We start from the raw sequence: 223,520 nt of genomic DNA, 5'->3' as shown, positions 1-223,520 counted from the left end.
GTTCGGGTGAGACCGAGGACACCACGATCGCCGACCTCGCTGTCGCCGTCAACGCGGGTCAGATCAAGACCGGCGCGCCCGCCCGCAGCGAGCGCGTCGCGAAATACAATCAGCTTCTGCGCATCGAGGAAGAGCTCGGCGACGCGGCGGTCTTCGCCGGTCGCGGTGCCTTCCCCCGCTTCAAGGGCTGAGCGCAGCTGATCTACCGGAAGGGGGAGTCGTGGCCAAGAGACCGACTCCCCCTTCCGCATCTCCGGAGGAGATCCCGCGGGCTCGGCGACTTGCCGCACGCGATTGGCTCGGCGGCATCCGCCTGTCGGGCTTCATGGTGATCATGCTGGGCCTGGTGGTGCTGGCCGTCGGAGTTCTCGTGCCCACGGTCGGCACCTACCTCGCCCAGCAGCAGAAGCTCTCCGCCGCCCGTGCCGCGGTGCAGCTCACCCAGCAGCAGATCGATGCGCTCCAGGCCGAGAGCGACCGCCTCGGCGACCCGGCGTACATCGCCACGCAGGCGCGTGAACGGCTCTACTACGTGACACCGGGTCAGGTGCTCTATCTGGTCGACAACGATCTTCCCGCCGACCAGCAGCCTCGTGACGCGGCTCCCGTGAGCGCGCAGCTCACGCAGACCCGCAACGACTGGATGTCGGGATTCGTGCGATCGCTGGCCGCCGCGGGGGCCGCCGTGACGGCCACGGCGCCGACCGACGGATCCACGCCGAGCCCCACCTCGGACGCCACACCGAGTCCGTGACGCCCGGCGTCTACCGAGCCGCGCCCCGGTAGCCTTTCGGGGTGACGACGCCGCCCTACCCTGCCGTGACCGACGCCGAGCTGGCCGTGCTGCGCGCCCAGCTCGGACGCCCCGCGCGAGGGGTGCTCGGCATCGCAGCGCGCTGCGTCTGCGGCAACCCCACGGTCGTCGCCACGGCGCCCCGGCTCGACGACGGGTCGCCCTTCCCGACGTTCTACTACCTGACCCATCCGGCCGCGACGGCGGCCATGTCGACCCTCGAGGCCGAGCACGTCATGCCCGAGCTTGCGGGGCTGCTCGACGACGCGGATGTCGCGGACGCCTACCGCGCCGCGCACACCAGCTACCTCGCCGATCGCGCCGCGTACGGCGAGGTGGACGAGATCGCCGGCATCTCCGCCGGCGGCATGCCGACCCGCGTCAAGTGTCTGCATGCCCTGGCCGGCCACGCTCTCGCGGCAGGGCCCGGCGTCAATCCGATCGGCGACGCGGCGCTGGCCCGGTCGACCTGGTCGCCTTCGCGCTGCGTCTGCGCCGATCCCGGGGCCGCCCGGGGCGAGGCGGCCTGATGCGTGCTCGCCGGGTCGTCGTGGCCGCCGTGCTCCTCGCCGGTGGGTTCGTCGTCGCCCCGTCGGCTGCCGGCATCCCCGCCGTCGCGGCCTCGGGCGCGCAGCCGGCGTCGACCGGCATGGCGAACGCAGCGACCGAGGACGCGGCCCGGGCGGCGGAGTACTGGCTCACCGACTACGGAATCGAGCAGGCCTGGCAGACGACACAGGGCGCGGGCGTGAAGATCGCGATCATCGACACCGGTATCGGTGCCGCGCCGCAGCTCAACGCCGCGGTCGTCGGCGGCGCCGATTTCTCGGGCGAGGGCTCGGCGAGCGGCCGCACGCCGGTCGGCTCGAGCGACACCGGTCACGGCAGCTGGGTGGCCTCCCTCGCAGCGGCCCGCCCGCTGTCGGACGGCACCGGCATGATCGGCGTCGCTCCGCAGGCACAGCTGCTGTCGGCATCCATCTCGTTCGGCAGCGAGGTGAAGGTGCCGTTCGTGACCCAGGTGGCCTCGGCCATGAAGTGGGCCGTCGACAACGGCGCGAAGGTGATCAACCTGTCGTTCACGACCAACACGCTCGACTGGGATCCGTCGTGGGACACGGCCTTCCAGTACGCGTTCTCGCACGACGTCGTCGTCGTGGTCGCCGCCGGCAACCGGGGAAGCGGGACGACCCGCGTCGGCGCGCCGGCGACGATACCCGGTGTCTTGACGGTCGCCGGGGTCACTCCGTCGGGCCAGGCGAGCCAGGAGGCCTCCACCCAGGGGATCACCATCGGCGTCGCCGCGCCCAGTGAACAGCTTCTCGGGGTCTCGCCCGGCGGGTCGCTGGTGCGGTGGAACGGCACGAGCGGCGCCGCCCCGATCGTCGCGGGCATCGTCGCGCTCGTGCGCGCCGCTCACCCCGACCTCGACGCGGCGAACGTCATCAACCGCATCATCTCCACGGCGACCGCTCCGCCCGGCGTCTCGCTCGGCACGGTGCCCAACGCGCTCTACGGGTACGGGCTCGTCAACGCCGCCGCGGCCGTGTCCGCCGACGTGCCCACGGTGACCGCGAACCCGATGGGATCGCTCTCCGACTGGATCACGCTGCACCGTCGCGCGAACGCGTCGCCGGCGCCGGAGGACTCCGCCACACCGGTCGCGCTGCCGGCGCTCCCGCCGGCCGACGCCGCCACCCCGCGCGGGTCCCTGCTGCTGCCCTCGCGGGACACGCTGCTGTACGGGTCGCTGCCGCTGTTAGGGATGACCGTCGCGACTATACTGGTGGCGCTCGGCGTCACCGCTGCTGTCCGACGCATCCGATCGGCGCGTGACTCCCGCACGCCGAGCATCAATTCGCCAAGGAGTTCCGTTCACCGTGACTAACACCGTGCCCAGGATCTTGATCGTCGGAGGCGGCTACGCCGGCTTCTACACCGCGTGGAAGCTCGAGAAGCACCTCCGCAAGGGTGAGGCTCAGGTCACCGTCGTCGACCCGCTTCCCTACATGACCTACCTGCCGTTCCTCCCCGAGGTCGCGGCCGGGTCGATCGAGGCGCGTCACGCGGTCGTCGCCCTGCGTCGCCACCTGGCGTCGACCGAAGTCGTCACCGCCCGAGTGACGAAGATCGATCACGCCCACAAGGTCGCCACCATCACCCCGTCCGAGGGCGAGGCGTGGGAGCTCGAGTACGACCAGATCGTCGTCACCGCGGGCTCGGTCTCGCGCACCTTCCCGATCCCCGGCATCGCCGACAACGCGATCGGCATGAAGGCGATCGAGGAGGCCGTGTGGGTGCGTGACAAGCTCCTCTCGAACTTCGACAAGGCCGCGGCGCTGCCGCCCGGACCCGAGCGGGAGCGTCTGCTCACCGTCGTCGTGGTCGGTGGCGGATTCGCCGGCATCGAGACCTTCGCCGAACTGCGCAACTTCGCGTCGTCGCTGCTGAAGAAGTACCCGCAGCTGACGTTCGACGAGACGCACTTCCACCTCATCGAGGCGATGGGCCGCATCATGCCCGAGGTGTCGCTGAAGACGAGCGAGTGGGTTCTGAAGGACCTCGCGAAGCGCGGTGCGTACGTGCACCTCGACACCCAGGTTACCGGGGCCGTCGACGGCAACGTAGAGCTCTCGACCGGCGAGGTCATCTCGACCGACATCATCGTGTGGACCGCGGGCGTCATGGCCAACCCGCAGGTCGTCAAGGGCAGCGACCTGCCCAGCGAGCAGCGCGGACGCATCACGACGCAGGGCGACCTGCGCGTGATCGACGCCGACGGCAACGTCGTCGAGGGCGCCTGGGCGGCGGGCGACGTCGCGGCGGTGCCCGATCTCACCGGTGGCGGTGTCGGCGGCTTCTGCGTGCCGAACGCCCAGCACGCGGTGCGTCAGGCCAAGCAGCTCGCGAAGAACCTCACCGCGGTGCTGCGCGGCGAGCTGCCGAAGGACTACATCCACAAGAACCTGGGCGCCGTGGCCGGTCTCGGCCTCTACAACGGTGTGTTCCAGTCGGGCAACATCGCCCTCAAGGGCTTCCTCGCCTGGGGTGCCCACCGTGGCTACCACGGTCTCGCGATGCCGTCGTGGGAGCGCAAGTGGCGCGTGCTGTGGGGCTGGTGGAACAACTTCTGGCTCGGTCGCGACGTGGTGAACCTCGAGGCCGTGCAGACGCCGCGCCGCTTCTTCGACGAGTTCGCGTCGCGCCCGCGTCCGCCGCAGCCGGCTGAGGCGCCCGCGAAGCCGGCCGCCGAGAAGGCGCCGGTCGCCGAGAAGGCCGCCGCCGCGAAGTAGGCGTACGTCTCACGGAACGCCGCGACATCTTCGGATGCCGCGGCGTTCCGCATTCTTCGGATACTCCCGGCCGCACCGCTGGCGGGGTGCGCGTGCCGTATGCCACGCTGGGCTTCCCGCCGCGGGGCACAGGTGCCTCGGGTCCGGCGGCTGCGCCCGAGGAGGCCCGAGTGACCAAGGTGCACATCCGCGACTTCCACGGCGACGATCTCGACCAGCTCGTGCGGTTGTGGGGCCACGTGACGGGCGAAGGTGCAACGCCGATCTACTCGCTGGCCGAGGTCGTGGCCTCCTGCCAGGCCGACCACGCGGTGGTCGCGGTGCGCGGTGACGACATCGTCGGGGCCGCTGTCGGCCGCGCCGCCCACGCGCAGGGATGGGTGGTGTTCTTCGGGGTGCGCGAGACGGATGCCGCGGGCGAGATCAGCGGCGCCCTGCTCGATGCGCTCGAGCGCCGGATGGCGCCGCTCGGGCTCGGCACACTGTCGGTGCTGGTGCCGGAGGGGCAGCGGGTCGAGCCGTTCACGCAGAACTCCTTCGTCGTGCATCGAGCGGTGCGCTACCTGGAGCGCCAGCTCCCCGTGCAGCGCCGCGAGCTCGACGTGCTGAAGGAGCTGGGTGGTCGCATTCTGCCGCGCCACCTCTGGAACGCGGTCGCGGGCATGACGACGGAGAAGACGATCCTCGAGGAGCGACTCGTGACGCCGCTCGCGCAGCCGGAGCTCGCCGAGCGCTTCGGGGTGGTGCCGCCGCGGGCGGTCATGCTGTTCGGACCGCCCGGCACCGGCAAGACGACTTTCGCGCGGGCCGTGGCATCCCGTCTCGACTGGCCGTTCGTCGAAGTCTTCCCCTCGCGGCTCGGCGACAGCGCGCGGGGGATGGCCGGCGCCCTGCGTGCCACGTTCGAGGCGATCGACCAGCTCGAGCACGCGGTCGTCTTCATCGATGAGGTCGAGGAGATCGCGGCTCACCGGGGCGGCACGCCGCCGTCGCCCACGCAGGGGGTCACGAACGAGCTGCTGAAGCTCGTCGCGGAGTTCCGTGAGCGGGACGGCCGGCTGCTCATCTGTGCGACGAACTTCATCCGCGCACTCGACGCCGCGTTCCTGCGGCACGGACGCTTCGACTACGTGCTGCCGATCGGCCTGCCGGACGCGGAGGCGCGCCGCGCGATCTGGGGTCGGTACATCCCTGTCGACGTCGCGGGCGACGTGGATGTCTCGGCTCTCGTCGACGCCAGCGACGGACTCACCCCCGCCGACATCGAGTACGCCGCGCGGCGCGCATCGCAGGAGGCTCTTGCGCGCGCCCTCGCGTCCGGCGACACGGGCGACGCGGTCGGCACGGACGACTACCTGCGGGCGCTCGGCGGCACCCGCGCCACGGTCTCGCGCGAGGTGACGACCGAGTTCGAGGAGGACATCGTCGCGCTCGCCCGCCTCTGACGGCGCGTGTCGCTGTCCTAGGGTGGGGGCGGGCCCCCGTAGCCCAATGGCAGAGGCAGGCGACTTAAAATCGCTTCAGTCTGGGTTCGAGTCCCAGCGGGGGCACACCCCACCGTGCTCCGGCTTCGGGGGCGCCGGGTCGTCGCTGACTGCCGATCGGCAGTCGACGGATGCCGCGCCCCGCCACTCAGCTCGGGGTGCGCCCGAGCCGCGGCACAGCGAACCAGATGACGGCCACGGCAGCGAGGGTCACACCGAGGGCGACCGCGCCCGCGGGCAGCCCCGCCGTCACGCCGAACAGGAACGCGGCGACCCCCGCGACGAGCAGCGAGACGACCGCGAGGGTGGCGAGCAGGAAGACGTTGCCGATCACGACGAGCCGCGCCTTCTCGTGATGGCGGAAGAGGCGACGGTGCATGATGATCGGCGTGAGGCCCAGCAGCGTGGCGATGCCCGCGAGGGTCACCAGGCACAGGTAGAACGTGCGGGCGAACGCGTCGAGTGTCTGGAACATCGGCTGGAAGGCGACCGCGAGCAGGAAGCCGGTGAGGATCTGCGTGCCGGTCTGCGTGGCGCGCAACTCCTGAAGGATGTCGGTCCAGTTGCGATCGGACTTCTCGGTGGCCGTCTCGAACCGACCGTCGCCCGGGACGGCGTCGTCGGCGTCGCTCACTCCATGCCGGCTCTCGATGCGCTGCGGCGCGCCTTCATCAGTGCTCACGTGCACAGCGTAGGCACGACGCACCCGCACAGCACGCACGTCACGGTGCGGGTCGCCGCGGCCTAGGCTGAGCGCATGCGGCCACCGGCGACGAGGAGCACGGCACGATGACGATCGATCTGCTCGCGGCGCCCGTCGGCGAGCCGTGGCGTCAGCCCGCGGCCTACTGGCCCTCGCTCACGGCCGCCACCGCCGACCGCTCCGCCCCCGTCGCCGTGCTCGGTCTCGAAGCGCTGCGCTACAACGCGCTCGACATGATCGCGCGCGCCGGCGGTATGCCGATCCGCGTCGCCAGCAAGTCCCTGCGTGTGCGCGAGGCGCTCGATGCGCTCCTCGCCCTACCGGGCTATCGCGGCATCCTCGCGTTCACTCTCGCCGAGGCGCTGTGGCTCGCCGACACCCACGACGATGTCGTCGTCGGATACCCGACCGCCGATCGGGCGGCGCTCGCCGCGCTCGTCGCCTCGGAGGCGGCATCCGCGCGCGTGACGCTCATGGTCGACGGCCCGGCCCAGCTCGACCTGGTCGACGCGGTCGCATCTCCCGCGACGCGACCCGAGGTGCGGGTGGCGATCGACGCGGATGCCTCGTGGCGCAGCCGCGCACTCGGGCACATCGGGGTGCGGCGCTCGCCGCTGCACGACGCCGACGACGTCGCCCGCTTCGCCCGGCACATCGCGGCGCGACCCGGCTTCCGCCTGACCGGACTCATGATGTACGAGGCGCAGATCGCCGGCCAGCCCGACGCCGAGGGCCCGTCGGACCCCGTGATCCGCTGGATGCAGCGCTCCTCGGGAGACGAGCTGCGCGAACGGCGGCAGGCCATCGTGGCGGCGGTCACGCGCATCGCGCCGCTCGAGTTCGTCAACGGCGGCGGCACCGGGTCGCTGGAGTACACGTCATCGGATGCCGCGGTCACCGAGCTCACCGCCGGCAGCGGCCTGTTCGCGGGGCATCTGTTCTCGCGCTACCGCGCGTTCGACCCGGCGCCGGCGGCATCCTTCGCCCTCGACGTGGTCCGTCGGCCGACCGACGACATCGCGACGCTGCTCGGCGGCGGCTGGGTCGCCTCGGGCCCGCCGGTCGCGTCGCGGCAGCCCGCGCCGGTGTGGCCGGAAGGACTGCGCACCCTCGGTCGCGAGGGCACCGGCGAGGTGCAGACCCCGGTGCAGGGGCCGGCGGCGCGGACGCTGCGGGTGGGCGACCGGGTGTGGTTCCGGCACGCGAAGAGCGGTGAGCTGTCGGAGCGCGTCGAGCGATTCGCGATCGTGGCGGCGGGAGCCGTCGTGGGGGAGGCCGCGACCTACCGCGGTGAGGGAAAGGCGTTCCTGTGACACGACCCGGCGGCACCTGGACGAACTGGGGGCGCACCGAGAGCGTGCGCCCGGCGCGGGTCGAGTACCCCGCGACGCCCGACGCCGTACGCCGCTCGGTGCTCGCCGCCCGCACACGCGGCCTGCCGGTGAAGGCCGTCGGTGCCGGGCACAGCTTCAGCGGCATCGCCGTCGCGCCCGGCGTGCTGCTCGACCTCAGCGACCTCACCGGGCTCGTGCGGGTCGACCGCGAGCGGCGGCTCGCGACCTTCCGCGCCGGCACCCGCCTGCACCGCATCCCGAAGCTGCTCGCGCCCTACGGCCTCGCCATGGCGAACCTCGGCGACATCGACCGGCAGTCGATCTCCGGGGCGATCTCCACCGGCACCCACGGCACCGGCGCCGCGTTCGGCGGCATCGCGACCCAGGTCGCGGGGGTCACGCTGGTCACCGGCGAGGGTGAGTTCCTCACCGTCGACGACACCGAGAACGCCGATCTGCTTCCGGCGGTCGCACTCGGACTCGGCGCGCTCGGCATCCTCGTCGAGGTCACCCTGCGACTCGTGCCCGCGTTCGTGCTGCACGCCGTCGAGCACCCCGAGCCGATCGACGACGTCGTGGCGACGTTCGCCGACCGGGCCGCGGCATCCGATCATGTCGAGTTCTACTGGTTCCCGCACACCGACGTGGGACTCCTGAAGACCAACACCCGCTTGCCGGAGAGCGCCGTGCGCCATCCGCTGCCCCGCGTCGCGAAGTTCCTCGACGAGGAGCTGCTCTCCAACGGCGTCTTCACCGCCGTGTGCGCTCTCGGCCGCGCCGTGCCGGCGATCACCCCGCCGCTGTCGCGCCTCGCAGCGAAGGTCACGGGGCGACGCGAGTACACGGATGCCTCCACCGCCGTGTTCACGCAGCACCGGGGCGTGCGGTTCCGCGAGATGGAGTACGCCGTGCCCGCCGAGCGCCTCGCCGAGGCATTCGACGCCGTGCGCGCGCTCATCGACGAGCGCCGGTACCGGGTGTCGTTCCCGATCGAGGTGCGGATCGCGGCATCCGACGACCTATGGCTCTCGACGGCTTCGGGCCGCGCCACCGGCTACATCGCCGTGCACCGCTACTGGCGGGAGAACCCGGCCACCTACTTCGAACCGATCGAGGAGCTGCTGCGCACCTTCGACGGGCGTCCCCACTGGGGCAAGATGCATACGCGCACCGCCGATGACCTGCGCCCCGCCTACCCTCGGTTCGACGACTTCACGGCCCTGCGCGACCGGCTCGACCCCGATCGGGTCTTCCGCAACCGCTACCTCCGACGCGTCCTCGGGGAGTAGACCCAGAGTCTGCCGCGAGCGCATCATCACGCCCGAGGGCGCCACTAGTATGAGGGCACTACGCGAACGGAGTCGATCGAGATGGAATGGCTCATCCCGGTTCTGATCATCGTCGCCCTGCTGGTGATCGTGGGGATCTACCTGTGGGCGACCTACAACGGGCTGGTGCAGCTCGGAGTGCGCGTCGATGAGGCGTGGAGCGACATCACGGTGCAGCTGAAGAGACGCGCCGACCTGCTCCCGAACCTGATCGAGACCGTCAAGGGCTACGCGGCCCATGAGAAGGCGGTGTTCGAGAACGTCACGCAGGCGCGGGCCGAGACGATCAGCGCCTCCTCGCCCGGTGAGGCCGGCGTGGCCGAGGGGCACATGCAGCAGGCGCTGAAGTCGATCTTCGCGGTCGCCGAGGCCTACCCGCAGCTGCAGGCGAGCCAGAACTTCCTGCAGCTTCAGCAGCAGCTCGTCGACACCGAGGACAAGATCCAGGCGTCCCGCCGGTTCTACAACGGCGGCGTGCGAGAACTGAACACCAAAATCAAGGTGTTCCCGAACAACCTGTTCGCCCGCAACCTCGGCTTCACGCCGCGCGAGTTCTTCGAGGTGGTCGACGGCGCGTCGATCGCCGAGCCGCCCCGCATCCAGTTCTGATCGCGGCGCGAGGCACGCGTGTATTCGGCGATCGCCGCGAACAAGCGCAACACCTGGTTCATCCTCGTCGGCTTCGTCGTCTTCATCGGGCTGATCGGTCTGGTCGCCGGCTGGCTGATGTCGGGCAACTGGTGGGTGACGGCCTTCGTGCTCGTCTTCGCGGCCGGGTACGCCGGCATCCAGTACTTCGCCGCCAGCCGTGAGGCACTCGCGCTCTCGGGTGCGTTCGAGGTCACGCGCGAGCAGGCGCCGCGGTACTACCGGCTCGTCGAGAACCTGTGCATCACGACCGGCACGCCGATGCCGACGCTCTACGTCGTCGACGACCCGGCGCCGAACGCCTTCGCCACGGGCCGCTCGCCCGACAAGGCCGCGATCACCGTGACCACCGGGCTCTTCGAGCTGATGACCGACCGCGAGCTCGAAGGCGTGCTCGCGCACGAGCTCGGCCACATCCGCAACTACGACATCCGGGTGTCGCTGCTCGTCTTCGGTCTCGTCGTCGCCGTCGGCCTCATCGCCGACATGCTCATGCGCATGGCGTTCTTCGGAAGCATGCGCCGCAACAACAGCAACAACGCGCAGGCCCAGGCGCTGTTCCTCGTGTTCGGGCTCGTCGCCGCGATCGTCGCGCCGCTGCTCGCGGCGGGCGTGCAGGCCGCGATCTCCCGTCAGCGCGAATACCTCGCCGACGCGACCAGCGCCCTCACGACCCGTGACCCCGAGGGTCTCGCATCGGCGCTCGAGAAGCTCGAGGGCGCGAGCACCGTGCTGCAGAAGCCGAACACCTCCATGGCGCATCTGTGGATCGCGAATCCGCTGCGCGGCGGAGGGATGTCGCGCCTGTTCGCGACGCATCCGCCCATCCCCGATCGGGTCGAGCGCCTGCACGAGATGGGCGGAAAGTTCTGACTAGGACGGCGCCCCGACGCACGCCCGAAGCGGAATGCACCCGACCCTAGACTGAGTCGATGGGCGCTCGCAGCCGCGGCGTCAGGTCGACGGGCCGTGCCCGAGGAGGACTCCCGCGTGAGCGAGCCGACACTTGCCGAGTTCGAGGATGCCGCAGCCACCCTGGCTCCGCTGATCGCCACCACCCCCGTGGACAGCTCGCACTTCCTCTCCGAGGTGCTCGGCGCCCCGGTGCACCTGAAGCTGGAGAACCTGCAGCGCACCGGCTCGTTCAAGATCCGCGGCGCCGCCTACCGGCTCTCCCGGTTGAGCGAGGAGGAGCGGGCCCGCGGCGTCGTCGCGGCATCGGCCGGAAACCACGCGCAGGGCGTGGCGCTCGCCGCCCAGCGCCTCGGCATCCCGGCGACGATCTTCATGCCTCTGGGCGTCCCCGTGCCCAAGCTCCTCGCCACCCGCGGCTACGGCGCCGACGTCGTGCTCGACGGGCCGACCGTCGAGACGCCGCTGCGCCTCGCCGCCGAGTTCGCCGAGCGCACCGGGGCCGTGTTCATCCACCCCTTCGACCACCTCGATGTGATCCTCGGGCAGGGCACACTCGGCCTCGAAGTATTCGACGCGGTGCCCGACGTCCGGACGGTCGTGCTCGGCATCGGCGGGGGAGGCCTCATCTCGGGTGTCGCCGCCGCCATCAAGCTGCGTGCGGCCGCCGAAGGTCGCGAGGTGCGGATCATCGGCGTGCAGGCCGAGAACTCGGCCGCCTACCCCTCGTCGATCGCGGCGGGCGAACCGCTCGAGGTCGACACGACGCCGACGATCGCCGATGGCATCGCGGTCAAGCGCCCCGGTGACATCCCCTTCGCGCTCGTGCAGCGCTACGTCGACGAGGTCGTCACCGTCAGCGACGACGACATCGCCCGGGCCATCCTCGTGCTCCTCGAGCGCGCGAAGCAGGTCGTCGAGCCCGCCGGCGCGGTCGGCGTCGCCGCCATCCTCACCGGAAAGGTGCCCGCAGACGGACCGACCGTCGCCATCCTCTCGGGCGGCAACATCGACCCGCTGCTGCTGCAGCGCGTCGTCGCGCATGGGCTCGCGGCATCCAATCGCTACACGAGCCTGCGCATCCCGCTGCCCGATCGTCCCGGCCAGCTCGCCCGCGTGTCCGAACTGCTCGCCCTCGCGGGCGCCAACGTCATCGAGGTGCTCCACACCCGCCACGGGCAGGGGCTGCTCATCAGCGAGGTCGTGCTGCAGCTCAGCGTCGAGACGCGCGGTGACGAGCACCGTGCGCTCGTGCTGCGCACGCTCGAAGAGGCCGGCTTCCAGCCCACGATCGTCGCCGACTGAGACGACGACTGGCCGGCCCCCGAGGGGGACCGGCCAGTCTCACGTCGGTGCGTTCAGCCCGTGAACGTGTCGACCTTGATGATCTCGACGGCGATCTCGCGGCCGTTCGGCGCGGTGTAGGAGGTCTTCTCGCCCTCCTTGAGGCCGAGGATCGACGAACCCAGCGGGGAGACCTCGCTGTAGACGTCGAGGTCGGTGCCTCCGGCGATCTCCCGGTTGCCGAGGAGGAAGACCTCTTCGCCGCCCGCGACCAGCGCGGTGATGACCGTGCCGGGCTCCACGACGCCGTGGCTCTCGGGCGCGTCGCCTACCTTCGCGCTCTTCAACAGCGCCTGCAGCGTGCGGATGCGCGCCTCCTGCTTGCCCTGCTCGTCCTTGGCGGCGTGGTAGCCGCCGTTCTCCTTCAGGTCGCCCTCTTCGCGGGCGGCCTCGATGCGCTTGGCGATCTCCTCGCGGCCCGTCGTGGACAGGTGCTCGAGTTCGGCGACGAGGCGGTCGTACGCCTCCTGGGTCAGGAAGGTCACCTGGTTTTCCGTGGACACGGTGTCTCCTTCGTCATACGGCACGACGCCCCGGCTCCCGCCAGGGCGTCGTCATTCGATCCCGACAGGCTACGGCACCCAGCAGGTGTTGACAAAACCCGTGGTCGCGATGCCCGTCACGGGGATCTGCTCGGTGAACGCCTGCGCGTGGGTGCCCGAGGCGGGGTACTGCACGACCTTCCAGCCGACCACGCCGTGGTCGGCGTCATCGGCCTCGAGCACGCAGGCGATCGCCTTGTCGGCGGGACCGGTGATCTGGAAGGTCACGGTCACCGTGTGGTCGTCGACCAGGTGGAATGCGGTCGTCGTCGTGTCCACGGCGTCGGCCGCGGAGGCGAACGCGTACCACGCGATCACTCCCACACCCGCAGCGATCGCCGCTCCCGCGCCGAGCGTCCACCAGCGCCGCGAACGGCGCGAGCGAGTGCGCCCGTAGCGCTCATCGAGCAGCTCCTGCGTCGTCATGAGGGTCACGGCTTTCGTTGATTAGGCTGGTGCTTCAAGGCTATGCGCTCGCGCGCGGAACTGAGGACAGATGCACCCGGTGATCTGGTGGCTGGCGGCGACCGATACCCCCACCCCGACCCCCTCGCCGAGCGACGTCGACCCGATCCTCGTCACACCGGGACCGGCCGGATTCATCGTCGGCGGCGTTCTCGCCGTCGCCGTCTTCTTCCTCGTATGGGACATGCTGCGCCGCATCCGCCGCGGAAACTACCGCGCGCAGATCAACGAAGAACTCGACGCCGCAGAGGATGCTGCGGCATCCGGCGACGACGACGGGTCGCCCCGCGCCTGACGACGGCCGCCCCCTCAGGCGTTGAAGGCCGGACGGAGGCAGATGAGCAGGCTCGCCGTCCAGTGGCACAGGAACGCGAGCACGGTGCACACGTGGAAGATCTCGTGGAAGCCGAACGCCCCGGGCCACGGGTTCGGCCGCTTCAGCGCGTAGACGACGGCGCCGGCCGTGTAGAGCAGCCCGCCGACGACGACCAGCACCATCATCGCGACGTTCGCCGCGACCAGATCGCCGATGTACATGACCGCCGCCCAGCCGAGCACGATGTAGAGCGCGACGTAGAGCCAGCGCGGCGCGTTGATCCAGAGCACGCGGAAGAGGATGCCGAGGAGCGCCCCACCCCACACCAGGGACAGCAGGAGCGTCGACTTCTGGGGAGGGAGGGCGAGGAGACCGAGCGGCGTGTACGTTCCCGCGATCAGCAGCAGGATGTTCGCGTGGTCGATGCGCTTGAGCGTCGCCTTGACGCGCGGTCCCCAGTTGAAGCGGTGGTACACGGCGGAGTTGCCGAACAGCAGCAGCGAGGTGGTCATGAAGATCGCCGCCGCCCACTTCGCGACGGTGCCGTCTGCGAGGCAGATGAGCACGATGCCGGCGGCGAGGGCCACGGGGAACGTGCCGGCGTGGATCCAGCCGCGCCAGGTGGGCTTGAGATCCGTGTGCGCGGCAACCGCTCCTGCCTCGAGGAGCGGGAGCTGAGGGACGTCTCGCGAAGAACGGCTCATCGGAACGAGACTACGGGCGTGCCCATGCCAGCCGTCGTACATGGGGTGAATACGCAGCAGAGCGATAGCGTAGGACGGTGATGTCGAGCCGAACGCAGGAGGGCCGCGGTCCGCTGTACCGCCTCTACATCAATCGTCTGCTGCGTCAGATCCCGCCTGCCCAGGTGCCGCGTCACGTCGCGATGATGATCGACGGCAACCGGCGGTGGGCGAGACAGCTCGGTTACGACTCGGCCGCACACGGGCATCGTGCCGGCGCGGCCAAGATGCGCGAGTTCCTGCGCTGGTGCGACGACGTGGGCGTCTCGGTGGCCTCGCTCTACCTGCTCTCTGTCGACAACCTCCGTAAACGGGACAGCGGAGAGCTCACCGACCTCATCGAGATCATCGGCCAGCTCGCCGACGATCTGTCCCATGAACGGGACTGGCGCGTGCAGCCCGTCGGTCGACTCGACCTCCTTCCCGACGAGCTGCAGCGCGTGCTGAGAGATGTCGCCTACCGCACCGCCGCGCACACGGGCATGCACGTCAACCTCGCGATCGGGTACGGCGGACGCGGCGAGATCGTCGACGCGGTGCGCAGCATCATCACCCAGCACGACGAGCGTGGCGGAACCCTCGAGGAGCTCGCCGCCAGCCTCACGCCCGAGCAGATCGCCGAGCATCTCTACACCGGAGGGCAGCCCGATCCCGACCTGGTCATCCGTACCTCGGGGGAGCAGCGCCTCAGCGACTTCCTGCTCTGGCAGAGCGCCCACAGCGAGTTCTACTTCGTGGAGGCGCTCGGCCCCGACCTGCGCGAGGTCGACTTCCTGCGCGCCATCCGCGACTTCGCCTCACGTGATCGCCGTTTCGGCGGCTGATCAGGTACTTTTCGCGCGTATCACAACGGACGCGGGCTGTTCACGAAGCCGTAACGCGAGACACGCCGCGCCGAATGCGGGTGATAGAGCCGTTGGTCGTAGGTTGTGCTCATCGGGCAAGGCGCCCGGTCGAGTCGGCCACCTGGATCGCGACTCGTGGCCCAACGGTCGACTCGCGAGTCACCGGGACACGTCCCGGGTCGGGAGCGGTTGTGACCACACGAGCACCACGCCAGCAGCAGCGAGTCACCGAGCACCAGAGCGCAGATCAGTTCACTGACCTGCGCTCTTATGTTTTGGACACCTCCGTCCTGCTGAGCGATCCACGCGCGTTCTTCCGGTTCGCGGAGCACTCCGTCGTGATCCCCGTCGTGGTGATCACCGAACTCGAAGGGAAGCGGCACGATCCCGAACTCGGCTACTTCGCCCGGCAGGCTCTTCGCCACCTCGACGAGTTGCGCGTCGAGCACGGCAGACTCGACTTCCCGGTCCCGGTCGGCGAGGGCGGCACGCTCCGCGTGGAGCTGAACAACACCGATCCGACGGTGCTCCCCTCGGGCCTGCGCCTGGGAGACAACGATTCGCGCATCCTCGCTGTCGCGCTGAACCTCATGTCCGAGGGTCACGACGTGACCGTGGTCTCCAAAGACCTCCCGATGCGCGTGAAGGCGTCCTCACTCGGCATCATCGCCGAGGAGTACCTGGCCGAGCAGGCCGTGGACTCGGGCTGGACGGGGATCGCCTCGGTGAATCTCACGGGCGATGAGATGAGCGACCTCTACGAGACGGAGATCGCGGTGAGCGAGGATGCCGCAGGCCTCCCCGTCAACACCGGTCTCATCATCCACTCCGAGCGGGGCTCGGCACTCGGCCGGGTTTCGGGCGACGGCTCGTTCCGCCTCGTGCGTGGCGATCGCGATGTCTTCGGCCTCCACGGTCGCTCCGCCGAGCAGCGCATCGCGATCGACCTGCTCACCGATCCCGGCGTCGGCATCGTGTCCCTCGGTGGGCGCGCCGGCACCGGCAAGTCGGCGCTCGCCCTCTGCGCGGGTCTCGAGGCAGTGCTCGAACGGCAGCAGCAGCGCAAGATCATCGTGTTCCGGCCGCTGTTCGCGGTCGGTGGCCAGGAGCTCGGCTACCTTCCCGGTGACCAGGCCGAGAAGATGAACCCCTGGGGTCAGGCGGTGTTCGACACGCTGGGCTCGGTGGTCTCTTCCAACGTGCTAGAGGAGGTCACCGAGCGCGGCATCCTCGAGGTCCTCCCGCTCACCCACATCCGCGGTCGCTCGCTGCACGACGCGTTCGTGATCGTCGACGAGGCGCAGTCGCTCGAGCGCAACGTGCTTCTGACCGTGCTCAGCCGCATGGGGCAGAACTCCCGCGTCGTGCTCACCCACGACGTCGCCCAGCGTGACAATCTGCGCGTCGGACGGCACGACGGCGTGGCCTCGGTGATCGAGACGCTCAAGGGGCACGAGCTGTTCGGTCACGTCACGCTCCAGCGCAGCGAGCGGTCGGCGATCGCGGCCCTCGTGACCGATCTGCTCGAGGCCGGCGAACTGTCCTGAGGCATCTCGAGCGCCCCCCTGAAAGATGAGAACACTCTCATCTGGAAAGGGGGGCGTTCGGCGCCTGGACGCGTCAGGATGGATGCAGCGGCGACGAGGTTCGCCTGCCGCATCGGATCGGCTCCCCCCACCCCCCCATGTCGATCCGGTGGATAACTGAGTGATCGCGACGGACCCCCGGTTGTCGCGACCGAGGATCGGACGGTTCGGGTTCCGAGTCTCCTCGTCAGCCCCCGGTGCCCCCACACCGGGGGCTTCTCGCATGAGGGGTCAGTCCCACCGATAGCCGGCTCCGCGCACCGTCGTGATGCGATCGGCGCCGAGCTTGCTGCGGAGGTAACGAACGTAGACATCGACCACGTTCGAGCCGGGATCGAAGTCGAGACCCCAGACCTTGCTCAGCAGATACTCGCGGCTCAGCACCTGGCCGGGGTGCCGGAGGAACTGCTCGGCGAGCGCGAACTCCCGCGCTGACAGATCGAACTCCCGTCCGTCGACGGCGGCCCGTCGGGTCATGACGTCGAGGGCGACCTCCCCGCGCACGATCGTCACGGGCGTCGTGGGCGTGGTGTTCTCGCGCAACCGAGAGCGCACCCGAGCCAGCAGCTCCTCGAACGTGAAGGGCTTCGCGACGTAGTCGTTCGCGCCGGCATCCAGCCCATCCACCGTGTCGCGTGTCGACGTGCGGGCGGTCAGCATGATGATCGGCACGGAGGAGCCCTGCCCGCGCACCTGACGCAGGACCTCGAAGCCGTCGATGCCGGGGAGTCCGACGTCGAGGAGGACGAGATCGATGTCGGGGGAGAGCGCACGTTCCGCGCCGTCGAAGCCGTTGTCCACGATCTCCGTCTCGTAGCCGGCGGTCTCCAATCCCCGCTGCACGAAGGTCGCGATACGGGGTTCGTCTTCGACGATGAGGATGCGGGTCATTCGGAGGCCTTCCGCTGGTGCAGCACGTCTTCGGCGCGCACCGGAGTCGGCAGCGCGGGGGCACTGCGGTGCAGGGGGAGTTCGATCGTGAGCGTGGCGCCGCCGCCCGGCGTCTCCGTCACGACGCAGGAACCGCCGTGAGCCCGGGCGATCGCGTCGACGATCGCGAGGCCCAGGCCCGAACCGTTCACGCCGCGCCCCGCCTGCGCCCTGTCGAACCGTCGGAACACACGCCGCCGGTCCGCGGGTGCGATGCCGGGTCCGTGATCGCGCACCCACAGCCGAGCGACGTCGTCCACGACCGCGCTGCCGATCTCGATCGTGCTGCCCGCGGGTGCGTACTTCGCCGCATTGTCGGCCAGCTGCAGCCATGCCTGGCGCAGACGGGCGTCGTCGCCCACGACGACGCCCGAGCCTCGGTCGGTGACGACCCAGAGATGATCGGGGATGGCCGTGACGAGCCCGCCGACCCGAAGGGTCAGATCGAACACGTCGATGTCCTGGCGCTGGAACTGGTCGCTGTCCTCCGCGGACGCGAGGAGGTCGATGTCATCGACGAGCTGGGTCATGCGGTCGAGCTCGGACAGGCCGAGCTGACGGACGCCCTCGACATCGAGGGGGTCGCGCGGATTCATCATCTCGAGATGGCCGCGCATGATCGTCAGGGGTGTCTTCAGTTCGTGCCTGACGTCGTCGAGCAGTTGCCGCTGGGTGTCGACGGAGGCCTCGAGACGGTCGAACATCGAATTCACCGTGCGCGTGAAGTCGGCGATCTCGTCATCGCCGTCGGTCTCGACCCGGTCGCCGAAGTGGCCGAGTGTCACGGCTTCCGCGGTCTCCTGGAGTCGTCGCAACGGTGCGAGCAGTCGTCCGGTCAGGAACCAGCTCATGAGCGCGACGGCGGCGAGCACTGCGACTCCGGCGATCGCGTAGCTGATCACCGAGGCGCGGAACGGCAGCAGCTCGGCGTCGAGCCCGACGATCCGCACGTAGGCGCCGGTGCGCCCGTCGCCCGGCACCGAGACCGGCTGCACGATGTAGCGCACGGTGCCGGCATCGGCGGTCGTGACGGTGCCCAGCACGGTGTGGCCGTCGGCACCCGGTTGGGCGAGGGCGGCGGAGACGATCTCCTTCTCGTCGCCCTCACCGAACTCCGTGCCGGCGGCCGGAAACACAGCCGCCTGTCCGTCGACGATGCCGAAGACCGCCTCGTTGGGCACCGGCAGGAAGCCGGTCACGACCGACTCGAGGTACGCGGGCACCGACGTCGCCGTGGCCGGTGACGGCAGGCTCTTCACCTTCTCGGTGAGCTTCACGTCGATGCTCGCGAGCGTGCGCTCGTACTGCAGGAAGAAGCTGATGGCGCCGGTCAGCAGCAGTCCGAGCGTCGTGACGGCCACGAGAGCGCTGAGGATCCGCATGCGCGCGGACGTAACTCGCCGTGACTGCTCCACGCTCCGATTATGGCGCGACCCGCCTGCGGCCCCTCGGAAGAGGCCACAGGCGGGTCGGATGCCGCGGGGTCAGCCGGCGTGCGTCATCGAGAGCAGGTCGAGCTTCTCGTCGAGCTGCTCGAGGGTGATCTCGCCGCGCTCGACGTAGCCGAGGTCGATGACCGCCTCGCGCACCGTGATGCCCTTCTTGACCGAGTGCTTCGCGATCTTGGCGGCGGCCTCGTAGCCGATCACCTTGTTGAGGGGCGTGACGATCGACGGCGACATGCCGGCGAACGCGGCGGCACGCTCGAGGTTCGCCTCGAGGCCGTCCACCGTCTTGTCGGCGAGAACTCGGGTCGCGTTCGCGAGCAGACGGATCGACTCGAGCAGCGCCGTGCCCATGACCGGGATCGCGACGTTCAGCTCGAACGCGCCGGATGCCCCGGCCCACGCGACCGTCGCGTCGTTGCCGATGACCCGCGCGGCGACCATGAGTGTCGCCTCGGGGATGACGGGGTTGACCTTGCCGGGCATGATCGAGGAGCCGGGCTGAAGGTCGGGGATGTGCAGCTCGCCGAGGCCCGTGTTCGGGCCCGAGCCCATCCACCGCAGGTCGTTGTTGATCTTGGTGAGCGACACCGCGATGGTGCGCAGGGCGCCGGATGCCTCGACGAGGCCGTCTCGCGCGCCCTGGGCCTCAAAGTGGTCTTCGGCCTCGGTGATCGGCAGGCCGGTCTCGGCGGCGAGCAGGGCGATGACCTTCTGTGGGAAGCCGAGCGGGGTGTTGATGCCGGTGCCGACGGCCGTGCCGCCGAGGGGCACCTCGCTCACGCGGGGGAGCACCGCATCGATGCGCTCGATGCCGAGACGCACCTGGCGTGCGTAGCCGCCGAATTCCTGCCCGAGGGTGACGGGCGTGGCATCCATCAGGTGGGTGCGGCCCGACTTGACGGCGTCCTTCCAGAGCACGGCCTTCTTCTCCAGTGCCACCGCGAGGTGGTCGAGGGAGGGCTGCAGGTGCTCGATGAGCGCCTGCGTGACGGCGATGTGCACGGAGGTGGGGAACACGTCGTTCGACGACTGCGAGGCGTTGACGTGATCGTTCGGGTGCACGGGGGAGCCGAGTCGCGCCGTCGCGAGGGTGGCCAGCACCTCGTTCATGTTCATGTTCGACGAGGTGCCGGAGCCGGTCTGGTAGGTGTCGACGGGGAACTGGTCGTCGTGGGCGCCGGTGATGACGTCGTCGGCCGCCGCGGCGATCGCGTCGGCGATTCCCGCGTCGAGGGTGCCGAGCTCCTTGTTCGCGAGCGCGGCCGCCTTCTTGATGCGGGCGAGGGCGGCGATCTGCGCGGACTCGAGGCCGGTTCCCGAGATCGGGAAGTTCTCGACGGCGCGCTGCGTCTGTGCGCCGTAGAGCGCCGCGATGGGTACGCGCACCTCCCCCATGGTGTCGTGCTCGATGCGGTACTCGGTCTCGGTCACAGCGTTGTCCCTTCCCAGTGCGGTGTGTGCGGTCAGTTCGTCTCGCCGCCGACGACCACGACGGGCACGGCGGTTCCTTCGGCGAGACGGTAGTTGGCGCCGACGATCGCGAGAGTGCCGGCGGCGACGGCGGTGGAGATGAGCTCGGAGGACTGCAGCAGTGCGTGCACGGTGTTGCGCAGGTGCTCTCGGCCGACGTGCTCGGGGTCGGCGTGCGCGGCCGGAACGTGCTCGGCGCGCATCACTGTGCGCACGGCCGGCACGATGGGCGCGATCTGGTGCCAGATGTGCGTCGGCAGCTCCGGGGCGTCCTCGCCGGTGGAGTCGATCGCGGCCTGCACGGCGCCGCAGGCGTCGTGGGCGAGCACGACGATGAGGGGAACGTTGAGCGCGGCGACCGCGTACTCGAGGCTGCCGACGACGGAGTCGGAGATCACCTGGCCGGCATTGCGCACGACGAACAGGTCGCCGAGCCCTTCGTCGAAGATGATCTCCGCCGCGAGGCGCGAGTCGGCGCAGCCGAAGAGGGCGGCCCGCGGGCGCTGCGCGGCGGCGAGCTCGTGGCGGCGCTCGACATCTTGACGCGGATGCTGCGGCGCGCCCGTCACGAAGCGGGCGTTGCCCTCGAGCATCTGGTTCCAGATGGTGAGCGGAGCGGTGTCGGTCATTGCGCGGCTTCCCGGAGTGTGCGGATCTGTGCGGTGAGGTTCTGTGCGAGCTCGGCGGTCTGCGCCGCGGTCGCAGTGCCGTAGAGGAGGATCGTGTCCTTGCCCGCCGATGTCGCGAGCGCGTACGACACGTTCCCGGCCTTGCTCGGATCGGAGATGTCGTATCGCGTCCAGTCGATGCCGTCGATCGCGAGCGTTCCGTCGGAGGCGGCGCCCGACAGGGTGCGCACCACCCATCCCGAGTCGGCGTCGAACCCCTGGGCGGCACGCAGGTAGCCGGCGGAGTCCGGCACGTAGACGATCGTCCACGCGCTGACGCTGTCGCCCTCGACCTGAGCCTGGTTCACCGTCCAGCCGGTGGGGGTGGCGGGTGCGATGACCGCACGGTTCATGCTGGCCGAGAGGCTCTGCGCGAGGGCGGCCACGTCGGGCGCGGGCGTCGCGGCGAGCTGTCCGCGGGGCACGGCGAGCACGACGACCACGACGATCGCCATCGTGGCGAGCAGGGCGGCGAGGAGGTTCCGGAACGTCTTGCTCGACCGGTAGGCCCGCGACGACTCGGCCTTGCGGTCGGCGGTCTCCTGCGGGGTCTCGGCGCGGCCGAGCTCGGCGACGATGCGCTCGGTCATCAGCTCTCGTCGCCTTCGGCGGTGGACCGTGCCGCGTCGAGGCGCCGCTTGGCCCCGCGCAGCCACTCTTCGCAGCGGGCGGCGAGCGCCTCGCCGCGTTCCCACAATGCGAGGGAGTGCTCGAGAGTGGGGGCGCCCTGTTCGAGCTCCGCGACCACCCGCACCAGTTCGTCGCGCGCCTGCTCGAACGAGAGTTCGGCGACGTCAGACGGGCGCGCGTCCGAGTCGGTCATGCCCACCATCCTAATCTCCGGCGGTCGCCGCCGACGGCCCCTCGGCGAGCTCGCCCTCGCTGCGCGCGGCGAGCGAGCCGCGTCCGACGGTGACGACCAGGGCGCTCCCCGTGGGGGCGTCGGCGGCGTCGCGCAGCACGCGCCCGTCGGGGTGGTAGGCGATCGCGTAGCCGCGCGCGAGTGTCGCGCCGGGGGAGAGCGCGCGCAGCGCGGCGCGCAGTTCCGCGCTCTGGCGGGCCGCGGCATCCCATCGTCTGTCGACGGTGTCGCGACCGCGCGCGGTCAGCAGCACGAGCTCGTGCACCCGCGGGTCGAGCAGGGCGTCGGGCGTGCGCAGCACGGGACGGGAGCGCAGCTGCTCGAGCTGGGCGATGTCGTGCTGCACGCGCTGGGTCAGCCGCAGCGTCGCGCGGGCGCGCAGCTGCTGCACGATGGCGCGCTGCTCGCCGACGTCGGGCACGACGCGCTTGGCTGCATCCGTCGGCGTCGAGGCGCGCAGGTCCGCGACATCGTCGAGGATCGGATGATCGTTCTCGTGCCCGATCGCACTGACGACGGGGGTGGATGCCGCGGCCACCGCGCGCACGAGGCGTTCGTCGCTGAATCCCAGAAGGTGCAGCGGGTCGCCGCCGCCGCGGGCGATGACGATGACGTCGACGTCCGGGTCGGCGTCGAGCAGCTCCAGGGCGGCGACGATCTCGCCGACGCTGCGCTCGCCCTGCACCGCTGCGTGCTCGACGCGGAACCGCACGCCCGGCCAGCGCAGCTCGGCGTTGCGGAGCACGTCCTTCTCGGCGTCGGAGCGCTCGCCGGTGATGAGGCCGATGCGCTGGGGCAGGAACGGCAGCGGCCGCTTGCGGGACGCGTCGAACAATCCCTCGGCGTAGAGGGCGGCGCGCAGGCGCTCGATCCGCTCGAACTGGTCACCGAGACCGAGCGGATGCATCGCCGAGACGATGACGCTGAAGTCACCCGACTTGACGAAGTAGTCCGCCTTCACCGACGCGACGACGTGGTCGCCGACCTTCAGATCGTCGGCGAGACGGCTGCGGACGCTTCCCCAGATGCGGAACGCGATGCTGGCGTCGGAGTCGGGATCGGTCAGACGTCCGTACACGTTGCCGGCCCGCAGGTTCCAGGAGGTGATCTCGCCCTCGACCCAGACCGACCCCCAGGCCGACACGAAGTCGCGGATGGTCTGGTTGAAGCGCCCGACGGAGGTCGGGGCATCCTTCGTGGCATCCCTCGGGTGCACGGACGCCGGCGGAGGGGTCTCGCCGGGGGCGAGCTCGGGCTCGAACCTGGCCATGCGATCCTCCCGCGCCCTCCCAGGCGTCGATCATTAGACTCGACGGGTGACCTCCGCCGCCGTCTCCCTGCCTGTGCCCCGTGTTCCGGGCCGTCGCGGGCGCCTTCAGGATAACCCGGTCGACGGCGTCAAGAAGGTGCTGCTCGCCGCCCCGCGCGGCTACTGCGCGGGTGTCGACCGCGCCGTCGTGGCCGTCGAGAAGGCGCTCGAGCGGTTCGGCGCCCCGGTCTACGTGCGCAAGCAGATCGTGCACAACATCCATGTGGTGCGCGAGCTCGAGAGCAAGGGGGCGATCTTCGTCGACGAGGTCGACGCGGTGCCCGAGGGGGCGCACGTCGTCTTCAGCGCGCACGGTGTGTCGCCCGCCGTGGTGAACGCGGCATCCGATCGCGGTCTCGTCGCGATCGACGCGACCTGCCCGCTGGTCACCAAGGTGCACCGCGAGGCGGTGCGGTTCGCGCGCGACGACTTCGAGATCCTGCTGATCGGCCACACCGGTCACGAGGAGGTCGAGGGGACCGCCGGAGAGGCGCCCGACCACGTGACGATCGTGAACTCGCCCGCCGACGCCGCCACCGTCGAGGTGCGCGACCCGTCGAAGGTCGTGTGGCTGTCGCAGACGACGCTGTCGGTCGACGAGACGATGGAGACCGTGCGGCGTCTGCGCGAGCGCTTCCCCGAGCTGCAGGATCCGCCGTCGGACGACATCTGCTACGCCACCCAGAACCGCCAGGTCGCCATCAAGAAGGTCGCGCAGGGCGCGGACCTCGTGATCGTCGTCGGATCGGCCAATTCGTCGAACAGCGTGCGGCTGGTCGAGGTCGCCCTCGAGCACGGCGCGAAGGCGGCGTACCGCGTCGACTACGCGTCGGAGGTGCAGCAGGAGTGGCTCGACGGCGTCGCGACCGTCGGGGTGACCAGCGGGGCTTCCGTTCCCGAGGTGCTCGTGCAGGAGGTGCTCGACGAGTTGTCGGGCGCCGGCTACTCCGACGTCGAAGAGGTGCGTACGGCCGAGGAGGACCTGCTGTTCTCGCTGCCGAAGGAACTGCGTCAGGATGCCACGGGTCGCCGCGACGCCCGGGCGCTGGGAGGGCGATCCGGCCGTGAGTGACCCGCAGGAGTCCCCCGAGGAGCGCCCGCGCCCGCAGTTCGGCGAGTACGCCACGCCCGAGGAACAGCGCGCCCGCATCCGTCAGCCCTCCGTCACCGACCACCTGTCGGACGGCATCGCGCCGCCGCCGCCGGCCGCGCCTCCCGTCCTTCCGCCCCCGGCGCCGGTCAGCGGCGCGGCGGTGCGGCGGCCTCGACTCATCGACCGCGTCGCGACCTTCGTGCTGCTCGGCTACGGGCTGGTCACCGTGCTGAGCGCCATTCCGCAGTTCGTCGACTTCACCGGTTTCGTCAGTACGCTCTCGCAGGTCATGGGTCTGCGATCGGACCTTCCGGTGCCCGCGTCGGGTCGCGCGTGGGGCATCGCCGCCGCCGTCGTGCTCGGGGTCGGTTGGCTCGCCACGTTCGTGCTCTCCTGGGCCGTGACACGTTCGGGGCGTCTCGCCTTCTGGATCCCGCTCGTCGCGGGAGCCGTGATCAACATCCTCGCGTCGTTCCTGGTCGTCGTGCCGCTGCTGTCGGACCCGGCCTTCCTCACCGCCATCCAGAGCGTCGGCGTCATCGCGCCGAGTTCGACCGCCACCTGAGGGAGACCGCCATGCCTCGCGTCATCGCCGTCTGCGTCGTGCACGACCTGCGTCCCGATGCGGGCACGGTGGGCGTGACGGCGATCGACAAGCGGCCCGTCGAGGGCCCCATGAAGGTGGGTCCTTACGGCGTCTACGCCGACGTGCAGGCGGACCGCAAGCATCATGGCGGCCTCGACCAGGCCGTCTACGTCTATGCCGAAGAAGACGCGCGGTTCTGGGAGGGCGAGCTCGGCCGAATGCTCGCGCCCGGCTTCTTCGGGGAGAACCTGCGGGTCGAGGGGCTGGATGTCAACGCCGCGCGTGTCGGCGAGGTCTGGCGCATCGGCGCGACCCTCGAAGTACAGGTGACGTCGCCGCGCAAGCCCTGCCAGACATTCGCGCGGTGGGTCGGCGGTGACGACGAGCGCGGGTGGGTCAAGCGATTCACCCGCGAGGGGCGTCTCGGCCCCTACCTGCGCGTGCTCACGCCGGGCGAGGTCGCGGCCGGAGATGAGATCACGGTGCTGTCGGTGCCGGATGATGCCCCCACCGTGATCGACGGGGTTCCGGGCGTCGCGCGAGCCGCGGCATCCGCTCTCTGACGGCCGGTCGCTCCGCGGTCACCCGGCTCGGCGCCGGAGCGTGACCCACCGCGGCGACGGGCACGGATGCGTGCACCGTCGACGGGGGGAGCCGGAGACGCGACGACGCCCCGCCCACCGAAGTGAGCGGGGCGTCGTGGGAACGTGTCAGGCGCCGAGCGACTTGCCCGCCGAACCGAGCTGCTGCGTGGCCTCGACGACGCGCACGGCCATCGCCGACTCGGCGACCTTGCCCCAGGCGCGCGGGTCGTAGGCCTTCTTGTTGCCCACCTCGCCGTCGAGCTTGAGCACGCCGTCGTAGTTGGAGAACATGTAGCCGGCGATCGAGCGGGTGAACGCGTACTGCGTGTCGGTGTCGATGTTCATCTTCACGACGCCGTTCGCGACCGCGAGCGCGATCTCCTCGGGGGTCGAGCCCGAGCCGCCGTGGAAGACGAGGTCGAGCGGCTTGGGGCCGGTGCCGAACTTCTCGGCGATGCCGGCCTGGATCTCGCCGAGGAGCTCCGGGCGCAGCTTGACGTTGCCGGGCTTGTAGACGCCGTGCACGTTGCCGAAGGTCAGGGCCGAGATGTAGCGGCCCTTCTCGCCGAGCCCGAGGGCCTCGACGGCCTTGGTGACGTCACCCACGGTCGTGTAGAGCGCGTCGTTGGTGCCCTCGTGCTTGACGCCGTCCTCTTCGCCCCCGACGACGCCGACCTCGATCTCGAGGATGGCGTGGATGTTCTTGAGGCGGGGGAGGAGTTCGGCGGCGATGTCGATGTTCTCGTCGAGGGGCACCGCGGAGCCGTCCCACATGTGGGACTGGAAGATCGGGTTGCGACCGGCGCGCACCTCTTCCTCGGACGCCTCGAGAAGGGGCAGCACGAAGCCGGGGAGCGCGTCCTTCGGGCAGTGGTCGGTGTGCAGGGCGACGGTGATGTCGTAGTTCTTGGCGACCTCGGTGACGTACTTGGCGAAGGCCAGTGCGCCGGTGGCGCGGGCCTTGACGGTCTGGCCGGCGAAGTAGTCGGCGCCACCGGTGGTCACCTGGAGGATGCCGTCGGAGCCCGCCTCGGCGAGGCCCTGGAGGACGGCGTTGATCGTCTGCGAGCTCGACACGTTGATCGCGGGGTACGCGAAGCCGCCGGCCTTCGCGCGGTCGAGCATGTCGGCGTACTGATCAGGGGTGGCGACGGGCATGGGGGCTCCTTGAGTGAGGCGTCGTTTCCATGCGCAACTCTAGCGAAGGGGCCCGGATGCCGCGGCTCCGCCGCCGTGCGAAAGAAGCGGCGATCTTTCGGGGCTCAAGCGCCGAAAACGGCGGGGTTCGACACACTTCGATCGATAGGCTGGCGTCCATGGTGAGTCTGACCGCGGACATGAGCCCGCTGCATCCCGATCGAAACCTGGCTCTCGAGCTCGTCCGTGCCACCGAGGCCGCCGCCATCCGGTCGGTGCCGTTCATCGGCCGCGGGGCGAAGGAAGCGGCCGACGGTGCCGCCGTCGACGCGATGCGCGCGTTCCTCGGCACCGTCAACTTCGACGGCGTCATCGTCATCGGCGAGGGCGAGAAGGACAACGCCCCCATGCTCTTCAACGGCGAGCACGTCGGCACCGGTCGCGGCCCGCAGTGCGATGTCGCCGTCGATCCCATCGACGGCACGTCGCTGACGGCCGCGGGACGCAACAACGCGCTGTCGGTCATCGCCGTGTCCGACCGCGGCGCGATGCTCGACGCGTCGAGCGTGTTCTACATGGACAAGCTCGTGACGGGTCCTGCCGGCGTCGGCGTCGTCGACATCCGCCTGCCCATCGGCGAGAACATCCGCCGCCTCGCGAAGGCGACCGGCAAGCCGGTGGAGGAGATCGTCGTCTCGGTGCTGCACCGCGATCGTCACGAGCGTCTCATCGAGGAGATCCGCGAGGCCGGTGCGGGCACCCGCCTCATGTCGGACGGCGACGTCGCCGGCGGCATCAACGCGGCGCGGCACAACGCACGCACCGACATCTGCGTGGGTGTGGGCGGCAGCCCCGAGGGCATCGTCACGGCCTGCGCGATCAAGGCGCTCGGCGGCCACATTCAGGGGCGCCTCTGGCCCCGCAACGACGACGAGAAGCAGCGCGGTCTCGACGCCGGGCTCAAGTTCGACGATTTCGTCTACGAGGCCGACGATCTGGTCAAGGGAAACAACACGATCTTCGTGGCGACCGGAGTCACCGACGGCCAGCTCGTCGGCGGTGTGCGTCGCGAGGGCGACCACATCTACACCGAGAGCGTCGTGCTGCGCGGCGCATCGGGAACCCTCCGTCGCATCTCCTCGGAGCACCTCACCTCGAAGTGGCTCTGACGGTCTTCGACGACGTTTGCCACGGCGACACGACCCGGTGCCGCGGCGGCGGTCTGGCAGAATGAGACCGTCGCCCGCGCCCGCGGGCGGGCTTGCGTGAAGGGACAGAGGATGTCGGCACCCACCGGTTCCACTCCCGATTCCGCGACTCCGCAGACAGGTGCGATGAAGGTCGTCGCCGCCGCGGTCGACCCGGCGCGACGCCCGGACGTGCTGCTGCGCAAGCGGCGCCCCGAGGGCGAGCAGATGAGTGCGTGGTGGCCCATCGGCGCGTTCGTCGTGATCTCGGCGATCGTGATCGCGCTCATGAACTTCGTACCCGGCGGAGCTTGAGCCACTCGTCGCCAGCTGCTCGGACGGTCGCTTCGGCGGGCGCCGTCAGTCGTCGATCGCCGCGAGCAGTTCGGGTGCGGTGAGCCGACGCGGCGACTTCTCGATCGGTGCCGGTGCGATGACGGCGTCGCGCTTGGTCTCGTCGATCCCGGGGAACCTGCGCGCTGTCACGAGCACCCGCGACTCGAGCGAACCGGCGAAACCGTTGTAGGCGTCGACAGTGCGCTCGAGGGCTCGGCGGAGCGAGTCGGCGTGCCCGGCGAGACCGCCGAGCCGCTCGTAGAGCTGCGATCCCAGGTCGAACAGGGTGCGTGCCTCGGCGGAGACCTCCTGCTGCGTCCAGGTGAAGGCGACCGTCTTCAGCACCGCCCACAGGTTCACGGGCGACGCGAGCGCGACCCGTCTGGTGAACGCGTAGTCGAGCAGGGCGGGGTCTTCATCGAGGGCCGAGGCCAGCAGAGACTCGCTCGGCAGAAAGCAGATGACGAACTCGGGGCTCGCGTCGAGGCCCGCCCAATATGCCTTCTTCGCCAGGGCGTCGACGTGGGCGCGCACCGCGCGGGCGTGCCGCGTCATGAGCGTGCGGCGGCGTTCGCCGTCGTCGCCGGTCGCGGTGAGCGCGATCGCGGATGCCTCGAGGTAGGCGTCGAGCGGAACCTTGGCGTCGAGGGCGAGGGCCTTGCCGCCGGGGAGGCGCACCACCATGTCGGGACGGCCCGCACCGGCATCCGAGGACAGCGGACTCTGCAGGTCGAAGTCGACGTGGCGGGTGAGGCCCGCTGCCTCGACGACGCGACGCAGCTGCGTCTCGCCCCAGACGCCGCGTGTGGCGCCCGAGCGCAGCGCGCTCGCGAGCGACTCGGTCGTCGCGCGCAGCGCCTCATCCGATTCCTGTGCGCGGCGCAGCTGCTCGGCCAGGGAGCCGTATTGCGTCTGACGCTCCCGCTCGAGCTCGTCGACCCGGCGCCGCATCACGTGCAGCGTCTCGCTGACCGGCGCGAGCGCGCGCAGCACCGACTGGTCACGGCGCTCGCGATCGTCGCGCGTCTCGAGTTCGGCGCGCGCGTGTGCGAGCTCCTCCCGCGCTGCCGCGGTGGCGGCCTCCGCCGCTGCCACCCGCGCCCGCTGGTCGCTCTGGGCGCGGGCATACCGGGCGGATGCCACGGCCCACGCGACGACCGCGCCGATCACGGAGGCGACGATCGCGATCACGACGGTGGCGGCATCCATGGTCACAGTGTGGGGGAGGGTGCCGACATCGTCAGGCGGCGACGGCGGCGGGCTCGGCGAGGGTGCCGATGCGCACGCCCGCGAGCGCGGCGAGCTCGTCGATGTCGCCGGCGCCGAGGCGTCGGGCGGCGTCGATCATGATGTGCGCGCAGGCCGCGGCATCCGCTGTCGCGTCGTGGTGGGGGAATGGGCCGAACCCGGCCGCGTCGGCGACCGCCGGGAGACGGTACGACGGCAGGTCGTAGACGCGGCGCGCGACCTGCACGCTGCAGGCGTAGCGCGCCGGAGGGCACGCGTCACCGGTGGCCTCGCAGGCCCGCCGGATGACCGCCATGTCGAAGCCCGCGTTGTGTGCGACCAGCATGTCGTCGCCCGTGAAGCGCGCGAGAGCGGGCAGCTGCTCGGTCCAGGTCGGCGCGCTCTCGACATCGTCGGGGTGGATGCCGTGGATGCCCACGTTGATCTCGAAGAACCGGTCGTGGCCGGCGGGCGGGCGGATCAGCCAGCCCGCGGTCTCGACGATGCGTCCGTTGCGCACGCGTGCGAGCCCGACGGCGCACGCCGACGCACTGGAGGAGTTCGCCGTCTCGAAGTCGATCGCGGTGAAGTCCAGGGCCACGCTCCTACCGTGCGCCCGCGCGCCGGGACGTCCGGTGCGCCACGCCGACGACGGGCGGATGTCGCGCTGCGGCCGTCGTGCCCCCGGCGTAGGGTCGCAGACATGGCAGGCAGAGACCAGATGTCGACCTCGTTCGGTGCGGTGGCGGGGACCTATGAGGCCGGGCGACCCGACTATCCGTGGCAGGCGGTCGGGTGGATGCTCGAGCCCGCGCTCGACGGCGACCGCCCGCTGCGCGTCGCCGACGTCGGCGCCGGCACCGGGAAGCTCACCCGCGTCGTCGCGGCCGGTCGCGCCGAGGTCGTCGCGATCGACCCCGATCCGGCGATGCTCGCCCAGCTGCGTGACACCGTCCCCGGGGTTCCCACGTTCGTCGGCTCCGCCGAGCAGCTGCCGCTGCCCGCGGCATCCGTCGACGCCGTCGTCCTGGGGCAGGCCTGGCACTGGGTCGACGTCGGGCCCGCCTCGGCCGAGATCGGTCGGGTGCTGCGCTCCGGAGGTGTGCTCGGACTGGTGTGGAACCTGCGCGACGATCGCGACCCGTGGGTACGTCGCATGACCGAGGTGATGCACGGCTCGAACGCCGAGAACATGATGGATGCCGGCGGCCCCACGGTCGAGGCGCCGTTCGACGATCTCGAATCCGAGGTGTGGGACTGGGCTCGGCCGATGACCGCCGAGCAGCTGTGGGCGATGATGCGCTCGCGCAGCTACATCATCACTGCCAGCCCGGCCGATCGCGGGGCCATCGAGGAGCGCTTCGCCGCGGTGCTCGCCGAGCGTCCCGAGCTCGCCGCGGGCGGCACCATCGACCTTCCGTACCGCACTCACGCGTTCCGCGCGCGACGGCCGTGAGCGCACGATGAACGGCCGCCCACTCACCGTCTGCAACTTCGTGACCGTCGACGGGCGCTACGAAGACGACACGCACGACATCGCCTCGTTCTTCGCGCACCAGCACCCCGACTACGCGGGCGCCGACACGTTCGACCACTACACGACCGCGCTCATGCGGGCCAGCGACACCCTGCTGCTCGCGGGACGGCGCTCGGCGCTGCAGAACCTCGCGTACTGGCGGTCGGTCGAATCGGATGCCGCCGCCACCGCGATCCGGCGGGAGTTCGCTGCGCTCATCCGTACGATCGAGGTGGTCATCGTCTCCGACACCGTGTCCGAGGCGGACCTCGCCGATCATCCGCAGGCGCGGGTGGTGCGTCGGGCCGAGGCCCGTGCGGAGGTCGCCGCACTGAAGCGGCGGGACGGGCGCGGCATCCTCGTGCTGCTGTCGCGGCTGCTGTGGAACGACCTGATGCACGCCGGTCTCGTCGACGAGCTGCACCTCGTCACCTTCCCGCTCATCGCGGGCACCGGCGTGCCGCTCTTCGATGCCAAGCCGGCCGTCGCGCTGAAGCTGCTCGAGACCCGCACGTGGACCGGAAGCGGCAACGTGCTCATGCGCTGGCGGGTCGATGCCGCCGAGTCGCGGCATCCGCGCCCGTAGACTGAACCCCCGTGGCTCTCACCATCGGAATCGTCGGACTCCCGAACGTCGGCAAGTCGACCCTCTTCAACGCCCTGACCAAGAACCAGGTTCTCGCCGCGAACTACCCGTTCGCGACGATCGAGCCGAACGTGGGCGTGGTGAACCTGCCCGACGTGCGCCTACAGCAGCTCGCGGATGTGTTCCACAGCGAGCGGCTCGTGCCCGCCTCGGTGTCGTTCGTCGACATCGCGGGCATCGTGCGCGGAGCGAGCGAGGGGGAGGGGCTCGGCAACCAGTTCCTCGCGAATATCCGCGAGGCCGACGCCATCGCGCAGGTCGTGCGCGGCTTCGCCGACGCCGACGTCGTGCACGTCGACGGCAAGGTCGACCCGCAGGCCGACCTCGAGACGATCGGCGCCGAGTTGATGCTCGCCGACCTGCAGACCCTCGAGAAGGCGATCCCGCGCATCGAGAAGGAGGTCAAGAGCAAGAAGACCGATCCCGGTGTGCTCGATGCCGCGACCGCCGCGAAGGACGCCCTCGAGCGCGGCGTGCTGCTGTCGGCATCCGCTCTCGACCTCGCGCCCATCAAGGAACTCGGACTGCTCACCGCCAAGCCCTTCATCTTCGTCTTCAACGTCGACGAGTCGGTGCTGACGGATGCCGCCCGTCTCGCCGAGCTCGCGGCACTCGTCGCCCCCGCGAAGGCGGTGTTCCTCGACGCGAAGATCGAGTCCGAGCTCATCGACCTCGACCCCGAGGATGCCGCGGAGCTGCTGGCCTCCACCGGTCAGAGCGAGTCGGGTCTCGACCAGCTCGCGCGCGTCGGCTTCGACACGCTCGGGCTGCAGACCTACCTGACCGCGGGCCCGAAGGAGGCCCGCGCGTGGACGATCGGCAAGGGCTGGAAGGCCCCGCAGGCCGCCGGAGTGATCCACACCGACTTCGAGAAGGGCTTCATCAAGGCCGAGGTGATCTCGTTCCAGGACCTGCTCGACGCTGGGTCGGTCGTCGAGGCGCGCTCGCGCGGCAAGGCCCGCCTCGAGGGCAAGGAATACGTCATGCAGGACGGCGACGTCGTGGAGTTCCGCTTCAACAACTGAGGCGGGGCTGGCGGGAGTGGCGTCTCGCCGGTGCGGTTCTGTCCGCACGATGGCGCACCGACTCGCGACGGCGCGCCGAGACGCCCTCGCGCACCCGACCCCGCAGCGACGCAGCGATTGGCGAGTCTGGCCTCCGCCCGGGAGACTGGACTCACCGCCGCACATCGCCGATCGGCGACGTCGCGCTCCGCGGCGCAACTGACGTGAGAGGACCCTCGACATGGCCGCCACCCAGACCTTCGACCCCGACGCGCGCGCCATCCCGTTCGCCGAGGAAGGCGTCGGGCCTGCCGTCGTGCTCATCGCGGCCCGTGGCCTCACGATCGACTACCTCAGCCCCCTCAGCCACTCGCTCGCCACCGAGGACTTCCGTGTCGTGCGCATCGGCGCCCGTCACGACGCGGATGCGGCGGCCCCGACTGACCGCGCGCAGGATGTCGTCGACCTGCTCGACCACCTCGCGATCGACCACGCCTGGATCGGCGGGCATCGCGACGGTGGCACCGTCGCCCGCTTCGTTGCCCTCGACCACCATGACCGCGTGAACGGCGTGCTGCTGCTCGGCGTCGAGGACGGCGACCTGCCCGCCCCGGCCGACGGTGTGCCGGTGCTCGTCATCCAGGGCACCGCGGACACCGTCACTCCCGTGGCCAACGGCGAGGCGCTGCGCGCGCAGGCCCCGGGCCTCGTGAGCGTCGTGCCGGTCGAAGGCGGCGGCGACATGTTCCCCACCACACACGTCGGCGCCACCTCGTGGGCGATCGAGGACTACCTCGACTGGGACTGACGGTGACCGACGCCCCGGCCGGCCGGATCGAACCGCGCACGGCGGAGGAGCTGATGCGATCGCGCTTCGCCGCGTTTCGTGATCGGGATGCCGCGTGGCTGGTGCGTACGTGGCATCCGTCGACCGTGCCCGACGTGCTCGACCTCGACGACTCGCCCCGCTGGCGCGGGCTGCAGATCGTCGACACCGTCGCGGGCGGCCCGGACGACGCACACGGTGTCGTCGAGTTCCGCGCCACCTACGTTGACGCGGATGGCACCCTCGGCGTGCTGCACGAGCGGTCACGCTTCGTTCGCGACGGCGAACGCTGGTTCTACATCGACGGAGATCTCTTCGCTGGGTGAGGGATCGGCACGTCTTGTCAGATGTCCGAGTAGTCGTTCCCGTTGGAGTCGATGTACTGCACTCGGCCGTTCTTGGTCTCCACGCCCAAGAAGGCCTTTCCTACCTGTCCGGGATGGGTGAGCGACGTCGTGCCATCGACGGGGACGGCGTCGAAGGCGAAACTCTCGAATGTGTCCGTGCCGTTGCCGTACGTGTAGTCGCTGATTCCGCCCGCCGCGACGACGTGCGTGACCGTGTCACCGACGCTTACTCCGTCGGGTGTCGTGAGGACGAGGCCGTTGGAGGCGGCGGCAGAGAATTGCATCGAACACGTCCCGTGGTCGTTGAGCGCCAGCGCGACGCCGGACCATGTGACGACCGTGCCCGAAAACGGGCTCGGCTGAGGGGTGCGCTTCTGAGCGCCGAGGTACTGCGTTGCGATGGCTTCGACTGACGCGCAGTCCGTGAACGAGGCGGTTGCGAGTGAGGCGCCGCTGGTAGAGCTGACAGTGAGTTCCGTGCGGCTGAGCTCGATCTTCCCGGCCACCGGACGGGCGGACGGCGACGCCATTGGACTCGCGGTTGGGCTCGAGGCGAAGGTAGTCGGGTTCGAAGCGATCGGTTCGCTGGATACGCCACTGCATCCGCTCAGGGCGGCGACCGACGCGAGCGCGACGATAAGGAGAGCGAACGGCCGAGAATCGGATCTGAACGACGTCATAGCATCACCATAGGGCGCCGATAGCCGAAGTTCTCACCCCTCCCACCCGAACGCGTTGAACCAGTCCGCGCGCCTCGACGCCTCGCGATCCGACCGTGCCCCGCGGAAGGCATCGTGACGCCACAACGCGCCGGAATCCGTGAGGCGCACGAACCCGAGACAGACGGGGCAGAGGGCTCGTCCTGCGGGAAAGCCATCGTCGAGCCGGGGAGCAGGCTGCGCCGTGGCGCCCGAGCCGCGGCATCCGGGCTCGTCCTGCTCGCGATCCGACCACATCAGCGACGTGCCCGCCCGGTTGTGCAGCCCCGCGTGTCCGATGGCGCGCGTGCACACCGCGCCGTCGCGTCGGCTGAGGCACCAGCGGGTCGGGGGAGTGTCGGTCACCTGGCCACTGTAGGCGGGCAGCGGAAGGGCGGGGCCGCCGCGCGACCCCGCCCACGACCGGATGCCGCGGTCAGTACTTCATGACGATGCGGCCGTCGATCTTGCCCTGCTCCATGCGCTCGAACACCTCGTTGATGTCGTCGAGCGACTCGACGGCGATCGTCGGGTGGATCTCGCCGCGCGCGTAGAAGTCGAGGGCCTCGATCATGTCCTGCCGCGTGCCGACGATCGACCCACGGATCGTGATCGCCCGCAGCACGATGTCGAAGATGTTCGCGGGGAAGTCCCCCGGGGGAAGCCCGTTGAACACGATGGTCGCGCCGCGACGGGCCATTCCGAGTGCCTGACCGAACGCCTTCGGGTGCACAGCGGTCACCAGCACGCCGTGGGCGCCGCCGGTGAGCTCCTGCACGGCAGGTCCCGGGTCGGTCGTCGCCGCGTTGACGGTGACTTCGGCACCGTGGGTGCGGGCGAGCGCGAGCTTCTCCTCGTCGATGTCGACCGCAGCGACGCGCATGCCCATCGCCCGGGCGTACTGAACCGCGATGTGGCCGAGACCACCGATTCCGGAGATCACCACCCACTCGCCGGGCTTCACCTCCGTCATCTTCAGACCCTTGTAGACCGTGACACCCGCACACAGGATCGGCGCGACCTCGTACGGGTCGGAACCCTCGGGAATTCGCGCGGCGAACCGCTCGTCGACGAGCATGTACTCGCCGAAGCTGCCGTCGACGGAATAGCCGCCGTTCTGCTGCTCAGGGCAGAGGGTCTCCCAGCCGGTGCGGCAGTACTCGCACACGCCGCACGCGCTCCACAGCCACGCGTTGCCCACGCGGTCGCCGACCGAGAGGGATGTCACGCCCTCGCCCAGTGCGACGACCTCGCCGTAGCCTTCGTGACCCGGGATCAGATTCGCCTTCGGCGCGACCGGCCAGTCGCCGCGCGCCGCGTGGAGGTCGGTGTGGCACACGCCGCTCGTGATCACTTTCACGAGTGCCTGGCCGGGACCCGGAGACGGGATCGCCACGTCTTCGACGACCAGCGGTTCGCCGGAGGTCGTGACCACCGCGGCGCGCATGGTGCCGGTGGGCACGGTGCCGCGATCGAGGTTCGGACGGGCGTCGGTGAGAATCGACATCGTCATCACTCCTTCGTGTCGGGGAACGGCCCCGGACCCCTTCCGAGGTTCCGTGATCCCCGTCGCGCTGTCGACGCTACGCCGGGGCCCGTTGCATGCCGTTGCCGCATGTTGCGGCCGAGGTTCGTGCGCGAGGGGCGGTGGTGACGGGCGTAGATTGGGCGGATCGGCCGTCCGGCCGGGAACCGGAGGGCGAGTGAGTTCGCAGCGCGACAGCCACAGCGAGCTTCCGCTCGATCCCGACACCGACGACATCGAGGTCGTCCCGAGGCCGCTTCACCTGCGCCCCGCCGCGGTCGGTCTGGTGGCGCTCGGCGGCGCGATCGGCACGGGGGTCCGCCTCGTCGTGTCCGCCGCCATCCCGGTGGAGTGGGGCATCCCCTTCGGCATTCTCGTCATCAACGTGACCGGTGCCTTCGTGCTGGGACTGCTGCTCGAGGTGCTCGTGCGTCGCGGCGACGACACGGGGGTGCGGCGCGGCATCCGTCTCTTCGTCGGCACGGGCGTGCTGGGCGGCTACACGACCTACAGCACCTTCGCCGTCGGTGCCGAGGGGCTGCTGCACACCGATCTGACCGCGAGCCTCGTCTATGGCGCAGTGACGGTCGTGGTGGGTGGCGCCGCGTCGATCCTCGGCATCGCCGCGGGGGCGGCGATCATGCGGAGGGCCCGCGCATGACCGTCATTTGGCTGTGGGTCGCGACGATGGCTGCCGGAGGCGTCGGAGCGGCGCTGCGTTTCGTCGTCGACGGCGCGGTCAAGGCACGGTGGCGGCATCCCTATCCGCTCGGCACGTCTGTCATCAACGTCACGGGCTCGTTCGTGCTCGGGTTCGTCGTGGCGGCCGCCGCAGGGCGCGTCCTGCCGGTCGAGGTGAGCATGATCGGCGGCACCGGGCTTCTCGGGGGCTACACGACGTTCAGCACGGCGAGCTTCGAGACAGTGCGCCTCGCGCAGCAGCGTCGATGGGGATGGAGCCTCGCGGCAGCGTTCGGCCAATTGGTCGCCTGCGTCGCGGGCGCGGCGCTCGGCGCGGTGCTCGGCGCGCTCGTGTGAGCGGAGCCCGAGGCCCGCAACAGTCGTACGATGGAGCGATGTCCACGACGCAGACGTCTTCTGACGACACCGGGACGGATGCCGCGACCCCCGGGCCGCAGTTCCTCAGTCTTCTCGGCGACGCCGACGCAGCCCCTTCGTGCTGCGGTGGCTCCTGCAGCATCGGCTGAGACCGCCGAACGACGATGCCGACCCGGTGACCCGGGTCGGCATCTGTGCGATCACTCGCAGGTCAGTGCCCGACGCCCGGCATCTCGATCGTGTCGGCCGGCTTGCGCACCATAAGCGCGCCCACGATCGTGAGAATCGACACCACCGCCGCGAAGACAAACGCCGTGTGCGTGCCCGACGCCCACGCCTCGTTCGGCGATGCTCCGTTGGCCGACGCGTTCGCGGTGGACGTCGCCATCAGGGTGACCAGCACCGCGACACCCGCGGCGCCGGCGACCTGCTGCACGGTCGAGAGGATCGCACTGCCATAGGCGTAGAGGTGCGGCGGGAGAGACCCGAGCGACGCGGTGAACAGCGGCGGGAACGACAGTGCGAGGCCGACGAACATCACCGTGATGATGGGCAGCAGCACCCAGATGGAGGTGTTCGCGTCGACGAAGGTCAGGCCCCACAGCACGGCGATCACGATCAGCGCGCCCGGGATCAGCAGAACGCGGGTGCCCCACTTGTCGTAGATCGCGCCGATCAGCGGACCGGTGAGTCCCATCAGCAAGGAGCCCGGCAGCAGCAGGAGTCCCGTGGTGAGCGCATCGGCGCCGACGGCGCGCTGCAGGTAGAGCGGCAGCACCGTGATCGCGCCGAAGAACGCGAAGGAGAGGATCGTGAACTGCAGGAGCGAGATCGTGAAGTTGCGGTAGCTGAAGACGCGCAGGTCGAGCAGAGCCCGATCGTCGCGCTGCAGACGCAGCTGGCGCAGCACGAGCAGCGTGAGCGCCACGACGCCGACGATCAGCGAGATCCACAGGGTGGCCGACGGGCTCGATGCCGCCCCGCCCTCGCCGCCGATCTGGCTGAGGCCGTAGACGAGGCCGCCGAAGCCGAACGCCGACAGCACGACAGACAGGGCGTCGATGCGGGCGTGCGACTGCTCGCCGACGTTGCGGATCCACAGCGCGCCGACGACGAGTGCGACGATCGCGATCGGCAGCACGACGCCGAAGATCCAGCGCCAGCCGAGCGTGTCGAGGATGACTCCAGCCAGAGTCGGGCCGAGGGCGGGCGCAAGCGCCATGACGATGCTGACGCGACCCATCATGCGACCGCGCTCGTGCGCCGGCACGACGGTCATGAGCGTCGTCATGAGCAGCGGCATCATGATCGCCGTGCCGGACGCCTGAATGACGCGTGCGACCAGCAGCACCTCGAAACCGGGAGCGAGGAAGGCGACCAGGGTGCCGAGCGAGAAGAGACTCATCGCCGTCACGAAGATCACACGTGTCGTCAGACGGCGCAGCAGGAAGCCGGTGATCGGGATGACCACGGCCATCGTGAGCATGAAGGCGGTCGTCAGCCACTGTGCGGCGGACGCCGTGATCGAGAGGTCGTCGATGAGGTGGTCGATCGCCACGCCCATCGTGGTCTCGTTGAGGATCGCCACGAACGCGGCACCCAGGAGCAGCCAGATGACGCGCTGCGCCTGAGGCGTAATGGATGCCGGTGCGGAGGGGATGGTGTCGGTGGATGCCATGGGCGTTCCTCGTCTCGGGGCTGTGGGCGGGGACGTCATCGTCGAGAGTGCGACGGGCGTGTGATGAGCGTAACGGTGGTCACAGACATCCCATTCCCGACTGGTGGCACGATGAGTGCATGGCAGATTCACGACAGCTCGCCTCGGTGCGGGTGCGGGCGGTCGTGTCGATCGTCGCGGGCCTGGCGGGAGGGATCGTCGTGGGCCTGTTGCAGGGGTGGGCGGCCGGCATCCTCTCGGCCTGGGCGGTGCTCGCCATCGTGCAGACGACCTGGGTGCTGGTCGCGACGTGGTCGATGGATGCCGCGGACACCCGAGCGCACGCGACGGCCGAGGACCCGGGTCGACGCACGGCCCGGCTGATCGCCGTCGTCGGCAGCCTCGTCAGCCTGGGCGCCGTCGGCGTGGTCGTGGTCGAGGCACGCAATGCCAGCGGGTGGGAGGCGTTGGCCCTTGCCGGCATCAGCGTCGTCAGCGTCGCGGCATCCTGGCTGCTCATCCAGGTGGACTACATGCTGCGGGTCGCGCACGTCTACTACACCGAGCCGATCGGCGGCATCCAGTTCAATCAGGAGGAGCCGCCGATGTACACCGACTTCGCGTACTTCGCCTTCGGGCTCGGCATGACCTACCAGGTCGCCGACACCAACGTGACGACCAACGAGGTGCGGCGCATCGTGATCGCGCAGACCATGCTCGCCTACCTCTTCGGCGCCGTGATCCTCGCGACGGTCATCAACCTCGTCTCGAGCCTCGGGTGACCCGCTGATGGCGATGGGTATGGGCCACGGAGGCGGTGGCGGCGGCATGGGCATGGGGATGGCCACCGGCATGGGCCCGCGGCCGGCGGGCTTCCGCGGGGTCGACCAGGACGCGCAGCGCAGGGCCAACGCGTCGGCGCCGAAGATCGCCCACCTCGGGCGCCGGGTCGCCGAGCTGTTCCGGCCGTATCGCGCGCGCCTGGCACTCACGATCGTCGCCGTGCTGCTCGGTGCGGCCGTCGCGGTCATCCCGCCGCTGATCGTGCAGCGCATCTTCGACGACGCCCTGTTCCCGACCTCCGGAGGCGGACCCCGCATCCCGTTGCTCGTCGAGCTCGTCTCGATCACTGTCGCGCTCTTCCTGCTCTCGGCGGCGCTGAACTTCTGGCAGACGTGGCTCACCGCCACCGTCGGAAACGCCGTCACCGGCGACCTGCGCGTGCGCATGTTCGACCACCTGCAGGCCATGGAGTTGGCCTTCTTCACCCGCACCAAGACGGGCGTCATCCAGTCGCGTCTGCAGAACGACGTCGGCGCCGTGTCGTCGGTGCTCACCAACACCGTGACGAGCGTGCTCGGCAATACGGTGACGGTGGTCGCCTCCATCGTCGCGATGGTGCTGATCGACCCGCGCCTGACGGTGATCGCGGTCGTCCTGATGCCGGTGCTGGCCGTCGTGCAGCGGCGGGTCGGCCAGGTGCGCGCGCGCATCGCCGGCCAGACGCAGGAGTCGCTCTCGGAGCTGACCGCCATCACGCAGGAGAGCCTGAGTGTGAGCGGCATCCTGCTCTCGAAGTCGTTCAACCGTCAGGGCGACGAGCTGGGGCGCTTCCGCGAGGAGAACGCCAACCAGGTGCGCCTGCAGGTGCGACAGGCGATGAGCGGACAGGGCTTCTTCTCGCTCGTCGGCGTCATCATGGCGAGCGTGCCGGCCGTCATCTACCTGGTCGCGGGCCTTCTGATCGGCGGCGGGGCCGACACGATCACGGCGGGCACCATCGTCGCGTTCGCCACCGTGCAGGCCCGGCTGCTGCAGCCGCTCATGGGCCTCATGCGCGTGACCCTCGACCTGCAGACCTCGGGCGCGGTGTTCGCGCGCATCTTCGAGTACCTCGACCTCACGCCCGCGATCCGCGACCGGCCGGGGGCGATCGGCGTCGCGGAGGCGCCGGGCCCGCGCGGCGAGGTGCGCTTCGAGGGGGTGTCGTTCCGCTACCCCGACTCGTCGAGCGAAGCGCGCCCGACGCTCGACGACGTCTCGTTCACCGTCGAGCCCGGCCAGCACGTCGCATTCGTCGGGCCGTCGGGGGCCGGCAAGACCACGATCCTCTACCTCACGCCGCGGCTCTACGAGGCCACGGGTGGCACGGTGCGGTTCGCGGGCGCCGACGTGCGCGACCTGCGGCACGCCGCGATCATCGACGACATCGGCATCGTGTCGCAGGAGACGTACCTCTTCCACGCGACCATCCGTGACAACCTTCGCTACGCGAAGCCGGAGGCGACCGACGCCGAGCTCGAGGCGGCCTGCCGCGCGGCCAACATCCATCACGTCATCGAGGGCTTCGAGCACGGCTACGACACCGTCGTGGGCGAACGCGGGTACCGGCTGTCGGGCGGTGAGAAGCAGCGCATCGCGATCGCGCGCGTGCTGCTGAAGGATCCGCCGGTGCTGCTGCTCGACGAGGCCACCTCGGCACTCGACACGGTGTCCGAGCGCATCGTGCAGGAGGCCCTCGACACCGCGGCGCGCGGGCGCACGACCATCACCGTCGCGCACCGGCTGTCGACGGTCATCGCCTCCGACGTCATCCACGTGGTCGAGCGCGGTCGCATCGTGGAGTCGGGCACGCACGAGTCGCTGCTCGCGGCCGGTGGGCTCTACGCGGCGCTCGCCGCCCAGCAGCTCGCGGCGGTCACCGACCTCGACGCGGACAGGCCCGTCTGAGCGTCACCAGGTCGCGGCGACGGATGCCTCGCGGCCGTCCTCGCGCTCGCTGCTGCGCGCGGTGAGCGCACGGGTGAACTCTCCGAGGGCGCGGCGGTAGGCGGCATCCGGATGCGTCTCGGCGATGCGCGCGAGACGCGGCACATCCATCGTGAGCATCAGTCGCACGCGGGCGTCGGCGGCGGCGTGCTGACCCGCGTCGTCGAGCACGGCCAGCCCCGCGGCCATCGCGTCGAGGCAGTCCCGCAGCACCCCGAGCGTGCTCTCGTGCTGGGTGATGGAGGTTCCGTCGGCCCGCTCGCGCCACTCCACGATCACGTCGGGAACCGTGTCGAATGCGCGGGCGAGCGTGTACATGCGCTGCGCGACCTGCTGGTCCTCGTAGAGGCGTCCCTCAGGAAAGCGCAGCCCGGTGCGTTGCCAGAAGTCGGCGCGGGACACTTTCGACCAGGCCACGATGTTGCCGGATGCCTCGGGGTGCTCCGCGAGCGTCACGCCGCGGCGGGCGGGCGCGGTCGCGGCGCTCACCCAGGGCTGCACGGGTCCGCTCGCATACCCGCCGCCGGGTTGCGGGCGCAGGCGCACGTAGGCGCCGATCGCGAGATCGCTGCCGGATTCCTCGAGCGTGCCGAGCATCGTCTCGAGGGCTGCGGGGGTGTAGCGGTCGTCGGAGTCGAGGAAGGCGACGTACGGCGTCGTGACGGCGTCGAGACCGGTGTTGCGCGCGGCGGCGAGGCCGCGCTGACGGTGGTGCGTGATCACCTCGAAGCGATGGTCGGATGCCGCGGCCGCCGCGTAGATCGCCCCGGTCGCATCGCTCGAGCCGTCGTCGACGAGCACCGCACGCCAGTCGTCTCGGGTCTGCGCACGCAGCGAGGCCAGCGCCTCATCGGCGTAGGCGGCGACGTCGAAACCGGGAACGATGACGGTCACCGCCGGGGAACTCACCCGGCCGATCCTACGGCGGCCACGGCGGAGGTGAGCGCGTTCGCGAGATATTGGGGGTCGATGTGACCGTGATGGTCGAACGTGAACCGCACGGAGGTCTGCGCGACGACCGGGTCGACCCCGAGGGCGAGCAGCACGTGCGAGGGCTCGTCGCTGCCCGCGGCGCATGCCGAGCCGCTCGAGGTGACGACGCCGCGGCGTTCGAGCTCGAGCAGCACTGCCTCGCCGCTCGTGCCGGCGAAGGTGAAGCTCGCGGTGCCGGGCAGTCGATGCACGGGGTCGCCGGTGAGGCGCGCCTGCGGCAGCCGCACGAGGGCGGCGGCGACGAACTCGTCGCGCAGCGCGGCGACGCGCGCGGCAGAGGCCTCGCGCTCGGCCTCGGCGAGCTCGAGGGCGGTTGCGATCGCCACGGCGCCCGCGACGTTCTCGGTGCCGCTGCGCCGCCCGCGCTCCTGCCCGCCGCCGTGCAGCAGCGGCTCGACGGGAACGCGCCCGCGGATCGCCGCCACCCCGGTTCCCTTCGGCGCACCGAGCTTGTGCCCGGCGATGACGAGCGCGTCGGCGCCCGTGCCGGCGAGAGGCAGCCACCCCGCGGCCTGCACGGCGTCGAGGTGCAGGGGTACGCCCGCCGTGCGGGTCGCTGCGGCGAGGGCCCCGGCATCCTGCACGGTGCCGATCTCGTTGTTCGCGTACCCGATGCTGACGACCGCGGTGTCGTCGCGCAGCAGGGCGGTGAGCTCCGCTGGGTCGACGCGTCCTGTCTCGTCGACCGGCACCAGGTCGACGTCGAACCCGTGCACCCGGCGCAGGTAGCGCGCCGACTCGAGGATCGACTCGTGCTCGATGGGAGTCGTGATCACGTGGCGCGCGCCGCGCGCGGATGCCGCGGCGATCGCGATGCCCTTGAGGGCGAGGTTGTTGCCCTCGGTGCCGCCCGAGGTGAACGTGATGTCGCCCGCGCGCATGCCGAGCACCGCGGCGACCCGGCGCCGCGCGTCGTCGAGCGCGCGGGCCGCCGCATCGCCGAGCTCGTGGTGGCTCGACGGGTTGCCGAACACGCTCGTGAGGAACGGTGCCATGGCCTCGAGCACCTCGCGGCGCACGGGCGTGGTCGCGGCGTTGTCGAGGTAGAGCCCGCTCATCGCCCGAGGTCGATGCGCAGGTCGAGCCCGAGGTCGAGCGCGCGCGCCGAGTGGGTGAGCGCGCCGACCGAGATGACGTCGACACCGGTCTCAGCGATCTGCCGCACGGTGTCGAGGCTCACCCCGCCGGACGCCTCGATCCGCGCCCGTCCGGCGACGGTGGCGACACCCTCGCGCAGCTGGTCGACGGTGAAGTTGTCGAGCATGATCGTGCCGATCCCCGCCGCGACGACGGCCTCGATCTGGTCGACGCGGTCGACCTCGACCTCGACGTGCGCGGTGTGGGGGAGCCTCGCGATCGCCTCGCGGAGCGCGTCGGTGAGATCGGCCCCGGTCGCGGTCAGCACGCCCAGATGGTTGTCCTTGGCCATGACCGCGTCGGACAGCGAGAACCGGTGGTTGTGCCCGCCGCCGGCGGCCACCGCGTGGCGCTCGAACGCACGCAGCAGCGGGGTCGTCTTGCGGGTGTCGACGATGCGCGCACCGGTGCCCGCGATCGCGTCGACGTAGCGTGCGGTGAGGGTGGCAATGCCCGACATGCGCTGCGCGAAGTTGAGCCCGATGCGCTCGGCGGTGAGCACGCCCCGCGCCGGCCCGGTCACCGTCGCGAGCCGGCGTCCGGCGATGAACCGGCCGCCGTCGGCGACGTGCAGACCCACCTCGATGGCCGGGTCGGTCAGCCGGAAGGCGGCCGCGAACACCTCGCCTCCGGCGAAGACGCCGTCCTCGCGCGCGACGAGGTCGGCTGTCGCGACCGCGTCGGCGGGGATCAGCGTCTCGCTGGTGAGGTCGCCCCACGGGGCGTCCTCGTCGAGCGCAAGCGTGACGATGCGGTCGATGGTGCGGGCGGTCAGCATGCGACGACCTCGGTGACGGATGCCGCGGCGTCCGCCGCTGCGGCCGGGTCCGCGTCGGCGCGGAAGTGCGCCCCGACCGAGACAGTGCGCGCACGCGCAGCCGCGACGAGCGCGACGGCGACCTGCAGCAGGTTCTCGTCCTCGCATCCGGCGACCGACGATGCGGCGGCGTGCGGCAGCGACCACGCGGCGAGCACGGATGCCGCTCGCGCGAGCCCGCGGTCGTCGCGCACGAGACCGGCGTGCTGCCACAGCAGCTCCTGCAGCGCGGCGCGCGTGAACGGTGGGGCGTCGGCGGCGGGCGCGGCGGTCTCGAGCGGTGCGGGCGCCGCCGGGAGTGCCGGCGCGGGCCACGCGGCATCCGCGTCTGTGGTCAGAGCCGCCGCGGCGCGCGCGCCGAAGACGGCGCCCTCGAGCAGCGAGTTCGAGGCCAGTCGGTTCGCGCCGTGCACCCCGGTGCGGGCCGTCTCGCCGACGGCGTAGAGGCCGGGCAGGGTGGTGCGGCCGTCGAGGTCGGTCACGACGCCGCCCATGAGGTAGTGCGCCGCGGGCGTCACCGGGATGGGTTCCCGCGCCCAGTCGAGGCCGCGCTCGCGCACGGCGGCATCGATCGTGGGGAACCGTCCGGCGAGGAAGGCGGCCGTGCCGGGTGCGTGCAGCCGGGTCGCGTCGAGCGCGACCGGCGCGCCTCCCTGCGCCGCCATGCGGGCGGCGATCGCCCGGGCGACGACGTCGCGCGGGGCCAGCTCGCCGTCGGGGTGCGCATCGAACGCGAAGCGCCGGCCGTCCTGGTCGATGAGGGTCGCGCCCTCGCCGCGCACGGCCTCCGACACGAGGAACGCGTCACCGGTGGCGAGCACGGTCGGGTGGAACTGCACGAACTCGAGATCGGCGACAGCGGCCCCCGCGCGCAGAGCGGCGGCGATGCCGTCGGCCGTGGCGACCACGGGGTTGGTGGTGTGCGCGAAGAGCTGGCCGGCGCCGCCGGTCGCGAGCACCACGGCATCGGCGTGAATCGTGCGGCGGGCATCGCCCTGCTGCAGCTCGACGCCGCTCACACGCCCGTGCGCGACGACGAGGTCCACGAGGAACGCGTGCTCGACGATCTCCACACCCGACGCCCGCACGGCCGCGACCAGCGCCCGCTCGATCTCGGCACCCGTCGCGTCTCCCCCCGCGTGCAGCACGCGGGGGTAGGAGTGCGCGGCTTCGAGTCCCTTGCGCAGCGACCCGGCGGCATCCCGGTCGAAGGCGACGCCGAGCCCGATCAGCTCGCGGATGCGCGCCGGCCCCTCGGTCGCCAGCACACGCACGGCCGCGGGGTCGCCGAGGCCCGCGCCGGCGGTGAGGGTGTCGGCGATGTGGTCCTCGACGCTGTCGTCGTCGAACATGACGCCCGCGATGCCGCCCTGGGCGTATCGGGTGTTCGCGTGGGCCAGCTCGTCCTTCGTGACGAGGGTGACCCGCACCCCCACGCGGGCGGCGTCGCGCGCGACGGTGAGACCCGCGATGCCGCTGCCGACGACGACGGCGTGGATGCTGCGGCTCACCGCGCGCTCCCCGGCGTCTCGACGCGTCCTGCCGGCGGCTTCGCCGCGAGCATGCGCTCGAGCGCGATGCGGGCGGGGTCGGCGACGTCGCCCGGCACCGTGATGCGGTTGACGACCTCTCCCGCGACCAGGGACTCGAGTGTCCAGGCGAGGTAGCCGGGGTGGATGCGGTACATCGTCGAGCACGGGCACACGACCGGGTCGAGGCAGAAGATCTCGTGCTGCGGGTGCTGGGCGGCGAGGCGCTGCACGAGGTTGACCTCGGTGCCGATCGCGAACGTCGTGGGCTCGGTCGCCGCCTCGATCGCCTTGCGGATGTAGTCGGTCGATCCGGCCTCGTCGGCCGCATCGACGACGTCCATCGGGCACTCGGGATGCACGATCACGCGCACGCCGGGGTGCTCGGCACGCGCCTTGTCGATCTGGGCGACCGAGAAGCGACGGTGCACCGAGCAGAACCCGTGCCAGAGGATGACGCGGGCATCCGCGAGCTCGTCGGCGTTCGAGCCGCCGAGGGGACGGTTCGGATTCCACATCGGCATCTGCGCGAGGGGCACACCCATGGCCTTGGCCGTGTTGCGGCCGAGGTGCTGGTCGGGGAAGAACAGCACGCGGCGTCCGCGCTCGAACGCCCACTCGAGCACCGTGCGCGCGTTCGACGACGTGCAGACGATGCCGCCGTGGCGGCCGACGAATCCCTTGATCGCGGCGGACGAGTTCATATAGGTGACCGGGATGACCGGCACGAGCCCGTCGGCGTCCGCGGCATCCATGTCGCCGTAGATCTCAGCCAACTGCTCCCAGCACTCCTCGACCTGATCGATGTCGGCCATGTCGGCCATCGAGCAGCCGGCGGCGAGGTTCGGGAGGATGACGGCCTGGTCCGCTCCGGAGAGGAGGTCGGCGGTCTCGGCCATGAAGTGCACGCCGCAGAACACGATCGCCTCGGCGTCGGGGTGGGCTTTCGCGGCGGTCGCGAGCTGGAACGAGTCGCCGACGTAGTCGGCGTGCCGCACGACCTCCTCGCGCTGGTAGAAGTGGCCGAGTACGACGACGCGGTCGCCGAGCATCTGCTTCGCCGCACGGATGCGGTCATCCAGATCGGCCGGGTCGGCGTCGCGGTACTCCTGCGGCAGCGAGCCCTGGCGGGGTGACCCGGTGGGGATGACGTCACCCATCGAGGCACCGGGCCCGTAGCCCTCGCTCACGTCGAACGTCCACGGGCCGGCCGCGAGGTCGGTCGTGCAGGTCGCGTCGGCGGATCCGCCGGAGACGAGCGACTGGATGACGTGGTCGACCGACGGATCGATCTCGTCGCGCGGGCGCAGGGCGATGTTGACGGCGCTCATCGCGCCTCCTTCGGGGTGTGCGGTGTGGCTGACTGTTCGCGAGAAGCGGGCGGGGCGGTGCCGAGCGGCCCGCGATCGGAGAGCTCGACGTCGTGGTTGTACCGGTACAGGCGCGCCGGTCGATGGCTGCCCGTGCGGAAGTCGTCGGTGGGGATGAGGGTTCCGGAGCCCTCCACCTGGCGGCGGAAGTTGGCAGGGTCCAGGCGGCGCTCGAGGATCGCCTCGTACACCTCGCGCAGCTCAGCGAGCGTGAACGATCCGGGCAGGAAGCCGTGGGCGATGCGGCTGTAGCCCACCTTGTTGCGCAGGCGCCACAGGGCGTAGTCGACGATCGCGTTGTGGTCGAAGGCGAGGGTCGGCAGGTGGGCGGCGTCGAACCACTCGACGTTCTCGGGGGCGTCGCCGGCGGCGAGGTGCGCGGCCAGCTGAGCGTCGACGTCGTCGGAGCGCAGCAGCGCCCAGTAGACGATCGAGATGACCCGCGAGGGGGAGCGGTCGATGGCGCCGAAGGCGTAGAGCTGCTCGAGGTAGCTCGCGGCGAGGCCGGTCGTCTCGCCGAGGGTGCGGGATGCCGCATCCTCCAGCTCCTCGTCGGCGTCGAGCCATCCGCCGGGGAGGGCCCAGAAGTCGCCGTACGGGTCACGGGTGCGGCGCACGAGCGGCAGGGAGAGCACGGGCAGGTCGCACCCGTCGGGCCGCCGCAGGGTGAAGATCACGGTCGACACGGCGACGCGCGTCGGGTCCGACGGGGACGGTGCCGACGCGGCGCTCTCGGAACGGATGGTTAGTGTCATGATGACCAGAAGCGATCTTAGAGTCTCGATGACTCGAAGGCAAACCGGGACGATTCCCAGCGGATCCGTCGTACCGTGAGACATCCAGGCGGGGGAGGAGGAGGCATCCATGTCGCTCGTCGTCGATGTGATCGCGGTGCTCCTGCTCATCGGCGCGCTCGCCGGTGGCATCGCCCGGGGTCTTCTCGCGAGCGCCGGTGCACTGCTCGGCGTCGTGGCGGCGGGCGCCGCCGCGTGGTGGCTGCTGCCGCTGCTGTCGGGCGTTGTGCCGTGGTCCCAGTGGCGCGGACTCATCGTGCTCGCGGCGGGCATCGCGCTCCTGTTCGCGGGCGGCACGCTCGGCGGCGCCATCGGCATGCGCCTGCGGCGCGGCGTCGACCGCCTGCGCCTCGGCATCGTCGATCGCGTCCTGGGAGGCGCGCTGAGCGTCGTCGTCGCCGCCCTCGCGATCTCGCTCGTGGGGCAGAGCGTGGTGGTGACGGGCACGCCCGTGCTCGCCCCTGCCGTCGCGTCGTCGACGGTGCTGCGCACGATCGACGATCTCACCCCGAGCCCGCTGTCGCAGGCCCTCGCGCAGCTGCGCCAGGGGGTGCTCAGCGACGGGCTGCCGCAGTTCGGGGCGCTGCTCGACGGAGCCGCCACCGCACCCGCCGCCGCCCCGATCGACCTCGCCGACCCGGCACTCAACGCCGCCGCGCAGTCGGTCGCCCGTATCTCGGGCACGGCCTATGCGTGCAGCGAGACCTCCACGGGATCCGGCTTCGTGATCGCTCCGGACCGTGTCGTCACCAACGCGCATGTCGTCGCCGGAGTCACGAACCCCATCGTGGAGCTCCCGGGTCGCGCCGCCGTCGAGGGTCGCATCGTGTACGACGATCCGCACAACGACATCGCGGTCATCGCGACCGACGGGCTGGATGCCGCAGCCATCCCGCTCGGCGCGACACTCACCGCCGGCGCCGCCGCCGTCGTGCAGGGTTATCCCTATGGCGGCCCGTTCACGTCGGGGAACGCCTCGGTCACGAGCGTGGGAGAGGCGCGGGTGCCCGACATCTACGGGAGCGGATCGGACGTGCGCGACATCTACGCCCTGGACGCCGTGGTGCGGCCCGGCAACTCCGGCGGGCCGCTCCTCGACGCGTCGGGACGGGCTGTGGGCATCGTCTTCGCCCGCAGCGACAGCGACCCCAACGTCGGCTACGCGATGACCACCGCCGAGCTGACCTCGGTGGTCGCCCAGGCGGAGAGCATGCAGCAGACCGTGTCGTCGGGCGCCTGCATCCGCTGAGCGCACCGGTGCCGCTAAGCTGGCCGCACAAGTCAACAAGGCCCCGTGACCGTAGCGGGAGAGCTCCGTCGCAGCCGGCGACGGGCACCGAAGGAGCAAGCCTCCCCGCCAATCTCTCAGGTAGCCGTACCGCCCCGGTCGGGCCGCTCTGGAAAGCGACGCATACGCGTCCGCCGACGGTGAAAGCCGCGGCATCCGACTCTGTGACGGATGCCGCGAGCAAGCTCTCAGGCCGATGACAGAGGGGGAGTTCGAGACCGTCGATTGACGGTCGCCCGCCCCTGCACGGGAGAACTCATGACCGACCCCACCTCCACATCCCGCACGACGGCGCTGCACGCCCGTCACGACGCCCTCGGTGCCTCGTTCACCGACTTCGGCGGCTGGCTCATGCCGGTGCGCTACTCGTCCGATCTCGCCGAGCACCGCGCGGTGCGCGAGGCGGCGGGCCTGTTCGACATCTCGCACATGGCCGAGTTCGACGTCGTCGGCGCGGATGCCGGCGCCTACCTCGACGCCGCGCTCGCCGGCCGCCTGTCTGCCCTCGCGATCGGCAAGGCGAAGTACTCGCTGCTGCTCGCCCCGTCGGGCGGCGTCATCGACGACCTGATCGTCTATCGACTCGCCGACGAGCGGTTCCTCGTGATCGCGAACGCGGGCAACCGCGGGCCCGTCGCCGCGGCGCTCGCCGAGCGGGTGGGGGAGTTCGCGGCATCCGTCGCCGACGTCAGTGACGACTATGCCCTGCTGGCGGTGCAGGGCCCGCGCGCCGTCGAGGTGCTCGCCGCCCTCGACGAGTTGACGGATGTCGCGCCCCCGGTCGCCGACCTGAAGTACTACGCGTGGTCGCGGGCGCGCGCCTTCGACGCCGACGTGCTGGTGCTGCGCACCGGGTACACGGGTGAAGACGGCTTCGAGCTCCTCGCCCCCGTCGGCATCGCGGCGCGGCTCTGGGACGCCCTCCTTGTCGCGGGCGAGCCGGTCGGGCTCGTGCCCGCCGGGCTCGCCGCCCGCGACACGCTGCGCCTCGAGGCCGGCATGCCGCTCTACGGCCACGAGCTGACGCTCGACACCCTGCCCGCGCAGGCCGGTCTCGGCCGCGTGCCCGTGCTCGACAAGCCCGACTTCGTCGGAAAGGCCGCGCTCGAGGCCGCCGACCTCACCGATCGCCCGGTGCTCGTCGGGCTGGTCGCCGAGGGCAGGCGCGCCGGCCGCGCCGGCTACGAGGTGCGCACGCCCGACGGCGACGCGGTCGGAGAGATCACCTCCGGCGCGCTCAGCCCCACGCTCGGACACCCGATCGCACTCGCCTACGTCTCGCCCGCGCACGCCGCCCCCGGCACGGCTCTCGCGATCGACGTGCGCGGCACTCTCATCCCCGCCACCGTGACCACCCCGCCCTTCTATCGGAGGAACGCATGACCGACCGCGACGCACTCAAGTACACCGCCGAGCACGAATGGGTGCTCATCGAAGGGGATGTCGCCACCTTCGGCATCACGGACTACGCCGCCGAGAAGCTCGGCGACGTGGTGTTCGTCGAGCTCCCCGCCATCGATGGCACGGTGACCGCCGGCCAGGTGTGCGGCGAGATCGAGTCGACGAAGTCGGTCGGCGAGCTCTACGCGCCCGTGTCCGGCCGCGTCATCGAGGTGAACGGCGACGTCGACAGCGACCCGGCGCTCGTGAACGCCGACGCCTTCGCGGCGTGGCTCGTGCGGGTCGAGCTCGATGGTGAGGCGATCGAGGGGCTCCTCGATCGCGCCGCCTACGACGAGCTGACCGGCGGCGCTGCGTGAGCGACGCCTTCCGCTCCCGCCACATCGGCACGGCCGGCGACAGCGCACGCCTCGCGCAGGCGCTCGGCTACGCCGACGCCGATGCCGTCGTGCGAGCCGCGGTGCCCGTCGCCATCCTCACCCCTCGCGAGACGCTGGCGGCCCTGCCGTCCGCGGCGACCGAGCAGGAGACGCTCGCGGAGTTGCGCGGGCTCGCTGCGCGCAATCGGGTGCTGCGACCCATGATCGGGCTCGGCTATTACGACACGAACACGCCGTCGGTCATCGCGCGCAACGTGTTCGAGAACCCGTCCTGGTACACGGCCTACACGCCATACCAGCCCGAGATCTCCCAGGGTCGCCTCGAGGCGCTCATCAACTTCCAGACGATGGTCGCCGACCTCACCGGGCTCGACACGGCCAACGCGTCGATGCTCGACGAGTCCACGGCCGTCGTCGAGGGCATGCTGCTCGCGCGCCGGGCCTCGAAGTCCCGCTCGACGGTGTTCCTCGTCGACGCCGACGCACTGCCGCAGACCAAGTCGCTGCTGGCGCACCGTGCCGCCGCGGTCGGCATCGACCTGCACGAGACGAGCTTCGACCAGTCGCCGCCGCCCGCCGACATCGACGTGTTCGGCGCGTTCATCCAATACCCCGGGGCATCCGGCCGCGTGTGGGACCCCACCGAGGCCATCGCCGCCGTGCAGGCCGCGGGCGGAAAGGTCGTCGTCGCGGCGGACCTCCTCGCCCTCACCCTGCTGCGCTCGCCGGGATCTCTCGGCGCCGACGTCGCGGTCGGCACGACCCAGCGCTTCGGCGTGCCGCTCGGCTTCGGCGGACCCCACGCCGGCTACATGGCGGTGCGGGCGGGTCTCGAGCGCCAGCTTCCGGGTCGCCTGGTGGGTGTGTCGCAGGATGCCGCGGGCCACCCCGCCTACCGGCTGTCGCTGCAGACGCGGGAACAGCACATCCGGCGGGAGAAGGCGACGTCGAACATCTGCACCGCGCAGGTGCTGCTGGCGGTCATGGCCTCGATGTACGCCGTGTATCACGGCCCCGACGGCCTGCGGGAGATCGCCCGGGCGGTCGCCGCCCGCGCCTCCTCACTCGCGGACGCGCTCACGTCGACCGGCGCCGAGCTCGTGCACGACGCGTTCTTCGACACGGTGCGCGTGCGCGTGCCGGGCCGCGCGGCGGCGATCGTGGCGGACGCGCACGGCCGCGGCATCCAGCTGCTTCTCGTCGACGACGACACCGTGGGCGTCTCGGTCGATGAGACCACCACCGCAGCCGACCTCGACGCGGTCGTGCAGGCGTTCGGGGGAGCGGCGGGCGCGGCGCGCGCCGGCGCGCTGGGAGTTTCCGCGCACCTGCCGGCATCGCTGTCGCGCATCGACGAGTTCCTCACGCACGAGGTGTTCCACGCGCACCGTTCCGAGACGCAGATGATGCGGTACCTCAAGAGCCTCGCCGATCGCGACTACGCGCTCGACCGCGGCATGATCCCGCTCGGCTCGTGCACGATGAAGCTCAACGCGGCCACCGAGATGGCGGCGGTCTCGTGGCCCGAGTTCGCGAAGATCCACCCGTTCGCGCCCGCCGAGGACGTCGAGGGCTACCTCGAGCTGGTCACGCAGCTCGAGGGCTGGCTCGCCGAGCTCACCGGCTACGACGCCGTCTCGCTGCAGCCGAACGCCGGCTCGCAGGGCGAGCTCGCCGGGCTCCTCGCGATCCGCGGCTACCACCTGTCTCGCGGCGACCTCTCGCGCACCGTGTGTCTCATCCCGTCGTCCGCACACGGCACGAATGCGGCATCCGCGGTGCTCGCCGGCATGAGCGTGGTCGTGGTCGCGTGCGACGACGCGGGCAACGTCGACCTCGACGACCTGCGCGCGAAGATCGCGCTGCACGCCGATGCGCTCTCCGCGCTGATGATCACCTACCCGTCGACCCACGGTGTGTATGAGCACGACGTGCTCGCGATCACCCAGGCGGTTCACGACGCGGGCGGTCAGGTCTACATCGACGGTGCCAACCTCAACGCGCTGCTCGGATTCGCGCGGTTCGGCGACCTCGGCGGCGACGTGTCCCACCTGAACCTGCACAAGACGTTCGCGATCCCGCACGGCGGGGGCGGCCCCGGAGTCGGGCCCGTCGCCGCCAAGGCGCACCTCGCACCGTTCCTGCCGTCGCACGACCAGGCGCAGCGCCACGAGCACGCCGGCGGGTTCACCTTCGACGGCGGAGCGATCTCCGCGGCGCCCTACGGTTCCGCCTCGATCCTGCCCATCTCGTGGGCATACGTGCGGATGCTGGGGCCCGAGGGCCTGCGCGACGCCACCTCGCACGCCGTGCTCGCCGCCAACTACGTCGCTCAGCGCCTGCGGGCGCACTATCCGGTGCTGTACACGGGCGCGAACGGGCTCGTGGCGCACGAGTGCATCCTCGACCTGCGGCCGTTGCGAGACGAGACCGGCGTGACCGTCGACGACGTCGCGAAGCGGCTGATCGACTACGGCTTCCACGCGCCGACCATGTCGTTCCCCGTCGCGGGCACGCTCATGGTCGAGCCGACCGAGTCGGAGGATGTCGCCGAGCTCGACCGCTTCATCGAGGCGATGATCTCCATCAAGGCGGAGGCGATCGCCGTGGGCGCGGGCGAATGGCCCGCCGACGACAATCCGCTCGTGAACGCGCCCCACACGGCGCAGGCGGTCATCGCGGGGGAGTGGGAGCATCCCTACTCGCGGGAGTTGGCGGTCTACCCCGTGGCATCCCTCGTGCGCGGCAAGTACTGGCCGCCGGTGCGCCGCATCGACAACGCCTTCGGCGACCGCAACCTGGTGTGCGCCTGCCCGCCCGTGGAGGCGTTCGCCTGACCGCTGCGTCGGCGCGGCCGCGGCCGCGCCGACGCAGCGGTCAGGCGAACGCCTCCACGGGCGGGCAGGCGCACACCAGGTTGCGGTCGCCGAAGGCGTTGTCGATGCGGCGCACCGGCGGCCAGTACTTGCCGCGCACGAGGGATGCCACGGGGTAGACCGCCAACTCCCGCGAGTAGGGATGCTCCCACTCCCCCGCGATGACCGCCTGCGCCGTGTGGGGCGCGTTCACGAGCGGATTGTCGTCGGCGGGCCATTCGCCCGCGCCCACGGCGATCGCCTCCGCCTTGATGGAGATCATCGCCTCGATGAAGCGGTCGAGCTCGGCGACATCCTCCGACTCGGTCGGCTCGACCATGAGCGTGCCCGCGACGGGGAACGACATGGTCGGCGCGTGGAAGCCGTAGTCGATCAGCCGCTTCGCGACGTCGTCGACGGTCACGCCGGTCTCGTCTCGCAACGGCCGCAGGTCGAGGATGCACTCGTGCGCCACGAGCCCGTTCGCGCCCGTGTACAGCACCGGATAGTGCGCCCGCAGGCGCTGAGCGACGTAGTTGGCGGCGAGCACGGCGTGCGAGGTGGCGTCGCGCAGGCCCTCGGGCCCCAGCATCCGCACGTATGCCCACGAGATGGGCAGGATCGAGGCGGAACCGTAGGGCGCCGCGGAGATCGCTCCGCCGTCGAAGGTGAACCCGCCGGCGTGCTCGTGGCGCTGCGCCTGGTCGTGCGACGGCAGGAACGGTGCGAGGTGCGCCTTGGCGGCGACGGGCCCGACTCCGGGGCCGCCCCCGCCGTGCGGGATCGCGAACGTCTTGTGCAGGTTCAGGTGGGACACGTCGCCGCCGAGGTCGCCGAACCGCGCGAATCCGAGCAGCGCGTTGAGGTTGGCACCGTCGATGTAGACCTGACCGCCCGCGTCGTGAACCGCCTGGGTGATCGCGAGCACGTCGTGCTCATACACACCGTGGGTCGACGGGTAGGTGATCATCAGCGCGGAGAGCGCATCGGCGTGCAGCGCGATCTTCGCGCGCAGGTCGTCGAGGTCGACGTTGCCCGCGTCGTCGCACGCGACCACGACCACGCTCATGCCGGCGAGCACCGCGGATGCCGCATTCGTGCCGTGTGCGGACGACGGGATGAGACACACGGTGCGCGAGAGGTCGCCGCGAGACAGGTGGTAGCCGCGGATCGCGAGGAGCCCGGCGAGCTCGCCCTGCGAGCCGGCGTTCGGCTGCAGCGAGACGGCGTCGTAGCCGGTGAGCTCGGCGAGCCAGCCCTCGAGCTGCGTGACCAGCTCGAGGTAGCCCTCGACGTCCTCGGCGGGCGCGAACGGGTGGATCTTCGCGAACTCGGGCCACGAGACCGCCGCCATCTCGGTGGCCGCGTTGAGCTTCATCGTGCACGAGCCGAGCGGGATCATGCCGCGGTCGAGCGCGTAGTCGCGATCGGCGAGGCTCTTGAGGTACCGCATCATCTGCGTCTCGGAACGGTGCGCGTGGAACACCTCGTGCGTGAGGAACTCGTCGATGCGCGACAGCGATGCCGGCAGGTGCGCGGAAACTCCCAGCGCGCCGGCGCGCGCCGCGCCCGCCGCTCCCCCGAACGCCTGCACGACCGCGTCGAGGTCGGCTGCGGTGGTGGTCTCATCGACCGAGACGCCCACGGTGTCGTCGTCGACGAGAAGCAGCTGGATGCCGCGGCCGTGCGCGTCCGCCACGATCGCCGCCGCGCGGCCCGGCACGCGCACGCGCACCGTGTCGAAGAACGCGTCGTGCACGAGCTCGGCGCCGGTCGACGTGAGCGCGTCCGCGAGTGAGGAGGCGCGGGCGGCGACCGCCCGGGCGATCTCCCGCAGGCCGTCGGGGCCGTGATACACGGCGTACATCGAGGCCATGACCGCCAGCAGCACCTGCGCGGTGCAGATGTTCGACGTCGCCTTCTCCCGCCGGATGTGCTGTTCCCGCGTCTGCAGCGACAGCCGGTAGGCGGGGTGGCCCGCGGCATCCTGCGACACACCCACCAGGCGACCCGGAAGCTGGCGCTCGAGACCCGCCCGCACCGCCATGTAGCCGGCGTGGGGTCCGCCGAAGCCGAGCGGCACGCCGAAGCGCTGGGTCGTGCCGACCGCGACGTCGGCGCCGAGAGATCCCGGCGAGCGCAGCAGGGTGAGGGCGAGGAGGTCCGCCGCGACGACGACCTTTCCGCCCGCGGCCTGCACGGCGGCGATGGCCTCGGTGGGGTCCCACACGCGGCCGGATGCCCCGGGGTATTGGATGAACGCGCCGAACACGTCGATGTCGGCGGGCGGCGGCGACTGGTCGAAGCTCGTCTCGTGCAGGTCGATGCCGACCGCGGCGGCACGGTGCGCCAGCAGCGACTTGGTCTGCGGCAGTGCGTCGGCGTCGACGAGGAACACCGTCGAGCGGGACTTCGAGGCCCGGCGCGCGAGCAGCATGCCCTCGACGACGGCCGTGGACTCGTCGAGCATCGACGCGTTGGCCGTGTCGAGCCCGGTGAGGTCGGCGACCATCGTCTGGAAGTTGATGAGCGCCTCGAGGCGACCCTGGGAGATCTCGGGCTGGTATGGCGTGTAGGCCGTGTACCAGGACGGGTTCTCGAACACGTTGCGCGCGATGACCGACGGCGTGTTCGTGTCGTAATAGCCGAGCCCGATCATGGGTCGCAGCACCCGATTGCGCGCAGCGAGCCCGCGCAACTCCGCGAGCGTCTCCTGCTCGGTCGCCGCGGACGGCAGGGCCGCCAGCGTCTCGCGAGGGGTGAGGATGGCGACGGGCACCGCGGCTCGCACGACGGCATCGGCGTCGGCGTAGCCGAGCGCCTGCGCGAGGCGTGCGCTGTCGCCGGCCGTGCCGATGTGGCGGGAGCGGAAGGCGTCGCTCACGCAGCGCCGCCGGTCAGCTCGTCGTAGGCGGCGCGATCGAGGAGCCCCTCGATCGCCTCACCATCGAGCTCGACCCGCACGAGCCACGCCGCGAAGGCGTCGGCGTTCACGAGCGCCGGGTCGCTGTCGACGTCGCCGTTCACCTCGATGACGCGGCCGGACACGGGCGCGTAGAGCTCGCCGACCGACTTCGTCGACTCGATCTCGCCGCACACCTGGCCGGCGGTCACCGTGCCATCGATGGCGGGGAGCTCGACGAACACCACGTCGCCGAGCTTCTCGGCGGCGTAGTCCGTGATGCCGAAGGTGGCGACATCCCCTTCGATGAGCACCCATTCGTGCTCGGCGGTGTACTTGAGTGCGTCGCGGTCGGTCATGCGTTCCTCCGATAGAAGGGCGGGGTGGTCACGGTGGCGGGGATGAGAGTGCCGCGCACGTCGATCGCGAGAGCCGTGCCGGGGGCGGCGTGCGCGGGCGAGACGTAGGCGAGTGCGATCGGGTGTCCGAGCGTGGGGCTGAGCGCGCCGGAGGTGATCTCTCCGACCGCGTCGCCGTCGGGCGTGCGCACCTCGTAGCCGGCGCGGCCGGCGCGCCTGCCCTCGGCGACCAGCCCGACGAGCACCGGGCGATCGGTGAGGTCGGCGGCCTCGAGCGCGGCCTTTCCGACGAAGTCGGGCTTGTCGAGCACGGGCACGCGGCCGAGACCGGCCTGCGCGGGCAGGGTGTCGAGCGTCAGCTCGTGGCCGTAGAGCGGCATGCCGGCCTCGAGGCGCAGCGTGTCGCGGGCGGCGAGCCCGGCGGGCACGAGCCCGACCGGCTCGCCCGCGACAAGGAGGGCGTCCCAGAGCCGCGCCGCGATGCCGACGGGGGCGAGGAGCTCGAAGCCGTCTTCACCCGTGTACCCGGTGCGCAGCACCAGCACGTCGGCGTCGAAGGCGCGCGCCCGCGACCACGCGTAGTACTTCAGGTCGGCGACCGGGGGCGCGACATCCGTCAACTCGTCGAGGGCGGCGAGCACCTCGACGGCGCGCGGGCCCTGCACCGCCAGCAGGGCATAGTCGTCACTGACGTCGGCGACGGATGCCGCGAACTCCCCCACCCGCTCGGCGAGCGCCGCGGCGACGGGCCCGCGGTTGCCCGCGTTCGCGATCACGAGGAACCGCTCGTCGGCGAGTCGATAGACGATCAGGTCGTCGATGACGCCGCCCGACGGGGCGAGCAGCAGCGAGTACTTCGCCTTGCCGATCGCGAGGGCAGACAGGCGGCCGGCGAGCGCGGCGTCGAGGTAGGCGCCGGCATCCGCGCCGACGACGTCGAACTCGGCCATGTGCGAGATGTCGAACAGGCCCGCCGCCTCGCGCACCGCGCGGTGCTCGGCGAGATCGGACGAGTAGCGCACCGGCATGAGCCAGCCGCCGAAGTCGGTGAACGAGGCACCGAGGGCGTCGTGACGGGCGTGCAGCGCCGTCGTGCGGGATGTGGAGGTGGGGTCGGTCATGAGTTCTCCCGTGCAGGGGCGGGCGACCGTCAATCGACGGTCTCGAACTCCCCCTCTGTCATCGGCCTGAGAGCTTGCTCGCGGCATCCGTCACAGAGTCGGATGCCGCGGCTTTCACCGTCGGCGGACGCGTATGCGTCGCTTTCCAGAGCGGCCCGACCGGGGCGGTACGGCTACCTGAGAGATTGGCGGGGAGGCTTGCTCCTTCGGTGCCCGTCGCCGGCTGCGACGGAGCTCTCCCGCTACGGTCACGGGGCCTTGTTGACTTGTGCGGCCAGCTTAGCGGCACCGGTGCGCTCAGCGGATGCAGGCGCCCGACGACACGGTCTGCTGCATGCTCTCCGCCTGGGCGACCACCGAGGTCAGCTCGGCGGTGGTCATCGCGTAGCCGACGTTGGGGTCGCTGTCGCTGCGGGCGAAGACGATGCCCACAGCCCGTCCCGACGCGTCGAGGAGCGGCCCGCCGGAGTTGCCGGGCCGCACCACGGCGTCCAGGGCGTAGATGTCGCGCACGTCCGATCCGCTCCCGTAGATGTCGGGCACCCGCGCCTCTCCCACGCTCGTGACCGAGGCGTTCCCCGACGTGAACGGGCCGCCATAGGGATAACCCTGCACGACGGCGGCGGCGCCGGCGGTGAGTGTCGCGCCGAGCGGGATGGCTGCGGCATCCAGCCCGTCGGTCGCGATGACCGCGATGTCGTTGTGCGGATCGTCGTACACGATGCGACCCTCGACGGCGGCGCGACCCGGGAGCTCCACGATGGGGTTCGTGACTCCGGCGACGACATGCGCGTTGGTGACGACACGGTCCGGAGCGATCACGAAGCCGGATCCCGTGGAGGTCTCGCTGCACGCATAGGCCGTGCCCGAGATACGGGCGACCGACTGCGCGGCGGCGTTGAGTGCCGGGTCGGCGAGGTCGATCGGGGCGGCGGCGGGTGCGGTGGCGGCTCCGTCGAGCAGCGCCCCGAACTGCGGCAGCCCGTCGCTGAGCACCCCCTGGCGCAGCTGCGCGAGGGCCTGCGACAGCGGGCTCGGGGTGAGATCGTCGATCGTGCGCAGCACCGTCGACGACGCGACGGCAGGGGCGAGCACGGGCGTGCCCGTCACCACCACGCTCTGCCCCACGAGCGAGATCGCGAGGGCGGCGACGACGACGCTCAGCGCGCCTCCCAGGACGCGATCGACGATGCCGAGGCGCAGGCGGTCGACGCCGCGCCGCAGGCGCATGCCGATGGCGCCGCCGAGCGTGCCGCCCGCGAACAGGAGCGCGATGCCCGCCGCGAGCACGATGAGTCCGCGCCACTGGGACCACGGCACAACGCCCGACAGCAGCGGCAGCAGCCACCACGCGGCGGCGCCCGCCGCCACGACGCCGAGCAGTGCACCGGCGCTCGCGAGAAGACCCCGGGCGATGCCACCGGCGAGCGCGCCGATGAGCAGGAGCACCGCGATCACATCGACGACGAGCGACATGGATGCCTCCTCCTCCCCCGCCTGGATGTCTCACGGTACGACGGATCCGCTGGGAATCGTCCCGGTTTGCCTTCGAGTCATCGAGACTCTAAGATCGCTTCTGGTCATCATGACACTAACCATCCGTTCCGAGAGCGCCGCGTCGGCACCGTCCCCGTCGGACCCGACGCGCGTCGCCGTGTCGACCGTGATCTTCACCCTGCGGCGGCCCGACGGGTGCGACCTGCCCGTGCTCTCCCTGCCGCTCGTGCGCCGCACCCGTGACCCGTACGGCGACTTCTGGGCCCTCCCCGGCGGATGGCTCGACGCCGACGAGGAGCTGGAGGATGCGGCATCCCGCACCCTCGGCGAGACGACCGGCCTCGCCGCGAGCTACCTCGAGCAGCTCTACGCCTTCGGCGCCATCGACCGCTCCCCCTCGCGGGTCATCTCGATCGTCTACTGGGCGCTGCTGCGCTCCGACGACGTCGACGCTCAGCTGGCCGCGCACCTCGCCGCCGGCGACGCCCCCGAGAACGTCGAGTGGTTCGACGCCGCCCACCTGCCGACCCTCGCCTTCGACCACAACGCGATCGTCGACTACGCCCTGTGGCGCCTGCGCAACAAGGTGGGCTACAGCCGCATCGCCCACGGCTTCCTGCCCGGATCGTTCACGCTCGCTGAGCTGCGCGAGGTGTACGAGGCGATCCTCGAGCGCCGCCTGGACCCTGCCAACTTCCGCCGCCAGGTGGAGGGCTCCGGAACCCTCATCCCCACCGACGACTTCCGCACGGGCAGCCATCGACCGGCGCGCCTGTACCGGTACAACCACGACGTCGAGCTCTCCGATCGCGGGCCGCTCGGCACCGCCCCGCCCGCTTCTCGCGAACAGTCAGCCACACCGCACACCCCGAAGGAGGCGCGATGAGCGCCGTCAACATCGCCCTGCGCCCGCGCGACGAGATCGATCCGTCGGTCGACCACGTCATCCAGTCGCTCGTCTCCGGCGGATCCGCCGACGCGACCTGCACGACCGACCTCGCGGCCGGCCCGTGGACGTTCGACGTGAGCGAGGGCTACGGGCCCGGTGCCTCGATGGGTGACGTCATCCCCACCGGGTCACCCCGCCAGGGCTCGCTGCCGCAGGAGTACCGCGACGCCGACCCGGCCGATCTGGATGACCGCATCCGTGCGGCGAAGCAGATGCTCGGCGACCGCGTCGTCGTACTCGGCCACTTCTACCAGCGCGAGGAGGTCGTGCGGCACGCCGACTACGTCGGCGACTCGTTCCAGCTCGCGACCGCCGCGAAAGCCCACCCCGACGCCGAGGCGATCGTGTTCTGCGGCGTGCACTTCATGGCCGAGACCGCCGACCTCCTCTCCGGAGCGGACCAGGCCGTCATCCTCCCGAACCTCGCCGCCGGCTGCTCGATGGCCGACATGGCCGACATCGATCAGGTCGAGGAGTGCTGGGAGCAGTTGGCTGAGATCTACGGCGACATGGATGCCGCGGACGCCGACGGGCTCGTGCCGGTCATCCCGGTCACCTATATGAACTCGTCCGCCGCGATCAAGGGATTCGTCGGCCGCCACGGCGGCATCGTCTGCACGTCGTCGAACGCGCGCACGGTGCTCGAGTGGGCGTTCGAGCGCGGACGCCGCGTGCTGTTCTTCCCCGACCAGCACCTCGGCCGCAACACGGCCAAGGCCATGGGTGTGCCCCTCGCGCAGATGCCGATGTGGAATCCGAACCGTCCCCTCGGCGGCTCGAACGCCGACGAGCTCGCGGATGCCCGCGTCATCCTCTGGCACGGGTTCTGCTCGGTGCACCGTCGCTTCTCGGTCGCCCAGATCGACAAGGCGCGTGCCGAGCACCCCGGCGTGCGCGTGATCGTGCATCCCGAGTGCCCGATGGACGTCGTCGATGCGGCCGACGAGGCCGGATCGACCGACTACATCCGCAAGGCGATCGAGGCGGCGACCGAGCCCACGACGTTCGCGATCGGCACCGAGGTCAACCTCGTGCAGCGCCTCGCCGCCCAGCACCCGCAGCACGAGATCTTCTGCCTCGACCCGGTCGTGTGCCCGTGCTCGACGATGTACCGCATCCACCCCGGCTACCTCGCCTGGACACTCGAGTCCCTGGTCGCGGGAGAGGTCGTCAACCGCATCACGGTGCCGGGCGACGTCGCCGACCCCGCCCGCATCGCGCTCGAGCGCATGCTCGCGGCGAAGCCGCCGGCAGGACGCGTCGAGACGCCGGGGAGCGCGCGGTGAGCCGCAGCATCCACGCCGTCGTCGTCGGCAGCGGCATCGCGGGTCTCACCGTCGCGCGCGACGCCGCCCGCGTGGGGGTGCGGGTCACCCTCGTCACGAAGGACGAGCTGGCCCACGCGAACACCCGATACGCCCAGGGCGGCATCGCGGGCGTCATGTTCGACGACGACAGCGTCGAGGACCACATCGCCGACACCCTCACCGCCGGCGCGGGCCTCGGCGACCCCGCGGCCGTGCGTGTGCTGGCGACCGAGGGGCCGGCGCGCATCCGCGAGCTGATCGGGCTCGGCGTCGCCTTCGACCGGGATGCCGCCGGGTCGCTGCGCAAGGGACTCGAAGCCGCGCACTCCTACCCCCGCGTGCTGCACGCGGGGGGAGACGCGACGGGTGCCGAGATCGAGCGGGCGCTGGTCGCGGCCGTGCGGGCGTCGGGTGTGGAGATCGTCGAGCACGCGTTCCTCGTGGACCTCGTCGTCGCGCACGGGCGTGTGAGCGGCGTCGAGCTGCAGCAGGGCGATGCCCGCCGCACGATTCACGCCGATGCCGTGGTGCTCGCGACCGGCGGCGCCGGCCAGCTCTTCGCGCACACCACCAACCCCGTGGTCGCCACGGCCGACGGCATCGCCGCCGCTCTGCGCGCGGGGGCCGCTGTCGCCGATCTCGAGTTCGTGCAGTTCCACCCGACCGTGCTCGCCACCGGTGACGCGTTCCTCGTGTCGGAGGCCGTGCGCGGCGAGGGCGCGACCCTCATCGACCAGGACGGCCGGCGCTTCGCGTTCGATGCGCACCCCGACGGCGAGCTGGCCCCGCGCGACGTCGTCGCCCGGGCGATCGCCGCCCGCATGGCGGCGCAGGGAGGCGCGCCGGTCGCGCTCGACGCGACCCGGCTGCACGCACCCGGCACGGCCGCCTTCCTCGCCGGACGGTTCCCCACGATCGATGCCGCCGTGCGCGAGCGCGGCCTCGACTGGGCGCGGGAACCCATCCCGGTGACGCCCGCGGCGCACTACCTCATGGGCGGCGTCGTGACCGACCTCGACGGCCGCACCACCCTGCCCGGCCTCTACGCCGTCGGCGAGACGGCCCGCACCGGGGTGCACGGCGCGAACCGACTGGCCTCGAACTCGCTGCTCGAGGGCGCCGTCTTCGGCGCGCGCGCCGCGGCGGCTCTGACCACAGACGCGGATGCCGCGTGGCCCGCGCCGGCACTCCCGGCGGCGCCCGCACCGCTCGAGACCGCCGCGCCCGCCGCCGACGCCCCACCGTTCACGCGCGCCGCGCTGCAGGAGCTGCTGTGGCAGCACGCCGGTCTCGTGCGCGACGACCGCGGGCTCGCGCGAGCGGCATCCGTGCTCGCCGCGTGGTCGCTGCCGCACGCCGCCGCATCGTCGGTCGCCGGATGCGAGGACGAGAACCTGCTGCAGGTCGCCGTCGCGCTCGTCGCGGCTGCGCGTGCGCGCACTGTCTCGGTCGGGGCGCACTTCCGCGCCGACGCGGACCCGGCCGCAGCGGCGGACGCCGCGGCATCCGTCACCGAGGTCGTCGCATGCTGACCGCCCGCACCATCGACCGCATCGTCACGCTTGCGCTCGACGAGGACGCCCCGTGGGGCGACCTCACCAGCGAGACGCTGATCCCCGCCGACGCGGTCGCGACAGCCGACCTCGTCGCGCGCGAGGACGGCGTCTTCGCCGGAGGCGAGGTGTTCGCGGCCGCCTTCCGGCTGACCGACCCGGCCATCGAGGTGGGTCTGCACGTCGCCGACGGCGGCCGGTTCATCGCCGGACGCCGGCTCGCGACGGTGACCGGGCCGGCGCGGGGCGTGCTCACCGCCGAGCGCATCGGGCTCAACTTCGCGCAGCGCATGTCGGGCATTGCCACCCTCACCGCACGCTACGTCGACGCGATCGCGGGCACCGGTGCGCGCATCGTCGACACCCGCAAGACGACCCCGCTGCTGCGTGCGTTCGAGCGCCACGCGGTGGCCGCCGGCGGCGGGCACAACCACCGGTTCTCGCTGTCCGACGCGGTCATGGCCAAGGACAACCATCTGGGCGTGCTGACCGCGACCGGGGCCGATCTCACCGACGCGCTCCGCGAGGCGATCGCGAGGCTCCCCCACACCGCGCACGTCGAGGTCGAGGTCGACCGCGTCGACCAGATCGAGGCCGTCGTCGCGGCGGGGATCGGCACGATCATGCTCGACAACTTCACCGTCGACCAGCTGCGCGAGGGTGTCGCCACCGTCGCCGGACGGGCGCGGATCGAGGCGTCCGGCGGGGTGAGCCTCGACACCGTGCGGCAGATCGCTGAGACCGGTGTCGACGTCATCTCGGTCGGCGCGCTCACCCACTCGGCGCGCGCGCTCGACCTCGGGCTCGACCTGCGCATCGACCTCGGGCGATGAGCGGGCTCTACCTCGACAACGCCGCGACCACGCCCGTGCGCCGCGAGGTGCTCGAGGCCATGGCACCGTTCCTCACGAGCGTGTTCGGCAACCCGTCGAGCCACCACGAGCTCGGCGATGCGGCGGCCCGCGCGCTCGACGACGCGCGGCGCCGGGTCGCCGCGGTGCTCGGCATGCGCGCGGGCGACATCACGTTCACCTCGGGCGGCACCGAGGGCAACAACCTCGCCCTCAAGGGCATCGCGATCGCCGCGGCATCCGCGCGCGGCGCGCGCCACGTGATCACGACTCCCATCGAGCACGAGTCGATCCTCGAGTCGGCGCGCTACCTGCGCCGGGTGCACGGGTTCGACGTCGACCTGGTGCCGGTCGACGAGACAGGACGCGTCGACCCAGCGGAGCTCACCGCCCTGCTGCGCGACGACACCGCGGTCGTCAGCATCGGGTACGCGAACAACGAGATCGGCACCGTGCAGGATGCCGGGGCCCTCGCCGCAGCGACCCGCACGGCGGGCGTACCCCTGCACCTCGACGCCGTGCAGGCCGCGGGGTGGCTGCCTCTCGCCGGCACGGGCGCCGACGCGCTCGTCATCGCCGGGCACAAGCTCGGTGCGCCGAAGGGAACCGGGGTGGCGGCGATCCGCGGGCGCGTTCCCGTCGAGCCGCTGCTGCACGGCGGCGGGCAGGAGCGCGGGCGGCGCAGCGGCACCGAGAACGTCGCGGGCGCCGTGGCGATCGCAACCGCCCTCGAGCTCGCCGAGGCCGAGCGCGAGGCCTCTGCCGCGCGCGTCGCCGCGCTGCGCGACGAGTTCGTCGCCGCCGCCCTCGTGCGGCTGCCGCAGGCGCGCCTCACCGGCGACCCCGTGCATCGACTGCCCGGCACCGCGAGCTTCACCTTCGCCGGCACGAGCGGCGAGGCAGTGCTGCTCGAGCTCGAACGCCGCGGCGTCGTCACCTCGAGCGGCTCGGCATGCGCCGCGGGCAGCGACGAGCCCTCGCACGTGCTGCTCGCCCTCGGGGTCGACCCGGTCGTCGCGCAGACCTCCGTGCGGTTCACGTTCGACCATCACGGTCACATCGACCCCCAATATCTCGCGAACGCGCTCACCTCCGCCGTGGCCGCCGTAGGATCGGCCGGGTGAGTTCCCCGGCGGTGACCGTCATCGTTCCCGGTTTCGACGTCGCCGCCTACGCCGATGAGGCGCTGGCCTCGCTGCGTGCGCAGACCCGAGACGACTGGCGTGCGGTGCTCGTCGACGACGGCTCGAGCGATGCGACCGGGGCGATCTACGCGGCGGCCGCGGCATCCGACCATCGCTTCGAGGTGATCACGCACCACCGTCAGCGCGGCCTCGCCGCCGCGCGCAACACCGGTCTCGACGCCGTCACGACGCCGTACGTCGCCTTCCTCGACTCCGACGACCGCTACACCCCCGCAGCCCTCGAGACGATGCTCGGCACGCTCGAGGAATCCGGCAGCGATCTCGCGATCGGCGCCTACGTGCGCCTGCGCCCGCAACCCGGCGGCGGGTATGCGAGCGGACCCGTGCAGCCCTGGGTGAGCGCCGCGACCGCGCCCGCCCGCCGCGGCGTGACGCTCGCGGAGCACCCCGAGGCATCCGGCAACATCGTGGCCTGGTCGAAAGTGTCCCGCGCCGACTTCTGGCAACGCACCGGGCTGCGCTTTCCTGAGGGACGCCTCTACGAGGACCAGCAGGTCGCGCAGCGCATGTACACGCTCGCCCGCGCATTCGACACGGTTCCCGACGTGATCGTGGAGTGGCGCGAGCGGGCCGACGGAACCTCCATCACCCAGCACGAGAGCACGCTCGGGGTGCTGCGGGACTGCCTCGACGCGATGGCCGCGGGGCTGGCCGTGCTCGACGACGCGGGTCAGCACGCCGCCGCCGACGCCCGCGTGCGACTGATGCTCACGATGGATGTGCCGCGTCTCGCGCGCATCGCCGAGACGCATCCGGATGCCGCCTACCGCCGCGCCCTCGGAGAGTTCACCCGTGCGCTCACCGCGCGCAGCAGCGAGCGCGAGGACGGCCGCGAGGCATCCGTCGCCGCGACCTGGTGACGCTCAGACGGGCCTGTCCGCGTCGAGGTCGGTGACCGCCGCGAGCTGCTGGGCGGCGAGCGCCGCGTAGAGCCCACCGGCCGCGAGCAGCGACTCGTGCGTGCCCGACTCCACGATGCGACCGCGCTCGACCACGTGGATGACGTCGGAGGCGATGACCGTCGACAGCCGGTGCGCGACGGTGATGGTCGTGCGCCCGCGCGCCGCGGTGTCGAGGGCCTCCTGCACGATGCGCTCGGACACCGTGTCGAGTGCCGAGGTGGCCTCGTCGAGCAGCAGCACCGGCGGATCCTTCAGCAGCACGCGCGCGATCGCGATGCGCTGCTTCTCACCGCCCGACAGCCGGTACCCGCGTTCGCCCACGACGGTGTCGTAGCCGTGCTCGAAGCCCTCGATGACGTGATGGATGTTGGCCGCGCGGCAGGCCGCCTCGAGCTCGGCGTCGGTCGCCTCCGGCTTCGCGTAGCGAAGGTTGTCACGGATGGTCGCGTGGAAGAGGTACGTCTCCTGCGACACGATGCCGATGTCGTCGATGATCGCGGCGTGCCGCAGGTCGCGCACGTCGGCGCCCGCGAACCGCACCGTGCCACCCGTGGCCTCGTAGAGCCGCGGCGTGAGGTAGAGGATCGTGGTCTTGCCGGCCCCCGACGGCCCGACGAATGCGACGTGCTGGCCGGGCTCGACGGTGAACGAGACGTCGTCGAGCGTCGGGCGCGCTTCGCTCGACGAGTCGGGGTAGCGGAACGACACCCCCTCGAAGCGCACCTCGCCGCGCGGGCCCGGCGCCTCCGCGACGCCGATCGCCCCCGGCCGGTCGCGGATCGCGGGCGTGAGGTCGAGGTACTCGAAGATGCGCGCGAACACCGCGCCCGAGGTCTGCAGGTCGAGGGTCACGCGCATGAGGCCCATGAGCGGCTGCAGCAGCCGGGCCTGCACGGTGGCGAACGCGACGATGGTGCCCGCCGTGATCGTGTCGGCCCCGCCGCCGATCAGAAGGCCCGCGACCAGGTAGATGACGGCCGGCACGCTCGCCATGATGACGCCGACGAGCGAGAAGAAGCCCTGTCCGCTCATCGCCTGTCGCACCTGCAGGCGCACCTGGTTGGCGTTCTCCTCGCGGAAGCGCCCCAGCTCGTCGCCCTGACGGTTGAACGACTTCGAGAGCAGGATGCCGCTCACACTCAGGCTCTCCTGCGTGATGGCGGTCAGCTCCGAGAGCGACTCCTGCGTCTGGCCGGCGATGCGCGCGCGCACCTGGCCGACCCGCCGCTGCACGACGGCCAGCACCGGCATCAGGACGACCGCGATCACCGTCAGGCGCGGGTCGATCAGCACCATCGCGACGATGGAGGCGACCACCGTCACCGTATTGCCGAGCACGCTCGTCACGGTGTTGGTGAGCACCGACGACACGGCGCCGACGTCGTTCTGCAGACGCGACTGGATGACGCCCGTCTTGGTGCGGGTGAAGAAGGCCAACTCCATGGCCTGCAGGTGGTCGAACATGCGCACGCGCAGGTCGCCGGTGACGGCGTTTCCGACGGTGGCGGTGAGCCACGTCTGCCAGAAGTTCAGCGCCGCCGAGAGCAGGAAGAGCGCGACAGTGATCGAGACGAGCTCGACGAGCAACGGGATGCGGGGTCCGCCTCCGGAGGTCGGGAACAGGGCGTCGTCGAAGATGCGCTGCACGATCAGCGGCGGGATGACCGCGACGGCCGCACCGAGCAGCACGGCGACGATCGTGAGTGCCAGGCGCGCGCGATACGGCCGGAACAGCTCGGCGACCCGGCGCCCGAGGTGGGCGATCTTCGGCGCCGACGCGTTGGCCCTGCGCTGCGCGTCCTGGTCGACCCCGCGGAAGCCCGCCGGCCGCGGGCCCATGCCGGTGGCCATCCCCATGCCCATGCCGCCGCCACCGCCTCCGTGGCCCATACCCATCGCCATCAGCGGGTCACCCGAGGCTCGAGACGAGGTTGATGACCGTCGCGAGGATCACGGCGCCGAAGAGGTAGGCGAGCATGGTCTGCGCGATCACGATGCGCCGCACCTCGTTGGTCGTCACGTTGGTGTCGGCGACCTGGTAGGTCATGCCGAGCCCGAAGGCGAAGTACGCGAAGTCGGTGTACATCGGCGGCTCCTCCTGATTGAACTGGATGCCGCCGATCGGCTCGGTGTAGTAGACGTGCGCGACCCGCAGCATGTAGTCCACCTGGATGAGCAGCCAGGATGCCGCGACGCTGACGACGCTGATGCCGGCAAGGGCCAACGCCTCCCACCCGCTGGCATTGCGTGCCTCGACCACGACCACGCCGACGGCGCCCAGGCTGACGAGGCTGCCGACGACGGCGATCAGCCGGGCCGTGCGTCGACCCGGGTCCTCGGCCGTCGCGTGCGCTCGGGTGTCCGCGGCATCCATCGACCACGTCGCGACCAGCACCCAGGTCGTCTGCACGATGGCGAGCACCGCCCAGGCCGAGAGGATGCCGGCCGCCCACCCCTGCAACAGGCCCACGACGATCCCTCCCGCCAGGCCCGCGACGATCGACACGACCGCCCGCACCCGCACCGAGGCGAGCTGTCGTGAATCTGCCATGCACTCATCGTGCCACCAGTCGGGAATGGGATGTCTGTGACCACCGTTACGCTCATCACACGCCCGTCGCACTCTCGACGATGACGTCCCCGCCCACAGCCCCGAGACGAGGAACGCCCATGGCATCCACCGACACCATCCCCTCCGCACCGGCATCCATTACGCCTCAGGCGCAGCGCGTCATCTGGCTGCTCCTGGGTGCCGCGTTCGTGGCGATCCTCAACGAGACCACGATGGGCGTGGCGATCGACCACCTCATCGACGACCTCTCGATCACGGCGTCCGCCGCACAGTGGCTGACGACCGCCTTCATGCTCACGATGGCCGTGGTCATCCCGATCACCGGCTTCCTGCTGCGCCGTCTGACGACACGTGTGATCTTCGTGACGGCGATGAGTCTCTTCTCGCTCGGCACCCTGGTCGCCTTCCTCGCTCCCGGTTTCGAGGTGCTGCTGGTCGCACGCGTCATTCAGGCGTCCGGCACGGCGATCATGATGCCGCTGCTCATGACGACGCTCATGACCGTCGTGCCGGCGCACGAGCGCGGTCGCATGATGGGTCGCGTCAGCATCGTCATGGCGCTTGCGCCCGCCCTCGGCCCGACTCTGGCTGGAGTCATCCTCGACACGCTCGGCTGGCGCTGGATCTTCGGCGTCGTGCTGCCGATCGCGATCGTCGCACTCGTCGTCGGCGCGCTGTGGATCCGCAACGTCGGCGAGCAGTCGCACGCCCGCATCGACGCCCTGTCTGTCGTGCTGTCGGCGTTCGGCTTCGGCGGCCTCGTCTACGGCCTCAGCCAGATCGGCGGCGAGGGCGGGGCGGCATCGAGCCCGTCGGCCACCCTGTGGATCTCGCTGATCGTCGGCGTCGTGGCGCTCACGCTGCTCGTGCTGCGCCAGCTGCGTCTGCAGCGCGACGATCGGGCTCTGCTCGACCTGCGCGTCTTCAGCTACCGCAACTTCACGATCTCGCTCCTGCAGTTCACGATCCTCTCCTTCGCGTTCTTCGGCGCGATCACGGTGCTGCCGCTCTACCTGCAGCGCGCCGTCGGCGCCGATGCGCTCACCACGGGACTCCTGCTGCTGCCGGGCTCCTTGCTGATGGGACTCACCGGTCCGCTGATCGGCGCGATCTACGACAAGTGGGGCACCCGCGTTCTGCTGATCCCGGGCGCGCTGATCGTGATCGCCGTGCTGTGGGGCCTGACCTTCGTCGACGCGAACACCTCCATCTGGGTGCTGCTGCCCATCATCACGGTGATGTTCGTCGGCCTCGCACTGTCGTTCCCGCCGCTGTTCACCGCGTCGCTCGGGTCTCTCCCGCCGCACCTCTACGCCTATGGCAGTGCGATCCTCTCGACCGTGCAGCAGGTCGCCGGCGCCGCGGGTGTCGCGGTGCTGGTCACCCTGATGGCGACGTCCACCGCGAACGCGTCGGCCAACGGAGCATCGCCGAACGAGGCGTGGGCGTCGGGCACGCACACGGCGTTTGTCTTCGCGGCGGTGGTGTCGATTCTCACGATCGTGGGCGCGCTTATGGTGCGCAAGCCGGCCGACACGATCGAGATGCCGGGCGTCGGGCACTGACCTGCGAGTGATCGCACAGATGCCGACCCGGGTCACCGGGTCGGCATCGTCGTTCGGCGGTCTCAGCCGATGCTGCAGGAGCCACCGCAGCACGAAGGGGCTGCGTCGGCGTCGCCGAGAAGACTGAGGAACTGCGGCCCGGGGGTCGCGGCATCCGTCCCGGTGTCGTCAGAAGACGTCTGCGTCGTGGACATCGCTCCATCGTACGACTGTTGCGGGCCTCGGGCTCCGCTCACACGAGCGCGCCGAGCACCGCGCCGAGCGCCGCGCCCGCGACGCAGGCGACCAATTGGCCGAACGCTGCCGCGAGGCTCCATCCCCATCGACGCTGCTGCGCGAGGCGCACTGTCTCGAAGCTCGCCGTGCTGAACGTCGTGTAGCCCCCGAGAAGCCCGGTGCCGCCGATCATGCTCACCTCGACCGGCAGGACGCGCCCTGCGGCGGCCGCCACGACGAACCCGAGCACGAACGAGCCCGTGACGTTGATGACAGACGTGCCGAGCGGATAGGGATGCCGCCACCGTGCCTTGACCGCGCCGTCGACGACGAAACGCAGCGCCGCTCCGACGCCTCCGGCAGCCATCGTCGCGACCCACAGCCAAATGACGGTCATGCGCGGGCCCTCCGCATGATCGCCGCCCCCGCGGCGATGCCGAGGATCGACGCGGCGCCACCCACCACGACCGTCACTGCGCCATAGACGAGGCTCGCGGTCAGATCGGTGTGCAGCAGCCCCTCGGCACCGACGGCGAAGGTGCTGTAGGTCGTGTAGCCGCCCAGCACGCCCGTGCCGACGAAGAGACGGATGCCGCGCCGCACCCCCGTGTCGTCGCCGCGACGCACGAGCACCTCGAGCAGCAGTCCCAGCACGAAGGCACCGGTCACGTTGATGACGAGAATGCCGAAGGGGATGCCCCACTCCACCGGGATGGCGGCGGACACGACGAGGCGGACCCCCGTGCCGATCGCGCCGCCGAGCGCCACCAGACCGACCGCGGCGGGGCGCAGGTGAAGCGGCCTCGGGACGACCTCGATGTCGTCGGTGTCGGGATCGAGCGGAAGCTCGCTGTGGCTGTCGCGCTGCGAACTCACTCGCCCTCCGGTTCCCGGCCGGACGGCCGATCCGCCCAATCTACGCCCGTCACCACCGCCCCTCGCGCACGAACCTCGGCCGCAACATGCGGCAACGGCATGCAACGGGCCCCGGCGTAGCGTCGACAGCGCGACGGGGATCACGGAACCTCGGAAGGGGTCCGGGGCCGTTCCCCGACACGAAGGAGTGATGACGATGTCGATTCTCACCGACGCCCGTCCGAACCTCGATCGCGGCACCGTGCCCACCGGCACCATGCGCGCCGCGGTGGTCACGACCTCCGGCGAACCGCTGGTCGTCGAAGACGTGGCGATCCCGTCTCCGGGTCCCGGCCAGGCACTCGTGAAAGTGATCACGAGCGGCGTGTGCCACACCGACCTCCACGCGGCGCGCGGCGACTGGCCGGTCGCGCCGAAGGCGAATCTGATCCCGGGTCACGAAGGCTACGGCGAGGTCGTCGCACTGGGCGAGGGCGTGACATCCCTCTCGGTCGGCGACCGCGTGGGCAACGCGTGGCTGTGGAGCGCGTGCGGCGTGTGCGAGTACTGCCGCACCGGCTGGGAGACCCTCTGCCCTGAGCAGCAGAACGGCGGCTATTCCGTCGACGGCAGCTTCGGCGAGTACATGCTCGTCGACGAGCGGTTCGCCGCGCGAATTCCCGAGGGTTCCGACCCGTACGAGGTCGCGCCGATCCTGTGTGCGGGTGTCACGGTCTACAAGGGTCTGAAGATGACGGAGGTGAAGCCCGGCGAGTGGGTGGTGATCTCCGGAATCGGTGGTCTCGGCCACATCGCGGTTCAGTACGCCCGGGCGATGGGCATGCGCGTCGCTGCGGTCGACATCGACGAGGAGAAGCTCGCGCTCGCCCGCACCCACGGTGCCGAAGTCACCGTCAACGCGGCGACGACCGACCCGGGACCTGCCGTGCAGGAGCTCACCGGCGGCGCCCACGGCGTGCTGGTGACCGCTGTGCACCCGAAGGCGTTCGGTCAGGCACTCGGAATGGCCCGTCGCGGCGCGACCATCGTGTTCAACGGGCTTCCCCCGGGGGACTTCCCCGCGAACATCTTCGACATCGTGCTGCGGGCGATCACGATCCGTGGGTCGATCGTCGGCACGCGGCAGGACATGATCGAGGCCCTCGACTTCTACGCGCGCGGCGAGATCCACCCGACGATCGCCGTCGAGTCGCTCGACGACATCAACGAGGTGTTCGAGCGCATGGAGCAGGGCAAGATCGACGGCCGCATCGTCATGAAGTACTGACCGCGGCATCCGGTCGTGGGCGGGGTCGCGCGGCGGCCCCGCCCTTCCGCTGCCCGCCTACAGTGGCCAGGTGACCGACACTCCCCCGACCCGCTGGTGCCTCAGCCGACGCGACGGCGCGGTGTGCACGCGCGCCATCGGACACGCGGGGCTGCACAACCGGGCGGGCACGTCGCTGATGTGGTCGGATCGCGAGCAGGACGAGCCCGGATGCCGCGGCTCGGGCGCCACGGCGCAGCCTGCTCCCCGGCTCGACGATGGCTTTCCCGCAGGACGAGCCCTCTGCCCCGTCTGTCTCGGGTTCGTGCGCCTCACGGATTCCGGCGCGTTGTGGCGTCACGATGCCTTCCGCGGGGCACGGTCGGATCGCGAGGCGTCGAGGCGCGCGGACTGGTTCAACGCGTTCGGGTGGGAGGGGTGAGAACTTCGGCTATCGGCGCCCTATGGTGATGCTATGACGTCGTTCAGATCCGATTCTCGGCCGTTCGCTCTCCTTATCGTCGCGCTCGCGTCGGTCGCCGCCCTGAGCGGATGCAGTGGCGTATCCAGCGAACCGATCGCTTCGAACCCGACTACCTTCGCCTCGAGCCCAACCGCGAGTCCAATGGCGTCGCCGTCCGCCCGTCCGGTGGCCGGGAAGATCGAGCTCAGCCGCACGGAACTCACTGTCAGCTCTACCAGCGGCGCCTCACTCGCAACCGCCTCGTTCACGGACTGCGCGTCAGTCGAAGCCATCGCAACGCAGTACCTCGGCGCTCAGAAGCGCACCCCTCAGCCGAGCCCGTTTTCGGGCACGGTCGTCACATGGTCCGGCGTCGCGCTGGCGCTCAACGACCACGGGACGTGTTCGATGCAATTCTCTGCCGCCGCCTCCAACGGCCTCGTCCTCACGACACCCGACGGAGTAAGCGTCGGTGACACGGTCACGCACGTCGTCGCGGCGGGCGGAATCAGCGACTACACGTACGGCAACGGCACGGACACATTCGAGAGTTTCGCCTTCGACGCCGTCCCCGTCGATGGCACGACGTCGCTCACCCATCCCGGACAGGTAGGAAAGGCCTTCTTGGGCGTGGAGACCAAGAACGGCCGAGTGCAGTACATCGACTCCAACGGGAACGACTACTCGGACATCTGACAAGACGTGCCGATCCCTCACCCAGCGAAGAGATCTCCGTCGATGTAGAACCAGCGTTCGCCGTCGCGAACGAAGCGTGACCGCTCGTGCAGCACGCCGAGGGTGCCATCCGCGTCAACGTAGGTGGCGCGGAACTCGACGACACCGTGTGCGTCGTCCGGGCCGCCCGCGACGGTGTCGACGATCTGCAGCCCGCGCCAGCGGGGCGAGTCGTCGAGGTCGAGCACGTCGGGCACGGTCGACGGATGCCACGTACGCACCAGCCACGCGGCATCCCGATCACGAAACGCGGCGAAGCGCGATCGCATCAGCTCCTCCGCCGTGCGCGGTTCGATCCGGCCGGCCGGGGCGTCGGTCACCGTCAGTCCCAGTCGAGGTAGTCCTCGATCGCCCACGAGGTGGCGCCGACGTGTGTGGTGGGGAACATGTCGCCGCCGCCTTCGACCGGCACGACGCTCACGAGGCCCGGGGCCTGCGCGCGCAGCGCCTCGCCGTTGGCCACGGGAGTGACGGTGTCCGCGGTGCCCTGGATGACGAGCACCGGCACACCGTCGGCCGGGGCGGGCAGGTCGCCGTCCTCGACGCCGAGCAGCAGCACGCCGTTCACGCGGTCATGGTGGTCGAGGGCAACGAAGCGGGCGACGGTGCCACCGTCGCGATGCCCGCCGATCCAGGCGTGGTCGATCGCGAGGTGGTCGAGCAGGTCGACGACATCCTGCGCGCGGTCAGTCGGGGCCGCCGCATCCGCGTCGTGACGGGCGCCGATGCGCACGACACGGAAGTCCTCGGTGGCGAGCGAGTGGCTGAGGGGGCTGAGGTAGTCGATCGTGAGGCCACGGGCCGCGATGAGCACGACGGCAGGCCCGACGCCTTCCTCGGCGAACGGGATGGCGCGCGCGTCGGGGTCGAAGGTCTGGGTGGCGGCCATGTCGAGGGTCCTCTCACGTCAGTTGCGCCGCGGAGCGCGACGTCGCCGATCGGCGATGTGCGGCGGTGAGTCCAGTCTCCCGGGCGGAGGCCAGACTCGCCAATCGCTGCGTCGCTGCGGGGTCGGGTGCGCGAGGGCGTCTCGGCGCGCCGTCGCGAGTCGGTGCGCCATCGTGCGGACAGAACCGCACCGGCGAGACGCCACTCCCGCCAGCCCCGCCTCAGTTGTTGAAGCGGAACTCCACGACGTCGCCGTCCTGCATGACGTATTCCTTGCCCTCGAGGCGGGCCTTGCCGCGCGAGCGCGCCTCGACGACCGACCCAGCGTCGAGCAGGTCCTGGAACGAGATCACCTCGGCCTTGATGAAGCCCTTCTCGAAGTCGGTGTGGATCACTCCGGCGGCCTGCGGGGCCTTCCAGCCCTTGCCGATCGTCCACGCGCGGGCCTCCTTCGGGCCCGCGGTCAGGTAGGTCTGCAGCCCGAGCGTGTCGAAGCCGACGCGCGCGAGCTGGTCGAGACCCGACTCGCTCTGACCGGTGGAGGCCAGCAGCTCCGCGGCATCCTCGGGGTCGAGGTCGATGAGCTCGGACTCGATCTTCGCGTCGAGGAACACCGCCTTCGCGGGGGCGACGAGTGCCGCGAGCTCGGCGAGACGGGCGGCATCCGTCAGCACCGACTCGTCGACGTTGAAGACGAAGATGAAGGGCTTGGCGGTGAGCAGTCCGAGTTCCTTGATGGGCGCGAGGTCGAGAGCGGATGCCGACAGCAGCACGCCGCGCTCGAGGGCGTCCTTCGCGGCGGTCGCGGCATCGAGCACACCGGGATCGGTCTTCTTGCTCTTGACCTCCTTCTCGATGCGCGGGATCGCCTTCTCGAGGGTCTGCAGGTCGGCGAGCATCAACTCGGCGCCGATCGTCTCGAGGTCGGCCTGCGGGTCGACCTTGCCGTCGACGTGCACGACGTCGGCGTCGGCGAAGCCGCGCACGACCTGCGCGATGGCGTCGGCCTCGCGGATATTCGCGAGGAACTGGTTGCCGAGCCCCTCCCCCTCGCTCGCTCCGCGCACGATGCCCGCGATGTCGACGAACGACACCGAGGCGGGCACGAGCCGCTCGCTGTGGAACACATCCGCGAGCTGCTGTAGGCGCACGTCGGGCAGGTTCACCACGCCCACGTTCGGCTCGATCGTCGCGAACGGGTAGTTCGCGGCGAGAACCTGGTTCTTGGTCAGGGCGTTGAAGAGGGTCGACTTGCCGACGTTCGGGAGTCCGACGATTCCGATGGTGAGAGCCACGGGGGTTCAGTCTACGGGCGCGGATGCCGCGACTCGGCGGCATCGACCCGCCAGCGCATGAGCACGTTGCCGCTTCCGGTCCACGTGCGGGTCTCGAGCAGCTTCAGCGCGACGGCCGGCTTGGCATCGAAGAGCGGCACGCCGGTGCCCGCGATGAGCGGGAAGGTGACGAGGTGCAGCTCGTCGACGAGACCGGCGTGCATCAGGTCGTTCCACAGCAGCCGCGACAGCAGCACGAGGATGCCGCGCCCGTCCCGCCGCTTCAGTGCGGCGACCTCCGCACGGGCCTCGGCCCGACGCACCACCCGCGCCTGCGGATGATCGGCGAGGTCCGCCTCGGACACGGTGTCGGAGACGATGACCACCTCGATCGTACGGATGAGCGCAGCGAACTCCCGCCGGATCGCGGTGGCGGCGGCATCCGATTCGACCGACCGCCAGTACGCGAGGTTCTGCAGCGCCGAGCGCCGTCCCGCGAGCAGCAGGGTGTCGCTGGCCCGCATGAGCGCGGTCGTGTAGTGGTCGAACGTGTCGGCGCCCGCGTAGTCGGGGTGCTGGTGCGCGAAGAACGAGGCGATGTCGTGCGTGTCGTCTTCGTAGCGCCCGTCGACGGTCACGAAGTTGCAGACGGTGAGTGGGCGGCCGTTCATCGTGCGCTCACGGCCGTCGCGCGCGGAACGCGTGAGTGCGGTACGGAAGGTCGATGGTGCCGCCCGCGGCGAGCTCGGGACGCTCGGCGAGCACCGCGGCGAAGCGCTCCTCGATGGCCCCGCGATCGGCCGGGCTGGCAGTGATGATGTAGCTGCGCGAGCGCATCATCGCCCACAGCTGCTCGGCGGTCATCGGCCGAGCCCAGTCCCACACCTCGGATTCGAGATCGTCGAACGGCGCCTCGACCGTGGGGCCGCCGGCATCCATCATGTTCTCGGCGTTCGAGCCGTGCATCACCTCGGTCATGCGACGTACCCACGGGTCGCGATCGTCGCGCAGGTTCCACACCAGTCCGAGCACACCTCCGGAGCGCAGCACCCGACCGATCTCGGCCGAGGCGGGCCCGACGTCGACCCAGTGCCAGGCCTGCCCCAGGACGACGGCGTCGACGGATGCCGCGGGCAGCGGCAGCTGCTCGGCGGAGCCGACGAACGTGGGAACCCCGGGGACGGTGTCACGCAGCTGGGCGAGCATCGCCGGATCGGGGTCGATCGCGACGACCTCGGCGCGACCGGCCGCGACGACGCGGGTGAGCTTCCCGGTGCCGGCGCCGACGTCGGCGACGCGCAGCGGGCGGTCGCCGTCGAGCGCGGGCTCGAGCATCCACCCGACCGCCTGCCACGGATAGTCGGGTCGCCCGGCCTCATAGGTCCCCGCCACCGCACCGAACGAGGTCGACATCTGGTCTCTGCCTGCCATGTCTGCGACCCTACGCCGGGGGCACGACGGCCGCAGCGCGACATCCGCCCGTCGTCGGCGTGGCGCACCGGACGTCCCGGCGCGCGGGCGCACGGTAGGAGCGTGGCCCTGGACTTCACCGCGATCGACTTCGAGACGGCGAACTCCTCCAGTGCGTCGGCGTGCGCCGTCGGGCTCGCACGCGTGCGCAACGGACGCATCGTCGAGACCGCGGGCTGGCTGATCCGCCCGCCCGCCGGCCACGACCGGTTCTTCGAGATCAACGTGGGCATCCACGGCATCCACCCCGACGATGTCGAGAGCGCGCCGACCTGGACCGAGCAGCTGCCCGCTCTCGCGCGCTTCACGGGCGACGACATGCTGGTCGCACACAACGCGGGCTTCGACATGGCGGTCATCCGGCGGGCCTGCGAGGCCACCGGTGACGCGTGCCCTCCGGCGCGCTACGCCTGCAGCGTGCAGGTCGCGCGCCGCGTCTACGACCTGCCGTCGTACCGTCTCCCGGCGGTCGCCGACGCGGCCGGGTTCGGCCCATTCCCCCACCACGACGCGACAGCGGATGCCGCGGCCTGCGCGCACATCATGATCGACGCCGCCCGACGCCTCGGCGCCGGCGACATCGACGAGCTCGCCGCGCTCGCGGGCGTGCGCATCGGCACCCTCGCCGAGCCCGCCGCCGTCGCCGCCTGACGATGTCGGCACCCTCCCCCACACTGTGACCATGGATGCCGCCACCGTCGTGATCGCGATCGTCGCCTCCGTGATCGGCGCGGTCGTCGCGTGGGCCGTGGCATCCGCCCGGTATGCCCGCGCCCAGAGCGACCAGCGGGCGCGGGTGGCAGCGGCGGAGGCCGCCACCGCGGCAGCGCGGGAGGAGCTCGCACACGCGCGCGCCGAACTCGAGACGCGCGACGATCGCGAGCGCCGTGACCAGTCGGTGCTGCGCGCGCTCGCGCCGGTCAGCGAGACGCTGCACGTGATGCGGCGCCGGGTCGACGAGCTCGAGCGGGAGCGTCAGACGCAATACGGCTCCCTGGCCGAGCAGCTGCGCCGCGCACAGGAATCGGATGAGGCGCTGCGCGCGACGACCGAGTCGCTCGCGAGCGCGCTGCGCTCGGGCGCCACACGCGGCGTCTGGGGCGAGACGCAGCTGCGTCGCGTCGTCGAGGCAGCGGGCCTCACCCGCCACGTCGACTTCGACCTGCAGAGTCCGCTGTCCTCGGATGCCGGTGCGGGCCGTCCCGACATGGTGGTGCGCCTCCCCGGCGGCAAGGCCCTCGCCCTCGACGCCAAGGTTCCGCTCGACGCCTACCTCGAGGCATCCGCGATCGCGCTCACCGCGACCGGCGACGACGGCGAACGCCGCCGCACGCTCATGACGCGGCACGCCCGCGCGGTGCGCGCCCACGTCGACGCCCTGGCGAAGAAGGCATATTGGGCGGGCCTCGACGCGAGCCCCGAGTTCGTCATCTGCTTTCTGCCGAGCGAGTCTCTGCTGGCCTCGGCCCTCGATGAAGACCCCGCCCTGCTCGACTACGCGTTCACCAGACGGGTCGCGCTCGCGTCGCCCGTGAACCTGTGGGCGGTGCTGAAGACGGTCGCCTTCACCTGGACGCAGCAGGAGGTCTCCGCCGAGGCACGCACCCTGTTCGACCTGGGATCGCAGCTCTACGAGCGGCTCGGCGGTCTCGCCGGGCACGCCGACTCGCTCCGCCGAGCCCTCGAGCGCACTGTCGACGCCTACAACGGTTTCGCCGGTTCGCTCGAGTCGCGGGTGCTCGTGACAGCGCGCAGGTTCCCCGGGATCGACGAGACCAAGCGCGACGCCGTCATCGCACCGGCACCGATCGAGAAGTCGCCGCGTCGGCTCACCGCACCCGAACTGCTCGCGGCGATCGACGACTGACGGCGCCCGCCGAAGCGACCGTCCGAGCAGCTGGCGACGAGTGGCTCAAGCTCCGCCGGGTACGAAGTTCATGAGCGCGATCACGATCGCCGAGATCACGACGAACGCGCCGATGGGCCACCACGCACTCATCTGCTCGCCCTCGGGGCGCCGCTTGCGCAGCAGCACGTCCGGGCGTCGCGCCGGGTCGACCGCGGCGGCGACGACCTTCATCGCACCTGTCTGCGGAGTCGCGGAATCGGGAGTGGAACCGGTGGGTGCCGACATCCTCTGTCCCTTCACGCAAGCCCGCCCGCGGGCGCGGGCGACGGTCTCATTCTGCCAGACCGCCGCCGCGGCACCGGGTCGTGTCGCCGTGGCAAACGTCGTCGAAGACCGTCAGAGCCACTTCGAGGTGAGGTGCTCCGAGGAGATGCGACGGAGGGTTCCCGATGCGCCGCGCAGCACGACGCTCTCGGTGTAGATGTGGTCGCCCTCGCGACGCACACCGCCGACGAGCTGGCCGTCGGTGACTCCGGTCGCCACGAAGATCGTGTTGTTTCCCTTGACCAGATCGTCGGCCTCGTAGACGAAATCGTCGAACTTGAGCCCGGCGTCGAGACCGCGCTGCTTCTCGTCGTCGTTGCGGGGCCAGAGGCGCCCCTGAATGTGGCCGCCGAGCGCCTTGATCGCGCAGGCCGTGACGATGCCCTCGGGGCTGCCGCCCACACCCACGCAGATGTCGGTGCGTGCGTTGTGCCGCGCCGCGTTGATGCCGCCGGCGACGTCGCCGTCCGACATGAGGCGGGTGCCCGCACCGGCCTCGCGGATCTCCTCGATGAGACGCTCGTGACGATCGCGGTGCAGCACCGAGACGACGATCTCCTCCACCGGCTTGCCGGTCGCCTTCGCGAGGCGGCGGATGTTCTCGCCGATGGGCAGGCGGATGTCGACGACGCCGACGCCGGCAGGACCCGTCACGAGCTTGTCCATGTAGAACACGCTCGACGCGTCGAGCATCGCGCCGCGGTCGGACACGGCGATGACCGACAGCGCGTTGTTGCGTCCCGCGGCCGTCAGCGACGTGCCGTCGATGGGATCGACGGCGACATCGCACTGCGGGCCGCGACCGGTGCCGACGTGCTCGCCGTTGAAGAGCATGGGGGCGTTGTCCTTCTCGCCCTCGCCGATGACGATGACGCCGTCGAAGTTGACGGTGCCGAGGAACGCGCGCATCGCGTCGACGGCGGCACCGTCGGCCGCTTCCTTCGCCCCGCGGCCGATGAACGGCACCGACCGGATGGCGGCGGCCTCGGTGGCACGGACGAGCTCGAGAGCCAGGTTTCGATCGGGATGCAGCGGGCTCATGTCCGCGGTCAGACTCACCATGGACGCCAGCCTATCGATCGAAGTGTGTCGAACCCCGCCGTTTTCGGCGCTTGAGCCCCGAAAGATCGCCGCTTCTTTCGCACGGCGGCGGAGCCGCGGCATCCGGGCCCCTTCGCTAGAGTTGCGCATGGAAACGACGCCTCACTCAAGGAGCCCCCATGCCCGTCGCCACCCCTGATCAGTACGCCGACATGCTCGACCGCGCGAAGGCCGGCGGCTTCGCGTACCCCGCGATCAACGTGTCGAGCTCGCAGACGATCAACGCCGTCCTCCAGGGCCTCGCCGAGGCGGGCTCCGACGGCATCCTCCAGGTGACCACCGGTGGCGCCGACTACTTCGCCGGCCAGACCGTCAAGGCCCGCGCCACCGGCGCACTGGCCTTCGCCAAGTACGTCACCGAGGTCGCCAAGAACTACGACATCACCGTCGCCCTGCACACCGACCACTGCCCGAAGGACGCGCTCCCCGGCTTCGTGCTGCCCCTTCTCGAGGCGTCCGAGGAAGAGGTGCGCGCCGGTCGCAACCCGATCTTCCAGTCCCACATGTGGGACGGCTCCGCGGTGCCCCTCGACGAGAACATCGACATCGCCGCCGAACTCCTCCCCCGCCTCAAGAACATCCACGCCATCCTCGAGATCGAGGTCGGCGTCGTCGGGGGCGAAGAGGACGGCGTCAAGCACGAGGGCACCAACGACGCGCTCTACACGACCGTGGGTGACGTCACCAAGGCCGTCGAGGCCCTCGGGCTCGGCGAGAAGGGCCGCTACATCTCGGCCCTGACCTTCGGCAACGTGCACGGCGTCTACAAGCCCGGCAACGTCAAGCTGCGCCCGGAGCTCCTCGGCGAGATCCAGGCCGGCATCGCCGAGAAGTTCGGCACCGGCCCCAAGCCGCTCGACCTCGTCTTCCACGGCGGCTCGGGCTCGACCCCCGAGGAGATCGCGCTCGCGGTCGCGAACGGCGTCGTGAAGATGAACATCGACACCGACACGCAGTACGCGTTCACCCGCTCGATCGCCGGCTACATGTTCTCCAACTACGACGGCGTGCTCAAGCTCGACGGCGAGGTGGGCAACAAGAAGGCCTACGACCCGCGCGCCTGGGGCAAGGTCGCCGAGTCGGCGATGGCCGTGCGCGTCGTCGAGGCCACGCAGCAGCTCGGTTCGGCGGGCAAGTCGCTCGGCGCCTGACACGTTCCCACGACGCCCCGCTCACTTCGGTGGGCGGGGCGTCGTCGCGTCTCCGGCTCCCCCCGTCGACGGTGCACGCATCCGTGCCCGTCGCCGCGGTGGGTCACGCTCCGGCGCCGAGCCGGGTGACCGCGGAGCGACCGGCCGTCAGAGAGCGGATGCCGCGGCTCGCGCGACGCCCGGAACCCCGTCGATCACGGTGGGGGCATCATCCGGCACCGACAGCACCGTGATCTCATCTCCGGCCGCGACCTCGCCCGGCGTGAGCACGCGCAGGTAGGGGCCGAGACGCCCCTCGCGGGTGAATCGCTTGACCCACCCGCGCTCGTCGTCACCGCCGACCCACCGCGCGAATGTCTGGCAGGGCTTGCGCGGCGACGTCACCTGTACTTCGAGGGTCGCGCCGATGCGCCAGACCTCGCCGACACGCGCGGCGTTGACATCCAGCCCCTCGACCCGCAGGTTCTCCCCGAAGAAGCCGGGCGCGAGCATTCGGCCGAGCTCGCCCTCCCAGAACCGCGCGTCTTCTTCGGCATAGACGTAGACGGCCTGGTCGAGGCCGCCATGATGCTTGCGGTCCGCCTGCACGTCGGCGTAGACGCCGTAAGGACCCACCTTCATGGGGCCCTCGACGGGCCGCTTGTCGATCGCCGTCACGCCCACCGTGCCCGCATCGGGACGCAGGTCGTGCACGACGCAGACGGCGATGACGCGAGGCATGGCGGTCTCCCTCAGGTGGCGGTCGAACTCGGCGCGATGACGCCGACGCTCTGGATGGCGGTGAGGAAGGCCGGGTCCGACAGCAGCGGCACGACGACCAGGAACGACGCGAGGATGTTGATCACGGCTCCCGCGACGAGCGGGATCCAGAAGGCGAGACGCCCCGAACGTGTCACGGCCCAGGAGAGCACGAACGTGGCGAGCCAACCGACCCCGAGCACGACGGCGGCGGCGATGCCCCACGCGCGACCCGACGCGGGCACCGGAAGGTCCGATCGCAGACCCATGACCTGCGAGAGCGTACTGACGAAACCGGTGAAGTCGACGAACTGCGGAATGGCGCTCAGCACGGTGACCAGCCCGTAGCCGAGCAGCACGAAGGTCGCGACGCGGTCGATGAGTCGAGGCCGCCGCACCGCCGCGCCGCTGACCGGCGCCGGGGGCGGAAGGACGGGAGGCGCGGCCGGCGGCGGCGGCGCGATGCCGTCCGACAGGTGGTCGGTGACGGAGGGCTGACGGATGCGGGCGCGCTGTTCCTCGGGCGTGGCGTACTCGCCGAACTGCGGGCGCGGGCGCTCCTCGGGGGACTCCTGCGGGTCACTCACGGCCGGATCGCCCTCCCAGCGCCCGGGCGTCGCGGCGACCCGTGGCATCCTGACGCAGTTCCTTCGGCAGCGAGAACAGCAGGTCCTCCTCGGCCGTACGCACCTCTTCGACGTCGGAGTAGCCGGCGCCCGACAACTCGTCGAGCACCTCCTGCACGAGCACCTCGGGAACGGAAGCCCCGCTGGTCACCCCGACGGTCGCGACGCCGTCGAGCCACTCCTGCTGCACCTCCGACGCGTAGTCGACGCGGTACGCCGCCTTCGCGCCGTGCTCGAGGGCGACCTCGACCAGCCGCACGCTGTTCGACGAATTGGCCGATCCGACGACGATCACGAGGTCCGCGCCCTGCGCGACCTTCTTGATGGCGACCTGGCGGTTCTGGGTGGCGTAGCAGATGTCGTCCGACGGCGGATCCTGCAGCTCGGGGAAGCGCTCGCGCAGACGCCGCACGGTCTCCATCGTCTCGTCGACCGACAGCGTCGTCTGCGACAGCCACACGACCTTCGACGGGTCGCGCACCTCGACGGTGGCGGCGTCGGCGGGCGAGTTCACGATCGTCACGTGGTCGGGCGCCTCTCCGGCGGTCCCCTCGACCTCCTCGTGACCGGTGTGGCCGATCAGCAGGATCTCGAAGTCGTCGCGCGCGAACCGCACCGCCTCGCGGTGCACCTTGGTGACCAGCGGGCAGGTCGCGTCGATCGCGACGAGACCGCGATCGGATGCCGCGTTCACCACGGCGGGCGACACACCGTGCGCGCTGAAGACGACGTGCGCCCCCTCGGGCACCGCGTCGACCTCGTCGACGAAGATCGCCCCCTTGCTCTCGAGCTCGCGCACCACATGGATGTTGTGCACGATCTGCTTGCGCACGTAGACCGGGGCGCCGAACCGCTCGAGCGCCTTCTCGACGGCCACGACGGCGCGGTCGACACCCGCGCAGTAGCCGCGCGGGGCGGCGAGCAGCACCTTCTTGACGCCGTCGACCGGGTTATCCTGAAGGCGCCCGCGACGGCCCGGAACACGGGGCACAGGCAGGGAGACGGCGGCGGAGGTCACCCGTCGAGTCTAATGATCGACGCCTGGGAGGGCGCGGGAGGATCGCATGGCCAGGTTCGAGCCCGAGCTCGCCCCCGGCGAGACCCCTCCGCCGGCGTCCGTGCACCCGAGGGATGCCACGAAGGATGCCCCGACCTCCGTCGGGCGCTTCAACCAGACCATCCGCGACTTCGTGTCGGCCTGGGGGTCGGTCTGGGTCGAGGGCGAGATCACCTCCTGGAACCTGCGGGCCGGCAACGTGTACGGACGTCTGACCGATCCCGACTCCGACGCCAGCATCGCGTTCCGCATCTGGGGAAGCGTCCGCAGCCGTCTCGCCGACGATCTGAAGGTCGGCGACCACGTCGTCGCGTCGGTGAAGGCGGACTACTTCGTCAAGTCGGGTGACTTCAGCGTCATCGTCTCGGCGATGCATCCGCTCGGTCTCGGTGACCAGTTCGAGCGGATCGAGCGCCTGCGCGCCGCCCTCTACGCCGAGGGATTGTTCGACGCGTCCCGCAAGCGGCCGCTGCCGTTCCTGCCCCAGCGCATCGGCCTCATCACCGGCGAGCGCTCCGACGCCGAGAAGGACGTGCTCCGCAACGCCGAGCTGCGCTGGCCGGGCGTGCGGTTCCGCGTCGAGCACGCAGCGGTGCAGGGCGAGCGCAGCGTCGGCGAGATCGTCGCCGCCCTGGAGCTGCTCGACGCCGACCCGGACGTCGACGTCATCGTCATCGCCCGCGGCGGCGGCGACCCGCTGCACCTTCTGGGATTCAGCGACGAACGCCTCGTGCGCGCGGTGGCCGCGGCATCCACCCCCGTCGTCAGTGCGATCGGGCACGAGAACGATCATCCGATCCTCGACGATGTCGCGGACCTGCGCGCCTCGACGCCGACGGATGCAGCCAAGCGCGTCGTGCCCGACGTCGGCGAGCAGCGCGCCATCGTGCAGCAGCTGCGCGCCCGCGCGACGCTGCGGCTGACCCAGCGCGTGCAGCACGACATCGCCCAGCTCGAGCAGCTGCGCTCCCGTCCCGTGCTGCGCACGCCCGACGCCCTGCTCGACCCGCGGGTGCACGAGCTCGTGCTGCTGACCGCGCGCGGTCGCGACACCGTCGACAGACGATGGGATGCCGCGGCCCGCCAGAGCGCGGAACTGCGCGCCGCGCTGCGCGCGCTCTCCCCCGGCGCGACACTCGCGCGCGGCTACGCGATCGCCTACCACCCCGACGGGCGCGTGCTGCGCGACGCCGCCGACGCCCCCACGGGGAGCGCCCTGGTCGTCACCGTCGGACGCGGCTCGCTCGCCGCGCGCAGCGAGGGCGAGCTCGCCGAGGGGCCGTCGGCGGCGACCGCCGGAGATTAGGATGGTGGGCATGACCGACTCGGACGCGCGCCCGTCTGACGTCGCCGAACTCTCGTTCGAGCAGGCGCGCGACGAACTGGTGCGGGTGGTCGCGGAGCTCGAACAGGGCGCCCCCACTCTCGAGCACTCCCTCGCATTGTGGGAACGCGGCGAGGCGCTCGCCGCCCGCTGCGAAGAGTGGCTGCGCGGGGCCAAGCGGCGCCTCGACGCGGCACGGTCCACCGCCGAAGGCGACGAGAGCTGATGACCGAGCGCATCGTCGCCGAGCTCGGCCGCGCCGAGACCCCGCAGGAGACCGCCGACCGCAAGGCCGAGTCGTCGCGGGCCTACCGGTCGAGCAAGACGTTCCGGAACCTCCTCGCCGCCCTGCTCGCCACGATGGCGATCGTCGTGGTCGTCGTGCTCGCCGTGCCCCGCGGACAGCTCGCCGCGACGCCCGCGCCCGACGTGGCCGCCCTCGCGCAGAGCCTCTCGGCCAGCATGAACCGTGCGGTCATCGCACCCGCCACCCCCACCGGCTGGACGGTGAACCAGGCTCAGGTCGAGGGCGACAGCGTCAGCGCGTGGACGATCGTCTACGTGCCGGACTCCGCCGGCTACCTGCGTGCCGCCCAGGGGTTCGACGCCGACTCGGGATGGGTGGTGCGCACCCTGTCGGGCGCCGCCTCCGACGGAACGCTCGCGATCGACGGCATCGACTGGACGCGATACGACATCTCCGATCCGAGCAAGGCCGGGAACGTGTCGTACGCGCTCGCGACATCGGCGGGCAAGGACACGATCCTCCTCTACGGCACTGCGACCGCGGCGCAGACCGCCGAGCTCGCACAGAACCTCACCGCACAGATCCGCACACTCCGGGAAGCCGCGCAATGACCGACACCGCTCCGCTCACCATCTGGAACCAGATGCTCGAGGGCAACGCCCGCTTCGTGACGGGCGCGCCGCAGCATCCGCGTCAAGATGTCGAGCGCCGCCACGAGCTCGCCGCCGCGCAGCGCCCGCGGGCCGCCCTCTTCGGCTGCGCCGACTCGCGCCTCGCGGCGGAGATCATCTTCGACGAAGGGCTCGGCGACCTGTTCGTCGTGCGCAATGCCGGCCAGGTGATCTCCGACTCCGTCGTCGGCAGCCTCGAGTACGCGGTCGCCGCGCTCAACGTTCCCCTCATCGTCGTGCTCGCCCACGACGCCTGCGGCGCCGTGCAGGCCGCGATCGACTCCACCGGCGAGGACGCCCCGGAGCTGCCGACGCACATCTGGCACCAGATCGCGCCCATCGTGCCGGCCGTGCGCACAGTGATGCGCGCCGAGCACGTTCCGGCCGCGCACGCCGACCCCGAGCACGTCGGCCGAGAGCACCTGCGCAACACCGTGCACGCACTGCTGCAGTCCTCCGAGCTCATCTCCACCGCCGTCGCCGCCGGCACTCTCGCGATCGTCGGCGCCAACTACCGTCTCGCCGAAGGAACCGCCGTGCCCGTCGTGGTCGTCGGCGGCGAGACGAACTGACCGCACACACCGCACTGGGAAGGGACAACGCTGTGACCGAGACCGAGTACCGCATCGAGCACGACACCATGGGGGAGGTGCGCGTACCCATCGCGGCGCTCTACGGCGCACAGACGCAGCGCGCCGTCGAGAACTTCCCGATCTCGGGAACCGGCCTCGAGTCCGCGCAGATCGCCGCCCTCGCCCGCATCAAGAAGGCGGCCGCGCTCGCGAACAAGGAGCTCGGCACCCTCGACGCGGGAATCGCCGACGCGATCGCCGCGGCGGCCGACGACGTCATCACCGGCGCCCACGACGACCAGTTCCCCGTCGACACCTACCAGACCGGCTCCGGCACCTCGTCGAACATGAACATGAACGAGGTGCTGGCCACCCTCGCGACGGCGCGACTCGGCTCCCCCGTGCACCCGAACGATCACGTCAACGCCTCGCAGTCGTCGAACGACGTGTTCCCCACCTCCGTGCACATCGCCGTCACGCAGGCGCTCATCGAGCACCTGCAGCCCTCCCTCGACCACCTCGCGGTGGCACTGGAGAAGAAGGCCGTGCTCTGGAAGGACGCCGTCAAGTCGGGCCGCACCCACCTGATGGATGCCACGCCCGTCACCCTCGGGCAGGAATTCGGCGGCTACGCACGCCAGGTGCGTCTCGGCATCGAGCGCATCGATGCGGTGCTCCCCCGCGTGAGCGAGGTGCCCCTCGGCGGCACGGCCGTCGGCACCGGCATCAACACCCCGCTCGGCTTCCCACAGAAGGTCATCGCCCTGCTCGCCGCCGAGACCGGCCTGCCGATCACCGAGGCCGAAGACCACTTTGAGGCCCAGGGCGCGCGAGACGGCCTCGTCGAGGCATCCGGCGCCCTGCGCACCATCGCGGTGTCGCTCACCAAGATCAACAACGACCTGCGGTGGATGGGCTCGGGCCCGAACACGGGCCTCGGCGAGCTGCACATCCCCGACCTTCAGCCCGGCTCCTCGATCATGCCCGGCAAGGTCAACCCCGTCATCCCCGAGGCGACACTCATGGTCGCCGCGCGGGTCATCGGCAACGACGCGACGGTCGCGTGGGCCGGGGCATCCGGCGCGTTCGAGCTGAACGTCGCGATCCCGGTCATGGGCACGGCGCTGCTCGAGTCGATCCGTCTGCTCGCGAACGCGACCCGAGTTCTCGCCGACAAGACGGTGGACGGCCTCGAGGCGAACCTCGAGCGTGCCGCCGCGTTCGCCGGCATGTCGCCGTCGATCGTCACGCCCCTCAACAAGGTGATCGGCTACGAGGCCGCCGCCAAGATCGCGAAGCACTCGGTCAAGAAGGGCATCACGGTGCGCGAGGCGGTCATCGACCTCGGCTACGTCGAGCGCGGCGAGATCACCCTCGAGCAGCTCGACGAGAAGCTCGACCTGCTCTCGATGACGCACGCCGGCTGACCCCGCGGCATCCGACCCGCCTGTGGCCTCTTCCGAGGGGCCGCAGGCGGGTCGCGCCATAATCGGAGCGTGGAGCAGTCACGGCGAGTTACGTCCGCGCGCATGCGGATCCTCAGCGCTCTCGTGGCCGTCACGACGCTCGGACTGCTGCTGACCGGCGCCATCAGCTTCTTCCTGCAGTACGAGCGCACGCTCGCGAGCATCGACGTGAAGCTCACCGAGAAGGTGAAGAGCCTGCCGTCACCGGCCACGGCGACGTCGGTGCCCGCGTACCTCGAGTCGGTCGTGACCGGCTTCCTGCCGGTGCCCAACGAGGCGGTCTTCGGCATCGTCGACGGACAGGCGGCTGTGTTTCCGGCCGCCGGCACGGAGTTCGGTGAGGGCGACGAGAAGGAGATCGTCTCCGCCGCCCTCGCCCAACCGGGTGCCGACGGCCACACCGTGCTGGGCACCGTCACGACCGCCGATGCCGGCACCGTGCGCTACATCGTGCAGCCGGTCTCGGTGCCGGGCGACGGGCGCACCGGCGCCTACGTGCGGATCGTCGGGCTCGACGCCGAGCTGCTGCCGTTCCGCGCCTCGGTGATCAGCTACGCGATCGCCGGAGTCGCAGTGCTCGCCGCCGTCGCGCTCATGAGCTGGTTCCTGACCGGACGACTGCTCGCACCGTTGCGACGACTCCAGGAGACCGCGGAAGCCGTGACACTCGGCCACTTCGGCGACCGGGTCGAGACCGACGGCGATGACGAGATCGCCGACTTCACGCGCACGGTGAATTCGATGTTCGACCGTCTCGAGGCCTCCGTCGACACCCAGCGGCAACTGCTCGACGACGTCAGGCACGAACTGAAGACACCCCTGACGATCATGCGCGGCCATCTCGAGATGATGAATCCGCGCGACCCCCTCGATGTCGAGGGCGTCCGTCAGCTCGGCCTGTCCGAGCTCGACCGCATGACCCAGCTCGTCGATGACATCGACCTCCTCGCGTCCGCGGAGGACAGCGACCAGTTCCAGCGCCAGGACATCGACGTGTTCGATCTGACCCTTCGGGTCGGCGGGCTCGTCACGGCCATCCCCGATCATCTCTGGGTCGTCACCGACCGAGGCTCGGGCGTCGTCGTGGGCGACGACGCCCGTCTGCGCCAGGCATGGCTGCAGCTGGCCGACAATGCGGCGAAGTACGCACCCGCGGGCAGCACGATCGAGATCGGCAGCGCGGTCGTGGACGACGTCGCTCGGCTGTGGGTGCGCGATCACGGACCCGGCATCGCACCCGCGGACCGGCGGCGTGTGTTCCGACGGTTCGACAGGGCGCAGGCGGGGCGCGGCGTGAACGGTTCGGGCCTGGGCCTCGCGATCGTCGACGCGATCGCCCGGGCTCACGGCGGTTCCTGCGTCGTGACGGAGACGCCGGGCGGCGGCGCCACGCTCACGATCGAACTCCCCCTGCACCGCAGTGCCCCCGCGCTGCCGACTCCGGTGCGCGCCGAAGACGTGCTGCACCAGCGGAAGGCCTCCGAATGACCCGCATCCTCATCGTCGAAGACGAACCCCGTATCGCGACCTTCGTGCAGCGGGGATTGGAGACCGCCGGCTACGAGACGGAGATCGTGGACAACGGCTTCGACGGCGCGGAACGTGCGCTCTCCCCCGACATCGATCTCGTCCTCCTCGACGTCGGACTCCCCGGCATCGACGGCTTCGAGGTCCTGCGTCAGGTGCGCGGGCAGGGCTCCTCCGTGCCGATCATCATGCTGACCGCCCGCACGTCGACACGCGACACGGTGGATGGGCTGGATGCCGGCGCGAACGACTACGTCGCGAAGCCCTTCACGTTCGAGGAGCTGCTGGCTCGGGTGCGCTCTCGGTTGCGCGAGAACACCACGCCCACGACGCCCGTGACGATCGTGCGCGGGGAGGTCGCCCTCGACGTCATGACCCGACGGGCCGCCGTCGACGGACGGGAGTTCGATCTGTCAGCGCGGGAGTTCGCGCTCGCCGAGCAGTTCCTCCGGCACCCCGGCCAGGTGCTGAGCCGCGAGTATCTGCTGAGCAAGGTCTGGGGTCTCGACTTCGATCCCGGCTCGAACGTGGTCGATGTCTACGTTCGTTACCTCCGCAGCAAGCTCGGCGCCGATCGCATCACGACGGTGCGCGGAGCCGGCTATCGGTGGGACTGACCCCTCATGCGAGAAGCCCCCGGTGTGGGGGCACCGGGGGCTGACGAGGAGACTCGGAACCCGAACCGTCCGATCCTCGGTCGCGACAACCGGGGGTCCGTCGCGATCACTCAGTTATCCACCGGATCGACATGGGGGGGTGGGGGGAGCCGATCCGATGCGGCAGGCGAACCTCGTCGCCGCTGCATCCATCCTGACGCGTCCAGGCGCCGAACGCCCCCCTTTCCAGATGAGAGTGTTCTCATCTTTCAGGGGGGCGCTCGAGATGCCTCAGGACAGTTCGCCGGCCTCGAGCAGATCGGTCACGAGGGCCGCGATCGCCGACCGCTCGCTGCGCTGGAGCGTGACGTGACCGAACAGCTCGTGCCCCTTGAGCGTCTCGATCACCGAGGCCACGCCGTCGTGCCGTCCGACGCGCAGATTGTCACGCTGGGCGACGTCGTGGGTGAGCACGACGCGGGAGTTCTGCCCCATGCGGCTGAGCACGGTCAGAAGCACGTTGCGCTCGAGCGACTGCGCCTCGTCGACGATCACGAACGCGTCGTGCAGCGAGCGACCGCGGATGTGGGTGAGCGGGAGGACCTCGAGGATGCCGCGCTCGGTGACCTCCTCTAGCACGTTGGAAGAGACCACCGAGCCCAGCGTGTCGAACACCGCCTGACCCCAGGGGTTCATCTTCTCGGCCTGGTCACCGGGAAGGTAGCCGAGCTCCTGGCCACCGACCGCGAACAGCGGCCGGAACACGATGATCTTGCGCTGCTGCTGCCGTTCGAGCACTGCCTCGAGACCCGCGCAGAGGGCGAGCGCCGACTTGCCGGTGCCGGCGCGCCCACCGAGGGACACGATGCCGACGCCGGGATCGGTGAGCAGGTCGATCGCGATGCGCTGCTCGGCGGAGCGACCGTGGAGGCCGAAGACATCGCGATCGCCACGCACGAGGCGGAACGAGCCGTCGCCCGAAACCCGGCCGAGTGCCGAGCCCCGCTCGGAGTGGATGATGAGACCGGTGTTGACGGGGAGGCCTGCGGCATCCTCGCTCACCGCGATCTCCGTCTCGTAGAGGTCGCTCATCTCATCGCCCGTGAGATTCACCGAGGCGATCCCCGTCCAGCCCGAGTCCACGGCCTGCTCGGCCAGGTACTCCTCGGCGATGATGCCGAGTGAGGACGCCTTCACGCGCATCGGGAGGTCTTTGGAGACCACGGTCACGTCGTGACCCTCGGACATGAGGTTCAGCGCGACAGCGAGGATGCGCGAATCGTTGTCTCCCAGGCGCAGGCCCGAGGGGAGCACCGTCGGATCGGTGTTGTTCAGCTCCACGCGGAGCGTGCCGCCCTCGCCGACCGGGACCGGGAAGTCGAGTCTGCCGTGCTCGACGCGCAACTCGTCGAGGTGGCGAAGAGCCTGCCGGGCGAAGTAGCCGAGTTCGGGATCGTGCCGCTTCCCTTCGAGTTCGGTGATCACCACGACGGGGATCACGACGGAGTGCTCCGCGAACCGGAAGAACGCGCGTGGATCGCTCAGCAGGACGGAGGTGTCCAAAACATAAGAGCGCAGGTCAGTGAACTGATCTGCGCTCTGGTGCTCGGTGACTCGCTGCTGCTGGCGTGGTGCTCGTGTGGTCACAACCGCTCCCGACCCGGGACGTGTCCCGGTGACTCGCGAGTCGACCGTTGGGCCACGAGTCGCGATCCAGGTGGCCGACTCGACCGGGCGCCTTGCCCGATGAGCACAACCTACGACCAACGGCTCTATCACCCGCATTCGGCGCGGCGTGTCTCGCGTTACGGCTTCGTGAACAGCCCGCGTCCGTTGTGATACGCGCGAAAAGTACCTGATCAGCCGCCGAAACGGCGATCACGTGAGGCGAAGTCGCGGATGGCGCGCAGGAAGTCGACCTCGCGCAGGTCGGGGCCGAGCGCCTCCACGAAGTAGAACTCGCTGTGGGCGCTCTGCCAGAGCAGGAAGTCGCTGAGGCGCTGCTCCCCCGAGGTACGGATGACCAGGTCGGGATCGGGCTGCCCTCCGGTGTAGAGATGCTCGGCGATCTGCTCGGGCGTGAGGCTGGCGGCGAGCTCCTCGAGGGTTCCGCCACGCTCGTCGTGCTGGGTGATGATGCTGCGCACCGCGTCGACGATCTCGCCGCGTCCGCCGTACCCGATCGCGAGGTTGACGTGCATGCCCGTGTGCGCGGCGGTGCGGTAGGCGACATCTCTCAGCACGCGCTGCAGCTCGTCGGGAAGGAGGTCGAGTCGACCGACGGGCTGCACGCGCCAGTCCCGTTCATGGGACAGATCGTCGGCGAGCTGGCCGATGATCTCGATGAGGTCGGTGAGCTCTCCGCTGTCCCGTTTACGGAGGTTGTCGACAGAGAGCAGGTAGAGCGAGGCCACCGAGACGCCCACGTCGTCGCACCAGCGCAGGAACTCGCGCATCTTGGCCGCGCCGGCACGATGCCCGTGTGCGGCCGAGTCGTAACCGAGCTGTCTCGCCCACCGCCGGTTGCCGTCGATCATCATCGCGACGTGACGCGGCACCTGGGCAGGCGGGATCTGACGCAGCAGACGATTGATGTAGAGGCGGTACAGCGGACCGCGGCCCTCCTGCGTTCGGCTCGACATCACCGTCCTACGCTATCGCTCTGCTGCGTATTCACCCCATGTACGACGGCTGGCATGGGCACGCCCGTAGTCTCGTTCCGATGAGCCGTTCTTCGCGAGACGTCCCTCAGCTCCCGCTCCTCGAGGCAGGAGCGGTTGCCGCGCACACGGATCTCAAGCCCACCTGGCGCGGCTGGATCCACGCCGGCACGTTCCCCGTGGCCCTCGCCGCCGGCATCGTGCTCATCTGCCTCGCAGACGGCACCGTCGCGAAGTGGGCGGCGGCGATCTTCATGACCACCTCGCTGCTGCTGTTCGGCAACTCCGCCGTGTACCACCGCTTCAACTGGGGACCGCGCGTCAAGGCGACGCTCAAGCGCATCGACCACGCGAACATCCTGCTGCTGATCGCGGGAACGTACACGCCGCTCGGTCTCCTCGCCCTCCCTCCCCAGAAGTCGACGCTCCTGCTGTCCCTGGTGTGGGGTGGGGCGCTCCTCGGCATCCTCTTCCGCGTGCTCTGGATCAACGCGCCGCGCTGGCTCTACGTCGCGCTCTACATCGTGCTCGGCTGGGCGGCGGTCATGTACATCGGCGATCTGGTCGCGGCGAACGTCGCGATGATGGTGCTGGTCGTCGTCGGCGGGCTGCTCTACACGGCCGGCGCCGTCGTCTACGCGCTGAAGCGGCCGAACCCGTGGCCCGGGGCGTTCGGCTTCCACGAGATCTTCCACGTGTGCACCGTGCTCGCGTTCCTGTGCCACTGGACGGCGAGCCTGCTCATCTGCCTCCGTCCGGCCTTCAACGCCTGAGGGGGCGGCCGTCGTCAGGCGCGGGGCGACCCGTCGTCGTCGCCGGATGCCGCAGCATCCTCTGCGGCGTCGAGTTCTTCGTTGATCTGCGCGCGGTAGTTTCCGCGGCGGATGCGGCGCAGCATGTCCCATACGAGGAAGAAGACGGCGACGGCGAGAACGCCGCCGACGATGAATCCGGCCGGTCCCGGTGTGACGAGGATCGGGTCGACGTCGCTCGGCGAGGGGGTCGGGGTGGGGGTATCGGTCGCCGCCAGCCACCAGATCACCGGGTGCATCTGTCCTCAGTTCCGCGCGCGAGCGCATAGCCTTGAAGCACCAGCCTAATCAACGAAAGCCGTGACCCTCATGACGACGCAGGAGCTGCTCGATGAGCGCTACGGGCGCACTCGCTCGCGCCGTTCGCGGCGCTGGTGGACGCTCGGCGCGGGAGCGGCGATCGCTGCGGGTGTGGGAGTGATCGCGTGGTACGCGTTCGCCTCCGCGGCCGACGCCGTGGACACGACGACGACCGCATTCCACCTGGTCGACGACCACACGGTGACCGTGACCTTCCAGATCACCGGTCCCGCCGACAAGGCGATCGCCTGCGTGCTCGAGGCCGATGACGCCGACCACGGCGTGGTCGGCTGGAAGGTCGTGCAGTACCCCGCCTCGGGCACCCACGCGCAGGCGTTCACCGAGCAGATCCCCGTGACGGGCATCGCGACCACGGGTTTTGTCAACACCTGCTGGGTGCCGTAGCCTGTCGGGATCGAATGACGACGCCCTGGCGGGAGCCGGGGCGTCGTGCCGTATGACGAAGGAGACACCGTGTCCACGGAAAACCAGGTGACCTTCCTGACCCAGGAGGCGTACGACCGCCTCGTCGCCGAACTCGAGCACCTGTCCACGACGGGCCGCGAGGAGATCGCCAAGCGCATCGAGGCCGCCCGCGAAGAGGGCGACCTGAAGGAGAACGGCGGCTACCACGCCGCCAAGGACGAGCAGGGCAAGCAGGAGGCGCGCATCCGCACGCTGCAGGCGCTGTTGAAGAGCGCGAAGGTAGGCGACGCGCCCGAGAGCCACGGCGTCGTGGAGCCCGGCACGGTCATCACCGCGCTGGTCGCGGGCGGCGAAGAGGTCTTCCTCCTCGGCAACCGGGAGATCGCCGGAGGCACCGACCTCGACGTCTACAGCGAGGTCTCCCCGCTGGGTTCGTCGATCCTCGGCCTCAAGGAGGGCGAGAAGACCTCCTACACCGCGCCGAACGGCCGCGAGATCGCCGTCGAGATCATCAAGGTCGACACGTTCACGGGCTGAACGCACCGACGTGAGACTGGCCGGTCCCCCTCGGGGGCCGGCCAGTCGTCGTCTCAGTCGGCGACGATCGTGGGCTGGAAGCCGGCCTCTTCGAGCGTGCGCAGCACGAGCGCACGGTGCTCGTCACCGCGCGTCTCGACGCTGAGCTGCAGCACGACCTCGCTGATGAGCAGCCCCTGCCCGTGGCGGGTGTGGAGCACCTCGATGACGTTGGCGCCCGCGAGGGCGAGCAGTTCGGACACGCGGGCGAGCTGGCCGGGACGATCGGGCAGCGGGATGCGCAGGCTCGTGTAGCGATTGGATGCCGCGAGCCCATGCGCGACGACGCGCTGCAGCAGCAGCGGGTCGATGTTGCCGCCCGAGAGGATGGCGACGGTCGGTCCGTCTGCGGGCACCTTTCCGGTGAGGATGGCGGCGACGCCGACCGCGCCGGCGGGCTCGACGACCTGCTTCGCGCGCTCGAGGAGCACGAGGATGGCCCGGGCGATGTCGTCGTCGCTGACGGTGACGACCTCGTCGACGTAGCGCTGCACGAGCGCGAAGGGGATGTCACCGGGGCGCTTGACCGCGATGCCATCGGCGATCGTCGGCGTCGTGTCGACCTCGAGCGGTTCGCCCGCCGCGATCGACGAGGGGTAGGCGGCCGAGTTCTCGGCCTGCACGCCGATGATCCGCACCTCGCGACCTTCGGCGGCCGCACGCAGCTTGATGGCGGCGGCGACACCCGAGATGAGGCCTCCCCCGCCGATGCCGAGCACGACCGTCCGGACGTCGGGCACCGCGTCGAATACTTCGAGGCCGAGTGTGCCCTGCCCGAGGATCACATCGAGGTGGTCGAAGGGGTGGATGAACACGGCCCCGGTGCGCTCGGCGAACTCGGCGGCGAGGCGCAGCGGCGTCTCGACGGTCGGCCCGTCGAGCACGACGTCGGCGCCGTAGCCGCGGGTGGCGAGGAGCTTGGGCACGGGGACGCCCAGAGGCATGAAGATCGTCGCCGGGATGCCGAGGCGCTGGGCGGCGAGCGCCACGCCCTGCGCGTGGTTTCCGGCCGATGCCGCGACGACGCCGCGGGCCCGCTCCTCCTCGCTCAACCGGGAGAGCCGGTAGGCGGCGCCGCGGATCTTGAACGAGCCGGTGCGCTGCAGGTTCTCCAGCTTCAGGTGCACCGGGGCGCCGAGCACCTCGGAGAGGAAGTGCGAGCTGTCCACGGGGGTGGTGGCGATCAGCGGAGCCAGGGTGGCTGCGGCATCCTCGAACTCGGCAAGTGTCGGCTCGCTCACGCGGGAGTCCTCCTCGGGCACGGCCCGTCGACCTGACGCCGCGGCTGCGAGCGCCCATCGACTCAGTCTAGGGTCGGGTGCATTCCGCTTCGGGCGTGCGTCGGGGCGCCGTCCTAGTCAGAACTTTCCGCCCATCTCGTGCAGGCGCTCGACCCGATCGGGGATGGGCGGATGCGTCGCGAACAGGCGCGACATCCCTCCGCCGCGCAGCGGATTCGCGATCCACAGATGCGCCATGGAGGTGTTCGGCTTCTGCAGCACGGTGCTCGCGCCCTCGAGCTTCTCGAGCGCCGATGCGAGACCCTCGGGGTCACGGGTCGTGAGGGCGCTGGTCGCGTCGGCGAGGTATTCGCGCTGACGGGAGATCGCGGCCTGCACGCCCGCCGCGAGCAGCGGCGCGACGATCGCGGCGACGAGCCCGAACACGAGGAACAGCGCCTGGGCCTGCGCGTTGTTGCTGTTGTTGCGGCGCATGCTTCCGAAGAACGCCATGCGCATGAGCATGTCGGCGATGAGGCCGACGGCGACGACGAGACCGAAGACGAGCAGCGACACCCGGATGTCGTAGTTGCGGATGTGGCCGAGCTCGTGCGCGAGCACGCCTTCGAGCTCGCGGTCGGTCATCAGCTCGAAGAGCCCGGTGGTCACGGTGATCGCGGCCTTGTCGGGCGAGCGGCCCGTGGCGAAGGCGTTCGGCGCCGGGTCGTCGACGACGTAGAGCGTCGGCATCGGCGTGCCGGTCGTGATGCACAGGTTCTCGACGAGCCGGTAGTACCGCGGCGCCTGCTCGCGCGTGACCTCGAACGCACCCGAGAGCGCGAGTGCCTCACGGCTGGCGGCGAAGTACTGGATGCCGGCGTACCCGGCCGCGAAGACGAGCACGAAGGCCGTCACCCACCAGTTGCCCGACATCAGCCAGCCGGCGACCAGACCGATCAGCCCGATGAAGACGACGAAGCCGACGAGGATGAACCAGGTGTTGCGCTTGTTCGCGGCGATCGCCGAATACACGCGTGCCTCGCGCCGCGATCAGAACTGGATGCGGGGCGGCTCGGCGATCGACGCGCCGTCGACCACCTCGAAGAACTCGCGCGGCGTGAAGCCGAGGTTGCGGGCGAACAGGTTGTTCGGGAACACCTTGATTTTGGTGTTCAGTTCTCGCACGCCGCCGTTGTAGAACCGGCGGGACGCCTGGATCTTGTCCTCGGTGTCGACGAGCTGCTGCTGAAGCTGCAGGAAGTTCTGGCTCGCCTGCAGCTGCGGGTAGGCCTCGGCGACCGCGAAGATCGACTTCAGCGCCTGCTGCATGTGCCCCTCGGCCACGCCGGCCTCACCGGGCGAGGAGGCGCTGATCGTCTCGGCCCGCGCCTGCGTGACGTTCTCGAACACCGCCTTCTCATGGGCCGCGTAGCCCTTGACGGTCTCGATCAGGTTCGGGAGCAGGTCGGCGCGTCTCTTCAGCTGCACCGTGATGTCGCTCCACGCCTCATCGACGCGCACTCCGAGCTGCACCAGCCCGTTGTAGGTCGCCCACAGGTAGATCCCCACGATCACCAGCAGGGCGACGATGATCAGAACCGGGATGAGCCATTCCATCTCGATCGACTCCGTTCGCGTAGTGCCCTCATACTAGTGGCGCCCTCGGGCGTGATGATGCGCTCGCGGCAGACTCTGGGTCTACTCCCCGAGGACGCGTCGGAGGTAGCGGTTGCGGAAGACCCGATCGGGGTCGAGCCGGTCGCGCAGGGCCGTGAAGTCGTCGAACCGAGGGTAGGCGGGGCGCAGGTCATCGGCGGTGCGCGTATGCATCTTGCCCCAGTGGGGACGCCCGTCGAAGGTGCGCAGCAGCTCCTCGATCGGTTCGAAGTAGGTGGCCGGGTTCTCCCGCCAGTAGCGGTGCACGGCGATGTAGCCGGTGGCGCGGCCCGAAGCCGTCGAGAGCCATAGGTCGTCGGATGCCGCGATCCGCACCTCGATCGGGAACGACACCCGGTACCGGCGCTCGTCGATGAGCGCGCGCACGGCGTCGAATGCCTCGGCGAGGCGCTCGGCGGGCACGGCGTACTCCATCTCGCGGAACCGCACGCCCCGGTGCTGCGTGAACACGGCGGTGGAGGCATCCGTGTACTCGCGTCGCCCCGTGACCTTCGCTGCGAGGCGCGACAGCGGCGGGGTGATCGCCGGCACGGCGCGGCCGAGAGCGCACACGGCGGTGAAGACGCCGTTGGAGAGCAGCTCCTCGTCGAGGAACTTCGCGACGCGGGGCAGCGGATGGCGCACGGCGCTCTCCGGCAAGCGGGTGTTGGTCTTCAGGAGTCCCACGTCGGTGTGCGGGAACCAGTAGAACTCGACATGATCGGATGCCGCGGCCCGGTCGGCGAACGTCGCCACGACGTCGTCGATCGGCTCGGGGTGCTCGACGGCGTGCAGCACGAACGCGGGCACGAGTCGCAGGGTGACCTCGACGAGGATGCCGAGCGCGCCGAGTCCGAGTGCGACCGCCGGAAGCAGATCGGCGTTCTCGGTGTCGTCGACGGTGAGGAACTCACCCTCGCCGGTGACCAGCGTGACCCCCGCGACCTGGGTCGCGATGCCGCCGAACGCGGCGCCGGTGCCGTGGGTGCCGGTGGAGATCGCCCCGGAGATCGACTGCCGGTCGATGTCGCCGAGGTTCGCCATGGCGAGGCCGTAGGGCGCGAGCAGCTTCGGGATGCGGTGCAGGCGGGTGCCGGCGCGGAAGGTCGCGAGCCGCCGCTCGCGGTCGACCCGCACGAGCCCGGTGAGGTCGCTGAGGTCGAGCAGCACGCCGGGCGCGACGGCGATGCCGCTGAAGCTGTGCCCGGCACCGACGGCCTTCACCGGCAGGCCGCGTGTGCGGGCGGCGAGCACCGAGCGGCGTACGGCGTCGGGCGTCGCGGGGTACTCGACCCGCGCCGGGCGCACGCTCTCGGTGCGCCCCCAGTTCGTCCAGGTGCCGCCGGGTCGTGTCACAGGAACGCCTTTCCCTCACCGCGGTAGGTCGCGGCCTCCCCCACGACGGCTCCCGCCGCCACGATCGCGAATCGCTCGACGCGCTCCGACAGCTCACCGCTCTTCGCGTGCCGGAACCACACCCGGTCGCCCACCCGCAGCGTCCGCGCCGCCGGCCCCTGCACCGGGGTCTGCACCTCGCCGGTGCCCTCGCGACCGAGGGTGCGCAGTCCTTCCGGCCACACCGGCGCGGGCTGCCGCGACGCGACCGGCGGGCCCGAGGCGACCCAGCCGCCGCCGAGCAGCGTCGCGATGTCGTCGGTCGGCCGACGGACCACGTCGAGGGCGAAGGATGCCGCCGGCGCCGGGTCGAACGCGCGGTAGCGCGAGAACAGATGCCCCGCGAACAGGCCGCTGCCGGCGGTGAGCTCGGTGACCGCGGCATCCGATGACGTGTACTCCAGCGACCCGGTGCCGCCGCCGTTGACGAACTCGAGCGGCGCGATGCGCGTGACCGCCGCCACGATGGCCTGCCGCCGTTCGCGCAGCTCGTCTCCCGAGGAGCGCTGCATCCAGCGGATCACGGGGTCCGACGGGCCCTCGGCGTCGGGCTGGCCGGCGATCTGCGCCTCGTACATCATGAGTCCGGTCAGGCGGAAGCCGGGTCGCGCCGCGATGTGCCGGGCGAAGCGGGCGACGTCGTCGGCGTCGTGCAGCGGCGAGCGCCGCACCCCGATGTGCCCGAGTGCGCGGCTGCGCCACGAGGCATCCGCGTCGATCGCCACCCGCACCTCGGGTCGCGTCGCGGGAGATGCGACCGCGTCGACCAGGTCGAGCTGGGCCGGGCCGTCGACCATGAGCGTCACGCGCGCGGATGCCGCCTCCGAGGCGACGAGCGCGGCGAGCACCGCCCGATCGGCGGTCGGGTATCCGACGACGACATCGTCGTGGGTGTCGGCGAGCCACAGCGCCTCGGCGAGAGTGAACGCGAGGATGCCGCGATAGCCCGGTAGGGCGAGGAGCGCATCGAGCGCCTCGCGCACACGCAGGGACTTGCTGGCGACGCGGATCGGCATACCGCCGGCGCGCGCGATCATGTCGAGCGCGTTGTAGCGCAGCGCTTCGAGACCGAGCACGGCGACGGGGGCGGAGCGGTCGGCGGTGGCGGCCGTGAGCGAGGGCCAGTAGGCCGCGGGCTGACGCCACGGCTCGCCGACGGGCGCCGCGAGCAGATCGATCGTCATCGTGCCGTGCTCCTCGTCGCCGGTGGCCGCATGCGCTCAGCCTAGGCCGCGGCGACCCGCACCGTGACGTGCGTGCTGTGCGGGTGCGTCGTGCCTACGCTGTGCACGTGAGCACTGATGAAGGCGCGCCGCAGCGCATCGAGAGCCGGCATGGAGTGAGCGACGCCGACGACGCCGTCCCGGGCGACGGTCGGTTCGAGACGGCCACCGAGAAGTCCGATCGCAACTGGACCGACATCCTTCAGGAGTTGCGCGCCACGCAGACCGGCACGCAGATCCTCACCGGCTTCCTGCTCGCGGTCGCCTTCCAGCCGATGTTCCAGACACTCGACGCGTTCGCCCGCACGTTCTACCTGTGCCTGGTGACCCTCGCGGGCATCGCCACGCTGCTGGGCCTCACGCCGATCATCATGCACCGTCGCCTCTTCCGCCATCACGAGAAGGCGCGGCTCGTCGTGATCGGCAACGTCTTCCTGCTCGCCACCCTCGCGGTCGTCTCGCTGCTCGTCGCGGGGGTCGCCGCGTTCCTGTTCGGCGTGACGGCGGGGCTGCCCGCGGGCGCGGTCGCCCTCGGTGTGACCCTCGCTGCCGTGGCCGTCATCTGGTTCGCTGTGCCGCGGCTCGGGCGCACCCCGAGCTGAGTGGCGGGGCGCGGCATCCGTCGACTGCCGATCGGCAGTCAGCGACGACCCGGCGCCCCCGAAGCCGGAGCACGGTGGGGTGTGCCCCCGCTGGGACTCGAACCCAGACTGAAGCGATTTTAAGTCGCCTGCCTCTGCCATTGGGCTACGGGGGCCCGCCCCCACCCTAGGACAGCGACACGCGCCGTCAGAGGCGGGCGAGCGCGACGATGTCCTCCTCGAACTCGGTCGTCACCTCGCGCGAGACCGTGGCGCGGGTGCCGCCGAGCGCCCGCAGGTAGTCGTCCGTGCCGACCGCGTCGCCCGTGTCGCCGGACGCGAGGGCGCGCGCAAGAGCCTCCTGCGATGCGCGCCGCGCGGCGTACTCGATGTCGGCGGGGGTGAGTCCGTCGCTGGCGTCGACGAGAGCCGAGACATCCACGTCGCCCGCGACGTCGACAGGGATGTACCGACCCCAGATCGCGCGGCGCGCCTCCGCGTCCGGCAGGCCGATCGGCAGCACGTAGTCGAAGCGTCCGTGCCGCAGGAACGCGGCGTCGAGTGCGCGGATGAAGTTCGTCGCACAGATGAGCAGCCGGCCGTCCCGCTCACGGAACTCCGCGACGAGCTTCAGCAGCTCGTTCGTGACCCCCTGCGTGGGCGACGGCGGCGTGCCGCCCCGGTGAGCCGCGATCTCCTCGACCTCATCGATGAAGACGACCGCGTGCTCGAGCTGGTCGATCGCCTCGAACGTGGCACGCAGGGCGCCGGCCATCCCCCGCGCGCTGTCGCCGAGCCGCGAGGGGAAGACTTCGACGAACGGCCAGTCGAGACGGGATGCCACGGCCCGCGCGAAAGTCGTCTTGCCGGTGCCGGGCGGTCCGAACAGCATGACCGCCCGCGGCGGCACCACCCCGAAGCGCTCGGCGAGCTCCGGCTGCGCGAGCGGCGTCACGAGTCGCTCCTCGAGGATCGTCTTCTCCGTCGTCATGCCCGCGACCGCGTTCCAGAGGTGGCGCGGCAGAATGCGACCACCCAGCTCCTTCAGCACGTCGAGCTCGCGGCGCTGCACGGGGAGCTGGCGCTCCAGGTAGCGCACCGCTCGATGCACGACGAAGGAGTTCTGCGTGAACGGCTCGACCCGCTGCCCCTCCGGCACCAGCACCGACAGTGTGCCGAGCCCGAGCGGCGCCATCCGGCGCTCGAGCGCATCGAGCAGGGCGCCGCTGATCTCGCCCGCGGCATCCGTCTCGCGCACCCCGAAGAACACCACCCATCCCTGCGCGTGGGCGGCGCGGCCGACAGCGGCCCCGACGATGTCGTCACCGCGCACCGCGACCACCGCGTGGTCGGCCTGGCAGGAGGCCACGACCTCGGCCAGCGAGTAGATCGGCGTTGCACCTTCGCCCGTCACGTGGCCCCACAACCGCACGAGCTGGTCGAGATCGTCGCCGTGGAAGTCGCGGATGTGCACCTTGGTCACTCGGGCCTCCTCGGGCGCAGCCGCCGGACCCGAGGCACCTGTGCCCCGCGGCGGGAAGCCCAGCGTGGCATACGGCACGCGCACCCCGCCAGCGGTGCGGCCGGGAGTATCCGAAGAATGCGGAACGCCGCGGCATCCGAAGATGTCGCGGCGTTCCGTGAGACGTACGCCTACTTCGCGGCGGCGGCCTTCTCGGCGACCGGCGCCTTCTCGGCGGCCGGCTTCGCGGGCGCCTCAGCCGGCTGCGGCGGACGCGGGCGCGACGCGAACTCGTCGAAGAAGCGGCGCGGCGTCTGCACGGCCTCGAGGTTCACCACGTCGCGACCGAGCCAGAAGTTGTTCCACCAGCCCCACAGCACGCGCCACTTGCGCTCCCACGACGGCATCGCGAGACCGTGGTAGCCACGGTGGGCACCCCAGGCGAGGAAGCCCTTGAGGGCGATGTTGCCCGACTGGAACACACCGTTGTAGAGGCCGAGACCGGCCACGGCGCCCAGGTTCTTGTGGATGTAGTCCTTCGGCAGCTCGCCGCGCAGCACCGCGGTGAGGTTCTTCGCGAGCTGCTTGGCCTGACGCACCGCGTGCTGGGCGTTCGGCACGCAGAAGCCGCCGACACCGCCACCGGTGAGATCGGGCACCGCCGCGACGTCGCCCGCCGCCCAGGCGCCCTCGACGACGTTGCCGTCGGCGTCGATCACGCGCAGGTCGCCCTGCGTCGTGATGCGTCCGCGCTGCTCGCTGGGCAGGTCGCTGCCCTTGACGACCTGCGGGTTGGCCATGACGCCCGCGGTCCACACGATGATGTCGGTCGAGATGACCTCGCCGGTCGAGAGCTCTACGTTGCCGTCGACGGCCCCGGTAACCTGGGTGTCGAGGTGCACGTACGCACCGCGCTTCGCGAGGTCCTTCAGAACCCACTCGCTCGTCTTCAGCGACACCTCGGGCATGATGCGGCCCATCGCCTCGATGAGGTGGAAGTGCGTCTCGTCGAACGTCAGCTGCGGGTACTTCTTCAGCAGCGACGACGCGAAGTTGCGCAGTTCGGCGAAGGTCTCGATGCCGGCGAATCCGCCACCGACCACGACGACGGTGAGCAGACGCTCCCGCTCGGGTCCGGGCGGCAGCGCCGCGGCCTTGTCGAAGTTCGAGAGGAGCTTGTCACGCACCCACACGGCCTCCTCGATCGCCTTCATGCCGATCGCGTTGTCGGCGATGCCGGGGATCGGGAAGGTGCGCGAGACCGAGCCCGCGGTGACGACGATCTGGTCGTACTCGAGCTCCCACGCCTCGCCCTCGGACGGGGTGATGGTGGCGACCTTGTGGGCGTGATCGATCTTCGTCACTCGGGCGGTGACGACTTCGGTCGACGCCAGGTGGCGACGCAGGGCGACGACCGCGTGACGCGCCTCGATCGACCCGGCCGCGACCTCGGGGAGGAACGGCAGGTAGGTCATGTAGGGAAGCGGGTCGACGACGGTGACCTGAGCCTCACCCTTGCGGAGGTGCTTCTCGAGCTTCCACGCGGTGTAGAAGCCGGCGTAGCCGCCTCCGACGATCAAGATCCTGGGCACGGTGTTAGTCACGGTGAACGGAACTCCTTGGCGAATTGATGCTCGGCGTGCGGGAGTCACGCGCCGATCGGATGCGTCGGACAGCAGCGGTGACGCCGAGCGCCACCAGTATAGTCGCGACGGTCATCCCTAACAGCGGCAGCGACCCGTACAGCAGCGTGTCCCGCGAGGGCAGCAGCAGGGACCCGCGCGGGGTGGCGGCGTCGGCCGGCGGGAGCGCCGGCAGCGCGACCGGTGTGGCGGAGTCCTCCGGCGCCGGCGACGCGTTCGCGCGACGGTGCAGCGTGATCCAGTCGGAGAGCGATCCCATCGGGTTCGCGGTCACCGTGGGCACGTCGGCGGACACGGCCGCGGCGGCGTTGACGAGCCCGTACCCGTAGAGCGCGTTGGGCACCGTGCCGAGCGAGACGCCGGGCGGAGCGGTCGCCGTGGAGATGATGCGGTTGATGACGTTCGCCGCGTCGAGGTCGGGGTGAGCGGCGCGCACGAGCGCGACGATGCCCGCGACGATCGGGGCGGCGCCGCTCGTGCCGTTCCACCGCACCAGCGACCCGCCGGGCGAGACCCCGAGAAGCTGTTCACTGGGCGCGGCGACGCCGATGGTGATCCCCTGGGTGGAGGCCTCCTGGCTCGCCTGGCCCGACGGAGTGACCCCGGCGACCGTCAAGACACCGGGTATCGTCGCCGGCGCGCCGACGCGGGTCGTCCCGCTTCCCCGGTTGCCGGCGGCGACCACGACGACGACGTCGTGCGAGAACGCGTACTGGAAGGCCGTGTCCCACGACGGATCCCAGTCGAGCGTGTTGGTCGTGAACGACAGGTTGATCACCTTCGCGCCGTTGTCGACGGCCCACTTCATGGCCGAGGCCACCTGGGTCACGAACGGCACCTTCACCTCGCTGCCGAACGAGATGGATGCCGACAGCAGCTGTGCCTGCGGAGCGACGCCGATCATGCCGGTGCCGTCCGACAGCGGGCGGGCCGCTGCGAGGGAGGCCACCCAGCTGCCGTGACCGGTGTCGCTCGAGCCGACCGGCGTGCGGCCGCTCGCCGAGCCCTCGCCCGAGAAATCGGCGCCGCCGACGACCGCGGCGTTGAGCTGCGGCGCGGCACCGATACCGGTGTCGATGATCGCGATCTTCACGCCCGCGCCCTGTGTCGTCTGCCAGGCCTGCTCGATTCCGTAGTCGGTGAGCCAGTACTCCGCCGCCCGGGCCGCGTCCTCGGTCGCTGCGTTCGCCATGCCGGTCGACGCCGGCTGCGCGCCCGAGGCCGCGACGGCGGGGATGCCGGCAGCCGACGGGGCGACGACGAACCCACCGGCGAGGAGCACGGCGGCCACGACGACCCGGCGAGCACGCATCAGGCCGCCTCGCCCCGGGCGGCCCCGGGATCGGCGCAGACGCAGCGCGAAGGCGACCAGGTCGACCGGGCCAGCGCCGCGTCGCCGATCGGATTGACGCCGGGCCCTGCCGCGAGAGCGTGGCCGGCCAGGGCATGCAGACACTTGACGCGGGTCGGCATGCCGCCGGCGGAGATGCCGGCGATCTCGTCCACCTCGCCGTACGCGGCGCGATCGGCGAGGTAGCTGGTGTGCGCGGCGCGGTAGGCGTCCGCGACATCCGCGTCGTCGAGCAGCCCCGCAAGCTCGGGCATGACGTGCTCGGCCTCGAGGGTCGACATGGCCGCCGTCGCGGCCGGATGGGTCAGGTAGTAGAACGTCGGGAAGGGCGACCCGTCGTCGAGCCGGGGCGCCGTGGCGACGACCGTGGGGTTGCCGCAGACGCAGCGCGCTGCGATGCCGAGCACCCCTCGCGCGGGGCGTCCGAGCTGGGCGCGCAGCACGGCCAGCTCGGCGTCGGTCACGGCAGGGTAGGGCGGCGTCGTCACCCCGAAAGGCTACCGGGGCGCGGCTCGGTAGACGCCGGGCGTCACGGACTCGGTGTGGCGTCCGAGGTGGGGCTCGGCGTGGATCCGTCGGTCGGCGCCGTGGCCGTCACGGCGGCCCCCGCGGCGGCCAGCGATCGCACGAATCCCGACATCCAGTCGTTGCGGGTCTGCGTGAGCTGCGCGCTCACGGGAGCCGCGTCACGAGGCTGCTGGTCGGCGGGAAGATCGTTGTCGACCAGATAGAGCACCTGACCCGGTGTCACGTAGTAGAGCCGTTCACGCGCCTGCGTGGCGATGTACGCCGGGTCGCCGAGGCGGTCGCTCTCGGCCTGGAGCGCATCGATCTGCTGCTGGGTGAGCTGCACCGCGGCACGGGCGGCGGAGAGCTTCTGCTGCTGGGCGAGGTAGGTGCCGACCGTGGGCACGAGAACTCCGACGGCCAGCACCACCAGGCCCAGCATGATCACCATGAAGCCCGACAGGCGGATGCCGCCGAGCCAATCGCGTGCGGCAAGTCGCCGAGCCCGCGGGATCTCCTCCGGAGATGCGGAAGGGGGAGTCGGTCTCTTGGCCACGACTCCCCCTTCCGGTAGATCAGCTGCGCTCAGCCCTTGAAGCGGGGGAAGGCACCGCGACCGGCGAAGACCGCCGCGTCGCCGAGCTCTTCCTCGATGCGCAGAAGCTGATTGTATTTCGCGACGCGCTCGCTGCGGGCGGGCGCGCCGGTCTTGATCTGACCCGCGTTGACGGCGACAGCGAGGTCGGCGATCGTGGTGTCCTCGGTCTCACCCGAACGGTGCGACAGCATCGAGCGGTAGCCGTTCTGCGTGGCGAGCGAGATCGCGTCGAGCGTCTCGGACAGGGTGCCGATCTGGTTCACCTTCACGAGCAGCGCGTTGGCGACGCCCAGGTCGATGCCCTTCTGCAGGCGGATCGGGTTGGTGACGAACAGGTCGTCGCCGACGAGCTGCACCTTCGAGCCCAGCGCCTCGGTGAGGTCCTTCCAGGCGTCCCAGTCGTCCTCGGCGAGGGCATCCTCGATCGTGACGATCGGGTAGTTCGCGACGAGGTCGGCGAAGTAGTCGGTCAGCTGCGCGGCCGTCCACGGCTTGCCCTCGACCGTGTAGACGCCGTCGGCGAAGAACTCGGTCGCCGCGACATCCAGGCCCACGGCGATGTCGGCGCCCGGGGTGAAGCCGGCCTTCTCGATCGCCTTCAGCAGGAAGTCCAGGCCCTCACGGTTGCTGGGGAGATCAGGGGCGAAGCCGCCCTCGTCGCCGAGACCGGTCGCGAACCCCGCGGCCTTCAGCTCGCCCTTGAGGACGTGGTAGACCTCGGTGCCCCAGCGCAGCGACTCGCCGTAGGTCTCCGCGCCGATCGGGGCGAGGAAGTACTCCTGGAAGTCGATGCCGTTGTCGGCGTGCGAGCCGCCGTTGATGACGTTGAACAGCGGCACGGGAAGCACGTGGGCGTTCGGGCCGCCGAGGTAACGGAACAGCGGGAGGTCGGCCGAGTCGGCCGCCGCCTTCGCGACCGCGAGGCTGATGCCCAGGATCGCGTTCGCGCCGGTGCGCGACTTGTTCTCGGTGCCGTCGGTCTCGATGAGGATCTCGTCGATGAGGCGCTGCTCGCTCGCCTCGACACCCTCGATCGCGGGGCCGAGCTCATCGATGACGGCGTCGACGGCCTTGAGCACGCCCTTGCCGCCGTATCGGCTCTTGTCTCCGTCGCGCAGCTCGTACGCCTCGAACGCGCCGGTCGACGCACCGGAGGGGACGGCCGCCCGCTGGACGATGCCGTCGTCGAGGAGCACCTCCACTTCGACGGTCGGGTTTCCGCGCGAGTCAAGAATCTCGCGCGCGCCTACAGCCTCGATCAGTGCCACTGAGGACTCCCTGGTTCAATCAAGAGTTCCCATTCCGGGAACAGGTGCATGCGGAGCGTCATCGGTCCTCCACCACTCTAGTGACGACGGATGCCGCCGCCACCGGCGCGTCACGAACCCGAGCGGGATGCGGCATCCGTCACGATCGCCACGGCGATGCCGTCCCATCCCTTCGCGTCGAGGGTCTGGAGCGCTGTCGCCTCGAATCGTGGGTCGGCGGCGAGGAGCGCGAGCCCCCGGCGAACCCCCTCGGCCTGCTCGTCGGATTCGTCGGTGGTGACGAGACGACCGGAACGCACGACGTTGTCGACGATCACGAGGGCGCCCGGGCGGGAGAGCCGCGCAGCATGGTCGAGATAGAGCGCGTTGGACTGCTTGTCGGCGTCGATGAAGACGAGGTCGAACCCGGGCTCGAGACCGGGGAGCACGTCGGCCCCGCGGCCGATCTCGATGCGCACCCGCTCCCCCACGCCGGCACGGTCGAGGTTGCCGCGGGCGACGGCCGCGTGCGCGGGCTCCGCTTCGATCGTCACCACCTCGCCGCCGTCGCCGACCGCGCGTGCCAGCCAGATCGTGGAGTAGCCGCCGAGCGTGCCGATCTCCAGCACCCGCCGAGCGCCGATCGCTCGCGCGAGCAGGTGCAGCAGCTTGCCGTTCAGCGGCGCGACCTCGATCGCGGGGAGACCGGCGGCATCCTGCTCGTGCACCGCCGCCTCGAGGGCGGCGTCGTGACCCACAAGGGTCTCCGCGAGGTAGGTGTCGACCCGGCGCCACACCGCGGGGGTCGGGAGGGCGTCGTCGGTCATGGCGACAGCCTCCCGGGCGGCGCGGCGAGCGTCAAGGGCGGCGGGCGGGTCGCCCGCATCGCGGCGACGTCGGGAGGCGGGGTCAGGACGCCGCGCGGCGCTCCGCGACGAGCGAGGTGAGCACGGCTGCACCGGTAGAAGCGTCGGGCGCGGTGACGGTCAGGCGGCGGCCGTCGAGGCGCGTGACCTCGATGCCGTCGCCTCGTCGCGGCACGACGCCCAGGCGTCCCGGGAGTCCGCGCAGCCCCCAGCCGCCGAAGTCCCGCAGCGGCTCGACCTGCACCGTGCGCACACGGGCGATGTCGTCGAGCGGGATGCGGAAGCGCGGCAGGCCGAGGGCCGAGACCACGATGAATCCGCCGGCGTCGACCCGCACGTGGTAGGCCGCGAGCGTCGCCGAGGCGACCAGCAGGAGCACGAACGCGATCGTCGTGATCCACGCGACGGCGCCACCGCCGCCGGTGAACCACGCGTCGACGGTGATGAGTCCGACCAGCAGCAGCGCCGCGACGATCGGCACGACCGCTCCGCGAGGAAGCGCGGTCGTGGCCGTCCACGCCCTCGGGAGCGCACCGGAGGCGGTCTCACCCACGGGCGCGGCGGGCGACGTCGGCGCGATCGGTGCGGAGAACGGGAGCCCGCCCTGCGACGGCTGCGCGAACCAACCGATCAGACCGAGCGCGAGACCGGCGAGCAGCACCCACCACGACCCGCCCGCGTGCGCGCTGCCCCCATCGGCCGCACGGAGGTTCGCGAGTGTCGAGCTGATACCCGCGGCGGTCAGGAAGCCGGCGACCCCGAGGCCGATCGCCCCCAACAGGCGGAAAACGAGTCCCCGGTGGCCGCGGAGGAGCCCGGGCAGCGACACGGCGAACAGGGTTCCGGGAACGACGAGTCCGATGAGGCCGGTCACGAGAGCCAGCACCCACGGCGGTCCGTACGCGTTCGGCGCGCCCGAGGCATCCCAATGGGTCGCGACCGTCGCGGGCAGGTGCGGCAGCGCGACCAGCTGCAGCACGACATTCGCGAGCCACAGCACACCCGGCAGCACGGCGCCCACCAGGACGTACGACCTGACCACCCGTCGCTGCGATGCCTCGGCCATGTGACCCGCCCCCCCTTCGGCCGCCGATCGCGGCTCCCTCGATTCTGGCGTTCGGCGGCGCCCGCGACCCGCTCGTTGTCGATCATCGATAACGGATTGTCAGGAACGAGTGGCGATGGTCACACTCGATCCGTGGCCTACTCCCCCCGGCAGCTCGCGATCGGCATGAGCCTGTGGATCCCGAATCTCTGCAACGGCATCCGCGTGCGCGAGATCGCCCCCGACTTCACGCACTGCGTCGTGCAATTGCGGGTGACGCTGCTCACCCGCAACATCGTCGGCGTCGCGTTCGGCGGTGCCATGTCGGCCATGACCGATCCGTACTACTTCATGCTCGTCATGCATCAGCTCGGCCGCGACTACGTCGTGTGGGACACGCGCGGCGAGATCGAGTTCGTCAAGCCCGGCCGCGGCGTGCTCACGGCCCGGTTCGAGGTGCCGCGGGAGAGGGCCGAAGAGCTGCGCGAGCGCGCCCGCGGCGGCACGAAAGTGCTCGAGTGGTTCGAGACGGAGATCACGGATGCCACGGGCGACGTCGTCGCGAGGGTGCGTCGCGAGGTCTATGTGCGCGAGAAGCGCCGCGACCGGGTCGCGGCGGGCTGACCGCCGGGCGAGCCGATGCCGCCAGGGGCGACGACCGGTCGCGCGGCGTCCGCGCGTCGGGGCACCGGAGCGTTCACGCCCGCCGACTACGATTCGCGCGTGACCTCGCCCTCCCTCGCCCGCCGGCTCGGCCTCGGCGATGCCGTCGCGATCGGCCTCGGGTCGATGATCGGAGCCGGCGTGTTCTCGGTCTGGGCGCCGGCCGCGGCTGCCGCCGGCCCGTGGCTGCTCGCCGGCCTCGCGCTCGCGGCCGTCGTGGCGTACGGCAACGCCACCTCGTCCGCCCAGCTCGCGGCGACGTATCCGACCTCGGGCGGCACCTACGCCTACGGGCGCGCCGAGCTCGGTGAGTGGTGGGGATTCGCCGCCGGGTGGTGCTTCGTCATCGGCAAGCTCGCGAGCGCGGCCACGATGGCCCTCACGTTCGCCGCGTATGCAGCGCCTGCGGGATGGGAGCGCCCGGTCGCGGTCGTGGCTGTCGCCGTGCTCGTCGGCGTCAACCTGCTCGGCGTGACCCGCACCGCCGCGCTCACCAAGGCGATCGTCGTCGTCTCGCTCCTCGGACTCGCCGTCGTCACGGCCGCCGGCGCGAGCTCATCGTCGACCTGGGCGGGCCTCGGCAGCGCGGCCCCGGTCGACGCCTACGGGGTGCTGCAGTCGGCCGGCCTGCTGTTCTTCGCCTTCGCAGGGTACGCGCGCATCGCCACGATGGGCGAGGAGGTGCGGGATCCCACCCGCACGATCCCGCGGGCGATCACGATCGCCTTCGCGGCGGCCCTCATCGTCTACACGATCGTCGGCACGCTCACTGTCGTGGTGCTGGGAGCGTCCGCGACGGCGGCGTCGAGTGCGCCGCTCGCCGACGTCGTGCACGCCGCCGGATGGACGTGGGCGAACCCGGTGGTGCGAGTCTCGGCGGCGGCGGCGTCCCTCGGTGCGCTGCTCGCACTGGTCGCGGGCATCGGCCGCACGACGCTCGCCATGGCCCGCGAGCGGGACCTCCCCGCCGCACTCGCCGCGATCGGCGCGCGCCACCGTGTGCCCTACCGGGCCGAGCTCGCCGTCGGTGTGGTCGTGATCGGCGCGGTCGCCCTGGTGGACCTTCGCGGCGCGATCGGATTCTCCTCGTTCGGCGTGCTGCTGTACTACCTCGTCGCCAACCTCGCGGCGTTCCGTCAGCACGGCGACGCCCGCCGGTACCCCCGTGCACTCCAGATCATCGGGGCGATCGGATGCCTCGTGCTCGCCGTCTCCCTCCCGTGGGCCTCCGTCGTCGCCGGCGCCGTCGTGCTCGCGATCGGACTGGCGGCACGCGGCATCCGCCTGCGCATCGACCGGGCACGCCGCGCGGGATAGCCCGCTGCGTGCGTGCGGGTCGCCGCGGCCCCTCAGAGGGCGAGAGCGGATGCCGCAGGCACCGCGTGCCCGTCGGGCACGGGCCCGTCGCCTCCCAGGGCGAGCAGCACCGACGGCAGCAGCGCGTCGGCGGTGCGCCGGTAGCCGAGCGCGCTCGGGTGGAACCGGTCGAGGCTGAACATCTCGTCGGGCTGCGAGATGAAGAACGGCCCGACGACACGTCGGAGCGACACGACGTGCGCGCCGGCGGCGAGCGCCGCCTCGGCCTGCGCGTCGGCCAGCTGGCGCGACTGCCGTGAGCCGAGTGAGCGCAGCGGCTGCGGCACCGGACGCAGCGCGCCGAGGTCGGGGCACGTCCCGACGACGACGGCGACACCCCGCTCGCGCAGACGGTCGACGGCGGCGCGCAGATGGCCGGCGGCGACGGTCACGGGGACACGATGAGTGACGTCGTTGCCGCCGACGATGATGATCGCGACATCCGGAGCGTAGCGTGCGGGGAGGGCGTTGAGCTGCGCCGCAAGCGCCGACGACTCCGACCCGACCTTCGCCGCGGTCACCAGGCGCACGGGGCGCCCGAGCGTCTCGGCGATGCCCTTGGAGATTCGCGCGCCGGGGGTGTCCTTGCGCCTGGTGACTCCCAACCCTGCCGCGATCGAGTCGCCGAGCACGAGCAGCTCGACGGGGTCGCCGTCGAGCTTCGCCCGCCAGACACGGTCGGCGTCGAGGGCGTCCTCCCCCAACGGCTTGCCGATGCGTCGCCGGGCGATGGCGGCCTGACGCCGCAGCAGCTCCCGCATCGAGAACACCGCCGCGGCGGCTCCGACGAGCGTCGAGGCGCCGATGACGGCGGCGGTGCGCAGACCCCTCATGCCGCGATTGCACCTCGCCGAGGTGAACCCGGGATGAACGCGGCTCGGGCCGGCGGCTCAGGCCAGCGGCTTGAACTCCAGCGCGGCCGTGTCGGCCCCCGCGGACACCGTCGCGAACTCGCCGTACCCGTCGGCCGCCGAGCGGGCGAGCAGGGCGGTGAGGTTCTTCGTGCGACGCTCGAGGCGCACCCGGGCGCCGGTCGCGATGAGCGCGGCCTTGTGGGCGACGAGCTCGCCGACCGGCACGTCGGCGTCGTGCACCAGCACGAGGGTGCGGGATGCGGCATCCACCCCGTCGGCGACGAGGTCGACGATGCGCTCGAAGCCGATCGAGAAGCCGACTGCCGGCACGCTCTGGCCGAGGAACCTGCCGATCATGCCGTCGTAACGGCCGCCGCCGCCGAGCGAGTAGCCGACGCTCGGGTGGGCGAGCTCGAAGATCGTGCCGGTGTAGTAGCCCATGCCTCGCACCAGGAACGGGTCGAACGCGAGCGGCACCTCGCCGCCCCGGGCGGCCGCGACCGCATCGCCGAGCGCCACGAGTCCGGCGACCACCGCGTCATCGATCCCCTCGGGCAGGGCCGCGCGAATCTGCGCCTCACCGAACGGCAGGTCGGCTTCGGGCGTCGGCCGACGACCGAACGCCTCGAAGGCGTCGGCGGCCGCGGGCGTCGCTCCACGCTCGCGCAACTCAGCGGCGACGCCGTCGATGCCGATCTTGTCGAGCTTGTCGATCGTGATCAGGACGCCGGGTCGCTCCTCCGCGGCGAAGCCGAACACGTCGAGCATGCCGTCGAGGGCCCGCCGGTCGTTCACGCGGATGACGCCACCCTCGAGTCCGAGCGCGTCGAGCGCATCGAGGCTCGCGACCATCAGCTCGGCCTCGGCGCGCGCCGAGCCGTCGCCGATGATGTCGATGTCGCACTGCACGAACTGTCGGTAGCGTCCCTTCTGCGGGCGCTCGGCGCGCCACACCGGCGCGATCTGCAGCGACCGGAACACGGTCGGGAGCTCCGCGCGGTGCGTCGCGTAGAACCGGGCGAGCGGCACCGTCAGGTCATAGCGCAGCCCGAGGTCGCTGAGGGCCGCGGGGTCGTCGGCGGCGGCGATGATCGCCTCGGCGTCGAGGCCGCGCTTGAGCACGTTGAATGCGAGCTTCTCGTTGTCGCCGCCGATGCCGGCGTGCAGCCGGTCGTAGTCCTCGACCACCGGCGTCTCGATCTCGTCGAACCCGTGCGCGCGGTAGCGCTCGCGGATGACGGCGAGCACGCGCTCGCGCCGAGCCTTGTCCTGAGGGAGGAAATCGCGCATGCCGCGCGGCGGGTTGACCTGTGCCACGGGGGTCTATTGTTCCAGGTCGCCGCCGCGCGCCGCGGCCTCCGCCGCGCGCACCGCCGACTCCACGCCCCGCACCCGCTCCCGGAGCGCCCGCTCCGCATCGATGCCCGCCGCGCGGGCGGCGACGACGAGGGCGAGCAGCGCGTCGCCGAGCTGCGCCTCGTCGGTCGGGGCCGCGGCATCCGTCATCGCGGGCACCAGCCCCACCTGAGCGGCCTTGCCGAGCACCTTCTGGGCGCGGGCGAGCGCCGGCAGGCCCGCCGGGATGCCGTCGAGCACGCTGGTACGCTCGCGCTTCTCGGCCGCCTTCGCGGCGGTCCACAGCACGAGCACCTCCTCGGGGGTGCGCGCGCTCTCGCCTCCGAAGACGTGCGGGTGCCGGCGGATCATCTTGTCGGCGAGATCGGATGCCACATCCTGCACGTCGAACGGATCGTCGGGGTCCCGCGAGGCGATCTCGGCATGGAACAACACCTGCCAGAGCACGTCGCCGAGTTCCTCTCGCAGGTCGGCGCGGGTACCGGACTCCACGGCGTCGACGAGCTCGCTCGACTCCTCGACGAGATAGGGCACCAGGTCCCGGTGGTCTATCTGCTGCGTCCAGACGCACTCGTCCCGCACCGCGCGCATCGCCTCGATCGCCCGCGTCATCCCGTCGTCCGTCATGCCGCCGCCTCCCGCACCCGACGGTAGCGCCGGGCGCGCAGCGACACGAGCACCACCGCCGCGAGCAACGAGATCGCCGATCCGCCCAGCACGCCGAGGATCGCCTGGTCGCGCAGATCCGCCGCGCCCACGAACGCCAGCTCCGACATCAGCAGGGACACGGTGAACCCGATGCCACTGAGCGCCCCCGCCGCGGCGAGGTCGCCGAACGCGAGCGGACGGGAGCCTCGTGAGAACAGTGCCATCGCCAGCGACCCGAAGGCGATCACCCCGACAAACTTGCCCACCGGGAGCGCCAGCACGGTGCCCCAGAACGCCGGCGCGAACGCGGCCGGCGACACCTGCGGAATCGGCATCAGAGCGGAGGCGAACGCGAACAGCGGCAGCACGATCACGTTGACCCACGGCTCGAGCGCGTGCCGCGCACGCGCCCCGGCACCCGGCGCGATCGCGAGCCCCAGCAGCACGCCCGCGATCGTCGCGTGCACGCCCGACTCGTGGACGAGCACCCATACCGCGATGGCCACCCACACCATCAGCACGGCGACCGGTACGCGGGCGCGACCACGCAGCAGCAGCGAGAGCGCCCCGAAGGCGACCGTCAGCGCCAGTGCAGCCGCCAGCGCCACGAAGTCGATGTCCGCGGTGAACACGACCGCGATCAGCACGATGCCGACGATGTCGTCGAGGATCGCCAGTGCCAGCAGGAACACCCGCACCCCGGACGGCAGCCCACGGCCGACGACGGCGAGCACGCCGAGCGCGAACGCGATGTCGGTGGCCGTCGGGATCGGCCAGCCCGACGCCGACGGGGTGCCGTTCGCGATCACGAGGTAGAGCGCGATCGGCACGACCACGCCGCCGAGCGCGGCGATCGCCGGCACGAGCACGGCGCGGGGGCTGCGCAGCGATCCGACGGTCAGCTCGTGCCGCAGCTCCACCGCGACGACGAAGAAGAACAGTGCCAGCAGACCGTCGGTGATCCAATGCCCCACCGACAGATCGATGCCGGCGAGGACGAGATGCGCGTCGCGCGCGGCGATCACGCCGGGGCCTGCTGGCGTCGCCGCGACGACGAGGCCGGCGATCGCAGCGAGCAGCAACAACAGGGCGGGAAGACGGGCGGAACGCAGCACGTGCACGGGACACTCCAGGGTCAGGGGCGGCATCCGTCGATCTCGTGCATGCCGGCGGCGACATACTCGACGGGCCGACCAGACTTCCCGGCACTCCTCCGACCATTCTAGCCGCGACGCCGCGGCCGCCCCGCCGTGACAATCCAGTAACACGAGCGGGACTACCGTGGAGGCGTGCAGGATCCCACCCCCACCGAAGCCATCGATCTCGTCGGCCGCTACGAGGCCAGTCATGGGATGCCCGAGCAGATGCGCGGCGACGTGCGACTGCTCGGCGGAATCCTCGGGCGCGTGCTGCGCGAGAGCGGTTCCCCGGGCCTGTTCGACGACGTCGAACGGCTGCGCGTCGCGACCATCCAGGCCTACACCGACGAGACGGATGCCGCATTCGAGCGGGCCGCGCAGATCGCCGACGGGTTCACGGTCGCCCGCGCCGACGAGGTCGCCCGCGCGTTCACCTGCTACTTCCATCTCGTGAACCTCGCCGAGGAGCACCAGCGCGTGCGCGTGCTGCGTCAGCGCGCCGCCCGCGACGAGGAGTCGGCCGACTCGGTGACCGTCGCGCTCGAACGCCTCGCCGGCGAGGTCGGCGACGACACCGCGCTGCAGCGTCTGCACCAGATGCGCTTCCACCCGGTGTTCACCGCCCACCCCACCGAGGCGCGGCGCCGGGCGATCTCGACCAGCATCCGCCGCCTGTCGGGTCTGCTCGACGACTACGACGCCGCCGAGGACGGCGGCCCCGCACAGCGCCGCGCCGAGCGTCGCATGCTCGAAGAGGTCGACACGCTGTGGCGCACGGCGCCGCTGCGCCAGGAGAAGCCGTCGCCGGTCGATGAGGTGCGCTCGGTGATGGCCGTCTTCGACGAGACGCTGTTCACCGCTGTGCCGCACGTCTACCGCCGCATAGACGACGCCCTGCAGGGCGAGGCGGCCGGTGCCCGCGAGCCCGTCGTGCGCCCGTTCGTGCGCATCGGCACCTGGGTCGGCGGCGACCGCGACGGCAACCCGTTCGTGACCGCGAGGGTCACCAAGCGCGCCGCAGGCATCGCCAGCGAGCACGTGCTGCGCGGACTCGAGCGGGCCTCCGCCCGCATCGGCCGCGGACTGACTCTGGATGCCGCCACGACCCCGCCGACCCCGGCCCTCACCGCTCTCACCGAGCGGCTGCTCAGCGCCGACGACGAGGGGGCCGCCGACGTCGTGAAGCGCTCGCCCGGCGAGCCGCACCGTCAGGCCGTCCTGCTGATCGCCCGCAAGATCACGGCGACGCGCGAGCGCGACGCCGACCTCGCCTACGCCGACCCCGAGCACCTGCTCGCGGACCTCCTCACCGTGCAGTCCTCGCTCGTCGCGGCCGGCGCCCCGCGCCAGGCCTACGGTCACCTGCAGCAGCTCGTCTGGCAGGTGCAGACCTTCGGGTTCCACCTCGCCGAGCTCGAGGTGCGCCAGCACTCGGCCGTGCACGCGAAGGTGCTCGCCGAGCTCGACGCGGGCGGTGAGCGCAGCGAGCTGACCGAGGAGGTGCTCGAGGTCTACCGCACGATCTCCTACGTGCAGAAGCGCTTCGGTCCGCGCGCCGCGGGCCGCTACATCGTCTCGTTCACCCGATCGGCCGACGACCTCGCCGCCGTGCACCGGCTCGCGCGTTACGCTGTCGGCCCCGACGGCACCCCGCCCGTTCTCGATGTGATCCCTCTCTTCGAGACGTTCGCCGACCTGCAGGCCGCCCCCGCGATCCTCGCGGAGATCGTCGAGCACCCCGCCTTCGCGGCCCGCCTGGCCGACACCGGACGCCGCCTCGAGGTCATGCTCGGCTACTCCGACTCGTCGAAGGACGTCGGCCCCGTCGCCGCGAACCTCGCGCTCTACGAGGCGCAGGCGCAGATCGCCGACTGGGCGCAGCGCAGCGAGATCGAGCTGACCCTCTTCCACGGCCGCGGCGGTGCGCTCGGCCGCGGCGGCGGACCGGCGAACTCGGCGATCCTCGCCCAGCCCCCGCACTCGGTCGACGGCCGCTTCAAGCTCACCGAGCAGGGCGAGGTGATCTTCGCGCGCTACGGCGACCCGGCGATCGCGATGCGTCACATCGACCAGGTGGCCGCCGCCATCCTCACCGCCTCCGCCCCCTCGAACGAGCAGCGCAACCGTGCTGCCGCCGAGCGCTTCGCCGACGTGGCACAGCGCATGGAGGACGCCTCGCGGGCGCGGTTCTTCGAGCTCGTCAAGGCGCCCGGCTTCGCACCGTGGTTCGCGACCGTCACCCCGATGGAGGAGGTGGGGCTGCTCGCTCTCGGGTCGCGCCCCGCGCGCCGCGGGCTGTCGGTCGAGTCGCTCGAAGACCTGCGCGCCATCCCGTGGGTGTTCGCGTGGACGCAGGCCCGCATCAACCTGGCCGGCTGGTTCGGGCTCGGCACCGCCCTCGAGACGGTCGGCGACCTCGCGCTGCTGCAGGAGGCGTACCGCGAGTGGCCGCTGCTGCGCGCGATGATCGACAACGTCGCGATGAGTCTCGCGAAGGCCGACGACCGCATCGCGCGCCGCTACCTGGAGCTCGGCGACCGCGACGATCTCGCGCAGCTGGTGATCGACGAGATGGCCCTCACCCGCTCGTGGGTGGTGCGCATCGCCGGCGGCGACGGACTGCTCTCGAACAAGCCGGTGCTGCAGCGGGCGGTGAAGCTGCGGAGCCCGTACGTCGACGCGCTGTCACTGCTGCAGCTGCGCGCCCTGCGGGCCCTGCGCGACGCGCCCGAAGAGGTGCCGGCCGACCCCGAGCTCCAGCGCCTGCTGTTGCTGTCGGTCTCGGGCGTCGCGGCGGGCCTCCAGAACACCGGCTGAGTCCCGGCTCGCGAGAACAGGAGCGCCCGCGAGAACAGGTCGATGCGCGCCGTGGCGTCCTGCGCACACGCGATGACCTGCCCCGGTGCGCGCTGCTCCGGCATGCCCGGCCTGGCATGCCCGGCTGCGGCGCGCCCGGCCCGAGCGCATCGGCGCCGGGGTGCGGCATCCGCTCAATCGACCGGGGTGTCGTCCGCGTGCCGCGCCAGCGAGCGCCCGTAGCGCTCGGTGAGCTGCACCATGAGGTCGGGGGTGTCGCGGTCCAGACCGAACACGTAGCCGGGGAAGTCGAGCTCCTGCTGGCGCGCCCAGATCTCGTCGTGCTTGTCGGGTGAGACGACGATCGCCGGGTCACCCACCGCGACCCACGAGATCGGCACGACGCTGCGCTCGGGGAGCACCGTGCGCAGGTGCACGACCGCGTTGATGCGCACCTCGCTCCGGTCGCCGATGCGCGCACCGTTGAACACCCGCACGCCCGTCGCGAGGAACACCTCGTCGCCCACCGTCGCACCCGAGATGCTCGCCATCGGTCCGACGAGCGTGTGGTCTCCGATGTGCACGGGATGAGTGGCGCTCGCGCGCACGAGGGCGTTCTCCATCACGATGACACTGCGGCCGAGGGTGATCGGACCGCCCTCGGCGGTGATGACCGCGCCGTGCAGGATCTGACAGTCGGGCCCGATCGTCACGTCGCCGCTGATCACCGCGGTCGGCGCGACGACGGCGGTCGGATCGATACGGGGCTCGCGGCCGAGATGTGCGTAGCGCATGGTGTGCTCCTCGATCGTCAGCGTACTCAGCGAGACGGATGCCGCCACCCCGCCGCCGCTCCCGGCACGGGTGTGCGACACTGCCGCCATGCTCACCCTCGGATCCGTCGTCATCCGCGTCACCGACCTCGAGGCGCAGGTCGCGTTCTGGTCTGCGGCGCTCGACTACACCGTGTGAGAAGCGGTCGATACGGACTTCGTGCTGCTGCGCTCGGCCGACGGCCGGGGCCCGAACGTCGGGCTCGACCAACTGCCGAGCGAGCGCGCACTGCCGCCGCGCATCCATCTCGACCTCTACGCCGACGACCAGGCCGCCGAGGTCGCGCGGCTCGAGGAGCTGGGCACCCGTGTCGTGCCGTGGGCGGGGCGGCCCGACGACGCCGACTACATCGTGATGGAGGATCCGGAGGGCACCCGGTTCTGCGTGATCGACGCGGCGCCGCGCGGCTGACCGCGTCGGGCAGCAGGGCTGCCGACGCCGCTGGGCCGCGCCGGTCTCAGGCGGAGGCGTCGGCCGCCGCGGGCGCCGGCTCGGAGACCGGGAAGAGCGCGTCGAGCAGCTGGCCGACCCACGCGATCAGGTCGGTGTCCGACACCGGGTCTCCGTCGCCCGGCAACGGCACGACGAGGGCCTCCCCGGAGGCGACGAGCTTCGCCTTCGGGTAGAGCCGCTGCATCCGAACGCGCAGCGAATCGGGGAGGTGCGCCGGCGCGACGCGCAGGTTCGGACCCATCGCGACGACGTCGGCGAGGCCGGCCTGCGCCGCGCGGCGGCGCAGCCGCGCGACCCGCAGCAGCCCCTCGACGTCGGCGGGCGGCTCGCCGTAGCGGTCGCGCAGCTCGTCGATGACGAGGTCGATGGCATCGGGCTTCGCGGATGCCGCGGCCGCCGCCGACAGCTTCTGATAGGCCTCGAGACGCAGCCGCTCGCTGTCGATGTAGCTCTCGAGGATGCGCGCCTGCACGGGCAACTCGAGACGCAGCTCGGTCGGGCCTTCGGTCTCCTCACCGCGGAACGCCGAGACGGCCTCGCCGATCATGCGCAGATACAGGTCGAAGCCGACGCCGGCGATGTGGCCGGCCTGCTCGGCGCCGAGGAGGTTGCCGGCGCCGCGGATCTCGAGGTCCTTCAACGCGACCTGCATGCCCGAGCCCAGGTCGTTGTTCACCGAGATCGTCTCGAGCCGGTCGGCTGCCGTCTCGCTGAGCGGCTTGAGCTCGTCGTACAGGAAGTAGGCGTACGCGCGCTCACGACCACGGCCGACGCGGCCGCGCAGCTGGTGCAGCTGCGAGAGGCCGTACTTGTCGGCGCGGTCGATGATGATCGTGTTGGCGTTGGAGATGTCGAGGCCGGTCTCGATGATGGTCGTCGAGACGAGCACGTCGGCGCGGCGCTCCCAGAAGTCGTCGACGACCTGCTCGAGCTGGTGCTCGCCCATCTGGCCGTGCGCGACGACGATGCGCGCCTCGGGGACGAGCTCGCCGAGCTGCGCGGCGACCCGCTGGATCGACTGCACCCGGTTGTGCACGTAGAACACCTGGCCCTCGCGCAGCAGCTCGCGGCGGATCGCTGCGGCGATCTGCTTGTCGTTGCGGGGGCCGACGAACGAGAGGATCGGGTGGCGGTCCTCGGGCGGGGTCGCGAGGGTCGACATCTCGCGGATGCCGGTCACCGCCATCTCGAGCGTGCGCGGGATGGGGGTGGCGCTCATCGCGAGGATGTCGACGTTGGTCTTGAGCTTCTTGAGCGCGTCCTTGTGCTCGACGCCGAACCGCTGCTCCTCGTCGATGATCATGAGCCCGAGGTCTTTGAAGACGACCTTCTCGGTGAGGATGCGGTGCGTGCCGATCACCATGTCGACGGTGCCGTCGGTGAGGCCGTTGAGGGTGTCGCGGGCCTCCTTGTCGCTCTGGAAGCGCGACAGGGGCCGCACCTTCACGGGGAAGCCCGCGAACCGCTCGGTGAAGGTCTCGAGGTGCTGCTTCACGAGCAGGGTGGTCGGCACGAGCATCGCGACCTGCTTGCCGTCCTGAATCGCCTTGAACGCCGCCCTCACGGCCACCTCGGTCTTCCCGAAGCCGACGTCGCCCGAGAGCAGCCGGTCCATCGGGATCGGCTTCTCCATGTCGGCCTTGATCTCGTCGATCGTCTGCAGCTGGTCGGGGGTCTCGGCGAACGGGAACGCCTCTTCGAGCTCACGCTGCCACGGGGTGTCGGGGCCGAACGCGTGCCCCTTGGCGGCCATCCGGGCGGAGTACAGCTTCACGAGCTCGACCGCGATGTCGCGCACCGCCTTGCGAGCCTTGCCCTTGGCCGCGGCCCAGTCGCTGCCGCCCATCTTGGAGAGCACCGGCGCCTCACCCCCGACGTAGCGGGAGAGCTGGTCGAGCTGGTCGGTGGGAACGAAGAGCTTGTCACCCGGGTAGCCGCGCTTGGTGGGCGCATATTCGAGCACGAGGTATTCGCGCATGCTCTTGACCGGGTTGCGCCCGCCGCTGGAGACCTCGCGCTGGGTCAGCTCGACGAACTTGCCGATGCCGTGCGTGGAGTGCACGACGACGTCGCCGGGCTTGAGCTGCAGCGGGTCGACGACGTTGCGCCGGCGCGAGGCGAGCTTCTTGACGACCCGGCCGTCGCCGCCGATCGTGCGCCCGTAGAACTCGGTCTCGGTGAGCACGGCGAGACGGGCACCGGATGCCTCGAACCCCCGCTCGAGCACGGCGGCGACGACGAGCGCGACCCCTGCTTCGGGTGCCTCGTGCACCGCGTCGACGCGGCGCGCCGCGACACCGCGGTCGGCGAGCACGTCGCGTGCGCGGTCGGCGAGCCCCGGACCGGACGCCGTGACGACGACCTTCCACCCGTCCTGCACGAGGGCCGCGACGTGCGCGATCGCGCCGTCGACGTTACCCGCGAACGACGGCACGGCGGATGCCGCCACCCGCACCACGTGCGACCCGGATGCCTCGACGAGGCCTTCGGCCGCGGCATCCGCCTCGCCGGAGTCGAACGCCGACAGGGTGTACCAGACGCCCCCGCGCTCACGGGCACGCTCGTGCAGGTGCGGGAGCGACACGAAGTCGCCCGCGCCGAGGTCGACAGGGGTCGACGCGCCGGCGACCGCGGCGTTCCACGCGGCGTCGAGGAACTCGCGGTTCGTCTCCGCGAGCGTGATCGCACGGGTGACGGCCCGCTCGGGGTCGACGAGCGCGACGGCGGTGCGCTCGGGCAGGTAATCGACGAGGGTGACGAGGTCGTCGACGAGCGCGGGAGTCAGCGACTCCATGCCCTCGGTCGGCACTCCCTCGGCCATGCGGGCGAGCATCGTCTGCAGGCCCGGCAGCTGCTCGGCGAGCAGCGCGGCGCGCGCCCGCACGTCGGCGGTGAGAAGCAGCTCCCGGCTCGCGACCAGTTCGACCGCGGTGATCTCGCCCGGCAGCGACCGCTGGTCGGCGACCGAGAACGCACGGATCTGATCGACCTCGTCGCCGAAGAACTCCACGCGCGACGGGTGGTCGGCGACCGGCGGGAAGACGTCGAGGATGCCGCCCCGCACCGCGAACTCGCCGCGTCGGGACACCATGTCGACCCGGTGGTAGGCGCGCTCGACGAGACCGAGGCTGACCGCGGCGAGGTCGTAGCCGCGCCCACCGGTGACGAGCCGGATCGGTTCGAGATCGGTGAGGCCGGCAGCGAGCGGCTGCACCGCGCCGCGCACCGATGCCGTGACGACGAGCGGATGGGTGCCGTCCCACGCGGCCACCCGGCGGAGCACGTCGAGGCGACGCCCCACGGTCTCCGCGCTGGGGCTCAGCCGCTCGTGGGGCAGCGTCTCCCATGCCGGGAAGTGATGCACCTCGGCGCCCGGCACGAGCGCATCGAGGGCCGTGCCGAGCGCCTCGGCGCGGCGACCGGTCGGCGCGACGACGAGCACCACCGCGGGCGCCCCCTGCTCGCGGCGCTTCTCGAGGAGGCCGGCGATGAGGGGAGCGTCGAGTCCGTCGACGACGGAGAAGTCGGTGTCTGTCGTCGCCGATCGGAGGGCGCCGGCGAACGTCTCGGACGGTACGAGGGCGCGAACGATCCCGGGAACTGTCACCCGAAGATCCTACGGCGAGCCCGGGACATCCGGTCGCGGTCTCAGTCGCGCGGGGCGTGCCAGCGCTGCTGGGCGGCGAGCAGACCCTCGTCGACGAGCTGCTCGACGGCGTCGGCCGCATCGCCGACGAGGATCGGCAGCGTCGTGCGCTCGGCCGACGAGAACGGGTCGAGCACCCAGTCGGCCGGATCCTGGCGGCCGACGGGCCGCCCGATGCCGACGCGCACCCGGGGGAACTCGGGCGTGCCGAGCGCTTTGGCGATGTCGCGCACGCCGTTGTGACCGCCGTGGCCGCCGCCGACCTTGAGCTTGAGGGTGTCGAAGGGGATGTCGAGCTCGTCGTGCACGACGACGACTCGCTCCGCCGGCACGCCGTAGAACTTCGCCAGGGCGGCGACGGGTCCGCCCGACGTGTTCATGTACGAGTTGGACTTCGCGAGCACGAGCTTCGCTGCCCCGGGACGCAGCCACGTCTCGACGACGCGCGCGTTCGCCTTGTGCGCCGTGAAGGTCTCGCCGCGGCGGCGGGCGAGGTCGTCGACGACCATCTGCCCGACGTTGTGGCGGGTCGCCTCGTACCGCGGCCCGGGGTTGCCGAGTCCGATCACGAGCCAGGTGTCGACCATGCGCTCATCCTCTCGCAGCGGGGACGCACCCCCGCAGACGACGCGAGGGGATGCGGCGAACCGCATCCCCTCGCGTGTGACGGTGTCCGATTACTCGGCGGCCTCCTCGGCCTGCTCGGCAGCGGCCTCGGCGTCGGCCTCGGCGATCTCCTCCTCGGCGGCGAGGGTGTCGACCGGGATCGAGATCGCGACGATGAGGGTCTCGCCGTCGGCGACGAGCGACGCGCCGCGCGGGAGCGTCAGGTCGGCCGCGGTGATGTGCGTGCCGTCCTCGAGGCCCTCGATGTCGACCTCGACGTTCTCGGGGATGTGGGTGGCCTCGACCTCGAGCGAGATCGTGGTGGCGTCGAGGTTGGCCAGGGTGCCGGCGGCGGACTCGCCCACGAGCACCACGGGGACCTCGACCTGGACCTTCTCGCCCTTCTTCACGACGAGGAGGTCGATGTGCTCGATGATCTGCAGCACCGGGTCCTTCTGCACGTCCTTGACGAGCGCGAGCTGCTCGGTGCCGGCGATGTCGAGCTCGAGCACCGCGTTGGCGCGGCGGATGAGCAGACCCACCTGGTGACCCGGGAGGGCGATGTGCACCGGAGCGGTGCCGTGGCCGTAGAGCACGGCGGGGATCTTGCCTGCGGCGCGCAGACGGCGGGCGAAGCCCTTGCCGAACTGCTCGCGCAGCTCGGCGGCGACCTTGAAGTCGTCGGACATGATGTTCTCCTTTATGGGGGCACACGGGCCCGATGAGCGGGTGAGCGTTTTCGACTCGAACGCGAGCGCGTGAGGAAAGCCGTGAGCCTTGATCACTGCGTCGATCACGGATGCCTCGCCGCCGAAGCGGCACGGCGGCATCCCTCGCCGAAGTTCAGTCCACAAGCCTACCAGCGACGCCGGTAGCATGGGAATCGCCCGTCATCTCCGAAAGGACCGCCATGCAGCCGACCCTCGCCTCGGACATCCTTCTCTGGGTCATCGGCCTCATCGGCCTGGGCGGACTCATCACCGTGGTCGGCGCGTTCTGGGCCGTCGGCCGCTCGTCCTACCGCAAGTAGTCGCGCCGCCCGTCGACGCTGCTCGGGGCTTCGTCGCCACGGCGGTCACACCGCCATCACCGCGAGCATCACGGCCATCCCACCCGCCATCAGCGCATGGCACACGTGCCGCGCCCGATGGTGGGACGAGCGCACGAGACCCACGATCCACCACACCGCGAACGCGGCGACGACCGCGATGACGACGCCGTTGAGCACGACGATCCACTCCGGGGTCGCGGCCGGGGCCGCGGCATCCGCCGCCCCTCCGCTGTGATGATGACCGGATGCCCCGTCCCCACCGGAGCCCATGAGCGCCGGCATGGCGACCAGCATCCAGACCATCGCGCCGGTCACGACGGCGTGTCCGGCGAGGTCGACCCGCCCCGCGCGTGAGGTGGCCTGCGGAAGCGACACCAGCAGCGCGATCGCGACGACCGCGAACACGGCGATCTGCGCCCACGTGAGTTCGGCACCCGCAGCCCACCACACCATCGCGACCATGGCGATGCTCATCAGCAGGTGTGCGATCTCGACGACTTCGGTGGTGCCGAAAGGCGTGCCTGCCGGCGCCGCACGACGGGTGCGCACGAGGGAGACGAGCGAAACGACACCGGTCACCGAGAACAGGATCGTGAAGACCGCGCTCCACAGCGGCGAGAACATGGCACTCCAGCGGTCAGGGGGTGGGTGGGACGATCCCTGAGATTACTCTACGATGTGTAGAAATATCTGCTGACAACCCCGGGAGCACCGCCATGACCACCGCCGACGCGCCTCCGCTCGAGGCCGCCACCCCCGCACCGGCCCCGCGCCGCCGGCGCATCAACTGGTTCGCGGCGTTCTGGCGGTGGCACTTCTACGGCTCGGCGATCGTCATCCCCGTGCTGCTCGTCCTCGCGATCACCGGGCTCACCTATCTCTACCGCGCCCAGGTCGACGCCCTCACCCACCCGGGCGTGCTCACCGTGAGCGCACCCGCGGGCGCGGAGCGCGCCCCGCTGTCGGCGCAGGAGGCCGCCGTGCGCGCCGCCTACCCCGACCGGGACATCCTCTCGGTCACCGACAACTCGGGCGACAGGTCGACGATGTTCGTCACCGCCGTCGGCGACACCACCCGCAACGTCTACGTCGACCCGTTCCGTGCGAGCGTCACCGGCGACCTGTCGACCGACGACCTCGTCTCTGACTGGGCTCTGCGCATCCACGGCACGCTGCTCGCGGGCGACCTCGGCGACCGCGTCATCGAGCTCGGCGCCTGCTGGGCGATCGTGCTGTCGATCACCGGAGGCATCATCTTCTTCCTCGGACGCAAGCCGCGCGTCGGCGCCCGGCGCAAGCGCCTGTCGATGTCGGGTGTGCGCTCCACGCACGCCTGGGTCGGTCTCGGGGTCGGCGTCGGCATCCTGTTCCTCGTCGTCTCCGGCCTGCCGTGGACCGGGTTCTGGGGCGCACAGGCACAGCAGGTCGCCGCGCAGAACGGCACCGGGCTCTGGGGCGAGGACCCCGGGGCATCCTCGACCGTCGGAGACCTCATCGAGCGCACCGACGGATCGTCGGGACCGGCCGGGTGGGCGATCGCCGAGGGGCGCACGGGCACCTCGACGGGGGCGGGCTCGGTGATCTCGATCGACACCGCCGTGGCCGCCGCCCGCGCGCAGGGCGCGCCCGAGCCGTACTTCGTCGCCTACCCCGAAGGTGAGACGGGCGTCTACAGCGTCTTCGGCGATCAGTGGCACAACAACGGGAACCCGGCCGAATCGGATGTCTCGCTCGAGACGACCGTGCACGTCGACCAGTACTCCGGCGCGGTCGTCGGACAGTACGGCTACGCCGACTACAGCACGCTCGCGAAGATCGTGTCGCAAGGCATCGCCGGGCACGAGGGGCGCCGCTTCGGCCCGCTCAACACCGTCATCACGACCGCGTTCTGCCTGGGCGTGATCTTCCTGTGCGTGACAGGCCCCGTCCTGTGGTGGAAGCGTCGCGCCGGCGCGACGGGCATGGCGGCCCCGCGCGGGCGACTCCCCCTGTTCACGAACATCGTGCTGCTCGCCGCCGTCGTGGCACTCGGGCTCGTCCTGCCGCTGTTCGGGCTGTCGCTTCTCGTGATCCTCGCGCTCGACCTGCTCGTGATCCGGCGTGCGCCGGCGCTGCGTCAGTTCTTCGGCTCGGTCTGAGCGGTGCCGCCGAGCGCGTCGAGCGCGCGCTCGGCGGTCGCCTGCGGCGACAGGTCGGAGACGAGTGCGACCCCGGGTTCGTCGGCATCGAGCGGCTCGACGAGCGCGAGCTGGGAGGCCAGCAGCGACGGCGGCATGAAGTGGGTGCGCGCCCGCATCCGCTCCTCCAACACCGCCGCATCGGCGCTCAGCACGATGAATCGCACCGCCGGGTCGCCCGCCCGCAGCCGGTCGCGGTAGCGGCGCGCGAGGGCGGAGCAGGCGACCACCGCGCCCTCCCGAGCGGCCGCAGCGACGCGGTCGAGCCACGGCCAGCGGTCGGCATCGGTCAGCGGCACCCCGGCCGACATCTTCGCGATGTTCTCGGGCGGATGCAGCGCATCGCCGTCGACGAACGGCGCGCCCAGGCGAGCGGCGAGCGCCTCGCCGACGACGGTCTTGCCGACACCGCTCGGCCCGGCCACGACGATCCCCATCGCCCCAGTCTGGCGCCCCGCCGGGCGGCCCCGCGCCCTCTAGGCTGGAACCGCACGTTTCTGCGGCGTTCGCCGCGCATCCAAGGAGCATCAGTGACCGAGGCAGCAGCCAACATCGGAGTCGTCGGACTCGCCGTCATGGGGTCGAACCTCGCCCGCAACCTCGCCAGCCGCGAGGGCAACACCGTGGCGATCTTCAACCGCACCTACGCCAAGACCGAGGAGCTGCTCACCGAGCACCCCGAGGCCGGATTCGTGCCCGCGCGCGACTACGCCGAGTTCGCCGCGTCGCTGCAGAAGCCGCGCACCGCGATCATCATGGTCAAGGCCGGCGGCCCGACCGACGCGGTCATCGAGGACCTCATCTCGGTGTTCGAGCCGGGCGACATCATCGTCGACGGCGGCAACGCCCTCTTCACCGACACGATCCGCCGCGAGAAGCGCGTGCGCGAGACGGGCATCAACTTCGTCGGCATGGGCGTCTCCGGCGGCGAGGAGGGCGCGCTCAACGGCCCCTCGCTCATGCCCGGCGGCTCCGACGAGTCCTGGACCACGCTCGGGCCGATCCTGCGCTCGATCGCTGCGATCGCCGAGGGCGAGCCGTGCGTGACGCACGTCGGACACGACGGTGCCGGCCACTTCGTGAAGATGGTGCACAACGGCATCGAGTACGCCGACATGCAGCTGATCGCCGAGGCCTACGACCTCATCCGTCGCGGCACCGGCAAGTCGCCGGCCGAGATCGCCGACATCTTCGCGGCGTGGAACGAGGGCGAGCTGCAGTCCTACCTGATCGAGATCACGGCGGAGGTGCTGCGACAGACGGATGCCCCCACCGGCCGCCCGCTCGTCGACGTCATCCTCGACCAGGCCGGGGCGAAGGGCACCGGCGGCTGGACAGTGCAGACGGCGATCGACCTCGGGGTGCCCGTGTCGGGTATCGCGGAGGCCGTGTTCGCCCGCTCGCTGTCGAGCCACCCCGAGCAGCGCGCCGTGTCGCAGAACCTGCCGGGTCCGCGCGGCGAGATCGCGGTCGACGACGCCGACGCGTTCGTCGAGCAGGTGCGCCTCGCGCTCTACGCGTCGAAGATCGTGGCGTACTCGCAGGGGTTCGACGAGATCCGCGCCGGCGCCGCGCAGTACGACTGGTCGATCGACCTCGGCAAGGTCGCCTCGATCTGGCGCGGCGGGTGCATCATCCGCGCCCAGTTCCTCAACCGCATCACCGAGGCCTACGACGAGCAGGCGACGCTCCCCGTCCTGCTCACGGCCCCGTACTTCGTCGACGCCCTCGAGCGCGCGCAGAGCGCGTGGCGTGAGATCGTGCGCGTGGCCGCGACATCCGGGATCCCCAGCCCGGCGTTCTCGTCGTCACTGTCGTACTACGACGGCCTGCGCGCCGACCGGCTGCCGGCGGCCCTCATCCAGGGACAGCGCGACTTCTTCGGCGCCCACACCTACAAGCGCGTCGACCGCGACGGCACCTTCCACACGCAGTGGTCGGGCGACCGCACCGAGATCGAGGCCGTCGACACGCACTGACCCCGCACGACGAACGGCGCGCGGCCCCGGGGCATCCGGGACCGCGCGCCGTTCGCGTGTACGGGGTCAGCGCGTGATGTCGCGCACCTCGCCCTTCTCGAGGCGGAGACGCCGATGCGCGCGCTTCGCGACGGCCGAGTCGTGGGTCACCACGAGGAGGGTGAGCCCCTCCGCGTTCAGCGACTCCAGCAGCACGAGGATCTCGTCGCGCATGCTCTCGTCGAGGTTGCCGGTGGGTTCGTCCGCCAGCAGCACAGCGGGGCGCTTCGCCGTGGCGCGGGCGATGGCGACACGCTGCTGCTGACCTCCCGACAGCTCGCCCGGCTTGTGGTCGAGCCGGTCGGCGAGGCCCACGTGCGTGAGCGCCTCGACCGCCCGCGCGTGCCGTTCGGCCGCGGGAAGGCCCAGCGGGGCGAGTCCCATCTCGACGTTCTCCTGGGCGGTGAGCGTCGGGATGAGGTTGAAGCCCTGGAAGACGAACCCGATCTGCGTGGCGCGAAGGCGTCCCAGTTGTGCGTTCGACGCCGTCGCGATGTCGATGTCGCCGAGTTTCACGCTGCCGCTCGTGGGGCGGTCGAGCGCCCCGAGCAGCTGCAGCAGGGTCGACTTGCCGCCGCCCGTCGGGCCCTGGATGGTCGCGAACTCGCCCGCGCCGATCTCCAGATCCACCCCCTTGAGAGGGGTGACGGTGCGCTTCTTCTGCGCGTACGTCTTCACGACGGCGCTGAGTCGGTAGCCGGCCGCGGCGACGGGCGCCTCGACCGATTCCGGTGTGGTGTCGATGGTGGTGTCCATGTGTCCTGTCCTGACCTGTGTCGAAGGGATGCCGCGGCTCACGCGACCGAACGGAGGGCTTCGGCAGGGCTCAGCCGCGCCGCGCGCCAGCCGCCGAAGGCGCCTGCGACGACACCGCCGAGCACGGCCAGGCCGATGGCCGCCACGATCACCCAGACGGTGACGGGCGCGTGGAGGACGATGTTGCTGACCGCTTGGGTCGTCTGACCGAAGCCGCCCGGTGCGCCGCCACCGCCGCCGGGACCGCCCTGACCGCCGGTCGAGGTCGACGGGGCGGAGGAGATCGTCGGGGAGACGATGTTGATGATGATGATCCCGGCGAGGCCGATCACGAGTCCGACGACGCCGCCGATGAGGCCCTGCACGAGGGTCTCCCCCGCGACCTGCCCCACGACTCGGCCGTTCGACCAGCCGATCGCCTTGAGGGTGCCGAACTCCCGCGTGCGTCGCGAGACGCCCGAGATGGTGAAGAGCACGGCGAGCGCGAGGGCGACGACCAGCACGATGACCGAGAGCCAGGTGCCGAGGTTGGTGATGAGCGAGGTGGCGCTGGACAGCGAGCCCGACACGGTCGAGGCGAGGTCGCTCTGCGAGCTCACGGTCGCACCCGAGATCGCGGCGCTGAGGTCCGTCTTGATGCTCGAGATCGCATCGGCGGAGGTCGCCTGCACGTAGATCGTCGAAACCACGTCGCCGACGCCCGCGAGCTTCTGCGCGACATCCAAGGGGATGTAGACGTCGCTGGCCGTGTCGGCCGATGACGAGTCCGAGGTGCTCGAGGCGACGATCCCGACGATGGTCATGTCGGTGCCGCCGACCGAGATCGTGCTGCCGACGGCGAGGCTCTTGCTCGTGGCGTACGTCGAGTCGACGACTGCGACGTCGGTGCCCTTGTCGCTCGCGGTGAGCAGACGGCCGGAGCTGACGGTGACCGCCGAGAGGGGGCCGACAGTGGCGTTCGACGGGTCGATGCCGAGCACCGTGAACGAGTTCACGTCGAACGAGCTGGGGCCGCCCGCGCCCCCGCTCTCGCCGCCCGACGGCGGCTGACCCTGGGTGCCGGTCGACCCGCTCGACGAGCTCTGCGACGGGATCTGCCCCGAGAAGGTCATGTTGGTGAGGCTGAGCGCGCCGGATGCCGCGGCCACCCCGGTCGTCGAGGTGACCGTCGACAGCGCGGTGGCGTCGAGCGTGCCGCGGCGCATGTCGGTGACCAGGCGCGATTGGCTGAGGGTCGTCGTGCCGTCGGAGGTCGAGCCGTCGCCGCTGCCGAACTGGAAGCGGCCGTTGCTCGAATCGGTGGACGACCCGGGTTGACTCACTGCTCCGGTGACGGTCAGGTCGGTGCCGACGCCGTAGACGGACGCGAGCGCTTGGCTCTGCGCGTCCTTGACGCCTGCGGCGAGCGAGTTCACGATGACGACGAGCGCGATGGCGATCGCGAGTCCGGCCGCGACGATCGCCGTCTGCTTCTTGCGCCCACCGAGCTCGCGGCGCAGGTATCTCAGATACATGTGGAAGGTCTCCTCTCGGGGTCTGTGTCCCGCCTGGGACGGTAGGCACCGGGATGATGTGCGCGACATCTGTCGCCTATGTGCCGCCGATGAAGGGAGAGCCTTCCGAAACTCACAGCAGGGACATAGGATCTGCCATAGTCGACTCATAGACAGGCGCGCAGAATCGGAGGTATGACCACGCCCACCGTTGCACCCGCCCTCACCCGCGCCGACGGGACTCCCCCGCGTGTGCTCGTCGTCGACGACGAGCAGATGCTCACCGATCTGCTGTCTATGGCTCTGCGCATGGAGGGCTGGGACGTGAAGTCCGCGGCATCCGGCTTCCAGGCGCTGCAGGCGGCCCGCGACTTCGAGCCCGACGCCATGGTGCTCGACATCATGATGCCCGACCTCGACGGGATGTCGGTGCTGCACCGCCTGCGCCAGGCCGGCAGTGATGTGCCGGTGCTGTTCCTCACGGCGAAGGATTCGGTCAGCGACCGGGTCGCCGGACTCACCGCCGGCGGCGACGACTACGTCACGAAGCCGTTCAGCCTCGAGGAGGTCGTCGCGCGCCTTCGTGGTCTCATGCGTCGCGCCGGAACCGCCCAGGCGAGCGACGCCGAACCCATCCTGCGGGTCGGCGACCTGTCCCTCAACGAGGACAGCCACGAGGTCGAACGCGCGGGACGCGAGATCGAGCTGACCGCGACCGAGTTCGAGCTGCTGCGCTATCTCATGCGCAACCAGCGTCGCGTCGTGTCGAAGGCGCAGATCCTCGACCGCGTCTGGAACTACGACTTCGGCGGACGCTCCAGCGTCGTCGAGCTGTACATCTCGTACCTTCGCAAGAAGATCGACGCGGGCGAGACCCAGGCCCTTATCCACACGGTGCGCGGCGTGGGCTACATGATCAAAGCCTCGCAGTGATGGCCCGTTCCCCCCGGCAGTGGCTGCGACGCCGCTGGTCTCTGCAGACGCGCCTCATGGTCACAGTGATCGGCTTCGTCTCGGTTCTGCTGGTGGCGATCGGCTTCGCGACCGGTGCGATCCTGAACCACATCCTGCAGGACAACCTCACCGCGCGCCTCACGAACGAGATGCAGCTGCTGCGGGTCGATCAGACCTCGACCGCGGCCGAGATCCTCACCGGCGGACGCCAGGAGGCCGGCTTCCTCCTGGTGGTGCAGAACTTCTCTAACGGGCCGACGTCACCCCAGACCGTGACCGGCGCCTACGTCGGCAGCGACCTCACCGTGCACACGATGACCTCGGCCGACCAGTCCGCGCTCATCGCGGACCTGCGCACACCGGGCGATCCCGACAGCGGCGCGGTGACCGAGGCGACCGCGGGAACGCTGGGCAAGTACCGCCTGATGGCGGCGACGGCGCCCGGAGGCACCTACGTCATCATCGGCATCCCGACATCGACGCTCACCCAGACCGTCACCCCCATCCTCACGACGGTGGCCGGGGTGACGGTGGGCGGCCTCCTGCTGCTCGCCATCATCCTGACCTTCGTGATCCGGCGCAGCTTCGCTCCGCTGCGTGCCGTCGCCGACACCGCCACGCGCGTCGCCGCGCTCCCGCTCTCCGAGGGTGACGTGTCGATCTCTGAACGCGTGCCGAACGGGCAGACCGACGACACGACCGAGATCGGGCGCGTGGGACTCGCCCTGAACACGCTGCTCGATCACGTCGACGAGTCCCTGGCCGCGCGCCATCGCAACGAGGAGCGGATGCGGCAGTTCGTCGCCGACGCGAGCCACGAGCTGCGCACACCCCTCGCCTCCATCCGCGGCTATTCGGAGCTGTCGCTGCGCGCGATGCGTCAGGCACCGGCGATGGCGATCGAGAACACCGAGCAGGCGCTGGAGCGCATCCAGGCGCAGTCGCTGCGCATGTCGGCCCTCGTCGAGGACCTGCTGCTCCTGGCGCGCCTGGAAGAGGGCCAGGAACTCGTCTACAGCGGCGTCGACCTCACCCGGGTCACCGTCGAGGCGCTCGGCGACGTACAGCACACCGGACCCGATCACACCTGGGTGATGGATGTCGCGGCGGAGCCCATCGTCGTCGCCGGCGACGCCGCGCGGCTCAGCCAGGTGATCGTCAACCTGCTCGCCAACGCGCGCACCCACACCCCGGCGGGCACCACGGTGACCTTGACCCTCCAGCAGCAGGGTGGCGAGGCGGTGCTGTCCGTGCACGACGACGGTCCGGGCATCGCCCCGGAGATCGCCGACGAGCTGTTCGAGCGTTTCGCGCGCGCCGATTCCTCACGCGCCCGCCGCACCGGCGGCACCGGGCTCGGCCTCTCGATCGCCCGCGCCATCGTGCACGCGCATCACGGCTCCATCGTGGTGTCGTCGAAGCCGGGCGACACCACGTTCACCGTGCGTCTCCCCGCTCGTCCCGAGCAGATCGCCCGCGCCGACGCCGCGTGAGCCGGGCGGGTGGGCTCCTCCGCGCCCGCCCGCTCAGTAGCCGCTGAAGGCGTCGGTCGCGACCGACTTCGCGCTCGCGAGCGCCGGCGCGAGGTCGGCGATCAGCGCCGCCGGGCCGGAGATGTACGCGTGGCGCGCGGACAGATCGGGAACGGCGCTGCGGAGAGCCGCGGCATCCAATCGGGATCCGCCAGCCCAGCGCCAGCCCGCCGGAAGCGCGCCCGGGTCTTCTCGGGTGAACACCACGACCGGGACGCCGGTGCGCGCGAGCTCGTCGCGGAACACGACGTCATCGGCGCCTGCGGCGACGTAGACGAGCACCGTGTCGCGCGCGATGCCTGCGAGGTGGTCGTGGCGCAGCTGCGACACGAACGGCGTCACCCCGATCCCCGCCGCGACCAGGAGGACGGGGGCCGGCGTGCGTGGCAGCACGAAGTCGCCCCAGACGCCGGTGGCGGCGAGCACGTCTCCCGGCTCGACCTCGGCGAGAGCGCGCTTGTAGGAGCTCTGCGCTCCCCGACCGTCGCGGAACGCGATGCGCACCTCGGGAAGGTCCTCGGGAGCGGACACGATGCTGAACTCGCGGCGGGTGCCACGGGCGTCCGGTCGCCGATGCGGCACGTCGAGCTCGAGGTACTGCCCCGCCTCGAACCGGAAGCGCCGCTTCGCGCGGAAGGTGAGCGCGGCGAGGGTCGGGGCGAGCTGCTCGCGGGAGACCAGGGTGAGCCGCACCGCCTGACGCAGCGCGAACGCGAAGGCGACGAGGTTGGCGATGACGAGCGCCCGCTCCTGGCCGAGGGTGATCTCACCGAGCGGGATCGGCCAGCCGGCCAGCACACCCGCGACCGCGGCGACCGCGAACTGCTGCCACCGGCGTGGCGGAAGGGTCAGGGGCTCGGACAGCATGAACGCGCCGAGGAAGAGGAACGGGCTCTGCAGCAGCGCGAACTGCAGCGCCGTACCGAGGTCGAAGGCGAAGCCGGCGGCGGCATACTGCACGGCCTGGCGCACGACCGAGACCCCGACGGCGAGCACCAGGAACAGCAGCACGACCCGAACCTTCTCGGTGCGCCAGACGACGGCAAGGCCGAACAGCGCCACCGGCAGCGCGAGCGCGGGCGCTCCCACCCACCAGCCGGAGGCGCCGAGCGCCGGCACGGCGATGCCGAGCAGTGTCAGCACTGTCGCCCCGGCTGCGGCCGGGTTGAGCACGTGACGTCCCCGCCACACGAGCACGTACTTGGATGCCGCGGCCACCGCGCCCGCGATCGCGATGCCGCCGAGTCCCGCCGGGTCGAGTGTCGGCCAGAGCACGAACAGCAGGATGCCGGCCGTGATGAGCGACGACTCGATGCGACCACCGAGGCGCAGCAGGCGCTGGGCCGCGGCATCCGTCGCGACGCACACGACCACCAGCACCGCTGCCGTCGCGGCGAGCTCGCCTGGGGTCGGGCCGACGAGCCCGGCGAACGACAGCGCCAGCGAGATCACCGCGAGCGCGGCGAGGGAGAGCAGCACGAGTCGGTACATCGACACGCGCCCCAGCACCGCGAACACCCGGTTCCAGAGCGCGGAGAGCTGAGCGTTCATCGGAGCCCCTTTCAGAAGAACAGGTCGACGGGCGCGTCGGGTGACCACTCGACCTGACCGTCGGTCGTCATGCGCACCCAGTGCGCGTCGAGGGATGCCGCGGCCCGCGGCCCCTCGTCGAAGAACAGCACGGTGGCGGCAGCATCCGCCGTCATCGCATCGGAGGCGATCGCCCACGTCGCCGCGACCGTGCGCACCGGTTCGCCGGTGCGTGCATCGAGCACGTGGTGCAGGCCGTCACCCCACGCCCGACGGTTCACCGCAGAGGCGCACAGCGCCCCGGACGCGACTGTCGCCACCCCGATCGCGCGGGACGGGTCGTAGGGGTGCTCGAGGCCGATGCGCTCGGTCACGCCGTACACGGCGATGTCGCCGCTGGCGTCGACGACGTGCGTGTCATGGGTCTCGGCGAGCGCGGCCGACACCCGGTCGACGAGACGCCCCTTGCCGATGGCGCCCACATCGATCACGGCGGGCGCGTCGAGCGAGAGCGTGTCGTCGTGCCAGTGCAGGATGTCGCGCCACGCGGCCGGAGCGGGCATCGCCCCGCCCGCGACGAACGAATAGGCGGGGTCGTAGCCGAGGGCGTCGAGAGAACGGCCCACGAGCGGGTTCACCGCTCCCCCGGTCTCGTCCGAGAGCCGGGCGTACAGGTCGAGCATCGAGGCGCCGTCCGCAGGGAGCGGCGCCGAACCCCCCGCCGACAGGCGCGCGACGAGCGAGTCCGACCGGAAGCGGGACCACTGCTCGTCGAACTGCGCGACGAGCTCCCCGACCCTCGTGCGCACCCGCCCGGAGACCGGAGCCTCGGTCTCGACCGCCCACCGGGTGCCGATCGCGTCGAACTCCCAACGGGCGGAGAAGGTCACGCCGCCGCTTCGGTCTTGATCTCGGCGATCGCCTTGTTGAAGCCGCCGCTGGTCAGCGAGGAGCCCGCGACACGGCTCACCGAGATGCTGTCGATGCTCTTGCCGACGACCTCGGCGGAGATCCCGCCGATGAACTGCGACTGGTACTGCTGCGACTCGCGGGCCTGCGGGTTGCCGGTGACTTCGACGCTCTCGATCACACCGGACGCGAGCGTGACGGTGACGTCGATCGTCTCGACCGACTCGGGAGTCTGGTAGGAGCCCGTCGCGCTGAACGTGCCGTCCTTGTAGGAGCCCGAGGACGTCGATCCCGACGAGGTCGACGAGCCGCTGGTGCCGGACTGCGAGCCGGAGCCCGTGGTCGAGGTCGTCGAGGTCGTGGAGCAGCCGGCGAGCACGGCGATGCCGGCGATGCCGAGCAGGGCTGCGGAGGTGCGGACGGTGCGGGGTACGGCAGTGGTGCGGATCATGAAGGTCCTCCTGCGTCGGTTCCGGGGGCCGCCCGGAGCTCCGGGCTCATCCATCCTTGCGAATGAATCTGGACGATCGTGCAGAACGGGCAACCGGTTGTGGGTGACGCGGGCCCGCGGCATCCGCCCGGTCAGGCAGCCCCGTCGAACATGCTCGTGACGGAGCCGTCCTCGAACACCTCGTGGATCGCGCGGGCGAGCAGCGGCGAGATCGGCAGGATCGTGAGCCCCGGGAACCGCTTCTCGGGGGCGAGCGGGATCGAATCGGTGACCACGACCTCGTCGATCGACGAGTCCTGCAGCCGGGTGGTCGCGGGATCGCTGAAGACCGCGTGGGTCGCTGCGACGATGACGCGGCGCGCGCCGTTCGCCTTGAGCGCCTGGGCGGCCTTCACGATCGTGCCGCCGGTGTCGATCATGTCGTCGACGAGGAGACACACACGGCCGTCGACCCGGCCGACGATCTCGTTGACCGTGACCTGGTTCGCGACATTCGGGTCGCGGCGTTTGTGGATGATCGCGAGGGGTGCGTCGAGGCTGTCCGACCATGTGTCGGCGACCCGCACGCGACCGGTGTCGGGAGAGACGACGGTCAGCAGCTCGCGGTCCTCGGGGCTCAGCGTGGTGTGGAAGTGCTCGAGCAGCACGGGCTTGGCGAAGAGGTGGTCGACGGGGCCGTCGAAGAAGCCCTGGATCTGCGCGGCGTGCAGGTCCACGCTCATGACGCGGTCGGCGCCGGCGGTCTTCATGAGGTCGGCGACCAGGCGCGCCGAGATTGGCTCACGCCCGCGCCCCTTCTTGTCCTGACGGGAGTAGGGGTAGTACGGCGCCACCACCGTGATGCGCTTCGCCGAGGCGCGCTTGGCGGCGTCGAGCATGATGAGCAGCTCCATGAGCCACTCGTTGACCGGCGGGCCGAAGGACTGCAGTAGGAACACGTCGCACCCACGGATCGAGACCTCGAACCGCGTCAGCATCTCGCCCGACGCGAATGTGCGGTACTCGGTCGGCACGAGCTCGGTGCCGAGCTCAGCGGCGACGGCGGCGGCGAGCTCGGGGTGCGAGCTGCCGGTGGCGACGACGAGTCGCTTCTTGGTCTTGGCGACCAGCCCCGGCGCTATGCCGCGTTCCCGATCAAGATCGACCGTCTTGTCCTTGCGCGCCATCGTCTGCCTTCTGTGCCTGGCGGGCCCGCTCCGCGACCTGCGCGGCCTGGGTGCCCGAGCGATTCTTCTCGACCCACCCCTCGATGTTGCGCTGAGGGGCGACGCTGAGGGCCAGGGCGCCGGCCGGGACGTCCTTGCGGATGACGGCGCCGGCTCCGGTCTTCGCGCCATCACCGATCCTAACGGGCGCGACGAAGACGTTGTGCGAGCCCGAGTGCACCTCGTCGCCGATCTCCGTGCGGTGCTTGACCAGATCGTCGTAGTTCGCTGTGATCGCGCCCGCCCCGAGGTTCACGCCGCGCCCGATCGTCGTGTCGCCGATGTACGACAGGTGGGGCACCTTGCTGTCCTCGCCGATCGTGGAGTTCTTCACCTCCACGAACGTGCCCACCTTCGCTCCGCGGGACAGCTCCGCTCCCGGACGCAGATAGGCGAACGGACCCACGTTGGCCTTCTCGCCGATGACCGCGAGCGTCGCATCCGAACGACGAACGGTCGCCCCGGCGCCGACCTCGCAGTCCACGAGACTCGTGTCGGGACCGATGATCGCCCCCTCGCCGATCGTCGTCGCCCGCAGCACGAGCGTGTTCGGCAGCAGGGTCACATCGGGGGCGAGCGTCGCGGTGACATCGATCCACGTCGTCGCCGGATCGAGCACGTTCACACCGTCGAGCTGCCATCGGCGCACCGTGCGCGCGTTGAGCGTGCGCGCCGCATCCGACAGCTGCACGCGGTCGTTGATGCCGAGGGCCGTGGATGCATCGGGGGCACCGTACGCCGCTACCCGCTCCCCCGCAGCGCACGCGAGGGCGACGACGTCGGTGAGGTACCGCTCACCCTGCGCGTTGGCAGCCGTGAGGCCCGGCAGATGGGCGCGCAGCGTCGCGGCGCGGACGACATAGACACCGGCGTTGATCTCGGTGATCGCGAGCTCGGCGGCCGCCGCATCCTTCTGCTCGACGATGCGCTCGAGACCACCCCCGGCGCCGCGCACGATGCGCCCATAGCCGGTCGGGTCGTCGACCTGGGCCGAGAGCACCGACACCGCGGCATCCGCCAGCCGATGCGAGGTCACGAACCCCGCGAGCACCGGCGCTTCGAGCAGCGGCACGTCGCCGGAGAGCACGAGCACATCGCCGTCGAAGTCATCGAGCGCATCAACGGCGAGCTCGGCCGCGCGCCCCGTGCCCGGGATGTCGTCCTGATCGACGACCTGCACGCCCGGCAGCGCGTCGAGCGCCGCCGCGGCGACGAGGTCGCGCTCATGCCGCACCACCACCACGACCCGGTCGGGCTCCAGCTCGATCGCCGTCGAGAGCACATGCGCGAGCAGCGACCGCCCGCCCAGCTGATGGAGCACCTTCGGCAGCGACGACTTCATGCGGGTGCCCTGGCCGGCGGCGAGGATGACGACGGCGAGGCCGGTGGCGTTCTGCTCGTTCATGCTCCGCCGCCAGGACTCGAACCTGAACCTCACAGCTCCAAAGGCTGTCGTGCTGCCATTACACCACGGCGGACCGGCCCGCCCACGGCCTGCGCCGTCGGGAACCGCCCCCAAGTCTGCCACCTCGCCGCCCCGCGCCCGGGACCGGAGACGCGGCGCGCGATAATGGGCGGATGGCACCCGAGAGCGACGAGGTCGACCGCATCGTCGAGGCCTGGATGACCCAGCGCCCCGACCTCGACTTCTCGCCTCTCGAAGTGCTCTCCCGCGTCGACCGGCTCTCCCGCCACCTCGACCGCGCCCGGCGTGAGGCGTTCCGCCGCAGCGAGCTCGAACCGTGGGAGTGGGACGTGCTGTCGGCGCTGCGCCGCGCCGGCGAGCCCTACCAGCTGAGCCCGAAGACCCTCCTGCAGCAGACCCTCGTCTCGAGCGGCACCATGACAAACCGCATCGACCGGCTCGTGGGGCGCCGCCTCGTGCAGCGCGAGGCCGACCCGGCCGACGGGCGCAGCATCCTGGTGACCCTCACCGACGACGGTCGCGTGCGCGTCGACGCCGCGATCACGCGTCTCGTCGATGCTGAGGCGCACCTGCTCGAGCGGCTCTCGCGCACCGATCGCGAACGCCTCGCGTCTTTGCTGCGCAAGCTCAGCCTCGGATTCGACGCCTGACGCGCCGCGGCGCCCTCATCCGGCAGCGACGCCGACCGCGTCGGGCGCGTCGGCCCGCGTCGCCGCCCGCGGGCCACGCACGATGAGGTACACGGCGAGGCTGATCTCCCACGCGAAGATCGGCACGGCCGCGAGCGCTGCGGTGGGAGACACCTGGCTCTGCAGCCCGAACAGCACCGCGAGGTTCGACAGCACGACGAGCGGTGCGCCGACGAGACCGAGCACGGGGATCCAGACCGGCACCAGCCGCGTGCGGCGCAGGGCTGCCGCCAGCACGAGCGTGTTGGCGCCGATCACGAGCCCGGGCCCGACGAGGAACGCGGCGCGGTACAGGGCGAGCAGCGCTACGCCCGCGGCATCCGAGCCCGCGGCGTGCTGCCCGCGCACGGCAAGCGCGCCGAGCACGGCGACGGCGCCGAGCAGGATGACCGACGCCTCGAGCGTGCGCAGGGCGAGGTAGGCCGAGGCCGAACGAGGCTCCGGTCGGCGCAGGACGGGCAGCAGCGCGACAGCGGTGCCCACCACCGCGATCGCGAGGATCACGTCGAGCACGGCACCGAGACGCTGGGCGAGCCCGGACGCATCGCTGTCCATCCAGCCCGCATCGGTCAGCATCGGGCCGTAGAGGGCGACCGCGCCGACCGACGTGACGTGGGTGACGAGAAACAGGATGCCGGCGAGGACGCCGGTGCGGCGGAGGGGATTCACGGTGACTCCGATCGGTGACACGGGTGGGAGGAGAGGAGGTGTACGGCGTACACTTGTCTTCTCGAAGACTAGGGTGGACGGCGTACACCCGTCAAGCGGAGGAGGACACGGATGTCTGGTCCCGTGGCCGCGCGCGGCGATGACGCGGTCGAGAGCCCGCGGCGCGCGGCTCTGACGCTCGATCGCATCCTCGCGACCGCGATCGCGCTCGCCGACGAGACCGGCTACGACGCCCTGAGCATGCGACCTCTCGCCGAGCGCCTGGACGTCGTGCCGATGGCCCTCTACAAGCACGTGCGCAACCGGGACGAGCTGGTCGACCGGATGGTCGACGCCGTGCTCGCGAGCATCTCGCCGGACGTCGAGCCCGGCACGCACTGGAAGGCGGCGGCGCGGCGGCGAGTGCTCGCGGCACGCGGCGTCATGCTGCGCCATCCGTGGATGTGGCGTGCGATCGAGACGCGCACCTCCCCGAGCCCTGTCGTGCTCGACCAGCAGGAGGCGATGATCCGCACCCTCCGCGAGGGCGGACTCTCGGTCGCACTCGTGCACCACGCGATGCACGCCCTGGGCAGCCGCCTGTGGGGCTTCACCCAGGAGGTGTACGCGTCGGCGCCGCCGCCGACCGATCCGCAGGCGCTCGCGGCGGCGGCCGCGATGCTCGCCCAGCGCTGGCCGTACGTGCTGGAGTCGGCGGCGTCCGTCATGCACGACTCCGACTCGATCGTCGGACCCGGATGCGACGACGAGACGGAGTTCGAATTCGCGCTCGACCTCATCCTGGACGGCATCGAGCGTCTGCACGAGACGGGCTGGTCCCCCTCGCGCTGAAACCGGACGGCCGGGCCGACGGCGCCGCCTACGCTGGAGGGATGGCGCATCTGCTGGGCGGTGAGCACCTGCACGTCGAGTTCCCGGCGAAGGTGGTGCTCGACGACGTCACCGTCGGTGTCGCCGACGGCGACCGTATCGGCATCGTCGGCCGCAACGGCGACGGCAAGTCGACCCTCATGCGCGTGCTCATGCAGCGGTACGCACCGGATGCCGGCAAGGTGACGGTGCGCGGCGGCATCCGCGTCGGCATGCTCGCCCAGGACGACGCCCTGCCGGAGTCCGGCAGCGTGCAGCACACGATCGTCGGCGACCGGCCCGAGCACGAGTGGCTCGGGGACGCCCGGGTGCGCGACGTGCTCAAGGGGCTCGTCGGCGATCTCGCCCTCGACGCCGACGTCGACACGCTTTCCGGCGGCCAACGTCGCCGGGTCGCGCTCGCGCGTCTGCTCGTCGGCGACTGGGATGTCGTCGCCCTCGACGAGCCCACCAACCACCTGGACGTCGAAGGCATCACCTGGCTCGCGGAGCACCTGCGGGCGCGGTGGAGCGCGACATCCGGAGCCCTTCTGGTCGTCACGCACGACCGCTGGTTCCTCGACGCCGTCTGCACGCGCATGTGGGAGGTGCACGACGGCGAGGTGGAGCCGTTCGAGGGCGGGTACGGGGCATACATCCTGCAGCGCGTCGAACGCGACCGGCAGGCCGCCGTCGCCGAGGACAAGCGCCGCAACCTGCTGCGCAAGGAGCTCGCGTGGCTGCGCCGAGGGGCCCCGGCGCGCACGTCCAAGCCGAAGTTCCGCATCGATGCGGCGACCCAGCTGATCGAGGGCGAGCCCGACCCGCGCAACGGCATCGAGCTGACCAAGCTCGCCACCGCCCGACTCGGAAAGGACGTTGTCGACCTCGTCGACGCCTCCGTCTCGTTCGACGAGAAGCCCGTGCTCGATCGAGTGGAGTGGCGCATCGCCCCCGGCGAGCGCACCGGCATCCTCGGGGCGAACGGCGCGGGCAAGTCGACCCTGCTCGCACTCGTGGCCGGCACCCTCGCCCCCACGTCCGGGCGCGTCAAGCGGGGGCAGACCGTCAAGGTCGCGCACCTGACGCAGCGGCTCACCGAGCTCGAGCCGGTCGAACGCCTGCGGGTGCGCGAGGTGCTGGCCGAGCAGAAGACGACCTACGTCGCCGGCGGCAAGGAGCTCACGCCCGCCCAGCTGCTCGAACGGCTCGGCTTTCGCGCATCGGAGCTGTCGACGCCGGTCGGCGACCTCTCCGGCGGTCAGAAGCGGCGCCTGCAGCTGCTGCTGGTGCTCATGGGCGAACCGAACGTGCTCATCCTCGACGAGCCGACCAACGACATGGACACGGACATGCTCGCCGCCCTCGAGGACCTGCTCGACACGTGGCCGGGCACCCTGCTGGTCGTCTCCCACGATCGCTATTTCATGGAGCGCGTCACCGATCAGCAGTACGCCGTGCTCGACCACCGCTTCCGCCACCTGCCCGGCGGCGTCGATGAGTACCTGCGCCTGCGGGCCGCGATGACGGATGCCGCGTCACGCCCCGCGACCGCCGCGCCCCGGGCCGCGGCATCCACCCCCGCCGCATCGACCCCGGCCCTCTCGGGCGCCGAACGCCGGGCGGCCGAGAAGGAGCTCGCGGCCATCGACCGGCGACTCGCGAAGCTCGCGGAGCAGATCTCGGCGGTCGATGTGCGGCTCGCCGACGCGCACGACGACTACGCCGCGCTCGTGGCGCTGCAGACCGAGCGCGATCAGCTCACCACCGAGACCGTCGAACTCGAGGAGCGCTGGCTCGAGCTCGGCGAAGCGGTGGGCTGACAACGACCGGCATCGATCACCGCGCAGCCCACTCACCCCTCGTGCACCGCCTACTTGATGTTGTTCGCCGCGAGGAACGCCTTCGCGATGTCGGCCGGCGACTGCTTGTCGACCGTGCTCTGCACGTTGAGGGCGACGAGCTTCTCGGGCGTGAGCGCGGCGCTCACCTGGTTGATGACGTCGGCGACGTCGCTCTCGATGCTCTTGGCGACGACCGGCACCACGTTCGACGCGAGGAAGAGCGCCTTCGGGTCCTTCAGCACGACCAGGTTGTCGGTCTGGATGCTCGGGTCGGCCGTGTACACGTTGGCGACGTTGACGGTACCGGCGACGAGGTCCTGCACGGTGGTGTCACCGGTCGCCGAGAACGCGACGGTCACGCCGTAGGTGGACTTCAGGCCGGTCGGGCCGTACGGACGCTCGGCGAGCTCGGGCGGTCCGCCGAGGGTGAGCGGCTCGGTGACCTTCGAGAGGTCGGCGATGGTGGTGAGCCCGTACTTGTCGGCGAACGCCTTCGTGACCGTGTAGGAGTCCTGATCGGTCGCGGTCGACTGGTTCAGCACCGTGAGATTCGACGGCAGGGCGGTCTGCAGGGCGGCGTAGACGTCGTCGGCCGACCGGGCGGTGGTGTTCGCGTCGAAGTACTGCAGCAGGTTGCCGGAGTACTCGGGGAACAGGGTGATCGCGCCGCTCTTGAGCTGCGGGATGTAGGCGTCGCGCTGGCCGATGTTGAACTGGCGGGTGACGGTCTTGCCGGCGCCTTCGAGGGCCTGGGCGTAGATCTCGGCGATGATCTCGTTCGAGTAGTAGGCCTGCGATCCGATGACGATCGAGCCTCCCGCGCTCGTCGCGGTGGGGCCGGCGATCGAGCTGCTGGAGCCGCAGGCGCTCAGGGCGAGTGCGGCGACAGCGGCGATGGCGGCGGCGCCGATGACGCGTGCCGTGCGTGCTGTAGACATGGTGTCCTCTCTGGGTGCGTGAACCGAGGTTCTGGGCGATTCTTGGGGGTGGAGGGGGATGGAGCAAGACGGTGTGACGTCACGTGACGGCGAGAGCGGATGCCGCGGCGCGCCGTTCCCGGCGTGAGGTGCCGTGCTGACGCACGCCACGCGGCACCGAGGCCCACTGAGCGAGCGCCAGGATCGCGTCGAGGACGAGCGCCAACACGGCGACGAGGATGGCCCCGCCGAGCACGACGTCGTACTGGCGGAGGTTCAGCGCGGTGATGATCGGCAGCCCGAGTCCGCCGAGGTTGACGTAGGCGGCGATCGTCACCGTCGCGACGACCTGCAGCACGGCCGAGCGCAGTCCTCCCAGCAGCAGCGGCAGCCCGAGCGGAACCTCGACCTTCCAGAGGATCTGCCATTCGGTCATGCCGACCGCGCGCGCCGCGTCGATCGTGCGGCGGTCGATCGCCTCGAAGCCGGTGTAGGCGCCGGCGAGCAGCGGCGGGATGCCGAGCAGCACGAAGGTGATCACCGCGGCCTCGGGCTTGTGCAGCACGCCGAGCAGCAGCACGAGGAAGATCAGAAGTCCGAAGGACGGGATGGCACGGGCGGCGCCCGAGACGGCTACGGCGACCTCGCGACCGCGGCCGGTGTGCCCGATGAGCCAGCCGAGCGGCACCGCGATGAGCGCCGCGATGAGCACCGAGAGGAACGTGTAGTACAGCTGCTGCGCGAACAGGATGGGCAGCGCGTCCGTTCCGGTCAGTCGATCGGGCGAGAAGATCCAGGCGAGGGCCCCGGTGAACAGATCCATCAGGCGACCTCTGCCCCGGCGAGCACCCGGCGGGTACGTGCGCGGACGGTGCGGGAGCGTCGAGCCCAGGGCATGAGCAGGCGCCCCCCGAGTACCAGCAGCGCGTCGATCAGCAGCGCGATGACCATCACCGCGACGACACCCGCGAGCACCTCTTCGGTGATGCGGCGCTGCAGGCCGTTGGTGAACAGGTAGCCGAGGTTCTCGACGCCGACGAGGATGCCGACGGTGGCGAGCGCGATCGTGGAGACGGATGTCACCCGCAGCCCGGCGAGGATCACCGGGCCGGCGAGCGGCAGGTCGACAGTGAAGAAGCGACGCGCACCGCCGTAGCCGAGCGCGACCGCCGCCTGCCGCACGGACGGGTCGACCGACTGCAAGCCGTCGACCACCGAGCGCACGAGGATCGCGACGGCGTAGATCGTGAGCGCCACGATGAGGTTCGTCTCGCTCAGCGCGGAGTATCCGAACACAGACGGCAGGATGATCAGCAGCGCGAGCGAGGGGATCGTGTAGAGCAGCCCGGTCACGGTGATCAGCCAGCCGCGCAGCAGGCGGTAGCGCCACGCCGCCCAGCCGAGCGGGATGGCGATCACGAGTCCGAGCACGATGGCGATCAGGCTCTGGCGCAGGTGCGAGACCGCGAGCCCCGCGATGAGGCCGAGGTTGTCGCCGACCCAGATCACGACGACGCGCCCTCGGTCGCGAGGATGCCCTGGGTGCGGCCGTCGGCGTCGACGACGGCCGTTCCGCCGCCCGCGGTCGGTCGCAGCGACAGCGCACGCTTACCCCGGTCAGCTCCGATGAACGATCGCACGAAGTCGTCGGCGGGCGCCTCGATGATCTCGTCGGGCGTGCCGACCTGGGCGATCGCGGCACCCTTCGCGAGGATGACGACCTGGTCGCCGAGCAGGAACGCCTCGTCGATGTCGTGGGTGACGAACACGATCGTCTTGCCGATGTCGCGCTGCAGACGCAGGAGTTCCTGTTGCAGCTCGGCACGAACGATGGGGTCGACGGCACCGAAGGGCTCGTCCATCAGGAGGATGTTCGGATCCGCCGCGAGCCCTCGCGCGACGCCCACGCGCTGCTGCTGACCGCCCGAGAGCTGGTTCGGATACCGCGCGGCGAGCGCACGATCGAGCCCGACCGTGTCCATCAGTTCGAGCGCCCGCGCCCGCGCGGCACGGCGGGTGGCACCGGTGAGCCGCGGAACCGTGGCGATGTTGTCGACGACGCTGAGGTGCGGCAGCAGCCCCGCGTTCTGCATAACGTAGCCGATGCTGCGGCGCAGGGCCACGGCCGACCGATCGGCGATGTTCTCTCCATCGATCTCGATGCGCCCGGCGGTCGGCTCGACCATGCGGTTGATCATGCGCAGCAGGGTGGTCTTGCCGCAGCCCGAGGAGCCCACGAACACGGTGGTGGACCGTGCGGGAAGCTGCAGGGAGAAGTCGGCGACGGCGCGGGTGCCGTCGGGGAAGGTCTTGGATACGGCCGAGAATTCGATCATCGGTCGTCCTCTCAGTCGGTGATCTCGATCTCTTTCCAGAACGCGACGTACCCGGAGAAGTCGGCGCCGACCTTCTCGATCGCGGTGGGGTAGGGCTCGGGGTAGCTCCATGCCCGGTCGGTGAGCGCATGCCCGTCGACGGTCACGGTGAAGTACTGGCACGCGCCCTTCCAGGGGCACGTGTACGGCGTCGGGCTGGTGGTGAGTACACCCTCACGCACCGCCGCCGGCGGGAAGTACCAGTTGCCTTCGATACGGATCAGATCGGCCTCATCGGCCTCGGCGATCACGGTGTCGCCCAGTCGCGCCTGCATTGCGTCCTCCGTTCGGGGCGGCCGCCGGCCGCTCGCATCGCGGGCGGCGATCACCGCTCACGCATACGCTATTCGCAGCGGCGGACATTTCGGACGGGATTGTGACGCCGGATGTCGTGCGCTATGCCCGCATCAGTACCAGAAGCTCAGCCTGGGCGCCTGCGGCGCGGCGAACAGAGCGGATGCCGCGGCCACCCCGTCACCCGTGACCCGTCCCGCCGCAGCGAGGGTCGCGAGACGCACCCCTCCCAGGTAGGCGGCCGACAGTTCGGCGATGCCGAGGCGGAGGGACGGGGCATCCGTCGTCGCGTCGGCGGGGCGCACCGAACCGACGCCGCGCCCGTCCACATCGAGCAGCACACGGCCGGCGGCGAACCCGAGCGGGTCGGCGATCTCGATCACCACGCGCCCGGCGCCGCTGTAGCGACGGGCCTCGAGGGCGGCGACGACATCGAGGATGCGCACGTAGTGGTGATCGCGCACCGTGCGCTGTGCGGCACGCTGGTCGGCGATCATCCAGAGCAGCGGCTCGTCGACCGAGAGCTCGGTCGCCTCGATCCAGCCGATCAGATCCATCTCGAGGAAGAAGCGCCAGAGACCCGCGTAGGACTCGTCGTCGAGCGCGAGGAGGTACACGACCTCGAGGGTCGATCGGGCGAAGTCGTCGTGCGACTCCGTCACGCTGTAGAGCGCCACGCCGGTCACCTCCCCCGCCACCGTCGTGTAGACGACGGTGCGCAGCTCTTCGCCCTTCTCCGAGTCAGGACGCGTGCGCAGGAAGCGGTCCCAGTGGCCGGCCGGCATCGTGATCTCGCCCGGCCGGGCGAGGCGCACGCGGTCGTACAGCGGCTCGATCAGGACGCGTGCGTCGACTCTCGGCACGAAGTCCACGCGTCCCGGCGAGACCGGACCGATCCATCCGGCGCGCTTCGCCTCGATCCGCCAGTGCGCAGCCTCGGCGGCGGGGGCGAAGCCGTACCGGCCGTAGAGCGTCGACTCGCTCACGGTGAGGGTCGCAACCGGCACGCCGGCGGATGCCGCGGCCCGCAACTCGCCCTCCATCATCGCCCGCGCGAGACCCCGCCGTCGATGGGTGGGGGCGACGGTGACGGAGCTGATGGCGGCCGTGTCGATGAGCGCCGGCCCGGGGACGGTGAGCTCGGCGAGCCACGATGCGAACGTCGCGACAGGGGTGCCGGGCACCGGGGCGGAGTCGTCGTAGACGCCCAACCGGCGACGCGCCCGCAGCCCGTCGAACGCGGCCTGGCGCTGCACCTCGGAGCGCTCGGTGCCGAGGAATCCGCGGGAGACGGCCTCGATCCAGCCGTCCGAGGCGGCACGGTCCTCGTCCGTGACGAGGTCGGCGCGCAGCCCCAGGTCGCTGAGCCGGCGCGCCTGACGCTCATCGAGCGGGGCCGCCAGGAAGGCGGCGACGGCGGTGTCGTTCATGATCTCCTCCAGCGGCGCGGTGCGCCCGATCAGTCGTCGTGGATGACGCGTGCCCCCGGCACCGGGCCGTGCACGTGGTGCGCGACGTGCCCGGCGGCCGAGAGCCCGATCTGCAGGTCGATGGCGGCCTCGGGGCCCGCCGCGAGGAACGCGACCGTGGGACCCGAACCCGAGACGATCCCTTCGAGGGCGCCGGCGGCGCGACCCGTCTCGAGCAGGTCGGCGAGGTCGGGTCGCAGCGCGAGCGCGGCCTGCTGCAGATCATTGCGAAGGCTCGCGGCGAGCATGTGCGCATCGCCCGCGCGCAGCGCATGCAGAACGGCGTCATCGACCATCGGCCGACGCGCGGGCACGATGTCGAGCGAGGCGTCGTCGCGGTGCGCGTCGAGGGCGGCGAACACGGCCGGAGTCGACAGGCCGTCCTCGCTCGTGACGATCACCCAGTCGAAACGCCCGCGCGCCAGGGCAGGACTCAGGTCGTCGCCGCGCCCCAGCCCGATCGCCGTGCCGCCGGTGAGCGCGAACGGCACGTCGGCACCGAGTTCGGCCGCCAGCTCCCGCAGCCGGATCGGCGAGATACCGGTTCCCCACAGCGCGTCGCACGCGACGAGGGCGGCTGCGGCATCCGCGGATCCTCCGCCCATCCCACCTGCGACGGGCACACCCTTGACGATGCGCAGGTGCACGCCCGCGTCGATGCCCGCCTCGTCCGCGACCAGCTGCGCGGCGCGCACGGCGAGGTTGCGGGCGTCGAGTGGGACGCCCGCGACATCCACCGATCCGGTGACCTCGATCGTCAGGTCGTCCGACGCCGAGGCCCACACGTCCTCGTACGCGGAGACGGCCTGGTACGCCGAGGCGACGTCGTGGTACCCGTCGGCGCCGAGCGCGCCGACCTCGAAGAAGAGGTTGATCTTGCCCGGGGCGCGCACGTGCACCGTCGGGGCGGGGAGGATCACAGCTTCGATGATTCCGCCCACAGGTTGACGTCGATGACATCCGACAGCGCGTCGATGCGCTCGAGCTCGTCGGTGTCGAAGGCCGGTCCGGTGAGGGCGGCCAGGTTCTCGTCGAGCTGCTCGATGCTGGAGGCCCCCATGAGCGCCGAGCACACGGTGGGCTCGCGCAGCACCCACTGGATCGCCATCTGCGCGAGCGTCTGACCGCGCTCCTTCGCGATCGTGTTCAGTGATCGCAGCGACGCGATCGCCTGGTGCGACAGCGCCCGGTCGGGCAGGCTGTCGCGCGGCTGCGAGCGCTTGGCCTTGCCGTCGCCGAGGTACTTGCCGGTCAGGAGCCCCTGGGCGAGCGGCGTGAAGGCGATAGCCGACATGCCCTCTTCGGCGAGGACGCCCGTCAGACCGTCCTCGATCCACCGGTTGAGGATCGAGTAGGCGGGCTGATGGATGATCAGCGGCGTGCCGAGGCTGCGGGCCACCGCCGCGGCGACCGCGGTGCGCTCCGCGGAGTACGACGAGATGCCCACGTAGAGCGCCTTGCCCTGGCGCACGAGCGTGTCGAGCGCGCCGATGGTCTCCTCGACGGGAGTGTCGGGATCGACCCGGTGGGAGTAGAAGATGTCGACGTAGTCGAGCCCGAGCCTCGTCAGCGACTGATCGGCGCTCGCGAGAATGTACTTGCGGCTGCCGAGGTCGCCGTGCGGCCCGGGCCACATGTCCCACCCCGCCTTGGACGACACGACCAGCTCGTCCCGGTAGGGCTTGAAGTCCTCGCGCAGCATGCGTCCGAAGTTGGTCTCCGCGGCGCCGTAGGGAGGACCGTAGTTGTTGGCCAGGTCGAAGTGGATGATGCCGCGGTCGAAGGCGTGCCGGAGGATGCCGCGCTGCGTGTCGAAGGCGACGTTGTCGCCGAAGTTCCACCACAGGCCGAGCGAGATCGGCGGGAGGTAGAGACCGGATGTCCCGACCTGACGGTACTCGGTGAGGTCGTACCGATCCGGGGCCGCCGTGTAGGGCCGGTGGATGTCGGGGACGGAGGGTCGGATACGCGGCTCTGTGCTCACCCGCCCAGGCTAGCCGCCGCGCGGGCGATGCGCAGGTAGTCCTCGACGGTGAGGTCCTCACCGCGGGCGGTGGGGGCGACATCCGCGCTCTCGAGCAGCGCACTGGCCGCCGCGGACGACCCGCCGAGCACCCCGGAGAGCGCCTGCCGCAGCATCTTGCGGCGCTGTTGGAAGGCCGCGTCGACGATGCGGAACGTCGTCTGCCGCTCGGCCTCGGTGCCTCGCGCCGCGTGCGCGCGGGCGAATCCCACGAGCACGCTGTCGACATTGGGCACGGGCCAGAACACCATGCGCGACACCGTGCCGACCAGGCGCCAGTCGCCGTACCACGACGCCTTGACGCTGGGGGCGCCGTAGACCTTGGAACCCGGCCCCGCGGCGAGCCGCTCGCCGACTTCGGCCTGCACCATCACGACGCCGCGGTCGAGACGCGGGAAGGTCTCCATGAAGTGGAGCAGCACGGGCACGGACACGTTGTACGGCAGATTCGCGACGAGCACCGTCGGCTCCCCCGGCAGCGAGGTGATCGTGAGCGCGTCGGCGTCGACCACGGTGAGGGCACCGTCCTCGACACCGTGGTCGGCGGCGGTCTGCGGAAGTCGCGCGGCGAGGCGGTGGTCGATCTCGACCGCGGTCACCCGGGCGCCGGTCTCCAAGATCGCGAGCGTCAGCGACCCGAGCCCCGGGCCGACCTCGACGACGCGGTCGTCGGCCGTGACGGATGCCGCGGCCACGATCTTGCGCACGGTGCCGGGGTCGTGCACGAAGTTCTGGCCGAGCTTCTTCGTCGGGGTGACGTCGAGCTCGGCGGCGAGGGCGCGGATCTCGGCCGCGCCGAGCAGATGCACGGTCACCCCCTCACCCTAACGAGGCGCGGAGTCAACCCCGACCCGCCCCTCCGGGCGCCACTAGGGTGGTGCGGTGAGCACTGGAACGATCCCCGCCGACGCCTTCTCTCTGCGCAGCCCCTTCGGGCGACGGGCGGTGGGGCTGTCGGTCGCGGCGGCCGTCGGAGGTTTCCTGTTCGGCTTCGACTCGTCGGTCATCAACGGCGCGGTCGACTCGATCGGCGGGCACTTCTCCCTCGGCTCGGCACTGACGGGCTTCGTCGTCGCGGTGGCGCTCCTCGGGTGCGCCGTCGGCGCGATGATCGCCGGCTCGCTCTCCGATCGCTGGGGGCGCCTGCGCGTCATGCTGCTCGGCGCCGGCCTGTTCTTCGTCTCCTCGATCGGCGCGGGCCTCACCTTCAGCGTTCCCGACCTGATCCTGTGGCGCGTGGTGAGCGGCCTCGGCATCGGCATCGCCTCTGTCGTCGCGCCGGCCTATATCGCCGAGATCGCACCGCGTCAGATCCGCGGATCGCTGGCGTCGCTGCAGCAGCTCGCGATCACGCTCGGCATCTTCGGGGCACTGCTGTCCGACGCGCTGCTCGCGACGTGGGCCGATGGCGCCGCGAACACGCTCTGGCTCGGCCTGGAGGCCTGGCGCTGGATGTTCATCGTCGGGGTGATCCCCTCGGCGGTCTACGGGATCCTGGCTCTCACCCTCCCCGAGTCCCCGCGCTTCCTTCTCGCCGCCGGCCGCACCGACGAGGCGCGCGCGATCTTCGCCCGCCTCGTGCCGCCGGCCGACCTGGAGCAGACCCTGCGCGAGCTGACGAACGCGATCAGCGCGGACCGCACCACCAAGAAGGCGTCGCTGCGCGGACACGTGCTCGGACTTCAGCCGATCGTCTGGGTGGGCATCATCCTGTCGGTGTTCCAGCAGTTCGTCGGCATCAACGTGATCTTCTACTACTCGACGACGCTGTGGCGCGCGGTCGGGTTCACCGAGGGTGACTCGCTGGTCATCAGCGTCATCACCTCGGTCACGAACGTCGTCGTCACCCTGGTCGCGATCTTCCTCGTCGACCGGGTGGGCCGAAAGCCCATCCTGCTGGTCGGCTCGGTGCTGATGACCCTGTCGCTGGGCATCATGGCGCTCGCGTTCACCTTCTCGGTCACGGTGAACGGCGAGGTGTCCCTCCCGGGCGCCTGGGGCCCGATCGCGCTCGTCGCCGCGAATCTGTTCGTCATCGGGTTCGGCGCGTCGTGGGGCCCGCTCGTGTGGGTGCTGCTGGGCGAGATCTTCCCGAGCCGCATCCGCGGTCGCGCGCTCGGCGTCGCGGCCGCGGCGCAGTGGATCGCGAACTTCGTCATCACGGTCTCGTTCCCCTCGATGTCGGCGTGGTCGCTGCCGCTCACCTACGGCATGTACGCCGTGTTCGCGGCCCTCTCCTTCGTCTACGTGCTGCTGAAGGTGCCGGAGACCAAGGGCATGGAGCTCGAGAAGACCGAGACGCTGTTCGTGGCGGCACCCAAGAGGTGACGGATGCCGCGGCCCGGTGCCGTCCGGTTCGCGGTCACGCCCGCACGAAGCGCGGCTGGCGCGGTGGGCGCCGAGGGTCCGGGGGCGCGGCGAGCGTGCCGTCGGGCGCGATGTGGTCGAGCATCGCCGCGACCACCGCGACGATGTGCGGATCGTCGACCCGATAGAGCTGCCGGCGTCCCTGCCGGCGTGCGCTGACGACACCGGCGGCGCGCAGCTTCGCGAGCTGCTGGCTCGTCGCGGGGATCGTCGCCCCGGTGCGCTCAGCGAGGGTCGTGACATCCGATTCGTCGTCCGAGAGCAGCCACACCAGGTGCAGGCGGCCCGGAACCGACAGGAGGTCGAACGTGTCGGCGGCCGCGGCGAGCTGCGCTACCGCGGCCGGCCGATCAACGGTGCGAACCCGGGCGTCGGGATGGTGTTCCAGTCGTTCGCGCTCATGCCGTGGCTGACCGTGCAGGGCAACGTCGAGCTGGGACTGGCCGCCCGCTCGGTGTCGGCCGCGGAGCGCCGTCAGCGCGCCCTCGACGCGATCGACCTGATCGGTCTGGACGGCTTCGAGTCGGCGTACCCGCGCGAGCTCTCCGGCGGCATGCGCCAGCGCGTGGGGAGCGCGCGCGCCCTGGTGCTGCGCCCGGACGCGCTGCTCATGGATGAGCCCTTCTCGGCTCTCGACGTGCTCACCGCCGAGAACCTGCGCAACGAGGTGATGTCGCTGTGGGCGCAGCCCGACTTCCCGACGAAGTCGGTCTGCATCGTGACCCACAACATCGAGGAGGCGGTGCTCATGGCCGACCGCGTCTTCGTCCTCGGCTCGACCCCGGGCACGTGCGCGCCGAGGTCGAGGTGCCGCTCCCCCGCCCGCGCGACCGGCGGCATCCGCTCTTCGCCCAGACCGTCGATCGGCTCTACGCCCTGCTGACCGGCACCGGCCCCGGTGCTCCCGGCACGGCGGCCGCGCCTGTCGCCGCCACTCCGCTCAGCGCGCCGCTGCCCGACGTGTCCGTGGGCGGGCTCGCCGGCCTCGTCGAGATCGTGCACTCGCACAACGGCCAGACCGACCTGCCCGACCTCGCCGACGAGCTGTCCTTCGAGGTCGACGACCTCCTTCCCCTCGTCGACGCGGCCGCCCTGCTCGGGTTCATCGAGGTCGACGGGGCGCAGCTCTTCCTCACCGAGGACGGTCGCGCCTGGGGACGCGCGGACATCCAGGAGTCGAAGAAGCTGTTCGCACGCCTCAGCGCGGCCCACGCCCCGCTCGTGCGCACGATCCTCACAGCGCTCGAGAACAGCGACGACGGCGCCCTGCGCGACGACTTCTTCCTCGACCTGCTGCGACGCGGCTTCTCGGGGGCGGACGCGCGGGTGCAGCTGGACATCGCGATCCAGTGGGGTCGCTACGCGGAGCTCTTCGACTACGACGCCGACTCGGGCGAGCTCGTGCTCGGCGAGGTCGCCGCCGCGTTCGGGGTGTGACCCCGACCGAGCGGCGCACCGCTGTTGCGGAGCCGGTTCAGAACTCGCCGTAGACGGCGAGCGTGTTCGCCGCGAGCTGTGCGCACAGCTCGTCGAGGTCGGTCTCGAGCGTCTCGGCCATGAACCGCACGGTCAGCGGCACGAGGTACGGGGCGTTCGGGCGACCGCGGTAGGGCGCGGGCGTGAGGAACGGGGCATCCGTCTCGACCAGGATGCGATCGCGCGGCGCCACGCGGAGGGCGTCGCGCAGGTTCTCGGCGTTCTTGAACGTGACGTTGCCCGCGAAGCTCAGCCAGTAGCCGCGGTCGGTCGCGACCCGCGCCATGTCGGCGTCGCCGGAGAAGCAGTGGAACACGGTCTTCTCCGGGGCGCCCACACGGTCGAGGGTGTCGAAGACGGCCTGGTGTGCGTCGCGGTCGTGGATCTGCATGGCGATGCGGTGTCGCTTCGCGATCGCGATGTGCGCCTCGAAGCTCTCGACCTGGGCCGCGATGCCGTCCTCGCCGGTGCGGAAGAAGTCGAGTCCGGTCTCGCCGACCGCGCGCACTCGGGGCTGGGCGGCGAGGGCGTCGATGACCTCGATCGCCTCAGCAAGGCGTCCGGCGGCGGCGTACTCGGGCGCCTCGTTCGGGTGCAGGGCGACGGCGGCGAGCACCCGGCGGTCCTGCTCAGCAGCCCACGCACACCACTGCGACGACTCGATGTCGCCGCCCACCTGCACGACGCCGGCGATGCCGACGGCCTCGGCCCGGTCGAGCTGCTCGACGAGCGTCAGCGGGGAGTCGCCGTCGGCGATCTCGAGGTGCGTGTGGTTGTCGTAGACGGCGACGGCGAGGGGTTCCGGCGCGTCGGGATAGCGCAGGTCCTTGCGCCCGTCGGCCGTGCGCTCGCGCACGTACTGGCTGGGATCGCTCGGAACCTGCGCGCTCACGCGGTCTCGACCCGCGGGAAGAGAGGAGCCAGCCCGTTGACCGATGTGCCGGGACGAAGGATGCCCCAGCTCCCCGCCGCGCGCAGCGGCTGGTCGACCAGGCGCCCCAGGCTCTCCGCGGCGCCGAGTGCGATCCAGAGCTTCTCTGTCGCGATCGGGGTGACCGGGCTCAGCAGCACGGCGAGGGCCCGCAGCCCCTCGGCTGCCGTGTAGAGCACGGTGCCGAGCCGCTCGCGGTCGCCGTCCTCCTTGGCGAGCACCCAGGGCTCGTTCTCGGTGATGTAGCCGTTGAGGGCGTCGACGATGGTCCAGATCGCGGCGATCGCCTCATCGATGCGGAACCGCTCGATGGCCGCATCGGCGTTCGCCGCGGCATCCGCCACGATCTTCTGGATCTCGAGATCGCCCTCCGCATACGCGGCCGGCGGCGGCACGATGCCCTCGACGTAGCGCTCGATCATCGCGATCGTGCGGGAGGCGAGGTTGCCGAAACCGTTGGCGAGCTCGGCCTGGTAGCGGGCGGAGAGGTCCTCCCACGAGAACGAGCCGTCCTGGCCGAACGCGATCGCCGACAGGAAGTAGAAGCGGTACGCGTCGGAGCCGAACGTGTCGGTGATCTCGGTCGGCGCGATGCCGGTGAGCTTCGACTTCGACATCTTCTCGCCGCCGACGAGCAGCCAGCCGTGCGCGAACACGCCGCGCGGAACCTCGAGACCCGCCGCGAGCAGCATCGCCGGCCAGATGACCGCGTGGAAGCGCAGGATGTCCTTGCCGACCACGTGGAACGCCGGCCACCGGCGCTCGAACTGGGTCTCGTCGGCGCCGTAGCCGACGGCGGTCGCGTAGTTCAGCAGCGCGTCGACCCACACGTAGATGACGTGGGTGTCGTCCCACGGCACCTTGATGCCCCAGTCGAACGCGGAGCGCGAGATCGACAGGTCCTTCAGGCCCGAGCGCACGAAGGAGATGACCTCGTTGCGCGCCGACTCGGGACGGATGAAGTCGGGGTTGTCCTTGTAGAGCTTCAGCAGGGGCTCGGTGAACTCGCTGAGCTTGAAGAAGTAGTTCTTCTCCTGCAGCAGCTCGAGCGGCTTGGAGTGGATCGCGCAGACCTTCAGACCCTCGAACGGACCGGTGCCGTCGACGATCTCACTCTCGGGCTTGAACTCCTCGCAGCCCACGCAGTACAGCGCCTCGTACTCGCCGGCGTAGATGTAGCCGCGGTCGTAGATGGCCTGCACGAAACGCTTGACGCCCTCCTCATGCCGCTCCTGGGTGGTGCGGATGAAGTCGTCGTTCGAGACGTCCAGCGTCGTCAGCAGCGGGAACCACGCCTCGCCGACCAGCTTGTCGACCCACTCCTGCGGGGTGACGCCGTTGGCGGCCGCGGCGCGCAGCATCTTCTGCCCGTGCTCGTCGGTTCCCGTCAGCATCCAGGTGTCATCGCCCGCCTGGCGGTGCCAGCGGGCAAGGGTGTCCACCGCGACGGTCGTGTACCCGTGGCCGATGTGCGGCACATCGCTCGGGTAGTAGATCGGCGTCGTGATGTAGAAGGAGGAACCGGACGTCACCCATAGATTCTAGAAGGGCCGGATGCCCCTCCTCGCCGTTGTGACGGCCTCTTCAGCCGCGGCGCGCGAGGGCCGCTTGGTACAGGTCGCGGGAGGCGAGTCCCGTCTCGGCGGCGACGGCGGTCGCGGCATCCTTCAATCGGGTTCCCGCCCGGTCGAGCTCGACCACCCGCGCGACGGCGCCGTCGAGGGAGACGGAGACCGGCACCGCACCCGCGACCACCACGACGCACTCCCCGCGCACGCCCGCCTCCGCCCAGGCGGAGAGCTCGGCGAGGCCGCCGCGTACGACCTCCTCGTGCAGCTTCGTGAGCTCGCGGCACACGGCCGCGCGGCGGTCTCCGCCGAACGCCGCGCCCATGTCGGCGAGCGTCGCAGCCAGGCGGGTCGGCGCCTCGAAGAACACCATCGTGCGGCGCTCGCCGGCGAGCGCGCCGAACGCCGACGCCCGCTCCCCGCTCTTTCGCGGCACGAAGCCTTCGAAGGTGAACCGATCGGTCGGGAGGCCGGCGAGCGCGAGGGCGGTGACGACGGCGGACGGACCGGGGATGACGGTGAGCTCGACGCCCTGTGCGACGGCCTCGGCGACCACGGCGTAGCCCGGGTCACTCACTGTCGGCATACCCGCGTCGCTGAGCAGCACGACCTCTCGGGTCGCGGCGAGCGCCGCGACCTCGGCGGCCTTCTGCTTCTCGTTGTGGTCGTGCACCGCGATCAGCCGCGGGCGGTTCTCGATGCCGAGGCCGGCGAGCAGGCGCTGGGCGGTGCGGGTGTCCTCGGCGCAGATGACCTCGGCGGCCTCGAGCACTTCTCGCAGCCGCGTCGACGCGTCGCCGAGGTTGCCGATCGGAGTCGCCGCGAGCTTCAACACCGCCCCAGCATAGGCTGGTGCCCGTGAGCCGCACCGCGCCGCCCCTCCTCGAGAACGCACCCCTCTCCCGCTACGACCGGTGGGCGATGCGCGTGCGCGCCGATGCCGCCCTGCAGCGTCGGATCTCGTGGCTGGCGCCGCTGCTGGTGACCCTCCTCGCGGCCGTGCTGCGCTTCTGGAACCTGCAGAACCCGCACGCGATCGTCTTCGACGAGACCTACTACGTCAAGGACGCATGGAGCCAGTGGAACCTGGGCTACCCCGCCAACTGGCCCGCCAATGCGAACGGCGCGTTCGAGCAGGGCGTGACCGACGACTACGAGACGTCCGGCAGCTTCGTCGTGCATCCTCCGCTCGGCAAGTGGATCATCGGACTCGGCATGTGGATCTTCGGCCCGGCGTCGTCGTTCGGCTGGCGATTCTCGGTCGCGCTGCTCGGCACGGCCACCGTGCTGCTGGTCTACCTCGTCACGAAGGCGCTCACCCGGTCGGTGGCCGCGGCCACGATCGCGTCGCTGCTGATGGCGATCGACGGGCTCGCGATCGTGATGAGCCGGGTGGCGCTCCTCGACGGCATCCTCACCTTTTTCGTGATCCTCGCGTTCTGGTTCGTCCTCCTCGACCGCGCGTGGTGCGATCGCCGGTTGGGCGCCCGGGACCCCGACCGGCCGAGCGCGTGGGGCCGGCTGCTCTGGAACCGCCCGTGGCTGCTCGCGGCCGGTGCCGCAGCGGGCGCGGCGACGGCCGTGAAGTGGTCGGGGCTGTACGTCATCGCCGCGCTCGGTGTCTACGTGGTCATCTCCGACGCGGTCGCCCGGTGGCGTCTCGGCATCCGGATGTGGCACCTCGACGCCGTGCGGCAGGGGCTCTGGTCTGCGGTGCTGATGCTGCCTGTCGCCCTCGTCGTCTACGTCGTCTCGTGGACGGGGTGGCTCGTGACGGCCGGCGGCTACGACCGGCAGTACTCGGGCGCGCCGCCTGCGGGGCTCGCCGCCCTCCTGCCGCAGCCGCTGCAGAACCTGTGGGTGTACCACGGCGCGATGTACGGCTTCAACGTGAACCTGCACACCCCGCACAGCTATCAGAGCCCGGCCTGGGAGTGGCCGCTGCTCATCCGCCCCACCTCGATGTACTGGGAGCAGGGGGCGAACGGCGTGCAGGCGATCTCGAGCATCCCGAACCCGCTCATCTGGTGGGCGGGAATCGCCGCCGCGATCTATCTGCTGGTGCGGTTCGTCCGGAGACCGGATGCGGCGGCGGGCTTCGTGCTCGTCGGGATCATCGCGACGTATGTGCCGTGGCTGCTCTACCCCGACCGCACGATCTTCCAGTTCTACACGATCGTGATGCTGCCCTTCCTCGTCATCGCGGTCGCTCTGGCCGCGCGCGACATCGCGGGCGGTCCGGATGCCTCTCCCGCCCGGCGACGCTCGGGGCAGGGCGTGGTCCTCGTCTTCCTCGGGGTCGCCGTCGTGCTGTCGGCCTTCTGGTACCCGGTGTGGACGGCCATGCCGGTGCCCTACGACTTCTGGCGCCTGCACAACTGGATGCAGAGCTGGATCTGACCCGGCACGGATGAACCCGCGGGGCTCGACGCGGGTGGATCGGATGTCGCGGCGCGACCGTCAGGCGACGGCGCCGTCGGCCGCGTCGTCTTCGCGGAGCGAGAGCACCTCGTCGGCACCGTTCTCCACGGCGACGGGGATGGCGACTGGGCGCCCGCCCGTGAACGCGTCGTGCTCGCGCGCCAGAACGGCCTCGATCTCGGTGCGGGACCTCGCCGGGTGGCGGTCGAGGAGCCGATCGACGCTGCCCGCGTAGGAGGTGAGCTCGTAACCGTCCACGACGAACGGCAGCTCGGAATCGGGGGTCACGCTGTCATCCTCCCAGCCCGCCGGTCGCGGGTCGAATGTCCGTCGGGTAGGAAACTGGATTGGCTACACGCCTCGTGAACGACCCTCGGGCCGCGTTCTCAGCGTCGCGCGCCCGCGTGGGCTCCCGGCTGCACCTGATCGACCGCCGCCTGCAGGCGGGCGAGCGTGTCGAGCACCACGAGGGTGTCGTCGGGGCTGAGGTCGATGACCGCGTCGAGCATGCGGTCGTGCATGTCACCGAGGGTGCGACGCACCTCGTCGTCGCTCTCCGCGGTCGGCACGACGTAGATGCTGCGGCGATCACTCTCATGGCGTTCCCGCCGCACATGGTTCGAGCGCTCGAGTCGGTCGATGATCGCGGTGACCGCGGCGGTCGAAGTGCCGAGGTAGCGGGACAGCTCACCGGGCGAGACCGAACGGCCCTCCTGCTGGGCCTTGAGCAGGTAGCGCAGCACGAGCAGGTCGTTCTCGCCCATCGACATCGCCTCGCGCGTGCGACGACGCATGGCGACCTCGGCGGCGCGGTAGAGACGGAACGCCTGCAGCAGGTGGACGGCCCGCGCGCGACGCGCGTCCTCCGTGTCGGCGTACCAGTACCCGCTGTCGTCGAACTCGGTGGTGGGCATGCTCCGATGATAGAGGCGAGGGATGCGTCTCACCCGGCGACGCGCATCTCGCGTGGCGCGTCGTCGTGGGGCGCGAGCTGGTTCATGGTGCGCAGGTGCTTGCGCTCGAGGTATGACGCCGCCTCGGCCTCCGGCATCACCGTCAGAGTGCCGGTCGAGTCCTCGCTCTCGCCCATCGCCTGGATCCAGAGCCGGTTGAGCGAGGGCATCCTGCTGCCGGCGGCGATGAACTGCAGCGGGATGGCCGGCGACACCCAGAGGTTGCGCCGCGATCCGAGGCCGGGTTCATCCACCGGCATGCTCACCATGAACGATTCCCCGCGTCGCAGACGGGTGGCGACGGCGAGTCGCAGGTGCTCGAGGGTGCGGTCGTCGACCTGGATGCCGCCCCCGTTGCCGTAGAACATGGTGCCCATGAGTCATCCTTTCGTTCGCTGGCTGAGTATCTCACTAGATTAGCTAAATCAGCAAACCATCGCGGGTAGACTGCTCCGCGAGGAGGCGGCGACGTGAGCGCGTACACGACGGACCCCGAGCGACTGCTGCGCTCGCTCGCGGGTATGCAGCGCGCACTCGGCGACGCGGAGCGCGACGTGCGGCGGCGCCTCGGGCTCGGCGGACGCGACCTCGATCTCGTGCGGCTGCTGCTCGACGCGGAGGAGGCGCGGCACGCTGTCACCCCGAGCGAGGTGGCCCGCACCCTCGACGCATCGAGCGCGGCAGCGACGGCCATCATCGACCGGCTCGAGAACACCGGGCTGCTCCGCCGCGCGGCGCATCCGAGCGACCGGCGCAGCATCGTGCTGGAACCCACCATCCCCGCCGACTCCCCCGTGCGAAAGGTGCTGCGCGCCGCGCACGAGCACCAGCTCGAGGCCGCGGCCAGCCTCTCGGACGTCGAGCGCGACGCCCTCGCCCGCGCACTCGACGGCTTCGTCGCTGCACTGAACGAAGGCGTGGTCGACGACGACGACCCCGCCGGCGGCGGGCGTCCCCGCCGGTAGGATGTGACGGCCATGCCCCCCGCGCAGCCCGTCATCGTCTACCCGGCCGAGCTGCCCGTCAGTGCCGCGCGGGACGAGATCGCCACAGCGATCCGCGACCACCAGGTCGTCATCGTCGCGGGCGCGACCGGTTCCGGCAAGACCACCCAGCTGCCGAAGATCTGCCTCGAGCTCGGCCGCGAGAGCATCGCCCACACGCAGCCCCGCCGGCTCGCGGCGCGGACGATCGCCGAACGCATCGCGCAGGAGCTGCGGGTCGAGGTCGGCGGTCTCGTCGGATACAAGGTGCGCTTCACCGACCAGGTGACCGATGAGACCCGCATCGCGCTCGTCACCGACGGCATCCTGCTCAACGAGATCCACCGCGACCGGCTGCTGCGCCGCTACGACACGATCATCATCGACGAGGCGCACGAGCGCTCGCTCAACATCGACTTCCTGCTCGGCTACCTGCGACGCATCCTCCCGCAGCGTCCCGACCTGAAGGTCATCGTGACGTCGGCGACGATCGACCCCGAGAGCTTCGCGCGTCATTTTTCGGATGCCGCGGGCTCCCCCGCGCCCGTCATCGAGGTGTCCGGCCGCACCTACCCGGTCGAGGTGCGGTACCGCCCTCTCGTCGCCGAGCTCCCCGACGATGCGGACGATGCCGACGACGAGGATGCGGCCTCTCCCCCCGGCGACGCCGACGAGGTGTCCGCGATCGTGGCGGCATTGCGCGAGCTCGATGCCGAGCCCCGCGGCGACGTGCTCGTGTTCCTCCCCGGCGAGGCGGAGATCCGCGATGCGGCCGATGCCGTGCGCGCCGCCTTCGCGAGCGACCGCTCGCCGACCGAGGTGCTGCCGTTGTACGGGCGTCTGTCGGCCGCGGAGCAGCACCGGGTGTTCGAGCCGTCGACCGTCGCAGGACTCCGACGCCGCGTCATCCTCTCGACCAACGTCGCCGAGACGAGCCTCACCGTTCCGGGCATCCGCTACGTCGTCGACACCGGCACCGCCCGCATCTCGCGCTACAGCGCCCGCTCGAAGGTGCAGCGCCTGCCGATCGAGGCGATCTCGCAGGCGTCGGCGCAGCAGCGCTCGGGCCGCGCGGGCCGCACGGCGCCGGGCGTCGCCATCCGGCTCTACGCGGAGGCCGACTTCGACCGCCGGCCCGAGTTCACCGAACCCGAGGTGCTGCGCACCTCGCTCGCGTCGGTCGTGCTGCAGATGCTGGCGCTCGGCTTCGGCGACATCGCCGAGTTCCCGTTCCTCACCCCGCCGGACTCCCGCGGGGTCACGGCGGCGGTCGACCTGCTCGTCGAGCTCGGTGCCGTGACCCGGTCCCGCGACGGCATCCGTCTCACGAAGGTCGGCACCCGGCTCTCCCGCCTCCCGATCGACCCGCGCTTCGCCCGCATGCTCATCGAGGCGGAGCGCACCGGCGTCGTCGCCGACGTGCTGCCGATCGTCGCGGGCCTGTCGATCCAGGATGTCCGCGAACGCCCCGAGGAGCGCCGCGAGGAGGCCGACCGGCAGCACGCCCGCTTCACCGACCCGACGAGCGACTTCCTCACGCTCCTGAACCTCTGGCGCCACCTGCGGGCCCAGCAGTCCGCGCTCGGCTCGAGCGCGTTCCGCCGCGCGTGCCGCGCCGAGTTCTTGAACTACGTGCGGGTGCGCGAGTGGTTCGACGTGCACCGGCAGCTGAGCGCCCAGATCGGCGGGACGCACAGGACGACGGATGCCGCGGCCGACCCGGTGGCTGTGCACACGGCCATCCTCGCGGGGCTCCTGTCCCACATCGGCATCCGTGACGACCGGCTCGCCGGCTCCGCACCGCCGAAGGGACGCCGCCCGGCGGCCGAGTACCGCGGGGCGCGGGGGGCGCGCTTCGCGATCTTCCCCGGCTCGGGCGTGAGGGCCAAGGCTCCCGACGCGGTCATGGCGGCCGAGCTGGTCGAGACGAGCAGGCTGTACGCCCGCACGGCCGCGGCGATCGATCCCGCCTGGGCGGAGGCCCTCGCGGGCGACCTCGCGAAACGTCAGCTCAGCGACCCGCACTGGTCGAAAGATGCCGGCGCCGCCGTCGCAGCCGAGAAGGTGACGCTGTTCGGGGTCGAGATCATCCCGCGCCGCCGGGTGCAGCTGGCCCGGTTCGATCGGGACCTCGCCCGGGAGCTCTTCGTGCGGCACGCGCTCGTCGAGGAGGACTGGGACCCGACACGCCTGGGCAAGACGCTCACCGCCTTCGCTCGACGCAACCTCGACCTGCGACGCCGACTCGAGAAGGTCGAAGAGCGCGAGCGTCGACGCGACATCCTCGCCGGCGACGAGGCGGTGTTCGCGTTCTACGACGCCCGCATCCCGCGCGACGTGTTCGACCTGCGCTCGTTCGAGACGTGGTGGAAGGATGCCGCGTCCCGCACCCCGCACCTGCTCGACCTGCGCGAGGACGACCTGCTCGACGGGTCCGGCACGGCCGCCGCCGGCGACTTCCCCGCGCGGTGGACGCAGGGCGACCAGGTGCTGCAGCTCGCCTACCGCTTCGAGCCGGGCGCTCCCGACGACGGCGTGACGGCGATCGTGCCGCTCGCCCTGCTCGCCTCGCTCCAGCCCGCGGGCTTCGACTGGCAGGTGCCCGGGATGCGCGACGAGCTGATCGCGGCCCTCATCCGTGCCCTCCCCAAGGTCATCCGCCGCCACGTCGTACCGGCCGCCGACTTCGCCGCGCGGTTCGCCGAGGAGATCGCCGCCGACGCCCCCGAACATCACGACGGACTCCCGGCGCGCTCCCTCGCCGAGGCGCTCGCCGACCGCATCCGACGCGTCGCCAGCCAGCCGGTGTCGGGCGCCGACTTCGAGCTCGACCGCGTGCCCGCCCACCTCGCCGTGTCGTTCCGCGTCGTCGACGATCGCGGCCGCGCGGTCGGCAGCGGACGCGACCTCGCCGACCTGCAGTCCCGCCTCGCCGACCGCGCGCGCTCCTCGGTCGCGCGATCCCTCGCGCGCGGGCCACAGGCCGCGGCATCCGCACCCGTTCCCGGGCCCCGCCAGACGGGGCCCGTCGCGGGCGGCTTCGTCGAACGCGCCGGTCTCACCGACTTCGACCTCGACGTCCTGCCCGAGCTCGTCGACAGCCGGGTCGCCGGTGGCACGGTGCGCGGCTACCCCGCGCTCGTCGATGAGGGCGAGAGCGTGGCGCTGCGCATCCAGGCGACCCCGGAGGCCGCCGCCCGCGCCACGCGTGACGGTGTGCGGCGCCTGCTGCTGCTCGCCGTACCTTCCCCCGCCGCCTACGTGCTCGAGCACCTCACCGCCACCGAGAAGCTCGCCCTTGCCGCATCGCCCTACCCGAGCGCCCGGGCGCTCGTCGAGGATGCCCGCGGCGCCGTCGCCGACGCCGTGATCGCGCGGCACCCCGGCGGCATCCGCACCCGCGAGGCCTTCACCGCCGCGCGCGACGCGTTCTCGTCCGAGGTGACCGATGCGCTGTTCGCCGCCGTCTCGCTCACCGCGCGCATCCTCGTGCTCGCGCGCGACGTGGAGCGGGCGCTCAAGGCGCAGACGTCGATCACCCTCATCGCCCCGCTCGCCGATGTGCGCGGCCAGCTGGCCGGCCTCGTGCACCCCGGGTTCGTCTCGGCGACCGGCCTCGACCGTCTCGCCCACCTCCCCCGCTACCTCCAGGGGTCTCTCGACCGCCTCGCCGCCCTCGGCGACAACCCCGGCCGCGACCGGCAGCGCCAGACCGAGTTCGAGCGCGCGGCAACCGCCTACGCCGACGCGGGCGGCACGCTACCGCTGCCGCCCGGAGCGCCGGCCCCGCTCGTGCGGGCGCGGTGGCTGCTCGAGGAGCTGCGGGTGAGCCTGTTCGCCCAGCGCCTCGGCACGGCCGAGTCGGTCTCTCTCCCGCGCATCGTCAAAGCCCTCGCCGGCGACTCCTGACACGCGCGGACACACGAAGGTGCGGCACAAAGATCGAGCCGCGACAATGAGCGCATGACGCTCCCCGAACGCTCGCTCGCGACGGCCCAGGTGCAGGCGGGCTACGACCCGCGCACCGAGGTGCACACCGCCGTGCCGCCGATCTACCAGTCCGCCGCGTTCGCGTTCTCCTCGCTCGCCGAAGCGCGTGACCTGTTCGCACTGCGCAAGAACGGCGACATCTACTCGCGCGCTGCGAACCCCACCGTTCTCGTGCTCGAGGAGCGCATCGCCGCTCTCGAGGGCGGCATCGCTGCCGCAGGCGTCGCCTCGGGACAGGCCGCGGTCGCTCTCTCCCTCCTCGCCCTCGTGCACCAGGGACAGCACATCGTCGCCGCCAGCCAGCTCTACGGCGGCACCGTCGACCTGCTGCACGACACGTTCCCCGACTGGGGCATCGAGGTGACGTTCGTCGACCAGGACGACATCGACGCCTGGCGCGCGGCCATCCGTCCGACGACGCGCGTGCTGTTCGCGGAGTCGGTCGCGAACCCCCTCGCCCAGGTGCTGCGGGTGAGCGAGGTCGCCGAGGTCGCCCACGCGGCGGGGCTTCCGCTCGTGATCGACAACACCGTGGCGACCCCGGCCCTGCAGCGCCCGAAGGAATTCGGCGCCGACATCGTCGTGCACTCGGCGACGAAGTTCCTCGGCGGTCACGGCTCGACCCTCGGCGGCGTGATCGTCGACCTCGGCACGTTCGACTTCACGGCGCACCCCGAGCGCTGGCCGCAGCTGACCGCGCCCTACGCGCGCACCGGCGGCGGCAGCCTCGTCGAACGGTTTGGCGAGCGGGGGTCGCCCTTCATCGCACTGATCAAGACGAAGTACGTGCACGACCTCGGTCCGACGCTGTCGGCGACGAGCGCCTTCCAGCTGCTGCAGGGCGTCGAGACCCTCGACCTGAGGCTCGGCCGGCACAGCGAGAGCGCCGAGAAGGTCGCGTCCACCCTCGCCGACCACCCACGCATCGCGAAGGTGCACCATCCATCGCTCCCCGACAGCCCGTGGCACGCGGCGGCCCTCGCGTACCTTCCGCGGGGTGCGGCATCCGTGTTCTCCGTCGACCTCGTCTCGACCGGGGACGCCGACGGCGACTTCGCCCTCGTCGAGCAGTTCGTCGAGCGGCTGCGGCTGCTGCGGCTCGTCGCGAACATCGGCGACGCGCGCAGCATGGTCGCCCACCCGGCGTCCATGACCCACAGCCACCTGACGCCCGACCAGCGAGCCGTGGCGGGCATCTCCGAGACCACCGTGCGACTGTCGATCGGCCTCGAGGATCCCGACGAGATCATCGCCGACCTGGTGCAGGCGCTCGGCTGAGACCCGACCGCCGCGGCGACGCGGGCCCGGCCGGGCGGCCGCGCAGCCTCCGGCGCGATCCCGCCGCCGGCTTCGACGTCAGCTCGCGCGCAGCAGGTCGCGGTAGAACTCGATCCCGCGCAGCCAGACCTGCACGCGGATGCGCTCGTCGGGAGCGTGCAGGCAGTCGCGCTCCGCGCGCGTCAGGTGGAACGGCGTGAACCGGTAGACGTGCTCGCTGATCGCGGTGAAGAACCGCGAGTCGCTCGCCCCCAACTGCACGTACGGGGTCGCCAGCACGTCGTCACCGAGAGCCGACCGGACGGCGGCCGAGAGACGCTGCCACGGCTCACCGCGCCACGGCGAGACCGGCGACGGGTTCGACGCGCGGAACACCTCGACCTCGACCCGGTCGTCGCGCACGGCGCGACGCACGTGCCGGGTGACTCCCTCGACCGTGTCGCCCGGGAGAAGGCGGATGTTGACGACCGCCCTGGCGCGCGTGGCGAGCACGTTCTCGCCCGTCGCCCCGCTCAGCTCGGTGACGACGGCCGTGGTGCGAACCAGCGCGTTCGTCTCGGGACCGAGGAGTGCCAGCGCCCGGGAGAGCACGGGCCCCGTCCACCCGAGCGAGCGGAACACGGCGGCGAGCGCCGGCGGCGCCGCCTGCGCGGCCGTGGCGAACATCGCGCGCACGGGCGGGGTGATGCGAGTGCGGAACGGGGTTCGGCGCAGACGATCGATCGCGCGCGCGAGCCGAGCGGTCGCGGGCATCCGCGGCGGTGTGGAGGCGTGCCCGCCGGCCTCGGCGACGGTGAGCGTGAGGGTCATGACGCCGCGCTCGGCGACGCCGATCACCGCGGTCGGCCGCGTCACGCCCGGCAGCACGCCCTCGACGACGGCGCCGCCCTCGTCGAGCACGAGGCCGGGCCGCACGCCGCGTTCGTCGAGCACGGCGACGATCGCGCCGGCGCCGTCGCCCGCGGTCTCCTCGTTGTGGCCGAAGGCGAGGTAGACGTCGCGCGCGGGCGAGAACCCGTCCGCGAGCAGGGCCTCGACGGCCTCGAGGATCGCCACCAGCGCGCCCTTGTCGTCGATCGCGCCGCGGGCGCGGATCGTCTCGTCCTCGCCCTCGCCGAACACCGTCGGATCGAAGGGCGGGGTCGTCCACTCGGCGGGGTCTGCGGGCACGACGTCCTGGTGCGCCATGAGCACGAGCGGGGCGCCGGAGCTGCGTCCGGGCCAGCGGATCAGCAGCGCATGGCCCGCAACGAGCTCGACCTCGAGCCGCTCGTGCACGAGCGGGTAGAGCTTCGCGAGCGCCGAGCGGAAGGTCGCGAAGACGCCCCAGTCGACCGCCTCCTCGTCGACCGACGACACCGTCGGGATGCGCAGCAGCTCGATGAACCTGTCGATCGCGGTGGTCACCCCCCGAGCCTACGACCGCGCACCGGCAGATGCCGCAGGGCTACGCTCGACGCATGAGCGGGCTTCGATGGGGCATCCTCGCGACCGGTGGGATCGCGACATCCTTCACCTCCGACCTTCGGCACGCAGGCCTGGACGTCGCGGCTGTGGGCTCGCGCTCGGCCGAGTCGTCGGCGCGGTTCGCCGACAGGTTCGAGATCCCGCGGGCGCACGGGTCGTATGAGGCGCTGGTCGCAGACCCGGACGTCGACATCGTCTATGTCGCGACGCCGCATCCGCTGCACGCCGAGAACGCCCTCGCGGCGATCGCGCACGGCAAGCACGTGCTGGTGGAGAAGGCGTTCACCCAGGATGCCGCGCAGGCGGCGGCCGTGCGCGACGCGGCGCGCTCGGCGGGCGTGCTCGCGATGGAAGCCATGTGGACCCGCTACCTGCCGCACATGGCCTGGGTGCGCGAGCTCGTGCGCGGCGGCCGGCTGGGGGAGGTGCGCACGGTGACGGCCGACCACACGCAGTCGCTGCCGACCGATCCCTCGCACCGCATCAACGCGCTCGCGCTCGGCGGGGGCGCCCTGCTCGACCTCGGCATCTACCCGATCTCGTTCGCGTGGGATCTGCTGGGCGCACCGGAATCCCTCGTCGCCCGCGGACGCCTCGGCGAGACGGGCGCCGACACCGAGGTCGCCACGATCTCGACCCACGCCGGCGGCGCGATCGCGACGACGCTGTCGTCGTCGCGGGCCGCCGGCCCGAACGTCGCGCACGTCATCGGCACCGCTGCCCGCATCGACATCGACCACGTCTGGTACACGCCGACGACCGCGCGCCTCACCCTCCCCGACGGAACGGTCGCCGAGACGTGGGAGAACCGCGTCACGGGGCGCGGCATGCAGCACCAGGCACTGGCCGCCGAGCGCATCATCGCGGACGGCGGGCGCGACAGCGATCTGCTGCCGATCGACGAGACGGTGGCGATCATGGCGGCACTCGATGACATCCGCTCCCAGCTCGGCGTGAGCTACCCCGGGGAGAGCTGATGCCCGACTCCACGACGCCCCGCGTGGCGGTGTACCTCGACTTCGACAACATCGTCATCAGCTGGTACGACCGGGTGCACGGCCGCGGCTCGTACAGCCGCGACCGCACCCGCATCGCCGAGGGTACGGGCGACACCGAGGTCGCCGAACGTCTCGCCGCCGCCACCGTCGACATCGGCGCGATCATCGACTATGCGACGTCCTTCGGCACGCTGGTTCTCGTGCGCGCCTACGCCGACTGGTCCGCCCCGGTGAACGCCGAGTACCGCTCGCAGCTCGTCGCGCGCGCGGTCGATCTCGTGCAGCTGTTCCCCGCGGCCGCCTACGGCAAGAACGGCGCCGACATCCGGCTCGCGGTCGACGCCGTCGAGGACATGTTCCGCCTGCCCGACCTCACCCACGTCGTGATCGCGGCGGGCGACTCGGACTATGTGCCGCTCGCGCAGCGCTGCAAGCGCCTGGGACGCTTCGTGGTCGGCGTCGGGGTGGCGGGATCGACCGCGAAGTCTCTGGCCGCCGCGTGCGACCGCTTCGACTCGTACGACTCGCTTCCAGGGGTCGCGGCTCCCGAGCAGAAGAAGGATGCCGCTCCCTCACGCCCGCGCGCCCGGAAGCGCCAGGTCGACCCGGCCGCCGAGCTGCTCGAACGCGCGCTGCGCCTCGAGAACGACAAGGACCCGTCGCAGTGGCAGCACGCGTCGGCCGTGAAGGCGCTGCTGCTGCGCCTCGACCCGTCGTTCAGCGAGAAGGCGCTCGGACACCGCAGCTTCAGCGAGTTCGTGTCGGCGCATCCGGAGATCGCGGAGCTCGACGAGACCGACAATATCGTGCGTATCCGGTTGGTCGACGCGAAGCGCTGATCCGCCCCCGAGCGCCGGCCGCTCGGCCGATGGGTGCGTCGCCCCCGTTCACCCGCGGCGCGTCGCCCACAGCGCCCAGACCACGAGGACCGGCTGGAAGAGAAGTCGGATGAACCGCTTCGCGTCGGTGTCGAGCCCGAACGCGCTGCGCTGGTTGGCGAACTGGGCGAGGTTGCCGGGGAACACGGCCACGAAGAAGGCGGCGAGCACCGCGCCCACGAGTCCGCGTCGGCGCCGGGCCGCGAGCACGGCGGTGCCGAGGGCGATCTCGACCACGCCCGATGCGAGCACGATCTGATCCTCGTCGAGCGGCGACAGCTCGGCGATCGTCTCGGGCACCTGGGCTCGGAAGTCCGACCGCAGGAACGTGAGGTGGGAGACGCCGGCGACGACCATCGCGACGCCGAGGAGCCATCGGGCTGCAACGCGCATGACCCCATTCCACTGCGGCGAGCGGCCGATGTCGAGGGGTCGATGAGAGAACTCTCATCCAGGGGACGGCGACACGCGGCATCCGGTCTTCAAACCTGAATTGACTTTCAGGTAACTTCGGGCCGCGACATCCGTCGCACCTGCGCCTACAAGGAGGTATCAGCGCATGGCATCTGCCGCATCCCCCGCAGAACCGAAGACCAGCGGTCTACGCAAGGTCGTCACCGCATCGATGGCGGGCACCGTCGCCGAGTGGTACGAGTTCTTCCTTTACGCCACCGCCGCGACGATCGTGTTCAACGTCGTCATGTTCCCGCCGTCGAACGACCCGTACGCGGGCATCATCTCCGCCTTCGTGACCTACGCGATCGGCTTCATCGCCCGCCCTCTCGGCGGCATCGTCTTCGGACACTTCGGCGACAAGTACGGCCGCAAGAAGCTGCTGCAGCTCGCGATCATCCTCGTCGGCGTCACGACGTTCCTGATGGGATGCCTCCCCACCTTCGAGCAGGTCGGCTACCTCGCTCCCGCGCTGCTGGTGATCCTGCGATTCCTGCAGGGCTTCGCCGTCGGCGGCGAATGGGGCGGCGGCGTGCTGCTCGTCGCCGAGCACTCCCCCGACCGTCGCCGCGGCTTCTGGGCGTCGTTCCCCCAGGCGGCCGTGCCGATCGGCAATCTGCTCGCCACGATCGTGCTGCTGGTGCTCAGCCGCACGCTCACGCCCGAGGCGTTCCTCAGCTGGGGCTGGCGCGTCTCGTTCTGGCTGTCGGTCGTGATCGTCGCGATCGGGTACTACGTGCGCACCCGCGTCGACGACGCTCCCATCTTCGTGCAGGCGCGTGAGGCGGCAGCGGCCGATGACACGCGGTACGGCGTGTTCGAGGTGCTGCGTCGGTACCCCCGTGGCGTCCTGACCGCGATGGGCCTGCGCTTCGCGGAGAACATCATGTACTACCTCGTCGTGACCTTCTCGATCACCTACCTCAAGGTGGCGCTCGGCATGGACACGGCCGAGATCCTCACCCTGCTGGTCGTCGCCCACATCGTGCACACGATCGTCATCCCGATCGTGGGAGGACTGTCGGATCGCATCGGCCGCAAGCCCGTCTACGCGATCGGCGCCGTGTTCGCGATCGCGTGGGGATTCATCGCGTTCCCGATGTTCGACACGCGCGACCCGTTCGTTATCGTGCTCGCGATCTGCCTCGGTCTCGTCATCCACTCGTTCATGTACGCCCCGCAGCCCGCGATCATGGCGGAGCTCTTCCCCACGCGCATGCGCTACTCGGGGGTGTCGCTCGGCTACCAGGTCACCTCGATCGTCGCCGGGTCGCTCGCACCGATCATCGCGACCGCGCTGCTGACGTCGTTCGGCTCGCCCCTGCCGGTGGCGATCTACCTCGGTATCGCCGCGATCGTGACGCTCGTGACCGTGCTCACGATGCGCGAGACCCGCGGCACCTCGCTCCACGAGCTCGACCGCATCGACGCTGCACGGCGGGCGGCGGCACCCGCGGCGGGCGCGCGGGTCTGAGAACGGGGTGAGGGGGCGGATGCCGCGGCATCCGCCCCCTCACCCCGTCACGCGTCTGCCAGCCATCGCCCCGCGCGATCGATGAGCGCCGCGAACTCATGGGGAGCGTCGGTCGGGGTGATCGCACGCAGCACCACCTCGTCCAGCGCCTCGCGATAGGCCCTCACCCGCCCCGGCGCATCGGCCGAGTCGGGTGCGAGGACGGTGTCGTGGGCGCGGAACCCGAGCCGGGCGAAGTTCTCGGCGTATCCCGGCGCCTGGTCGTACCGGGATGCCTCGTCGTCGAGCCGGGCTCGGGCGGCCGGCTCGAGCGCCCACCGCACGTAGAGCGCGACGCGCGCGTCGGGCGCGATCTCGTGCAGCGCAGCGGTCTGATCCGCCGCGGCTCGTGGCGTGAGCCAGTTGAGCAGCACGCCGTCGGAGGCGGTCACGGCGAGCCGCCGCATCCGTGGTCCCAGCGCGCCGACGAGCACGGGCACCCCGGCTTCGCGCAACTCGCCGATCGCCGCGGCGACCTGCGCGAGCGCACCCTCGCGCAGGCGTCCCGAGCCGATCCCCACCGTGAGGCGGCCGGAGGCACCGGCGATCTGCGTCGCCCGCTCGGCAAGGCCGCGAGCGGGAACCCGGTCGATGGGCACGACGCCGGTCGCGAGCCCGATGCTGCTCGTGCGCTCGGCGGCGGCAGCCAGGCCCGCCAGCGCGTCGCCGCCGGGGGTGTCGTTCACCCAGAGGCGCGCGAAGCCGGCGGCTTCCGCGCGCACCGCGATGTCCGCGATGTGCGCAGCGCCAAGGGCACCTGCGACGCCCAGGGAGAGGTCTCCGTGTCGAGTCGTCATGGGGGAAGCTTGCCTCACGACGGTCACCGCGCGGGCCGTGCGCCCGATATCCTGTCGGAAGTCCCATCCCCCCGAAGGAGATCCATGTTCATCGTGGCGCTGCTGCTGTTCCTGCTCGGCATGTTCTGCTTCGGTATCGCGTTCGCGGTGCCGGGCCTGCAGGCCATCATCTTCTTCGGTGGCATCCTGCTGGTGTCGGCAGCGATCGCACTCCCGATCCACGCCCGCGCCAAGTAGGCCCAGCGCGGGTCTTCCGGCCGGCTCAGGCGCTCCGCCCGACGCGCCGCCGGCTCGCCCGGCTCAGGCGCTCCGCCCGACTCAGGCCTTTCCGCCGGGCGGGCCGACGATCAGCAGCCCCGTGAAGATGACGACGACCGCCACCACGAGCAGAGCCGCAAGAAGTCCGGGGCGACGAAGCATCGCACGCATGAGGCGGTCGTGCCACCGCTCGTCGCGCGGGTCGCTCCCCGCGTGCAGCCGCCAGTCCCCCGCGAGCGCGCCGGTGCGGTGCAGCCAGATCTCCGCCGGGATGGTCGCGTAGGGGATCACCGCGCTCCCGATCGCCACGACGGCACGCAGCGGATGCCAGCGCTGATTCTTCGCGACGAGAACGGCGGTCGCGCCATACGCCAGGAAGACGAAGCCGTGCACGCCGCCGGCGACCGTCACCGCGATCGCGACCCCCGTGGTCGCCCGCACGATCAGGGCGGTGATCAGAAGCGTCCAGGTGATCGCCTCGGCGATCGCGAGCACGCGGAACAGTGCGGACGGGGTGCGGAACACGGGTCCTCCAGCAGAGATCGGATGCCGCGGCTCCCGCGACATCCTTCAGTCTATCTGAAGGGCTTCAGGAACCCTGAAGGATCCCTGCGAACGGCTCCTCGTGCAGCCCCTGCAGCGCGTCCGTCAACGCCGGCAACGCCGCCGCGAAGTCGCGGTCGAGGCGGGCGAGGCGGGCATCGGCCTCATCGAGGGCCGCGTCGCCCTTCTCCGTGACGCGCAGATCGGACGCCGAGCCGGCATGAGCCGTGCCGTCGGCGACCATGCCGTCATCGGCGAGCGCGCGGACGGCAGTGTGGGCGGTCTGCACCGTGATCTGGGAGCGGCGGGCCAGCTCACTGAACGAGATGCCCGGCGTCGCCCGGATGTGCGCCAGCAGACCGTACTTCCGCGTGGTGAGACCCAGGTCCTTCAGCGCCGCGCCGAGCTGCCCGTCCCAGATCGACGACATCGTCAACAGGGAGATCACCGGGCTGAAGGGGGGGCGTTCAGACATGACAGCCATGCTAGACCGGCCCACGGCCCGTGGCACGGTGCCCCGCGGGCAGACGGAAGTCGCCACTCTCCCCATGCGCGATCCGTGCACCCATGGAACACTCGGCCTCGTCACCCCCGTCACCACACGCATGAGGAGTCCCGATGTCACCCCGTTATCTCGTCCTCCCCGCCACCGTCGCCGTGGCGTTCGCCCTCGCCGGCTGCGGACAGGTGTCCGCGCTCGTCCAGCAGGGAGCCGCCGTCGCCAGCCAGGCTGCGGGAGTCGCCAGCGCCGCCGCATCCGCCGCCGCCGATGCGGGCGTCAACGTCTCCACCAGCGGCTCTCTGCCCTCCGGGTGGCCGAGCGACATCCCCGCACCCGAGGGCACGATCACGACCTCGGTCTCCGTCAACGGCGGCTACTCGATCATCGTGCAGACGTCGAGCGAAGCCGCGATCACCAGCGCCGTAGACAAGCTGAAGTCCGCCGGCTACTCACTCGACGGCGACTTCTCCTCCGACGGCAATCACGTGCAGCACCTCGCCTCATCGCAGTGGAGCGTCGTGATCACGTGGGGGCCGGACCCCTCGACGAGCGGAGCGTTCGTGGCGAATTACGTGGTCGCGAAGGCGTCATCCTGAGTGCCTCCGCCGACGGCGAGGGCCCCACGAGTGTCACACTCGCGGGGCCCTCGCCGTTCGGACGGGATCAGAAGTCCCAGTCGTCGTCCTCGGTCGCGACAGCCTTGCCGATGACATACGACGAGCCCGAGCCGGAGAAGAAGTCGTGGTTCTCGTCGGCGTTGGGCGACAGTGCCGAGAGGATCGCCGGGCTGACGTTGGTCACCGTCGAGGGGAACATGGCCTCGTAGCCGAGGTTCATGAGCGCCTTGTTGGCGTTGTAGTGCAGGAACTTCTTGACGTCCTCGGTGAGACCGACGCCGTCGTAGAGGTCCTGCGTGTACTGCACCTCGTTGTCGTAAAGCTCGTACAGCAGCGAGAAGGTGTAGTCCTTCAGCTCCTGACGGGTTGCCTCGTCCACCTTCTCGAGTCCCCGCTGGAACTTGTAGCCGATGTAGTAGCCGTGCACGGCCTCGTCGCGGATGATGAGGCGGATCATGTCGGCGGTGTTGGTGAGCTTCGCGCGGCTCGACCAGTGCATCGGCAGGTAGAAGCCCGAATAGAAGAGGAACGACTCGAGCAGCGTCGAGGCCACCTTGCGCTTGAGGGGTTCGTCGCCGCGGTAGTAGTCCATGACGATCTGAGCCTTGCGCTGCAGGTTCTCGTTCTCGATCGACCAGCGGAACGCCTCGTCGATCTCCTTCGTGGAGCACAGCGTCGAGAAGATCGACGAGTAGCTCTTGGCGTGCACCGACTCCATGAACGCGATGTTCGTGTAGACGGCCTCCTCGTGCGGGGTCAGCGCGTCGGGGATGAGCGAGACCGCGCCCACCGTGCCCTGGATCGTGTCGAGCAGGGTGAGGCCGGTGAACACCCGCATCGTGAGCTGCTGCTCTTCCGGGGTCAGCGTCGCCCACGACTGCACGTCATTGGAGAGCGGCACCTTCTCGGGCAGCCAGAAGTTGCCCGTGAGGCGGTTCCACACCTCCACGTCCTTGTCGTCCTCGATGCGGTTCCAGTTGATGGCCTGGACCTTGTTCAGGAGCTGGAGCTTCTCGCTCATCGTCCGTTCTTCCTCGTCTTCTCGTCGCGGGGGCTCACAGCGTGCAGCTGACGCAGCCCTCGACCTCGGTGCCCTCGAGGGCCATCTGGCGCAGACGGATGTAGTAGATGGTCTTGATGCCCTTCTTCCACGCGTAGATCTGCGCCTTGTTGATGTCGCGCGTGGTGGCGGTGTCCTTGAAGAACAGCGTCAGCGAGAGCCCCTGGTCGACGTGCTGCGTGGCGGCGGCGTACGTGTCGATGACCTTCTCGTAGCCGATCTCGTAGGCGTCCTGGTAGTACTCGAGGTTCTCGTTCGACATGAAGGGTGCCGGGTAGTACACGCGCCCGAGCTTGCCCTCCTTGCGGATCTCGATCTTCGAGGCGATCGGGTGGATCGACGACGTCGAGTTGTTGATGTACGAGATCGATCCGGTCGGCGGCACGGCCTGCAGGTTCTGGTTGTAGATGCCGTGCTGCTGCACCGAGGCCTTCAGCTCGCGCCAGTCGTCCTGCGTCGGGATGTGGTGGCCGTCGAACAGCTCGACGACGCGAGCCGTCTGCGGCGCCCACTCCTGGTTGATGTACTTGTCGAAGAACTCGCCCGACGCATAGGTCGAATCGGCGAAGCCCTCGAACGTCTGCCCGCGCTCGATCGCGATGCGGTTGGACGCCCGCAGCGCGTGGAAGAGCACCGTGTAGAAGTAGATGTTCGTGAAGTCGAGACCCTCGGGCGAGCCGTAGTGGATGTGCTCGCGGGCGAGGAAGCCGTGCAGGTTCATCTGGCCGAGGCCGATCGCGTGCGACCGGTCATTGCCGTCCTCGATCGAGCGCACCGAACGGATGTGGCTCTGGTCGCTGACCGCGGTGAGGCCGCGGATCGAGGTCTCGACCGTGCGGGCGAGGTCGCCGCCGTCCATCGCGAGCGCGATGTTGAGCGAGCCGAGGTTGCACGAGATGTCCTTGCCGACCTGGGCGTAGGAGAGGTCCTCGTTGTAGGTCGTGGGGGTGTTGACCTGCAGGATCTCGCTGCACAGGTTCGACATGTTGATCCGGCCCTTGATGGGGTTGGCCCGGTTCACCGTGTCCTCGAACATGATGTAGGGGTAGCCCGACTCGAACTGGATCTCCGCGAGGGTCTGGAAGAACTCGCGGGCGTTGATCTTCGACTTCTTGATACGCGGGTCGTCGACCATCTCGCGGTACTTGTCGCTGACCGAGATGTCACCGAACGGCACACCGTAGACGCGCTCGACGTCGTACGGCGAGAAGAGGTACATGTCCTCGTCGTTCTTGGCGAGCTCGAACGTGATGTCAGGCACGACGACACCGAGCGACAGCGTCTTGATGCGGATCTTCTCGTCGGCGTTCTCGCGCTTGGTGTCGAGGAACTTCATGATGTCGGGGTGGTGCGCCGAGAGGTACACGGCACCCGCACCCTGACGCGCACCCAGCTGGTTTGCGTAGCTGAAGCTGTCTTCGAGGAGCTTCATGACGGGGATGATGCCGCTGGACTGGTTCTCGATCTGCTTGATCGGGGCGCCGGCCTCGCGGATGTTCGACAGCAGCAGCGCGACGCCGCCGCCGCGCTTGCTCAGCTGCAGCGCGGAGTTGATGCCGCGGGCGATCGACTCCATGTTGTCCTCGATGCGCAGCAGGAAGCACGAGACGAGCTCGCCGCGCTGGGCCTTGCCGGTGTTGAGGAAGGTCGGCGTGGCGGGCTGGAAGCGACCCGAGATGATCTCGTCCACGAGGTTGTTCGCCAGGTCCTGGTCGCCGTCGGCGAGTCCGAGGGCGGTCATGACGACACGGTCCTCAAAGCGCTCGAGGTAGCGCTTGCCGTCGAACGTCTTCAGCGTGTAGCTCGTGTAGTACTTGAACGCACCGAGGAAGGTGTCGAACCGGAACTTCTTGCCGTACGCGCGGTGGTGGATCTCCTCGACGAAGGCGAACGGGTACTTGCCCAGCACCTCGGGCTCGTAGTACTCCTTCTCGACGAGGTAGTCGAGGCGCTCCTTGAGGGAGTGGAAGAACACCGTGTTCTGGTTCACGTGCTGCAGGAAGTACTCCCGCGCAGCGCGCTTGTCGGCGTCGAACTGGATCTTCCCGTCGGCGTCGTACAGGTTGAGCATCGCGTTCAGGGAGTGGTAATCCATCCCCTCGAACTTCGGCTCGGTCTTGAAGTGGGTCTCGGTCAGTGCTGTGTCCACCATCGTTCCAGTCCTTCGCTGATGCGCTCGACGTCTTCTGGCGTGCCGAAAAGCTCCAGCCGATACAGGTGCGGCACGTGGCACTTGCGGCTGATGATCTCGCCGGCGAGGCAGAACGACTCGCCGAAGTTGGTGTTGCCCGCGGAGATGACTCCGCGGATGTAGGAGCGGTTGTGGGCGTCGTTCAGGAAGCGGATGACCTGCTTCGGAACGGCGCCGTGTTCCTCGCCCCGGCCCTGGCCTCCCCCGTAGGTGGGGGTGACCAGGACGAAAGGCTCATCGACGCGGGGCGTCGGCTCGCCTGCTCTCAGGGGGATGCGGACGGACCGCCTGCCGAGCTTCTCGATGAAACGCGCCGTGTTGCCGGACACGCTCGAGAAGTAGACGAGCAGGGGCGCGGTGTCATCCGCGGCGGCTACCGCGCTGCTGCCATGGAGCGTCGCGGTCGCCATGACTCACGCCAGGCGGGACGCGAGCTCGTCGATCTTGTCGGGACGGAAGCCCGACCAGTGGCCCTCGTCGGTGACGACGACGGGAGCCTGGAGGTAGCCGAGCGCCTTGACCTGCTCGAGCGCCTCCGGGTCCTGCGAGAGGTCGTGAACCTCGTAGGCGATGCCCTTCGAGTCCAGCGCGCGGTAGGTCGCGGTGCACTGCACGCACGACGGCTTCGTGTAAACGGTGATGGCCATGTGAACCCTGTTCTCCCCTCAAATCCCCAGTAATCCAGCACCCACCGGCGCCGGGACCTCAATACTACATATGGGTGCCGACATTGGGGTCAACCACAAGGGGTAGTAGTTACAACCGTGTGATTTTCCACCGCACTCCCCACTCCGATCACAGGTTGTCCACCGATTCATCCACAGGCCGACGAGGTGTCCAGACCCTGAAGAACCGCTGAATTCCGGGCATCAGCAGGCTGTGAACGCCGACTGTCCACAGCGACGACCGTAGACGGCACCTCCGACACTGGGGATGGATCCGACACGCCGTGTCGGCGTGTCGCGCATCGCGCCCGGCACACCCTCCACGGCGGAGCACACCGCCCCGGCGGCGGCCACCCGGGGCGCCGAGAACGTCTGCCGCGGGCGATAGCGTGGAGGGGTGGCGGGATATCGGGAACTGGTGCGCACTCCGGGCGTGATCCGCATCATCGCCGCGCAGCTGACGGCGCGGTTCCCGAACGGCATGACGAGCCTCGCGATCCTCCTGCACATCGAACACGTGACCGGCTCCTACGGCGCCGCGGGCCTCGTGCTGGCCGCGACATCCATCGGTCAGGCGGTGTCGGGTCCGGTGACGAGCCGCTGGATGGGCATGTGGGGCATGCGCAAGGTCCTGACCCTCACCATGACGATCTGCGCGATCTGTCTCACGGTCATCGCGCTCGGCGAGATGGTGCTGCCCGCCTATGTCGCCCTCGGTCTCATCACGGGTCTGTCGACGCCGCCGATCCAGTCGGCCGCCCGCACGATCTATCCGAAGCTCGTGACCTCACGTCAGCTCACCCCGCTCTACTCGCTCGACGCGTCGCTGCAGGAGATCATCTGGATCGTCGCCCCGGTGGCGATCACCCTCGTGGCGACGCAGCTCGGCACCGTGCCCGCGCTGCTGCTGATCGTCGTGATCCTCGTCGGCGGCGGATCGTGGTTCATCCTGTCGCCCGAAGTCGGGCGCGTGCGCATCCCGCGCAGCAAGCGCCGGTTCGGCAAGGTGCTCGCGCGTCCGACGGTGCTGCTCGCGACGGTGATCGGGTTCCTGCTGATCGGTGCGTGCGCGGCGGTCGAGGCGAGCGTCGTCGCCTCCTACGGCCACGGCGGGTTCGAGGCGGGCATCGTGCTCGCCGTGTTCTCGATCGGCAGCCTCGCGGGCGGTCTCTCCCTCGGCCACGCTCCGATGGCGCCGTGGGCGATGGCGCGGCGCCTCACGGTCGTGGCGACCGGTCTCGTGCTCACGGTCATCGCCTTCGCCCTGTTCAGCGGCGACCCGATCCTCTCCCCCGTCGGCACGAGCGCGACGCTGTTCATCGCGGGCATCGGCATCGCGCCCGCCCTCGCGGTGCTGTTCGCGATGACCTCTGCGAGCGTGAAGTTCAGCGACACGGCCGAGGCGTACGGCTGGATCGGCACGGGGCAGCTCATCGGCGGCGCCGCGGGCTCCGCCATCGCCGGCTTCCTGATCGACGGCACCGGCGCGGTGGGCGCCTACGCCGCGGCCGGTGCGTTCGCGCTCCTCGGCGCGATCGTGGCGGCGGTGTTCGTGCGGGCGTTCCCCGATCTGAGGCACCGCGATCCGAGCCCGCTGCCCGACACCGAGCCGAACGCGATCATCACCTGAGCGCATAGACGACACACAGCATCCACGTAGGCGCGACCAACCGGCGTCGGTTCCACTGGGGGCATCACCCCCGACGAGAGGATGCCCCGTGGCCGACCGCACCCCCGACGCCGACATCTCTGCCCGCACCGCCGATCCCGACCGCTGGCTCGACGCCGACGGCGCTCCCATCGACGAGGACCACCGCGGCCTCGTCTACGACATCCGCACCCTCGTCGACCGACGGCGCGCGCTCGGCATCTTCGGCGGCCTCGCGATGACGTCGCTGCTGACGGCGTGCGGCATCCAGTCGGCCTCGTCGTCGGGCGCCGCGTCGTCGACGACCGCCACCCCGCAGGCGACGGCATCGGCGACGACGGATGCCGCGGCATCCGGCTCCCTCGACGAGGTTCCCGACGAGACGGCGGGCCCGTATCCCGCCGATGGCTCGAACGGCATCGACGTACTGACGGCCTCCGGCATCGTGCGCAGCGACATCCGGGCGAGCTTCGGGTCGTCGACGACGGTCGCCGACGGCGTGCCGCTCACGATCCGTCTCACCGTGCGGGACGCCGACACGGGCGCTGCGCTCTCCGGCAAGGGCGTCTATCTCTGGCACTGCGACCGCGACGGCAACTACTCCCTGTACAGCCGGGGCATCACCGACGAGAACTATCTGCGCGGGGTGCAGGAGACGGATGCCGCCGGCACGGTCTCCTTCACCTCCATCTACCCGGCGTGCTACTCGGGTCGGTGGCCGCACATCCACTTCGAGGTCTACGACGACGTCGCGACCGCGGTCGCCTCAGGACCGATCGTGAAGACGTCTCAGATCGCGCTGCCCGAGGAGACCAACGCGGTCGTCTACGCGACGAGCGGCTACGAGCAGAGCGTGCGCAACGCGTCGCAGGTCTCTCTGAAGAGCGACAACGTGTTCGGCGACGACGGCGGCATCCACCAGATCGCGACCATGTCGGGCGACGTCGCCGCGGGCTACACCGCGGCCCTCACGATCGGCGTGTGACCGGCCGGGGCGGCCGCGGTCGGCAGGTGACGCGACCGGGCCGCCCCGGCACGTCGAGGCCGTACGCTCGGATCATGCCCGCACCCGTCACCCTGCCCCGCATTGCGTGGGGCGATCCCGGAGCCGAGCGCCACGCGCTGCTCATCCACGGACTCGGATCCAACGGCCCGCTCATGTGGCTGTTCGGCACGGCCCTCGCCGAGGCCGGCTGGTACGCCGTCGCCGTCGATCTCCGGGGCCACGGCCTCGCACCCCGTTCGACCGACTACACCCTGGCGGCCTACGGCACGGATGTCGCGCACGTGCGCCGCGAGGGCGGCTGGGACCTCGTGATCGGCCATTCGCTCGGCGGCGCCTCGGCGACCCTCGCCCAGGCGACCCACCCCCGCTGGGCGCGTCACCTCGTGCTGGTCGACCCGGCCATCCACCTCACGCCCGAGCAGCGCGCCGCCGTGCAGGCCGGCAACGCGGCCTCGTTCGCCGCGCCGACCGCCGAGGGCGTGCGGGCGGCGAACCCGACGTGGCATCCGAACGATGTCGAAGCCAAGGTGACATCGCTGCGACAGGCGTCGACGTGGGGTACCGACCAGACCGCGGTGCAGAACCCCGACTGGGACGTGCGCGAGGCGTTCCTCGCCCTCACCGTGCCCACCCTCGTGCTGGCCGCCGACCCCGCCGTGAACAGCCTGTTCACCGGCCCGGCGATCGACGAGCTCGTGGCGGCCAACCCGCACGTGAGCGTGCGGGTCATCGAGGGCGCCGGGCACTCGTTGCATCGCGACAAGCCGGCAGAGACGCTCGCGGCGCTGTTCGACGGGCTCGCATCATGACCTTCGATGCGGCCGCCTGGCTTCCGGACGACCTGATCGAGCGCATCCGCGGGCGCGCCGCGCAGGTCGATCACGACAACGTGTTCCCTCAGGAGGACCTCGACGAGCTGGCGGCGGCCGGCTACCTGTCGATCCTCGTGCCGAGCGAGCTCGGCGGCGGCGGGCTGGGGCTCGCCGAGGCATCCCTGCTGCAGCAGCGGCTCGCGACGGCCGCGCCCGCCACGGCCCTCGCGATCAACATGCACCTCGTCTGGACGGGTGTGGCGAAGGTGCTCGCCGACCGCGGCATCGACGACCTGCGGTTCGTGCAGGAGGGCGCCGTGCGCGGCGAGGTCTTCGCGTTCGGCATCAGCGAGGCCGGCAACGATCTCGTGCTGTTCGGCAGCGACACCGTCGCCGAGCCGCTGGCTGACGGTGGCTACGCGTTCACCGGAACCAAGATCTTCACCTCGCTCGCCCCCGTGTGGACGCACCTCGGGCTGCACGGTCTCGACACCACGTCCGCGGACGCACCACAACTCGTCTACGCGTTCGTCCCGCGCTCGGACGCTGTCGTCACCCGTGACGACTGGGACACCGTCGGGATGCGCGGCACCCAGTCGCGCACGACCGAGTTGCACAGCGCCGTCGCCCCCGCCGACCGTGTGGTGCGCCGGGTCGCCCCGGGACCCAACCCCGACCCGATCGTGTTCGGCATCTTCAGCGTCTTCGAGATCCTGCTGGGCTCGGTCTACACCGGGCTGGCCCGACGGGCGCTCGACCTCGCGGTGGCGACCGCGAAGACCCGCACGTCGAAGAAGAGCGGCACGACCTATGCGCAGGATCCCGACATCCGCTGGCGCATCGCCGACATGGGGCTGCGCTACGACGCCCTGCCGACCGAGCTCGCCTCGATCGCCCGAGACGTCGATGAGAACGCCCCGCACGGGGCGCGCTGGTTCACGCTGCTGTCGGGCGTGAAGCATCGCGCGGTCGTCATGGCGAAATCGGTCGTCGACGACGCGATCCTGGTCGCGGGCGGCTCGTCGTACTTCACCCGTTCCGAGCTCGGGCGGCTCTACCGCGACGTGCTCGCCGGTCAGTTCCACCCGTCCGACCCCGAGTCGGCCCACGCGACGGCCGCCAGCGCCTGGCTCGGCCCGCTCGAGAGCTGAGACGGATGCCGCGCACCCCCCTGGCGGCGCTGAGCCCCGCCGATCAGGTGCGGCGGCGGGCGCTGCGGCGCATGAAAGCGGTGGCCCTCGCGGCGCTGCTCGCGATGGCGGTGCTGTTCGCGATCTCGTTCCCGCTGCAGGCCACCGTGCCCGCACTCGCCTACGTGCGCGCGGCGGCCGAGGGCGGAATGGTTGGAGCCCTCGCGGACTGGTTCGCGGTGACCGCCCTGTTCCGCCGGCCCCTCGGGCTGCCGATCCCCCACACGGCGATCATCCCGACCCGCAAGGACGAGATCGGCCGCACGCTGGGCGAGTTCGTCGAGACGAACTTCCTGTCGGGCGAGATCGTGCGCACGAAGCTCACCAGCACCCGGATCGCCGAGCGCGCGGGCGCGTGGCTGCGCGAGAGCGCGCACGCGGAGCGTGTGGTGGCCGAGGCATCCACGATGGTCGCCGGAATCGTTCGCGCGCTCAGCGACGACGATGTGCGCGAGATCATCGAGGACCTCGCTCGCACGCATCTCATCGCCCCCGAGTGGGCGGCGCCCACGGGCGGCTGGCTCGAGCGGCTGACGCAGACGGGTGCGCACCACGCCGCGGTCGACCTCGCGGCCGACAGCATCGGCGAGTGGCTCACCGAGCACCGCGAGAGCTTCGAGGGCCTGCTGTCGCGTCGACTGCCGGGGTGGGTGCCACGCATCGCCCATCGCCTCGTCGACGACGCGGCGTATTCCGAGGCGGTGAAGTTCGTGGCCGCTGTGCGCGCCGACCCCGAGCATCCCGCCCGGCATGCAATCGACGGATACCTGGGCCGGCTCGCCGACCGTCTGCAGCACGATCCCGACACGATCGCACGATTCGAAGGCGCGAAGGCGGCGGTCTTTGATTCGCCGCGCGTGCGCGAGCTCGCGGGTGAGGCATGGGCGACCGCCAAGCGCGGGCTGCTCGCGGCCCTCGCCGATCCCGACAGCGGTCTGCGGCGGCGCGCGGCCCTCGCGATCGCAGACCTGGGCGCGCGACTCGCGACGGATGACGCGCTCCAGCGCCGCGTCGACGGCTTCATCACCGACGCGGCCGTGTTCCTCGTCGAGCGCTACCGTCATGACATCGCGTCCATCATCACCGACACGGTCGAACGCTGGGACCCGGCCGAGACCACCGAGAAGATCGAGCTGATGGTCGGACGCGACCTCCAGTACATCCGCCTCAACGGCACGATCGTGGGTGCTCTGGCGGGTCTGGGCATCTTCACCGTGGCCCAGGCGCTCGTCGGCCACTAGCCTGACGTCATGGGCGAGGCATCCGCCGTCGGTGACATCGTCTTCAGCTACGGCACGCTGCAGCAGCGGGGGGTGCAGCTGGAGGTCTTCGGACGCGCGCCCGACGGCGAGCCCGATCTCCTCCCCGGCTACACGGTCGACTATCTCGAGGTGCTCGACACTCGCGGACGCGGATCCGCGCGCGTGTCGGTGCAGCCGGTCGTACGCCCGACCGGCTCTCTCGGCGACAAGGTGACGGGTCTGGCCTACGCGCTGACGCCCGCGGAGGTCGATGCCGCCGACGAGTACGAATCGCCGCTGTACCGCCGGGTCCCGGCACGCCTGTCGAGCGGCCGCACGGCCTGGGTCTACGTGTCGGCATGACGACCCTCCTGCTCGTGCGGCACGCGAGTGCCGCGGACGGCCCCGACGATCACGATCGACCGCTGACGGCCCGCGGGGCGCTCGAGGCGGAGGCGATGGCGGCCGCCACCCTCGAGGCCGGCTGGCAGCCCGATCTGATCCTTGCGAGCACCGCCCGCCGCACCCGGGCGACCGCGGCCATGTTCGGCGCCGCGCTGGGCGCGCCGGTGCGCACCGCGCCGGCGCTCTACGGTGCGGGGCCGCGCACGCTACTCGACGCCGCCGTCGGGCTCGGCGTGGCATCCGTCATGATCGTCGCCCACAACCCGGGTATCGCGATGCTCGCGCGCAGCCTCTCGTCGAACGAGATCGGCGGGATGGTGCCCTGCGCCGTGGCGGCGTTCTCGTGGGACGACGACGATTGGGATGTCGCATCGGCGACCGACCCCGATCGCATCTGGTTCCGACATCCGGAGTGATGCCGCCGCCGGAGAGGGAACGCAGTCCCAACGCTCGGGGAACTCAGTCCCACAGCCCGCGGCGGGAATGGCATGATGGCCTCACCACACGCCGGCGACGCCGCCACCGCACCGCACGTCTTCGAAGGAGAAGCCCGTGTTCCACAGCCCGTTCGACCCGATCGACATCCCCGATCTCAGCGTCTACGACTACCTGTTCGCCTCGCTCACCGACGACGAGCTCGAGCGTGTGGCCCTCATCGACCCGGCGTCGGGCACCGAGACGACCTACGGCGCGTTGCGCGATCAGGTCGATGCGGTGGCCGGTGCGCTCGCGGCGCGCGGGGTCGGCGTGGGTTCGGTCGTGGGACTGCTGAGCCCGAACATCCCGGCATTCGCGACCGTCTTCCACGGAGCGCTCCGCGCCGGCGCCACCGTCACCACGATCAATGCGCTGTACACGGCCGACGAGGTCGCCAAGCAGCTGCGCGACGCCGGCGCCACGTGGCTGTTCACCGTCAGCCCGCTCCTTCCCTCGGGTGGCGCCGCCGCCGCCGCGGTGGGCATCGACGACGAGCATCTCGTCGTGCTCGACGGTGCGCCGGGGCATCCGTCGTTGCGCGATCTGCTGACGGCCGGCGAGCCCGCGCCGGAGGTGACGTTCGACCCCGCGACGCACGTCGCAGCACTCCCCTATTCGTCGGGAACCACCGGCGTGCCCAAGGGCGTCATGCTCACGCACCGCAACCTGGTCGCGAACGTCGCCCAGTCGCGGGTGATCATCGAGCTCGGCCACGACGACCGCGTGCTCGCGGTGCTGCCGTTCTTCCACATCTACGGCATGACGGTGCTGTTGAACATGGCCCTCAAGCAGCGCGCGAGCCTCGTCACGATGCCGCGGTTCGATCTGGTCGAGTTCCTCTCGAACATCCAGACCTACGGGTGCACGTTCATCTTCATCGCGCCGCCCATCGCGGTAGCGCTCGCCAAGCATCCGATCGTCGACCAGTACGACATCTCGAGCGTGCACTCGATCTTCTCGGGCGCCGCACCCCTCGACGCCGAGACGGGTGCCGCGGCCGCGCGCCGACTGCACGCGAGGATGCTGCAGGGATACGGCATGAGCGAGCTCAGCCCCGTGTCGCACGCCACGCCCGTCGACCGCACCGACGTGCCGATCAGCTCCGTCGGCGTGCCGCTTCCGAATATCGACTGCAAGCTCGTCGACACCGAGACGGGCGAGGAGATCGCCGAGTTCGGCGCCGACGGGTTCACCGCACGGGGCGAACTGTGGGTCAAGGGTCCGAACGTGATGCTCGGGTACCTCGGCCGTCCCGATGCCACCGCCGAGACCTTGGATGCCGACGGGTTCCTGCACACCGGCGATGTCGCCGTCGTTCATCGCGACGGCTACTACGCGATCGTCGACCGTGCGAAGGAGCTCATCAAGTACCACGGCTACCAGATCGCTCCGGCGGAGCTCGAGGCACTTCTGCTGAGCCATCCGAAGATCATGGATGCCGCGGTCATCGGTGTGCTCGACGACGAGCATGAGGAGATCCCGAAGGCGTTCGTTGTCGCGGCGCCCGATTCGGGGCTCACCGAGGACGACGTGAAGGCGTTCGTCGCCGAGCACGTCGCCCCGCACAAGAAGGTGCGGCGGGTGGAGTTCATCGACCAGATCCCGAAGTCGACGTCGGGGAAGATCTTGCGCAAGGATCTGCGCGCGCGGGAGTCCGTCGGGGCCTGAGGCGATTCGGAGCGCGGGTCAGATCTCGAACGGGATGCCGCGCTCCGGCACCCGCAGGAGGGTGCCCAGCCCTGCCGCCGCGAACGCCCGCACGAGGTCGTCGGTGCTCTCGCTGAAGTGCGCCCACCCCTCGGTGTGCACGGGCACGACGACCGGCGCGCCGATGGCTCGGGCGGCGGCGACCGCGTCGGTCGCGGTGAGGGTGAGGGCGCCGTCGACCGACGGCGTTCGCGCGGCTCCGGCGAAGAGCACGGCGATGTCGACCGGCGGCACGCGGGCGGCGATCTCCTCGACGAGCTCCGGCGCGGAGTTGTCGCCGCTGACGTAGACCGTCGGGAGACCGTCGCCGGTGAGCACGAAACCGGTCACGGGGCCGATCACGGGCTCGCTGCCGATCGGGCCGTGGCGGGCCGGCACGGCGGTGACGGTGACCTCGGACGTCTCGCCGACGAGAGTGACCGACTCCCACGGCTCCAGCGCGCGGGCGGGCTGACCGAGTCGCTCAGCGGCCAGCGGGGTCGTGAGCGCGATCGGTGCGGTGGCGAGCACGGCGCGACCCGCGGCATCCAGATTGTCGGCGTGCTGGTCGTGGGAGAGCAGCACGGCGTCGAGCGGCGGGAGCGCGGTGGCCTCGAGCGCCGGCCCGCGCAGCTTGGTGAGCGTGCGGGTCGCGGACCCCACCTCGCCCGGCGGATCGAAGGTGGGGTCGACGAGCAGCGAAAGACCACCGAGCTGCAGCAGAACGGTCGGTCCGCCGATGTGGATGACTCGCAGACTGCCGGCGCTCACGCGCCCTCCGCCGACGTGGGACCGACCGGCTCCGCGTGGCGCACCGGGTCGAGAGCGGGAAGCGAGACCGTGGCGACCGTGCCGACGTCGTCGTGGCCACGGGTGAGCGCGACGGTGGCCCCGAGTTCGGCGGCCAGCTCCTGCACGATCGCGAGCCCGAGGCCCGTGCCCGACACCCCCGCCGCTGTCGCCGACGAGCTGCGGTAGAAGCGGTCGAACACACGAGGCAGGTCGACCTCATCGATGCCCGGGCCCTGGTCGCGGATCTGCACCGTCACCTGGCCCGACGACCGCTGCGCAGACACCTCGACCAGACCACCGGGTGGCGAGAACTTCACCGCGTTGGTGAGGAGGTTCAGGAAGAGGCGTGCGAGGTCGCCGGGACGGCCGTGCACGACGATTCCGGGGGTCAGGTCGGCGGAGATCGTCGCCTTCTGGCCGCGCAGGTTGATCGTGAGGTCTGAGATGCACTCCCGCAGCAGCTGCTCGAGATCGACGGCGACGCTGTCGCTCTCGCGTTCGGCCGCCCGACGCTCCTTCGACAGAGCGAGGATGTTCTCGACGACGTCGAGCAGTCGCTCGGCGTTGCGGTGGACGATGAGCACGAAGTCGCGTTGCACCGGGTCGGTGATGAGGTCGGCGAGCTCCTCGGTGAAGCCGATGATCGAGGTGACCGGGGTGCGCAGCTCATGGCTGACGCTCGCCACGAAGTCGTCCTTCTCACGGTTGAGGGCCCGCAGCGTGTCGACGACCTGACGTTCCCGCTGCAGTCGCCGCTCGATCGCTGCCTCGGCATCGCGGAGCGGCCGGAGATCGACGACGGAGATGAGGTAGACGCGGCCGTAGCCCGAGCGCGAGAGCGATTCGATCGACACGGTCGCCGGGATGCTGTCCGATTCGACGAGCTCCCAGTCGAGCACCCGCGCCTCGTCCGCCCCGAGGGACGCGAGCTGCCGGTGCAGCGGAGAACGCGGCACGACGATCCAGTCGTGCTTCTGCAGCTGCGCGAACGAACTGCGGAGGATCGTCGAGGCGACCGCGTTGATCTCGATGACCGCGTAGCGTCCGCCCTCGACCTCCTGGAGGATCGCGAACCCGTTGTTGGCGCGCTCGAACGCATCGCGCAGAAGCCGCAGCAGACCCTCGGTCTGGTCCTGCAGCAGGCGTCGCTCGTTTCGGGTGGCACCGATGCCGAGCGTCGTGGCGGCGAGCGCGAAGGAGTAGATCTGCAGCAGCGTTCCGGTGCTCATCCCGCCGGCCGGATGAGCGAACGGCCCACCGCCGATCGCCGTGAGCGCGACCACGGCGACGATCGTGCCGACGAACTGGGTGAAGGCCACGAACATGGATTCGCTGAACGCGGCCCACGCCAGGATCGGCACGGGCAGGAAGGCGAGCGGGTTCGCGTTCAGCGGCGAGAAGGCGGCCACGACCGCCGCCAGCAGCGCCAGGCTGAGGAGCACCACGGTCTGGGCCGACGCGGTGCGCTTGCGCAGGCGGTTGAGCAGCGCCAACGGGGTGATCAGCACGACCGCGGAGATGTGGGAGGCGCTGGTCGAGAGCAGCGTGGGCACGAATGCGCCACCCGACAGTGCGGCGCCGAGGCCGAGGCATCCGCCGACGACGAGGGCGCCCACGGCGGCAGCGGCGAGGAATCGCCCGACGTCCAGCAGGGTGGACAGGCGCGGCTCGTCGTCGCCGGGGGCGACGGCGGTGGCGACGATCCACACCTCGAACGCCGCGCCGATCGCGCCCAGCACGACGAAAGCGGGTCCGCGACCGGCGCTGGCGGATGCCGCGGCGGTCACCGCCGCGATGCCCAGCAGCACCCAGAAGCGGCTGCGGCGGTCGGCGGTGACGACAGCGGCGACCGCGACACCGGCGGCCGGCCACCACCACGCCGTGGCCGCCGGACCGCTCTGCATGCCGGCGAAGACGGCCCCGAGAACGCCCGAGAGCAGCACGAGGCCGATCACCGTGATCAGGCGCGCCGCGAAAGGGAGCCTGCGCATGATCAGCGCAAGGCTCGGGCGGGTCATGGGCTGAGGTTACCCCAGGGGTCGCACCGTTCGAGCGTATGATCGCCGGAGGAAGCGGATGTCGCGCTCGGCCACGGCCGCGACCCGGACGAACGGATGCGGAATGTCCCGAGTGCTGCTCGTCGACGACGACCAGGACATCCTCACCCTCACCTCGATTCGCCTCACCAGGGCGGGGTACGAGGTCACGACCTGCGCCGACGGCGAGGCGGGTCTCGCGGCGATCCGTCGCGACCGACCGCACGTCGCACTGCTCGACTGGATGATGCCGGGCTTGGATGGGTTGCAGGTCGCCGAGGCGGTGCGCGCCGATCCCGAGATCGCCGGCACGCGCCTCGCACTGATGACCGCCCGACCGGACGCCGAACGCACCGGCTTCGCCGACGAGCACGGCCTCGATCGCGTGATGATCAAGCCGGTCTCGCGACAGGACCTTCTGGCCGCGGTTGCGGCACTGTGCGCCGAGTGCTGACGGCGCCCCCGCTCAGGCGGATGCCTCCTCGGTGGGGCGAGCCAGCGCGATCTGCATGTCGAGGGTGAGCGGCGATCGGGTGACGAGCTCGTGCACGAAGGCGAACTTCCGCTTGACGGCCGCGGGGTGCTCGAACGGGTAGAGGTCGCCGAGTCCCATCGACCGATTTATGCGATTGAACGCCTGCGACATCCAGGTCCAGTCGTTGAGCAGAGGCTGCACCGGCTGGTCGAGGTAGGACTCGCGAGGGATCACGTCGATGTCGCGGAGGTTAGTGACCGAGGCGTCGAGATGGATGCCGATGGCCGCCGCCGTCTGCAGGGTGCCTGTGATGTGCAGGTAGTGGGCGAAGGTCTCGGCGAAGTCCTCCCACGGGTGCATGGTCGCGTACTCGGAAAGATACGACTCGTTCCAGTCGTCGGGCGCGCCGAACCGGTAGTGGCGGGCGATGGCATCCTGATAGCTCTCGCGCTCGTCACCGAACAGCTCACGGCAGCGATCCCACGTGGCGTCGTCGGTGATGAGCACGTTCTGGTAGTAGTGGCCGACCTCGTGACGCAGGTGCCCGAGCATGGTGCGGTACGGCTCGCCGAGCCGCACCCGCAGCGCCTCACGACGGTCGTCGAGGCTCTCGGCGAGGTCGAGGGTGATGATGCCGTTCGCGTGCCCGATGATCACGCGCTTGCCGTCGGACAGGCTCGAGAGCAGGTCGAAACCGAGGCCGCCCGGCTTCACGTCCCACCCGACGATCGGCAGCCCCAGCTGGCCGAGCTGAAGCACAAGACGGCGCTTCGCCTCTTCGGTCTTCGCGAGCTTCTCGAGGGCCACGGTGTCGTCGGCGTCGGGCTGGGTGCGGGTGAGCCGGCACGAGAAGCAGCGGCCGGTGGGGGCGTCCTCGCGCACGAGCCAGTTGCACTGCCAGCCACGGTTCGAGCAGGTGTACCAGGTCTCCCCGTCGATGACGACGCGACCGTCTCGCAGGCCGTAGAACTGCTGGGTGAGCAGCTGATACCCGAGCTCCGCCTCGCACTCCGGGCAGGTCAGGGCGTCGAGGTAGACGAAGTGCCGGCAGTGGGGGCACCGGGGCTGTGAGCTCACGTGCTCACGCTAGTGGTCGGCGGGGATCAGGGCGACTCCCCCGAAACGGCGAAACGCCCCTGGTGGGGCGTCTCGGCTGGTGTGGTGGACCTGAGGGGATTCGAACCCCTGACCTCTTCATTGCGAACGAAGCGCGCTACCAACTGCGCCACAGGCCCGTGAACCTCCGATACATTACCACGCGGCCCGGCCGCGCCTCGCATCGAGGCGGCGCACGCTCAGGCCCCGGAGACTCGGCTCACCCTCACCTTCACCCGCGCACCAGGAGGCGCGGCGTCTCGCACCGCGGAGGCCACCGCCGCCGCGACGGCAGATGCGGAATACCCCGCGCCGACCCCTATGTTGACGGTGATCTGCGCCACCCCGGCCGTCTCCAGCACATGTACGAGAGACTCCCCCTCGCGTCCAACGAGGCGCTGCCAGGCACGTCGGGTGGTCGGAATCGCAGGGTAGACCTCGGAGACGCCCCGCACGTTCTGGACTACGGCGAGAAGTTGCCGGGAGAAATGGGACATCGTCAATTCAGCCCACCTTCTCCTTCTTCATGGACATCGACGACGAGGACGTCGACAGCCTCGACGGGAATCACGAACTCCGCAGAGATCGCGGCGAAGACAGCCGCCCGAACGGCATCGGCGACCTCCTTTATCACCGCGCCGAACAGCACGCTGATGCGCACGGTTACGCGAATTCCCGTGTCCGGATCTCCCGTCCTCACCTCGACGCGACCGGTGAGACAGCCGGCAATGCCGTCAGCCGCACGTCGCACGCACTCGCGAATCGCGCCCTCGGTCGTCAGTAGCTGCGTCAACTGGTCACCCCCGGGCAGTTCGAGGTCCTCGCCCGCCCTCATGTCTCGTGCCACATCCCGCAGGAGCGAATCCAGCCACCCGGCGCTGAGCGGCTGGGACTCGTCGCGCTCAATCAGCTGCCGGGCGAAGAGGCTCATTCTGCGCATCGACTCGATGACAGCCTGGCATTCCGGGTTGCGATCGATGGCCGCGATGGGTGGTTGGCAGTCACGGTCGACATAAGCTGACAGATCTTCGAGCGAATAGCCCGACCCTCCGATGTCCTCGTCCATGTTCGTCACCTCCATCCCTCCAACTCCTGCGCCAGCTGTCGTCTCGCTCGCGCGAGCCGACCCCGCACGGTGGAGGTCGACTCTTCCATGACCTCGGCGATCTCTTCGTAGCTGTGTCCGACGATCTCCCGGAGCACCCAGGTTCGACGCAGATCATCCGGAAGTCGCTCGACCGCCCGAGAGAGCGCATCGAGCCGGATGGAGGTTTCTGCACGGTCAGCAGGGTCCGCCGCAGGGTCGGCCTGCTCCTGTTCATCGATGTCGACGAGATCACGACGCCCGCGAAGGCGATCCGTCGCCTTACGGGACACGATCGTCGCCAGCCAAGCCCGCACGCGCGCCGGCTCCTGGAGACTGTCCATTCTCTGCCACGCAACGATGAGTGCATCCTGCACACAGTCATCAGCCTCGGCACGTGATCCGATCAATCGCGTGGCGAAGGCGATTAGAAATGGGGCGTGGCGGCGCACGAGCACGGCGAAGGCGCGCTCATCGCCGTCCGCAGCCCGCTCGGCCAGGAGCCCATCGGCTGCCGAGTCGAGTGAGGTCACGGAGTCATCGGTAGCACGAGCGCACACGCCCGGGCAAGGGACCAACTCTCGGGCTTTGATCCGGTACGAAGGCGTCGAGAGTTCGACTCGACGACGCCTTCAGCAGGTTCACAGGGTGAACTTCGTGACGAATCCTCCTCGACGCGCGTCTCACTCATGTCACCGCCGCATCACGCGGCAACCGAACTCGCAAAGGAGATCATCATGGCTCAGACAACCAATGACACCACCCCCCTCATCGGCGGCGCACCGACCGGCAAGACCGTCGTTGTCGACCCCGTCGTCGCGAAGATCGTGGGCGTGGCAACGCGCGCGGTGCCCGGCGTCCACGCGCTCGGCGGCGGCGCGGCCCGCGTGATCGGCTCGATCCGCGAAGCAGTCGGCGCGAAGGATCTCACCCAGGGTGTGAGTGTGGAGGTGGGCGAGACCGAGGTCGCCGCGGACATCTCGATCGTCGTCGACTACCCCGAGGAACTTCAGCGCGTCGCCGGAGCGGTGCGGGCTGCCGCGGCCGAGGCGATTCAGGACCTCGTCGGCATGAAGGTCGCCGAGGTCAACGTGACCATCGTCGACGTGCACATCCCGGGTGACGATGACACGGCAGAGCAGGAGGCTCGGGTCCAGTGAGCGCCGTCATCTTCGGAAGCGCGGCGGGTATCGTGCTCGCTGTCGTCGCGCTCGTCTTCGGCTTCTGGGGCTTCCTGCTCGTCGGGATGCTCGGGATTGCGGGCGGAGTGTGTGGCGCGGTCGCGGCCGGGCGGCTCGACCTTCGAGCCGCTCTCAACGCCGCGACAGGGCGTCGCGTCGGATGACCGCAGTCCAAGGGGTGCCCGGCAGCGTGACGATTACGCGACGGGCCTACGAGAAGGTCTTCGCCGCCATAACCGCCGATGCGCTCAAGGTGGCGCCGCGCCTCGCATCGGCGCATGTTTCTGACGCTGGAGGGATGCTGCGAGTCGCGGTTACCGCGACGGCGAGCGTATCGGCCTCGCAACCGCTACCCCGCCGCCTCGCCGCCCTCGATCGCGCGATACACGATCGGGGCGGACTGCTCACCGGCGCTCGCATTCAGTACGGCGGAGCCCGCATCGTGGACGTCGTCGTCGATACGGATCTTTCGAGAGTGAGGTGAACATATGGGAACCCGCAGTTCGTTTACGGAGCGCGCCGCGCGCCGTGAGCTTCGTCACTCGCGCAGTGTGGTCTCTACTGTCGTTGCGCTGTGCGGCGCAGTCGTGAGCTCGTGGATCGCAACGGAGCTGTTCCTCTCATGGGCGGGGCGTCCTGCCCTCGTCGTGAACCCGGAGCTGATCATTCAGCACCTCAGCGATCCGGGGCCCCGAACGGTGCTGGTCAGCGCCGTCGCGGGACTACTCGGACTCACAGCCATCGCACTCTCGATATCGGCGGCTCGCCGAGCGCGTCGACGTGTGGGAGCTGCGTGCAACACGATCACCATCGCGGACGACGCCGTGATCGCCGGTGCGCTATCCCGCGTCGCGGCGCTCGCGGCGCACGTGTCGCAGGCGCAGGTGAGAACGACGCTCTCGCGACGCACGGCACACGTCCGGGTGACGCCCTCGTCGGGATTTCCGGTGAGTACATCTGAGGTCGCCGCAGCGGTCAGCGCTGAACTAGCCCAGATCGGAACCCTTCGACGCGTCGGCGTTCGTGTCGAGCCCGCCCGTCAAGGAACACTCGCATGAGCACGTCCAGCCGACTTCTCAACCGGGCCGTCCTCTTCTTCGCCGGCGCGGCTCTGCTCGCCATCCCCGCAGCACTCTGGGCAGCTCATATCGGTCGGATCGATCCGTCCCTCGGGACTTCCTGGACGAAGGGTAACGCGGCCGCGGTGGGGTCCGCAGTCGCAGCTGTGATCGCTGTACTCGCCGTGCTATTCGCCCTGACCCGGGCAGGCCGTCACACGCGGGACGCCGCGCGGCGCGGATCCGACGTCGTGTCGACGAGGGCCGTCGAGAGTGTCGTACGCTCCGAGTTCGGCGAGGAGCCGGATGTGCTGTCCGCGGCGGTGCAGGCGCGCCGGCTCGGGGCCCGGACGGTCTGCCGGGTCGAGGTGCAGGTACGTCGACGCGCCCAACTCGCGGGTCTCACCGCAGACCTCTCTCGCGTGGAGGAGCGGGTTCACCTTCTGCTCGGCGATGACATCCAGCTGTACTTCCATCTCTCGGTCGGCGTGCGTGGCTCTCTCGCGCGCGCCCGGACCGTGCACTGACCTCGCCGCACCGGCGAGTACCCCCCGAAGAAAGGATGAGAACATGGGTCTCGGAGACGACATCAAGCACACCGCCGAAGACCTCGCCGGAAAGGCGAAGGAGGCCATCGGCAAGGCGACCGACAATGACAAGCTGGTCGCCGAGGGCAAGGCCGATCAGGTCGCAGCGTCAGCCAAGAAGGCCGGCAGCGACGTCAAGGACGCCGCGACGCAGGCGAAGGACGCCCTGACCGGCGACAAGTAAGCGGAGCACGGCGGCGCCGGGGCGACGACGAGAGTCTTGCCCCGGCGCCGCCTCGCGTGTCGTGTCAGCCGGCGCGGCGGGCGTCGAGCAGCGAGCGCACATGCGCCTCGATCTCGGCGTCGTCGACGTAGCCCATGCCGGCGTACTGCGACGGCGCGGGGGCCTCCACACGAGCGACGCGCGCCACGTCGATCGAGGGCGGAGCGGCCTGTGCCGCGCGCTGACGCTTCGCCTCGTCCACCGCGGCGCGGCGCAGGGCCGCGCGCGCCTCCTCGGCGGCGACGACGACCGCAGCCTGCGATCCGGCCGAGGCGGTGAGGGGTTTGGGCAGTGTGCGGGGCTCCCAGGTCGCGGATGCCGCGGCATCCGTCACCGGCACCGGCACCCTCTCGCTCACGACAGGTGCCGACACGACGGGTGCGGCCTCGACGCGGCGCGACCGGGTCGCGAGCATCGCGATGCGCTGCAGCACGAGCAGAGACACGGCGAAGACACCTGCTGCCGCCCAGAGGTAGATCTGCGTGCCCGCGGTCAGCAGCTGCCAGACGCCGACGCCGGCGAGCGCGAGCGCGGCGAGCACGAACGTGGAGGCGACCACGCGCGCACGACGGCGTCGCGCGGCCGGCCGCATGCGGGCGGCGAGTCGGTCGGCGCGGGCGCGCTCGGCGGCGTCCTCGCGCTCGGCCTTCACGAGGGCGCGCGTCTCGTCCAGCTCGCGCTGGGCGCGCACCGCCTCGAGCTCCTGCTGCTCGGCGATCGTCTTGCGGGCGAGGCGCTGCTGCGCGTGGCTCGCGCGAGCGCCGAGCTCGATGCGCACCTCGTCAGGGGTGTCGCTCGTCTCCGCCAGGATGCGCAGCGCCTGACCCAAGCGCACGGCATTGCGCTCGGCGGCGTTGTATCGGTGCGTGGAGTGCCAGGAGGGCACGAAGTACAGCAGCCACAGGGCAGCCGCGACGAGCACGATCACTCCGCCACCCAGCCACTGCCCGTCCATGGCACCACGGTAAGGGAGAGTGCTGCCGCTCCCCCGTCACGCGCGCGCGTGTCGAGCCGGAGCAGTCAGGGCTCGAGGCGGTCCTGCGGAGGGATGTCGGCGGCATCCTGCGGGGCACGACCCGCCACCCACCGGCCGAGCACTCCCTCGGGGACGTCCTCACGGACGAGCGCGAACGCGTAGTGGTCGCGCCAGTCGCCGTTGATGTGGATGTAGCGGCGGCGCAGCCCCTCGTAGCGGAACCCGAGCTTCTCGACCACCCGAAGGCTCGCGTGGTTCTCGGGCCTGATGCAGATCTCCATGCGGTGCAGTCGCAGCTCGGTGAAGCAGATGTCGGTGGCCATCGCGACCGCGGTCGGGGTGATGTCGTGCCCGGCGAACTGCTCGCCGATCCAGTAGCCGATCGTCGCCGAGGCCAACGATCCCCGCGCGACGCCCCACACGTTCAGCTGGCCGACGACCTCGCCGTCGTACTCCATCACGAACGGCACGCCCTGGCCGTCGCGGTACTGCTGCAGCAGCCGGCGCACGCCGACCCGCATGTCCAGCGACACGATGCCGTCGGGGCTCGTCGCCTCCCACGGGCGCAGCCACGACCGATTGCCGAGCAGGAGGTCCTGCAGGACGCGCGCATCGCGCTGGCGAACCAGCCGGAGCCCGATGGCTCCGTGCTCCCGCGGAATGTTCAGGTCCACGCCGGCGACCCGATCGTCTCGTGCGCGGCCGTCACAGGGTCGCGGCGAAGTCCTTGACCCAGGAGCGCAGCGACGGGCCCAGGTCGTCGCGGTCGCTCGCGAGCTGCACGATCGCCTTGATGTAGTCGAGCCGGTCGCCGGTGTCGTAGCGGCGTCCCCGGAAGATGACGCCGTAGACGCCCTGCGCGGGGTTGGCGGCGAGCTCTTCGAGTGCGTCGGTGAGCTGGATCTCATTACCCTTGCCGGGCGCCGTGCGCTCGAGGATCTCGAACACGTCGGGGCTCAGCACGTAGCGCCCGATGACCGCCAGGTTGGAGGGGGCATCCTCCTTCTTCGGCTTCTCGACGAGGCCGGTGACCTTCACGACTCCGGCGTCCTCCGTCGGCTCGACCGAGGCCGCGCCGTAGAGGTGGATGCTGTCGGGGTCGACCTCCATGAGCGCGATCACCGTCGCGCCGCGCTTGTCGTACTCGCTCAGCATCGTGGTGAGCAGCGGGTCGCGCTCGTCGATGAGGTCGTCGCCCAGCAGCACCGCGAACGGGTGGTCGTCGACGTGCGCCTTGGCGCACAGCACCGCGTGGCCGAGGCCCTTCGGCTCGCCCTGGCGCACGAGGTGGATGTTCGCGAGGTCGCTGGAGTGCTCCACCTTCGCGAGCTTGTCGAGGTCGCCCTTCTCGCGCAGCTTCTGCTCGAGCTCGGGCACCGAGTCGAAGTGGTTCTCGATGTTCGTCTTGTTGCGCCCCATGATGATGAGCACGTCGTCGATGCCCGCACCGGCCGCTTCCTCGACCACGTATTGGATGGCCGGCTTGTCGACCACCGGCAGCATCTCCTTCGGCATGGCCTTCGTCGCCGGAAGGAAGCGAGTGCCCAGACCCGCAGCGGGGATGACAGCCTTGAACGGCTTGTGCGCAGACATGGGCCGATCCTATCGGCCACCCTGCCTACAATCGTGACCATGACCGACCCCGTCGATACGCAGAAAAGGGCCCTGCGCGCGGAGCTGCGCGAGCGCCGCGCCCAGCTGCCGCAAGCGGCTCGGGATGCCGCGGCCCAGGGGGTCTCAGACCAGCTCGACTCCCTCGTGGCGTCGGTCGGCGCCCACAGCGTGTCGTGCTTCATCTCCACCCCGACCGAGCCGGGAACCCGCGACTTCCTGACCGCGGCGGTACGGCGCGGCATCCGGGTGCTGCTTCCCGTGACCCGCGTCGACGGACTGCTCGACTGGGCGGTCGCCACCGACGACGAGAACGTCGCCGAGGGTCTGTTCGGGCTGCCGGAGCCGACCGGCGAGCTGCTCGGCCCGATCGCGGTCAACGACGTCGACCTCATGATCGTGCCGGCTGCCGCCGTCGACGGCACCGGGATGCGACTCGGCTGGGGTCGTGGCTACTTCGACAAGACGATCGGCTCGATGGAGAAGTGCCCGCCGGTGTACGCGGTCGTCTTCGACAGCGAGATCCTCGACGAGGTGCCGCGCGACCGGCACGACGAACCCGTCGACGGCGTCGTCACCCCCACCCGCACCATCACGTTCGCGGCCGCGCGCCGCTGAGGAAGGCCTCACTCCATGCCCACCTACGCCTATGCCTGCACGCAGTGCGGTCACCGCTTCGACGCCGTGCAGTCGTTCTCCGACGCCTCTCTCACCGAGTGCCCCGAGTGCGGCGGGCTGCTGCGCAAGGACTACCGGTCGATCGGCGTCGCTTTCAAGGGCAGCGGCTTTTACCGCACCGATTCGCGCTCGGGATCGAGCGCGAGCGGCGCGGAGAGTGGCGGGTCGGGCAGCGCTTCGCCATCATCGGACTCGAAGACGTCGTCTTCGGCCGCTCCCGCGGCCTCTTAGTCGCCTCCCCCGGGGCAAGTGAGGAGATCACGCGTGATCAAGGGCTTCAGAGACTTCATCCTTCGCGGCAACGTCATCGAACTGGCCGTCGCGGTCGTCATCGGTACTGCGTTCACCGCCATCGTCAATGTGATCGTCGCCTCGGTCATCAACCCCCTGATCGGGCTCCTCTTCAAGGCCGACAGCCTGAACGACGCGCTGGCGGTTCCCGTGCCGACCCTCGGCGGCGGCGAGGTCACCTTCGCCTTCGGCGCGGTGATCGGCGCGATCATCAACTTCCTGGCCGTGGCTGTCGTCGTCTACTTCGTCTTCGTCTTCCCGATGAACTCGTTCAAGGAGCGCGCCGACGCACGCCGCAAGATCGGTGCGGAGCCCGAGGCCGAAGAGGCGCCGCTGCCCACCGAGACCGAGCTGCTGGTGCAGATCCGCGACTTGCTCGAGAAGCAGCAGTCGAAGGCCTGAGCACCCGACCGTCGCCTCAGTAGTGCGGCGGCACCTCACGCCGCATCCGCTCGTCGTTCGGACCGTCGTCCGACCGGGCGGGTGCGGCGTCGTCGTTCGCGGATGCCGCGGGCTCGCCGCTCGTGCCCGGCGCCGCCGTCAGTCGCGCGCGCCGCGCGCCGCGCACCCGCACGACGCGCTGGCGCTCGTCGTCCGCCCCGCTCACCGGCTCACCCGAGGTCGTCGAGCGGCGCGGTGCGTGCCTCTTCGATGACGGGTGCTTCGCCGGTGCCCGGCGCAATGCCGAGCATCGCCGCGATACGGGTCGCGACACCCGCGGGGTCGCTGTAGAGGTCGAACGCATGCACACGGGCGTAGTGCCAACCCAGGCGACGCAGGATCTGCGGGCGCAGCCGCAGCGACTCGCGCAGCGAGTCCCCCTGGGTCTCGGGGTCGCTCTCGACGACCACGGCCTTGCCCTCGTGGTGGGCGACGAGGGTGAGCAGCCCGCGGTAGTGCACGTCGACCGCGAGGCCGCGGGCGCGCAGCTCACGAGCGAGCACCTTCGTCAGCGGGTCGGCGAGATCCTCCAACACGGCGTGACGGGTGCGGTCGGCGATACCGCCGAGGATCGACATGAGCGTCGCCGCACCGTGCGCGAGCCGCCCTTCGTCGAAGGCGGTGGGCCGGATGCACGAGACGATCACCATCGAGCGGCGGGCACGGGTCATCCCGACCGTCAGGAGGCGTTCGCCGTCGGGGGTCGACAGGTCGCCGAAGTCGCTGAGCACGCGGCCGTGGCGGGTGAGTCCGAAGCCGAGCGAGAAGACCACGCGGTCGCGGCTCTCGGCGACGGACTCCTCGAGGGTGAGCACCGCGAACGGCTCGGCCGTGTCGCGGGAGAGGAAGTCGGCGACATCCGAGCGACCGGCGAACGCGGCCTCGACCGCCGCGCGCACGCGCTCGGCATGGCGCTTGGAGGCCGTGATGACCATGAGCGACTCGGTGCCGCGGTTGATCGCGTGCTCGGTGACGAGGGTCACGACGCGGGCGACCTCGACCTCGGGACTCTCGACGGCACCCGAGATGGGATCGGGTGTGCCGACGCCGCCCTCGACGTAGTCCACGCTGAGGCTGCCGCGTCCGAGATAGGAGCCGGCCCACGGCAGCGACGAGATCTCGCCGCCGTAGAACGCGTCGTTGACGAGGCTCGCGAGGTCCTCGCCGCCGGCGCGGTAGCTGCGGGTGAGCGTCTCGACGTCGACGAGTCCCTCGGCCCGGTCGAACAGCGACGTCTCGTCGAAGGGCTCGTCGAACTCATCCGCCTCGACCGCGGCCGCCGACCCGACCGTGAACGGCGTGGGCTTCTGCGTGACGGGGTCGCCCACCAGCACCAGCTGACGGCCGCGGCGGATGGCGGGGGCAGCCTCGGCGAGGCAGAGGGCCGCGGCATCCGCCACGATCACGACGTCGACGTCGGGAACGTCGCGCAGCAGCGGCACGTCGTACGGGGTCGCCAGCCACACCGGTGCGAGCGTGCGCATCAGGCTCGGGGCGGTGCGGGCCAGCGCGCCCGCGCTGTTCACGCCGTCGCGCAGCGCCTGCTTGAGCGCGACCGCCTCGTCGTGCTCGTCGACGAGCGAGATGCGCCACTGAGTCGCCAGCTGCGCCGCCAGGAGCGGGCCGGATGCCGCGGCGTGCGCCTCGTCGACCAACCGGAAGTCGCGCTCGAGACGATCGACGACCGACGTGTTCGCGCCGAGCAGCGCCCGGTCGGTGCGCAGCAGGTGCTCGAGCGCCGACTGCCACCAGGCGAACTCGAGCTCGGCGCCCACCTGGCCCTCGGGAACGTGACGCACCGAGAGGTCGGTCATCAGCGGCTCGAGTCCGCCGCGCGCGAGATCGGTGCGGATGCCGGCTCGCTCGACCAGGTTGTCGAAGTACGCCGACTCGGCCGCGAGCCCTGCCAGGGTGCGCAGCAGCTGCGGCAGCGGAAGGGCGGCGAGGCGGTGGGCCTCGTCGCGCTGCAGGATGCGGTCGAGGTCGCCGAGCTCGGCGTCGACGTGCTGCCACGCGACGTGCACGTCGGCGAGCCCGACCGGGACCTCGGGGATGACGCCCGCCTCGGTGAGCCGCGCCCACTCGGTGCGCTGCTGCTGGATGCGCAGCAGCGCCTCGTACATGTCGGTGACGTGCGCGCCCGGTCGCACGTACTCGCGCGACAGCTTCTTCAGGCGGCGACGGTTCGCGCTCGACATCCCGACGTCGCGACGGGGCGAGTGGGCCGCGATGAGCTCGACGAGCGGCCGGTCGAACACGGTCGGCGTGAAGCGCTCGAGCGACTGGCGGATGCCCTGCAGCAGACGCAGGAACTCACCCAGCTCGTCGATCGTGCGGAAGGGACGCATCCGCGTCTGCGCGATGAGTTCGTAGCCGCGCTCGAGCAGGCTCGGCACGGCCTGACGGCTGAGCTTGCCCGCCAGGGCGTGCGCGTCGCGCGCGGCATCCGTGGTCGAGAACGTCACGCCGTACCACGGTGAGTCGTCGGGGCCGAAGCGGAACTCGCCGAGACGCGCGACGGCGCGCAGCTTCTCGGCCGCCGCCTGGCGCTTGTCGCGGAGGCGCTCGAGGGTGGCCACATCGAAGCGGGCCGACGTCGACGGGGCAGGCGAGAGCTGCGCGAGGCGGGTGAGCTCCCGCACGATGTCGAGGGCGGTGACCCCCAGTGACGGATGGTCGACGGTGAGGGCGCCGCGGTAGTCGCGCAGCACGGTGCGCAGTCGCAGCAGCGCGTCGTCGATGTCGGCCACCTGCGGCGCGGTCGACTTCTCGTTGCGTCCGATCGCGCGGATGAGGTCGCGCCGCACGTGGCGCGGAGAGATGGCGAGTGCGTCGAGACCGATGCCGGCGAGGCGATGGCGGATGCCGTCGAGCGTCGAACGGCGGGCGCTCACGACCAGCACCCGCTTGCCCTGGCGCACGAGCACGCCGAGGGCGTTGATGACGGTCTGGGTGCCGCCGGTGCCCGGCAGGGTGTGCACCGCGAGCGAGTGCCCCGCGCCGATGCGGGCGAGCACGCGCTCCTGCTCCGCGTCGGCGTCGAGCAGCAGCAGGTCGGCGGACGGCGCGCGCTCGTCGGGGCCGACCTGCGCGGGAAGCTCCCGTGGAACGCGCAGACGGTCACGCGAGACGGGCTCGCCGAGCAGGGCGTCGAGGGCGAGATGACCTGTCTCGGGGATGTCGCGGGCCAGCGCCGAGCCGACGTCGGCGAAGTTGGAGACCACCAGGCGCGGCTTCACCGTGTACGACGGGATGTGCGCGGTGAGCGCCCGCAGGTGGTCGATGACCGGCTGCGGCTTGAAGACGCCGTCCTCGATGGCGAGGGCGGCCAGCGCGGCACCGTCGAGCCGGATGCCGAAGTGGGTGCCGAGGGCGGCGACCAGCTCGGGGTTGACCACGAAAGATCCGTGGAGCTTCAGCTCGAAGTCGGCCTGGTTGCGGCGGATCGCGACCGGGCGCAGCAGGACGGGTGCGATGCAGACCAGCCCGCCGATGCGCCACGACGCCATGCCGACGGCGAGGAAGACGCTGTCGAGGCCGCGCGCGGTGCGCAGTTCGACGTGCTTGGTGGTGACCCGCGCGCCGGCGATGCGCGCCGTGCGGCCTGCGACCTCGTCGCGGAACAGATTCGACAGGAGCGTCGCCCGACCGGTCAGGAACTGCGGGAGGCTCCCGGGGTGGGCCTTGGTGATGTCGATACCGCTCTCGGCGGTGTCGTCGTAGTGCAGCAGGGTCGACCGCCCGCCCACGAGCGTCGCCTGCGCGCGCAGCCGCGCGCGAGCCTCGTCGAGGGAGAACACATCGGATGCCGCGGCCACCGCCTCCGGCTGTTCCTCACCGCGCGCCGCGATGCTCTCGCTCGCCGTCGCCGTTCTGTCGCCTCGCCACACACGGTCACCATACGGGCGCAAATCCGCGGTTCCCGGCATTCCCGGCGGGTTTCGCGGGATTGGCGACACGCCGCACGGCGCCTCCTCCCCCGCGCGCCGACGAGCGGCAGCTCCCTCAGACCGAGCGGTCGGATGCCACTCCCCTGTCGCCGCTCGTCATGATGGAGCCATGACCGACCCGACCTTCTCGACCCACCCGACACCCGTCGGCGAAGTGCTCATGGTGCACACGTCTGAAGGGCTCGTCGCCCTTGAGGTGCTGCACCGACCGCTCGATGTCGCGATCGCCGAGATCTCGCTCGCGCTTCACGCCGAACCGGTGCACGACGAGCGACCCGCCACCGAGCTCACCGCATGGCTCGACGGATACTTCGACGGCGGAAGCGACCCGTGTCGGCTCGCGCTCGACTGGCGCCTCACCGACGGCTTCACCCGCGAGGCCCTGCAGGCCGTCGGTGACATCCCCTACGGCGAGACGGCGAGTTACGGCGAGGTCGCCGTGATGGCCGGTCGCCCGCGCGCTCACCGCGCGGTGGGAACCGCGTGCCGGCTCAGTCCGTTCTCGATCGTCGTGCCCGTGCACCGCGTCGTGCGCGCCGACGGCTCGATCGGCGATTACGGCGGACATCCCGAGATCAAGCAGCAGCTCATCGATCTCGAACGCTCCCGGGCCGGCGCGTCCGTGTAGGCCGGCCGCCGCCCGGGCTCTTCTTCGACATCGTCGCCATCTACGTCGACGTCGACGACAACGCACAGACCGCCGTGGACTCTTTTCACCCCGCGCGCGATTCTGTGGCGCTTCCGCGACAAGGGTCGAATTCACGCATTCGGCACGGCACATGCATTTCGGTCCTTCCGTCAAGCGACGTGCGCGTGCGGCATCCGCCATTCCTCCGGAATATCCGCGTCGTCGAATGGGGGAACATCGCGGCCGGCGCATTCACTCAGCGGCCGAAACTCGCGGTATTCCGAGGGCTACGGACGGCAGCGCCGCACCGTCGACGGTGATCACGCGGGCGGTCGTGTCGGGATCGATGGATTTTCTGACAATTCGGGCGCGTCGCCGAATAACACGAGAAGAGAACGTACTGTTATGAGCATGGCTCGCAGAATTGTGCATCAACTCGTCGACGATATCGACGGAACCGTCCTTGAAGTCGGCGAGGGAGAGACCGTGAATTTCTCTCTCGACGGTCGCGCATACGAACTCGACCTCTCCGACGCGAACGCCGCGGCATTCCGCGACATCCTCGCCCCGTACGTGAGCGCCGGCCGATCGACATCGACGTCGTCGGCATCCGCGGGCGCCCGCAAGCGGAAGTCGGCGGGAGCGCAGCGCGACTACACCGCGATCCGCGCGTGGGCCGCCGCGAACGGCTTCACCGTCTCCGAGCGCGGGCGCGTTCCCGCTCAGGTTCTCGACGCGTACGACGCCGCACACTGACTCCACCCCACGAACGCCGGGCCGCACGAGGTGCGACCCGGCGTTCGGCGTTCGCGCCGCGGCATCCAGGTTCCCGACAGCACATTCACATGCGGTAGATAAGCGCACGCCGTCACGATGAGGCGGTGTCACGCCGTTCGAAGCCCGTCTCCCGCCGAGTGATCATCCGCCGCCGGATCATCTTCAGCGCCCTCGCCGTCGTCACGATCGCCGTGATCGTCGCCGCGGTCGGCATCGTGATGACCCTCGCCGACCTGAACGGCATCCACCGATCGGACATCTCGATGCCCGACGGCGGCGTCGCGCAGAACACCGGCGAGGTCAACATCCTCGTGATGGGCCTCGACAGCCGCGTCGATGAGGATGGCAACCCCTACCCGCAGGACATCTACAACGCCATCCACGCGGAGGACGAGAGCGTCGGCGGCTACAACACCAACGTGCTGATGTACATCCACATCCCCGCCGGAGGCGGCCCCGCGGTCGGTGTATCGATCCCCCGCGACGACTACGTGGCCTACGCGAACAAGCCCGCCGGCGTCACGCACGGCAAGATCAAGGAGGACTACGGCCGCACACTGGATGCCTCGTACAACGCGTTGCTCGCGAAGGGCACGCCGAAGGCGACCGCCTACCAGCAGGCGCGCGACGACGCCCGCGAAGCAGAGATCCAGACCGTCTCGCAGTTCCTCGGCGGGGTGCGCATCGACCACTTCGTCGAGGTGACGATGGCGGCGTTCTATCGCGTCGCCCAGGCCGTTCAGCCGATCACCGTCTGCCTCAACCATGCGACCGCCGACTACTACTCGGGCGCGAACTTCCCCGCCGGCGTGCAGCAGCTGGATGCCTCGCAGGCGATGGCCTTCGTGCGCCAGCGCCGCGATACGCAGTACAAGAACGTCTTCCTCACCGACCTCGACCGCACACGTCGCCAGCAGGCGTTCATGGTCTCGCTCGCGCTGAAGCTCAAGCAGACGCAGACCTTCACGAACCTCGGCACGTTGCAGACGCTCATCGACACCGCGAAGCAGTACGTCGCACTCGATTCCGGATTCGACCTGCTGAGCCTCGCGAGCGACGCGCAGCGGCTGGCCGGAGGCAACATCACGTTCCAGACCCTCCCGATCGAGAAGTTCGGCACCATCGACGGTCAGAGCGTCAACATCGTCGACCAGACGAAGATCGCCGCCATCGTGCAGAACCTCATCAACCCGCCCACCGCCACAGCGACCCCCGCGCCCACGGCGACGTCGAGCTCGACCGCATCCGCCGCGCCCACTCCGGCGCCGACCTCGCAGACTTACACGAACTCGCAGCAGCCCATGGAATCCGGCGTGCTCCCCTGCGTGAACTGACCGCTCATGCCGGCGGGTCGACGACCCGCGCGGCGGCGGCGGACGGCGGCGCGGCCGAGGCATCCGCCTGTCGCTCGGCGCGGAGCGCCGCGATCTCGTCCCGCAGCTGCGCGACGAGCTCTGCCGGCACGGGAGGTGCGGGAGAGGACGCCGCCACGCGTTCGATGATCCACGAGGCGATGGTCGCGGTCACGACGCCGATGAGCGCGATGCCGCCCACCATCAGCGCGATCGCCACGATGCGACCGGTGGTCGTCACCGGGTAGTAGTCGCCGTAGCCGACCGACGTGATCGTCGTGCACGCCCACCAGATCGCGTCGCCGAACGTGACGATCGGCCCGTGGCTTCCGCGTTCGACGTCGTACACGGCGAGCGCGCTCACGAACACCGTCAGCGCCGTGGTGCCCGCCGCGTACACGATCACGCGCCCCCGCAGGATCGACACCGTGCCCCGTTGGATCAGCGCGAATACCATGAGGTACCGGATGACCTCCAGCGTGCCGAACATCGGCAGCACGACGACCGCGAGATCGAGCAGATGTCGCACGAACCACCGGCGTCGCTGCTCGGCGAGCACCAGTCGCACGACGTAGTCGACGAAGAAGAACAGCCACGTCGCCACCAGCAACGCGGTGACACCGATCGCGACTCCGCCCGTCGGGCGGGCGAGCACATTGATGGCGTACAGCAGCAGGAAGAGGCTCCCGCCCGCCGTGAGCGGCCACTCCGTCAGTCGCCGCCAGCGTTCATACCGTTCCCCGTACATGCGGCGATTATCGCGCGCCTGCGGATGACCTCGCGTCGTCAGGCGCGGCGGCGCTGCGGCGCGATGAAGACCATCGCCGGGTAGGTGACCGCCGCGACGGCCACGTGCATGACGATCAGCACGAACACCGCCTGGCCGTCCTGACCCTTCCACCAGATCCAGAGATCGGGGGCGAAGGAGACGACGGTCACGATGATCGCGAGCCAGAGATAGAGCCGCGCGGCGCGGGTGGAGAAGAGGGTCACGATCGGCCAGCCGATGCCGGCCCCGATCACGCCGATCGTCGTGAGCTTGGCGTAGTCCGCGAAGGCGTAGTGCTCATAGCCGACGGTGCGCGGGAACACGATCGGCCCGAGCGCGGCGAGCACGGCGCATGCGGCGATCGAGCCGACCACGGCGACGACGATCGCGATCACCGTGCGCACCGCCGACGGCTGAGCACGCCCCATCGGGAGGTCGAGTCCGAACGGTGCCGTACGCGTCGATCCTGCGCTCATGACAGGTCCCTTCCGTCGCGCCCCGTGCGCGTCCTCGGCGAACGGTAGCGGCGCGGTTCCCAGATGAGACTGAGGATGTCGCGCCTCACTCCGGGGCGGAACCCTCCGCAGTGCCGGGCTCCGGCCCGGCCTCGATCGTGAGTCTGCTCGCCACGTCGCTGCGCGGGATGTGCGCGGCGAGTGCCAGTCGCTGAACGAGGATGTCGCGCACGGCGTCGGGCGGAAGCGTCGAGCGGAATACGACGTGGCCGCTCCGGTGCGGGGTGGCTGCGGCATCCAGGTCCCTCACGGCTCCGAGCAGTTCGGCTCCTCCGAGGGGAGGCTCATCGGGCGACCCGGGAGCGGCGACGCGCACGGTCCACGCGGTCGCCGTTGCGTCACCGGCGAGCCGCGCCGCCGGCCGCGCGACCCGCGAGGAGGGGTTCGTGCGCGCGAAGCGCACGCATCCGATGCCCGTTCCGATGACCGCGGCCACACCCGCGAGGCTGGTGAGGTTCGTCGACAGGTCGCTCGAGATCGGGGCCGCGCCGGTGACGGCGACGATCCCGAGCACCACGCGCACGAGCGAGTACAGGGCGTACCCCGCGAATGTGGCGAAGAGCGTCGTCGCGCCGGGCCGGCCGCGCATCTCGCGTCGCCGCACGGCGATCGCCACCCCGGCCGTGATCACGACGAGCGCAATCGTCTTGACCAGCACCGAGGTGGCGACCGGCGCCGTGGCCGACGTCATCCACACCGTGAGAAGCAACGCCACCGAGACGGCGGCACGCGCGGTGCGCACCGCTCTCGGTGCCGGCAGCGCGAACCAGATCAGCGCCGGAGCGGTGACCATGGCCACGTCTCCGATGATCAGTGTCGTGAGAGCCGGAGTGGCCGCGTAGAGCAGATAGAGCAGCGTCGACGCGACGGCGGCGACGCCGGCTGCGCCGGCCGCCCGGATGAGCCGCTGCGCATCCGCTGCGGCTCCCGCGGCGCGGGTCGAGGAGGTTCCGACGATCGCGAAGACCACGGCGCTGACGACGAAGAGAACGGCGATGAGCACGACCGTGTCCATGCGTCCCCCTTCGATCCCCCCGCCCGGAAACCTCCGTTGGTCACCGCCGACTCTACTGCGATCCGTCGGAACCTCCCCGCGTTACGCCAGAGAATGCCTGACGCAGGAACCAGACCGCCTGGGCGACCGCGGCTGTCGCGGCCTGCGTGGCGTGCAGGGAGTTCACCATGACGAAGTCGTGCACGATGCCCTGGTAGCGCACGGCGGTCGTGGGAACGCCCGCCTGACGGAGCTTCGCCGCGTAGGCCTCGCCCTCGTCGCGCAGCACATCGGCCTCTGCCGTGATGACGAGCGCCTGCGGAAGGCCGGCGAGGTCTGACAGCTCGGCGCGCAGCGGCGACGCGGTGATCTGGGCGCGGTCGCTCTCGCTCGTCGTGTACTGGTCCCAGAACCAGCGCATGCCTTCGCGGGCGAGGAAGTATCCCTCGGCGAAGGTCTCGTACGACGGCGTGTCGAACGCGGCGTCGGTGACAGGGTAGAAGAGCACCTGCGCGACCGGCGAGACGCCGCCGCGCTGCTTGGCGAGGAGGGTGAGCGCGGCGGTCATGTTGCCGCCGACCGAGTCGCCGGCGACGGCGAGCTTGGCGGCATCAAGGTCATGGGATGCCCCGTCGGAGACGATCCACTGCGCGGCCGCCCAGACCTGCTCGATGGCGTGCGGGTAGCCCACCTCGGGCGAACGGTCGTACTCGGGGAACACGACGGCCGCACGGGCACCGACGGCGAGGTCGCGCACGAGACGGTCGTGGGTGTGCGCGTCGCCGAAGACCCAGCCCGCGCCGTGCGTGTAGAGCACGACCGGCAGCACACCGGTGGCGCCGGCGGGGCGAACGATGCGAACCTTCACGGAACCCGAGGGTCCGCCGGCGATCTCGACCCATTCCTCGTCGATCTCGGGCTTCTCGATGGGCTCGTCCTGCACGCCGTCCACGGCGGCGCGACCGTCGGCGGGGGCGAGCTGGTAGAGGAACGGGGGCTCGCTGGTGGCGTCGACGAACGCCTGCGCGGCGGGCTCGAGGGCGAGCTTGTGGGGGTTTCCAGCCATGATCCGATGTCTCCTTCGTGGGGCGCGTCTCGGGGTCGAGAGAGTGAGAACGCGCGTTCTCATCGCGTGATCCCCACTGTAGAGAACGCTCGTTCTCACTGTCAAGTAGACTGCCCTCATGAGCGATGAGGTTCGGGGGCACATCGTCGACGCCGCGGACGGCCTCTTCTACACGCGCGGCATCGGCCAGGTCGGCATGGACGCCGTGCGCGACGCCGCCGGTGTCTCGCTGCGGGCCCTCTACAAGGAGTTCGCATCGAAGGACGACCTGATCCTCGCCGTGCTCGACAAGCGCCACGGCATGTGGACCGACGGCGTCACCGGCGCGGTCGACGCGATCAGCGACCCGCGCGAGCGGCTGCTCGCGGTCTACGACTACCTCGCCGGCTGGTTCGACGAGGCCGACTTCCGCGGCTGCGGGTTCATCAACGCGTTCGCCGAGCTCGGTGCCGCCAACCCGGCCGTCGCCCGCACCGTGCGCGAGCACAAGATCGACTTCCAGCGGTACGTCGCCGAGCTCGTCGCCGACGCCGGCGGCCCGGCGAGTCTCGCTCCGCAGCTCGCGATCCTCGCCGAGGGCGCCCAGACCACCGCCGCCATCGCCGGAACGACGGATGCCGCGGCGCAGGCCCGCGCCGCGGCGGCAACCCTCATCGACGCCGCCCTGGCCGACTGAGCAGGCGGCGCTCAGCCGATCAGCGCGCCAGGTAGCCGCCGTCGACGGGGATGTACGACCCCGTGATAAGGCTTGCCGCGGGACTGGCGAGCCAGGCGACGGCCGCCCCGATCTCCTCCGGTTGGCCGATGCGGTTGAGTGCGTGCAGGCCGGGCAGGCTCGCCTGCACGTCCGCGGGCAGGTTGCGCTCGAGACCGGTGGCGACGTAGGCCGGCCCGACAGCCAACGCCCGGACACCGCGACTTCCGTACTCGAGTGCGACCGTCTTCATCAGGCCGTTGATCGCGTGCTTCGCGGCCGCATAGGGAGACATCCCGACGAGCCCCCGCACACCGCCGAGGCTGGAGATCGTGACGATCACTCCCCCGCCGCGCTCGAGCAGGGCGGGGAGCTGGAGGCGCACGCCGTAGAAGACGCCATCGAGGTTGACGTCGAGCACGCGGCGCCACTGCGCCGGCGAGATGTCCGCCGTGTCCGTCGCCGGTTGCGTGATCCCGGCGTTGTTCACCGCCACGTCCAGCCCGCCCCAGTGCGCGCGCACGAGGTCGATGGCGCGCGCGTGCTCCTCGCTCGAGGTCGTGTCGAGCGCCTGGGCCAGCGCCACGCCGCCCCGATCCGCGATCTCCGCACGCACAGCGTCCGCGGCATCCCCATCGAGGTCCGTCACCAGCACCGCCACCCCCGTCTCGGCGAGCGCGAGCGCGCACGCTCGGCCGATGCCCCGGCCCGCGCCGGTGACCAGAGCGGTGCGCATGACGCTCATCGCGACGTGATGACGACGGGCACCGCCACGGACTTCAGCCCCTCGAACCCGAACTCCATGCCGTATCCCGATCCCTTGATGCCGCCGAACGGCACCATTGGGTGGATCCCGCCGTGCTTGTTGATCCACACGGTGCCGGCCTCGAGCCGCAGCGCCACCTCACGGGTCTGCGCGGGATCGTCGCCCCACACCGACGCGCCGAGTGCCGCATCCAGTCGATTGGCCGACGCGATCGCCGACTCGACCGTGTCGTAGCGGATCACCGGCAGCACCGGCCCGAACTGCTCCTCGTCGACGATCGGGTCGCCGTCGACAGCATCGCCGACGATCGTCGCCTCGAAGAACGTGCGCCCGAGATGTGGCGCGGGCGAGCCGCCCGTCACGATGCGGCGTCCACGGGCGCGCGCGTCGTCGACGAGGCGCGCGACGATGTCGAACTGCATCGCGTTCTGCAGCGGACCGAGCTCGTTCGACTCGTCGACGCCGCGCCCCATCGGGGTTGCGGCGGCCTTCCGGGCGAGAGCGTCGAGCACCTGCTCGTACTGCGACTCATGCACGTACAGGCGTTTGAGCGCGGCGCACGTCTGCCCGGTGTTGATGAACGCGCCCCAGAACAGCGCGTCGAGGTGGGCGTCGATATCGGTGCCGGGAAGCACGATGCCGGCGTCGTTTCCGCCGAGTTCGAGCGTGAGCCGAGTGAGGTTCTGAGCGGATGCCGCGGCGATAGCCTTGCCCGTCGCGGTCGAACCGGTGAACATGATCTTCCCGAAGGCGGGGTGCGACGTCAGCGCCGCACCGACCGCCCGGCCGCCCGAGATGACCTGCAGCACCCCCTCGGGAAGCACCTCGTTCAAGATGCTGACGAGCGCCAGCACGCTCAGCGGTGTGTACTCCGACGGCTTCACGATGACCGCGTTGCCCATCTTCAGCGCCGGGGCGATCTGCCAGATCGTGATCATGAGCGGCCAGTTCCACGGACCCACCGCGCCGACGAGACCCACCGGCTTGTAGATGAGCTCGGAGTAGTTCTCGGCGTCGTCGACGAGCACTTCGGGGGCCACCTCGAGGTCGGCGTTCACATGGAGCCAGCCCTGCACCGCCCCCACCTCGACGCGGGCGCCGATGCCGTTGAGCGGCTTGCCCTGTTCGCGCGAGACCGCGTCGGCCAGCTCGTCCGCGACGAGCGCGACCCGCTCGGCCGCCGCATGCAGCAGCGCGCCGCGCTCGCTGGCGGGTAGTGCTGCCCATGCCGGCTGCGCGATGCGTGCCCTCGTGATCAGCGCCTCGAGGTCGTTCACGACGTGCTCGGGGGCGTAGCCGATGGTCTCGCCGGTCGCGGCATCCGGAATCGGGCGTCCGCCGTCGACGCTGACGCGCTGCAGAAGGGGGTTCATCGTTCTCATCTCCTCGAGATCGGGTGCGCTCAGACGGCGGCGTTGGTGACCGCGACGGGCGCGTCGGCTGACGCGAGCAGGAAGTCTGCCGCCTTCTCGCCGATGACTGCGGCCGGAGCGTTGGTATTGCCGGTGGTGACCGTCGGGATGACCGACGCGTCGGCCACGGTGAGACCGGCGACGCCGCGCACGCGCAGCGTCGGATCGACCACGGCACGGTCGTCGGAGCCCATCCGGCACGTGCCGACCTGGTGGTGGTAGGTGATGACGTGCTCGCGGATGTAGGCGATCAGCGCATCGTCGCCGGCGCCGGGTGCAGGGTAGACGACCGCCGCCCCCCACGCGTCGGCGAGTGCGGGCTGCGCACCCACCTCGAGGCACTGGCGCACGCTGGCAAGGATGCTCGCGAGATCCCGCGGATCTTCCAGCACGTGCGGATCGATGCGGATGCCGGCAGGGTCCCCGGCGTCGGCGAGCGTGACCTCGCCACGGCTGTGGGTCGTCACGAGCCCGGCCATGAGCGTGAACCCGGTGCCCTCGAACGACATGTCGGGTTCGAGCATCGGCACGCTGAACGTGATCGGCTGGGTGTCGGGCACCTCGAGGGCGGGATCCGACTTCCAGAACCAATGGCTCTGCGTGACCGAGCGATGGGGGGCGGGCGCCTCGACCGGCCGCTCGGTGCCGAAGATGACGGGCACCAGATAGTGGTCGTGAAGATTCTTGCCTACGGGAAGGTCGGCGACCAGCGGGATGCCGTGGTCGGCGAGCTGCTCGGCCGGGCCGATGCCGCTGCGCAGCAGCACCTCGGCCGAGCCGAACGTTCCCCCGGCCAGCACGATCTCATCCGCCGTCAGAACCTCGAGCTGACCGTCGAACTCGATCTCGAGCCCCGTGGCACGGCCGTCCGCCACGATGACCCGCCGCACGACGACCCCGGTGCGCACATCGAGCGTTCCGGCAGCGACGGCCGGGTGCGCGTAGGCGTCCCACGTGCTCACCCGGTCGCCGTCTTCGACCGTCACCTGCTGGCGGGAGACACCCTCGATCGACCCCGAGTTGTAGTCGGGGTTGCGCTCGAGCCCCCACTCCACGGCGGCGTCGATGATCGACTCCTGAATCGGATGCATCGGCTGGTTCTCTTCGATCGGGAGCAGCCCCTCGGTGCCGCGCGCGGGATCCGGCGCGCCGCGCCAGCCCTCGATGCGCCGGTAGACCGGTTCGACGTCCGCCCAGGCCCAGCCGGGGCATCCGTCTGCCGCCCAGCCATCGAAGTCAGACGGCAGGCAGCGCACCCAGATCGCGGCGTTCAGCGAATGGGACCCGCCGAGCACCCGCCCGCGCGGCAGATGGATGCGGCGGCCCGCCGCGTGCGCCTGCGGTGCCGTGTAGTAGTCCCAGTCACGCTCGGTGTGCCAGAGGTCGGGGATGTGACTGAGGTCCTGCACGAGCTCGGTGCAGTTGGAGGGGCCCGCCTCGACGATCAGCACCCGCTTGCCGGCGTCGGCGAGTCGGCGGGCGACGATCGATCCGGACGTCCCCGCGCCCACGACGATGTAGGGGTAGTGGGTCATGATTGCTCCTCTGCTTCGGTGAGTCGGTAGGCGGCCGCGAGCTGCTCGGGCTGATCGCGGAGCGTCGCCGCGCTCTCACGGAGGGTGACCTCCCCCTGCGCGAGCACGACGGCCGAGGTCGCGAGATCGAGCGCGACATGGGTGAACTGCTCGATGAGAAGGATGCCGACGCCGCGCGCGGCGACGCTGCGCAGGACCGGTACGAGACGCGCGACGATCACCGGCGCCAGTCCGAGCGACATCTCGTCGATGACGAGGTATTCGGGGCGGGCGGCGAGCGCGCTCGCGAGCGCGAGCATCTGCTGCTGTCCGCCCGAGAGCGAGCCCGCCGCACGGTCGGCGAACCCGTGCATCTCGGGGAAGATGTCGAGCATCTCCTCGACGGCGGCACCGCGGTCGCGCCGCGGCAGGAGGAGAGCCGCGATCTTCAGGTTGTCGGCGACCGAGATGTCGGTGAAGACGCGGTGGCCCTCCTGCATGGTCGCGAGCCCCGCCCGCCGCACCCGGTTCGGACGCAGCCCGCGGATCGCCCTGCCGTCGAGCTCGATGTCGCCGCGGATGTCGCGCAGCAGCCCCGCGACCGCCAGCACGAGCGAGGACTTCCCCGCCCCGTTCGCCCCGAGCAGCGCCGTCACCTCGCCGCGCGGGACGGTGAGATCGACACCGCGCACCACCTCGCGCCCGCCACGACGGATAGTGAGGTCGCGGATCGCCAGCTGCTCGCTCATGCCTTCTCCTCCTCGATACCGAGATACGCCTTGCGGACGTCGGGGGACGTGAGCACCTCGGCCGTTGACCCGGCCGCGATGCGGCGCCCGAAGTCGAGCACCGCGACGGTCGCGCACGCGGCACGCACGAGATCCATGTCGTGGTCGACGAGGAGGACCAGCGCGCCGGTCGTCGCCGGAATCCCGGTGATCACCCCGAGGAGCATCTCCGACTCGGCCGGATCGAGACCGGCGGCGGGCTCGTCGAGCAGCACGAGACGCGGCTCGCCGACGACGCAGCGGGCGATCTCGACGAGACGCCGTTCGAGGATCGTGAGGTCGCTTCCGAGTCGGTCCCGCCCATCCAGGCCCACGTAGTCGAGCGCGGCGTCGACCGACGCTCGGGTCGCGCCCGAGTTCTCCGCCGCGAGGAGGAGGTTCTCACGCACGGTCAACGACCGGATCACCTGCTCCTGCTGGAACGATCGGCGCAGCCCCCAGCGGGCGCGACGATGCCGCGGCACGGCCAGCAGCGACTCCCCGTCGAGGTGCACGCTCCCCTCCGCGGGGATGGCGAACCCGGAGAGCACGTTGAAGGTCGTGGTCTTGCCGGCACCGTTCGGTCCGATGATCCCGCAGACGCCGTCCTCGAACTCGAGACTGACCGCGTCGAGCGGGGTGACGCCCCCATAGCGCACGGTGACGCGATCGATGACGAGGCGGCTCATGCGGTCACCTCGCGTGCACGTGAGGCACGGCGCGGTGTTCGCCATCGACGCGCCAGCGCGGCGAGCGAGCCGGCGATGCCGATCGGATTGGTCGTGATGGCCTGGATCGTGCCGAGGCCCAGGATGATGAACACGAGATCGCCGCTCACTCCCCAGGCCTGGAGCAGCACGGGCACGCCGTAGAAGAAGATGCCGCCGATCACGGCGCCGCTCAGTGAGAACGTGCCGCCGATGAGCACCGTCGCGAACAGCAGCACAGACTGCTGCGCGCTGAAGGTCGTGCCGGTGGAGTCGAGCACCCCCGTGTTGGCCGCGAGGAGCGCCCCCGACAGACCGGTGATGAAGCTGGTGAGCAGGAGGGCCAGAATGCGATAACGCGTCACCGGGATGCCGAGGGTGATGGCGCCCGCCTCACCCTGCCGGATCGCCGCCCAGGCGCGTCCCACCCGGGAGGACAGGAGCCACCAGACAGCGAGGAACACGACCGCGACGACCACCGCGACATACCGGAAGTAGGCATCGTCCGAGGCACCCCAGGTCGGCCGCGGCATGGTGTCGGGAACCGTGCCGGCGGGGAGACGCCCGAAGAACCCGGTTCCGCCGTTCGGGAACCCGGTCGCCGTGATGACGACCTGGATGCCGCCCGCGATCATGAGGGTCACGATCGCGAGGGAGAGTCCCGAGAGCTTGAGAGCGGGAAGGCTCAGGAGCGTTCCGATGAGCGCCGTGACGACGGCCGCCGCCACCGCGACCAGCTCGAACGGCAGATCGGTCGCGTAGTAGAGGCGCAGCGTCACCCATCCACCGACAGCGACGAGGGCGATCTGCATGAGCGACACGAGTCCGAGGCGCCCGTAGAGGATGCCGGCGGCGAGGGCGGCGAGCGAGTAGATCGCGCATGCGGTGAGCGCGAAGAGGCCGGACCCCTGGCCGATACCGGGGAGGAACGGGATGACCACCGCCAGCGCGAGGCCCACGAGGAGGCCGATCGCGCCGACACGGGTGTTTCGGCGGGCGAGGAAGGAGATCATGAGCGCACCACTCCGATGGTCAGCACGCGACGTCGGCCGATGAGGATGACGACGGTGGCGATGAGGAAGGGGACGATCGTCGCGTAGGCGGTGATCGGCTCCCACGCTGACGCGAGGGTCTGCAGGACACCGATCACGAGTCCGCCGACCAGCGTGAGCCACAGTGAGGAGAAGCGTCCGATCACGACGGCCGCGAGCTCGGGGATGATGAGGAAGGTCAGGAAGGCGGGCTCCAGGCGGGTCTGGTTGGCGAGCAGGATGCCGGAGGCTCCGGCGATCGCGCCCGACAGCGCCCAGGCGACGTTCTCGACGAGTCGCACGTTCGTGCCGACGACCGAGGCGAGCTCGCGGTCGCTGGCGAGCGCTCGCATCGACATGCCGATGCTCGTGTAGCGGAAGGCCAGCACCGTGGCGACGACGACGAGCACGGCGAGCAGGAGGCAGATGATCTGCGTGAGGTTCACGCGGGTGCCGCCGACGTTGATCGCGATCGAGCTGGTGTCGAGCCGCAGAGTGCGGGCCTTGTCGTTCCAGGTGAACAGCAGCACGCCGATGATGACGAGGGCGAAACCGAGGGTGGCGATCGCCTTGCGCAGCTCGTCGATGCGCGCGAGATAGGGGCCGGCGAGCAGCCCGAACAGCAGGGCGGCCGCAGCCGCGATCAGGATGCACACGGCGATCCCGATCGCGGGCTGCAGACGTCCTTGGGTGGGAACCAGCTGCCACAGCAGCATCGCGGCCAACGCACCGATGGCGCCGTGGGCGAAGTTGAGGACGCCGGTCGTGCGGTAGAGCACGAGCACCCCGACTCCGGACAGGGCGTACACCGAACCGATCACGAGGCCGGCGACGAGGAAGGGCAGCAGATTCATGGTGTGATCAGTTCCCCGTCAGAAGACCCTGGGACTGCTCGGCCTGTTCGATCGAAGTCAGTTCGGGGTCCGTCACGTTCTGGCAGCCCTCGAGCTCCTGCCACTCGCCGTTGACGAGCTTTGCCATGCGGGTCGCGTGGTTGGCGTGATGCTGGTCGGCGACGCCGTAGTACCACGGGGCGCACAGGAGGTCGGAGGAGAAGCCCTTGATTCCGAGGAGCGCCTGCGAGACGGTGTCGCGGGTGATCTTCGACGGATCCGGGAACTGCTTGATGAGGGTGTCGGTGAAGATCTTGGCGGCGAGGAAGCCGGCCTGGCTGAACGTGTCGCGCGGCGCGTCGGCGGCCGCGTACTTGTCCATCACGGCCTTCCAGAGGGTCTGGTCGGCGCCGGTCGTGGTCGTGACGAGCTGCAGCTCGGAGTTGGCGACGAAGCCGTCCCAGTACTGGCCGATCTGTTGCCCGAACTGCTTGTCGTAGCAGGATGCCGTGCACGACCACTGGATCGACCCCTTCGCGTCCTGCTGCTCGGCCGCGGTGAGGATCGACGCGGTGATCGGCGCCGGGTCCGCGATGACGAGGCTCGTCGCGCCGCTCGAGGAGATCTGGCTCACGAGCGGAAGCCAGTTGCTCTCGTTCGGGTCGGAGAGCACATTGCCGACGAGGTCGATACCCTTCGACTTCGCGTAGGCCGAGATTCCGGATGCCACCCAGTCGCCGTTGCCCGGGGTGTTGATGCCGATCGCGAAGAACTTGCCGGCCTGCCCGGCGCGCTCGAAGTACTGCAGCGTGGCGAGGGCGGAGATGCGGGGTCCGGCGTTGACGGGCGCGAGGTTCGACGACGAGAAGCAGGACTGCGGAACCCCGACGCCGAGGATCGAGTAGAGCCCCGCCGCTTTGTAGGCGTCGTTCTGCTGCTGGCAGCCGACGAACGAGGCGTCGCCCACCGAGGCCACGATCGAGGAGTCGGACGCATAGCCGGTCGCGATCTGCGCCGTCCTGGTGGGGTCGAGGGCGTCGTCTCCGACCTGGTAGGAGATCGGGCGGCCGTTGATCCCGCCGTTGTCGTTGATGCAGTCGAAGTAGGCCTTGGCCGAATTCGGGGAGGACGAGAAGTCGACGCCGCCGGATTCGGTGGCGATGGCGACGACCTTGATCGGGGTTCCGGTGGCCTTCTGGCCGTTGCCGAGGCCGCACGCGGCCGTCCCGGCGGCCGCCGAGCCGCCGGATGTGGGGGACGCGGAGGTGTCGGCAACACATCCCGCGAGAGCGATGACAGCTGTTGTCGCCGCTACCGCGAGCAGTGCCCGCATGGTGCGATTCATGGGTGTACTCCTTCGTACGAGATGCGACGCGAGGGACAGCTGCGTCGCGGACAGCCTCGCAATACCGGCGCGGGGGCCGTTGAACGGCGAGGCACCCGCATTGCACGTGCGTGCACAACGTCTTCCAGGCGCCGTAGCCGCGACGTCGTCGGTCATATACGATGCAGACCACGCGGTCACCGGCGACCGCGACTCGTTGGAGGTAACCCCGAATGCTCCACGCCACCCCGAGCCCGCTCCACCACATCGACTCGTTCACGGCCTTCCGTGAGAGGGTGCGCGATACGTTCGTCCCCCTGCAGGTTTCCAGTCGGCGCCCGCACCATTTCCACGCCGCGGCGCGCAGCGCCGAGCTGCGCGACCTGAAGATCGTCGAGATCGCCGCCGATCCGCATGTGGTCGAGCGCACACGCCGCCTCGTCGCCGAGTCGGAGTCCGAACCGAGCTACAAGGTGAGCCTGATGGTCGAAGGCTCCGGCTTCATCTGCCAGGACGGCCGCGACGTCGTGCTGTCACCGGGCGACATCGCCGTCTATGACACGACTCGTCCGTACACGCTCGCATTCGACGACTCATCGATCCGCACGATCGTCGCCATGTTCCCCAAGCGGCTCGTCGACCTGTCCGACGATCGCATCGCCCGGCTGACGGCGACTGCGCTGGGCAAGGACGACCACCTGGGGAGCATGGTCGGCGGCGTGCTCCTGCAACTGGCCGGGCGACTCGAGGCGGTCAGCACCGCGACAGGCTGGCGATTGGCGCGCAATGCGGTCGACCTCGTCAACATCCTGCTGCGAGACTCGCTGCCGGCGACGGAGGGCGCTGGCGGCGAACGGCTGATCGATCGGATCTACTCGTACATCGACGCAGTGCTCGAAGACCCGGGCGTCACGCCGTCGCTCATCGCGGACGCCCATTTCATCTCGGTGCGCTATCTGCATTCGCTGTTCCAGTCCGAGGGGGTGAGCGTCGGCTCCTACATCCGGCTGCGCCGCATCGAGCGATGCCGCGACGAACTCGCAGACCCGGACTTCGCGGACATGACCGTGACGGCGATCGCCGCCCGCTGGTCGTTCGCCGACGTGGCCCATTTCTCGCGCACGTTCAAGTCTGTCTACGGCGAGACCCCGTCCGAGTTCCGGTCCCGGATGACCCGCCGCTGACGTCGCCCCCGGGAGGGACACACTGCGCGCCGATTCAACATCTGCGCGCTCCGACGCAACCGCCCCGCGTCCGGGCACGCGAGCCTTCACACAGCGGCACGACGATGCGCCGCGGGGAAGGACACTCGCATGAACGACGCGACCGGCACGGCGACGCAGGTCCTGTTCGTCGCTCCCGGCACGATCGACACGGTCACCGGCCCGGCACCCGTGCCCGCGGCATCCGATGTCGTGGTCGCCGTCGACCGCGTCGGCATCTGCGGAACCGATCTGCATCTGCTCGACGGCGAGATCGGTGACCCGTTCCCGCTGGTGCCCGGTCACGAGTTCGTCGGAACGGTGATCTCGATCGGCACCGAGGCGGCCCGCCCCGGGTTGCGCGTCGGTGATCGCGTCGTGGTGGAGATGCTGCTGGCCTGCGGGCGGTGCGCGCGATGCCGCGAGGGTCGGCGCAACCTCTGCGAGCGGGACGATCCCGCGGTCTCACCTGCGGCGGGGCGCCAGATGGGTGTGAACATCCCCCGCACGCTCTCGCCCTTCACCGGCGGCTACGGCACCCACCTGGTGGTTCCCCCTGAGGGCGTCATCCACGTGCTTCCGCCCACACTCCAGAACGACGTCGCGGTGCTCACCGAGCCTCTCGCGGTCGCGGTGCGGGCGGTCGAGCGCGGTCGCGTCGGCCTCGGCGACGACGTCGTGATCATCGGCCCAGGCCCGATCGGTCTGCTCGTCGCAGCGGTGGCGTCGGCGGCCGGCGCGCGGCACGTCATCGTCGTCGGCGGTCGCCCCGAGCGGCGGGTGCTCGCACGCTCGTTCGGCGCGACGGACACCCTCGCAGAGCGCGGGGCCGAGCTCCACTCGCGGATTCGCCACCTGCTCCCCGGCGGTCCGGACGTGGTCATCGAGTGCGCCGGGAACCCCACGGCGCAGCAGGACGCGATCCGTCTGGTCCGGCGCGGCGGTCGGGTCGTGCTCGCCGGGGCATGTGGCGGCGGCGCGGCGCTCACGATCGCACCGGATGAGGACCTCCTCACCCGGGAGATCGACATCCTGCCGTCGTTCCTTGCCGCGGGCGGCTATGAACGCGCCATCACGCTGCTCGATCAGGCGCGATTCCCGTTCGCCTCGCTCATCACCCACATCTTCCCGCTCGACGAGGCGAGCACCGCGCTCGCCGCCGTTCGCGGTCGTACGGAGGGGCTGATCAAGGCCGTACTCCTCATCCCCTCCCCCTCACCCACTCTCACCGGAGGTCACTGATGTCCCATTCCGAGAACGTCACCGTCTCGCGCACGACCCACGATGCCGACCAGGGCACGTGGAAGTCATACGACGACTTCGCGACCGGAATCGACACCTATCGGATGCCGCAGGCCGACCTCGCCGGACGATCGATCGCCTGGGAGTTCGACGGCGGCATCGGTCTCGCCGTGGACGTCCTGGCCGATGGCACCGCCCGGTGGCGGTCGGCAGCCCTTCTGAGCGCACCGGATGGCACGGTGGACCCGTACGACGCCGTGCGTGTGCGCGACGACGTGGTGTTCTTCAACCTGCCCCTCGCGTCGCGGTCTCAGGACGCGATCACGGTGTTCTGGTCGGAGACGACCGGTCGCGCACTGATCATCCACTCCGTGATCGGCGAGCCGCGACCGGGAATGCCGCACGTGCAGCAGACGATCGCCGCGGGGCGAGTCGTCGGACAAGATGTGACGGGGGTGAAGCCCGCGCCCTCTCGTGACCTGATCGGTTTCCGCGAGCTCGTGCGCTACAGCCCTGTGCACCTGTACGAGCACGTGTTCCTCTCGAGCGAACGCTACTGCTGGCAGTGTCTGCACGGCGAGCAGCGCGGGCACGGCGACGTCGACATGTCGACGGTGTGGAAGTTCGACGACTCCGGCCTCTACCTGTTCACGTTCCGCGAGTTCGTGATCCCGGTGGCGAGCGTCTGGCTGCACGACCTGGGCTACGCCTTGCGAACGACGGGGATCTTCCTCGGCACCGCACCCGACGGCGGCGCCGATCACCGGCGTGCGGGCGGCCACATCTATCCGCTCGGCAACGTCGTGTACCCCGACGTCCAGCCCGTCTGACCCACCGAAAGGACACCGCCATGACTCGCGCTCATGACATCATCACTCGCCACTACGAGGCGAGTGCCGGCGGCGATCTCGCCGGGATGCTCGCGCCGATCGAGGCCGACACCACATGGACCGAGGCGGCCGGGTTCCCACGCGCGGGGACGTACATCGGCCCCGATGCCGTGCGCGTCAACGTCTTCGAAGCCCTCGCCCGCGACTTCGACGGCTATCGCTTCGACCTCGACGAGCTCGTCGACGCGGGCGATGTGCAGGTCGGCATCGGCACCTACTCGGGCACCTTCCGCCAGACCGGGCGCCCGTTCACCGCGCGGGTCGCGCACATCTGGCGGCTGGCATCCGACCGGGTGGTCAGCTTCGAGCAGATCGTCGACAGCGCGCAGGTTCGGACAGCGATGACGCCATGAGCGCACCTGCCCGTCCCGCCTCGGCGAGCATCCCCCCGATCGGACTGGCGGTCGCGGGCGTGCGGGGCAGCGGCGGCATCCATGTCGTCTCAGCGGCGATCGACGACGGCTTCCGCCTGATCGTCACCGACCCTGACTACGACAACGACGGCACGGTCGGCGCGGCGATTGCCGGCTCTTCGGACATTCGGTGGGGGTGAGGCTTGCCGGGTGGGGTTCGGCGGGTAGGGGTCGAGGTCCCCGAGGATCAGTAGCGCTAACTGTCTGATCTTCACGAGGACCTCGACGTGCTTCACCC

The 223,520-nt window shown here is 70.7% G+C and carries 230 protein-coding genes, 4 tRNA genes and 4 riboswitches (1 of these 238 running past the window's edge); of the genes, 107 read left to right on the top strand and 127 right to left on the bottom strand.

What is annotated here, in order from left to right; genetic code table 11:
- The 7 genes from eno (RR49_RS14400) to RR49_RS14370 all read left to right on the top strand — a co-directional run.
- Positions 1-191: the end of a phosphopyruvate hydratase gene (eno, locus tag RR49_RS14400; protein WP_045248669.1), read on the top strand. Its footprint begins 1,090 nt before the window's first position; only the last 191 of its 1,281 coding nucleotides appear in the window; its start codon lies off the left edge, out of view; it ends in the stop codon at positions 189-191.
- Between the two features lie 29 nt (positions 192-220).
- Complete coding sequence (locus RR49_RS14395) at positions 221-754, top strand: FtsB family cell division protein (protein WP_048808829.1); 534 nt, start codon at positions 221-223, stop codon at positions 752-754.
- Between the two features lie 41 nt (positions 755-795).
- Positions 796-1,323: a DUF501 domain-containing protein gene (locus tag RR49_RS14390; RefSeq protein WP_045248670.1), complete on the top strand. Its 528-nt coding sequence runs from the start codon at positions 796-798 to the stop codon at positions 1,321-1,323.
- Positions 1,323-2,681 carry a S8 family serine peptidase gene (locus RR49_RS14385; protein ID WP_045248671.1) on the top strand — a complete coding sequence of 453 codons (1,359 nt, stop codon included), beginning with the start codon at positions 1,323-1,325 and terminating at the stop codon, positions 2,679-2,681. Before RR49_RS14390 ends, RR49_RS14385 begins: the two co-directional genes overlap by 1 nt.
- A gap of 4 nt (positions 2,682-2,685) precedes the next feature.
- Positions 2,686-4,086, top strand: a complete 1,401-nt coding sequence (locus RR49_RS14380) for an NAD(P)/FAD-dependent oxidoreductase (RefSeq protein WP_045248672.1) — start codon at positions 2,686-2,688, stop codon at positions 4,084-4,086.
- A gap of 170 nt (positions 4,087-4,256) precedes the next feature.
- Complete coding sequence (locus RR49_RS14375) at positions 4,257-5,531, top strand: ATP-binding protein (RefSeq protein ID WP_045248673.1); 1,275 nt, start codon at positions 4,257-4,259, stop codon at positions 5,529-5,531.
- Between the two features lie 32 nt (positions 5,532-5,563).
- Positions 5,564-5,636: transfer RNA gene (locus RR49_RS14370), tRNA-Leu, on the top strand.
- A gap of 82 nt (positions 5,637-5,718) precedes the next feature.
- On the opposite strand, the gene RR49_RS14365 is transcribed toward RR49_RS14370, so the two are convergent.
- Positions 5,719-6,252: a DUF6328 family protein gene (locus RR49_RS14365; protein WP_245610991.1), complete on the bottom strand. Its 534-nt coding sequence runs from the start codon at positions 6,250-6,252 to the stop codon at positions 5,719-5,721.
- A 107-nt stretch (positions 6,253-6,359) separates the two neighbouring features.
- On the opposite strand from RR49_RS14365, the gene RR49_RS14360 reads away from it, so the two are divergent.
- The 5 genes from RR49_RS14360 to ilvA (RR49_RS14340) all read left to right on the top strand — a co-directional run bounded on the left by RR49_RS14360 (position 6,360) and on the right by ilvA (RR49_RS14340) (position 11,800).
- The gene (locus RR49_RS14360) at positions 6,360-7,586 is read left to right on the top strand and encodes an alanine racemase (RefSeq protein ID WP_045248714.1); all 1,227 of its coding nucleotides are present in this window, start codon (positions 6,360-6,362) and stop codon (positions 7,584-7,586) included.
- On the top strand, positions 7,583-8,896 hold the full coding sequence (locus RR49_RS14355; RefSeq protein WP_045248676.1) for a D-arabinono-1,4-lactone oxidase: 1,314 nt from the start codon (positions 7,583-7,585) through the stop codon (positions 8,894-8,896). The genes RR49_RS14360 and RR49_RS14355 overlap by 4 nt, the downstream gene beginning before the upstream one ends.
- An 81-nt stretch (positions 8,897-8,977) precedes the next feature.
- Positions 8,978-9,544: a LemA family protein gene (locus RR49_RS14350; protein ID WP_045248677.1), complete on the top strand. Its 567-nt coding sequence runs from the start codon at positions 8,978-8,980 to the stop codon at positions 9,542-9,544.
- Between the two features lie 18 nt (positions 9,545-9,562).
- The gene (locus tag RR49_RS14345) at positions 9,563-10,456 is read left to right on the top strand and encodes a M48 family metalloprotease (protein ID WP_045248678.1); all 894 of its coding nucleotides are present in this window, start codon (positions 9,563-9,565) and stop codon (positions 10,454-10,456) included.
- Between the two features lie 117 nt (positions 10,457-10,573).
- The gene (gene ilvA, locus RR49_RS14340) at positions 10,574-11,800 is read left to right on the top strand and encodes a threonine ammonia-lyase (protein WP_045248679.1); all 1,227 of its coding nucleotides are present in this window, start codon (positions 10,574-10,576) and stop codon (positions 11,798-11,800) included.
- 53 nt (positions 11,801-11,853) lie between these two features.
- On the opposite strand, the gene greA (RR49_RS14335) is transcribed toward ilvA (RR49_RS14340), so the two are convergent.
- Both greA (RR49_RS14335) and RR49_RS14330 read right to left on the bottom strand, forming a co-directional pair.
- Complete coding sequence (gene greA / locus RR49_RS14335) at positions 11,854-12,342, bottom strand: transcription elongation factor GreA (protein ID WP_045248680.1); 489 nt, start codon at positions 12,340-12,342, stop codon at positions 11,854-11,856.
- A gap of 69 nt (positions 12,343-12,411) precedes the next feature.
- A complete protein-coding gene (locus RR49_RS14330) occupies positions 12,412-12,807 on the bottom strand; it encodes a DUF4307 domain-containing protein (protein ID WP_045248740.1) in 396 nt (131 codons plus the stop codon).
- Between the two features lie 70 nt (positions 12,808-12,877).
- On the opposite strand from RR49_RS14330, the gene RR49_RS14325 reads away from it, so the two are divergent.
- Positions 12,878-13,141: a FeoB-associated Cys-rich membrane protein gene (locus tag RR49_RS14325; protein ID WP_045248681.1), complete on the top strand. Its 264-nt coding sequence runs from the start codon at positions 12,878-12,880 to the stop codon at positions 13,139-13,141.
- Positions 13,142-13,155: 14 nt separating this feature from the next.
- Here RR49_RS14325 and trhA (RR49_RS14320) read toward each other — a convergent pair whose 3' ends face one another.
- Positions 13,156-13,866 carry a PAQR family membrane homeostasis protein TrhA gene (gene trhA, locus RR49_RS14320; RefSeq protein ID WP_045248682.1) on the bottom strand — a complete coding sequence of 237 codons (711 nt, stop codon included), beginning with the start codon at positions 13,864-13,866 and terminating at the stop codon, positions 13,156-13,158.
- Between the two features lie 80 nt (positions 13,867-13,946).
- Between trhA (RR49_RS14320) and RR49_RS14315 the strand changes: the two genes are divergently transcribed.
- Together RR49_RS14315 and phoH2 (RR49_RS14310) are read left to right on the top strand one after the other, a co-directional pair.
- Complete coding sequence (locus RR49_RS14315) at positions 13,947-14,729, top strand: isoprenyl transferase (protein WP_045248683.1); 783 nt, start codon at positions 13,947-13,949, stop codon at positions 14,727-14,729.
- 212 nt (positions 14,730-14,941) lie between these two features.
- Positions 14,942-16,297, top strand: a complete 1,356-nt coding sequence (gene phoH2, locus RR49_RS14310; protein WP_045248684.1) for an RNA 5'-3' helicase PhoH2 — start codon at positions 14,942-14,944, stop codon at positions 16,295-16,297.
- Positions 16,298-16,567: 270 nt separating this feature from the next.
- Here phoH2 (RR49_RS14310) and RR49_RS14305 read toward each other — a convergent pair whose 3' ends face one another.
- The 7 genes from RR49_RS14305 to xseA (RR49_RS14275) all read right to left on the bottom strand — a co-directional run bounded on the left by RR49_RS14305 (position 16,568) and on the right by xseA (RR49_RS14275) (position 22,984).
- A complete protein-coding gene (locus RR49_RS14305; RefSeq protein WP_045248685.1) occupies positions 16,568-17,227 on the bottom strand; it encodes a response regulator transcription factor in 660 nt (219 codons plus the stop codon).
- Positions 17,224-18,648: a HAMP domain-containing sensor histidine kinase gene (locus RR49_RS14300; protein WP_048808834.1), complete on the bottom strand. Its 1,425-nt coding sequence runs from the start codon at positions 18,646-18,648 to the stop codon at positions 17,224-17,226. Before RR49_RS14300 ends, RR49_RS14305 begins: the two co-directional genes overlap by 4 nt.
- A 102-nt stretch (positions 18,649-18,750) precedes the next feature.
- Complete coding sequence (locus tag RR49_RS14295) at positions 18,751-20,145, bottom strand: class II fumarate hydratase (RefSeq protein WP_045248686.1); 1,395 nt, start codon at positions 20,143-20,145, stop codon at positions 18,751-18,753.
- A 32-nt stretch (positions 20,146-20,177) separates the two neighbouring features.
- Positions 20,178-20,813 (bottom strand): carbonic anhydrase, encoded by a 636-nt coding sequence (locus RR49_RS14290; RefSeq protein ID WP_045248687.1) that lies wholly within the window; start codon positions 20,811-20,813, stop codon positions 20,178-20,180.
- Positions 20,810-21,442: a DUF4245 family protein gene (locus tag RR49_RS14285; RefSeq protein WP_045248688.1), complete on the bottom strand. Its 633-nt coding sequence runs from the start codon at positions 21,440-21,442 to the stop codon at positions 20,810-20,812. The genes RR49_RS14290 and RR49_RS14285 overlap by 4 nt, the downstream gene beginning before the upstream one ends.
- Positions 21,442-21,675 carry an exodeoxyribonuclease VII small subunit gene (locus RR49_RS14280; protein ID WP_045248689.1) on the bottom strand — a complete coding sequence of 78 codons (234 nt, stop codon included), beginning with the start codon at positions 21,673-21,675 and terminating at the stop codon, positions 21,442-21,444. Before RR49_RS14280 ends, RR49_RS14285 begins: the two co-directional genes overlap by 1 nt.
- Positions 21,676-21,685: 10 nt before the next feature.
- Complete coding sequence (xseA, locus tag RR49_RS14275) at positions 21,686-22,984, bottom strand: exodeoxyribonuclease VII large subunit (protein WP_045248690.1); 1,299 nt, start codon at positions 22,982-22,984, stop codon at positions 21,686-21,688.
- Positions 22,985-23,057: 73 nt separating this feature from the next.
- Here xseA (RR49_RS14275) and RR49_RS14270 point away from each other — a divergent pair, with 73 nt between their 5' ends.
- Genes RR49_RS14270 through RR49_RS14260 form a run of 3 tightly spaced genes read left to right on the top strand, consistent with a single transcriptional unit; the run spans position 23,058 to position 25,265 of the window.
- On the top strand, positions 23,058-24,095 hold the full coding sequence (locus tag RR49_RS14270; protein ID WP_045248742.1) for a 4-hydroxy-3-methylbut-2-enyl diphosphate reductase: 1,038 nt from the start codon (positions 23,058-23,060) through the stop codon (positions 24,093-24,095).
- Complete coding sequence (locus RR49_RS14265) at positions 24,088-24,681, top strand: DUF6264 family protein (protein WP_045248691.1); 594 nt, start codon at positions 24,088-24,090, stop codon at positions 24,679-24,681. The genes RR49_RS14270 and RR49_RS14265 overlap by 8 nt, the downstream gene beginning before the upstream one ends.
- Before the next feature lie 11 nt (positions 24,682-24,692).
- Positions 24,693-25,265: an MOSC domain-containing protein gene (locus RR49_RS14260; RefSeq protein ID WP_048808837.1), complete on the top strand. Its 573-nt coding sequence runs from the start codon at positions 24,693-24,695 to the stop codon at positions 25,263-25,265.
- A 147-nt stretch (positions 25,266-25,412) separates the two neighbouring features.
- On the opposite strand, the gene fbaA (RR49_RS14255) is transcribed toward RR49_RS14260, so the two are convergent.
- Complete coding sequence (fbaA, locus tag RR49_RS14255; RefSeq protein WP_045248692.1) at positions 25,413-26,444, bottom strand: class II fructose-bisphosphate aldolase; 1,032 nt, start codon at positions 26,442-26,444, stop codon at positions 25,413-25,415.
- A 158-nt stretch (positions 26,445-26,602) separates the two neighbouring features.
- Between fbaA (RR49_RS14255) and glpX (RR49_RS14250) the strand changes: the two genes are divergently transcribed.
- Together glpX (RR49_RS14250) and RR49_RS14245 are read left to right on the top strand one after the other, a co-directional pair.
- Positions 26,603-27,592, top strand: coding sequence for a class II fructose-bisphosphatase (gene glpX / locus RR49_RS14250; RefSeq protein ID WP_045248693.1), 990 nt, complete (start codon positions 26,603-26,605; stop codon positions 27,590-27,592).
- A gap of 111 nt (positions 27,593-27,703) precedes the next feature.
- A complete protein-coding gene (locus RR49_RS14245; protein ID WP_045248694.1) occupies positions 27,704-27,925 on the top strand; it encodes a hypothetical protein in 222 nt (73 codons plus the stop codon).
- Between the two features lie 45 nt (positions 27,926-27,970).
- Here the strand turns inward: RR49_RS14245 and RR49_RS14240 are convergent, their stop codons facing one another.
- A complete protein-coding gene (locus RR49_RS14240) occupies positions 27,971-29,155 on the bottom strand; it encodes a DNA recombination protein RmuC (RefSeq protein WP_045248695.1) in 1,185 nt (394 codons plus the stop codon).
- Positions 29,156-29,186: 31 nt separating this feature from the next.
- Positions 29,187-29,774, bottom strand: a complete 588-nt coding sequence (locus RR49_RS14235) for an exonuclease domain-containing protein (RefSeq protein ID WP_045248696.1) — start codon at positions 29,772-29,774, stop codon at positions 29,187-29,189.
- Positions 29,775-29,876: 102 nt separating this feature from the next.
- Between RR49_RS14235 and RR49_RS14230 the strand changes: the two genes are divergently transcribed.
- The 5 genes from RR49_RS14230 (at position 29,877) to RR49_RS14210 (ending at position 33,491) form a co-directional block, all read left to right on the top strand.
- On the top strand, positions 29,877-30,629 hold the full coding sequence (locus tag RR49_RS14230) for a class I SAM-dependent methyltransferase (RefSeq protein ID WP_045248697.1): 753 nt from the start codon (positions 29,877-29,879) through the stop codon (positions 30,627-30,629).
- Positions 30,630-30,636: 7 nt separating this feature from the next.
- Complete coding sequence (locus RR49_RS14225; protein WP_045248698.1) at positions 30,637-31,275, top strand: dihydrofolate reductase family protein; 639 nt, start codon at positions 30,637-30,639, stop codon at positions 31,273-31,275.
- Between the two features lie 11 nt (positions 31,276-31,286).
- Positions 31,287-32,360 (top strand): redox-regulated ATPase YchF, encoded by a 1,074-nt coding sequence (gene ychF / locus RR49_RS14220; protein WP_045248699.1) that lies wholly within the window; start codon positions 31,287-31,289, stop codon positions 32,358-32,360.
- Positions 32,361-32,580: 220 nt separating this feature from the next.
- Positions 32,581-33,147, top strand: a complete 567-nt coding sequence (locus RR49_RS14215) for an alpha/beta fold hydrolase (RefSeq protein WP_045248700.1) — start codon at positions 32,581-32,583, stop codon at positions 33,145-33,147.
- A 2-nt stretch (positions 33,148-33,149) separates the two neighbouring features.
- The gene (locus RR49_RS14210; protein ID WP_048808838.1) at positions 33,150-33,491 is read left to right on the top strand and encodes a YchJ family protein; all 342 of its coding nucleotides are present in this window, start codon (positions 33,150-33,152) and stop codon (positions 33,489-33,491) included.
- A gap of 17 nt (positions 33,492-33,508) precedes the next feature.
- Here RR49_RS14210 and RR49_RS14205 read toward each other — a convergent pair whose 3' ends face one another.
- From RR49_RS14205 to adhP (RR49_RS14195), 3 genes are all read right to left on the bottom strand, one after another.
- Positions 33,509-34,018: a hypothetical protein gene (locus RR49_RS14205; RefSeq protein WP_211255168.1), complete on the bottom strand. Its 510-nt coding sequence runs from the start codon at positions 34,016-34,018 to the stop codon at positions 33,509-33,511.
- A 207-nt stretch (positions 34,019-34,225) separates the two neighbouring features.
- Positions 34,226-34,576, bottom strand: coding sequence for a hypothetical protein (locus RR49_RS14200; RefSeq protein WP_045248702.1), 351 nt, complete (start codon positions 34,574-34,576; stop codon positions 34,226-34,228).
- Between the two features lie 70 nt (positions 34,577-34,646).
- Entirely contained in the window at positions 34,647-35,717 is a 1,071-nt protein-coding gene (adhP, locus tag RR49_RS14195; protein WP_048808839.1) for an alcohol dehydrogenase AdhP, read from the bottom strand.
- Between the two features lie 196 nt (positions 35,718-35,913).
- Between adhP (RR49_RS14195) and RR49_RS15525 the strand changes: the two genes are divergently transcribed.
- From RR49_RS15525 to RR49_RS16195, 3 genes are read left to right on the top strand one after another with little or no spacing between them, the layout of a single operon-like run.
- Positions 35,914-36,396 carry a fluoride efflux transporter FluC gene (locus RR49_RS15525; RefSeq protein WP_048808840.1) on the top strand — a complete coding sequence of 161 codons (483 nt, stop codon included), beginning with the start codon at positions 35,914-35,916 and terminating at the stop codon, positions 36,394-36,396.
- On the top strand, positions 36,393-36,773 hold the full coding sequence (crcB, locus tag RR49_RS14185; protein ID WP_045248703.1) for a fluoride efflux transporter CrcB: 381 nt from the start codon (positions 36,393-36,395) through the stop codon (positions 36,771-36,773). Before RR49_RS15525 ends, crcB (RR49_RS14185) begins: the two co-directional genes overlap by 4 nt.
- 38 nt (positions 36,774-36,811) lie before the next feature.
- A complete protein-coding gene (locus RR49_RS16195) occupies positions 36,812-36,943 on the top strand; it encodes a hypothetical protein (RefSeq protein WP_273204901.1) in 132 nt (43 codons plus the stop codon).
- Positions 36,944-37,005: 62 nt separating this feature from the next.
- Here the strand turns inward: RR49_RS16195 and RR49_RS14180 are convergent, their stop codons facing one another.
- Complete coding sequence (locus RR49_RS14180; protein WP_045248704.1) at positions 37,006-38,472, bottom strand: DHA2 family efflux MFS transporter permease subunit; 1,467 nt, start codon at positions 38,470-38,472, stop codon at positions 37,006-37,008.
- A gap of 119 nt (positions 38,473-38,591) precedes the next feature.
- Between RR49_RS14180 and RR49_RS14175 the strand changes: the two genes are divergently transcribed.
- Together RR49_RS14175 and RR49_RS14170 are read left to right on the top strand one after the other, a co-directional pair.
- Complete coding sequence (locus tag RR49_RS14175) at positions 38,592-39,233, top strand: DUF1345 domain-containing protein (protein ID WP_045248705.1); 642 nt, start codon at positions 38,592-38,594, stop codon at positions 39,231-39,233.
- A gap of 7 nt (positions 39,234-39,240) precedes the next feature.
- Positions 39,241-41,181 carry an ABC transporter ATP-binding protein gene (locus RR49_RS14170; protein WP_048808841.1) on the top strand — a complete coding sequence of 647 codons (1,941 nt, stop codon included), beginning with the start codon at positions 39,241-39,243 and terminating at the stop codon, positions 41,179-41,181.
- 3 nt (positions 41,182-41,184) lie between these two features.
- On the opposite strand, the gene RR49_RS14165 is transcribed toward RR49_RS14170, so the two are convergent.
- From RR49_RS14165 to RR49_RS14140, 6 genes are read right to left on the bottom strand one after another with little or no spacing between them, the layout of a single operon-like run.
- The gene (locus RR49_RS14165) at positions 41,185-42,129 is read right to left on the bottom strand and encodes a glycosyltransferase family 2 protein (RefSeq protein ID WP_045248706.1); all 945 of its coding nucleotides are present in this window, start codon (positions 42,127-42,129) and stop codon (positions 41,185-41,187) included.
- Positions 42,126-43,271 carry a cysteine desulfurase family protein gene (locus RR49_RS14160; RefSeq protein ID WP_045248707.1) on the bottom strand — a complete coding sequence of 382 codons (1,146 nt, stop codon included), beginning with the start codon at positions 43,269-43,271 and terminating at the stop codon, positions 42,126-42,128. Before RR49_RS14160 ends, RR49_RS14165 begins: the two co-directional genes overlap by 4 nt.
- Entirely contained in the window at positions 43,268-44,128 is an 861-nt protein-coding gene (gene nadC / locus RR49_RS14155) for a carboxylating nicotinate-nucleotide diphosphorylase (RefSeq protein ID WP_045248708.1), read from the bottom strand. The genes RR49_RS14160 and nadC (RR49_RS14155) overlap by 4 nt, the downstream gene beginning before the upstream one ends.
- Complete coding sequence (gene nadB / locus RR49_RS14150) at positions 44,122-45,678, bottom strand: L-aspartate oxidase (RefSeq protein ID WP_048808842.1); 1,557 nt, start codon at positions 45,676-45,678, stop codon at positions 44,122-44,124. Before nadB (RR49_RS14150) ends, nadC (RR49_RS14155) begins: the two co-directional genes overlap by 7 nt.
- Positions 45,675-47,027, bottom strand: coding sequence for a quinolinate synthase NadA (gene nadA, locus RR49_RS14145; protein WP_045248709.1), 1,353 nt, complete (start codon positions 47,025-47,027; stop codon positions 45,675-45,677). Before nadA (RR49_RS14145) ends, nadB (RR49_RS14150) begins: the two co-directional genes overlap by 4 nt.
- Positions 47,024-47,821, bottom strand: a complete 798-nt coding sequence (locus RR49_RS14140) for an NUDIX hydrolase (protein ID WP_048808843.1) — start codon at positions 47,819-47,821, stop codon at positions 47,024-47,026. The genes nadA (RR49_RS14145) and RR49_RS14140 overlap by 4 nt, the downstream gene beginning before the upstream one ends.
- A 109-nt stretch (positions 47,822-47,930) precedes the next feature.
- On the opposite strand from RR49_RS14140, the gene RR49_RS14135 reads away from it, so the two are divergent.
- From RR49_RS14135 to gcvP (RR49_RS14120), 4 genes are all read left to right on the top strand, one after another.
- Entirely contained in the window at positions 47,931-49,109 is a 1,179-nt protein-coding gene (locus tag RR49_RS14135; protein WP_045248710.1) for a MarP family serine protease, read from the top strand.
- A gap of 45 nt (positions 49,110-49,154) precedes the next feature.
- Positions 49,155-49,251: riboswitch (glycine riboswitch) on the top strand.
- Positions 49,252-49,361, top strand: a riboswitch (glycine riboswitch).
- A gap of 45 nt (positions 49,362-49,406) precedes the next feature.
- On the top strand, positions 49,407-50,531 hold the full coding sequence (gene gcvT / locus RR49_RS14130; protein WP_045248711.1) for a glycine cleavage system aminomethyltransferase GcvT: 1,125 nt from the start codon (positions 49,407-49,409) through the stop codon (positions 50,529-50,531).
- Complete coding sequence (gene gcvH, locus RR49_RS14125) at positions 50,528-50,908, top strand: glycine cleavage system protein GcvH (protein ID WP_045248712.1); 381 nt, start codon at positions 50,528-50,530, stop codon at positions 50,906-50,908. The genes gcvT (RR49_RS14130) and gcvH (RR49_RS14125) overlap by 4 nt, the downstream gene beginning before the upstream one ends.
- A complete protein-coding gene (gene gcvP / locus RR49_RS14120) occupies positions 50,905-53,766 on the top strand; it encodes an aminomethyl-transferring glycine dehydrogenase (RefSeq protein ID WP_045248713.1) in 2,862 nt (953 codons plus the stop codon). The genes gcvH (RR49_RS14125) and gcvP (RR49_RS14120) overlap by 4 nt, the downstream gene beginning before the upstream one ends.
- A 40-nt stretch (positions 53,767-53,806) precedes the next feature.
- On the opposite strand, the gene gcvP (RR49_RS14115) is transcribed toward gcvP (RR49_RS14120), so the two are convergent.
- The 4 genes from gcvP (RR49_RS14115) to RR49_RS14100 form a co-directional block, all read right to left on the bottom strand.
- Positions 53,807-56,668 carry an aminomethyl-transferring glycine dehydrogenase gene (gene gcvP, locus RR49_RS14115; RefSeq protein ID WP_045248713.1) on the bottom strand — a complete coding sequence of 954 codons (2,862 nt, stop codon included), beginning with the start codon at positions 56,666-56,668 and terminating at the stop codon, positions 53,807-53,809.
- The gene (gcvH, locus tag RR49_RS14110) at positions 56,665-57,045 is read right to left on the bottom strand and encodes a glycine cleavage system protein GcvH (RefSeq protein ID WP_045248712.1); all 381 of its coding nucleotides are present in this window, start codon (positions 57,043-57,045) and stop codon (positions 56,665-56,667) included. Before gcvH (RR49_RS14110) ends, gcvP (RR49_RS14115) begins: the two co-directional genes overlap by 4 nt.
- The gene (gene gcvT / locus RR49_RS14105) at positions 57,042-58,166 is read right to left on the bottom strand and encodes a glycine cleavage system aminomethyltransferase GcvT (RefSeq protein WP_045248711.1); all 1,125 of its coding nucleotides are present in this window, start codon (positions 58,164-58,166) and stop codon (positions 57,042-57,044) included. Before gcvT (RR49_RS14105) ends, gcvH (RR49_RS14110) begins: the two co-directional genes overlap by 4 nt.
- Before the next feature lie 45 nt (positions 58,167-58,211).
- Positions 58,212-58,321, bottom strand: a riboswitch (glycine riboswitch).
- Positions 58,322-58,418: riboswitch (glycine riboswitch) on the bottom strand.
- Positions 58,419-58,463: 45 nt separating this feature from the next.
- Entirely contained in the window at positions 58,464-59,642 is a 1,179-nt protein-coding gene (locus tag RR49_RS14100; protein ID WP_045248710.1) for a MarP family serine protease, read from the bottom strand.
- Between the two features lie 109 nt (positions 59,643-59,751).
- Here RR49_RS14100 and RR49_RS14095 point away from each other — a divergent pair, with 109 nt between their 5' ends.
- From RR49_RS14095 to RR49_RS14070, 6 genes are read left to right on the top strand one after another with little or no spacing between them, the layout of a single operon-like run.
- Entirely contained in the window at positions 59,752-60,549 is a 798-nt protein-coding gene (locus RR49_RS14095) for an NUDIX hydrolase (protein ID WP_048808843.1), read from the top strand.
- A complete protein-coding gene (gene nadA, locus RR49_RS14090; protein ID WP_045248709.1) occupies positions 60,546-61,898 on the top strand; it encodes a quinolinate synthase NadA in 1,353 nt (450 codons plus the stop codon). Before RR49_RS14095 ends, nadA (RR49_RS14090) begins: the two co-directional genes overlap by 4 nt.
- The gene (nadB, locus tag RR49_RS14085; protein ID WP_048808842.1) at positions 61,895-63,451 is read left to right on the top strand and encodes an L-aspartate oxidase; all 1,557 of its coding nucleotides are present in this window, start codon (positions 61,895-61,897) and stop codon (positions 63,449-63,451) included. Before nadA (RR49_RS14090) ends, nadB (RR49_RS14085) begins: the two co-directional genes overlap by 4 nt.
- Positions 63,445-64,305, top strand: coding sequence for a carboxylating nicotinate-nucleotide diphosphorylase (nadC, locus tag RR49_RS14080; RefSeq protein WP_045248708.1), 861 nt, complete (start codon positions 63,445-63,447; stop codon positions 64,303-64,305). The genes nadB (RR49_RS14085) and nadC (RR49_RS14080) overlap by 7 nt, the downstream gene beginning before the upstream one ends.
- On the top strand, positions 64,302-65,447 hold the full coding sequence (locus RR49_RS14075; RefSeq protein ID WP_045248707.1) for a cysteine desulfurase family protein: 1,146 nt from the start codon (positions 64,302-64,304) through the stop codon (positions 65,445-65,447). Before nadC (RR49_RS14080) ends, RR49_RS14075 begins: the two co-directional genes overlap by 4 nt.
- Positions 65,444-66,388, top strand: a complete 945-nt coding sequence (locus tag RR49_RS14070; RefSeq protein ID WP_045248706.1) for a glycosyltransferase family 2 protein — start codon at positions 65,444-65,446, stop codon at positions 66,386-66,388. Before RR49_RS14075 ends, RR49_RS14070 begins: the two co-directional genes overlap by 4 nt.
- Before the next feature lie 3 nt (positions 66,389-66,391).
- Here RR49_RS14070 and RR49_RS14065 read toward each other — a convergent pair whose 3' ends face one another.
- Complete coding sequence (locus RR49_RS14065) at positions 66,392-68,332, bottom strand: ABC transporter ATP-binding protein (protein WP_048808841.1); 1,941 nt, start codon at positions 68,330-68,332, stop codon at positions 66,392-66,394.
- Positions 68,333-68,339: 7 nt separating this feature from the next.
- Positions 68,340-68,981 (bottom strand): DUF1345 domain-containing protein, encoded by a 642-nt coding sequence (locus RR49_RS14060; RefSeq protein WP_045248705.1) that lies wholly within the window; start codon positions 68,979-68,981, stop codon positions 68,340-68,342.
- 119 nt (positions 68,982-69,100) lie between these two features.
- Between RR49_RS14060 and RR49_RS14055 the strand changes: the two genes are divergently transcribed.
- Positions 69,101-70,567: a DHA2 family efflux MFS transporter permease subunit gene (locus RR49_RS14055; RefSeq protein ID WP_045248704.1), complete on the top strand. Its 1,467-nt coding sequence runs from the start codon at positions 69,101-69,103 to the stop codon at positions 70,565-70,567.
- A 62-nt stretch (positions 70,568-70,629) separates the two neighbouring features.
- On the opposite strand, the gene RR49_RS16200 is transcribed toward RR49_RS14055, so the two are convergent.
- The 3 genes from RR49_RS16200 to RR49_RS15520 are packed head-to-tail and all read right to left on the bottom strand — an operon-like array spanning position 70,630 to position 71,659.
- Positions 70,630-70,761 carry a hypothetical protein gene (locus RR49_RS16200; RefSeq protein WP_273204901.1) on the bottom strand — a complete coding sequence of 44 codons (132 nt, stop codon included), beginning with the start codon at positions 70,759-70,761 and terminating at the stop codon, positions 70,630-70,632.
- A gap of 38 nt (positions 70,762-70,799) precedes the next feature.
- Complete coding sequence (crcB, locus tag RR49_RS14050) at positions 70,800-71,180, bottom strand: fluoride efflux transporter CrcB (RefSeq protein WP_045248703.1); 381 nt, start codon at positions 71,178-71,180, stop codon at positions 70,800-70,802.
- The gene (locus RR49_RS15520) at positions 71,177-71,659 is read right to left on the bottom strand and encodes a fluoride efflux transporter FluC (protein ID WP_048808840.1); all 483 of its coding nucleotides are present in this window, start codon (positions 71,657-71,659) and stop codon (positions 71,177-71,179) included. Before RR49_RS15520 ends, crcB (RR49_RS14050) begins: the two co-directional genes overlap by 4 nt.
- A 196-nt stretch (positions 71,660-71,855) precedes the next feature.
- On the opposite strand from RR49_RS15520, the gene adhP (RR49_RS14040) reads away from it, so the two are divergent.
- The 3 genes from adhP (RR49_RS14040) to RR49_RS14030 all read left to right on the top strand — a co-directional run bounded on the left by adhP (RR49_RS14040) (position 71,856) and on the right by RR49_RS14030 (position 74,064).
- Positions 71,856-72,926, top strand: a complete 1,071-nt coding sequence (gene adhP / locus RR49_RS14040; RefSeq protein WP_048808839.1) for an alcohol dehydrogenase AdhP — start codon at positions 71,856-71,858, stop codon at positions 72,924-72,926.
- 70 nt (positions 72,927-72,996) lie between these two features.
- Positions 72,997-73,347 (top strand): hypothetical protein, encoded by a 351-nt coding sequence (locus tag RR49_RS14035; protein ID WP_045248702.1) that lies wholly within the window; start codon positions 72,997-72,999, stop codon positions 73,345-73,347.
- A 207-nt stretch (positions 73,348-73,554) separates the two neighbouring features.
- Positions 73,555-74,064 (top strand): hypothetical protein, encoded by a 510-nt coding sequence (locus RR49_RS14030; protein WP_211255168.1) that lies wholly within the window; start codon positions 73,555-73,557, stop codon positions 74,062-74,064.
- Positions 74,065-74,081: 17 nt separating this feature from the next.
- Here RR49_RS14030 and RR49_RS14025 read toward each other — a convergent pair whose 3' ends face one another.
- From RR49_RS14025 to RR49_RS14005, 5 genes are all read right to left on the bottom strand, one after another.
- A complete protein-coding gene (locus RR49_RS14025) occupies positions 74,082-74,423 on the bottom strand; it encodes a YchJ family protein (RefSeq protein ID WP_048808838.1) in 342 nt (113 codons plus the stop codon).
- Between the two features lie 2 nt (positions 74,424-74,425).
- Complete coding sequence (locus RR49_RS14020; RefSeq protein ID WP_045248700.1) at positions 74,426-74,992, bottom strand: alpha/beta fold hydrolase; 567 nt, start codon at positions 74,990-74,992, stop codon at positions 74,426-74,428.
- A 220-nt stretch (positions 74,993-75,212) separates the two neighbouring features.
- Entirely contained in the window at positions 75,213-76,286 is a 1,074-nt protein-coding gene (gene ychF / locus RR49_RS14015) for a redox-regulated ATPase YchF (protein ID WP_045248699.1), read from the bottom strand.
- A gap of 11 nt (positions 76,287-76,297) precedes the next feature.
- Positions 76,298-76,936 (bottom strand): dihydrofolate reductase family protein, encoded by a 639-nt coding sequence (locus RR49_RS14010; protein WP_045248698.1) that lies wholly within the window; start codon positions 76,934-76,936, stop codon positions 76,298-76,300.
- Positions 76,937-76,943: 7 nt separating this feature from the next.
- Positions 76,944-77,696, bottom strand: coding sequence for a class I SAM-dependent methyltransferase (locus tag RR49_RS14005; protein WP_045248697.1), 753 nt, complete (start codon positions 77,694-77,696; stop codon positions 76,944-76,946).
- A 102-nt stretch (positions 77,697-77,798) separates the two neighbouring features.
- Between RR49_RS14005 and RR49_RS14000 the strand changes: the two genes are divergently transcribed.
- Together RR49_RS14000 and RR49_RS13995 are read left to right on the top strand one after the other, a co-directional pair.
- Complete coding sequence (locus RR49_RS14000; protein ID WP_045248696.1) at positions 77,799-78,386, top strand: exonuclease domain-containing protein; 588 nt, start codon at positions 77,799-77,801, stop codon at positions 78,384-78,386.
- Between the two features lie 31 nt (positions 78,387-78,417).
- Positions 78,418-79,602 carry a DNA recombination protein RmuC gene (locus RR49_RS13995; RefSeq protein WP_045248695.1) on the top strand — a complete coding sequence of 395 codons (1,185 nt, stop codon included), beginning with the start codon at positions 78,418-78,420 and terminating at the stop codon, positions 79,600-79,602.
- Positions 79,603-79,647: 45 nt separating this feature from the next.
- On the opposite strand, the gene RR49_RS13990 is transcribed toward RR49_RS13995, so the two are convergent.
- Together RR49_RS13990 and glpX (RR49_RS13985) are read right to left on the bottom strand one after the other, a co-directional pair.
- Positions 79,648-79,869: a hypothetical protein gene (locus tag RR49_RS13990; protein WP_045248694.1), complete on the bottom strand. Its 222-nt coding sequence runs from the start codon at positions 79,867-79,869 to the stop codon at positions 79,648-79,650.
- 111 nt (positions 79,870-79,980) lie between these two features.
- Positions 79,981-80,970, bottom strand: coding sequence for a class II fructose-bisphosphatase (gene glpX, locus RR49_RS13985; RefSeq protein ID WP_045248693.1), 990 nt, complete (start codon positions 80,968-80,970; stop codon positions 79,981-79,983).
- A 158-nt stretch (positions 80,971-81,128) separates the two neighbouring features.
- Between glpX (RR49_RS13985) and fbaA (RR49_RS13980) the strand changes: the two genes are divergently transcribed.
- Positions 81,129-82,160: a class II fructose-bisphosphate aldolase gene (gene fbaA, locus RR49_RS13980; RefSeq protein ID WP_045248692.1), complete on the top strand. Its 1,032-nt coding sequence runs from the start codon at positions 81,129-81,131 to the stop codon at positions 82,158-82,160.
- 147 nt (positions 82,161-82,307) lie between these two features.
- On the opposite strand, the gene RR49_RS13975 is transcribed toward fbaA (RR49_RS13980), so the two are convergent.
- The 3 genes from RR49_RS13975 to RR49_RS13965 are packed head-to-tail and all read right to left on the bottom strand — an operon-like array spanning position 82,308 to position 84,515.
- Positions 82,308-82,880: an MOSC domain-containing protein gene (locus tag RR49_RS13975; protein WP_048808837.1), complete on the bottom strand. Its 573-nt coding sequence runs from the start codon at positions 82,878-82,880 to the stop codon at positions 82,308-82,310.
- Positions 82,881-82,891: 11 nt separating this feature from the next.
- Entirely contained in the window at positions 82,892-83,485 is a 594-nt protein-coding gene (locus RR49_RS13970) for a DUF6264 family protein (RefSeq protein WP_045248691.1), read from the bottom strand.
- Entirely contained in the window at positions 83,478-84,515 is a 1,038-nt protein-coding gene (locus tag RR49_RS13965) for a 4-hydroxy-3-methylbut-2-enyl diphosphate reductase (RefSeq protein ID WP_045248742.1), read from the bottom strand. The genes RR49_RS13970 and RR49_RS13965 overlap by 8 nt, the downstream gene beginning before the upstream one ends.
- Positions 84,516-84,588: 73 nt before the next feature.
- On the opposite strand from RR49_RS13965, the gene xseA (RR49_RS13960) reads away from it, so the two are divergent.
- The 7 genes from xseA (RR49_RS13960) to RR49_RS13930 all read left to right on the top strand — a co-directional run bounded on the left by xseA (RR49_RS13960) (position 84,589) and on the right by RR49_RS13930 (position 91,005).
- Positions 84,589-85,887 (top strand): exodeoxyribonuclease VII large subunit, encoded by a 1,299-nt coding sequence (xseA, locus tag RR49_RS13960; protein WP_045248690.1) that lies wholly within the window; start codon positions 84,589-84,591, stop codon positions 85,885-85,887.
- A 10-nt stretch (positions 85,888-85,897) separates the two neighbouring features.
- Positions 85,898-86,131, top strand: a complete 234-nt coding sequence (locus RR49_RS13955; protein ID WP_045248689.1) for an exodeoxyribonuclease VII small subunit — start codon at positions 85,898-85,900, stop codon at positions 86,129-86,131.
- On the top strand, positions 86,131-86,763 hold the full coding sequence (locus RR49_RS13950) for a DUF4245 family protein (protein WP_045248688.1): 633 nt from the start codon (positions 86,131-86,133) through the stop codon (positions 86,761-86,763). The genes RR49_RS13955 and RR49_RS13950 overlap by 1 nt, the downstream gene beginning before the upstream one ends.
- Complete coding sequence (locus tag RR49_RS13945) at positions 86,760-87,395, top strand: carbonic anhydrase (RefSeq protein WP_045248687.1); 636 nt, start codon at positions 86,760-86,762, stop codon at positions 87,393-87,395. Before RR49_RS13950 ends, RR49_RS13945 begins: the two co-directional genes overlap by 4 nt.
- 32 nt (positions 87,396-87,427) lie before the next feature.
- Entirely contained in the window at positions 87,428-88,822 is a 1,395-nt protein-coding gene (locus tag RR49_RS13940; RefSeq protein ID WP_045248686.1) for a class II fumarate hydratase, read from the top strand.
- Positions 88,823-88,924: 102 nt separating this feature from the next.
- Positions 88,925-90,349, top strand: coding sequence for a HAMP domain-containing sensor histidine kinase (locus tag RR49_RS13935; RefSeq protein WP_048808834.1), 1,425 nt, complete (start codon positions 88,925-88,927; stop codon positions 90,347-90,349).
- On the top strand, positions 90,346-91,005 hold the full coding sequence (locus RR49_RS13930; RefSeq protein ID WP_045248685.1) for a response regulator transcription factor: 660 nt from the start codon (positions 90,346-90,348) through the stop codon (positions 91,003-91,005). Before RR49_RS13935 ends, RR49_RS13930 begins: the two co-directional genes overlap by 4 nt.
- A 270-nt stretch (positions 91,006-91,275) precedes the next feature.
- On the opposite strand, the gene phoH2 (RR49_RS13925) is transcribed toward RR49_RS13930, so the two are convergent.
- Together phoH2 (RR49_RS13925) and RR49_RS13920 are read right to left on the bottom strand one after the other, a co-directional pair.
- Positions 91,276-92,631: an RNA 5'-3' helicase PhoH2 gene (phoH2, locus tag RR49_RS13925; RefSeq protein WP_045248684.1), complete on the bottom strand. Its 1,356-nt coding sequence runs from the start codon at positions 92,629-92,631 to the stop codon at positions 91,276-91,278.
- A 212-nt stretch (positions 92,632-92,843) separates the two neighbouring features.
- Positions 92,844-93,626 (bottom strand): isoprenyl transferase, encoded by a 783-nt coding sequence (locus tag RR49_RS13920; protein WP_045248683.1) that lies wholly within the window; start codon positions 93,624-93,626, stop codon positions 92,844-92,846.
- An 80-nt stretch (positions 93,627-93,706) separates the two neighbouring features.
- On the opposite strand from RR49_RS13920, the gene trhA (RR49_RS13915) reads away from it, so the two are divergent.
- The gene (gene trhA / locus RR49_RS13915) at positions 93,707-94,417 is read left to right on the top strand and encodes a PAQR family membrane homeostasis protein TrhA (protein ID WP_045248682.1); all 711 of its coding nucleotides are present in this window, start codon (positions 93,707-93,709) and stop codon (positions 94,415-94,417) included.
- A 14-nt stretch (positions 94,418-94,431) separates the two neighbouring features.
- Here trhA (RR49_RS13915) and RR49_RS13910 read toward each other — a convergent pair whose 3' ends face one another.
- The gene (locus tag RR49_RS13910; protein WP_045248681.1) at positions 94,432-94,695 is read right to left on the bottom strand and encodes a FeoB-associated Cys-rich membrane protein; all 264 of its coding nucleotides are present in this window, start codon (positions 94,693-94,695) and stop codon (positions 94,432-94,434) included.
- A 70-nt stretch (positions 94,696-94,765) separates the two neighbouring features.
- Here RR49_RS13910 and RR49_RS13905 point away from each other — a divergent pair, with 70 nt between their 5' ends.
- Both RR49_RS13905 and greA (RR49_RS13900) read left to right on the top strand, forming a co-directional pair.
- Positions 94,766-95,161: a DUF4307 domain-containing protein gene (locus RR49_RS13905; protein WP_045248740.1), complete on the top strand. Its 396-nt coding sequence runs from the start codon at positions 94,766-94,768 to the stop codon at positions 95,159-95,161.
- Positions 95,162-95,230: 69 nt separating this feature from the next.
- A complete protein-coding gene (gene greA / locus RR49_RS13900; protein ID WP_045248680.1) occupies positions 95,231-95,719 on the top strand; it encodes a transcription elongation factor GreA in 489 nt (162 codons plus the stop codon).
- Positions 95,720-95,772: 53 nt separating this feature from the next.
- Here greA (RR49_RS13900) and ilvA (RR49_RS13895) read toward each other — a convergent pair whose 3' ends face one another.
- From ilvA (RR49_RS13895) to RR49_RS13875, 5 genes are all read right to left on the bottom strand, one after another.
- Entirely contained in the window at positions 95,773-96,999 is a 1,227-nt protein-coding gene (ilvA, locus tag RR49_RS13895; protein WP_045248679.1) for a threonine ammonia-lyase, read from the bottom strand.
- A 117-nt stretch (positions 97,000-97,116) separates the two neighbouring features.
- Entirely contained in the window at positions 97,117-98,010 is an 894-nt protein-coding gene (locus tag RR49_RS13890) for a M48 family metalloprotease (protein ID WP_045248678.1), read from the bottom strand.
- 18 nt (positions 98,011-98,028) lie between these two features.
- Positions 98,029-98,595, bottom strand: coding sequence for a LemA family protein (locus RR49_RS13885; RefSeq protein ID WP_045248677.1), 567 nt, complete (start codon positions 98,593-98,595; stop codon positions 98,029-98,031).
- Positions 98,596-98,676: 81 nt separating this feature from the next.
- On the bottom strand, positions 98,677-99,990 hold the full coding sequence (locus RR49_RS13880) for a D-arabinono-1,4-lactone oxidase (protein ID WP_045248676.1): 1,314 nt from the start codon (positions 99,988-99,990) through the stop codon (positions 98,677-98,679).
- Positions 99,987-101,213 carry an alanine racemase gene (locus tag RR49_RS13875; RefSeq protein WP_045248675.1) on the bottom strand — a complete coding sequence of 409 codons (1,227 nt, stop codon included), beginning with the start codon at positions 101,211-101,213 and terminating at the stop codon, positions 99,987-99,989. The genes RR49_RS13880 and RR49_RS13875 overlap by 4 nt, the downstream gene beginning before the upstream one ends.
- A 107-nt stretch (positions 101,214-101,320) precedes the next feature.
- Between RR49_RS13875 and RR49_RS13870 the strand changes: the two genes are divergently transcribed.
- Entirely contained in the window at positions 101,321-101,854 is a 534-nt protein-coding gene (locus RR49_RS13870; RefSeq protein WP_245610991.1) for a DUF6328 family protein, read from the top strand.
- A gap of 82 nt (positions 101,855-101,936) precedes the next feature.
- On the opposite strand, the gene RR49_RS13865 is transcribed toward RR49_RS13870, so the two are convergent.
- The 9 genes from RR49_RS13865 to RR49_RS13825 form a co-directional block, all read right to left on the bottom strand.
- Positions 101,937-102,009, bottom strand: a tRNA-Leu gene (locus RR49_RS13865).
- Between the two features lie 32 nt (positions 102,010-102,041).
- Positions 102,042-103,316 (bottom strand): ATP-binding protein, encoded by a 1,275-nt coding sequence (locus RR49_RS13860; protein ID WP_045248673.1) that lies wholly within the window; start codon positions 103,314-103,316, stop codon positions 102,042-102,044.
- Between the two features lie 170 nt (positions 103,317-103,486).
- On the bottom strand, positions 103,487-104,887 hold the full coding sequence (locus tag RR49_RS13855; protein WP_045248672.1) for an NAD(P)/FAD-dependent oxidoreductase: 1,401 nt from the start codon (positions 104,885-104,887) through the stop codon (positions 103,487-103,489).
- Positions 104,888-104,891: 4 nt separating this feature from the next.
- The gene (locus tag RR49_RS13850; protein ID WP_045248671.1) at positions 104,892-106,250 is read right to left on the bottom strand and encodes a S8 family serine peptidase; all 1,359 of its coding nucleotides are present in this window, start codon (positions 106,248-106,250) and stop codon (positions 104,892-104,894) included.
- Positions 106,250-106,777 carry a DUF501 domain-containing protein gene (locus RR49_RS13845; RefSeq protein WP_045248670.1) on the bottom strand — a complete coding sequence of 176 codons (528 nt, stop codon included), beginning with the start codon at positions 106,775-106,777 and terminating at the stop codon, positions 106,250-106,252. Before RR49_RS13845 ends, RR49_RS13850 begins: the two co-directional genes overlap by 1 nt.
- A 41-nt stretch (positions 106,778-106,818) precedes the next feature.
- On the bottom strand, positions 106,819-107,352 hold the full coding sequence (locus RR49_RS13840; RefSeq protein ID WP_048808829.1) for an FtsB family cell division protein: 534 nt from the start codon (positions 107,350-107,352) through the stop codon (positions 106,819-106,821).
- 29 nt (positions 107,353-107,381) lie between these two features.
- The gene (eno, locus tag RR49_RS13835; RefSeq protein ID WP_045248669.1) at positions 107,382-108,662 is read right to left on the bottom strand and encodes a phosphopyruvate hydratase; all 1,281 of its coding nucleotides are present in this window, start codon (positions 108,660-108,662) and stop codon (positions 107,382-107,384) included.
- A 110-nt stretch (positions 108,663-108,772) separates the two neighbouring features.
- On the bottom strand, positions 108,773-109,468 hold the full coding sequence (locus RR49_RS13830) for an O-methyltransferase (RefSeq protein WP_045248668.1): 696 nt from the start codon (positions 109,466-109,468) through the stop codon (positions 108,773-108,775).
- An 82-nt stretch (positions 109,469-109,550) separates the two neighbouring features.
- Positions 109,551-110,573, bottom strand: coding sequence for a DUF1648 domain-containing protein (locus tag RR49_RS13825; RefSeq protein WP_048808828.1), 1,023 nt, complete (start codon positions 110,571-110,573; stop codon positions 109,551-109,553).
- Positions 110,574-110,705: 132 nt separating this feature from the next.
- Here RR49_RS13825 and RR49_RS13820 point away from each other — a divergent pair, with 132 nt between their 5' ends.
- Both RR49_RS13820 and RR49_RS13815 read left to right on the top strand, forming a co-directional pair.
- Positions 110,706-111,176: a DUF4442 domain-containing protein gene (locus RR49_RS13820; protein WP_048808827.1), complete on the top strand. Its 471-nt coding sequence runs from the start codon at positions 110,706-110,708 to the stop codon at positions 111,174-111,176.
- A 99-nt stretch (positions 111,177-111,275) separates the two neighbouring features.
- Positions 111,276-112,532 (top strand): APC family permease, encoded by a 1,257-nt coding sequence (locus RR49_RS13815; RefSeq protein WP_045248667.1) that lies wholly within the window; start codon positions 111,276-111,278, stop codon positions 112,530-112,532.
- Positions 112,533-112,564: 32 nt separating this feature from the next.
- Here the strand turns inward: RR49_RS13815 and RR49_RS13810 are convergent, their stop codons facing one another.
- From RR49_RS13810 to RR49_RS13795, 4 genes are read right to left on the bottom strand one after another with little or no spacing between them, the layout of a single operon-like run.
- Entirely contained in the window at positions 112,565-113,404 is an 840-nt protein-coding gene (locus RR49_RS13810; RefSeq protein WP_048808825.1) for an SGNH/GDSL hydrolase family protein, read from the bottom strand.
- A gap of 57 nt (positions 113,405-113,461) precedes the next feature.
- Positions 113,462-114,715, bottom strand: a complete 1,254-nt coding sequence (locus tag RR49_RS13805; protein WP_045248735.1) for a histidine--tRNA ligase — start codon at positions 114,713-114,715, stop codon at positions 113,462-113,464.
- Positions 114,716-114,748: 33 nt separating this feature from the next.
- Entirely contained in the window at positions 114,749-115,408 is a 660-nt protein-coding gene (locus RR49_RS13800; protein ID WP_045248666.1) for a nucleoside triphosphate pyrophosphohydrolase, read from the bottom strand.
- Positions 115,405-116,577: a Na+/H+ antiporter NhaA gene (locus RR49_RS13795; RefSeq protein WP_048808824.1), complete on the bottom strand. Its 1,173-nt coding sequence runs from the start codon at positions 116,575-116,577 to the stop codon at positions 115,405-115,407. The genes RR49_RS13800 and RR49_RS13795 overlap by 4 nt, the downstream gene beginning before the upstream one ends.
- 204 nt (positions 116,578-116,781) lie before the next feature.
- Here RR49_RS13795 and RR49_RS13790 point away from each other — a divergent pair, with 204 nt between their 5' ends.
- Positions 116,782-119,385, top strand: a complete 2,604-nt coding sequence (locus tag RR49_RS13790) for a phosphoenolpyruvate carboxylase (protein ID WP_425411868.1) — start codon at positions 116,782-116,784, stop codon at positions 119,383-119,385.
- A 173-nt stretch (positions 119,386-119,558) separates the two neighbouring features.
- Here the strand turns inward: RR49_RS13790 and RR49_RS13785 are convergent, their stop codons facing one another.
- On the bottom strand, positions 119,559-120,158 hold the full coding sequence (locus RR49_RS13785) for a gamma carbonic anhydrase family protein (protein ID WP_045248734.1): 600 nt from the start codon (positions 120,156-120,158) through the stop codon (positions 119,559-119,561).
- A 199-nt stretch (positions 120,159-120,357) separates the two neighbouring features.
- Here RR49_RS13785 and RR49_RS13780 point away from each other — a divergent pair, with 199 nt between their 5' ends.
- Complete coding sequence (locus tag RR49_RS13780; RefSeq protein ID WP_048808822.1) at positions 120,358-120,609, top strand: VOC family protein; 252 nt, start codon at positions 120,358-120,360, stop codon at positions 120,607-120,609.
- 46 nt (positions 120,610-120,655) lie between these two features.
- On the opposite strand, the gene mfd is transcribed toward RR49_RS13780, so the two are convergent.
- The 4 genes from mfd to RR49_RS13760 form a co-directional block, all read right to left on the bottom strand.
- Positions 120,656-124,258 (bottom strand): transcription-repair coupling factor, encoded by a 3,603-nt coding sequence (gene mfd, locus RR49_RS13775; RefSeq protein WP_045248663.1) that lies wholly within the window; start codon positions 124,256-124,258, stop codon positions 120,656-120,658.
- Positions 124,259-124,299: 41 nt separating this feature from the next.
- Positions 124,300-124,884, bottom strand: a complete 585-nt coding sequence (gene pth, locus RR49_RS13770; RefSeq protein WP_045248662.1) for an aminoacyl-tRNA hydrolase — start codon at positions 124,882-124,884, stop codon at positions 124,300-124,302.
- Between the two features lie 90 nt (positions 124,885-124,974).
- Positions 124,975-125,592 (bottom strand): 50S ribosomal protein L25/general stress protein Ctc, encoded by a 618-nt coding sequence (locus RR49_RS13765; RefSeq protein WP_045248733.1) that lies wholly within the window; start codon positions 125,590-125,592, stop codon positions 124,975-124,977.
- A 386-nt stretch (positions 125,593-125,978) separates the two neighbouring features.
- A complete protein-coding gene (locus RR49_RS13760) occupies positions 125,979-126,578 on the bottom strand; it encodes a DUF5134 domain-containing protein (RefSeq protein ID WP_048808819.1) in 600 nt (199 codons plus the stop codon).
- Positions 126,579-126,670: 92 nt separating this feature from the next.
- On the opposite strand from RR49_RS13760, the gene RR49_RS13755 reads away from it, so the two are divergent.
- Complete coding sequence (locus RR49_RS13755; protein ID WP_048808818.1) at positions 126,671-128,092, top strand: PepSY-associated TM helix domain-containing protein; 1,422 nt, start codon at positions 126,671-126,673, stop codon at positions 128,090-128,092.
- Here RR49_RS13755 and RR49_RS13750 read toward each other — a convergent pair.
- Positions 128,071-128,568 carry a gluconokinase gene (locus tag RR49_RS13750; RefSeq protein WP_045248661.1) on the bottom strand — a complete coding sequence of 166 codons (498 nt, stop codon included), beginning with the start codon at positions 128,566-128,568 and terminating at the stop codon, positions 128,071-128,073. The two genes, RR49_RS13755 and RR49_RS13750, sit on opposite strands and share 22 nt — an antisense overlap.
- A 93-nt stretch (positions 128,569-128,661) precedes the next feature.
- Between RR49_RS13750 and gndA the strand changes: the two genes are divergently transcribed.
- A complete protein-coding gene (gene gndA, locus RR49_RS13745; RefSeq protein WP_048808817.1) occupies positions 128,662-130,110 on the top strand; it encodes an NADP-dependent phosphogluconate dehydrogenase in 1,449 nt (482 codons plus the stop codon).
- 66 nt (positions 130,111-130,176) lie between these two features.
- Here gndA and RR49_RS13740 read toward each other — a convergent pair whose 3' ends face one another.
- Together RR49_RS13740 and RR49_RS13735 are read right to left on the bottom strand one after the other, a co-directional pair.
- On the bottom strand, positions 130,177-130,905 hold the full coding sequence (locus RR49_RS13740) for an ABC transporter ATP-binding protein (protein WP_045248660.1): 729 nt from the start codon (positions 130,903-130,905) through the stop codon (positions 130,177-130,179).
- 38 nt (positions 130,906-130,943) lie between these two features.
- Positions 130,944-132,419, bottom strand: coding sequence for an ABC transporter permease (locus RR49_RS13735; RefSeq protein ID WP_045248659.1), 1,476 nt, complete (start codon positions 132,417-132,419; stop codon positions 130,944-130,946).
- 174 nt (positions 132,420-132,593) lie between these two features.
- Between RR49_RS13735 and RR49_RS13730 the strand changes: the two genes are divergently transcribed.
- Both RR49_RS13730 and RR49_RS13725 read left to right on the top strand, forming a co-directional pair.
- A complete protein-coding gene (locus RR49_RS13730) occupies positions 132,594-133,331 on the top strand; it encodes a response regulator transcription factor (protein WP_045248658.1) in 738 nt (245 codons plus the stop codon).
- The gene (locus RR49_RS13725) at positions 133,331-134,845 is read left to right on the top strand and encodes a sensor histidine kinase (protein WP_045248657.1); all 1,515 of its coding nucleotides are present in this window, start codon (positions 133,331-133,333) and stop codon (positions 134,843-134,845) included. The genes RR49_RS13730 and RR49_RS13725 overlap by 1 nt, the downstream gene beginning before the upstream one ends.
- Before the next feature lie 33 nt (positions 134,846-134,878).
- Here the strand turns inward: RR49_RS13725 and RR49_RS13720 are convergent, their stop codons facing one another.
- The 6 genes from RR49_RS13720 to RR49_RS13695 all read right to left on the bottom strand — a co-directional run bounded on the left by RR49_RS13720 (position 134,879) and on the right by RR49_RS13695 (position 140,457).
- A complete protein-coding gene (locus RR49_RS13720; RefSeq protein ID WP_045248656.1) occupies positions 134,879-136,435 on the bottom strand; it encodes an FAD-dependent oxidoreductase in 1,557 nt (518 codons plus the stop codon).
- An 11-nt stretch (positions 136,436-136,446) separates the two neighbouring features.
- Complete coding sequence (locus tag RR49_RS13715) at positions 136,447-137,304, bottom strand: FAD:protein FMN transferase (RefSeq protein WP_045248655.1); 858 nt, start codon at positions 137,302-137,304, stop codon at positions 136,447-136,449.
- Positions 137,301-137,774 (bottom strand): FMN-binding protein, encoded by a 474-nt coding sequence (locus RR49_RS13710; RefSeq protein ID WP_045248654.1) that lies wholly within the window; start codon positions 137,772-137,774, stop codon positions 137,301-137,303. Before RR49_RS13710 ends, RR49_RS13715 begins: the two co-directional genes overlap by 4 nt.
- Positions 137,775-137,905: 131 nt before the next feature.
- Positions 137,906-138,940: a ribose-phosphate diphosphokinase gene (locus RR49_RS13705; RefSeq protein WP_045248653.1), complete on the bottom strand. Its 1,035-nt coding sequence runs from the start codon at positions 138,938-138,940 to the stop codon at positions 137,906-137,908.
- A complete protein-coding gene (glmU, locus tag RR49_RS13700) occupies positions 138,909-140,384 on the bottom strand; it encodes a bifunctional UDP-N-acetylglucosamine diphosphorylase/glucosamine-1-phosphate N-acetyltransferase GlmU (protein WP_045248729.1) in 1,476 nt (491 codons plus the stop codon). The genes RR49_RS13705 and glmU overlap by 32 nt, the downstream gene beginning before the upstream one ends.
- Before the next feature lies 1 nt (position 140,385).
- Positions 140,386-140,457, bottom strand: a tRNA-Gln gene (locus tag RR49_RS13695).
- A 100-nt stretch (positions 140,458-140,557) separates the two neighbouring features.
- Between RR49_RS13695 and RR49_RS13690 the strand changes: the two genes are divergently transcribed.
- The gene (locus RR49_RS13690; RefSeq protein ID WP_045248652.1) at positions 140,558-141,055 is read left to right on the top strand and encodes a MarR family winged helix-turn-helix transcriptional regulator; all 498 of its coding nucleotides are present in this window, start codon (positions 140,558-140,560) and stop codon (positions 141,053-141,055) included.
- 15 nt (positions 141,056-141,070) lie between these two features.
- Here the strand turns inward: RR49_RS13690 and RR49_RS13685 are convergent, their stop codons facing one another.
- Positions 141,071-141,763 carry a DUF4386 domain-containing protein gene (locus tag RR49_RS13685; protein ID WP_045248728.1) on the bottom strand — a complete coding sequence of 231 codons (693 nt, stop codon included), beginning with the start codon at positions 141,761-141,763 and terminating at the stop codon, positions 141,071-141,073.
- Positions 141,764-141,874: 111 nt separating this feature from the next.
- Here RR49_RS13685 and RR49_RS13680 point away from each other — a divergent pair, with 111 nt between their 5' ends.
- Positions 141,875-142,594 (top strand): TetR/AcrR family transcriptional regulator, encoded by a 720-nt coding sequence (locus RR49_RS13680; protein ID WP_045248651.1) that lies wholly within the window; start codon positions 141,875-141,877, stop codon positions 142,592-142,594.
- Positions 142,595-142,635: 41 nt separating this feature from the next.
- A complete protein-coding gene (locus RR49_RS13675; protein WP_045248650.1) occupies positions 142,636-144,435 on the top strand; it encodes an ABC-F family ATP-binding cassette domain-containing protein in 1,800 nt (599 codons plus the stop codon).
- A gap of 50 nt (positions 144,436-144,485) precedes the next feature.
- On the opposite strand, the gene RR49_RS13670 is transcribed toward RR49_RS13675, so the two are convergent.
- From RR49_RS13670 to rsmA, 9 genes are all read right to left on the bottom strand, one after another.
- Complete coding sequence (locus RR49_RS13670) at positions 144,486-145,394, bottom strand: ABC transporter substrate-binding protein (RefSeq protein WP_045248649.1); 909 nt, start codon at positions 145,392-145,394, stop codon at positions 144,486-144,488.
- A 79-nt stretch (positions 145,395-145,473) separates the two neighbouring features.
- On the bottom strand, positions 145,474-146,196 hold the full coding sequence (locus RR49_RS13665; RefSeq protein ID WP_045248648.1) for an ABC transporter permease: 723 nt from the start codon (positions 146,194-146,196) through the stop codon (positions 145,474-145,476).
- Positions 146,196-146,882: an ABC transporter permease gene (locus tag RR49_RS13660; RefSeq protein WP_045248647.1), complete on the bottom strand. Its 687-nt coding sequence runs from the start codon at positions 146,880-146,882 to the stop codon at positions 146,196-146,198. The genes RR49_RS13665 and RR49_RS13660 overlap by 1 nt, the downstream gene beginning before the upstream one ends.
- On the bottom strand, positions 146,879-147,709 hold the full coding sequence (locus RR49_RS13655) for an ABC transporter ATP-binding protein (RefSeq protein ID WP_045248646.1): 831 nt from the start codon (positions 147,707-147,709) through the stop codon (positions 146,879-146,881). The genes RR49_RS13660 and RR49_RS13655 overlap by 4 nt, the downstream gene beginning before the upstream one ends.
- Before the next feature lie 11 nt (positions 147,710-147,720).
- A complete protein-coding gene (locus tag RR49_RS13650) occupies positions 147,721-148,023 on the bottom strand; it encodes a DUF427 domain-containing protein (protein ID WP_045248645.1) in 303 nt (100 codons plus the stop codon).
- Between the two features lie 132 nt (positions 148,024-148,155).
- Complete coding sequence (locus tag RR49_RS13645; protein ID WP_048808816.1) at positions 148,156-149,472, bottom strand: GNAT family N-acetyltransferase; 1,317 nt, start codon at positions 149,470-149,472, stop codon at positions 148,156-148,158.
- A gap of 29 nt (positions 149,473-149,501) precedes the next feature.
- Positions 149,502-150,440: a 4-(cytidine 5'-diphospho)-2-C-methyl-D-erythritol kinase gene (locus RR49_RS15735; protein WP_045248726.1), complete on the bottom strand. Its 939-nt coding sequence runs from the start codon at positions 150,438-150,440 to the stop codon at positions 149,502-149,504.
- Positions 150,428-151,495, bottom strand: coding sequence for an aldo/keto reductase (locus RR49_RS15740; protein ID WP_045248644.1), 1,068 nt, complete (start codon positions 151,493-151,495; stop codon positions 150,428-150,430). Before RR49_RS15740 ends, RR49_RS15735 begins: the two co-directional genes overlap by 13 nt.
- Positions 151,492-152,349 (bottom strand): 16S rRNA (adenine(1518)-N(6)/adenine(1519)-N(6))-dimethyltransferase RsmA, encoded by an 858-nt coding sequence (rsmA, locus tag RR49_RS13630; RefSeq protein ID WP_045248643.1) that lies wholly within the window; start codon positions 152,347-152,349, stop codon positions 151,492-151,494. Before rsmA ends, RR49_RS15740 begins: the two co-directional genes overlap by 4 nt.
- Before the next feature lie 67 nt (positions 152,350-152,416).
- Here rsmA and RR49_RS13625 point away from each other — a divergent pair, with 67 nt between their 5' ends.
- Complete coding sequence (locus RR49_RS13625; protein WP_045248642.1) at positions 152,417-153,862, top strand: sugar porter family MFS transporter; 1,446 nt, start codon at positions 152,417-152,419, stop codon at positions 153,860-153,862.
- Between the two features lie 34 nt (positions 153,863-153,896).
- On the opposite strand, the gene RR49_RS13620 is transcribed toward RR49_RS13625, so the two are convergent.
- Positions 153,897-154,172: an ArsR/SmtB family transcription factor gene (locus RR49_RS13620; protein ID WP_342666965.1), complete on the bottom strand. Its 276-nt coding sequence runs from the start codon at positions 154,170-154,172 to the stop codon at positions 153,897-153,899.
- 3 nt (positions 154,173-154,175) lie between these two features.
- On the opposite strand from RR49_RS13620, the gene RR49_RS16010 reads away from it, so the two are divergent.
- Positions 154,176-154,784, top strand: a complete 609-nt coding sequence (locus RR49_RS16010) for an ABC transporter ATP-binding protein (RefSeq protein WP_048808813.1) — start codon at positions 154,176-154,178, stop codon at positions 154,782-154,784.
- Positions 154,709-155,338, top strand: a complete 630-nt coding sequence (locus RR49_RS16015; RefSeq protein WP_211255167.1) for an AAA-associated domain-containing protein — start codon at positions 154,709-154,711, stop codon at positions 155,336-155,338. The genes RR49_RS16010 and RR49_RS16015 overlap by 76 nt, the downstream gene beginning before the upstream one ends.
- 37 nt (positions 155,339-155,375) lie before the next feature.
- Here the strand turns inward: RR49_RS16015 and RR49_RS13610 are convergent, their stop codons facing one another.
- Genes RR49_RS13610 through rsmI form a run of 3 tightly spaced genes read right to left on the bottom strand, consistent with a single transcriptional unit; the run spans position 155,376 to position 158,711 of the window.
- Positions 155,376-156,269: a TatD family hydrolase gene (locus tag RR49_RS13610; protein ID WP_045248641.1), complete on the bottom strand. Its 894-nt coding sequence runs from the start codon at positions 156,267-156,269 to the stop codon at positions 155,376-155,378.
- On the bottom strand, positions 156,266-157,840 hold the full coding sequence (gene metG, locus RR49_RS13605; protein ID WP_045248640.1) for a methionine--tRNA ligase: 1,575 nt from the start codon (positions 157,838-157,840) through the stop codon (positions 156,266-156,268). The genes RR49_RS13610 and metG overlap by 4 nt, the downstream gene beginning before the upstream one ends.
- Positions 157,841-157,892: 52 nt before the next feature.
- Positions 157,893-158,711 (bottom strand): 16S rRNA (cytidine(1402)-2'-O)-methyltransferase, encoded by an 819-nt coding sequence (gene rsmI / locus RR49_RS13600; protein WP_045248639.1) that lies wholly within the window; start codon positions 158,709-158,711, stop codon positions 157,893-157,895.
- A gap of 23 nt (positions 158,712-158,734) precedes the next feature.
- On the opposite strand from rsmI, the gene RR49_RS13595 reads away from it, so the two are divergent.
- Complete coding sequence (locus tag RR49_RS13595) at positions 158,735-160,276, top strand: dolichyl-phosphate-mannose--protein mannosyltransferase (RefSeq protein ID WP_045248638.1); 1,542 nt, start codon at positions 158,735-158,737, stop codon at positions 160,274-160,276.
- A gap of 60 nt (positions 160,277-160,336) precedes the next feature.
- On the opposite strand, the gene RR49_RS13590 is transcribed toward RR49_RS13595, so the two are convergent.
- The 3 genes from RR49_RS13590 to RR49_RS13580 form a co-directional block, all read right to left on the bottom strand.
- Positions 160,337-160,585, bottom strand: coding sequence for a three-helix bundle dimerization domain-containing protein (locus RR49_RS13590; RefSeq protein WP_045248637.1), 249 nt, complete (start codon positions 160,583-160,585; stop codon positions 160,337-160,339).
- Between the two features lie 98 nt (positions 160,586-160,683).
- Positions 160,684-161,211 carry a MarR family winged helix-turn-helix transcriptional regulator gene (locus tag RR49_RS13585; RefSeq protein ID WP_045248636.1) on the bottom strand — a complete coding sequence of 176 codons (528 nt, stop codon included), beginning with the start codon at positions 161,209-161,211 and terminating at the stop codon, positions 160,684-160,686.
- A gap of 29 nt (positions 161,212-161,240) precedes the next feature.
- A complete protein-coding gene (locus RR49_RS13580) occupies positions 161,241-161,627 on the bottom strand; it encodes a DUF7882 family protein (RefSeq protein WP_048808811.1) in 387 nt (128 codons plus the stop codon).
- Positions 161,628-161,720: 93 nt separating this feature from the next.
- Between RR49_RS13580 and RR49_RS13575 the strand changes: the two genes are divergently transcribed.
- The 3 genes from RR49_RS13575 to RR49_RS13565 are packed head-to-tail and all read left to right on the top strand — an operon-like array spanning position 161,721 to position 167,501.
- Positions 161,721-162,215, top strand: coding sequence for a MarR family transcriptional regulator (locus RR49_RS13575; RefSeq protein ID WP_048808810.1), 495 nt, complete (start codon positions 161,721-161,723; stop codon positions 162,213-162,215).
- Positions 162,216-162,227: 12 nt separating this feature from the next.
- Positions 162,228-166,142, top strand: a complete 3,915-nt coding sequence (gene hrpA, locus RR49_RS13570; protein ID WP_045248635.1) for an ATP-dependent RNA helicase HrpA — start codon at positions 162,228-162,230, stop codon at positions 166,140-166,142.
- A gap of 54 nt (positions 166,143-166,196) precedes the next feature.
- Positions 166,197-167,501, top strand: a complete 1,305-nt coding sequence (locus RR49_RS13565) for an O-acetylhomoserine aminocarboxypropyltransferase/cysteine synthase family protein (protein WP_045248634.1) — start codon at positions 166,197-166,199, stop codon at positions 167,499-167,501.
- 78 nt (positions 167,502-167,579) lie between these two features.
- Here the strand turns inward: RR49_RS13565 and RR49_RS13560 are convergent, their stop codons facing one another.
- Complete coding sequence (locus RR49_RS13560) at positions 167,580-168,908, bottom strand: M20/M25/M40 family metallo-hydrolase (protein ID WP_045248633.1); 1,329 nt, start codon at positions 168,906-168,908, stop codon at positions 167,580-167,582.
- Between the two features lie 53 nt (positions 168,909-168,961).
- Here RR49_RS13560 and RR49_RS13555 point away from each other — a divergent pair, with 53 nt between their 5' ends.
- Both RR49_RS13555 and RR49_RS13550 read left to right on the top strand, forming a co-directional pair.
- Positions 168,962-169,945, top strand: coding sequence for a Gfo/Idh/MocA family protein (locus tag RR49_RS13555; RefSeq protein ID WP_045248632.1), 984 nt, complete (start codon positions 168,962-168,964; stop codon positions 169,943-169,945).
- Entirely contained in the window at positions 169,945-170,805 is an 861-nt protein-coding gene (locus tag RR49_RS13550) for an NYN domain-containing protein (RefSeq protein WP_045248631.1), read from the top strand. Before RR49_RS13555 ends, RR49_RS13550 begins: the two co-directional genes overlap by 1 nt.
- 48 nt (positions 170,806-170,853) lie before the next feature.
- Here RR49_RS13550 and RR49_RS13545 read toward each other — a convergent pair whose 3' ends face one another.
- Entirely contained in the window at positions 170,854-171,237 is a 384-nt protein-coding gene (locus RR49_RS13545) for a DoxX family protein (protein ID WP_045248630.1), read from the bottom strand.
- A gap of 166 nt (positions 171,238-171,403) precedes the next feature.
- Here RR49_RS13545 and RR49_RS13540 point away from each other — a divergent pair, with 166 nt between their 5' ends.
- Positions 171,404-172,771, top strand: coding sequence for an MFS transporter (locus RR49_RS13540; protein ID WP_045248629.1), 1,368 nt, complete (start codon positions 171,404-171,406; stop codon positions 172,769-172,771).
- A gap of 47 nt (positions 172,772-172,818) precedes the next feature.
- Here the strand turns inward: RR49_RS13540 and RR49_RS13535 are convergent, their stop codons facing one another.
- Complete coding sequence (locus tag RR49_RS13535) at positions 172,819-173,607, bottom strand: LLM class flavin-dependent oxidoreductase (RefSeq protein WP_045248628.1); 789 nt, start codon at positions 173,605-173,607, stop codon at positions 172,819-172,821.
- Between the two features lie 84 nt (positions 173,608-173,691).
- Between RR49_RS13535 and RR49_RS15895 the strand changes: the two genes are divergently transcribed.
- The gene (locus tag RR49_RS15895; RefSeq protein ID WP_048808808.1) at positions 173,692-173,844 is read left to right on the top strand and encodes a hypothetical protein; all 153 of its coding nucleotides are present in this window, start codon (positions 173,692-173,694) and stop codon (positions 173,842-173,844) included.
- 81 nt (positions 173,845-173,925) lie between these two features.
- Here RR49_RS15895 and RR49_RS13530 read toward each other — a convergent pair whose 3' ends face one another.
- Both RR49_RS13530 and RR49_RS13525 read right to left on the bottom strand, forming a co-directional pair.
- Positions 173,926-174,390, bottom strand: coding sequence for a DUF3817 domain-containing protein (locus RR49_RS13530; protein WP_045248627.1), 465 nt, complete (start codon positions 174,388-174,390; stop codon positions 173,926-173,928).
- 64 nt (positions 174,391-174,454) lie between these two features.
- Positions 174,455-174,883, bottom strand: a complete 429-nt coding sequence (locus RR49_RS13525) for a MarR family winged helix-turn-helix transcriptional regulator (protein WP_045248626.1) — start codon at positions 174,881-174,883, stop codon at positions 174,455-174,457.
- Positions 174,884-175,026: 143 nt separating this feature from the next.
- On the opposite strand from RR49_RS13525, the gene RR49_RS13520 reads away from it, so the two are divergent.
- Positions 175,027-175,506, top strand: a complete 480-nt coding sequence (locus RR49_RS13520) for a hypothetical protein (RefSeq protein WP_045248625.1) — start codon at positions 175,027-175,029, stop codon at positions 175,504-175,506.
- A 67-nt stretch (positions 175,507-175,573) separates the two neighbouring features.
- Here RR49_RS13520 and nrdF read toward each other — a convergent pair whose 3' ends face one another.
- The 4 genes from nrdF to nrdH are packed head-to-tail and all read right to left on the bottom strand — an operon-like array spanning position 175,574 to position 179,425.
- A complete protein-coding gene (gene nrdF, locus RR49_RS13515) occupies positions 175,574-176,548 on the bottom strand; it encodes a class 1b ribonucleoside-diphosphate reductase subunit beta (protein WP_045248624.1) in 975 nt (324 codons plus the stop codon).
- A gap of 34 nt (positions 176,549-176,582) precedes the next feature.
- Positions 176,583-178,739, bottom strand: a complete 2,157-nt coding sequence (gene nrdE / locus RR49_RS13510) for a class 1b ribonucleoside-diphosphate reductase subunit alpha (RefSeq protein WP_045248623.1) — start codon at positions 178,737-178,739, stop codon at positions 176,583-176,585.
- Positions 178,721-179,188 (bottom strand): class Ib ribonucleoside-diphosphate reductase assembly flavoprotein NrdI, encoded by a 468-nt coding sequence (nrdI, locus tag RR49_RS13505; RefSeq protein WP_045248622.1) that lies wholly within the window; start codon positions 179,186-179,188, stop codon positions 178,721-178,723. Before nrdI ends, nrdE begins: the two co-directional genes overlap by 19 nt.
- 3 nt (positions 179,189-179,191) lie before the next feature.
- Positions 179,192-179,425, bottom strand: a complete 234-nt coding sequence (gene nrdH, locus RR49_RS13500; RefSeq protein ID WP_045248621.1) for a glutaredoxin-like protein NrdH — start codon at positions 179,423-179,425, stop codon at positions 179,192-179,194.
- Positions 179,426-179,840: 415 nt separating this feature from the next.
- On the opposite strand from nrdH, the gene RR49_RS13495 reads away from it, so the two are divergent.
- The 8 genes from RR49_RS13495 to RR49_RS13460 all read left to right on the top strand — a co-directional run bounded on the left by RR49_RS13495 (position 179,841) and on the right by RR49_RS13460 (position 187,890).
- Positions 179,841-181,073 (top strand): MFS transporter, encoded by a 1,233-nt coding sequence (locus tag RR49_RS13495; RefSeq protein WP_045248620.1) that lies wholly within the window; start codon positions 179,841-179,843, stop codon positions 181,071-181,073.
- Between the two features lie 88 nt (positions 181,074-181,161).
- The gene (locus tag RR49_RS13490) at positions 181,162-182,076 is read left to right on the top strand and encodes an intradiol ring-cleavage dioxygenase (RefSeq protein WP_048808806.1); all 915 of its coding nucleotides are present in this window, start codon (positions 181,162-181,164) and stop codon (positions 182,074-182,076) included.
- Between the two features lie 74 nt (positions 182,077-182,150).
- Entirely contained in the window at positions 182,151-182,906 is a 756-nt protein-coding gene (locus tag RR49_RS13485; RefSeq protein ID WP_045248619.1) for an alpha/beta fold hydrolase, read from the top strand.
- A complete protein-coding gene (locus RR49_RS13480; RefSeq protein WP_045248618.1) occupies positions 182,903-184,060 on the top strand; it encodes an acyl-CoA dehydrogenase family protein in 1,158 nt (385 codons plus the stop codon). The genes RR49_RS13485 and RR49_RS13480 overlap by 4 nt, the downstream gene beginning before the upstream one ends.
- 5 nt (positions 184,061-184,065) lie before the next feature.
- A complete protein-coding gene (locus tag RR49_RS13475) occupies positions 184,066-185,340 on the top strand; it encodes a DUF445 domain-containing protein (protein ID WP_045248617.1) in 1,275 nt (424 codons plus the stop codon).
- Between the two features lie 9 nt (positions 185,341-185,349).
- Positions 185,350-185,703 carry a gamma-glutamylcyclotransferase family protein gene (locus tag RR49_RS13470; protein ID WP_045248616.1) on the top strand — a complete coding sequence of 118 codons (354 nt, stop codon included), beginning with the start codon at positions 185,350-185,352 and terminating at the stop codon, positions 185,701-185,703.
- The gene (locus RR49_RS13465) at positions 185,700-186,161 is read left to right on the top strand and encodes a SixA phosphatase family protein (RefSeq protein WP_045248615.1); all 462 of its coding nucleotides are present in this window, start codon (positions 185,700-185,702) and stop codon (positions 186,159-186,161) included. Before RR49_RS13470 ends, RR49_RS13465 begins: the two co-directional genes overlap by 4 nt.
- 136 nt (positions 186,162-186,297) lie before the next feature.
- Positions 186,298-187,890, top strand: a complete 1,593-nt coding sequence (locus tag RR49_RS13460) for an AMP-binding protein (RefSeq protein WP_045248614.1) — start codon at positions 186,298-186,300, stop codon at positions 187,888-187,890.
- A gap of 18 nt (positions 187,891-187,908) precedes the next feature.
- Here the strand turns inward: RR49_RS13460 and RR49_RS13455 are convergent, their stop codons facing one another.
- Positions 187,909-188,679, bottom strand: a complete 771-nt coding sequence (locus RR49_RS13455) for an MBL fold metallo-hydrolase (protein ID WP_048808805.1) — start codon at positions 188,677-188,679, stop codon at positions 187,909-187,911.
- Positions 188,676-190,718, bottom strand: coding sequence for a sensor histidine kinase (locus RR49_RS13450; protein ID WP_045248613.1), 2,043 nt, complete (start codon positions 190,716-190,718; stop codon positions 188,676-188,678). The genes RR49_RS13455 and RR49_RS13450 overlap by 4 nt, the downstream gene beginning before the upstream one ends.
- Before the next feature lie 103 nt (positions 190,719-190,821).
- Here RR49_RS13450 and RR49_RS13445 point away from each other — a divergent pair, with 103 nt between their 5' ends.
- Positions 190,822-191,190, top strand: coding sequence for a response regulator (locus tag RR49_RS13445; RefSeq protein ID WP_045248612.1), 369 nt, complete (start codon positions 190,822-190,824; stop codon positions 191,188-191,190).
- Positions 191,191-191,202: 12 nt separating this feature from the next.
- Here RR49_RS13445 and RR49_RS13440 read toward each other — a convergent pair whose 3' ends face one another.
- The 4 genes from RR49_RS13440 to RR49_RS13420 all read right to left on the bottom strand — a co-directional run bounded on the left by RR49_RS13440 (position 191,203) and on the right by RR49_RS13420 (position 193,923).
- Positions 191,203-192,288 carry a zinc-binding metallopeptidase family protein gene (locus RR49_RS13440; RefSeq protein ID WP_048808803.1) on the bottom strand — a complete coding sequence of 362 codons (1,086 nt, stop codon included), beginning with the start codon at positions 192,286-192,288 and terminating at the stop codon, positions 191,203-191,205.
- Between the two features lie 82 nt (positions 192,289-192,370).
- Positions 192,371-192,446, bottom strand: a tRNA-Ala gene (locus RR49_RS13435).
- Positions 192,447-192,805: 359 nt separating this feature from the next.
- Positions 192,806-193,387 (bottom strand): Asp23/Gls24 family envelope stress response protein, encoded by a 582-nt coding sequence (locus RR49_RS13425; RefSeq protein ID WP_045248610.1) that lies wholly within the window; start codon positions 193,385-193,387, stop codon positions 192,806-192,808.
- Complete coding sequence (locus RR49_RS13420) at positions 193,378-193,923, bottom strand: RNA polymerase sigma factor (RefSeq protein WP_052672057.1); 546 nt, start codon at positions 193,921-193,923, stop codon at positions 193,378-193,380. The genes RR49_RS13425 and RR49_RS13420 overlap by 10 nt, the downstream gene beginning before the upstream one ends.
- Before the next feature lie 204 nt (positions 193,924-194,127).
- On the opposite strand from RR49_RS13420, the gene RR49_RS13415 reads away from it, so the two are divergent.
- From RR49_RS13415 to RR49_RS13390, 5 genes are all read left to right on the top strand, one after another.
- Positions 194,128-194,550 (top strand): Asp23/Gls24 family envelope stress response protein, encoded by a 423-nt coding sequence (locus RR49_RS13415; protein ID WP_045248608.1) that lies wholly within the window; start codon positions 194,128-194,130, stop codon positions 194,548-194,550.
- A complete protein-coding gene (locus RR49_RS13410; RefSeq protein WP_045248607.1) occupies positions 194,547-194,735 on the top strand; it encodes a membrane protein in 189 nt (62 codons plus the stop codon). The genes RR49_RS13415 and RR49_RS13410 overlap by 4 nt, the downstream gene beginning before the upstream one ends.
- Positions 194,732-195,055, top strand: coding sequence for a hypothetical protein (locus RR49_RS13405; RefSeq protein ID WP_048808802.1), 324 nt, complete (start codon positions 194,732-194,734; stop codon positions 195,053-195,055). Before RR49_RS13410 ends, RR49_RS13405 begins: the two co-directional genes overlap by 4 nt.
- 570 nt (positions 195,056-195,625) lie before the next feature.
- Positions 195,626-196,156, top strand: a complete 531-nt coding sequence (locus RR49_RS13395) for an Asp23/Gls24 family envelope stress response protein (RefSeq protein ID WP_045248605.1) — start codon at positions 195,626-195,628, stop codon at positions 196,154-196,156.
- A gap of 43 nt (positions 196,157-196,199) precedes the next feature.
- Positions 196,200-196,400 (top strand): CsbD family protein, encoded by a 201-nt coding sequence (locus RR49_RS13390; RefSeq protein ID WP_045248604.1) that lies wholly within the window; start codon positions 196,200-196,202, stop codon positions 196,398-196,400.
- Between the two features lie 64 nt (positions 196,401-196,464).
- Here RR49_RS13390 and RR49_RS13385 read toward each other — a convergent pair whose 3' ends face one another.
- The 3 genes from RR49_RS13385 to galU all read right to left on the bottom strand — a co-directional run bounded on the left by RR49_RS13385 (position 196,465) and on the right by galU (position 199,008).
- Positions 196,465-197,394, bottom strand: a complete 930-nt coding sequence (locus RR49_RS13385) for a hypothetical protein (protein WP_045248603.1) — start codon at positions 197,392-197,394, stop codon at positions 196,465-196,467.
- Between the two features lie 65 nt (positions 197,395-197,459).
- Positions 197,460-198,089 (bottom strand): GNAT family N-acetyltransferase, encoded by a 630-nt coding sequence (locus tag RR49_RS13380; RefSeq protein ID WP_045248602.1) that lies wholly within the window; start codon positions 198,087-198,089, stop codon positions 197,460-197,462.
- 31 nt (positions 198,090-198,120) lie between these two features.
- Positions 198,121-199,008, bottom strand: a complete 888-nt coding sequence (gene galU, locus RR49_RS13375) for a UTP--glucose-1-phosphate uridylyltransferase GalU (RefSeq protein ID WP_045248601.1) — start codon at positions 199,006-199,008, stop codon at positions 198,121-198,123.
- Positions 199,009-199,047: 39 nt separating this feature from the next.
- On the opposite strand from galU, the gene RR49_RS13370 reads away from it, so the two are divergent.
- From RR49_RS13370 to mscL, 3 genes are read left to right on the top strand one after another with little or no spacing between them, the layout of a single operon-like run.
- Positions 199,048-199,644 carry a 5-formyltetrahydrofolate cyclo-ligase gene (locus tag RR49_RS13370; protein ID WP_045248600.1) on the top strand — a complete coding sequence of 199 codons (597 nt, stop codon included), beginning with the start codon at positions 199,048-199,050 and terminating at the stop codon, positions 199,642-199,644.
- A gap of 15 nt (positions 199,645-199,659) precedes the next feature.
- Positions 199,660-199,935, top strand: a complete 276-nt coding sequence (locus RR49_RS13365) for an FmdB family zinc ribbon protein (protein WP_045248599.1) — start codon at positions 199,660-199,662, stop codon at positions 199,933-199,935.
- A 33-nt stretch (positions 199,936-199,968) separates the two neighbouring features.
- Positions 199,969-200,397, top strand: a complete 429-nt coding sequence (gene mscL / locus RR49_RS13360; protein ID WP_045248598.1) for a large conductance mechanosensitive channel protein MscL — start codon at positions 199,969-199,971, stop codon at positions 200,395-200,397.
- A gap of 16 nt (positions 200,398-200,413) precedes the next feature.
- Here the strand turns inward: mscL and RR49_RS13355 are convergent, their stop codons facing one another.
- Positions 200,414-200,602: a hypothetical protein gene (locus RR49_RS13355; RefSeq protein WP_045248597.1), complete on the bottom strand. Its 189-nt coding sequence runs from the start codon at positions 200,600-200,602 to the stop codon at positions 200,414-200,416.
- Positions 200,603-200,606: 4 nt separating this feature from the next.
- On the bottom strand, positions 200,607-204,365 hold the full coding sequence (locus tag RR49_RS13350) for an AAA family ATPase (RefSeq protein ID WP_416361449.1): 3,759 nt from the start codon (positions 204,363-204,365) through the stop codon (positions 200,607-200,609).
- A 130-nt stretch (positions 204,366-204,495) separates the two neighbouring features.
- Between RR49_RS13350 and RR49_RS13345 the strand changes: the two genes are divergently transcribed.
- The 3 genes from RR49_RS13345 to RR49_RS13335 all read left to right on the top strand — a co-directional run bounded on the left by RR49_RS13345 (position 204,496) and on the right by RR49_RS13335 (position 207,125).
- Complete coding sequence (locus RR49_RS13345) at positions 204,496-205,014, top strand: methylated-DNA--[protein]-cysteine S-methyltransferase (protein ID WP_045248596.1); 519 nt, start codon at positions 204,496-204,498, stop codon at positions 205,012-205,014.
- A gap of 411 nt (positions 205,015-205,425) precedes the next feature.
- On the top strand, positions 205,426-205,770 hold the full coding sequence (locus RR49_RS13340; RefSeq protein WP_045248717.1) for a histone-like nucleoid-structuring protein Lsr2: 345 nt from the start codon (positions 205,426-205,428) through the stop codon (positions 205,768-205,770).
- Between the two features lie 125 nt (positions 205,771-205,895).
- Entirely contained in the window at positions 205,896-207,125 is a 1,230-nt protein-coding gene (locus tag RR49_RS13335) for an LCP family protein (protein ID WP_045248595.1), read from the top strand.
- Between the two features lie 4 nt (positions 207,126-207,129).
- Here RR49_RS13335 and RR49_RS13330 read toward each other — a convergent pair whose 3' ends face one another.
- From RR49_RS13330 to RR49_RS13315, 4 genes are all read right to left on the bottom strand, one after another.
- Entirely contained in the window at positions 207,130-207,891 is a 762-nt protein-coding gene (locus RR49_RS13330) for a potassium channel family protein (RefSeq protein WP_045248594.1), read from the bottom strand.
- A 38-nt stretch (positions 207,892-207,929) separates the two neighbouring features.
- Positions 207,930-208,388 (bottom strand): DUF6069 family protein, encoded by a 459-nt coding sequence (locus tag RR49_RS15185; RefSeq protein WP_048808798.1) that lies wholly within the window; start codon positions 208,386-208,388, stop codon positions 207,930-207,932.
- Between the two features lie 85 nt (positions 208,389-208,473).
- Positions 208,474-209,442 (bottom strand): hypothetical protein, encoded by a 969-nt coding sequence (locus RR49_RS13320; RefSeq protein WP_045248593.1) that lies wholly within the window; start codon positions 209,440-209,442, stop codon positions 208,474-208,476.
- A 52-nt stretch (positions 209,443-209,494) separates the two neighbouring features.
- The gene (locus RR49_RS13315) at positions 209,495-210,487 is read right to left on the bottom strand and encodes an alpha/beta hydrolase (protein WP_045248592.1); all 993 of its coding nucleotides are present in this window, start codon (positions 210,485-210,487) and stop codon (positions 209,495-209,497) included.
- A 118-nt stretch (positions 210,488-210,605) separates the two neighbouring features.
- Between RR49_RS13315 and RR49_RS13310 the strand changes: the two genes are divergently transcribed.
- A complete protein-coding gene (locus tag RR49_RS13310) occupies positions 210,606-211,163 on the top strand; it encodes a TetR/AcrR family transcriptional regulator (RefSeq protein WP_045248591.1) in 558 nt (185 codons plus the stop codon).
- Between the two features lie 19 nt (positions 211,164-211,182).
- On the opposite strand, the gene RR49_RS13305 is transcribed toward RR49_RS13310, so the two are convergent.
- The 8 genes from RR49_RS13305 to RR49_RS13270 are packed head-to-tail and all read right to left on the bottom strand — an operon-like array spanning position 211,183 to position 219,556.
- Positions 211,183-211,917: an SDR family NAD(P)-dependent oxidoreductase gene (locus tag RR49_RS13305; protein WP_245610990.1), complete on the bottom strand. Its 735-nt coding sequence runs from the start codon at positions 211,915-211,917 to the stop codon at positions 211,183-211,185.
- A gap of 5 nt (positions 211,918-211,922) precedes the next feature.
- A complete protein-coding gene (locus RR49_RS13300; RefSeq protein ID WP_045248589.1) occupies positions 211,923-213,329 on the bottom strand; it encodes an aldehyde dehydrogenase family protein in 1,407 nt (468 codons plus the stop codon).
- A 20-nt stretch (positions 213,330-213,349) separates the two neighbouring features.
- Complete coding sequence (locus tag RR49_RS13295; RefSeq protein WP_045248588.1) at positions 213,350-214,894, bottom strand: GMC family oxidoreductase; 1,545 nt, start codon at positions 214,892-214,894, stop codon at positions 213,350-213,352.
- Positions 214,891-215,622 carry an ABC transporter ATP-binding protein gene (locus RR49_RS13290; RefSeq protein WP_045248587.1) on the bottom strand — a complete coding sequence of 244 codons (732 nt, stop codon included), beginning with the start codon at positions 215,620-215,622 and terminating at the stop codon, positions 214,891-214,893. The genes RR49_RS13295 and RR49_RS13290 overlap by 4 nt, the downstream gene beginning before the upstream one ends.
- Complete coding sequence (locus RR49_RS13285; protein ID WP_045248586.1) at positions 215,619-216,329, bottom strand: ABC transporter ATP-binding protein; 711 nt, start codon at positions 216,327-216,329, stop codon at positions 215,619-215,621. The genes RR49_RS13290 and RR49_RS13285 overlap by 4 nt, the downstream gene beginning before the upstream one ends.
- Positions 216,326-217,360: a branched-chain amino acid ABC transporter permease gene (locus tag RR49_RS13280; protein WP_045248585.1), complete on the bottom strand. Its 1,035-nt coding sequence runs from the start codon at positions 217,358-217,360 to the stop codon at positions 216,326-216,328. Before RR49_RS13280 ends, RR49_RS13285 begins: the two co-directional genes overlap by 4 nt.
- Positions 217,357-218,232, bottom strand: coding sequence for a branched-chain amino acid ABC transporter permease (locus RR49_RS13275; protein ID WP_045248584.1), 876 nt, complete (start codon positions 218,230-218,232; stop codon positions 217,357-217,359). The genes RR49_RS13280 and RR49_RS13275 overlap by 4 nt, the downstream gene beginning before the upstream one ends.
- 7 nt (positions 218,233-218,239) lie before the next feature.
- The gene (locus tag RR49_RS13270; protein WP_048808796.1) at positions 218,240-219,556 is read right to left on the bottom strand and encodes an ABC transporter substrate-binding protein; all 1,317 of its coding nucleotides are present in this window, start codon (positions 219,554-219,556) and stop codon (positions 218,240-218,242) included.
- 212 nt (positions 219,557-219,768) lie between these two features.
- On the opposite strand from RR49_RS13270, the gene RR49_RS13265 reads away from it, so the two are divergent.
- The 5 genes from RR49_RS13265 to RR49_RS13245 all read left to right on the top strand — a co-directional run bounded on the left by RR49_RS13265 (position 219,769) and on the right by RR49_RS13245 (position 223,422).
- A complete protein-coding gene (locus RR49_RS13265) occupies positions 219,769-220,719 on the top strand; it encodes an AraC-like ligand-binding domain-containing protein (protein WP_045248583.1) in 951 nt (316 codons plus the stop codon).
- Between the two features lie 129 nt (positions 220,720-220,848).
- Complete coding sequence (locus tag RR49_RS13260; RefSeq protein ID WP_045248582.1) at positions 220,849-221,979, top strand: zinc-dependent alcohol dehydrogenase; 1,131 nt, start codon at positions 220,849-220,851, stop codon at positions 221,977-221,979.
- A complete protein-coding gene (locus RR49_RS13255) occupies positions 221,979-222,809 on the top strand; it encodes a MoaF C-terminal domain-containing protein (RefSeq protein WP_045248581.1) in 831 nt (276 codons plus the stop codon). Before RR49_RS13260 ends, RR49_RS13255 begins: the two co-directional genes overlap by 1 nt.
- A gap of 20 nt (positions 222,810-222,829) precedes the next feature.
- Entirely contained in the window at positions 222,830-223,222 is a 393-nt protein-coding gene (locus tag RR49_RS13250) for a nuclear transport factor 2 family protein (protein ID WP_045248580.1), read from the top strand.
- Positions 223,219-223,422, top strand: coding sequence for an aldo-keto reductase family protein (locus tag RR49_RS13245; protein WP_045248579.1), 204 nt, complete (start codon positions 223,219-223,221; stop codon positions 223,420-223,422). Before RR49_RS13250 ends, RR49_RS13245 begins: the two co-directional genes overlap by 4 nt.
- The last annotated feature ends 98 nt before the right edge of the window (positions 223,423-223,520 follow it).

Origin of the sequence: Microbacterium ginsengisoli (assembly GCF_000956535.1) — a bacterium.
GTDB classification, from domain to species: domain Bacteria; phylum Actinomycetota; class Actinomycetes; order Actinomycetales; family Microbacteriaceae; genus Microbacterium; species Microbacterium ginsengisoli.
The sequence above is the reverse complement of the archived record's forward strand: the minus strand, read 5'-3'. Positions and strand labels throughout refer to the sequence as shown.

What these genes read in the sequence shown, in the direction of transcription:
- RR49_RS14385 (WP_045248671.1), top strand. Translation starts at nt 1,323, where the DNA reads ATGCGTGCTCGCCGGGTCGTCGTGGCCGCCGTGCTCCTCGCCGGTGGG.
- RR49_RS14360 (WP_045248714.1), top strand. Translation starts at nt 6,360, where the DNA reads ATGACGATCGATCTGCTCGCGGCGCCCGTCGGCGAGCCGTGGCGTCAG.
- RR49_RS14350 (WP_045248677.1), top strand. Translation starts at nt 8,978, where the DNA reads ATGGAATGGCTCATCCCGGTTCTGATCATCGTCGCCCTGCTGGTGATC.
- RR49_RS14330 (WP_045248740.1), bottom strand. Translation starts at nt 12,807, where the DNA reads ATGACGACGCAGGAGCTGCTCGATGAGCGCTACGGGCGCACTCGCTCG.
- RR49_RS14325 (WP_045248681.1), top strand. Translation starts at nt 12,878, where the DNA reads ATGCACCCGGTGATCTGGTGGCTGGCGGCGACCGATACCCCCACCCCG.
- trhA (WP_045248682.1), bottom strand. Translation starts at nt 13,866, where the DNA reads ATGAGCCGTTCTTCGCGAGACGTCCCTCAGCTCCCGCTCCTCGAGGCA.
- RR49_RS14315 (WP_045248683.1), top strand. Translation starts at nt 13,947, where the DNA reads ATGTCGAGCCGAACGCAGGAGGGCCGCGGTCCGCTGTACCGCCTCTAC.
- RR49_RS14305 (WP_045248685.1), bottom strand. Translation starts at nt 17,227, where the DNA reads ATGACCCGCATCCTCATCGTCGAAGACGAACCCCGTATCGCGACCTTC.
- RR49_RS14300 (WP_048808834.1), bottom strand. Translation starts at nt 18,648, where the DNA reads ATGCGGATCCTCAGCGCTCTCGTGGCCGTCACGACGCTCGGACTGCTG.
- RR49_RS14290 (WP_045248687.1), bottom strand. Translation starts at nt 20,813, where the DNA reads ATGACCGACACCGCTCCGCTCACCATCTGGAACCAGATGCTCGAGGGC.
- RR49_RS14285 (WP_045248688.1), bottom strand. Translation starts at nt 21,442, where the DNA reads ATGACCGAGCGCATCGTCGCCGAGCTCGGCCGCGCCGAGACCCCGCAG.
- RR49_RS14280 (WP_045248689.1), bottom strand. Translation starts at nt 21,675, where the DNA reads ATGACCGACTCGGACGCGCGCCCGTCTGACGTCGCCGAACTCTCGTTC.
- xseA (WP_045248690.1), bottom strand. Translation starts at nt 22,984, where the DNA reads ATGGCCAGGTTCGAGCCCGAGCTCGCCCCCGGCGAGACCCCTCCGCCG.
- RR49_RS14260 (WP_048808837.1), top strand. Translation starts at nt 24,693, where the DNA reads ATGCCTCGCGTCATCGCCGTCTGCGTCGTGCACGACCTGCGTCCCGAT.
- fbaA (WP_045248692.1), bottom strand. Translation starts at nt 26,444, where the DNA reads ATGCCCGTCGCCACCCCTGATCAGTACGCCGACATGCTCGACCGCGCG.
- glpX (WP_045248693.1), top strand. Translation starts at nt 26,603, where the DNA reads ATGGTGAGTCTGACCGCGGACATGAGCCCGCTGCATCCCGATCGAAAC.
- RR49_RS14245 (WP_045248694.1), top strand. Translation starts at nt 27,704, where the DNA reads ATGTCGGCACCCACCGGTTCCACTCCCGATTCCGCGACTCCGCAGACA.
- RR49_RS14240 (WP_045248695.1), bottom strand. Translation starts at nt 29,155, where the DNA reads ATGGATGCCGCCACCGTCGTGATCGCGATCGTCGCCTCCGTGATCGGC.
- RR49_RS14230 (WP_045248697.1), top strand. Translation starts at nt 29,877, where the DNA reads ATGGCAGGCAGAGACCAGATGTCGACCTCGTTCGGTGCGGTGGCGGGG.
- RR49_RS14225 (WP_045248698.1), top strand. Translation starts at nt 30,637, where the DNA reads ATGAACGGCCGCCCACTCACCGTCTGCAACTTCGTGACCGTCGACGGG.
- RR49_RS14215 (WP_045248700.1), top strand. Translation starts at nt 32,581, where the DNA reads ATGGCCGCCACCCAGACCTTCGACCCCGACGCGCGCGCCATCCCGTTC.
- adhP (WP_048808839.1), bottom strand. Translation starts at nt 35,717, where the DNA reads ATGTCGATTCTCACCGACGCCCGTCCGAACCTCGATCGCGGCACCGTG.
- crcB (WP_045248703.1), top strand. Translation starts at nt 36,393, where the DNA reads ATGACCGTCATTTGGCTGTGGGTCGCGACGATGGCTGCCGGAGGCGTC.
- RR49_RS16195 (WP_273204901.1), top strand. Translation starts at nt 36,812, where the DNA reads ATGTCCACGACGCAGACGTCTTCTGACGACACCGGGACGGATGCCGCG.
- RR49_RS14180 (WP_045248704.1), bottom strand. Translation starts at nt 38,472, where the DNA reads ATGGCATCCACCGACACCATCCCCTCCGCACCGGCATCCATTACGCCT.
- RR49_RS14175 (WP_045248705.1), top strand. Translation starts at nt 38,592, where the DNA reads ATGGCAGATTCACGACAGCTCGCCTCGGTGCGGGTGCGGGCGGTCGTG.
- RR49_RS14170 (WP_048808841.1), top strand. Translation starts at nt 39,241, where the DNA reads ATGGCGATGGGTATGGGCCACGGAGGCGGTGGCGGCGGCATGGGCATG.
- RR49_RS14160 (WP_045248707.1), bottom strand. Translation starts at nt 43,271, where the DNA reads ATGAGCGGGCTCTACCTCGACAACGCCGCGACCACGCCCGTGCGCCGC.
- nadC (WP_045248708.1), bottom strand. Translation starts at nt 44,128, where the DNA reads ATGCTGACCGCCCGCACCATCGACCGCATCGTCACGCTTGCGCTCGAC.
- nadA (WP_045248709.1), bottom strand. Translation starts at nt 47,027, where the DNA reads ATGAGCGCCGTCAACATCGCCCTGCGCCCGCGCGACGAGATCGATCCG.
- RR49_RS14140 (WP_048808843.1), bottom strand. Translation starts at nt 47,821, where the DNA reads ATGACACTAACCATCCGTTCCGAGAGCGCCGCGTCGGCACCGTCCCCG.
- RR49_RS14135 (WP_045248710.1), top strand. Translation starts at nt 47,931, where the DNA reads ATGTCGCTCGTCGTCGATGTGATCGCGGTGCTCCTGCTCATCGGCGCG.
- gcvT (WP_045248711.1), top strand. Translation starts at nt 49,407, where the DNA reads ATGACCGACCCCACCTCCACATCCCGCACGACGGCGCTGCACGCCCGT.
- gcvH (WP_045248712.1), top strand. Translation starts at nt 50,528, where the DNA reads ATGACCGACCGCGACGCACTCAAGTACACCGCCGAGCACGAATGGGTG.
- gcvH (WP_045248712.1), bottom strand. Translation starts at nt 57,045, where the DNA reads ATGACCGACCGCGACGCACTCAAGTACACCGCCGAGCACGAATGGGTG.
- gcvT (WP_045248711.1), bottom strand. Translation starts at nt 58,166, where the DNA reads ATGACCGACCCCACCTCCACATCCCGCACGACGGCGCTGCACGCCCGT.
- RR49_RS14100 (WP_045248710.1), bottom strand. Translation starts at nt 59,642, where the DNA reads ATGTCGCTCGTCGTCGATGTGATCGCGGTGCTCCTGCTCATCGGCGCG.
- RR49_RS14095 (WP_048808843.1), top strand. Translation starts at nt 59,752, where the DNA reads ATGACACTAACCATCCGTTCCGAGAGCGCCGCGTCGGCACCGTCCCCG.
- nadA (WP_045248709.1), top strand. Translation starts at nt 60,546, where the DNA reads ATGAGCGCCGTCAACATCGCCCTGCGCCCGCGCGACGAGATCGATCCG.
- nadC (WP_045248708.1), top strand. Translation starts at nt 63,445, where the DNA reads ATGCTGACCGCCCGCACCATCGACCGCATCGTCACGCTTGCGCTCGAC.
- RR49_RS14075 (WP_045248707.1), top strand. Translation starts at nt 64,302, where the DNA reads ATGAGCGGGCTCTACCTCGACAACGCCGCGACCACGCCCGTGCGCCGC.
- RR49_RS14065 (WP_048808841.1), bottom strand. Translation starts at nt 68,332, where the DNA reads ATGGCGATGGGTATGGGCCACGGAGGCGGTGGCGGCGGCATGGGCATG.
- RR49_RS14060 (WP_045248705.1), bottom strand. Translation starts at nt 68,981, where the DNA reads ATGGCAGATTCACGACAGCTCGCCTCGGTGCGGGTGCGGGCGGTCGTG.
- RR49_RS14055 (WP_045248704.1), top strand. Translation starts at nt 69,101, where the DNA reads ATGGCATCCACCGACACCATCCCCTCCGCACCGGCATCCATTACGCCT.
- RR49_RS16200 (WP_273204901.1), bottom strand. Translation starts at nt 70,761, where the DNA reads ATGTCCACGACGCAGACGTCTTCTGACGACACCGGGACGGATGCCGCG.
- crcB (WP_045248703.1), bottom strand. Translation starts at nt 71,180, where the DNA reads ATGACCGTCATTTGGCTGTGGGTCGCGACGATGGCTGCCGGAGGCGTC.
- adhP (WP_048808839.1), top strand. Translation starts at nt 71,856, where the DNA reads ATGTCGATTCTCACCGACGCCCGTCCGAACCTCGATCGCGGCACCGTG.
- RR49_RS14020 (WP_045248700.1), bottom strand. Translation starts at nt 74,992, where the DNA reads ATGGCCGCCACCCAGACCTTCGACCCCGACGCGCGCGCCATCCCGTTC.
- RR49_RS14010 (WP_045248698.1), bottom strand. Translation starts at nt 76,936, where the DNA reads ATGAACGGCCGCCCACTCACCGTCTGCAACTTCGTGACCGTCGACGGG.
- RR49_RS14005 (WP_045248697.1), bottom strand. Translation starts at nt 77,696, where the DNA reads ATGGCAGGCAGAGACCAGATGTCGACCTCGTTCGGTGCGGTGGCGGGG.
- RR49_RS13995 (WP_045248695.1), top strand. Translation starts at nt 78,418, where the DNA reads ATGGATGCCGCCACCGTCGTGATCGCGATCGTCGCCTCCGTGATCGGC.
- RR49_RS13990 (WP_045248694.1), bottom strand. Translation starts at nt 79,869, where the DNA reads ATGTCGGCACCCACCGGTTCCACTCCCGATTCCGCGACTCCGCAGACA.
- glpX (WP_045248693.1), bottom strand. Translation starts at nt 80,970, where the DNA reads ATGGTGAGTCTGACCGCGGACATGAGCCCGCTGCATCCCGATCGAAAC.
- fbaA (WP_045248692.1), top strand. Translation starts at nt 81,129, where the DNA reads ATGCCCGTCGCCACCCCTGATCAGTACGCCGACATGCTCGACCGCGCG.
- RR49_RS13975 (WP_048808837.1), bottom strand. Translation starts at nt 82,880, where the DNA reads ATGCCTCGCGTCATCGCCGTCTGCGTCGTGCACGACCTGCGTCCCGAT.
- xseA (WP_045248690.1), top strand. Translation starts at nt 84,589, where the DNA reads ATGGCCAGGTTCGAGCCCGAGCTCGCCCCCGGCGAGACCCCTCCGCCG.
- RR49_RS13955 (WP_045248689.1), top strand. Translation starts at nt 85,898, where the DNA reads ATGACCGACTCGGACGCGCGCCCGTCTGACGTCGCCGAACTCTCGTTC.
- RR49_RS13950 (WP_045248688.1), top strand. Translation starts at nt 86,131, where the DNA reads ATGACCGAGCGCATCGTCGCCGAGCTCGGCCGCGCCGAGACCCCGCAG.
- RR49_RS13945 (WP_045248687.1), top strand. Translation starts at nt 86,760, where the DNA reads ATGACCGACACCGCTCCGCTCACCATCTGGAACCAGATGCTCGAGGGC.
- RR49_RS13935 (WP_048808834.1), top strand. Translation starts at nt 88,925, where the DNA reads ATGCGGATCCTCAGCGCTCTCGTGGCCGTCACGACGCTCGGACTGCTG.
- RR49_RS13930 (WP_045248685.1), top strand. Translation starts at nt 90,346, where the DNA reads ATGACCCGCATCCTCATCGTCGAAGACGAACCCCGTATCGCGACCTTC.
- RR49_RS13920 (WP_045248683.1), bottom strand. Translation starts at nt 93,626, where the DNA reads ATGTCGAGCCGAACGCAGGAGGGCCGCGGTCCGCTGTACCGCCTCTAC.
- trhA (WP_045248682.1), top strand. Translation starts at nt 93,707, where the DNA reads ATGAGCCGTTCTTCGCGAGACGTCCCTCAGCTCCCGCTCCTCGAGGCA.
- RR49_RS13910 (WP_045248681.1), bottom strand. Translation starts at nt 94,695, where the DNA reads ATGCACCCGGTGATCTGGTGGCTGGCGGCGACCGATACCCCCACCCCG.
- RR49_RS13905 (WP_045248740.1), top strand. Translation starts at nt 94,766, where the DNA reads ATGACGACGCAGGAGCTGCTCGATGAGCGCTACGGGCGCACTCGCTCG.
- RR49_RS13885 (WP_045248677.1), bottom strand. Translation starts at nt 98,595, where the DNA reads ATGGAATGGCTCATCCCGGTTCTGATCATCGTCGCCCTGCTGGTGATC.
- RR49_RS13875 (WP_045248675.1), bottom strand. Translation starts at nt 101,213, where the DNA reads ATGACGATCGATCTGCTCGCGGCGCCCGTCGGCGAGCCGTGGCGTCAG.
- RR49_RS13850 (WP_045248671.1), bottom strand. Translation starts at nt 106,250, where the DNA reads ATGCGTGCTCGCCGGGTCGTCGTGGCCGCCGTGCTCCTCGCCGGTGGG.
- RR49_RS13830 (WP_045248668.1), bottom strand. Translation starts at nt 109,468, where the DNA reads ATGACCGACGACGCCCTCCCGACCCCCGCGGTGTGGCGCCGGGTCGAC.
- RR49_RS13825 (WP_048808828.1), bottom strand. Translation starts at nt 110,573, where the DNA reads ATGGCCGAGGCATCGCAGCGACGGGTGGTCAGGTCGTACGTCCTGGTG.
- RR49_RS13810 (WP_048808825.1), bottom strand. Translation starts at nt 113,404, where the DNA reads ATGAGGGGTCTGCGCACCGCCGCCGTCATCGGCGCCTCGACGCTCGTC.
- RR49_RS13805 (WP_045248735.1), bottom strand. Translation starts at nt 114,715, where the DNA reads ATGCGCGATTTCCTCCCTCAGGACAAGGCTCGGCGCGAGCGCGTGCTC.
- RR49_RS13800 (WP_045248666.1), bottom strand. Translation starts at nt 115,408, where the DNA reads ATGACGGACGACGGGATGACGCGGGCGATCGAGGCGATGCGCGCGGTG.
- RR49_RS13795 (WP_048808824.1), bottom strand. Translation starts at nt 116,577, where the DNA reads ATGCCGCCCCTGACCCTGGAGTGTCCCGTGCACGTGCTGCGTTCCGCC.
- RR49_RS13790 (WP_425411868.1), top strand. Translation starts at nt 116,782, where the DNA reads ATGCCCGAGCAGATGCGCGGCGACGTGCGACTGCTCGGCGGAATCCTC.
- RR49_RS13785 (WP_045248734.1), bottom strand. Translation starts at nt 120,158, where the DNA reads ATGCGCTACGCACATCTCGGCCGCGAGCCCCGTATCGATCCGACCGCC.
- pth (WP_045248662.1), bottom strand. Translation starts at nt 124,884, where the DNA reads ATGGTCGACACCTGGCTCGTGATCGGACTCGGCAACCCCGGGCCGCGG.
- RR49_RS13765 (WP_045248733.1), bottom strand. Translation starts at nt 125,592, where the DNA reads ATGTCCGACGACTTCAAGGTCGCCGCCGAGCTGCGCGAGCAGTTCGGC.
- RR49_RS13760 (WP_048808819.1), bottom strand. Translation starts at nt 126,578, where the DNA reads ATGTTCTCGCCGCTGTGGAGCGCGGTCTTCACGATCCTGTTCTCGGTG.
- RR49_RS13755 (WP_048808818.1), top strand. Translation starts at nt 126,671, where the DNA reads ATGACCACCGCCGACGCGCCTCCGCTCGAGGCCGCCACCCCCGCACCG.
- RR49_RS13750 (WP_045248661.1), bottom strand. Translation starts at nt 128,568, where the DNA reads ATGGGGATCGTCGTGGCCGGGCCGAGCGGTGTCGGCAAGACCGTCGTC.
- RR49_RS13740 (WP_045248660.1), bottom strand. Translation starts at nt 130,905, where the DNA reads ATGGACACCACCATCGACACCACACCGGAATCGGTCGAGGCGCCCGTC.
- RR49_RS13735 (WP_045248659.1), bottom strand. Translation starts at nt 132,419, where the DNA reads ATGTATCTGAGATACCTGCGCCGCGAGCTCGGTGGGCGCAAGAAGCAG.
- RR49_RS13730 (WP_045248658.1), top strand. Translation starts at nt 132,594, where the DNA reads ATGACCACGCCCACCGTTGCACCCGCCCTCACCCGCGCCGACGGGACT.
- RR49_RS13725 (WP_045248657.1), top strand. Translation starts at nt 133,331, where the DNA reads ATGGCCCGTTCCCCCCGGCAGTGGCTGCGACGCCGCTGGTCTCTGCAG.
- RR49_RS13720 (WP_045248656.1), bottom strand. Translation starts at nt 136,435, where the DNA reads ATGAACGCTCAGCTCTCCGCGCTCTGGAACCGGGTGTTCGCGGTGCTG.
- RR49_RS13710 (WP_045248654.1), bottom strand. Translation starts at nt 137,774, where the DNA reads ATGATCCGCACCACTGCCGTACCCCGCACCGTCCGCACCTCCGCAGCC.
- RR49_RS13705 (WP_045248653.1), bottom strand. Translation starts at nt 138,940, where the DNA reads ATGGCGCGCAAGGACAAGACGGTCGATCTTGATCGGGAACGCGGCATA.
- glmU (WP_045248729.1), bottom strand. Translation starts at nt 140,384, where the DNA reads ATGAACGAGCAGAACGCCACCGGCCTCGCCGTCGTCATCCTCGCCGCC.
- RR49_RS13690 (WP_045248652.1), top strand. Translation starts at nt 140,558, where the DNA reads ATGGCACCCGAGAGCGACGAGGTCGACCGCATCGTCGAGGCCTGGATG.
- RR49_RS13680 (WP_045248651.1), top strand. Translation starts at nt 141,875, where the DNA reads ATGTCTGGTCCCGTGGCCGCGCGCGGCGATGACGCGGTCGAGAGCCCG.
- RR49_RS13675 (WP_045248650.1), top strand. Translation starts at nt 142,636, where the DNA reads ATGGCGCATCTGCTGGGCGGTGAGCACCTGCACGTCGAGTTCCCGGCG.
- RR49_RS13670 (WP_045248649.1), bottom strand. Translation starts at nt 145,394, where the DNA reads ATGTCTACAGCACGCACGGCACGCGTCATCGGCGCCGCCGCCATCGCC.
- RR49_RS13665 (WP_045248648.1), bottom strand. Translation starts at nt 146,196, where the DNA reads ATGGATCTGTTCACCGGGGCCCTCGCCTGGATCTTCTCGCCCGATCGA.
- RR49_RS13655 (WP_045248646.1), bottom strand. Translation starts at nt 147,709, where the DNA reads ATGATCGAATTCTCGGCCGTATCCAAGACCTTCCCCGACGGCACCCGC.
- RR49_RS13650 (WP_045248645.1), bottom strand. Translation starts at nt 148,023, where the DNA reads ATGCAGGCGCGACTGGGCGACACCGTGATCGCCGAGGCCGATGAGGCC.
- RR49_RS13645 (WP_048808816.1), bottom strand. Translation starts at nt 149,472, where the DNA reads ATGAACGACACCGCCGTCGCCGCCTTCCTGGCGGCCCCGCTCGATGAG.
- RR49_RS13585 (WP_045248636.1), bottom strand. Translation starts at nt 161,211, where the DNA reads ATGCCCACCACCGAGTTCGACGACAGCGGGTACTGGTACGCCGACACG.
- RR49_RS13580 (WP_048808811.1), bottom strand. Translation starts at nt 161,627, where the DNA reads ATGGGCACCATGTTCTACGGCAACGGGGGCGGCATCCAGGTCGACGAC.
- hrpA (WP_045248635.1), top strand. Translation starts at nt 162,228, where the DNA reads ATGCCCCCCGCGCAGCCCGTCATCGTCTACCCGGCCGAGCTGCCCGTC.
- RR49_RS13565 (WP_045248634.1), top strand. Translation starts at nt 166,197, where the DNA reads ATGACGCTCCCCGAACGCTCGCTCGCGACGGCCCAGGTGCAGGCGGGC.
- RR49_RS13555 (WP_045248632.1), top strand. Translation starts at nt 168,962, where the DNA reads ATGAGCGGGCTTCGATGGGGCATCCTCGCGACCGGTGGGATCGCGACA.
- RR49_RS13550 (WP_045248631.1), top strand. Translation starts at nt 169,945, where the DNA reads ATGCCCGACTCCACGACGCCCCGCGTGGCGGTGTACCTCGACTTCGAC.
- RR49_RS13545 (WP_045248630.1), bottom strand. Translation starts at nt 171,237, where the DNA reads ATGCGCGTTGCAGCCCGATGGCTCCTCGGCGTCGCGATGGTCGTCGCC.
- RR49_RS13540 (WP_045248629.1), top strand. Translation starts at nt 171,404, where the DNA reads ATGGCATCTGCCGCATCCCCCGCAGAACCGAAGACCAGCGGTCTACGC.
- RR49_RS13535 (WP_045248628.1), bottom strand. Translation starts at nt 173,607, where the DNA reads ATGACGACTCGACACGGAGACCTCTCCCTGGGCGTCGCAGGTGCCCTT.
- RR49_RS15895 (WP_048808808.1), top strand. Translation starts at nt 173,692, where the DNA reads ATGTTCATCGTGGCGCTGCTGCTGTTCCTGCTCGGCATGTTCTGCTTC.
- RR49_RS13525 (WP_045248626.1), bottom strand. Translation starts at nt 174,883, where the DNA reads ATGTCTGAACGCCCCCCCTTCAGCCCGGTGATCTCCCTGTTGACGATG.
- RR49_RS13520 (WP_045248625.1), top strand. Translation starts at nt 175,027, where the DNA reads ATGTCACCCCGTTATCTCGTCCTCCCCGCCACCGTCGCCGTGGCGTTC.
- nrdF (WP_045248624.1), bottom strand. Translation starts at nt 176,548, where the DNA reads ATGAGCGAGAAGCTCCAGCTCCTGAACAAGGTCCAGGCCATCAACTGG.
- nrdE (WP_045248623.1), bottom strand. Translation starts at nt 178,739, where the DNA reads ATGGTGGACACAGCACTGACCGAGACCCACTTCAAGACCGAGCCGAAG.
- nrdI (WP_045248622.1), bottom strand. Translation starts at nt 179,188, where the DNA reads ATGGCGACCGCGACGCTCCATGGCAGCAGCGCGGTAGCCGCCGCGGAT.
- nrdH (WP_045248621.1), bottom strand. Translation starts at nt 179,425, where the DNA reads ATGGCCATCACCGTTTACACGAAGCCGTCGTGCGTGCAGTGCACCGCG.
- RR49_RS13485 (WP_045248619.1), top strand. Translation starts at nt 182,151, where the DNA reads ATGCCCGCACCCGTCACCCTGCCCCGCATTGCGTGGGGCGATCCCGGA.
- RR49_RS13480 (WP_045248618.1), top strand. Translation starts at nt 182,903, where the DNA reads ATGACCTTCGATGCGGCCGCCTGGCTTCCGGACGACCTGATCGAGCGC.
- RR49_RS13475 (WP_045248617.1), top strand. Translation starts at nt 184,066, where the DNA reads ATGCCGCGCACCCCCCTGGCGGCGCTGAGCCCCGCCGATCAGGTGCGG.
- RR49_RS13470 (WP_045248616.1), top strand. Translation starts at nt 185,350, where the DNA reads ATGGGCGAGGCATCCGCCGTCGGTGACATCGTCTTCAGCTACGGCACG.
- RR49_RS13465 (WP_045248615.1), top strand. Translation starts at nt 185,700, where the DNA reads ATGACGACCCTCCTGCTCGTGCGGCACGCGAGTGCCGCGGACGGCCCC.
- RR49_RS13450 (WP_045248613.1), bottom strand. Translation starts at nt 190,718, where the DNA reads ATGACCCGCCCGAGCCTTGCGCTGATCATGCGCAGGCTCCCTTTCGCG.
- RR49_RS13445 (WP_045248612.1), top strand. Translation starts at nt 190,822, where the DNA reads ATGTCCCGAGTGCTGCTCGTCGACGACGACCAGGACATCCTCACCCTC.
- RR49_RS13425 (WP_045248610.1), bottom strand. Translation starts at nt 193,387, where the DNA reads ATGGAGGTGACGAACATGGACGAGGACATCGGAGGGTCGGGCTATTCG.
- RR49_RS13415 (WP_045248608.1), top strand. Translation starts at nt 194,128, where the DNA reads ATGGCTCAGACAACCAATGACACCACCCCCCTCATCGGCGGCGCACCG.
- RR49_RS13405 (WP_048808802.1), top strand. Translation starts at nt 194,732, where the DNA reads ATGACCGCAGTCCAAGGGGTGCCCGGCAGCGTGACGATTACGCGACGG.
- RR49_RS13395 (WP_045248605.1), top strand. Translation starts at nt 195,626, where the DNA reads ATGAGCACGTCCAGCCGACTTCTCAACCGGGCCGTCCTCTTCTTCGCC.
- RR49_RS13390 (WP_045248604.1), top strand. Translation starts at nt 196,200, where the DNA reads ATGGGTCTCGGAGACGACATCAAGCACACCGCCGAAGACCTCGCCGGA.
- RR49_RS13385 (WP_045248603.1), bottom strand. Translation starts at nt 197,394, where the DNA reads ATGGACGGGCAGTGGCTGGGTGGCGGAGTGATCGTGCTCGTCGCGGCT.
- galU (WP_045248601.1), bottom strand. Translation starts at nt 199,008, where the DNA reads ATGTCTGCGCACAAGCCGTTCAAGGCTGTCATCCCCGCTGCGGGTCTG.
- RR49_RS13370 (WP_045248600.1), top strand. Translation starts at nt 199,048, where the DNA reads ATGACCGACCCCGTCGATACGCAGAAAAGGGCCCTGCGCGCGGAGCTG.
- RR49_RS13365 (WP_045248599.1), top strand. Translation starts at nt 199,660, where the DNA reads ATGCCCACCTACGCCTATGCCTGCACGCAGTGCGGTCACCGCTTCGAC.
- RR49_RS13350 (WP_416361449.1), bottom strand. Translation starts at nt 204,365, where the DNA reads ATGCCGGGAACCGCGGATTTGCGCCCGTATGGTGACCGTGTGTGGCGA.
- RR49_RS13345 (WP_045248596.1), top strand. Translation starts at nt 204,496, where the DNA reads ATGACCGACCCGACCTTCTCGACCCACCCGACACCCGTCGGCGAAGTG.
- RR49_RS13340 (WP_045248717.1), top strand. Translation starts at nt 205,426, where the DNA reads ATGGCTCGCAGAATTGTGCATCAACTCGTCGACGATATCGACGGAACC.
- RR49_RS13330 (WP_045248594.1), bottom strand. Translation starts at nt 207,891, where the DNA reads ATGTACGGGGAACGGTATGAACGCTGGCGGCGACTGACGGAGTGGCCG.
- RR49_RS15185 (WP_048808798.1), bottom strand. Translation starts at nt 208,388, where the DNA reads ATGAGCGCAGGATCGACGCGTACGGCACCGTTCGGACTCGACCTCCCG.
- RR49_RS13320 (WP_045248593.1), bottom strand. Translation starts at nt 209,442, where the DNA reads ATGGACACGGTCGTGCTCATCGCCGTTCTCTTCGTCGTCAGCGCCGTG.
- RR49_RS13315 (WP_045248592.1), bottom strand. Translation starts at nt 210,487, where the DNA reads ATGGCTGGAAACCCCCACAAGCTCGCCCTCGAGCCCGCCGCGCAGGCG.
- RR49_RS13310 (WP_045248591.1), top strand. Translation starts at nt 210,606, where the DNA reads ATGAGCGATGAGGTTCGGGGGCACATCGTCGACGCCGCGGACGGCCTC.
- RR49_RS13305 (WP_245610990.1), bottom strand. Translation starts at nt 211,917, where the DNA reads ATGCGCACCGCTCTGGTCACCGGCGCGGGCCGGGGCATCGGCCGAGCG.
- RR49_RS13300 (WP_045248589.1), bottom strand. Translation starts at nt 213,329, where the DNA reads ATGAGAACGATGAACCCCCTTCTGCAGCGCGTCAGCGTCGACGGCGGA.
- RR49_RS13295 (WP_045248588.1), bottom strand. Translation starts at nt 214,894, where the DNA reads ATGACCCACTACCCCTACATCGTCGTGGGCGCGGGGACGTCCGGATCG.
- RR49_RS13290 (WP_045248587.1), bottom strand. Translation starts at nt 215,622, where the DNA reads ATGAGCGAGCAGCTGGCGATCCGCGACCTCACTATCCGTCGTGGCGGG.
- RR49_RS13285 (WP_045248586.1), bottom strand. Translation starts at nt 216,329, where the DNA reads ATGAGCCGCCTCGTCATCGATCGCGTCACCGTGCGCTATGGGGGCGTC.
- RR49_RS13280 (WP_045248585.1), bottom strand. Translation starts at nt 217,360, where the DNA reads ATGATCTCCTTCCTCGCCCGCCGAAACACCCGTGTCGGCGCGATCGGC.
- RR49_RS13275 (WP_045248584.1), bottom strand. Translation starts at nt 218,232, where the DNA reads ATGAATCTGCTGCCCTTCCTCGTCGCCGGCCTCGTGATCGGTTCGGTG.
- RR49_RS13270 (WP_048808796.1), bottom strand. Translation starts at nt 219,556, where the DNA reads ATGAATCGCACCATGCGGGCACTGCTCGCGGTAGCGGCGACAACAGCT.
- RR49_RS13265 (WP_045248583.1), top strand. Translation starts at nt 219,769, where the DNA reads ATGCTCCACGCCACCCCGAGCCCGCTCCACCACATCGACTCGTTCACG.
- RR49_RS13260 (WP_045248582.1), top strand. Translation starts at nt 220,849, where the DNA reads ATGAACGACGCGACCGGCACGGCGACGCAGGTCCTGTTCGTCGCTCCC.
- RR49_RS13255 (WP_045248581.1), top strand. Translation starts at nt 221,979, where the DNA reads ATGTCCCATTCCGAGAACGTCACCGTCTCGCGCACGACCCACGATGCC.
- RR49_RS13250 (WP_045248580.1), top strand. Translation starts at nt 222,830, where the DNA reads ATGACTCGCGCTCATGACATCATCACTCGCCACTACGAGGCGAGTGCC.
- RR49_RS13245 (WP_045248579.1), top strand. Translation starts at nt 223,219, where the DNA reads ATGAGCGCACCTGCCCGTCCCGCCTCGGCGAGCATCCCCCCGATCGGA.